Annotated in this window: 171 protein-coding genes and 2 pseudogenes (2 of these 173 running past the window's edge); 85 read left to right on the forward strand and 88 right to left on the reverse strand. The window is 67.5% G+C overall.

Features of this window, described 5'->3' with window-relative positions; translation table 11 throughout:
* From ACEN9G_RS00285 to ACEN9G_RS00300, 4 genes are all read right to left on the reverse strand, one after another.
* On the reverse strand, positions 1-282 hold the 5' portion of the coding sequence (locus ACEN9G_RS00285; protein WP_413342743.1) for a nuclear transport factor 2 family protein. 165 nt of this gene lie to the left of the window's left edge; 282 of the gene's 447 nt are visible here — the first part of the coding sequence; the start codon lies at positions 280-282; its stop codon lies beyond the left edge, outside the window.
* A 68-nt stretch (positions 283-350) separates the two neighbouring features.
* Complete coding sequence (locus tag ACEN9G_RS00290) at positions 351-1,802, reverse strand: Ppx/GppA phosphatase family protein (protein ID WP_413342745.1); 1,452 nt, start codon at positions 1,800-1,802, stop codon at positions 351-353.
* An 86-nt stretch (positions 1,803-1,888) separates the two neighbouring features.
* Positions 1,889-3,577 (reverse strand): alkaline phosphatase family protein, encoded by a 1,689-nt coding sequence (locus ACEN9G_RS00295; RefSeq protein ID WP_413342747.1) that lies wholly within the window; start codon positions 3,575-3,577, stop codon positions 1,889-1,891.
* An 81-nt stretch (positions 3,578-3,658) separates the two neighbouring features.
* Positions 3,659-4,570: a LysR family transcriptional regulator gene (locus ACEN9G_RS00300; protein WP_483127537.1), complete on the reverse strand. Its 912-nt coding sequence runs from the start codon at positions 4,568-4,570 to the stop codon at positions 3,659-3,661.
* A 112-nt stretch (positions 4,571-4,682) separates the two neighbouring features.
* Here ACEN9G_RS00300 and ACEN9G_RS00305 point away from each other — a divergent pair, with 112 nt between their 5' ends.
* Positions 4,683-5,429 carry an SDR family oxidoreductase gene (locus tag ACEN9G_RS00305; RefSeq protein WP_483127538.1) on the forward strand — a complete coding sequence of 249 codons (747 nt, stop codon included), beginning with the start codon at positions 4,683-4,685 and terminating at the stop codon, positions 5,427-5,429.
* An 18-nt stretch (positions 5,430-5,447) separates the two neighbouring features.
* On the opposite strand, the gene ACEN9G_RS00310 is transcribed toward ACEN9G_RS00305, so the two are convergent.
* Positions 5,448-6,467: a LacI family DNA-binding transcriptional regulator gene (locus tag ACEN9G_RS00310; protein ID WP_413342787.1), complete on the reverse strand. Its 1,020-nt coding sequence runs from the start codon at positions 6,465-6,467 to the stop codon at positions 5,448-5,450.
* Between the two features lie 191 nt (positions 6,468-6,658).
* Here ACEN9G_RS00310 and ACEN9G_RS00315 point away from each other — a divergent pair, with 191 nt between their 5' ends.
* From ACEN9G_RS00315 to ACEN9G_RS00325, 3 genes are read left to right on the forward strand one after another with little or no spacing between them, the layout of a single operon-like run.
* The gene (locus tag ACEN9G_RS00315) at positions 6,659-7,999 is read left to right on the forward strand and encodes a GH1 family beta-glucosidase (protein WP_413342789.1); all 1,341 of its coding nucleotides are present in this window, start codon (positions 6,659-6,661) and stop codon (positions 7,997-7,999) included.
* Between the two features lie 57 nt (positions 8,000-8,056).
* Positions 8,057-9,097, forward strand: a complete 1,041-nt coding sequence (locus ACEN9G_RS00320; RefSeq protein ID WP_413342791.1) for a glucokinase — start codon at positions 8,057-8,059, stop codon at positions 9,095-9,097.
* On the forward strand, positions 9,084-10,451 hold the full coding sequence (locus tag ACEN9G_RS00325; RefSeq protein ID WP_413342793.1) for an MFS transporter: 1,368 nt from the start codon (positions 9,084-9,086) through the stop codon (positions 10,449-10,451). The genes ACEN9G_RS00320 and ACEN9G_RS00325 overlap by 14 nt, the downstream gene beginning before the upstream one ends.
* 118 nt (positions 10,452-10,569) lie before the next feature.
* Here ACEN9G_RS00325 and ACEN9G_RS00330 read toward each other — a convergent pair whose 3' ends face one another.
* Together ACEN9G_RS00330 and ACEN9G_RS00335 are read right to left on the reverse strand one after the other, a co-directional pair.
* The gene (locus tag ACEN9G_RS00330; protein WP_413342795.1) at positions 10,570-11,325 is read right to left on the reverse strand and encodes a hypothetical protein; all 756 of its coding nucleotides are present in this window, start codon (positions 11,323-11,325) and stop codon (positions 10,570-10,572) included.
* 87 nt (positions 11,326-11,412) lie between these two features.
* Positions 11,413-11,937 carry a M23 family metallopeptidase gene (locus ACEN9G_RS00335; protein WP_483127539.1) on the reverse strand — a complete coding sequence of 175 codons (525 nt, stop codon included), beginning with the start codon at positions 11,935-11,937 and terminating at the stop codon, positions 11,413-11,415.
* Positions 11,938-12,048: 111 nt separating this feature from the next.
* Between ACEN9G_RS00335 and ACEN9G_RS00340 the strand changes: the two genes are divergently transcribed.
* The 3 genes from ACEN9G_RS00340 (at position 12,049) to ACEN9G_RS00350 (ending at position 17,318) form a co-directional block, all read left to right on the forward strand.
* Positions 12,049-13,842, forward strand: coding sequence for a sensor histidine kinase (locus tag ACEN9G_RS00340; RefSeq protein WP_483127540.1), 1,794 nt, complete (start codon positions 12,049-12,051; stop codon positions 13,840-13,842).
* A gap of 69 nt (positions 13,843-13,911) precedes the next feature.
* On the forward strand, positions 13,912-15,414 hold the full coding sequence (locus tag ACEN9G_RS00345) for a sensor histidine kinase (RefSeq protein WP_413344891.1): 1,503 nt from the start codon (positions 13,912-13,914) through the stop codon (positions 15,412-15,414).
* Complete coding sequence (locus ACEN9G_RS00350; RefSeq protein WP_483127541.1) at positions 15,411-17,318, forward strand: hybrid sensor histidine kinase/response regulator; 1,908 nt, start codon at positions 15,411-15,413, stop codon at positions 17,316-17,318. Before ACEN9G_RS00345 ends, ACEN9G_RS00350 begins: the two co-directional genes overlap by 4 nt.
* Here the strand turns inward: ACEN9G_RS00350 and ACEN9G_RS00355 are convergent.
* Positions 17,296-17,691 (reverse strand): cupin domain-containing protein, encoded by a 396-nt coding sequence (locus ACEN9G_RS00355; protein ID WP_413345631.1) that lies wholly within the window; start codon positions 17,689-17,691, stop codon positions 17,296-17,298. The genes ACEN9G_RS00350 and ACEN9G_RS00355 overlap by 23 nt on opposite strands.
* Before the next feature lie 201 nt (positions 17,692-17,892).
* Here ACEN9G_RS00355 and ACEN9G_RS00360 point away from each other — a divergent pair, with 201 nt between their 5' ends.
* The 4 genes from ACEN9G_RS00360 (at position 17,893) to ACEN9G_RS00375 (ending at position 21,093) form a co-directional block, all read left to right on the forward strand.
* Positions 17,893-18,891, forward strand: coding sequence for a LysR family transcriptional regulator (locus ACEN9G_RS00360; protein WP_413345633.1), 999 nt, complete (start codon positions 17,893-17,895; stop codon positions 18,889-18,891).
* On the forward strand, positions 18,888-19,700 hold the full coding sequence (locus ACEN9G_RS00365) for a DMT family transporter (RefSeq protein WP_483127542.1): 813 nt from the start codon (positions 18,888-18,890) through the stop codon (positions 19,698-19,700). The genes ACEN9G_RS00360 and ACEN9G_RS00365 overlap by 4 nt, the downstream gene beginning before the upstream one ends.
* A gap of 126 nt (positions 19,701-19,826) precedes the next feature.
* A complete protein-coding gene (locus ACEN9G_RS00370) occupies positions 19,827-20,306 on the forward strand; it encodes a carboxymuconolactone decarboxylase family protein (RefSeq protein WP_413345432.1) in 480 nt (159 codons plus the stop codon).
* A gap of 13 nt (positions 20,307-20,319) precedes the next feature.
* Complete coding sequence (locus tag ACEN9G_RS00375; protein ID WP_483127543.1) at positions 20,320-21,093, forward strand: SDR family oxidoreductase; 774 nt, start codon at positions 20,320-20,322, stop codon at positions 21,091-21,093.
* Here ACEN9G_RS00375 and ACEN9G_RS00380 read toward each other — a convergent pair.
* Entirely contained in the window at positions 21,066-22,055 is a 990-nt protein-coding gene (locus ACEN9G_RS00380; protein ID WP_483127544.1) for a GlxA family transcriptional regulator, read from the reverse strand. The two genes, ACEN9G_RS00375 and ACEN9G_RS00380, sit on opposite strands and share 28 nt — an antisense overlap.
* Positions 22,056-22,207: 152 nt before the next feature.
* On the opposite strand from ACEN9G_RS00380, the gene ACEN9G_RS00385 reads away from it, so the two are divergent.
* The 5 genes from ACEN9G_RS00385 to ACEN9G_RS00405 all read left to right on the forward strand — a co-directional run bounded on the left by ACEN9G_RS00385 (position 22,208) and on the right by ACEN9G_RS00405 (position 28,598).
* Positions 22,208-23,623, forward strand: a complete 1,416-nt coding sequence (locus tag ACEN9G_RS00385) for a circularly permuted type 2 ATP-grasp protein (protein WP_413344888.1) — start codon at positions 22,208-22,210, stop codon at positions 23,621-23,623.
* Positions 23,623-24,570: an alpha-E domain-containing protein gene (locus ACEN9G_RS00390; protein WP_413344885.1), complete on the forward strand. Its 948-nt coding sequence runs from the start codon at positions 23,623-23,625 to the stop codon at positions 24,568-24,570. Before ACEN9G_RS00385 ends, ACEN9G_RS00390 begins: the two co-directional genes overlap by 1 nt.
* A 1-nt stretch (position 24,571) precedes the next feature.
* A complete protein-coding gene (locus tag ACEN9G_RS00395; RefSeq protein ID WP_483127545.1) occupies positions 24,572-25,381 on the forward strand; it encodes a transglutaminase family protein in 810 nt (269 codons plus the stop codon).
* A gap of 36 nt (positions 25,382-25,417) precedes the next feature.
* Positions 25,418-26,293 (forward strand): proteasome-type protease, encoded by an 876-nt coding sequence (locus tag ACEN9G_RS00400; RefSeq protein WP_413345047.1) that lies wholly within the window; start codon positions 25,418-25,420, stop codon positions 26,291-26,293.
* 244 nt (positions 26,294-26,537) lie between these two features.
* Positions 26,538-28,598: a family 43 glycosylhydrolase gene (locus ACEN9G_RS00405; RefSeq protein ID WP_483127546.1), complete on the forward strand. Its 2,061-nt coding sequence runs from the start codon at positions 26,538-26,540 to the stop codon at positions 28,596-28,598.
* A 31-nt stretch (positions 28,599-28,629) separates the two neighbouring features.
* Here the strand turns inward: ACEN9G_RS00405 and ACEN9G_RS00410 are convergent, their stop codons facing one another.
* Complete coding sequence (locus tag ACEN9G_RS00410) at positions 28,630-28,965, reverse strand: hypothetical protein (RefSeq protein WP_413341944.1); 336 nt, start codon at positions 28,963-28,965, stop codon at positions 28,630-28,632.
* A 201-nt stretch (positions 28,966-29,166) separates the two neighbouring features.
* On the opposite strand from ACEN9G_RS00410, the gene ACEN9G_RS00415 reads away from it, so the two are divergent.
* Positions 29,167-30,774 carry an AAA family ATPase gene (locus ACEN9G_RS00415; RefSeq protein ID WP_413341942.1) on the forward strand — a complete coding sequence of 536 codons (1,608 nt, stop codon included), beginning with the start codon at positions 29,167-29,169 and terminating at the stop codon, positions 30,772-30,774.
* The gene (locus ACEN9G_RS00420; RefSeq protein WP_413341941.1) at positions 30,761-31,726 is read left to right on the forward strand and encodes a hypothetical protein; all 966 of its coding nucleotides are present in this window, start codon (positions 30,761-30,763) and stop codon (positions 31,724-31,726) included. The genes ACEN9G_RS00415 and ACEN9G_RS00420 overlap by 14 nt, the downstream gene beginning before the upstream one ends.
* Before the next feature lie 265 nt (positions 31,727-31,991).
* Here the strand turns inward: ACEN9G_RS00420 and ACEN9G_RS00425 are convergent, their stop codons facing one another.
* Entirely contained in the window at positions 31,992-35,108 is a 3,117-nt protein-coding gene (locus ACEN9G_RS00425; protein ID WP_495605509.1) for a TonB-dependent receptor, read from the reverse strand.
* 443 nt (positions 35,109-35,551) lie between these two features.
* Here ACEN9G_RS00425 and bufA2 point away from each other — a divergent pair, with 443 nt between their 5' ends.
* Both bufA2 and ACEN9G_RS00435 read left to right on the forward strand, forming a co-directional pair.
* Complete coding sequence (bufA2, locus tag ACEN9G_RS00430; RefSeq protein ID WP_413341937.1) at positions 35,552-35,872, forward strand: BufA2 family periplasmic bufferin-type metallophore; 321 nt, start codon at positions 35,552-35,554, stop codon at positions 35,870-35,872.
* An 84-nt stretch (positions 35,873-35,956) separates the two neighbouring features.
* A pseudogene (locus ACEN9G_RS00435) lies at positions 35,957-36,082 on the forward strand (multinuclear nonheme iron-dependent oxidase); the annotation flags it as partial.
* Between the two features lie 431 nt (positions 36,083-36,513).
* Here ACEN9G_RS00435 and ACEN9G_RS00440 read toward each other — a convergent pair.
* Positions 36,514-38,856, reverse strand: coding sequence for a glycoside hydrolase family 31 protein (locus tag ACEN9G_RS00440; RefSeq protein WP_413342716.1), 2,343 nt, complete (start codon positions 38,854-38,856; stop codon positions 36,514-36,516).
* Positions 38,857-39,451: 595 nt separating this feature from the next.
* Positions 39,452-42,484, reverse strand: coding sequence for a TonB-dependent receptor (locus ACEN9G_RS00445; protein WP_413342713.1), 3,033 nt, complete (start codon positions 42,482-42,484; stop codon positions 39,452-39,454).
* 453 nt (positions 42,485-42,937) lie between these two features.
* Here ACEN9G_RS00445 and ACEN9G_RS00450 point away from each other — a divergent pair, with 453 nt between their 5' ends.
* Positions 42,938-44,197, forward strand: a complete 1,260-nt coding sequence (locus ACEN9G_RS00450) for an ROK family protein (protein ID WP_483127548.1) — start codon at positions 42,938-42,940, stop codon at positions 44,195-44,197.
* A 23-nt stretch (positions 44,198-44,220) separates the two neighbouring features.
* On the forward strand, positions 44,221-45,297 hold the full coding sequence (locus tag ACEN9G_RS00455) for an oxidoreductase (protein ID WP_483127549.1): 1,077 nt from the start codon (positions 44,221-44,223) through the stop codon (positions 45,295-45,297).
* On the opposite strand, the gene ACEN9G_RS00460 is transcribed toward ACEN9G_RS00455, so the two are convergent.
* Positions 45,294-45,713 (reverse strand): MarR family winged helix-turn-helix transcriptional regulator, encoded by a 420-nt coding sequence (locus tag ACEN9G_RS00460; protein WP_413671468.1) that lies wholly within the window; start codon positions 45,711-45,713, stop codon positions 45,294-45,296. The two genes, ACEN9G_RS00455 and ACEN9G_RS00460, sit on opposite strands and share 4 nt — an antisense overlap.
* 95 nt (positions 45,714-45,808) lie before the next feature.
* On the opposite strand from ACEN9G_RS00460, the gene ACEN9G_RS00465 reads away from it, so the two are divergent.
* Positions 45,809-46,543 carry a siderophore-interacting protein gene (locus ACEN9G_RS00465; RefSeq protein ID WP_413342126.1) on the forward strand — a complete coding sequence of 245 codons (735 nt, stop codon included), beginning with the start codon at positions 45,809-45,811 and terminating at the stop codon, positions 46,541-46,543.
* Positions 46,544-46,548: 5 nt separating this feature from the next.
* Here ACEN9G_RS00465 and ACEN9G_RS00470 read toward each other — a convergent pair whose 3' ends face one another.
* The 3 genes from ACEN9G_RS00470 to ACEN9G_RS00480 all read right to left on the reverse strand — a co-directional run bounded on the left by ACEN9G_RS00470 (position 46,549) and on the right by ACEN9G_RS00480 (position 50,686).
* Positions 46,549-47,103 carry a PEP-CTERM sorting domain-containing protein gene (locus ACEN9G_RS00470; RefSeq protein WP_413342129.1) on the reverse strand — a complete coding sequence of 185 codons (555 nt, stop codon included), beginning with the start codon at positions 47,101-47,103 and terminating at the stop codon, positions 46,549-46,551.
* 11 nt (positions 47,104-47,114) lie between these two features.
* Positions 47,115-49,457, reverse strand: coding sequence for a family 43 glycosylhydrolase (locus ACEN9G_RS00475; RefSeq protein WP_413342131.1), 2,343 nt, complete (start codon positions 49,455-49,457; stop codon positions 47,115-47,117).
* 263 nt (positions 49,458-49,720) lie between these two features.
* Positions 49,721-50,686: an MBL fold metallo-hydrolase gene (locus ACEN9G_RS00480; protein WP_413342133.1), complete on the reverse strand. Its 966-nt coding sequence runs from the start codon at positions 50,684-50,686 to the stop codon at positions 49,721-49,723.
* Positions 50,687-50,800: 114 nt separating this feature from the next.
* Here ACEN9G_RS00480 and ACEN9G_RS00485 point away from each other — a divergent pair, with 114 nt between their 5' ends.
* Both ACEN9G_RS00485 and ACEN9G_RS00490 read left to right on the forward strand, forming a co-directional pair.
* Positions 50,801-51,913, forward strand: coding sequence for a sensor histidine kinase (locus ACEN9G_RS00485; protein ID WP_413342135.1), 1,113 nt, complete (start codon positions 50,801-50,803; stop codon positions 51,911-51,913).
* Entirely contained in the window at positions 51,910-52,710 is an 801-nt protein-coding gene (locus ACEN9G_RS00490) for a LytR/AlgR family response regulator transcription factor (protein WP_413342136.1), read from the forward strand. Before ACEN9G_RS00485 ends, ACEN9G_RS00490 begins: the two co-directional genes overlap by 4 nt.
* On the opposite strand, the gene ACEN9G_RS00495 is transcribed toward ACEN9G_RS00490, so the two are convergent.
* The 3 genes from ACEN9G_RS00495 to ACEN9G_RS00505 form a co-directional block, all read right to left on the reverse strand.
* On the reverse strand, positions 52,711-54,612 hold the full coding sequence (locus tag ACEN9G_RS00495) for a sialate O-acetylesterase (RefSeq protein WP_483127550.1): 1,902 nt from the start codon (positions 54,610-54,612) through the stop codon (positions 52,711-52,713). It lies immediately after the preceding gene.
* 60 nt (positions 54,613-54,672) lie between these two features.
* Positions 54,673-57,015, reverse strand: a complete 2,343-nt coding sequence (locus tag ACEN9G_RS00500; RefSeq protein WP_413340594.1) for a dockerin — start codon at positions 57,013-57,015, stop codon at positions 54,673-54,675.
* 297 nt (positions 57,016-57,312) lie between these two features.
* Positions 57,313-59,640, reverse strand: a complete 2,328-nt coding sequence (locus ACEN9G_RS00505) for a beta propeller repeat protein (RefSeq protein WP_413340593.1) — start codon at positions 59,638-59,640, stop codon at positions 57,313-57,315.
* Between the two features lie 185 nt (positions 59,641-59,825).
* Here ACEN9G_RS00505 and ACEN9G_RS00510 point away from each other — a divergent pair, with 185 nt between their 5' ends.
* Positions 59,826-60,779 carry an IS1595 family transposase gene (locus tag ACEN9G_RS00510; RefSeq protein ID WP_483127551.1) on the forward strand — a complete coding sequence of 318 codons (954 nt, stop codon included), beginning with the start codon at positions 59,826-59,828 and terminating at the stop codon, positions 60,777-60,779.
* Between the two features lie 100 nt (positions 60,780-60,879).
* Here the strand turns inward: ACEN9G_RS00510 and ACEN9G_RS00515 are convergent, their stop codons facing one another.
* Entirely contained in the window at positions 60,880-63,906 is a 3,027-nt protein-coding gene (locus tag ACEN9G_RS00515) for a TonB-dependent receptor (RefSeq protein ID WP_413340591.1), read from the reverse strand.
* A 218-nt stretch (positions 63,907-64,124) separates the two neighbouring features.
* Positions 64,125-65,363: an ABC transporter substrate-binding protein gene (locus ACEN9G_RS00520; protein WP_413340589.1), complete on the reverse strand. Its 1,239-nt coding sequence runs from the start codon at positions 65,361-65,363 to the stop codon at positions 64,125-64,127.
* Between the two features lie 66 nt (positions 65,364-65,429).
* Between ACEN9G_RS00520 and ACEN9G_RS00525 the strand changes: the two genes are divergently transcribed.
* From ACEN9G_RS00525 to ACEN9G_RS00535, 3 genes are all read left to right on the forward strand, one after another.
* A complete protein-coding gene (locus ACEN9G_RS00525; protein ID WP_483127552.1) occupies positions 65,430-66,125 on the forward strand; it encodes a response regulator transcription factor in 696 nt (231 codons plus the stop codon).
* Positions 66,109-67,563, forward strand: a complete 1,455-nt coding sequence (locus ACEN9G_RS00530; protein WP_413345602.1) for a sensor histidine kinase — start codon at positions 66,109-66,111, stop codon at positions 67,561-67,563. Before ACEN9G_RS00525 ends, ACEN9G_RS00530 begins: the two co-directional genes overlap by 17 nt.
* Positions 67,564-67,626: 63 nt before the next feature.
* On the forward strand, positions 67,627-70,164 hold the full coding sequence (locus ACEN9G_RS00535) for a bifunctional diguanylate cyclase/phosphodiesterase (RefSeq protein WP_483127553.1): 2,538 nt from the start codon (positions 67,627-67,629) through the stop codon (positions 70,162-70,164).
* On the opposite strand, the gene ACEN9G_RS00540 is transcribed toward ACEN9G_RS00535, so the two are convergent.
* On the reverse strand, positions 70,153-71,043 hold the full coding sequence (locus tag ACEN9G_RS00540; protein WP_483127554.1) for an SDR family NAD(P)-dependent oxidoreductase: 891 nt from the start codon (positions 71,041-71,043) through the stop codon (positions 70,153-70,155). The two genes, ACEN9G_RS00535 and ACEN9G_RS00540, sit on opposite strands and share 12 nt — an antisense overlap.
* A 125-nt stretch (positions 71,044-71,168) precedes the next feature.
* Complete coding sequence (locus tag ACEN9G_RS00545; RefSeq protein WP_483127555.1) at positions 71,169-73,877, reverse strand: glycosyl hydrolase 115 family protein; 2,709 nt, start codon at positions 73,875-73,877, stop codon at positions 71,169-71,171.
* A gap of 154 nt (positions 73,878-74,031) precedes the next feature.
* Between ACEN9G_RS00545 and galB the strand changes: the two genes are divergently transcribed.
* The 9 genes from galB to ACEN9G_RS00590 all read left to right on the forward strand — a co-directional run bounded on the left by galB (position 74,032) and on the right by ACEN9G_RS00590 (position 86,050).
* Positions 74,032-76,806: a beta-galactosidase GalB gene (gene galB, locus ACEN9G_RS00550; RefSeq protein ID WP_483127556.1), complete on the forward strand. Its 2,775-nt coding sequence runs from the start codon at positions 74,032-74,034 to the stop codon at positions 76,804-76,806.
* A 102-nt stretch (positions 76,807-76,908) separates the two neighbouring features.
* Positions 76,909-77,910: an SDR family oxidoreductase gene (locus tag ACEN9G_RS00555; RefSeq protein WP_483127557.1), complete on the forward strand. Its 1,002-nt coding sequence runs from the start codon at positions 76,909-76,911 to the stop codon at positions 77,908-77,910.
* 20 nt (positions 77,911-77,930) lie between these two features.
* Positions 77,931-79,718 (forward strand): thiamine pyrophosphate-requiring protein, encoded by a 1,788-nt coding sequence (locus ACEN9G_RS00560; RefSeq protein WP_413345640.1) that lies wholly within the window; start codon positions 77,931-77,933, stop codon positions 79,716-79,718.
* A 140-nt stretch (positions 79,719-79,858) separates the two neighbouring features.
* Positions 79,859-80,614: a hypothetical protein gene (locus ACEN9G_RS00565; protein ID WP_495605572.1), complete on the forward strand. Its 756-nt coding sequence runs from the start codon at positions 79,859-79,861 to the stop codon at positions 80,612-80,614.
* The gene (locus ACEN9G_RS00570) at positions 80,611-81,222 is read left to right on the forward strand and encodes a gluconate 2-dehydrogenase subunit 3 family protein (RefSeq protein WP_413671483.1); all 612 of its coding nucleotides are present in this window, start codon (positions 80,611-80,613) and stop codon (positions 81,220-81,222) included. Before ACEN9G_RS00565 ends, ACEN9G_RS00570 begins: the two co-directional genes overlap by 4 nt.
* Positions 81,219-82,847 (forward strand): GMC family oxidoreductase, encoded by a 1,629-nt coding sequence (locus ACEN9G_RS00575; RefSeq protein ID WP_413344065.1) that lies wholly within the window; start codon positions 81,219-81,221, stop codon positions 82,845-82,847. Before ACEN9G_RS00570 ends, ACEN9G_RS00575 begins: the two co-directional genes overlap by 4 nt.
* Positions 82,848-82,859: 12 nt before the next feature.
* Entirely contained in the window at positions 82,860-84,017 is a 1,158-nt protein-coding gene (locus ACEN9G_RS00580) for an alpha-hydroxy acid oxidase (protein WP_413344063.1), read from the forward strand.
* A complete protein-coding gene (locus tag ACEN9G_RS00585; protein ID WP_413344061.1) occupies positions 84,018-85,202 on the forward strand; it encodes a family 1 glycosylhydrolase in 1,185 nt (394 codons plus the stop codon).
* A gap of 53 nt (positions 85,203-85,255) precedes the next feature.
* Positions 85,256-86,050 (forward strand): YdcF family protein, encoded by a 795-nt coding sequence (locus tag ACEN9G_RS00590; protein WP_413671484.1) that lies wholly within the window; start codon positions 85,256-85,258, stop codon positions 86,048-86,050.
* Between the two features lies 1 nt (position 86,051).
* On the opposite strand, the gene ACEN9G_RS00595 is transcribed toward ACEN9G_RS00590, so the two are convergent.
* The 13 genes from ACEN9G_RS00595 to ACEN9G_RS00655 all read right to left on the reverse strand — a co-directional run bounded on the left by ACEN9G_RS00595 (position 86,052) and on the right by ACEN9G_RS00655 (position 98,735).
* On the reverse strand, positions 86,052-87,203 hold the full coding sequence (locus ACEN9G_RS00595; protein ID WP_413345677.1) for a GGDEF domain-containing protein: 1,152 nt from the start codon (positions 87,201-87,203) through the stop codon (positions 86,052-86,054).
* 93 nt (positions 87,204-87,296) lie between these two features.
* Positions 87,297-87,623, reverse strand: a complete 327-nt coding sequence (locus tag ACEN9G_RS00600) for a cytochrome C oxidase subunit IV family protein (protein WP_413671485.1) — start codon at positions 87,621-87,623, stop codon at positions 87,297-87,299.
* 1 nt (position 87,624) lies between these two features.
* A complete protein-coding gene (locus tag ACEN9G_RS00605; protein WP_413344588.1) occupies positions 87,625-88,269 on the reverse strand; it encodes a cytochrome c oxidase subunit 3 in 645 nt (214 codons plus the stop codon).
* Positions 88,266-89,849, reverse strand: coding sequence for a cytochrome c oxidase subunit I (gene ctaD / locus ACEN9G_RS00610; protein ID WP_413344589.1), 1,584 nt, complete (start codon positions 89,847-89,849; stop codon positions 88,266-88,268). The genes ACEN9G_RS00605 and ctaD overlap by 4 nt, the downstream gene beginning before the upstream one ends.
* On the reverse strand, positions 89,824-90,774 hold the full coding sequence (gene coxB / locus ACEN9G_RS00615; RefSeq protein ID WP_413344591.1) for a cytochrome c oxidase subunit II: 951 nt from the start codon (positions 90,772-90,774) through the stop codon (positions 89,824-89,826). Before coxB ends, ctaD begins: the two co-directional genes overlap by 26 nt.
* Positions 90,764-91,519, reverse strand: a complete 756-nt coding sequence (locus ACEN9G_RS00620) for an SCO family protein (RefSeq protein WP_483127558.1) — start codon at positions 91,517-91,519, stop codon at positions 90,764-90,766. The genes coxB and ACEN9G_RS00620 overlap by 11 nt, the downstream gene beginning before the upstream one ends.
* Entirely contained in the window at positions 91,516-91,836 is a 321-nt protein-coding gene (locus tag ACEN9G_RS00625) for a hypothetical protein (RefSeq protein WP_413346231.1), read from the reverse strand. The genes ACEN9G_RS00620 and ACEN9G_RS00625 overlap by 4 nt, the downstream gene beginning before the upstream one ends.
* Complete coding sequence (locus ACEN9G_RS00630) at positions 91,829-92,836, reverse strand: hypothetical protein (protein ID WP_413671487.1); 1,008 nt, start codon at positions 92,834-92,836, stop codon at positions 91,829-91,831. The genes ACEN9G_RS00625 and ACEN9G_RS00630 overlap by 8 nt, the downstream gene beginning before the upstream one ends.
* Positions 92,833-93,441, reverse strand: a complete 609-nt coding sequence (locus ACEN9G_RS00635) for a c-type cytochrome (RefSeq protein ID WP_483127559.1) — start codon at positions 93,439-93,441, stop codon at positions 92,833-92,835. The genes ACEN9G_RS00630 and ACEN9G_RS00635 overlap by 4 nt, the downstream gene beginning before the upstream one ends.
* A complete protein-coding gene (locus ACEN9G_RS00640; protein WP_413344756.1) occupies positions 93,438-93,974 on the reverse strand; it encodes a DUF3341 domain-containing protein in 537 nt (178 codons plus the stop codon). The genes ACEN9G_RS00635 and ACEN9G_RS00640 overlap by 4 nt, the downstream gene beginning before the upstream one ends.
* Positions 93,971-95,335, reverse strand: a complete 1,365-nt coding sequence (nrfD, locus tag ACEN9G_RS00645; RefSeq protein WP_413344755.1) for an NrfD/PsrC family molybdoenzyme membrane anchor subunit — start codon at positions 95,333-95,335, stop codon at positions 93,971-93,973. The genes ACEN9G_RS00640 and nrfD overlap by 4 nt, the downstream gene beginning before the upstream one ends.
* Positions 95,332-98,088, reverse strand: a complete 2,757-nt coding sequence (locus tag ACEN9G_RS00650; RefSeq protein ID WP_483127560.1) for a 4Fe-4S dicluster domain-containing protein — start codon at positions 98,086-98,088, stop codon at positions 95,332-95,334. The genes nrfD and ACEN9G_RS00650 overlap by 4 nt, the downstream gene beginning before the upstream one ends.
* The gene (locus ACEN9G_RS00655) at positions 98,085-98,735 is read right to left on the reverse strand and encodes a cytochrome c3 family protein (protein WP_413345322.1); all 651 of its coding nucleotides are present in this window, start codon (positions 98,733-98,735) and stop codon (positions 98,085-98,087) included. Before ACEN9G_RS00655 ends, ACEN9G_RS00650 begins: the two co-directional genes overlap by 4 nt.
* Before the next feature lie 207 nt (positions 98,736-98,942).
* Between ACEN9G_RS00655 and ACEN9G_RS00660 the strand changes: the two genes are divergently transcribed.
* Together ACEN9G_RS00660 and ACEN9G_RS00665 are read left to right on the forward strand one after the other, a co-directional pair.
* Positions 98,943-100,544, forward strand: a complete 1,602-nt coding sequence (locus tag ACEN9G_RS00660) for a methyl-accepting chemotaxis protein (protein WP_483127561.1) — start codon at positions 98,943-98,945, stop codon at positions 100,542-100,544.
* A 323-nt stretch (positions 100,545-100,867) separates the two neighbouring features.
* A complete protein-coding gene (locus tag ACEN9G_RS00665; RefSeq protein WP_440963430.1) occupies positions 100,868-102,535 on the forward strand; it encodes a sodium:solute symporter family transporter in 1,668 nt (555 codons plus the stop codon).
* Positions 102,536-102,654: 119 nt separating this feature from the next.
* Here the strand turns inward: ACEN9G_RS00665 and ACEN9G_RS00670 are convergent, their stop codons facing one another.
* Entirely contained in the window at positions 102,655-103,305 is a 651-nt protein-coding gene (locus tag ACEN9G_RS00670) for a TetR/AcrR family transcriptional regulator (RefSeq protein WP_413344947.1), read from the reverse strand.
* A 172-nt stretch (positions 103,306-103,477) separates the two neighbouring features.
* On the opposite strand from ACEN9G_RS00670, the gene ACEN9G_RS00675 reads away from it, so the two are divergent.
* Positions 103,478-104,371, forward strand: coding sequence for an NAD(P)/FAD-dependent oxidoreductase (locus tag ACEN9G_RS00675; RefSeq protein WP_413344945.1), 894 nt, complete (start codon positions 103,478-103,480; stop codon positions 104,369-104,371).
* Between the two features lie 56 nt (positions 104,372-104,427).
* Here the strand turns inward: ACEN9G_RS00675 and ACEN9G_RS00680 are convergent, their stop codons facing one another.
* Positions 104,428-105,327, reverse strand: a complete 900-nt coding sequence (locus ACEN9G_RS00680) for an alpha/beta hydrolase (RefSeq protein ID WP_483127562.1) — start codon at positions 105,325-105,327, stop codon at positions 104,428-104,430.
* Between the two features lie 102 nt (positions 105,328-105,429).
* Entirely contained in the window at positions 105,430-107,763 is a 2,334-nt protein-coding gene (locus ACEN9G_RS00685; RefSeq protein WP_413343573.1) for a pyrroloquinoline quinone-dependent dehydrogenase, read from the reverse strand.
* Positions 107,764-108,056: 293 nt separating this feature from the next.
* Here ACEN9G_RS00685 and ilvD point away from each other — a divergent pair, with 293 nt between their 5' ends.
* Positions 108,057-109,919, forward strand: coding sequence for a dihydroxy-acid dehydratase (gene ilvD / locus ACEN9G_RS00690; RefSeq protein WP_483127563.1), 1,863 nt, complete (start codon positions 108,057-108,059; stop codon positions 109,917-109,919).
* Positions 109,920-110,005: 86 nt separating this feature from the next.
* Here the strand turns inward: ilvD and ACEN9G_RS00695 are convergent, their stop codons facing one another.
* Complete coding sequence (locus ACEN9G_RS00695; RefSeq protein WP_483127564.1) at positions 110,006-110,758, reverse strand: sulfite exporter TauE/SafE family protein; 753 nt, start codon at positions 110,756-110,758, stop codon at positions 110,006-110,008.
* A 331-nt stretch (positions 110,759-111,089) separates the two neighbouring features.
* On the opposite strand from ACEN9G_RS00695, the gene ACEN9G_RS00700 reads away from it, so the two are divergent.
* From ACEN9G_RS00700 to ACEN9G_RS00750, 11 genes are read left to right on the forward strand one after another with little or no spacing between them, the layout of a single operon-like run.
* Complete coding sequence (locus tag ACEN9G_RS00700) at positions 111,090-112,196, forward strand: methyl-accepting chemotaxis protein (RefSeq protein WP_483127565.1); 1,107 nt, start codon at positions 111,090-111,092, stop codon at positions 112,194-112,196.
* Between the two features lie 14 nt (positions 112,197-112,210).
* Entirely contained in the window at positions 112,211-112,579 is a 369-nt protein-coding gene (locus tag ACEN9G_RS00705) for a response regulator (protein WP_105377323.1), read from the forward strand.
* A gap of 44 nt (positions 112,580-112,623) precedes the next feature.
* Positions 112,624-112,926: an STAS domain-containing protein gene (locus ACEN9G_RS00710; RefSeq protein ID WP_413345564.1), complete on the forward strand. Its 303-nt coding sequence runs from the start codon at positions 112,624-112,626 to the stop codon at positions 112,924-112,926.
* A gap of 2 nt (positions 112,927-112,928) precedes the next feature.
* Entirely contained in the window at positions 112,929-115,052 is a 2,124-nt protein-coding gene (locus ACEN9G_RS00715) for a chemotaxis protein CheA (protein ID WP_483127757.1), read from the forward strand.
* 24 nt (positions 115,053-115,076) lie between these two features.
* The gene (locus tag ACEN9G_RS00720; RefSeq protein WP_483127566.1) at positions 115,077-116,720 is read left to right on the forward strand and encodes a methyl-accepting chemotaxis protein; all 1,644 of its coding nucleotides are present in this window, start codon (positions 115,077-115,079) and stop codon (positions 116,718-116,720) included.
* A gap of 30 nt (positions 116,721-116,750) precedes the next feature.
* On the forward strand, positions 116,751-118,667 hold the full coding sequence (locus tag ACEN9G_RS00725; RefSeq protein WP_413344250.1) for a HAMP domain-containing methyl-accepting chemotaxis protein: 1,917 nt from the start codon (positions 116,751-116,753) through the stop codon (positions 118,665-118,667).
* Positions 118,668-118,683: 16 nt separating this feature from the next.
* Positions 118,684-120,846, forward strand: a complete 2,163-nt coding sequence (locus ACEN9G_RS00730; protein ID WP_483127567.1) for a HAMP domain-containing methyl-accepting chemotaxis protein — start codon at positions 118,684-118,686, stop codon at positions 120,844-120,846.
* A 14-nt stretch (positions 120,847-120,860) separates the two neighbouring features.
* Complete coding sequence (locus ACEN9G_RS00735; protein ID WP_413345811.1) at positions 120,861-121,370, forward strand: chemotaxis protein CheW; 510 nt, start codon at positions 120,861-120,863, stop codon at positions 121,368-121,370.
* Positions 121,371-121,375: 5 nt separating this feature from the next.
* Positions 121,376-122,194, forward strand: a complete 819-nt coding sequence (locus ACEN9G_RS00740; protein ID WP_413345809.1) for a CheR family methyltransferase — start codon at positions 121,376-121,378, stop codon at positions 122,192-122,194.
* A 5-nt stretch (positions 122,195-122,199) separates the two neighbouring features.
* Positions 122,200-123,279 carry a protein-glutamate methylesterase/protein-glutamine glutaminase gene (locus ACEN9G_RS00745; RefSeq protein ID WP_483127568.1) on the forward strand — a complete coding sequence of 360 codons (1,080 nt, stop codon included), beginning with the start codon at positions 122,200-122,202 and terminating at the stop codon, positions 123,277-123,279.
* A 55-nt stretch (positions 123,280-123,334) separates the two neighbouring features.
* Positions 123,335-123,946, forward strand: coding sequence for a hypothetical protein (locus tag ACEN9G_RS00750; RefSeq protein ID WP_483127569.1), 612 nt, complete (start codon positions 123,335-123,337; stop codon positions 123,944-123,946).
* Here the strand turns inward: ACEN9G_RS00750 and ACEN9G_RS00755 are convergent.
* On the reverse strand, positions 123,933-125,204 hold the full coding sequence (locus ACEN9G_RS00755) for a cytochrome P450 (RefSeq protein ID WP_495605510.1): 1,272 nt from the start codon (positions 125,202-125,204) through the stop codon (positions 123,933-123,935). The genes ACEN9G_RS00750 and ACEN9G_RS00755 overlap by 14 nt on opposite strands.
* Positions 125,205-125,325: 121 nt before the next feature.
* Here ACEN9G_RS00755 and ACEN9G_RS00760 point away from each other — a divergent pair, with 121 nt between their 5' ends.
* From ACEN9G_RS00760 to ACEN9G_RS00775, 4 genes are all read left to right on the forward strand, one after another.
* On the forward strand, positions 125,326-126,774 hold the full coding sequence (locus ACEN9G_RS00760; RefSeq protein WP_483127571.1) for an amidase: 1,449 nt from the start codon (positions 125,326-125,328) through the stop codon (positions 126,772-126,774).
* Entirely contained in the window at positions 126,759-127,514 is a 756-nt protein-coding gene (locus ACEN9G_RS00765) for a TetR/AcrR family transcriptional regulator (protein WP_413345510.1), read from the forward strand. The genes ACEN9G_RS00760 and ACEN9G_RS00765 overlap by 16 nt, the downstream gene beginning before the upstream one ends.
* Before the next feature lie 187 nt (positions 127,515-127,701).
* Positions 127,702-128,292, forward strand: coding sequence for a VOC family protein (locus ACEN9G_RS00770; RefSeq protein ID WP_413345512.1), 591 nt, complete (start codon positions 127,702-127,704; stop codon positions 128,290-128,292).
* The gene (locus ACEN9G_RS00775; RefSeq protein ID WP_483127572.1) at positions 128,265-129,521 is read left to right on the forward strand and encodes a HupE/UreJ family protein; all 1,257 of its coding nucleotides are present in this window, start codon (positions 128,265-128,267) and stop codon (positions 129,519-129,521) included. The genes ACEN9G_RS00770 and ACEN9G_RS00775 overlap by 28 nt, the downstream gene beginning before the upstream one ends.
* 3 nt (positions 129,522-129,524) lie before the next feature.
* Here the strand turns inward: ACEN9G_RS00775 and ACEN9G_RS00780 are convergent, their stop codons facing one another.
* The 9 genes from ACEN9G_RS00780 to ACEN9G_RS00820 form a co-directional block, all read right to left on the reverse strand.
* Complete coding sequence (locus ACEN9G_RS00780) at positions 129,525-131,477, reverse strand: sigma-54-dependent Fis family transcriptional regulator (protein WP_483127573.1); 1,953 nt, start codon at positions 131,475-131,477, stop codon at positions 129,525-129,527.
* A gap of 83 nt (positions 131,478-131,560) precedes the next feature.
* A complete protein-coding gene (gene lipA / locus ACEN9G_RS00785) occupies positions 131,561-132,574 on the reverse strand; it encodes a lipoyl synthase (protein WP_483127574.1) in 1,014 nt (337 codons plus the stop codon).
* 8 nt (positions 132,575-132,582) lie between these two features.
* Positions 132,583-134,160, reverse strand: coding sequence for a GMC family oxidoreductase (locus tag ACEN9G_RS00790; protein WP_413345478.1), 1,578 nt, complete (start codon positions 134,158-134,160; stop codon positions 132,583-132,585).
* 34 nt (positions 134,161-134,194) lie between these two features.
* On the reverse strand, positions 134,195-134,767 hold the full coding sequence (locus tag ACEN9G_RS00795) for a gluconate 2-dehydrogenase subunit 3 family protein (RefSeq protein WP_495605511.1): 573 nt from the start codon (positions 134,765-134,767) through the stop codon (positions 134,195-134,197).
* 11 nt (positions 134,768-134,778) lie between these two features.
* Positions 134,779-135,552 (reverse strand): lipoate--protein ligase family protein, encoded by a 774-nt coding sequence (locus tag ACEN9G_RS00800; protein ID WP_413388017.1) that lies wholly within the window; start codon positions 135,550-135,552, stop codon positions 134,779-134,781.
* Positions 135,552-136,229: a dihydrolipoamide acetyltransferase family protein gene (locus ACEN9G_RS00805; protein WP_483127576.1), complete on the reverse strand. Its 678-nt coding sequence runs from the start codon at positions 136,227-136,229 to the stop codon at positions 135,552-135,554. Before ACEN9G_RS00805 ends, ACEN9G_RS00800 begins: the two co-directional genes overlap by 1 nt.
* Positions 136,230-136,232: 3 nt before the next feature.
* Complete coding sequence (locus ACEN9G_RS00810) at positions 136,233-136,478, reverse strand: acyl-CoA carboxylase biotin carboxyl carrier protein subunit (RefSeq protein ID WP_413345795.1); 246 nt, start codon at positions 136,476-136,478, stop codon at positions 136,233-136,235.
* Positions 136,475-137,542: an alpha-ketoacid dehydrogenase subunit beta gene (locus tag ACEN9G_RS00815; RefSeq protein WP_413345797.1), complete on the reverse strand. Its 1,068-nt coding sequence runs from the start codon at positions 137,540-137,542 to the stop codon at positions 136,475-136,477. Before ACEN9G_RS00815 ends, ACEN9G_RS00810 begins: the two co-directional genes overlap by 4 nt.
* A 15-nt stretch (positions 137,543-137,557) precedes the next feature.
* On the reverse strand, positions 137,558-138,568 hold the full coding sequence (locus ACEN9G_RS00820; protein ID WP_483127577.1) for a thiamine pyrophosphate-dependent dehydrogenase E1 component subunit alpha: 1,011 nt from the start codon (positions 138,566-138,568) through the stop codon (positions 137,558-137,560).
* A 264-nt stretch (positions 138,569-138,832) separates the two neighbouring features.
* Here ACEN9G_RS00820 and ACEN9G_RS00825 point away from each other — a divergent pair, with 264 nt between their 5' ends.
* The 4 genes from ACEN9G_RS00825 (at position 138,833) to ACEN9G_RS00840 (ending at position 142,964) form a co-directional block, all read left to right on the forward strand.
* Positions 138,833-140,035, forward strand: coding sequence for a hypothetical protein (locus ACEN9G_RS00825; RefSeq protein ID WP_413343464.1), 1,203 nt, complete (start codon positions 138,833-138,835; stop codon positions 140,033-140,035).
* 29 nt (positions 140,036-140,064) lie between these two features.
* Positions 140,065-141,726, forward strand: a complete 1,662-nt coding sequence (locus ACEN9G_RS00830) for a pyrroloquinoline quinone-dependent dehydrogenase (protein ID WP_413343462.1) — start codon at positions 140,065-140,067, stop codon at positions 141,724-141,726.
* 89 nt (positions 141,727-141,815) lie between these two features.
* Positions 141,816-142,175 (forward strand): c-type cytochrome, encoded by a 360-nt coding sequence (locus ACEN9G_RS00835; protein WP_413343460.1) that lies wholly within the window; start codon positions 141,816-141,818, stop codon positions 142,173-142,175.
* Between the two features lie 9 nt (positions 142,176-142,184).
* A complete protein-coding gene (locus ACEN9G_RS00840; protein WP_483127578.1) occupies positions 142,185-142,964 on the forward strand; it encodes a substrate-binding periplasmic protein in 780 nt (259 codons plus the stop codon).
* A 1-nt stretch (position 142,965) separates the two neighbouring features.
* Here ACEN9G_RS00840 and ACEN9G_RS00845 read toward each other — a convergent pair whose 3' ends face one another.
* Positions 142,966-143,763, reverse strand: a complete 798-nt coding sequence (locus ACEN9G_RS00845; protein WP_483127579.1) for a hypothetical protein — start codon at positions 143,761-143,763, stop codon at positions 142,966-142,968.
* Positions 143,764-143,962: 199 nt separating this feature from the next.
* On the opposite strand from ACEN9G_RS00845, the gene ACEN9G_RS00850 reads away from it, so the two are divergent.
* Genes ACEN9G_RS00850 through ACEN9G_RS00875 form a run of 6 tightly spaced genes read left to right on the forward strand, consistent with a single transcriptional unit; the run spans position 143,963 to position 152,316 of the window.
* Positions 143,963-144,802 (forward strand): M15 family metallopeptidase, encoded by an 840-nt coding sequence (locus tag ACEN9G_RS00850; protein ID WP_483127580.1) that lies wholly within the window; start codon positions 143,963-143,965, stop codon positions 144,800-144,802.
* Positions 144,803-144,818: 16 nt separating this feature from the next.
* Positions 144,819-148,586: a type VI secretion system membrane subunit TssM gene (gene tssM, locus ACEN9G_RS00855; protein WP_483127581.1), complete on the forward strand. Its 3,768-nt coding sequence runs from the start codon at positions 144,819-144,821 to the stop codon at positions 148,584-148,586.
* Positions 148,583-149,569, forward strand: a complete 987-nt coding sequence (gene tagF, locus ACEN9G_RS00860) for a type VI secretion system-associated protein TagF (protein ID WP_413344974.1) — start codon at positions 148,583-148,585, stop codon at positions 149,567-149,569. Before tssM ends, tagF begins: the two co-directional genes overlap by 4 nt.
* 1 nt (position 149,570) lies before the next feature.
* Positions 149,571-150,365: an OmpA family protein gene (locus ACEN9G_RS00865; RefSeq protein ID WP_413344976.1), complete on the forward strand. Its 795-nt coding sequence runs from the start codon at positions 149,571-149,573 to the stop codon at positions 150,363-150,365.
* 19 nt (positions 150,366-150,384) lie between these two features.
* A complete protein-coding gene (gene tssA / locus ACEN9G_RS00870; RefSeq protein WP_483127582.1) occupies positions 150,385-151,419 on the forward strand; it encodes a type VI secretion system protein TssA in 1,035 nt (344 codons plus the stop codon).
* A 27-nt stretch (positions 151,420-151,446) separates the two neighbouring features.
* Entirely contained in the window at positions 151,447-152,316 is an 870-nt protein-coding gene (locus ACEN9G_RS00875; RefSeq protein ID WP_483127583.1) for a LysR family transcriptional regulator, read from the forward strand.
* On the opposite strand, the gene ACEN9G_RS00880 is transcribed toward ACEN9G_RS00875, so the two are convergent.
* From ACEN9G_RS00880 to ACEN9G_RS00940, 13 genes are all read right to left on the reverse strand, one after another.
* The gene (locus ACEN9G_RS00880; protein ID WP_483127584.1) at positions 152,278-153,000 is read right to left on the reverse strand and encodes an SDR family oxidoreductase; all 723 of its coding nucleotides are present in this window, start codon (positions 152,998-153,000) and stop codon (positions 152,278-152,280) included. The two genes, ACEN9G_RS00875 and ACEN9G_RS00880, sit on opposite strands and share 39 nt — an antisense overlap.
* Before the next feature lie 98 nt (positions 153,001-153,098).
* Positions 153,099-154,145, reverse strand: a complete 1,047-nt coding sequence (locus tag ACEN9G_RS00885) for a LacI family DNA-binding transcriptional regulator (RefSeq protein ID WP_413340950.1) — start codon at positions 154,143-154,145, stop codon at positions 153,099-153,101.
* On the reverse strand, positions 154,142-155,251 hold the full coding sequence (locus tag ACEN9G_RS00890; RefSeq protein WP_413340949.1) for a glycoside hydrolase family 43 protein: 1,110 nt from the start codon (positions 155,249-155,251) through the stop codon (positions 154,142-154,144). Before ACEN9G_RS00890 ends, ACEN9G_RS00885 begins: the two co-directional genes overlap by 4 nt.
* A gap of 13 nt (positions 155,252-155,264) precedes the next feature.
* Positions 155,265-157,616, reverse strand: a complete 2,352-nt coding sequence (locus ACEN9G_RS00895; RefSeq protein WP_413340947.1) for a beta-galactosidase — start codon at positions 157,614-157,616, stop codon at positions 155,265-155,267.
* 75 nt (positions 157,617-157,691) lie between these two features.
* Positions 157,692-160,676, reverse strand: coding sequence for a TonB-dependent receptor (locus ACEN9G_RS00900; RefSeq protein WP_413340945.1), 2,985 nt, complete (start codon positions 160,674-160,676; stop codon positions 157,692-157,694).
* Between the two features lie 307 nt (positions 160,677-160,983).
* On the reverse strand, positions 160,984-163,593 hold the full coding sequence (gene tssH / locus ACEN9G_RS00905; protein ID WP_413340943.1) for a type VI secretion system ATPase TssH: 2,610 nt from the start codon (positions 163,591-163,593) through the stop codon (positions 160,984-160,986).
* Between the two features lie 27 nt (positions 163,594-163,620).
* Positions 163,621-164,703 carry a type VI secretion system baseplate subunit TssG gene (tssG, locus tag ACEN9G_RS00910; RefSeq protein WP_483127585.1) on the reverse strand — a complete coding sequence of 361 codons (1,083 nt, stop codon included), beginning with the start codon at positions 164,701-164,703 and terminating at the stop codon, positions 163,621-163,623.
* Positions 164,667-166,508, reverse strand: coding sequence for a type VI secretion system baseplate subunit TssF (gene tssF, locus ACEN9G_RS00915; protein WP_483127586.1), 1,842 nt, complete (start codon positions 166,506-166,508; stop codon positions 164,667-164,669). Before tssF ends, tssG begins: the two co-directional genes overlap by 37 nt.
* A gap of 1 nt (position 166,509) precedes the next feature.
* Positions 166,510-167,004, reverse strand: a complete 495-nt coding sequence (gene tssE, locus ACEN9G_RS00920) for a type VI secretion system baseplate subunit TssE (protein WP_413339864.1) — start codon at positions 167,002-167,004, stop codon at positions 166,510-166,512.
* A 15-nt stretch (positions 167,005-167,019) separates the two neighbouring features.
* On the reverse strand, positions 167,020-167,514 hold the full coding sequence (locus ACEN9G_RS00925; RefSeq protein ID WP_056125847.1) for an Hcp family type VI secretion system effector: 495 nt from the start codon (positions 167,512-167,514) through the stop codon (positions 167,020-167,022).
* A gap of 50 nt (positions 167,515-167,564) precedes the next feature.
* Complete coding sequence (tssC, locus tag ACEN9G_RS00930; protein ID WP_413339866.1) at positions 167,565-169,052, reverse strand: type VI secretion system contractile sheath large subunit; 1,488 nt, start codon at positions 169,050-169,052, stop codon at positions 167,565-167,567.
* Between the two features lie 2 nt (positions 169,053-169,054).
* Positions 169,055-169,558, reverse strand: coding sequence for a type VI secretion system contractile sheath small subunit (gene tssB, locus ACEN9G_RS00935; protein WP_413339867.1), 504 nt, complete (start codon positions 169,556-169,558; stop codon positions 169,055-169,057).
* 27 nt (positions 169,559-169,585) lie between these two features.
* Complete coding sequence (locus ACEN9G_RS00940) at positions 169,586-170,194, reverse strand: tetratricopeptide repeat protein (protein ID WP_413339868.1); 609 nt, start codon at positions 170,192-170,194, stop codon at positions 169,586-169,588.
* 322 nt (positions 170,195-170,516) lie between these two features.
* Between ACEN9G_RS00940 and tssK the strand changes: the two genes are divergently transcribed.
* The 7 genes from tssK to ACEN9G_RS00975 all read left to right on the forward strand — a co-directional run bounded on the left by tssK (position 170,517) and on the right by ACEN9G_RS00975 (position 179,154).
* Complete coding sequence (gene tssK / locus ACEN9G_RS00945) at positions 170,517-171,866, forward strand: type VI secretion system baseplate subunit TssK (protein ID WP_413339870.1); 1,350 nt, start codon at positions 170,517-170,519, stop codon at positions 171,864-171,866.
* A 16-nt stretch (positions 171,867-171,882) separates the two neighbouring features.
* A complete protein-coding gene (gene icmH, locus ACEN9G_RS00950) occupies positions 171,883-172,647 on the forward strand; it encodes a type IVB secretion system protein IcmH/DotU (protein ID WP_440963462.1) in 765 nt (254 codons plus the stop codon).
* A gap of 25 nt (positions 172,648-172,672) precedes the next feature.
* Positions 172,673-175,411: a type VI secretion system Vgr family protein gene (locus tag ACEN9G_RS00955; RefSeq protein ID WP_413339873.1), complete on the forward strand. Its 2,739-nt coding sequence runs from the start codon at positions 172,673-172,675 to the stop codon at positions 175,409-175,411.
* Between the two features lie 94 nt (positions 175,412-175,505).
* The gene (locus ACEN9G_RS00960; RefSeq protein ID WP_413339875.1) at positions 175,506-176,651 is read left to right on the forward strand and encodes a hypothetical protein; all 1,146 of its coding nucleotides are present in this window, start codon (positions 175,506-175,508) and stop codon (positions 176,649-176,651) included.
* The gene (locus ACEN9G_RS00965; RefSeq protein ID WP_413339876.1) at positions 176,651-178,417 is read left to right on the forward strand and encodes a TIGR02594 family protein; all 1,767 of its coding nucleotides are present in this window, start codon (positions 176,651-176,653) and stop codon (positions 178,415-178,417) included. Before ACEN9G_RS00960 ends, ACEN9G_RS00965 begins: the two co-directional genes overlap by 1 nt.
* Before the next feature lie 12 nt (positions 178,418-178,429).
* Positions 178,430-178,879, forward strand: a complete 450-nt coding sequence (locus tag ACEN9G_RS00970; protein ID WP_413339878.1) for a hypothetical protein — start codon at positions 178,430-178,432, stop codon at positions 178,877-178,879.
* A gap of 5 nt (positions 178,880-178,884) precedes the next feature.
* Positions 178,885-179,154 (forward strand): PAAR domain-containing protein, encoded by a 270-nt coding sequence (locus ACEN9G_RS00975; protein WP_413339880.1) that lies wholly within the window; start codon positions 178,885-178,887, stop codon positions 179,152-179,154.
* Between the two features lie 56 nt (positions 179,155-179,210).
* Here the strand turns inward: ACEN9G_RS00975 and ACEN9G_RS00980 are convergent, their stop codons facing one another.
* The 3 genes from ACEN9G_RS00980 to ACEN9G_RS00990 all read right to left on the reverse strand — a co-directional run bounded on the left by ACEN9G_RS00980 (position 179,211) and on the right by ACEN9G_RS00990 (position 182,801).
* Complete coding sequence (locus ACEN9G_RS00980; protein WP_483127587.1) at positions 179,211-180,068, reverse strand: aldose epimerase family protein; 858 nt, start codon at positions 180,066-180,068, stop codon at positions 179,211-179,213.
* A gap of 103 nt (positions 180,069-180,171) precedes the next feature.
* Positions 180,172-181,362: a XylR family transcriptional regulator gene (locus ACEN9G_RS00985; RefSeq protein ID WP_413338402.1), complete on the reverse strand. Its 1,191-nt coding sequence runs from the start codon at positions 181,360-181,362 to the stop codon at positions 180,172-180,174.
* Between the two features lie 386 nt (positions 181,363-181,748).
* Positions 181,749-182,801: a helix-turn-helix domain-containing protein gene (locus ACEN9G_RS00990; protein WP_495605512.1), complete on the reverse strand. Its 1,053-nt coding sequence runs from the start codon at positions 182,799-182,801 to the stop codon at positions 181,749-181,751.
* 465 nt (positions 182,802-183,266) lie between these two features.
* Between ACEN9G_RS00990 and ACEN9G_RS00995 the strand changes: the two genes are divergently transcribed.
* Positions 183,267-185,381, forward strand: coding sequence for a beta-galactosidase (locus ACEN9G_RS00995; protein WP_413338398.1), 2,115 nt, complete (start codon positions 183,267-183,269; stop codon positions 185,379-185,381).
* A gap of 122 nt (positions 185,382-185,503) precedes the next feature.
* Here ACEN9G_RS00995 and ACEN9G_RS01000 read toward each other — a convergent pair whose 3' ends face one another.
* The 8 genes from ACEN9G_RS01000 to ACEN9G_RS01035 all read right to left on the reverse strand — a co-directional run bounded on the left by ACEN9G_RS01000 (position 185,504) and on the right by ACEN9G_RS01035 (position 201,063).
* The gene (locus tag ACEN9G_RS01000) at positions 185,504-186,439 is read right to left on the reverse strand and encodes an alpha/beta hydrolase (protein ID WP_413338396.1); all 936 of its coding nucleotides are present in this window, start codon (positions 186,437-186,439) and stop codon (positions 185,504-185,506) included.
* A gap of 19 nt (positions 186,440-186,458) precedes the next feature.
* Positions 186,459-188,927, reverse strand: coding sequence for a glycoside hydrolase family 31 protein (locus ACEN9G_RS01005; RefSeq protein ID WP_413387987.1), 2,469 nt, complete (start codon positions 188,925-188,927; stop codon positions 186,459-186,461).
* Entirely contained in the window at positions 188,924-190,918 is a 1,995-nt protein-coding gene (locus tag ACEN9G_RS01010; RefSeq protein WP_413338393.1) for a glycoside hydrolase family 97 protein, read from the reverse strand. Before ACEN9G_RS01010 ends, ACEN9G_RS01005 begins: the two co-directional genes overlap by 4 nt.
* A gap of 2 nt (positions 190,919-190,920) precedes the next feature.
* Positions 190,921-192,552, reverse strand: a complete 1,632-nt coding sequence (locus ACEN9G_RS01015; RefSeq protein WP_413338391.1) for an alpha-L-fucosidase — start codon at positions 192,550-192,552, stop codon at positions 190,921-190,923.
* Positions 192,553-192,663: 111 nt separating this feature from the next.
* Complete coding sequence (locus ACEN9G_RS01020) at positions 192,664-194,181, reverse strand: tryptophan halogenase family protein (RefSeq protein ID WP_413338389.1); 1,518 nt, start codon at positions 194,179-194,181, stop codon at positions 192,664-192,666.
* A gap of 79 nt (positions 194,182-194,260) precedes the next feature.
* Positions 194,261-197,305: a TonB-dependent receptor gene (locus tag ACEN9G_RS01025; RefSeq protein ID WP_413338387.1), complete on the reverse strand. Its 3,045-nt coding sequence runs from the start codon at positions 197,303-197,305 to the stop codon at positions 194,261-194,263.
* A 177-nt stretch (positions 197,306-197,482) separates the two neighbouring features.
* Positions 197,483-198,685, reverse strand: a complete 1,203-nt coding sequence (locus tag ACEN9G_RS01030) for a helix-turn-helix domain-containing protein (RefSeq protein ID WP_413338385.1) — start codon at positions 198,683-198,685, stop codon at positions 197,483-197,485.
* A gap of 131 nt (positions 198,686-198,816) precedes the next feature.
* Complete coding sequence (locus ACEN9G_RS01035; protein ID WP_483127588.1) at positions 198,817-201,063, reverse strand: glycoside hydrolase family 3 C-terminal domain-containing protein; 2,247 nt, start codon at positions 201,061-201,063, stop codon at positions 198,817-198,819.
* A gap of 185 nt (positions 201,064-201,248) precedes the next feature.
* Here ACEN9G_RS01035 and ACEN9G_RS01040 point away from each other — a divergent pair, with 185 nt between their 5' ends.
* Positions 201,249-202,142 carry an alpha/beta hydrolase gene (locus tag ACEN9G_RS01040; protein ID WP_483127589.1) on the forward strand — a complete coding sequence of 298 codons (894 nt, stop codon included), beginning with the start codon at positions 201,249-201,251 and terminating at the stop codon, positions 202,140-202,142.
* A gap of 66 nt (positions 202,143-202,208) precedes the next feature.
* Here the strand turns inward: ACEN9G_RS01040 and ACEN9G_RS01045 are convergent, their stop codons facing one another.
* From ACEN9G_RS01045 to ACEN9G_RS01060, 4 genes are all read right to left on the reverse strand, one after another.
* A complete protein-coding gene (locus ACEN9G_RS01045; RefSeq protein WP_413342725.1) occupies positions 202,209-204,977 on the reverse strand; it encodes a TonB-dependent receptor in 2,769 nt (922 codons plus the stop codon).
* 219 nt (positions 204,978-205,196) lie between these two features.
* Positions 205,197-206,450, reverse strand: a complete 1,254-nt coding sequence (locus tag ACEN9G_RS01050; protein ID WP_483127590.1) for a DUF2264 domain-containing protein — start codon at positions 206,448-206,450, stop codon at positions 205,197-205,199.
* A 16-nt stretch (positions 206,451-206,466) separates the two neighbouring features.
* Positions 206,467-208,809: a beta-galactosidase gene (locus tag ACEN9G_RS01055; RefSeq protein WP_413341322.1), complete on the reverse strand. Its 2,343-nt coding sequence runs from the start codon at positions 208,807-208,809 to the stop codon at positions 206,467-206,469.
* Positions 208,810-208,833: 24 nt separating this feature from the next.
* A complete protein-coding gene (locus tag ACEN9G_RS01060; RefSeq protein ID WP_413341321.1) occupies positions 208,834-211,701 on the reverse strand; it encodes a TonB-dependent receptor in 2,868 nt (955 codons plus the stop codon).
* 283 nt (positions 211,702-211,984) lie between these two features.
* On the opposite strand from ACEN9G_RS01060, the gene ACEN9G_RS01065 reads away from it, so the two are divergent.
* Positions 211,985-213,058 (forward strand): LacI family DNA-binding transcriptional regulator, encoded by a 1,074-nt coding sequence (locus ACEN9G_RS01065; RefSeq protein WP_413341319.1) that lies wholly within the window; start codon positions 211,985-211,987, stop codon positions 213,056-213,058.
* Here the strand turns inward: ACEN9G_RS01065 and ACEN9G_RS01070 are convergent.
* The 5 genes and pseudogenes from ACEN9G_RS01070 to ACEN9G_RS01090 all read right to left on the reverse strand — a co-directional run bounded on the left by ACEN9G_RS01070 (position 213,003) and on the right by ACEN9G_RS01090 (position 219,632).
* Positions 213,003-214,343, reverse strand: coding sequence for an MFS transporter (locus tag ACEN9G_RS01070; protein ID WP_413341317.1), 1,341 nt, complete (start codon positions 214,341-214,343; stop codon positions 213,003-213,005). The two genes, ACEN9G_RS01065 and ACEN9G_RS01070, sit on opposite strands and share 56 nt — an antisense overlap.
* Positions 214,344-214,527: 184 nt before the next feature.
* Positions 214,528-215,697, reverse strand: a complete 1,170-nt coding sequence (locus ACEN9G_RS01075; RefSeq protein WP_413341315.1) for a glycoside hydrolase family 88/105 protein — start codon at positions 215,695-215,697, stop codon at positions 214,528-214,530.
* A gap of 16 nt (positions 215,698-215,713) precedes the next feature.
* On the reverse strand, positions 215,714-217,699 hold the full coding sequence (locus tag ACEN9G_RS01080) for a heparinase II/III domain-containing protein (RefSeq protein ID WP_483127591.1): 1,986 nt from the start codon (positions 217,697-217,699) through the stop codon (positions 215,714-215,716).
* Positions 217,700-217,822: 123 nt separating this feature from the next.
* Positions 217,823-218,839: a LacI family DNA-binding transcriptional regulator gene (locus ACEN9G_RS01085; RefSeq protein ID WP_483127592.1), complete on the reverse strand. Its 1,017-nt coding sequence runs from the start codon at positions 218,837-218,839 to the stop codon at positions 217,823-217,825.
* A pseudogene (locus ACEN9G_RS01090) lies at positions 218,818-219,632 on the reverse strand (MFS transporter). Before ACEN9G_RS01090 ends, ACEN9G_RS01085 begins: the two are co-directional and overlap by 22 nt.
* Before the next feature lie 179 nt (positions 219,633-219,811).
* Here ACEN9G_RS01090 and ACEN9G_RS01095 point away from each other — a divergent pair.
* From ACEN9G_RS01095 to ACEN9G_RS01105, 3 genes are all read left to right on the forward strand, one after another.
* Complete coding sequence (locus ACEN9G_RS01095) at positions 219,812-220,909, forward strand: alkene reductase (RefSeq protein ID WP_413343082.1); 1,098 nt, start codon at positions 219,812-219,814, stop codon at positions 220,907-220,909.
* A gap of 64 nt (positions 220,910-220,973) precedes the next feature.
* Positions 220,974-222,194, forward strand: coding sequence for an MFS transporter (locus ACEN9G_RS01100; RefSeq protein ID WP_413343084.1), 1,221 nt, complete (start codon positions 220,974-220,976; stop codon positions 222,192-222,194).
* A complete protein-coding gene (locus ACEN9G_RS01105) occupies positions 222,191-223,375 on the forward strand; it encodes an FAD binding domain-containing protein (RefSeq protein WP_413343086.1) in 1,185 nt (394 codons plus the stop codon). The genes ACEN9G_RS01100 and ACEN9G_RS01105 overlap by 4 nt, the downstream gene beginning before the upstream one ends.
* Here ACEN9G_RS01105 and ACEN9G_RS01110 read toward each other — a convergent pair.
* From ACEN9G_RS01110 to ACEN9G_RS01120, 3 genes are read right to left on the reverse strand one after another with little or no spacing between them, the layout of a single operon-like run.
* Positions 223,314-223,937, reverse strand: coding sequence for an HD domain-containing protein (locus ACEN9G_RS01110; protein WP_495605513.1), 624 nt, complete (start codon positions 223,935-223,937; stop codon positions 223,314-223,316). The genes ACEN9G_RS01105 and ACEN9G_RS01110 overlap by 62 nt on opposite strands.
* The gene (locus ACEN9G_RS01115) at positions 223,934-224,326 is read right to left on the reverse strand and encodes a cupin domain-containing protein (RefSeq protein WP_413343090.1); all 393 of its coding nucleotides are present in this window, start codon (positions 224,324-224,326) and stop codon (positions 223,934-223,936) included. Before ACEN9G_RS01115 ends, ACEN9G_RS01110 begins: the two co-directional genes overlap by 4 nt.
* Before the next feature lie 10 nt (positions 224,327-224,336).
* Complete coding sequence (locus ACEN9G_RS01120) at positions 224,337-224,795, reverse strand: carboxymuconolactone decarboxylase family protein (protein ID WP_483127594.1); 459 nt, start codon at positions 224,793-224,795, stop codon at positions 224,337-224,339.
* Positions 224,796-224,892: 97 nt separating this feature from the next.
* Here ACEN9G_RS01120 and pdxR point away from each other — a divergent pair, with 97 nt between their 5' ends.
* The 5 genes from pdxR to ACEN9G_RS01145 form a co-directional block, all read left to right on the forward strand.
* Positions 224,893-226,317, forward strand: a complete 1,425-nt coding sequence (gene pdxR, locus ACEN9G_RS01125; protein WP_495605514.1) for a MocR-like pyridoxine biosynthesis transcription factor PdxR — start codon at positions 224,893-224,895, stop codon at positions 226,315-226,317.
* A 61-nt stretch (positions 226,318-226,378) separates the two neighbouring features.
* Positions 226,379-227,047: an ABC transporter ATP-binding protein gene (locus tag ACEN9G_RS01130; RefSeq protein WP_413345966.1), complete on the forward strand. Its 669-nt coding sequence runs from the start codon at positions 226,379-226,381 to the stop codon at positions 227,045-227,047.
* Entirely contained in the window at positions 227,044-228,948 is a 1,905-nt protein-coding gene (locus tag ACEN9G_RS01135; RefSeq protein ID WP_483127596.1) for an HlyD family secretion protein, read from the forward strand. The genes ACEN9G_RS01130 and ACEN9G_RS01135 overlap by 4 nt, the downstream gene beginning before the upstream one ends.
* An 8-nt stretch (positions 228,949-228,956) precedes the next feature.
* The gene (locus ACEN9G_RS01140; protein WP_483127597.1) at positions 228,957-230,162 is read left to right on the forward strand and encodes an efflux RND transporter periplasmic adaptor subunit; all 1,206 of its coding nucleotides are present in this window, start codon (positions 228,957-228,959) and stop codon (positions 230,160-230,162) included.
* Positions 230,159-230,686, forward strand: partial view of an ABC transporter permease gene (locus ACEN9G_RS01145; RefSeq protein WP_483127598.1) — the beginning only. The gene runs 708 nt beyond the window's last position; only the first 528 of its 1,236 coding nucleotides appear in the window; its start codon is at positions 230,159-230,161; its stop codon lies beyond the right edge, outside the window. The genes ACEN9G_RS01140 and ACEN9G_RS01145 overlap by 4 nt, the downstream gene beginning before the upstream one ends.

Here is a 230,686-nt window from a genome sequence, read left to right on the forward strand (position 1 = left end):
CTTGACGACGAACGTGCCGTGGCCCTGCACGACCACCTGGTCATCCTGGGCGATGAAGCGGTCCGGCTGGAATTCGCGCGGTTCCTGGCACTCGGCCAGGATGCGGAAGAAGTCGGCCATCTCGCTCACGCCATGGCGTTTGCCGCTGAACGGAATGCCTTCCACTTCGGGCAGCTCCCAGTCGATGTCCTGCGCAGCCAGGCCGAGCAGCGTTGGGATGTCGCCCCTGCCGTACGCGTCGTACGCCTGCTTGATCAGGCTGATGTTGGCTTGCTCGTTCATGATCCTCTCCCTGAAAGTCGATGATCGGACTTTCAGTATCGCTTCCGCACCGGGGATTTCAAGGGTGGTCAGGTGGTCACGCTGAACGGCACGCCCACGTCGTTCCACGCGTCCGCCTCTTTCTCGAACCAGGCGGCGACCGTCGGGTGCTGGCGCAGCCAGCCGCGCGGCGTCTCGATGTCGATGCGGCCCTTCATGCGCAGGCGGACGGCGTCCACGTCGCCATCCACGCGCGCGTGCATGAACACGGCGGCCAGGCGCAATGCGAGCACCGCCTTGGCCAGGTCGGGTACGCCCAATACCTCCCTCACCTTGCGCAGGTTGCCCTTTTGGCCCAGCACGATGAGGCTCATCAGCCGCTGCTCGCGCGCCGTGAAACCGGGCAGGTCGGCGTGTTCGACGATGTAGGCCGCATGCTTGTGCGCGCCCGAGTGCGAGACGGCCTGCCCCACCTCGTGCAGCATGGCGCTGCGCAGCAGGTGGTGGACGACGGCTTCGTCCTGCGGCGCCAGCTTGTCGAACAGGGTCTTCGCGATGGCCGCCGTGCGCGCGGCGCGCTGCGCGTCGACGCCGAAGCGGCGCATGCAGTCCTGGATGGCCAGGTCGCGGCGGTCGTGGCGGTTGGCGCGCAGTTCGAGGTCGGACAGCACCCCGAGGCGCAGGCCGGCGTTAATCGCTGTCATGGCGGCCACCCCCAGCTCCTGCATCACGCCGATCAGGATCGACAGGCCGCCCGTCATCACGATCACGCGCTCGCGTTTCACGCCCGGCAGGTCGAACGCGTCGACGTGGCCGAGCTCGATCAGCCTGTCGCGCAGCGCGAACAGGCTCGCCAGCGACATCGTGCCGTCGCCGATCCGGTTGCGCGAGATGACCTCGCTGATCGCGCGCATCGTGCCCGACGAGCCGTAGACCGCATCCCAGCCATGCTGGCGGTACTGGCCGGCCAGGTCTTCGAACTGGGCACGCGCCGCGTTGACGGCCGTCTCGAACGCGTCCGCGCTGATGTGGCCACCGCGGAAATACGTGGCGCTCTGCGGATGCGTGCCGGTGCTGAACGACTCGACGATGCGGATGTCGTCGCCATCCGCCGCAATGACTTCCGTCGAGCCGCCGCCGATGTCGATGACGAGCCGCCGCTCGGTGCGCCGGCCCAATGCGCGTGCGACGCCCATGTAGATCAGGCGCCCTTCTTCCTCGCCGGAGATGATCTCGATCGGATAGCCGATCGCCTCTTCCAGGCGCGGCAGCACGGCCTCCGCATTGGTGGCCACGCGCATCGTGTTGGTCGCGACGACGCGCACCGCATCCAGCCGGAACTGGCGCAGGATGCCGCTGAAGTCGCGCAGGGTGCGCAGCGCGGTCTCGACCGCCGCCTCCGACAGCGCATTGTCCGGGCCGAGGCCGGCCGCGAGGCGGATCGGGTCGCGCGCCGTGCGCACGATGTGGATCTGGCCCGCGATGGGCTCGCCGATGTGCAGGCGGAAGGAGTTTGAGCCGAGGTCGACTGCTGCGTACATGGATGGGCTCGCGTTGAGTGGCGTTGACGGCAGTATAGCGGCCCCCGACGCTCCCGCGTCTCCCGTTACGTCTTCAGGGAACGCCATCAACGCAGCGCCTCCTTCAGCACGCGCCCTTCCGCGCCCGCCGGACGGCGTACATGCAGGATCTGCGCCAGCGTCGGGGCGATGTCGACGACTTCCGCATAACCTGGCTGTTCGCCCGGCCGGATCCACCGTTTGCCCATGACCAGCAGGGGCACCGACGTGTCGTACTGCCACGGCGTGCCATGGCTCGCGCCCGACGAGCCGCTGCCGAAGATCGTGTACGGCGTCGTCACGACCAGCAGGTCGCCGGACAGCTGGCTGTTCCACGCCCGCTGCATCAGCGTGCCGAGACGCGATTTCGCGGCGACGCCCTGCTCCAGCTGCGTGCGCGTGAAGACTTCCGAGATGCCCGGCTGCGTCAGCAGGAACCTGGCGGCGGCGTTTTCCACGTCGGCACGGACAAGGCCGCGGCGCGCGATCGCCTCGTCGTCCAGGTGCACGTCGGGCAGCAGCGATGTCTTGACGAGCTTCGCGCCGCCGAAGCGCTCGGCCAGCGCGGCGTTCAGGTTTTCGAGCAGGGTCTTCGGATTCACGCGCAGCGCGTCCGCATGCTGCGTGCGCGCGAACTCGGCCGTGTTGGCGAAGCCGTGGTCGGCCGTCAGCACGACGAGGACGTTGTCCAGGCCGACGCGCTTGTCGAGAAACGCGAAGAATTCGCCGATCTTGCGGTCGATCTGCTGCAGGTGGTCGTGCGACATGCGGCTTTCCGGACCGTACGCGTGATTCACGTAATCGTGGCCGGAGAGACTCACGCCCAGCAGGTCCGGCGCGCCGGTCGGATTGCGGCCTAGCTGCTCGCCGTCGACGGCGGCCTCCGCGAACTCGAGGGTCAGTTCATCCACGGCCGGGCTCACCTTCAACCGGCCGTAATAGTCGGCGGCCGGCTTGCCGCTCTCGCTGTAGAACATGAAAGGAAATCGGTTCGGGTTGGACGTCGTCGCCTCCGGATACGGGGCGTCGTCCGCGTAGGCCTTGTCGTCCAGCAGCGGCTTCCACGACTTCGCATAGTAGCGGTCCTGCGGTTTCGAAGCGCGGAAGCGTTCGACCCAGGCCGGATGCTTGTCCATGTAATAGGTGCTGCTGGCAAAGTCACCCGTCTTGTCCATGAACATGTACGCGGTGCCCGTCTTGCCCGCGAGCAGGATCGCGCCGCGGTCCTTGCCGGAGACGGTCACGACCTTGCTGCGGTTGCCGGTGGCATAGCGCAACTGGTCGCCGAGCGTGTCCACGCGCAGGTTCGCGGGCGACGTGCCGTCGTGCGGGTCCGTCTCTTCGTCGATGTAGTGGTAACGGGTGTCCTCGGTGCAATAGACCTGCTTGCCGTTCGAATCGATCCAGTTGTTGCCGATGATGCCGTGCCGGTACGGGTACGCGCCCGTCAGCACGGCCGAGTGGCCGATGGCCGTCACCGTGATCCCGTGCGCCTGGTGCGCATCCGTGAACGACGCGCCCTGCTCCAGCAGCCGGCGCAGGCCGCCGGGGCCGAACTGGTCGCGGTAGCGCTGGACCTGCTCGGCCGGCAGGCCGTCGATGACCATCACGACGACCAGCTTCGGCGGCTTCACCTGCGCGGCGGCCTGGCCGGATCCGGCCGGCTTGTCGGCGCCCGCCGCGGGGGCCAATGCGGGCAGCCACAGCGCGGAACAGGTGATCAGGGTGAGCGAAGTCTTCAGCCAGGACGGTCTCATGCGGTCGGTCTTTCTGTCGGGTTGCTGGTGATTGGCAATCGTACATTGTATTAAGGCCAGATGTCAGTTCCGTGACAGCCGTCAGCCCGCGAAGTGCGCCGCCAGCCCCTGCTCCCGAAAACGCTCGACGACGAAATCCACGAACACGCGCGTCTTGGCGGGCAGCAGCCGCCGGTTCGAATAGTAGAGGAACAGCGGGCCCGTCTCCGCATACCAGTCCGGGAGAATCCGCACGAGGCGCCCGTCCGCCAGCAGCGGCCCCGCGTGCGGCGCGGGCAACAGCGCGATGCCGAGACCGGCGGCGGCCGCATGCGCCATCGCCTCCGGATCGTCCAGCACGGCCACGGGGCGCGGATCGTAAGGCGCCACGCGGCCCGTGTCGTCGCGCAGCGTGAGTACCTGCAGCCGGCCCGTGCGGATCGAGCGGCGCGCGATGCCATCGTGCGCGGCCAGGTCGTCCGGGTGCGCGGGCGTGCCGCGCCGGGCCAGGTAGTCGGGCGACGCCGCGAGCACGATGCGCACCCGCGCCAGCTCGCGCGCGACGACGCCCTGCGGCAGCTCGACACCGCCGCCGATCGCGACGTCGAACCCTTCCGCGATCAGGTCGACCTGGCGGTTATCGAAGTGCAGGTCGGGCAGCACATCGGGATAGCGGCGGCGGAATTCCGCCAGCATCGGCACGAAATGCATGCGTCCGACGGCCGGCGCCATCGCCACCTTCAGCGGCCCCGCAGCGCGGTTGGCGCCCTGGCGCACGACGGCCATCGCGTCCTGGATGCGGTGCCAGGGTTCGGCCACCTCGCGCAACAACTGCTCGCCCTCCTCCGTCAGACTCAACTTGCGCGTGCTGCGCCGGAACAGGCGCACGCCCAGGTTCGCCTCGAGCCGGGCCACGTTCTTGCTGACGCCGGCCGGCGTGAGCCCGAGGCGCCGCGCAGCCGCCGAAAAGCCGCCGTCCTCGGCGCTGTAGATAAAGGAATCCAGATGCTCCATGGCCGACCTTTAACTAAGGGTTGAAAGTCTTGTGCTTTTTGACCGGCTAGTTTGAACCGGGAGTTGGAATGATACTGCAGACATCAACCACCCCAACCGAATGGAGAGCATCATGGCAAACACGAACCTGAAAGACAAAGTCGCCTTCGTCACCGGCGGATCGCGCGGCATCGGCGCGGCCATCGTGGAGCGTCTCGCCCGCGACGGCGCGGCGGTCGCCTTCACGTACCAGTCGTCGGACGCCGCCGCGCAGGCGCTGGCCGGACGCATCGAAGCCGCGGGCGGCCGCGCCCTCGCCCTGCGCGCCGACGTGGCCGATGCGCAGGCGCTCGCCGCCGCCATCGACACGGCCGCCGCGAAATTCGGCCGGCTGGACATCGTCGTCAACAACGCGGGCGTCTTCCTCGGCGGCCACGTGACGGAATTCCCGCTCGCCGACTTCGACAAGACCGTCGCCGTGAACGTGCGCGCCGTGTTCGCCGCGGCGCAGGCCGCCGTGCGCCACCTGCCGGATGGCGGCCGCATCATCAACATCGGCAGCACGAACGCGCTGCGCATGCCGTTCGCCGGCGGCGCGGTCTACGCGATGAGCAAGTCGGCCCTCACCGGCCTCGTAAAAGGCCTGGCGCGCGACCTGGGGCCGCGCGGCATCACCGTCAACAACGTGCTGCCGGGGCCCGTCGACACGGACATGAATCCGGCCGACACGGATTTCGGCAAGTCGCTGCACGGCTTCATGGCCCTGCCGCGCCATGGCCGGCCGGAAGAAGTCGCGGCAATGGTCGCGTGGCTGGCGAGCCCGGAAGCGAGCTTCGTCACGGGGTCGGACCTGGCGGTCGACGGCGGCTTCGCGGCGTGACATTGCCCAGAACCGGGGTCAGTCGACGCGCTTGACGGACTCGCGCACGACGAGGTTCAGCTGCGGCACCTCGATGTCGAGCATCTCGTGCCCGATCATCTTGACGATCGCGCGGCCCAGGCATTTGCCCACGTCGAACAGCGGCTGGCGCACGGTCGTCAGCGGCGGGGTCGTGTACATCGAGCTGTGCAGGTCGTCGAAGCCGATCACGGAGATGTCTTCCGGTACGCGGATGCCGCGCCGGTACAGCGCCAGCCGGGCGCCGTACGCGGTCAGGTCGTTCGCGCAGAAGATCGCGGAAAAGCGCTGGCCCGATTCCAGCAGGCGCTCGACGGCCAGCAGGCCGCTCGACTCCTGGAAGTCGCCGCCGACGATCAGCTGCTGCTGTTCCTTGATGCCGTGCTTCGCCAGCGTGTCGCGGTAGCCGGCCAGGCGGGCCAGCGCATCCTGGTGGTCGGACGGGCCGGTGATGAACGCGATGTTGCGGTGGCCCTGGTCGAGCAGATAGCTCACCGCCTCGCACGCGCCCCAATAGTTATCCAGGCAGAAACCGTACGCGCGCGGCGAGCTCAGGTCGCGGCCGAAGGCGACGATGGGCACGCGCTGCGACAGTTTCAGGATCTGCGCATCCTTCAATTTGCCGCTCAGGATGACGAGGCCGTCCACGCGGCGCGCGATCAGGAGCTCGATGCGCTCGGCCTCCTCGTCCGCATGCCAGTGGCCGGACACGATCAGCGGCGCGTAGCCCGTGCCCTGCAGGGCCTCGTCGATGCCGGCCATGGCGTCGGCGAAGTAGCCCGACACGAGCGACTGCGTCAGGACCCCGATCGTGCGCGAGCTGCCCGTCTTGAGGTTCTGGGCCAGCACGTTGGGCTTGTAATTGAGCTTTTCGATGACGCTTTCGATGGCCTGGCGCTTTTCCTCCGACACCTTGGCGGTGCCGTTCAGGAAGCGCGAGACCGTCGCCGCGGACACGCCCGCCACACGGGCGACCTCGTGGACCGTGACCATCGGCGAACTGCTGGAATCCTTTTTCATGCGTTTCGGCCTGGATCTTTACACGGCGGCTGCCGCGAAGCTCGTGAATATACACCAGACATGCCCGTTTGACATGTAGCATTGATGCTTGGAAGGAAAAAATGGTGTTGACACCCTGCCGATGACGCATGTACGATGAAATCGATTTCAAGCGAATTCCAAGTTCATTCTCATAACGACTACAACGCGCCATGACCGACTCCATCCGTTTTCCTTCCAATTTCACGTGGGGCGTCGCCACCAGCGCCTTCCAGATCGAAGGCGCCTTTGACGCCGACGGCAAGGGCCCTTCGATCTGGGATACGTTCTCGCACGATCCGGCCAACATCATCGACGGCAGCAACGGCGACGTCGCGTGCGACCACTACAACCGCTACCGCGACGACGTGGCGATGATGGCGTCGCTGGGCGTGAACGCCTACCGCTTCTCGATGGCGTGGGCGCGCGTGCAGCCGACCGGCAAGGGCGCATGGAATGAACCGGGCTTCGATTTCTACACGCGCCTGCTGGACGCGCTGGACGAAAAAGGCATCGTCGCGCACATCACGCTGTACCACTGGGACCTGCCGCAGGGCCTGCAGGACGACGGCGGCTGGATGTCGCGCGACACCGCGCACCGCTTCGCCGACTACGCGGCCGAAGTGGCGCGCCGCTTCGGCAACCGCGTGGCCAGCATCGCCACGCACAACGAGCCGTGGTGCACGGCGAACCTCGGCTACGGCAACGGCCAGTTCGCGCCGGGCGTCGCGGATAAAAAACAGGCGATCCAGGTGTCGCACCACCTGCTGCTGTCGCACGGCCTGGCCATGCAGGCGATGCGCGCGGTGAATCCCACCTGCCAGCTCGGCATCGTGCTGAACCAGTGGACCGCGGTACCGGCCACCGACACGGAAGCCGACCGCCGCCTGGCCGCACTGGAATGGGCCAATTCGATCGAGTGGTTCATGGACCCGATCTTCAAGCGCCGCTATCCCGCCCTGTCGCTGGAAGCGCATGGCGCGAACGCGCCGGTCGTGCATGCGGGCGACTTCGACATCATCGCCCAGCCGCTCGACTTCCTGGGCGTGAACTACTACCGCCGCGAAGTCATGAGCGCGGAAGTCCCGCCGCGCAAGCCGGAAGGTGGCCTGGGCTTCACCGACATGGGCTGGGAAATCTACCCGCAGGGCCTCACGGACCTGCTCGTGCAGCTGAAACAGGAGTACCCGGACCTGCCGCCGGTGTACATTACGGAAAACGGCATGGCCGCGGTCGACAGCGTCGGCGCCGACGGCCAGGTCAACGACACCCAGCGCGTGGAATACGTCCGCACCCACCTCGAGGCCCTGAAGGCCGCGATGGACGCGGGCGTGGACGTGCGCGGCTACTTCCTGTGGAGCCTGATGGACAATTTTGAATGGAATTCCGGCTATGAGAAGCGGTTCGGCATCGTGTATGTCGACTACGCGACCCAGCAGCGCATCCCGAAAGCGAGCGCGCTGTGGTACCGCGACTTCATCGCCGGACAGCGCGCCGCATTGCGCGCAGCCTGACCCCCACCGGGGGTGAGGTGAGAAAAACAGGAGACCGAGGAAGACATGAGGGACACCATGGATGATGTGCTTTTCGGCGGCGCGCGCCTGCTCGCCGACATCGGCGGTACGAACGCCCGCTTCGCGCTGCAGCGCGGCCCCGGCCGCATCGAGGAAATCGCGACGCTGGCCTGCGCCGCCCACGCCACGTTCACGGATGCCGTGCGTGCCTACCTGGCCGGCCATCCCGGCGCCGCCCGTGAACTGCGCCATGCCGTGATCGCGATCGCGAATCCGGTCGAGGGCGATTTCATCAAGATGACGAATCACCACTGGCAGTTCTCGATCGACGCCGCGCGCCGCGACCTCGGCCTCGACACGCTGCTCGTCGTGAACGACTTCGCCGCGCTGTCGATGTCGGTGCCCAGCCTCGCGGACGCGGACCTCGAACAGGTCGGCGGCACCCGCGTGAGCCCGGACGCCGTGATCGGCCTCGTGGGCGCCGGCACGGGTCTCGGTGTCGGCGGCGTGATTCCCGACGCCGGCCGCTGGAAGGTGCTGCCCAGCGAAGGCGGCCACGTCGCGTTCTCGCCGTCGAATGCGCGCGAACAGGCGATCCTCGCCTACTGCTGGACGAAATGGGACCACGTGTCGGCCGAGCGCCTGATCTCGGGCCCGGGTCTCGCCACGATCCACGAGGCGCTGTGCGCCATCGACGGCGTCGCCGGCGCAGCGCTCGAACCGGCGCAGGTCGTCGAGCGCGGCCTGGCGGGCGATGCACTGTGCGCGGAAGTGCTGGACGTCTTCTGCGGCGCGCTGGGCACGATGGCCGCGAACGTGGCCGTGACCCTGTGCGCGCGCGGCGGCATCTACATCGGCGGCGGCGTCGTGCCGCGCCTGGGCGAGTTCTTCGCGAAGTCGTCGTTCCGCGCCCGCTTCGAGAACAAAGGCCGCTTCACCGACTTCTGCAGGCAGATCCCGGTGTACGTGATCCACGCGCCCTACCCCGCCCTGGCCGGCGCCGCCGCGATGCTGGACCAGCAATTGGTCGATGCGCGCGTCGCCGCGCAGCGCGCCCCGATCGATTCCGTGACGGCAGCCGGCCATGCGCACGCCTGACCGCATCAGCCACCCCCTGCTGTGGGTACCCACCGGGTACTTCACGATGGCGATGGGCTACATCATGCTGACGAGCGTCACCGCCATCATGTTCAAGAACATCGGCATGGACAATACGCGCGCCGCCGCGTATTCGAGCCTGCTGATCTTCGCCTACACGGCAAAGCCGTTGTTCGCGCCGTTCGTCGAGATGTACCGGACGAAGAAATTCTTCGTGCTGCTGATGCAGGTGCTCATCGCGCTGGGCTTCGCCGGCGCCGGGCTGGCGATGAGCCTGCCCAACTGGATGGTGGTGATGCTGTCCCTGTTCGTCCTGATGTCGTTCATCGGCGCGACGCAGGACATCGCCAGCGACGGCGTCTACGTGACGTCGCTCGACACGCGCACGCAGGCGCTGTACTGCGGCGTGCAGAGCCTGTCGTGGAACGTCGGGCCGATCGTCGCTTCCGGCTTCCTCGTTTACCTGAGTGGGCGCCTGCACACGGAGGTGTTCCACCACGATCCGAAGGTCTTCGGGCCGGACTGGATGGACGCTTGGCGCGTGATCTTCTTCATCGTCGCCGGCCTCGTCCTCGTGATGGCCGCCTGGCATGCGCGCGTGATGCCCGAGGGCGCGCGCGCGGAAAACACGCCGACGAACGTGCGCGGCGCCGCCGTCATCCTGCTGGATTCGTTCGTCACGTTCTTCCAGAAGCGCGACGTGTGGAAGATGATCGCGTTCGCCTTCCTGTTCCGCTTCAGCATCGGCATGCTGGAAAAAATCGGCCCCTTCTTCATGGTCGATTCGGCCGCGAAAGGCGGTCTCGGTCTCTCCAACGAGAGCCTGGGCATCATCTACGGTACGTGGGGCCTGATCGCGGTGCTCGCCGGCTCGCTGCTGGGCGGCATGTTCGTCGCGAAGCGCGGCCTGAAGCGCACGCTGTTCATCCTGTGCTGCGCCGTCAACATCCCGAACCTGACCTTCCTCGCGATGGCCATGGCGCTGCCCTCGGATCCGTGGACCATCGCGGCCGGCGTCATCGTGGAAAAATTCTTCTACGGTTTCGGCTCGGTCGGCTACATGATCTACCTGATGCAGCAGCTCGCGCCGGGCAAGTACACGACGACGCACTATGCGTTCGGCACGGGCCTGATGGGGCTGTGCATGATGGTCACGGGTTCGCTCAGCGGCATGCTGCAGGAATACCTGGGCTACGTCAGCTACTTCGTCGCGGTCATGATCGCCACGATCCCATCGTTCCTCGCCACGTGGTTCGCGCCGTTCCACCACGACGACGGCATGGGCGCCGGCGGCGACAGCGTCAAGCACGCGTCGGCCGCCAATGACGCAAACGCCTCTCACCGCGCGGCCTGAGACCCAGGCCGTCATTTCAGGCCGGGCCGCGTGCCCGGCTTTTTTTCGCCCGCAATCTCGCTTGCCTGAGAGATGTTGCCTAAAACCGGGCTCTGACCCCGAAGTCTCGACTTCGGGGTCAGATCGGGTCGGTCGCCAGCTTCGAGCGCCGCACGGGTGCGCGGACGCCGTAGCGCTGCGCCGACTGGCGCACGAGGTTTTCGAACCACGGCGGCGCGTCCGGCGCGATCACGATGGTGCGCAGCAGGCGGTCGGCGTCGATGGGCACGACGATGCCGGGCTGGCGCAGGTCCGGTGTGGACGCATCGCGGGTGCGGTCGATGATCACGCGCACCTCCTTTTCGTATTCGTAGGCCTTGGTCTTGTAGGCGAAGATGCGCGTGTAGTCGGGCGAGACGTCCAGCTTCGGGTCGCTCCAGTGCTTCACGTATTCCACGCGGGCGATCGAGATCTTGTGCTCGGCGATGTGTTCCACGGTGTCCGCGAGCTGGCCGACCGTCGTCGTCAGCGCCACCGCGCATTCCGACTTGCCATATAACGCCCACATGGCCGCGCTGTCGTCCTGGTTGCGGTGCCAGCAGTTGATGAAGACGGATTCGCGCATGCGCCGCTTGAACTGCTCGTAGTCGTAGTCGATCTCGCCGCGCGCGTGCGCCTCGCTGATCTGGGCGCGCAGCGACGGCGTGAACGCGCCTTCGAACTTGTCGCTGAAATGGTCGGCACGGCAAAAGAACAGCGTGGAATTCTCGAAGAAATCGAACAGCTTGGCCGCGTCGAGATAGCGCCACAGCACAGTGTCGCGGCGCAATGGTTCGCCCGCGCTGCGCCGGTCGGCGCGCGCGAGATCGACGATGGTGCCGGCTGCAATATCCATGGCTTGAAACTCAGGTTTACCTCGGTTGTATACGTGATTGTAGTGCGTGCGCGGCCCCTGTCATCGAACAGCCGTGCGCGTGTAGGACTATGCCGATCCGGCCTTCAGCAGCGGATACGGATTGATGGCCCCGCCCGCCGTGTAGATGCCGTAATGCAGGTGCGGCGGCGTGGTCGCGGCGTTGCCGGTATTGCCGACATAGCCGAGGATGCTGCCCGTCCGCACGCGCATGCCCGCGCGCACGTCGCCGTAGCGGTCCAGGTGGGCATAGTAGTGGCGCTGGCCGCCGGGTCCCAGCACCCAGACGACCTGCCCGCCCAGCCGGTTGGTCCCCACGCGCAGCACGATGCCGTCCGTGCTCGACAGCACGGGCGTGCCCCGCTGCGCGAAGATGTCGATGCCCTCGTGCCTGCGTCCGCCGCTGCGCGCGCCGCCCCACGTATCGGCCAGTTGCGCCGGCTTCACGCCCGCCACGGGCACCGGCAACGCCGCCGGCGCCGGCAGGGAGCCGAGCCGGATCGCGTACGCGACGTCGTCCACCCACGGGCGCAGGATGCCCTCGGCGGCGAGCAGGAGGATGGCGATGAGGAGGCTGCGCAGCAGGGTTCGCATGCCCGGCAGATGGGGATGGCCGTCCCGAATCACAGGGGACACACGTCGTCGAGCCCGCAATCGCCCCCCACATGGGTAGAATAGTTAAACATGAAGCCCGGCGCCGACACAATGCTCATCCACAGAACACATCGGTACGTCAATATCGCAGCAGCCATCAGCATAGCTGTACTGCTCGCAGGCATCTCCACGCTTGCCGTCGGCATCCAGCGCACGGCCGCGTCCTGGCGCTGGGTCAACCACACGCGCGAGGTGCTGCAGCACGTGCAGGGCACGCAAAGCCTGATCAACGAGGCCGATGCGCTGCAGAAATCGCTGCGGCTCGAATACAGCCGGCGCGACGATGCGGATTTCCAGGAGCGCCTGACCGCCCTGCCGCACGCACTCCAAACGCTGACGCAACTGACCAGCGACAATCCGGCCCAGCAGCGTACACTGGCCGACCTGCGCCGGCTGCTGGACGAGTACGTGCGCAACCTGCGCACCGGCATGGAGCGCGCCATGGCCTATCCCAGCAAGGACGACGAGCGGGCCTTGCGCCAGGCGATCGCCCTGCGCATCGCCGCGTTGCTGGCCGAGGAAGAGCGGCTGCTCGTGCTGCGCGACGCGGCCGCGGGCACCGACCGCGCACGCACGATCGCGGCCGCCGGCGCCGTGTCCGTGCTGTCGGTCGCGCTGCTGTTCTTCGTCCGGGCGATGGCGCGCCGCGACGCCGACTTCCTTGCCGACCAGCGGGCCAACCTCGACGCGACCCTGCGCAGCATCGGCGAAGCCGTGATCGCCGTCGACGTGTTCGGCCGCGTGCGGTTCATGAACCGGGTGGCGGAACAATTGCTCGGCTGCGAAGAGGCGCAGGCGCGCGGCCAGTTGCTGACGACGGTATTCCGCATCGCCGGCTCGCGCAGCGACGACGACGCACTGGCCGCCGCGCTGCGGGCGGCGCTGCGCGAGAAGCAGGCCGTGACGGGCATTCCGATTACCGGCAGCAGCTCCGCGCAACCGGAGCGGATGCGCGCGTGGCAGCTCAACTGCCAGCCGCTCCTCGTCGATGGCGAGGTGCGCGGCGCCGTGATGAGCATGCTGGACGTGACGGCGCTGAAGCGCGCCCAGCGCGAACTCGGCGACGCCAACCTGTTGCTCGAACACCGCATCCAGGACCGCACGGAGCAGCTGGCGGAGGCCAATATCGAGTTGCGCGCCTTCGCCCACACGATCGCGCACGACCTGCGCGCGCCGCTGCGCAACGTGCAGGGCTACGCGGCCGCGCTGCTGGAAGACGAGGCGGCCACGCTGAGCGCGAAGGGCGAACGGTTCCTGCGCCGCATCCTCGCCGTCAGCCAGCACATGGACCGGCTCGTGACGGACCTGCTCGCCTACAGCCAGCTGGCGCGCGCGGAGCTGCGCCTGCAACCCGTCGAACTGGACCGCGTCGTGCAGCTCGCGCTGGGCGACATGGAGATGCAGATCGCGGCGGCCGGCGCCCGCATCGAGGCCGCCTCCCCGCTGCCGACTGTGCTCGGCAACGAAGCGGTCCTCGTGCAGGTATTCGAGAACCTGATCGGCAACGCGATCAAGTTCGTCGCCCCGGAGGTGACGCCGCACGTGCGCATCGATGGCCACGTCGATGCCGACGCGGCCTGGGTGCGCATCGCGGACAACGGCATCGGCATTCCGGAAGACAAGCGCGAGCGCGTGTTCGACGTGTTCGAGCGCCTGCACGGCGAAGACCAGTACCAGGGCACGGGCATCGGCCTCGCGATCGTGAAGAAAGGCGTGGAGCGCCTGGGCGGCACGATCCGCGTCGAACCGGCGCCGGATGGGACCGTGTTCCGGCTGTGCCTGCAACGGCCGCGTCCGCAACCCCGGCCGGCCGCCGCGCCGGCGGATGCGCCGCCGGTGGCCTGACGCGGCCTGTCATATTACGGCTACAATAGGAAGCCTTGCACCACGACAAGCCCCGTCCGCGACCCCACCATGCCCCTGCGCTTCCTTCTCCTCGACGACAATCCCGACGACCGCCTGCTCGCCCGCCGCGAACTCGAACGCCATTTTCCGGAGTGCCGGTCGACGGAAGTGGGCGACCGCGCAGGCTTCGAACAGGTCGCCGAAGCCGGCTTCCCGTTCGACCTCGTTATCACCGACTACCAGATGCGCTGGACGACGGGCCTGGACGTGCTCAAGCTGATCAAGGCGCACGTTCCGCAACTGTCCGTCATCATGTTCACCGCGACGGGCACCCAGGAGATCGCGGTGGAAGCCATGAAGCACGGCCTGGACGACTACGTCATCAAGAGCCCGCGCCACTACGCGCGGCTGCCCGTCGCCGTGCGCACCTGCCTCGACCGCACCGAGATCCGCTCGCGCGCCATCCGCAGCGAGACGCGGCTCGCATCGCTGCTCGAGAACATCCAGGTGGGCGTCTTCCGCATTTCCCTCGAAGGGGAGATCGAGGAAGGCAACCGCGCGTTCTGGAGCATGCTGGGCCTCGGGTCCGGCGAATTCACGAAGGCGGCGCACCACCCGCTGATCGAGGACGTGCGGCAGCACATACCGGAACTGAAGGCGACGCTGGATGCGGCCGACCTGCAGCTCGACGCGGGCGACCTCGACATGGGCGGCCGCGCCTTCAAGGTCAAGCTCGTGCGCGTGCGCGTGAACGGGCACGACGCGGTCGACGGCATCGTGGACGACGTGACGTCGCTGCGCCGCGCCGAACTGGAGATCCTGCGCCTGAACGCCGACCTGGAACAGCGCATCGCCACGCGCACGCGCCAGCTGCAGGAGGCGAACGAGGCGCTGGAGACGTTCGGCTTCTCCGTCTCGCACGACATGCGCGAGCCGCTGCGCACGATCCAGGGCTATGCCAATGTCCTCAAGCAGGATTTCGCCGAGGGCCACCTCGACAAGGCGAGCCTGTACATCGGCCGCATCGAGGCCGTCGCGCACCGCGTCGACACGATGGTGTCCGACCTGCTCGAATTCGCGCGCCTGTCGCGCACCGAGATCGCCACCGAAAACGTCGTCGTCACCGAAGCGCTGCACGAAGTGACGGCCGCGCTGCACGCCGAGATCCAGCAGGCGAAGGCCCTGCTGCAGATCGACGTGCCGGACGGCCTGACCGTGCGGGCGCACCGCCAGACGTTCGTGCAGGCGCTGACGAACCTCGTGTCGAACGCCGTCAAGTTCGTGCGGCCCGGCGAGACGCCCGTCGTGCGCATCGGCGCCGGCGCAGCGGGATCGATGGTGCGCGTCACCGTGGCCGACGACGGCATCGGCATCGCGCCGCCGGCCCAGGCCCGCATCTTCAACGTGTTCGAACGCCTGCACAGCGAGGAGGAATACCCGGGCACGGGCATCGGCCTCGCGATCGTCAAGAAGGGCGTCGAGCGCATGGGCGGCCGCGTCGCCGTGGAGTCGGCGCCGGGCAGCGGGGCCACGTTCGCGGTCGACCTGCCCGCGCCGCCGGAGCCTGTGTGACGTTCGCCGCCCTCCTCGTCGACGACAGCCCGGACGACCGGGCGCTCGTCGCGCGCGAGCTGGGGCGGCATTTTCCCGACGTCCGCATCACCGAGGCCGGTAGCCCAGAGACGCTGGCCGCGGCGCTCGATGACGGCCGCTTCGACATCGCCATCACGGACTACCGCCTGCGCTTCACGGACGGCATCACGGTCCTGCGCGAGCTGAAACGCCGCTTCCCCGCGCGTCCCGTGATCATGTTCACGGCGAGCGGCAACGAGGAGATCGCCGTCGAGGCCATGAAGGAAGGCCTCGACGACTACATCACCAAGACGCCCAAGCACTACCCGCGCATCGGCTATGCGGTGCGCGCCTGCCTCGACAACGTGGCGCAGCGCGCGCGGGCCGAACAGGCGCAGGCGCGCCTGGAGATCGCGCTGCGGTCGGCCGGGATGGCGACGTGGCAGTACGATCCGCGCGACCGTACGATCGCCGCCTCCAGCGACCTCGGGCCGATGCTGGGCCAGCCGCCCGGCCATGCGCCGGCGACCGTGGACGCCTGGCTGGCCGACATCCACGACGAGGACCGGCCCCACGTGATCGACGCGTGGAAGGCCGCGTTCGCGGGTGCGGACCACTACCGCATGCAATACCGCTTCCGCGGCGCCGACGGCAACGTGCGCTGGATCGCGTCGAGCGCGCGCGTGCTGCGCGGCGCGGACGGCAAGCCGTCCATGGTGATCGGCACGGCGCGCGAAGTCACGGCCGACATCGAGACGCGCCAGAACCTGGAACGCAAGAGCGGGGAACTGGAACGGGCCGACCGCCAGAAGAACGAGTTCCTGGCGATCCTCGCGCACGAGCTGCGCAACCCGCTGGGCGCCGCGCGCTATTCGATCGCGCTGCTGCGCCAGGCCCCGGACGACGCCGCCGTGCGCGCCCGCGCCACCGACGTGATCGACCGCCAGATCGGCCACATGGCGAAGATGCTGGACGAGCTGCTGGACCTGAGCCGTATCGCCCACAACCGCATCGAACTCGAACGGGCGCCGCTCGACGTGCGCGGGATCGCCGAACTCGCGTGCGAGAACGCCCTGCCCACGCTCGAGGGCAAGGGCCACGACCTGCGCCTGTCGCTGCCGGCGGAACCGGTCATGGTCGTCGGCGACGAGGTCCGTCTCACGCAAGTCGTCGCCAACCTGCTCGTCAATGCCGCCAAGTTCACGCCGACGCCGGGACACATCGAGGTGCGCGTGGCGCGCGAGGACCTGGACGCGGTGATCGAGGTCGCCGACGACGGCATCGGCATCGCGCCGCACCGGCTGGACGGCGTGTTCGAGATGTTCTCGCAGGGCGACACGAAGGCACACGGCGGCACGCCCGGCCTGGGCATCGGCCTCGCGGTCGTGCGCTCGCTCGTCGGCCTGCATGGCGGCACCGTGCGCGCGTTCAGCGCGGGCGCGGACCAGGGCACGCGCATCCGCGTGACCTTGCCCGTCCTCGCGCAATCCGCGCCTGCCGCCGCACCCGGCGCACCGGCGGCGGACGGCGGCGCCCGCGGCCTGCGCGTGCTGCTCGCGGACGACAATGCCGACGCGGCGAACCTGCTGGCGCTGCTGCTGGAGTCCGAAGGACACACGGTCCACACGGGGTTCGACGGCATCACCGCGATGGCACTGGCCGAAGCGCACCGCCCGGACGTGATGGTGCTGGACATCGGCATGCCGGGCGCGAACGGCTACGAGGTCGCGCGCTGGGTACGCGAACAGCCGTGGGGCGCGGCCGTGCGGCTCGTCGCCGTGACCGGCTGGGGCATCGAGCACGACGGCGGCCAGGCGCTGGACGCGGGCTTCGACGTGCGCCTGGTGAAGCCCGTCGACATGGCGCAGCTGCTCGCCGCCGTCAGTGGTTCCCCACCGGGATGAGCGCCGGCTTGTCCTTGTCCTTCAGCAGGAACACGACGAAGCGCGCCGGCTTCGTCTTGCTCGCATTGCGGCCGACTGTGTGCACGTCGCGCGGCCCTTCATAAAAGGTCTCGCCGGCGCGCAGCGTCTTTTCCTTGCCGCCCTCCACACCCATGACGATGGTCCCTTCGAGCACGTAGACGAAGCCGTGTGCGTCGTGGCGGTGCACGGGGTCGGCCGCGCCGGGCGCGTAGTCGACGGTGAGCATCATGACTTCCTTGCCCGGCGCGTCGGACAGGGCCTGGTTCATCAGCGTCTTGACGACGGGTTCGGGCGGGGCCGCGTGGGCGAGCGTGACGCAGGCGGCCAGGGCGAGGGGAAGGTAGCGGAACATGATCGAGATCCTTGTTGGGCGTGAAAACGCCAGTGTAGACAGGGCGCCCGCCCTGCGACAGGCGCCGGCGGGGACGCGCGGCGGTGCCGCAAAAACACCAATCGGCGCGCGGGGCGCTGGCAGGAAATCGGGGATTCTTGTCATTGCCGCTGGAAGGGCGCGGGCCTACCATCGGCGTACTTACGTACCGACAGGACAGCCGTGCCCCGCAGCCTCACTTCCGTTCTTCCCAACCCCGACTGCAACGACGCGCTGGCCTCCAGCTTCGCCACGACGTATGCAGGCGTGGTCGCATTCATGGCCGTCGTCCACGAAGGGAGCTTCGCCCGGGCGGCCGAGCGCCTCGGCATCGGGCGCTCCGCCGTCAGCCGCAGCGTGCTGAAACTGGAGACCCAGCTCGACACGCGGCTGTTCCTGCGCACGACGCGCAGCACGGCCCTCACGGCCGAGGGCCAGCGCTTCTTCGAGGGCTGCCGGCCCGGCGTCGACCGCATCTTCCAGGCGCTCGACGAGATGCGCGAGCTCCGTACGGGCATCCCCCGTGGGCACCTGCGCATCTCGTCCACCGTGGGCTTCGGGCGCAAGATCGTCGCGCCGCTGCTGAAGGATTTTCATGCGCGCTACCCGGACATCACCGTGGACCTGATCCTCGACGACCGCCCCACCGATTTCACGTCCGACCGCATCGACGTCGCCTTCCGCAACGGCCGCATGGACGACAGCCAGATCGTCGCCAAGAAGCTCGTCCCGATGCGCATGCTCGTGTGCGCATCGCCCGCGTACGCGCGGTGCCACGGCCTGCCGCGCACACCGGACGAACTGGCGGGTCACGGCTGCGTCAACTTCCGCTTCGCGTCGGGCCGCCTGTTCGACTGGGAATTCAAGGTCGACGGCGCCGTGCGCAAGCTCACGCCGCAGGGGTGGCTCTGCTTCAACGACGCCGACCTCGTGCTGCAGGCCGTCCTCGACGGCGACGGCATCGCGCAGATGGCCGGCTACCAGATCCGCGAGCACCTGCGCGCCGGGCGCCTCGTCCCCTGCCTGGCCGAGTACGCGCCGGACGACCGCGGCCACTTCCTGTGCTACCTGAGCCGGCACCACATGCCGATGCGCGTGCGCGTCTTCGTCGACGACATCTCGCAGCGCATCCGCGCCCTCGGCCTCGACGATCCCGACCTGGCGGACGGAGGCCAGCCATGAGCCGGACCGCCTGGGCATGCGCGCTCGGCGCCATCCTGCTGTGGGCGCTGTTCGCGGCCCTCGTGCGGCTGGCGGGCGACGCCCCGCCGCTGCTGCTGACGGGCGTCGCGCTGTGCTGCGGCGGCCTTGCTTCCATCCACCGGTGGCGCGAATGGAGGGTGCCGGCCGCCATCCTGGGTTTCGGGATCGCCAGCCTGTTCCTGTACCACGCGAGCCTCGTGGCCGCGTTCCGGCTCGCGCCGATCGCCGAGGCGAACCTGCTGAATTATCTGTGGCCGCTGTTGATCGTCGTGCTGGCCCAGCGCGCGGTGCCGCTGCGGCGACGCCAGCTGGCCGGCTGCGTCATCGCCTTCGCGGGCGGGGCGCTCGTCATCGCGCCGTCCGCACCCACCGTCACGCACCTCGCCGGCTACGCGCTCGCCGTGCTCGCGGCGTTCACGTGGGCCGTGTATTCGCTGGCACCGTCCCGCCTGCCCGCCTATTCGTCCTGGGCCACGGGCGGTTTCTGCCTCGGCGCCGGCATGCTCGCGCTGGCGGCGCACGCACTGTTCGAAACGCCGTACCGGCCGTCCGGGACGGAGCTCGCCGGCATGGCCGCCATCGGCATCGGGCCGCTCGGTCTCTCGTTCGTCCTGTGGGACCGCGCCATGCGCCTGGGCCGCGCGGCGACGATCGGGTCGCTGTCCTACCTGACGCCCGTGCTGTCCACGCTCGCGCTGGCCGTCACGGGCGCCGTGGCCGCGGGCAGCTGGTGGCGGCTGGGGCCCGCGCTGCTGCTCGTCGTCGCCGGGGTGCGCCTGTCGCGCTGATTGGTGCGCTCATTGGTGCGCTCATTGGTGCTTTTTTGGCACCACCGTGCGGCCGGCCAGCCGCCTACCGGCCGCGCGGCGCGCTGCCTACACTCCTTTCGTACCACAACCACCAAGGAGAACGAGATGTCCCAGCGTATCAACTACCTCAAACAGTCCCCCGCCCTCTTCAAGAAGCTCGTCGAACTGGGCACCCTGATCAACGACGGCAGCATCGAGGAAAGCATCCGCGACCTCGTCGCCATCCGCGCGTCGCAGATCAACGGCTGCACCTTCTGCATCGACATGCACGTGAAGCAGGCCACGATCCACGGCGAGCGCGCGCTGCGCCTGCACCACCTGGCCGCGTGGCGCGAATCGACCCTGTTCGCCCCGCGCGAACGGGCGGCGCTGGCGTGGACGGAAGCGTTGACGACGCTGTCGCGCGAGGGCGTGCCGGACGAGATCTACGAGCGCGTGCGCACCCAGCTCACGGAGCAGGAACTCGTGGACCTGACGTACGAAATCATGGCGATCAATGCGTGGAACCGCATCAACGTCGCGTTCCAGGCGGTGCCGGGTTCGTACGACAAGGACTTCGGCCTGGACCGCGCCAACCTCGCCTGACAGGGAGACATCCATGAATATCGTCGTCATCGGCGGCACGGGCCTCATCGGCAGCAAGCTCGTGACCCTGCTCCGTTCCCGCGGCCATGAAGCGCTGGCCGCGTCCCCCAACTCGGGCGTGAACACGCTGACGGGCGAAGGCCTGGACGCCGCGCTGGAAGGCTGCGACGTCGTCGTGGACGTGGCGAACTCGCCGTCGTTCGCGGACGACGCCGTCCTCGAATTCTTCACGACCTCGGGCCGCAACCTGCTGGCTGCCGCACGCCGGGCGGGCGTGCGGCACCACGTGGCCTTGTCCGTCGTCGGCACGCAGCGCCTCGCCGAGAGCGGCTACTTCCGCGCCAAGATCGCGCAGGAAGAGCTCATTCGCGCGTCCGGCCTGCCGTACACCATCGTGCACTCGACGCAGTTCTTCGAATTCCTCGGCGCGGTTGCAACTGCGGCCGCAGCGGCGGGCCAGGACGACACGATCGCCCTGTCGCCCGCGTTCATCCAGCCCATCGCCTCGGACGACGTGGCGGCGGCGCTGGCGGATGTGGTCCTCGGTGCGCCCGTGAACGGCATCGTCGAGATCGCGGGGCCGGACCGCTTCCGCCTGTCCGACCTCGTGCGCGACTACCTCGCGGCCAGGGGGGACACGCGCACGGTGCGCGCCGACGTCCACGCGCGCTATTTCGGCGCGGAGCTCAAGGAGGACACGCTGGTGCCGCAGGGACCCGCGCGCCTCGGCGCCAGCCGCATCGGCAACTGGCTGCAGGCTCAGGCGCCGGCGAACCGCTTGCGGTAGGCCGACGGCGTCTCGTCCAGGTGACGCCGGAACGCGGTGCACATGCGGTCCTCGTCGCCGAAGCCGCACTGGCGGGCGATCTGGGCGAGATTCGCTTCCGACTGTTCCAGCATGCGCTTCGCCGCGCCGATGCGGAACAGTTCCACCGCCTTCGCCGGCGGGCGGCCGGTCTTCTGCTTGTAGACGCGGGCGAAGTTGCGGGCACTCATATGGACCTGTGCGGCCAGGCGTTCCACGGTGAGACCGGCGTCGTGCAGATTGTCGAGGATCCAGCCGTGCAGCGCGTCGAATGCCGCGTCGTCGCGCACCTGGGCGCGCAGCAGTTCGCTCTCCTGCGCCTGCCCGCCGGCGCGCTTCATGAACACGACCAGTTCGCGCGCGACGTCCATCGCGAGCGCGCGCCCGCAATCTTCTTCGACGAGCGCCAGCGCGAGGTCGATGCCGGCCGTGACGCCCGCCGACGTCCACACGGGATCCTGGCGCACGAAGATCGCGTCGCGGTCCACTTCGAGCGCGGGGAAGCGTTGTTCCAGCACGTCCGCCATGTTCCAGTGCGTCGCCACGCGCCGTCCATCCAGCAACCCGCCCTGCGCGAGCAGGAACGCGCCCGTACACACGGACGTGACGCGGCGCGCGTGCGGCGCGGCGCCGGCGATCCAGTCGACCGTCGTGCCCACGTCCGCGAGCACGGCCGAGATGCCCGGCGCACCGGGCACGAGGATCGTGTCGATCGCGCGCCCCGCGAACTGCGCGGCCGGCAGCGTGTCGAGCGCGACGCCTTCGGCCGTCACCACGAGGCCACCGTCCACGCTGACCGTGTGCCGTTCGTACGGCACGAGGCCCCGCTCCGCCATCCGCTTGGCGGCGCACCAGAACACGGTCTGCGGCCCGGTCAGGTCGAGCAGACCCATGCCCGGGAAGGCGACGAACAGGACGAGGGGAGAAGCAAAGACAGGGGTCATCGTATGTACGGCTTGGTGAATCCTGCGATCTTACTGTGCGTGCGGGCGATGTCAAGCCGCGGAACCGCCTGCACCGGAATCGTGCAGCGCAGCCGTATTCCGCTGGCACGCTTCTTGATACGACTTCCGTGTCGACATCACGGAAGGCGGCCATGACAGACTTTTTCAACGAGATGACGGCGGACGGCGCAGGCGCGGTGCGCGACCACTATCGCGCATTCGACGACTGGCTCAGGCACCAGCCGCCCGAGCGGATCGAACGCAAGCGCGCCGAGGCGGACCTCACGTTCCGCCGCGTCGGCATCACATTCGCCGTGTACGGCGACGGCGCCGGCACCGAGCGGCTGATCCCGTTCGACACGATCCCGCGCATCATACCGGCGCACGAGTGGGCGCGGCTGCAGGCGGGCCTCGCGCAGCGCATCAAGGCGCTGAACATGTTCGTGCACGACATCTACCACGGCCAGGACATCGTCCGCGCCGGCATCATCCCGGCGCAGCAGATCTACCAGAACGCGCAGTACCGCCCGGAGATGCAGGGCATCAGCGTGGCGTCCGACATCTATGCGCACATCGCGGGCGTGGACATCGTGCGCGCCGGCGAAGGCGAGTTCTACGTCCTGGAAGACAACCTGCGCGTGCCGTCCGGCGTGTCGTACATGCTGGAAGACCGCAAGATGATGATGCGCCTGTTCCCGGAACTGTTCGCGCGCCACCGGGTCGCGCCCGTGGAGCACTATCCCGACATGCTGCTGGAGAACCTGCGCTCCGTCGCGCCGGCCGGCGTGCTCGACCCGACCGTCGTCGTCATGACGCCCGGGACCTGCAACTCGGCCTACTTCGAGCATGCGTTCCTCGCGCAGCAGATGGGTGTCGAGCTGGTCGAGGGCAAGGACCTGTTCGTGGACGCCAACGCCGTGTACATGCGGACGATCCGCGGACCGCGCCGCGTCGACGTGATCTACCGCCGCCTCGACGACGATTTCCTCGATCCCCTGGCATTCCGCGCCGATTCCACGCTGGGCGTGCCGGGCCTCCTCTCCGTCTACCGCGCCGGCCGCGTCACGCTGGCGAACGCCATCGGCACCGGCGTCGCCGACGACAAGTCCGTCTACCCGTACGTGCCCGACATGATCCGCTTCTACCTGTCGGAAGAACCGCTGCTGCACAACGTGCCGACCTGGCAGTGCCGGCGGCCAGAAGACCTCGCGTACACGCTGGACCACCTCGACCGGCTGGTCGTCAAGGAGGTGCACGGCGCCGGCGGCTACGGCATGCTGATCGGGCCGGCGGCCTCGAAGCAGGAGATCGAGGATTTCCGGCGCCGCCTCGTCGCCCGCCCGGACGGCTACATCGCCCAGCCGACCCTGGCCCTGTCGGCGTGCCCCACCTACGTGGAAAGCGGCATCGCGCCGCGCCACATCGACCTGCGTCCGTTCGTCCTGTCGGGCAAGACCATCTCGATGGTGCCGGGCGGCCTGACCCGGGTCGCGCTGCAGGAAGGCTCGCTGGTGGTGAACTCGTCGCAGGGCGGCGGCACCAAGGACACCTGGATACTGGAGGAATGATGCTGAGCCGCACCGCAGACCACTTGTACTGGATGGCGCGCTACACCGAGCGCGCCGAGAACACGGCGCGCATGCTCGACGTTGCCGTGCAGACGGCCATGCTGCCGCAGTCCGCCCTCGACACCGAACAGGCGTGGCGCGCCATCCTCGGCATCTCCGAGCTGCAGGGCGCGTTCGACGCCGCCTACGGCACGCTCGACGCGAAGAACGTCCTCGCCTTCATGGTGAGCGATCCGGCCAATCCGTCGTCGATCGTGGCGTGCCTGACGGCGGCGCGCGAGAACGCCCGGGCCGTGCGCGGCGTGCTCACGACAGAAGTGTGGGAAACGCAGAACGCGACATGGATCGAGCTGCGCGACCGCCTCGGCGCGAACCTCGACGCCGACCCGGGCGAGTTCTTCGACTGGGTCAAATTGCGCTGCCACCTGGCGCGCGGGGTCACGCTCGGCACCATGCTGGACGACGAGGCCCTCGTGTTCATCCGCCTCGGCACGTTCCTGGAGCGGGCCGACAACACGGCCCGCCTGCTGGACGTGAAATACCACGGCGCCGGCGCCGCGGCCACGCATGACGTGCTCACGCAGCGCGAGTTCTATTACTGGGCGGCGCTGCTGCGCTCCGTGGCCGGCTTCGAAATCTACCGCAAGGTCTACCGCGATTCGATCACGCCGGCGCGCGTGGCCGAACTGCTGATGCTGCGCGCCGACATGCCGCGCTCCCTGCTCGCCTGCATGGAGCAGGTCGTCGCGAACCTGAAGGCCGTGCGCAACGACGTTTCCGCCGGCACGGAGCGGCTGGCGGGGAAGATGCGCGCCGAGCTGCAGTTCGCGCGCATCGAGGACGTGCTGGCCGCCGGCATCGACGAGACGCTCGGCACCTTCATGGAAAACATCTACGCGCTCGGCAACGGCATCAGCCGCGATTTTCTCGTCCCCCTGGGAGCCTGACATGCACCTGTCCATCCGCCACGAAACCCTGTACCGCTATTCGCAGCCGCAGGCCTACAGTATCGAGCAACTGCATCTGACGCCGCGCGCCGAGCCGCAACAGCAGGTGCTGTCCTGGCACATCGCGACCCCCGGCCATTGCGCCGCTTACGTGGACGCTTACGGCAACGCCTCGCACATGCTGACCTTGAACGCGCCGCACACCGCCGTGCGCATCCTCGTCGAAGGGATCGTCGCGACGGTGCCGCTGCCCGGCGGCCGCCTGCAGGCCCACGACAGCCTGCCGCCGCTGATCTTCACGGTCCCCACCCGGCTGACGCAGCCGACGACGGCGCTGGCCGACGTCGCGGCGGCCTGCCTGCCGGCGCGCGGGAACCCGGTGACGACGGCCGACCTGCTGCGGCTCGCCGCGCACGTCCACGGTGCGATCACGTACCAGACTGGTGCCACCCACGTGGACACGGCCGCCGCCGAGGCGATGCTGCTGGGCGCCGGCGTCTGCCAGGACCATGCCCACGTGTTCCTCGCCTGCTGCCATGCGCACGGGGTACCGGCGCGCTACGTGTCCGGCTACATCGATCCCGGATCGACAGGCCACGCGGCCAGCCATGCGTGGGTCGACGCCTGGGCCGAGGATGCCGACTTCACGGGCTGGGTCAGCATAGACGTGACGCACAATCGCCTGATGACGGACGGGTACACCCGCCTCGCGATCGGCCGCGACTATGAATCGGCCGCCCCCGTGCGCGGCATGCGGCGCGGCGGCGGCGACGAAGTCATGCGGGTCGAGGCGCAGATCGTCCCCGTGTAGAATGACCGCTTTCCTCGACCATTACGGATTTCGCCGATGACTTACTGTGTGGGCATGCGCCTCGATGCCGGCCTCGTGTTCCTTGCCGATTCACGCACGAACGCCGGCGTCGACCAGGTCGGCACCTTCCGCAAGCTGTCCGTCTTCGAAAACCCGGGCGACCGCATGATGGTCATGATGACCGCCGGGAACCTGTCGATCTCGCAGGCCGTGCGCCAGACCGTGTCGGCCTGGGTGAGCGAGAACGGGACGACGATCTGGAACGCGCCGGACATGTACGAGGCCGCGCGCATCGTCGGCGACGCGGTCCGCGCGGTCTACCGGCAGGAGTCGGCCCGGCTGGCCGAGCACGGGGTCGACTTCAACATCAGCATCGTGTTCGGCGGCCAGATCCAGGGCGAGCGCTGCCGCCTCTTCTACGTGTACTCGGCCGGCAACTTCATCGAGTCCCATGACGAGAACCCCTATTTCCAGATCGGCGAGGCGAAATACGGCAAGCCGATCATCGACCGCGTCGTCACGCCGCGCACGTCGCTGGACGATGCGGCCAAGTGCGCCCTGATCTCGATGGATTCGACCTTGCGGTCGAACATCTCGGTCGGCCTGCCCCTCGACCTGCTCGTGTACGAGGACGGCAGCCTGGCCGTCACGCGGTTCGTGACCATCGACGAGCACAACCAGTACTTCCAGCTGCTGCGCACCAGCTGGGGCCAGCAATTGAAGACCGTATTCGAGGGCATGGCCGCACCGGTATGGGATGCCGCGCCGGGCACGACGGACAACGTGCTCTCTTCCGCCAACCTGCACAGCCGGCCAGTGCGTGCAGCGCTGCCGCCGGGCATGACGGCCGGGGCGCCGCCGGCGCCATTACAGTCGGTCGCCGAACAGCCGCCCGTGCCTGCCCAGCATTGACCTCCCCGTCGGGCCCAGCCGCGAAGCGATGATTTTTTCCTGGCGACCGATACCGGGTTCGGTATCGCTCCGGTCGGTTAGTTGCAGAACCGGCGGCGGGTTATCGCGTAAAAGCCAGCAATAACAACGACTTGGCGATGACGGCGCGACGCGCTCCTGCCGCCGCCGGCACCGCGCTGCCCTTTTGACAACGCTACCATGCATGCCCTACATTGCCGGATGCCCTGAATCCACCGGATCCCACATGACCGCACACCGCCCCCGCCCGCCGCGCCTTGCCGCGACCGTCCTCGCCCTCTGCGCCGCCCTCGCCTGCATGGGCGCACGCGCGCAGGAAGAACCGCGCCCCGCCACCGGCCTGTCGACGGCCACCTGGACGCCCGACAACGGCAACGGCACGTTCACGAACCCGCTGTTCTACGACGAGTTCTCCGACCCGGACATGATCCGCGTGGGCGACTGGTTCTACCTCACCGGCACGACGATGCACGCGATGCCCGGCCTGCCGGTGCTGCGCTCGCGCGATCTCGTGAACTGGGAATTCCTCGGCTATGCCGTCGACAAGCTGGACTTCGGCCCGGCCTACCGCCTGGAAGACGGCAAGAGCATCTACGGCCAGGGCATCTGGGCCCCGAGCCTGCGCTACCGGAACGGCACGTTCTACATCTTCAGCAACGTGAACGGCCGCGCCACGCAGATCTTCTCCGCCACCGATCCGCGCGGCCCCTGGACGCACCGCGAGATGAAGCGCAGCCTGCACGACCTGTCCGTCCTGTTCGACGACGACGGCAAGGCGTGGGTCGTATGGGACCACCAGCGCATGCACATCGCGCAGCTGACGGACGACCTGACGGACATCGTGCCCGGCACCGAGAAAGTGCTGTTCGCGCAGGACGCCGGCATGGGTGAAGGCGCGCACATCTACAAGATCCAGGGCAAGTACTACATCCTCTCCGCCAACTACGCGGGCGGCTTCCGCATGCCCGCCGCGCGCGCGGACAAGATCGATGGTCCGTATGAAGTGAACCAGGCCATCAGCAAGGACGAGGACTTCGGCATGGCCAAGGGTTACCGCCTGAAGGACAACAAGACCCCCACCGCGATCGAGCCGCCGGACCCGTCGGCCCGCAACAGCAACTCGCTGCACCAGGGCGGCATCGTGCTGACGCCGGCCGGCGAATGGTGGGGCTTCTCGATGATGGATTTCAATTCGGTCGGCCGCCTGCTCAGTCTTTCCCCGATCACGTGGAAGGATGGCTGGCCGTACTTCGGCCTGCCGGGCAACCTGGGCCGCAATCCGCGCACGTGGGTCAAGCCGAAGACGGCCGCGCCCTCCCCGATCGCGGTACCGTTTGCGCGCAGCGACGATTTTTCGGGCACGGCCTTGCAGCCGCTCTGGCAGTGGAACCACGTGCCGGTCGACGGCCAGTGGTCGCTGACGGAACGCCCCGGCTTCCTGCGCCTGCACGCGCTGCCGGCGACGTCGTTCTGGCAGGCCCGCAACAGCCTGACCCAGCGCGCCATCGGCCCGCGCTCGTCGCCGACGGTAACGCTGGATGCGTCCGGACTCGCGGCCGGCGACGTCGCCGGCCTCGCCCTGCTGAACCTTCCGTATGCGACGCTGGGCGTGGAAAGGACGGCGACCGGCCTGCAAGTGGCACTGTACGACCAGGAAACCGGCCGCACCGTGCGCGTGCCGCTGCCGGCCGGCGCCACGCGCGTGCAGCTGCGCGCGGATTGCGACTTCCTCACGGAGCAGGCGCGCTTTTCCTGGTCCGTCGACGGCAAGGACTTCGCGCCGATCGGCGCGCCGTTCACGATGGTGTTCCAGCTGAAGACGTTCCAAGGCGTGCGCTATGCGCTCTTCAACTACAACCAGTCCGGGAAGACGGGGGGGCACGCGGATTTCGACAGCATCGACGTCTACCAGCCGAATCCGCACGGCCTGATGCGCGCGATCCCGTTCGGACAGCGCATCCAGCTCGCGGAATTCAAGACCGGCCGCAAGGTGGCGCCGTATCGGGTGCAGGACATGGGGCTCGGACGTGTCGCCCTGCAGTCCGGCGCGGCCTGGGTCAGCGTCGACGCGAAGGGTAACGTGGGCGTGCGCAAAGGAAAGCCCGGCAAGGCGGAGAGCTTCCAGTGGATTGAGACGCCGACCGGCGAACTGGTGCTGATGTCGCTCGTGACGAACCGGTTCGTGCGTGTCGATCCGGTCACGCATGCGGTGCGGGCGGACAGTCCGGGGCCGGTGCCGGATGGGAGCGACGGGGTGCGGTTCACGTGGTCCGTGGCCGCGCAATAGAAAAAACCCTGTTCGTGCTTTTCATGCGAGCTCAGGCGGGCATCGACACGAACCCGCCGCTCGTATTGACGAGGCCGACCATGTTCAGCGTAAGCCCCCCACTATTACCGTTTTGGTCGCGAGCGGCGCGCCCATTCGTCGAACGAACAGCAGGATTGTGTAACACGCTCAGTTCCACGACCGATCCGACGGTGACCATGCCAAGGATAGCGGCAATGACGCCCTCGAAGGGCGTTCCGGTGTAACCATTCGCGTTCCAGCAGCAATCTGCTTGGAACATCAGTTTGAAGCGGGTGTCCTGCGCAATCGACAGGCAGTGCCAACCGATGGTGGCGGCACTGGAACAGGTTGCGATTCCGTACTCCACCAGGGGCTGGCAGCTCCGCGGTCCGAGTTTGAGGTTTACTCGGCCATACGCACCTACGCTGCCGAAGACTCTTGACTCACCTCCTCCAAATGCTCGCGGCGTTAAAGAGAGCTTGGTGACAATGCGATATTTTTTTCGTTCCGTCTTGCAACTATAATTTCATTTTTATATTGCCGGCGCCGTCTAATCGGTGAACGAGTCATGTCACAATTGCGCCTCCACGCATTTATTTTGCCAAGCAAGCCATCTCCATCGCTGCTATTTCTGACCAATGTTTACTGTTTGCACGAAGATTCCATTGCCAGCAATGAGTTGACTGTTACGCTAAAGTTCAATACCGGTCATGCCGCATTGGAGTCAACGATTCCGGAAGCTGTGGAGTCTCTGACTGTGCTCTACGGCGTAAATGGTGGCGGCAAAACCAAGTTGCTGCTACAAATTTGCAATACCCTTGCACGTGAGGAAGGGGAAATACCGCTCGGTGTGCTCTGGGAGCGGGACGGAGATTTATATGTTGATCCGGGCAGCCATTTGCATGATGTCACTGTAATTCTTCATGAGCGAGTCGTTACTCATCGCTATGTCGAACATTTTGGACCCGGCTTCGGAACGGTGTTCTACACAACGTCGCCGTTCGAGGCAGCGCGACGTCGCGCAGCGTTTGCGGCAAGCCCTACGCTGGACGTCACGCCATCATTCGCTTCCGACAACCCTTTTGGAGGCGTTGCACTGTTTCGCGCAGCGACGGCATTACCGCGTCATTTGACGTTCATCCAGTCAATGGAAGTTGCGCCCAAGGTCAAAATCCCGTCGCTGCGCTCGCAAGTAGAACGCTACACGTCAAATGTCAAGCGGGGCGAGGCGCCATCTGAGCCAAAGTATGTATCCCTGACACGTGAGGAATATACGCGTATCCGCAACCTCCCCGTTCAATTGGACGACAGCTTGGCGGCCCAATTGTCGATCGAAATGGAGCGTGCCCGCCTTCTTAGTGATGAGGATGCCAAGGATTTGCTGCGCAGATTGGTCACCGAGCTCAAGGATCAGGACCCGCCCCAAGCAGTCCGAAACGTGATAATGCTGCGCTACCCGGCCAGCGGACCAGCCAGCGCACGTATCTATGATGCCATCACTCAGGCCAGGAACAGTGGCCGGATGGGACTTCGGCGCAGAGGCCCTTTTCTGAACTACGTCCAGGACGCTGGCAATTGGGCGGAGGACGTTACCGAAGGTCTACGCCAAGCCGAGGATCTCGGTCTCTTGAAATGGTCCTTTTTGCATTTGAGCAGCGGACAGGTAGCAATGCTTATGCTTTTCGCCTCATTAGCTGGCGCGCTGGAACAACTGGCGAGCAGACACATCCATTCTGTCGTTCTGACGGTAGACGAAGGCGAGATGTTCATGCACCCGGAGTGGCAACGAACCTATCTGTCGCATCTGACAGGGTTCTTGCAACACTATCGCTCGCGCTTTAACGCGATTCATCTTGTTTTGTCCACCCATTCCTTGATTCTCGCCGGTGACGCGCCTCCGAACCGACTGTTCGATGTTCAACACGGAAGGATGAACAATGGATTTGCTGCGGCACCAGACGAGTTGCTAAAAACGGTGTATCACGTCGACGAATTCGCAGGAGAACTTGCCGCCACACAATACTCGCGAATTGCCAGCTATCTGCGCGAAGATGGAACACCCGAAATGGCGCTCGAGGTTCTTGCATTGGTCCAGCAAATCGCGTCGAAACGGTTACGGAAGTACCTCGTCGAAGAGATCACCCGCCGGATTGAGACATATTATGCTCAAGCTTGATGCACTCTCGCGCATTGCCTGCCAAAAGCACCTCGACCTGTTACGGGTACGCTTTGATATCGGCATGACAACAGGCTTGGCGAGCCTCGCAATTACCGACCCAATTGACAAAGGCCTGTTGAATTTTCTTGAAAATATGCTGGACGGTATCCTGATCGGTTCGCCTTCACGGCTTTCGCGGATCGCCCGTCTTGTCCAAGGCCGTTTCCCAGCATTCAGTGCCTATGCGGCGCGCACGCAGAAGGGGAATGCGACAATCGACCTGATTCACAAGAACACGCTTGCCGTCATTGAATCCTGTTTCGACTACGACAAATTTTCGGAGAAGCGGACCGACTGGTGCGCTTACGAACTCGTAAGTGCACATAACCTTCGGATATGTCCGTATTGCCACGCCCATCATATCAACTACTATGTTGACCCCGACGCTACTACGGTGGCGCGGAAATACCGCATTCGCCCTCCGCTCGACCATTTTTTACCTAAATCCACTTATCCCTATCTCGCTGTTTCCTTGTACAACCTGGTGCCGTCCTGCCCGCAATGCAACTCGAGCATCAAATCAGCAGCCGATCCGTTGACACTCGGCCTGCCCAGTCCTCATGACCACACGAGCTCCGTGTCGATACGCTTTTCGGCAAAAGGCTCAATCCCGAGTCTATTCCGTGGAACTGTTGAAGAAATTAAACTTCATGTAACAGGCGTCGGTATTCCGTCTGCCGCATTGGTTGATGCTTTCCTGCTTCAGGAGCGGTACCAGTGGTATCGCCACGAAATCAAAGACCTAATCGAAAAATACGAAGCCTATCGCAATATTCCCAAGGAACTTCACGAAATAGTACCGATGGAGCGCTTTGTTTTGGGTTGTGCCGCAACTGAGGTCGACAAACGATTGATCGGACGATGTCTGAATGACATTTATACGGAGCTCAAAGATGACGAGCTTGCATAGTGAGCTGCGGAGCAAAGTATATCTTTGGTAGGAAAAAAGGGAGGGTGGTCGTTGTGGCAGCGTAGGCGTTAATGGTCCAGCGCAACGTCAGATTCTACGCCGTGCATCTTCCCTGTAGAGATTTACTCAGAATAAAGCAGAACGAACACAAGAGGCGCGTGACGACGTCGCAAACCAGCCATTAAAAAAGGAGCGGCCGGAGACACGGCCGCTCCACGAATACCGGACCGCCAGCAAAACGGCCCGGGGAGACGCAACTAAGTGATCAGAACGAGGTACGCAGGGACATGGTGTAGCTGCGGCCCGGCTTGTTCTCGTCGAAGATCGCGTTGGAGAACGCCGTGTAGTTCTGGCTCTTCGCGTTGTTCAGGTTCCAGACGCTGAGCGTCAGGTCCGCGTTGTAGCCGAAGCCGAACACCTTCTGCAGGTTCATGCCGGCCGACATGTCGACCTGCGAGCGCCCCGTCGAATATGCGTACACGCCATTGCCCAGACCCGTGTTCGTATTGCTGATCAGGCTGGACTGGTACTGGCGCGATACGCGCAGGTTCAGGCCGTCCTTCTCGTAATACACGGTCAGGTTGTTGGTGCGCGGCGGGACGCCGGCCACCGGCGGTGCGCCCGCGGCTTCATCCTTCTGCTTCGTGTACGTGAAGTTGCCCGTGAAGCCGAAGCCTTTCACCGGCAGCATGTCCAGCGGCTGCTGCCACGTGAATTCCAGGCCGCGCACCTTCAGCTTGGAGTCGATCATGTACGGCTCGGTGATGATCACGTGCTTCTTGTCGCGACCGCCGGCGGCGTCCACGGCCGCCTGCTGCGCGTCCGTCAGGCCCACCGTGCCGTAGATCTTGTCCAGGTCGGACAACGTGTAGTCGATCTGGCGCTGGCCCGGGCGGCTCACGATGTCCTTGGCGAAACCGGACAGCGCGACATAGCCTTCGCGGCTGAAATACCATTCCAGGCCCGCGTCCAGGTTGTTGGCCTTGAACGGCTTCAGGTTCGGGTTCGTCACGTTACCCTGGTTCACACCCTGGTCGCCGATCGAGAGCTGGGTCTGGTGCAGGTCCGCCGGGTTGGCGCGCGTGAGCGACTTGGAGCCGGACAGGCGGGCGATCACGTTCTTCGTCAGGTTGTACGAGAGGTTGAACGACGGCAGGATGTTGTGGTACTTGGTCGATTCGTACACCCAGGTCTGCATGTCCGGGTAGCGGCCGCCCTGTTGCAGGCCCTGCGCGGCGTTGCGCGGGTCTGGCGTGTTGACCGGGGCGCCGATCGTCTGCTCCGTCGTCGCGTAGCGCACGCCGGCGTTGTAGCGCAGCGTGCGGCCGAACACGGGGAAGCGGCCATTGGTCGAGAGGTAGAACGCCGACACCTTCTCGCGCAGGTAGCCGCCGTTGGTCGTCGGCGCGGCGAAGAACAGGTTACGGTAGTGCTGGTAGTTGGTGTCCTGGGCAAACTTGTCCCAGTCGATCGTGATGAAGCCGTGATCGCTCTTGTGGACGTACTTCGCCAGGTCGCCGTTCGTGACGGCGGAGCCGAGGTAGGTCAGCGGCGCCGTCTGGCCCTGCGTGTAGCCCGTGCCGTAGCCGGGATAGGTGCCGGCGGGGATCGGACCCGGCGCGAAGCGGCCGTCGCACTGGCCTTGCAGCGCCCGGTCCGGCTGGATGAACTGGTAACTGGTCTGGTTGCCGCAGGTGTAGTTCATCCACGCGTCGGCGTTGCCGTAGTCCGTGTAGCGGCGCGTGATGTCGTCGAACGAGCCGCCCACCTTGATCGCGAACGTGTCGTCGCCCCAGTTCAGGTTCAGGCGCGAGCCCTTGGTCGTGTTGCGGCGCTGGTAGATGTCGCCGCGCAGGCCGGAGAGGCCCTGGCCCGGCTGGTACCAGCCGAACTTGGTCGGGTCGTTGATGTCGATGTTGCTGGACATGACCGGAATCTGTCCGGGCGTCGAGTTGTCGTACTTGACGACGGTCGGCGCCGACTGCGTCGCCACCAGCACGGTCGGCATGTCGCGGTAGAACTCGCTGTCCGTGTAGTTGACGTGGCCGTCGATGGTCAGGCGGTCGGACGCGTGCCACTCGAAGCCCGGATTGATGCTGCGGAAGTGCGTGTTTTCCTTCATCGGGCGGAATTCCAGGCCCCAGAAGGTATTCGCCAGCGTGCCGCCCGTGATCGTGCAATAGGCCGAGCAGTCGGTGCGGTCGAACGTCAGGCCGATCGGGATCGGGGTATTGGCGCGCATGCCGGCGGCCATGTCTTCCTGCTGCATCTTGTTGCCCTTCTGGGCGAAGATCAGGTCCGTGTAGACCATCCAGTCCTCGTTCGGCTGCCACTGGAAGCTCAGCGTCTCGCCGCGGCGGCGACGCTCGCCGTCGTACACCAGGTAGCGCGGCAGGCGGCCCATCAGGCCGTTGTCGATCTGCTGGATCGTCGCGCCCGGGTTCAGCGCCAGCAGCATCGCGCGGTCGATCGGCGCGCCCGGCTTCAGCACGGCCTGCGCGTACGCCGGCAGGGACGACAGGTCCATGCCGCTGGGGACGGTGGTCGGGCTGTTGAAGTAGTCGCCGCCGATCGAGGCCGGGTCGGAGGCGTTGCGCTGGTCCGCATTCAGGCGGAACGTGCGCATGTCGACGGTCTGGAACACGTCGGTGTGGTATTTCGTGTTACCCCAGGCGAAGCCGAACAGCGCGCCGACCTTGCCGAAGCGCGTGTTCCAGGTGTTGCTGACGAGGGCCGACCCCGTGTTGCCCCACTTGCCGTCCTTGTCGCGGTAATTGCCGCTGGCCGTGAACGCCGAACGGAAACCGTTCTTGTCGAACGGGCGCACGCTGCGCATGTTGACGGTACCGGCCACGCCGCCTTCGCTGATGTCCGCCTGCTGGCTCTTGTACACGGTCGCGCTGCGGAACAGTTCGGACGGCAGGAAGTCCATGTCCACTTCGCGGTTGGCGCTGATGTTGCCGCCCCAGCTGCCGGCCGAAGCGGACGCCATCGGGGCGCCGTTCAGCAGCACGCGGGTGAACGCCGGCCCCATGCCGCGGATCGAGATGTTCATGCCTTCGCCGTCGATCGACGCGCGGGTCACGGTGACGCCCGGCACGCGCGACAGCGCGTCGGCGATGTTCGGGTCGGGGAATTTGCCCATGTCCTCGGAGAACACCGTGTCGGTGAGGCCGTTGTTCTCGCGCTTCTCCAGCGCGGACAATGCCAGCGAGCTGCGGTAGCCCGTCACGGTAACGGTCGGGGCGCTGCCCTGCGCCTTCAGTTCGGTGTTGTCCTGCGCCCAGGCGCTGGACACGAGGCCGGCCAGGACGGTCAGTGCAAACGCGTTGCGGCAATACGGTGTCTTGCGCCGGGCGGCGCTGTTCCAGTGGTGCATCATTTGTCTCCTCTCTCTTCTTCTCTGGTGGCCTTGTGGCCTTTTTGGTCCTGCGTCGAGATGGTCGGTGCTGCGTTCATTTTCCGGTGACTGTTCTCCTTGTTCGGTATTTTTTGCGCTCGCCCTAACACAAAATGTTAAACGCTAACATTTTTGGGCACGGTACGAACTGCGCCGGACTATCGATGAAAACACCCCGTAAAGGTTGTTGTTCAAGTACGACGTCTGACATGTAGGTACCATACTTGAGTAAATATCATCGAACCAATAAATTTTTTCTCGTCATCGATACTCGAATTCATATCGCTCTCCTCATAGACGAGGACGCTCCCTCTGAGATTTGCTATCCGCTACCACAAATTGCGTGTTAGGGGTGTTATGCGATAACAACACATAGGATGTCTGACCTTATTCAGGTTGCATGCATCACATGGGTTTGGGTTCAAATGTGTCGTAATTCCCCGTCGACGCAGTGCCGGGGATTCCATCGCCATCGCCCCCCCGGCATCGCGAGCCCGTCGCATGCCGCCGGCAAGGACCAGGAACAGCCGGGCCGCTGCTACGGCATCAACGCCTGCAAGGGCGAGCGCCTGTGTGCCACGGCGAAGAACGATTGCAAGGGCCTGAACCACTGCAAGGGCCAGGGCGTGATCGTCAAGACGCCGACGGCATGCAAGGCGCTCGGCGGCACGCTCACCGAAAATGAGCAGGTCGTCACCGAAGAAGCGCGGGGCGGGCTCCCCGAGCCCGCGCGAACGCCGGCGTGACGCGACCGTTACTGCGCACACCGATCGAACGAGCGAGCCATGTCAAGCGCCCGAAGGCGCTCGTCGCCGCGGGCGATCCCCTGTATGTGTCGGATCACCTCTCGTGGTCGCGCACCGGCCGTTTCAACTCGCACAGGCTGCGGCCTGCTGCTGGACGTGAACAACGTGTACGTCAGCGCCGCGAATCACGGTTTCGATCGTTTCGCTTATCTCGACGGCATCCCCGCGCAGCACGTGCGCCAGGTCCATCTCGCGGGCCACAGCCGGAGCAACCCGCCGCGCGCGTGGAAGCTGGATGCCTTCCCGGATAACCGGGATCTGCGCGAACTGGCGTGGATCGAGTGGTCGCTGGCGACGGCCTTCGTCGCGCGCGCCTGCGCGTGCTTGCGGCTGCGGATGTCGAAGCACTGCAGTTCGCCCGCGCCGAAGGGAGCTCCGGCGCGCGGTGCACGCGGCTCGCCGACTGGATCTGAGATGGGCTGGGCTGGGCTGGGCGGCGCTGCTGGTGCCGCTGATTGCGAAGGGAGGTGGAGACTGGTCGCTGGACCGGATGATCGGGGGTTGGTGGGCTCGGGGAGCCCACCCTACGGCTGCGTCGAATTCGTAAGGTGGGCACCCTGTGCCCACCATGCGTCACGCGATTATTTACCTACGACTTTCACGATGCTCGACAGGTTCTTCGCCAGGTTCGCATCGCCACCGCGGGCCTCGAGCTTGCCGGCACCGTCGTTCCACTGCAGACGGGTCGTCGTGCCCTTGCCCTTCTCGTAATCGTACGACACGCCGTCGTCGTCATACAGGTCGAAGGACGCGTCGCGGCCCGGGTAGACCTTGACCGAAGCGATACCCTGCTTCGTCGCGGTCGACTGGATGTCGGTGCCGAACGGGACGATCGAGCCGGCCTTCACGAACACCGGGATCTGCGAGATCGGTGCGGCAACCTTGACCCACTGGCCGCCGGCGAGCTTCTCGTCGGTCCAGAAGTTGTACCAGTCGGTGCCGGCCGGCAGATAGACGTTCTTCTCCGTCTGGCCCTGCTCCGTCACCGGCGCCACCAGGAACGCCGGACCGAACATGTATTGCGTGCCGATGTTGGCGACGTTCGGGTCGTTCGGGAAGTCCATCCACAGGGCGCGCATGAACGGTGCGCCCGTGTCGTGCGTGAACTTGGCCTGGCTGTAGATGTACGGGATCAGCTGGTAGCGCAGCGTGTCGTAGCGGGCCAGGATGGTTTCCGCCTGCTTGCCGAAGGACCAGATGTCCGTGTGCTTGTGCTGGCCGTGCAGGCGCAGCGTGGGCAGGAACGTACCGTACTGGAACCAGCGGGTCAGCAGCTCCGGATAGTCGTCGTTCTGGCCGACGACGTCGCGCGCATCCGACGGATCGAGCAGCGGCGGCTTGGTGCCGTCGCTCTTGCCCGGGATGCCCTGCCAGCCGCCGATGTCGTTACCCCACAGCGCGATGCCGGAAGCCGTCATGTTCAGGCCCGTCGGGATCTGGCGCTGCAGCGCTTCCCACGTCGCGTTCACGTCCGAGGACCAGAACAGCGCGCCCGTGCGCTGCGAGCCGAGGTAGGCGGCGCGCGACAGGATCAGCACGCGCTTGTTCGGCTTCCACGTGCGCATGTTGTCGGCGAAGCCTTCCACGTGCAGCAGCGGGAACAGGTTGTGGTAACGGTCGCCCGAGCCGATCGAATAGAAGTAGCCGTCCGGGACGAGGTCCGGTTCGGTCTCGTCCAGCCACGGGTAGTCGAAGCCGTGCGACAGGATGTTGTCGCGCGATTTCTCCCAGAACCACTGGCGCGCTTTCGGATTGGTCGCGTCGATCAGGCCGCCGGTGCGGTCCGAACGGAACGGCAGGCCGTCGACGGTCTTGCCGTCCTTGTCCTTCAGCAGATAGCCCTTCGCATCCAGCTCGTTGAAGTAGCGGCCCGCCGTTTCATAGCGCGGCCAGATCGAGACGATCGACTGCATGCCCATGTCGTGCAGCTGCTTGTTCATGCCGTCCGGGTCCGGGAACTCGGCCGGGTTGATGTCCATCTGGCCCATGCGGGTCCAGTAGAACCAGTCGACGACCATCACGTCGAGCGGATATTTTTTCTGGCGATAGGTGTTCGCGACGCGCAGCACTTCCTGCTGGCTGTCGTAGCGCGCCTTCGACTGGATCAGGCCGAACGCGGCCTTCGGCGGGATCGGCGTCTTGCCGGTCAGGCGCGCGTAGCCCGAGTAGATCTCGTCGCTGGTCTTGCCGGTGATGACGAAGAACGACACGCGCTCGCCCACGTTCGACTGGAAGCTCGTGCGCCCGTGGATGCCCGCGTTGAAGCGCGTGACCGACGGGTTGTCCCACACGATGCCGTAGCCCTTCGACGACACCATGAACGGCACGCAGACGGATTCGCCGGTCGGCGCGTCGTACCAGTGCTTGCACTCGAGCGTGCGGCCGCGCAGGTCCAGGGGACCCGTCGATTCCTGGTTCTGGCCCATGCCGTAGTAATGCTCGTCGCGGGCGGCGGCAAACGACGCGCCGACCTGGTAGGTCTTTTCGCCGTTGACGGTCTGTGGCGACATCTCCCAGCCCTGCATCTCGAGGATCTGCTCGCCCTTGGCGTTCTTGACCTGCAGGCCCACCGGCGCCAGCGACGGCGCGAAGTATTTCTCCGGCTGGCTCGGCGTGCGCGCCGGCGGCGCCGCGTTCACGTGCACGGTCATGCCATTGGAGGTGAACGTGTCGCCGTCCTGGCCCGCGGCATGGCGGAACGCGCCGTTGTCCGCGTTCTTCTTCAGGATGCCGTAGCCCGGACCCTTGAGGACTTCGTCCTTGTCGACGGCGATCGTCACGTGGACGATGTTCGGGCCATACGCTTCCACCGACACCCAGGCACCGTTACGGTCCAGGGTGGTCAGCGGAGCGGCGAAGGCCGCGGGTACGATGGCAAGCGCCGATGTTAGCGCAATCAGCGTGCGGTGCAGGGTAAGTCTCATCCAGTCCTCTATCGCAGGTGGTGAATCGGGCGACGCGTTCGCAAGTGGCGGCGATGGGCCGGAGAGGCTGTCATTACGGGCCGTATGACCCGTGGCACGCGCGTGGCGGGCGGTTTCGGACGTCTCCTCGGCACATTACCTGCCGGGAGCGGCGGCGTGCGCGTTATAGTTGAACTGTTATTGTCGCTGTTAGCGGTCACATACGCAATCGCTAAAAACGCCGAAGGAAGGAAAATAATACGTTGCTATACGCTACCATCCAACAATTCGGGGTCAGAGCACATTTCGGCGTAACTTCAGGGTCAGAGCCCTTTTTGGAGCAAGGTCTTGCACGAACATATCCGCGGCGCCGACGGGGGGCGACGGCACTACATGCCGGCAAGATGGCACATCTCGTGGTTCCGTTATTACATGCCGAGATATTGATCCGAAATGTGCTCTGACCCCGAATCCAGCCCGAAATGTGCTCTGACCCCGATTTCGCTGACCCCGATTTCGCTGACCCCGATTTCGAGCGACAAAAAAGGGCCGCCCCTTGGGACGGCCCTTCGAGCGGGCGGCGCACGCAGCGCCGCGCCGCGCCGTCAGCACATCATCAGAACTTGTAGCGCGCGCCCAGCATGTAGCGCGGGCCGCCGGTCGTGACCTGCAGCACCTGCTGGTCGCTGCGGCCGTGCGTGCGCTGGGTCGAGTCGGTCAGGTTGATCGCCTCGAGCGACACGGACAGGTTCTTGTTGACGTTGTAGCCGATCGACAGGTCGGTCTGGCCGTACGGCTCGACGTACTGCGGGTTCGGCTTGCCGTTGTCGGCCACGTTCGCCAGGAACTCGCCGCGCCAGTTGTAGGCCAGGCGCACCGACCACTTGTCGTCCTCGTAGATACCGACCAGGTTGGCGGAGTTCGACAGGCCGACCAGCGCGAACTGGTTACCCGTGCCCAGGTTGTCGTACTTGAGGTCCGACTTCACGTACGTGTAGTTCGCCTGGAAGCCGAGGCCGTTGCTGAACATGTGCTGCCAGTTGACTTCCGCACCCTTCAGCGAGGCCTTCTTCTGGTTGATGTACGTCGTGATCTGGTACGGCAGCGCCGGGTCGCCCGGCACGCCCGTGATCGTGCCGGTGTAGTGCCCTTCCCCATTGATCCCCTTCGACGTCACGCCCGGCTGGCCGTTGAAGTTCTTCAGGATGTAGTCGCGCATGCAGTTCGTGTCGGTCGCCACGCAGCCCGACGCGATCGCAGCCTTCCAGTAGGCGCCGCCCACCGGCGTCAGCGCCGTCGGCGACGGCGACGTGACGACGGTCTGGCCCGCGTAGTCGGACAGGTCCTTGTGGAACAGGCCCAGCGACACCATGCTCTGCTTCGTGTAGTACCACTCGGTCGACAGGTCCAGGTTCTTCGACTTCACCGGCGTCAGCGCCGGGTTGCCGCTGCTGCCCGTCACGCCCGTCACGCCCGCCGTCGAGCTGTACGTGGTACCGCCCTGGATCTGGTCGTAGCGCGGACGGCCGATCGACACGCCGTAGCTCGCACGCACCTTCAGGTCGGAACGCACGTCCATGTCCCAGTCCACGGTCGGCAGGAAGTTGCTGTACTTGCCGTGCTGGGTCTGGAAGACCTGGTTGCCGAAGTCCACCGGCAGTTCGTTCTGCGAGATCCAGCGCACGCCGACCGGCAGCTTGGCGAGACCGGTCGACGCGACGTCGGTCTTCTCGTAGCGGAAGCCGATGCCGGTGTGCATCGGCAGCGCGGTATCCCAGTCGGTGTTGAACTGCATGTACAACGCCTTGGTCTTCTCGATCGTCGTGCGGTCGAAACTCGGGTTCGCGAGGCTCGGGGTGTAGCCGGCCTGGTCGCCCGTGACCTTGATCGCGTTGTCGCGCACCTTGGCGAAGTCGAACAGCATGAACTGGTTGTACAGGCGCGGATCGCCCGAGCCACCCAGCTTGCTGAAGTACTGGCTGATGGTGTCGGCATGCCACAGGCTCTGGTCATAGTCGACGCCCGCGTTGTTCGACGTGCCGCCCGCCCACGTGTCGCGCTGCACCTGCTGGAACACGGAATGGTTGTTGACCTTCGTGTGCGACAGGCCGAAGTTCAGGTTCGACGATTCGAACAGCTTCAGGCTGCCGCCGGCCTGGATCTGGTCGATCTTCATCTTGTTCAGGCCGTCCTGGAACCACGAACCGGACACCTGGTTCGGCGAGGCCTGGTAGTTGGCGCCGCCCGGGATGACGAGGATCGGCATCTCCTGCGTGAAGTCGACGCCGGTCGTGTTGCGGCTGAAGGTGACGGTCGCGAGGTCGTTGTTCGAACCGAACGGGCTGTCCTTCTCGGCCTTGGCCTGCGAGTGGTGCATGTCCAGCGACAGGCGCAGGGCCGGCGAGGCGCGCCACTGCGTGTTGAAGCCGATCGAGTCCAGGGTCGACTTGGTGGCGAAGTTACCGCCGTTCATCGCCAGATCCTGGTTCTTCACCTGCTCTTCATAATAGATCGGCGACGCGAGCGGACCGTTGGTCCAGCTGCTGGTCTGGGCGTTCAGCGGGTGATTGAACCAGACCGACAGTTCGTGGTACTTGGTCTGGATCTTGTTCTGCGCGTACGTGTAGTCCAGCGTGGTCGTCAGTTCCTTGACCGGGCGGAACTGGAACGTCAGCTGGCCGTTGGTACGCTGGCGCTGCGAGCCGCGCACGAAGTACGACAGGTTCTGCGGCGTCAGGTAGATGTCGGACGCCTTCGGCGGATTCGTCACGCCGGCGCCGTTCGCGGGGATCGGACCCGGGTCGTCGCTGACGGTGTTGCCCTTGTACGGGCCGAGCCAGCCGTTGGTGATGGCCGCCTGGTTCACGCCCAGGTTGCGCGACTGGTAGCTGCCGGTGACGGCGAGGCCGAACATGCCGTCGTTCCACGTGGTGCTGTACAGGCCCGAGACTTCCGGCGTGACCTTCTTGCCGGCGTCGATACCCGGCAGGTTGTTGTTCGACTTGTCGTACACACCCTTGACGCCGATGCTGGCCTGGCTGCCCAGGTCGAGCGGACGGCCGGTCATGATGTTCAGCGTGGCGCCGATGCCGCCCGGGGGCGTGTCGGCGCGTGCGCTCTTGTACACCTGGATCTGCGACACGGCTTCCGAAGCGAGGTTCGAAAAGTCGAATGCGCGGCCGGCCTGGTCGGCCAGGCTGGCGGTCGGCATCTGGCGGCCGTTCAGCAGCACGACGTTCAGGTCGGGGCCGACGCCGCGCACGGTGACGTTGGCACCCTCGCCGCGCGAACGGTCGATGGACACGCCGGAAATGCGCTGCAGCGATTCGGCGAGGTTGGTGTCGGGGAATTTGCCGATGTCGTCGGCGACGATGCCGTCGACGATACCATCGGAGTTACGCTTCAGGTTCAGCGTGGACTGCATGCTGGCGCGGATACCCTTCACGACGACGGTGTTCGTCGCGACGCCCTGCACCGGCGCGGTGACGGCCGGGTCGTTGGGCGATGCGATGCCATTGGAAGCACCATTGCTCGCGTCCTGTGCGAATGCCGGTGCGACCAGGGCGGCGCAGGCGCTCGCAACGGCGAGGCTGATCAGGCGGTGCCTGGTGTTCAGGTGGTGGGTAAAGACCCTCTTGGTGTGCAGCACTGTGTCTCCTCTCGTCTCTCGAAAAAAACGCCGCGCCCGCCGGGCGACGACGTCCGTGGTGGTGGTACTACTCCTGGCGTACCCGCTTCATGGATTGACTCTTTGGTCACTGATAGCGGACATCATTTGTTTAAGATTAAGAACAATACTTCCATTGGTCAATCGGTCGAACCAAAGTTTGCACGGTCGAGAGGCGCCCGCGCACCAGTTTGGGCGGTGGTTATTCGTGAGAATGATGTATTACGTAACGTACGTACTACCGTGTCCGATTTTTGTTCAAGAAATCGATTTCATAAAGAAATCAATCACTTCGTTCGGAACCGCTACAAAGCGCATCCCGTTATACTTTTCACCAACCGACAGCGCCGGAGTTATGATTATGCATAATGCATGACCAACAAAATTTTCCAATCTGTTGCATAATCATCACAACCCACTTGATTTTTCCCACCCATGCCCGTCACCGGTGACCAGCAACTCCTCAAGCAACTGAACCGCATGGCACTGGTTCGCCAGGTCAGCATCCAGCCTGGACTGTCGCGCGCGGCGCTGGCCGACGTGCTGGGTTTGACGAAATCCACGATCAGCCTGCTCGTGCGCGAACTGGTCGACGAAGGCTGGCTCACCGAAAGCGAACTGCTCGTGACGGGCGAAGTGGGCCGGCGCGCCACGCCCCTGCACCTGGACCCGTCGCGGCTCGCCCTGCTGGGCGCCGACCTGGGCGTGGACGAGGCCCGCGTCGTCGCGACGAACCTGCTGGGCGAAGTGCTCGACACGCGCATCCTCACGTACGAAGACCCGGCCGATCCCGCCTCGTGCATCCGCCTCGTTGCGCTCGCGCTCGTGAAACTGGCGAAGCGGCTCGCCCGCCCTGCCGGCCACGGCAAGCCGCGGCGCGTGCTCGGCGTGGGCATCGGCCTGCACGGCGCCGTCGACGAGGCCCTGGGCCTGCTGCGCCACGCGCCGCACCTGGGCTGGCGCGACATCGACGTGGCCGGCATCGTGCGGACGCACGTCGCCGGCTCGCCGCTGGACGGGCTGCCGCTGTCCATGCAGAACGAGGCGAACGTGGCGGCGCTGGGCGAATTCGAATTCGCCGACCAGTCGGGCACCGATCCGCTGATCTACCTGTCGATCGGGTATGGCGTGGGCGCCGGCGTGATCGTCAACGACCGCCTGCTGACCGGCCTGCACGGCTATGCCGGCGAGGTGGGCCACGCGATCCTGCAGGCGGGCGGCCCGCTGTGCCAGTGCGGCCGGCGCGGCTGCGCCGACGCGCTGATCGGCCTCGGTTCGCTGCTGGGCCGCGAACGCCCCAGCCATCCCGCGCTCGAGCGGCTGTTCCAGCGCGTGGCCGACGGCGACCCGGCGACGTGCGCCGCCGTGGACGCGGCCGGCCGCCAGCTCGGCATCCTGCTGAACAACCTGTGGGCCGGCTTCGATCCGATGGCGATCGTCATCGGCGGCCCCGCGCTGCAGCTGGGCGACGCCTTCATCGAACCCGCGCGGCACGTGCTGGCCGCCTATGCGCACGCCGCCATGCTGCTGCCGCCCGCCATCCGCACCTCGCATTTCGGCGCCCAGGCCGTCGCCGTGGGCGCCGCCGCGCTGGCGCGCTACCGCGTCACGCGTCCGCTCGACGTGCTGCGCATCGAGCGCGAGACCGGCCGCGGTACGGCCACCCGCCCGGCGGGACTGGCGCTGCCGCACTGACCGCAACAACATCAAGGAACACAATGACTGCTGACACGATCAACGTTGGACTCATCGGCTATGGTTTCGCCGGCCAGGTCTTCCACGCGCCGCTGCTGCGCACGACCCCGGGTCTCGCCATCGCCGCCGTCTCCAGCCGCAATCCGGACAAGGTACGCGCCGACCTCGGCAGCGTCGCCGTCCATGCGGAGCCGGCCGCCCTGCTCGCCGATCCGGACGTCGCCCTCGTCGTGCTGGCCAGCCCGAACGCGACCCACTATCCGCTGGCGCGGGCCGCGCTGGAGGCGGGCAAGCACGTCGTCGTCGACAAGCCGTTCACGGATACGGCCGCGCAGGCCGCGGAACTCGTGCGCCTTGCGGAAGACAAGGGCCTGCTGCTGAGCGTCTACCACAACCGCCGCTGGGACAGCACGACGCGCACCGCGCTGCGCCTGCTCGCCGGCGGCACCCTGGGACAAGTCCGCCACGCGGCCATGCACTTCGACCGCTTCCGCCCGCAGCCGCAGGAACGCTGGAAGGAAGAGGCCGATGCGGGCGGCGGGATCTGGCTGGACCTGGGCCCGCACCTGATCGACGAAGCCCTGCTGTACTTCGGCGAGCCGCTCGCGATCGAGGCGGACCTGCCCATGCTCCGTCCGGGCAGCCGCTGCGAAGACCAGTTCCAGGCGCGCCTGCGCTATGCGGACGGCCTGCGCGTGGACCTCGGCGCCAGCATGCTGGCCGCCGTCGCGCGCCCGCGCGTGGCGCTGCATGGATTGAACGGGAGCTGGGTCAAGCAGAGCCTCGACCCGCAGGAAGCGGACCTGATCGCGGGCCGCCGGCCGGGCGGCGATGCGGCCGCATGGGGCGTGGACACCGAGACCGGCGTGCTGGCCGTCCTGAACGACGGCAAGGTGGCGTCGTCCGCCGTGCCGACCGAAAACGGCGCGTATCCGTCGTACTACGCCGGCATCCGCGACGCGCTGCTCGGCAAGGCGCCGAATCCGGTGCCGGCCCATCAGGCGCTGACCGTCATGCGTTTGCTGGACGCCGGCCGGATCAGCGCGGCGGAACGGCGCGAAGTGCTGTTGTCCGAAGTCCCCGCCCTGAGCCTGCCTTAAGCCTGCCCTGCCTCCAGGTTCGCGCGCACCCGCTCCAGCAAGTCGAGCAGGGTCGCGCGGTCCGCCTCCGCAATCCCCTCCAGCGCCGTCTCGGCCAGCGCGCCATCATGGCGGTGCAGCGCCGCGAACATCGCCTTGCCCGCCTCCGACAGCGACAGCCGCGTGCTGCGCTTGTCAGTCTCGTCCGCGGCCGCGTCGAGCAGCCCGCGGTCGCGCAGGCCGCGGATCAGGCGCGCCAGCTGGGCCTTGTCGCGTCCCGAATGCGCGGCGAGGTCGCTCTGCGTCGCACCGGGCCGGCGCGCGAAGAAGCCCAGCACCTTGATCTCCATGTGCGCCAGGTCGTGCGGCCCGGCACGCAGGCTGCGCTGCTGGGCCGAGCGGTACAGGTGCATGATCGCGTGGACGCGTTCCAGCACCTCGAGCGCGGGCGACGGGGGATTTTGGTTGACTTCATCAACTATGTTTCGCATAATGGGCAGGTAGGTGACATTATCAACTAATTGGAGCAACGATGCAGCAAGCTGAACACCTTCTCGTCCGCCGCGTCCGCCATGAGCTCAAGCTGCGCGAACTGACCGTGGCGCGCATCGAACGCCTGGGCGACGCCTTCGCCGCCATCACCTTCACGGGCGCGGCGCTGGCCGATTTCACGTCCCTGTCGTTCGACGACCACGTCAAGTTCATGTTCCCGGACGCGGATGCAGACGGCGGACAGGTGAGGCGCGACTATACCCCACGGCGCTTCAGCCGCGAAGCCCTGGAGCTGACGATCGAGTTCGCGCTGCACGGCGACGGCAAGGCGTCCGATTGGGCACGCAACGCGGTGGTTGGGCAGCGCGCCCTCGTTGGCGGGCCGAAAGGTTCGATGATCGTGCCGTTGGAACTCGACTGGCACCTGTTGACGGGCGACGCGACCGCCCTCCCCGCCATCGCGCGGCGGCTGGAAGAACTGGCGGGCGGCAGCCGGGCGATCGTGCTGGTGCACGCGGCGCCGGCCGACCGGCGCGTGTTGAGGAGTGTCGCGGACGTGGACCTGCGCTGGTTCGATACGCCGGAGGCGCTCGTCGCGGATCTGCAGGCGCTCGCGCTGCCGCCCGGCCGCGGATTCGCGTGGGGCGGCGGCGAAGCGTCATTGATGGCGCGGGTGCGCCAGGTGCTGAACGAACAAGGCGTGCCGCGCGAGGCGACGCGGGTGTCGGCGTACTGGAAACAGGGCGTCGCCGAACATCACGAGAACCTCGCTTGACGACGTCAGGCTTTGCGCCTGCGCCGCGCCGTCACCAACCCGGCCAGCGACACGCCCATCAACGCCAGCGACCCCGGCTCCGGCACCGTGAACTCGTCCATCGCCCACGCCGTCGGGCTGCTGTTGTAGATGACGAGCGTATCGATGCCGGCCCAGTCCAGCTGGACCCAGCTCGGCGCCGTCGTGTCCAGCGTGAAGGCGCCCGACGTGACCAGCAGCTGGCCGTTGCGCCAGCCTTCGAACGAGATCTCCTGGTCGATCCAGGCCGACGTGAAGTACGCGCCGGTGAACGCCCACGCATTGCCGTCCGCCTTCGAAATCGTCGCGGGCTGGCCGAACCAGTTGTACGCCACGTTGGCCGGCGACACGACGCCCGCCTCGAAGCCGCTGCCCGGGTACGCATCGGCGCGGATCGTCCCCATGTTGTCCCAGGTGAAGCCCGCGTAGCCGGCGTCGATGGGCAGCGACTCGTCGCCCGGCAGGTCGTCGAAATGGATGACCGTCGCATGCGCCAGCGCGCAGGCCATCGTGGCCAGCAGGCCGATGATCGTCTTCTTCATGTTCATCCCTTTCAGTGTGCGATGCCGGCGACTTCGGCATCGCTCAGGGCCGCGTTATAGATGCGCAGTTCGTCGATCGCGCCCTTGTACGGCGTGTCCCAGTAATTCACGCCCAGCGCGAAGGTGCCGGTCGTCGTCGTGAACACGTTCGGGAAGTTCGTGCCGGAGAAGCGCTTGACGCCGTTCACGTACACGTTGACGGCGCCGTTGTTGACGGTGAACGCCACGTGCGACCACTGGTTCACGGGGATGTTCATGCCCAGTCCCGCGTCGTACCAGGCGGCGCCCGACCACAGCATCGACGCGCCGCCCACGCCGCCATGCCCCATCGGCAGGAAGCTGACCCACGAATCGGTCGTGCGCGCGCCGAAGAACGTCGTCGTGAACGCCGTCAATTGCGCGGGCTTCAGCCACATCGCGACGGTGTACGTGTTCGACGAGATCAGGCCGTTCGGCAGGCGCACGCCGGTCGCGCCGTCGAACACGGCCGCGTTGCCGCGCATGCCGGCGCCGTACGTCAGGCTGCCGCCCGCCGTGTCGATCTTGCCGCCGCTGACCGAGCCGGCCGCGAAGGCGCCGTTCGAATCCGCGAGATTGCCGTCGAACGCGTAGTACGCGACGAGGCCGCCCAGCTTGCGCACGGTGACCGTGAACGTCTTCGTCAGAGTGGCCGTGCCCTTCGTGATGCGCGCGGTCAGCGTGACGTTCACGGCGCCGCTGGCCGGCGTCGTCACGACGCCCGTGTTGCTGACCACCGCCGGGTTCGACGACGTCCAGCGGATGACGGCATTGCGGGCCGCGCTCGTCGGCAGCGTGAGGTTGCCCGTGACGGCCGTCGTGGCGCCGAGGCTCAGCTCATTGTAGATGGCGGTCGCGACCTGCATGTCGGTGCGCGGGATCAGGCGGCTGCCGAAGATGGCGATGCCTTCGCGCGACGACGCGGTGAACGTCGTCACGTACGACTTCGACGTCTCGTCCCACTGCGTCAGCAGCACGCCCTTGTACGTCGATGCGCCCGGCAGGTTGATCTCGACCTGGTTGGTGCCCATCCTGCGCCACGTGCCGGACACTGCCCCGGTGATGCTGCCGTTGGCGTTCAGCGTGATCAGCTGCGACTTCTTGATGGTCGCCGTGATGTCCTTGCCGTGGTTGACGTACAGGTAGTCGCCGAACACGAATTCAGGCCGCACGGCCGTCGCCGTCTCGTTCGCGTAGCGGTACGGCGCCACGACGGGCCAGCCGTCCGCGTTCATGAACATCTGGTGCACGCGCACCTCGTGCTGCTCGCCGCGTTCCGGGAAGCGCGTGTGGAAGATGAGGAAGTGCTTGCCGGTCGCCGGGTCGTACCAGGCCGAGTTGTGGCCCGCCGAGACATAGCCCGTGCCGATGCCGGTGCCCGCCTCGCCCAGCTTGCGCTCGAACAGGAAGTTACCCATCATCTTGACGCCGTACGGCGCGATCGACGCGTCGTCGAACAGCGGTTTCGACGGATCCGACTTCACGTTCGCCATCGCATTGCCCTGGGCGTCGTAGTACGGACCGTCCGGACTGGTCGAGCGCGCGACACGCATGTTGTAGCCGCCGTTCGCATCCAGGCCGCCGAACGAGGTAAAGAGGTAGTAGTACGACGTCGCCGGGCTGTACATGATGTACGCGCCTTCGATGCGGGAGTGGTTGCCGCCCGTGAGGCGCTTGCCGTAGCCCTGGTTCGGATACGGGAAGCCGGTGGCGGGGTTCATCTGCATGATGAAGATGCCGCCCGAGTACGAGCCGTAGACCATCCACAGCTTGCCCGCGTTGTCGAAGAAGACGTTCGGGTCGACGGTGTTCGGGTGCTTCAGCGCGTCGTAGACGGTGCCGTCGTAGCTCGGCTGGCCCCACATGCCGGACTTCAGGATCACGCCCTTGTTGACGTACGGGCCTTCCGGACTGTTCGCGACGGCGATGCCCAGCGCGGACCGGGGCGCGTCGCCCTGGCAGGCGTCGTAGTACATGTAGTACTTGCCGTCCGCGAGCTGGCGCACGTCCGGCGCCCACAAGGTCGTCGTGTTCGCCCACGCGAACGTCTCGGCCAGTTCCGTGTAGACGTTCTTCGAGCCGTTCAGGAACAGCGGATTGGTGGCGCTGACGCCGTCCGTCATCTGCGTCCACTTCATGAGGTCCTTCGACTTGGCCGACGCGAGGTGAGAGCCGAACACGTAGAACGTGTCGCCGGCCTTCAGCACGGAAGGATCGTGCACGGACGCGTTCTGGAACGTGGGGAGCGTGGCGCCCGCCTGGGCAAATGCATTGGCGGCGATGAAGCAGGACGCGAATAGCGCGCCCAATCCCGCCAGGGATAAGGGTTTGTTCACTGTAGTCTCCGTCTAATAATTATGGTTGCGGACGGAGAATGCGGCATTTTCAAATGCTTTGCAACAGGGCCGGCAGCGCATCTAAGTCACTGATTCGACCGGATAATTTACAGATTTCAGCAGAGAAACAGCTGCGATTCCAAAAAAACGGATTTAGGGTCGTAAATAAAAAATATGATGATCGCTGAGGGAATCCGCGATAACTTTTTTTGGAATGGAATCGATTCGAAAACCAAAAAAGATATCGCAGGTTTTTTTGCGTGTTACAAAAAATATTTTGCGGCCAGCGTTCCGTCGCGGCCCAGCAGGTACCGGTCGAAGTCGCGCGCGAGGAACAGGCTGCCCGCGTACTCGCTCCTCGCCTCCGCCTCCAGCGCGCCCATCGACAACGGCCCTTCGCCGTCCTGGTAACGGGGACTGAAATGGGTCAGCACGAGGTTCGGCAACCGGGCCGCCTGCGCCATCCGCGCCACCCGCAGCGCGGAACTGTGCATCGGCCCCGGCCCCACTTTCAGCAGCACCTCTTCCGTGTAGGTCGCCTCGTGGATCAGCACGTCGGCCGTGCGTGCCGCCTCCAGCAGCAGCGACGGGGCGTCGTTGTCGCCTCCCACGATGACCGTGCGCGCCTTGCGCGGCGCGAGCAGCCAGTCGGCGGCATGCAGCACGCGGCCGTCGTCCAGCACGACATCACTGCCTTGCTGCAGTTCGCCCCAGGCGGGGCCCGGCGCGATGCCGGCCGCGCGCAGGCGGGCCGTATCCAGCTTGCGCTCCACCGTGCGCTCCGTGAAGCGGTACGCCCAGGACGGGATCCGGTGCGACAGCGCGATGGCGTCCACGGCCAGGTCGGGCAGGACCGGCCTGCCGGCCAGGCCGTCGACGGCGATGAACTCGAGCGGATACGGCAGCCCCAGTTCACTCGTCGCCATCACGCCGTCGATGAAGGTGCGCAGCGCCGGCGGCCCGACGAGGGCCAGCGGGGCCGTGCGGTTCAGCATGCCGGCGCTGGCCAGCAGGCCGGGCAAGCCGTAGCAGTGGTCGCCGTGCAGGTGGGTGATGAAGATGGCGCGCAGGTCGTGCAGCGACAGGGTCGTATGGAGGATGCGGTGCTGCGTGCCTTCGCCGCAGTCGACGAGCGACCAGCCCCCGCGCGGCCCCCGGAGGGCGAGGCCGCTCACGTTGCGGGTCTTGCTCGGGGTGCCGGACGAGGTGCCGAGGAACTGGAATTCCATGCTGGATGGGCCAATAAGTGGTTTCGGTCCGATTATCCCCCGTTTCGGTCGGCCCCAAGGCGGTTTCGTCGCAGCCGGGTTGCCGCCGTCCGGGCCCGGCGGCACAATTCCGGCATGAACACCCTCTTCCGCTTTTTACCCTCCGCGCGGGGCGCGTGCCGCCCGATCGTCCGCCGCCTGGCTGACGACATCGGCCTGACCGTCATCGTGTGCAGCATGACCGCCGTCCTGATCACGCTCGTCAACGGCAGGACGTTCGAACTGTACGACCAGATGGTGTACTCGATCTGCGTCGGCCTCGTGGCGCTGGTGGTCCTCGACGGCGTCCGCCTCACGCTCCTCGACGATCCGGCACGGCGCCGCCGCTGGCTGGTGCCGTGCATCGTGCTGCTCGTCGCGATGGCGCCCGTCGCGCACTACACCGGCATCTCGATGGGCAGCCTGATCCTGGGCCACCCCCTGCCCGACCTGTCCGGGTACCCGAACGAACACGGCCAGAAAGGCATGATCGGGCTGACCTTCCTGGCGATCAGTGCGATGGCCCTCCTGATCCTGAACCGCGAACGAGTCGAGCGCATCAAGCTGGAACGCACCGAGGCCAAGGCGCGCGCCGAGACGATCGAACGCCAGGCCCTGCAGGCGCAACTGCGGCTGCTGCAGGCCCAGATCGAACCGCACATGCTGTTCAACACGCTGGCGAACCTGCAGGGCCTGATCGCCATCGACCCGCAACAGGCGAGCCGGATGCTGGACCACCTGATCCAGTACCTGCGCGCCACCTTGTCCGCCACCCGCGCCGAGACGACGACGCTGGCCCAGGAATTCGAGGCGGCCGAAGCGTATCTCGGCCTGATGGCCGTGCGCATGGGTGCGCGCCTCGCGTACCGCTGCATCCTGCCCGCCGAACTGCGGAGCGCGCGGCTGCCGGCGATGCTGCTGCAGCCGCTCGTGGAAAACGCCATCATCCACGGCCTCGAGCCGAAGATCGAAGGCGGCACCGTGACCGTGGAGGCGAGCGCGCGCGCCGGCCTGCTCGAGATCTGCGTCAGCGACACGGGCCTTGGCCTGGACGACACGCAGACCGCGGCCAAGGGCACCGGCGTCGGCGTAACGACGACCCGCGAACGCCTGCAGGTGCTGTACGGCGCGCGCGCCGCCCTGACCCTCATTCCCGCCCAGCCGCACGGCGTGCTGGCCCGATTGACGCTTCCTTTGGAGACCGCATGAACGCAACGCCACCCATCCGCGCCCTGATCGCCGAGGACGAACCGATCCTCGCCGCCACGCTTGCCGCGACGCTGCGGCGCCTGTGGCCCGACCTCGACATCGCCGGCACGGCGCCGAACGGCGTCGCGGCCGTGCAGCAGGCGCTGGAACTGCAGCCGGACATCCTGTTCCTGGACATCAAGATGCCGGGCCAGACCGGCCTGGAAGCGGCGCAGGAACTGGCCGAACGCTGGGAAGGTGTGCGCCCGTTCCCACACATCGTGTTCGTGACGGCGTACGACGATTACGCGGTACAGGCGTTCGAGCAGGCCGCCGTCGACTACGTGATGAAGCCGGTGAGCGACACGCGCCTGGCGCGCACCGTCGAGCGTTTGCAGGCGCTCGCGGTGCGGGACGCGCCGGCCGCTGACGGCCTCGCGCAACTCGTCGAGCAGATGCGCGCCCTGCTCCCGGCAGGCGCGGCACCGGCCGAGCGCCTGACGGTGATCCGCGCAGCGGTCGGCAACATCATCCGCATGATTCCCGTGCAGGAGGTGCTGTACTTCCAGGCGCTCGACAAGTACGTGAACGTGGCGAGCGCCGAGGGCGACGCGCTGATCCGCCTGAGCCTGAAGGACCTGCTGCCCCAGCTCGATCCGGACCAGTTCCGCCAGATCAGCCGCAGCGCCATCGTCAACATGCGGCACGTGACGAGCGCGAGCCGCGACGATGCCGGCAAGCTGACGCTGCACCTGCGCAACCGGGCCGACAAGCTGCGCGTCAGCCCGTTGTTCGCGCACCTGTTCAGGCAGATGTGATCAGCGCACGTCCAACCGGAACGGCGCGGCCGGCAGGCCGTCGCCGCCGAACAGGTTCACGAACGGCGCATCGGCCCACGCGTAGCGTACGCGCGTGACGCCGGGCGCCGCCGCGCCGCGCAGGACAATCCGGTCGCCGGCGACGCGCGCGTCGGCATAGCGGCATGCCTTGCCCGCGCACACCTCGAAGCCGATCGCGCGGTCGGCCGAATACGTCTTGAGGCCGCCGCCCGTGTCCCTGAACGTCACGACGATGTCCTTGCCCTTGCGCGCCGCCGCGACGGCCGTCGGGCCGCCGGGCGCCATCTGCGCGCCGTACGCGACGGCGCGCGCCGCCCGCGCGAGACGCTCGCCGACGACCGTCTTCTGGGTGGGGTGGATGTCGAAGCGGTCGCCCACGTCGAGCGTGACGGCCAGCCCCGCGTGCGCATCGTGCGCGACGGTGTCGGCCTGCGCCGCGCGCAGCTCGGCCCATGTGGAATCGCCCGGCGCCGTCGCCGTCGCGCCGTACGACGTCAGTTGCACGACGAGGAAGGGCAACGCGGGCTGGCCGAAGCGCTGGCGCCAGTCGCGCATCAGCATGGGCAGCAGGGTGCGGTATTCATCCGCCGCGTCGGCATTCGCTTCGCCCTGGTACCACGCCGCCAGCTTGAATTTGTAGCCGACCAGCGGCGCGATCATGCCGTTGTACAGCGTCGTGTAGCTCGTCAGCATGTCCCACGGTGCCGGCGGCACGGCGAGCCCCTTCAGCGCGCTGCCGCGCCGGACCTTCCACGCGGCCGGCAGCGGGATCGCCTGGCCGTCGCTCAAACCGATGGTGCGGTTGGCCGGTGCGCCCGTCATGCCGCCGCTGCCCAGGACGCGCAGGACGATCACGTTGCGGCCCGGCTTGAACACGCCCGCGGGCACCGGATAGTCGCGCCCCAGCCAGGCCAGCCCGGCGCCGCCCACACGCTGGCCGTTGACCCAGGTGGTGTCGTACGTGTCGACGGGGCCCAGGTGCAGCGCGTACGCCGCCCGCGCCTGCGCTTCCGTCAGCGTGACGGTCGTGCGGTACCACGTCACGCCGTCGACACCGGAGCCCGCCGGCGTGACGCTCTCCCACGCGCTGTCGTCGAAGTCCGGCGCGACGAAGGCACGCTGCGCGGCCGTCGCCGGGTCGTGCGCGCGCCACCAGGCTTCCGTGCGCGCATCCTGGGCGCGCTGCGCCGCCGCGGGATCCGTGCCGTATTGCGTCACGAGGTCGATGCCCGTCTTGTAGTCGCCGAAGGTGCGCAGCGACTCGGCCCCGATCCAGCCCTGGATCGTCGTACCGCCCCAGCTGGCCTGGATGAAGCCGACCGGCACCTTGTAGTCCGCCTGCAGCGAACGGGCCATGTAGTAGCAGACGGCGGAGGCGTCGCCGATGGTGTCCGCGTTCATCGGCGTCCACGCGGCCGGCGCGAGGAGGTCGTCCTGCGGCGCCAGCGCGCTGTTGCGCGGCACGTTCAGGTAGCGGATGCGGTCGTTCTGCGCGGTATAGGTGGCGCCGATCGCGTTCGTCGACGCGCGCTGGAGGAATTCCATGTTCGACTGGCCCGAGCACAGGTAGACGTCGCCGAGCAGGATGTCGGCGCGGCTGACCGTCTGCCCGTCCGAGGTCGCGGTCAGCGCGTACGGCCCGCCCGCCGATTGCGGCGGCAGCTGCACCTTCCACTTGCCCTGCGCGTCGGCGCTGGCGCTCGCCGTCTGGCCGCCCAGGGCCACGGTCACCTTGCCGCCCGCGCCGGCCGTGCCCCACACGGCAATGGGCTGGTCGCGCTGCAGCACGGCGTGGTCGGAAAAGATGCGGGCGAGGCCGAGGTCGGCCGCCTGGGCCGGCAGGCAGGCGGCGAGTGCGAGTAAGAGGAAGGTCTGCTTCATGATGTGTCGTTGTCGATGAAAAAAAACCGCCGCGGCCGGTGCCGCGGCGGTCGATACTGCTCAGTTAGTATAGATCACGCCACGTCCGTTGCCGCTGAAGTAGATGCGCCCGTACGTGCTCCAGTCCCCCGCGATCACGCCGATGCCTGCGTACTGGTGGGCGTCGTCGTTGAAGCGCGCCCACGTTGCGCCGCCGTCGTCGGAATGCCAGATGCCCCACACGCCGCCCCGCGTGCCCACCACGTAGACCGCGGCCGAGTACGACGCGCCTGACTGCGCCTTGCCCAGCGCGATCCTGGTGGCGCCTTGCAGCGCCCCCGTCGAGCCGCTGGCGGCGACCGTCGCGAAGCCGGAGAGCTTGGTCCAGCTCGCGCCCAAATTGGTCGAGTGGTACACGGCGTTGCCGTCGGCCACCCAGAGGTCGCCCGAAGCGTTGGGATTGCCCACCATCGTCGTGAGCCCGAAGTCATTGGGGGCGAAGTTCGCCGCGACCGAACCCTGGACCAGCGCGAACGAATGGCCGCCGTCGGTCGACTGGTAGACCTTGCCCGTCGTGCCGTTCCACGACGCGCCGCCCCCGTCGAAGGCGTACACCTTGTTCGGACTCTGGCGGTCGACGACCAGGCGATAGGCGTTGTTCAGGCCGCCGTTGGGCGCGGGCAGGCCGCTGACCTGGGTCCAGTTCGCACCACTGTTCGAGGTCCAGGACGGGATCGAGTTGGCGGGCGCCCAGACGATGTTGTTGCGCGACGTCGTCACGATGCTCACCGTGTCGGCGAAGTTGGTGGAGGCGCCGGCGGGGAGCGACGCGAAGTTCGACCACGTGTTGCCGCTGTCGCCGGACCAGGCGCCGTAGGCGACCGGCGATCCGCCGGAGATGATGCCGGCGGCGACGATGTAGTTCGGATCGGACCACAGCACGTCGGCGGCGTCGCCATTGCCCCATGCGCTGTTGGGCGCCCTCGTCGGCGTCGTCGCGAGGTCGGTCTGGACCCAGTTGCCGATATCGCCCGCGCTGTTGACGAACTTGTACGACGCGCCGGCCGGCGGCGTGACGAGCGCCAGGGTCGCGGTTTCCTCGAGGTTGTTGACCGGAGCGTCCCAGCTCGGGTTGGTGGCCGACGCGTTCCAGGTTTCCCAGACGCCGCCGCCGTGGATGTGCAGGATGTGATCCTTGTTGGTCGGATCGATCTCGATGTCGTCCACCCAGCCCCTGTACCCGCCGCCCCAATGCGTCATGCCGTCCGCGATTTCGCGCCAGCTGCCGGGGGCGCCGCCATTGTCGGACAGCTGGACGACCGGCTGGCCGGCGCTCCATGTACCGGTCACGGCCAGTGCGATGCGGGCCGTCGAGCCGGTGCCGTAGACCGACACGCCGCCGTAGCCGCCCTGCGTGGTCGTGGCGAGCTGGGTCCAGGACTCGTTGAAGCTTACGCCGCCGAACCGGTAGAGGTAGCCGGGACCGCCGGCGCCCTGCCCGGCGTTCTGGTTGAACACCACGTAGTAGTTGCCGTCGCTGGTGCGCACCATGTGCGGGACGTAGTAGCCGGACACGCTGGACGGCACCGGCACCGGCGTCCACGAGGCGCCGCCGTTGACGGACTTGTACATGGTCGAGGTCAGGCCCGCCTTCTGCACGTAGTCCGGCGCGATGGCGGCGTACATGATCCACGTCGTCGCGCCGCCGCCCACGTTCGAGTTGTCGAACATGATCTGCTCCACGCCCACCGGAGAACTGCCCAGCCCCTGGATCTCGCTGGCCGACAGCACCTTGCTCGACAACCCGGTCTGGGTCCAGGTCTGGCCCGAGTTCGTGCTCTTCCACAGGCCGGCCGTGCGCGAGGCGTAGAACAGCGTCGACGGGTTGGTGGGGTCGGCCTTCAGGCGTTCGCCGATGGCGCGCGCATTCTCGTTGCCGCCCACCGGGAACGGCAGGTCGTAATGCGTCCAGCTGGCACCGCGGTCGCCCGAGACATAGATGCGGCCATTGATCGGGGTGCCTTGCCAGTCGTGCGACGTGATGCCCGTGACCAGGTACACCTTGTTGTCGTTGGTCGGATCGACGGCAATGCTTTCGACGCCGTGGTAGGCACCGTCGCCCCCGCCGAAGCCGATGCCGTCGGTGATGGGCGTCCACGAGCCGCCCCCGTTCCAGCGGTAGGCGCCGCCGACGTCGGTGCGGGCGTACATGACGTTGTAGCTGGTCGGATGGTAGACGAGGCCGGTGACGTAGCCGCCGCCGCCCCACTTCGCGCTCGTGTAGCTCGTGGCCGAGCCGACGGTGGCCGCGACGACGGGGGCTTGCGCCGTGGCCGACGGGCCGGCGGTGCGGTCGCCGCCGCTGCAGCCTGCGACGAGCGCCGCAACCGCGGCCGAGATGATGAACAGGTGCTTCCGATGCATGAGATCTCCTCTATTGGATTGGCTGAGAACGTAGCTCCGCCGTCCTGGCTGCGCCCGCATGCGTGTGCCGGCACTCGTTATGGTGACAACAATCCCGTTCTCTTGGACATCCCCGACCGGAATACATTAATGTGCTGAATCGTTTTTATTAACAAACATTAAAGAGTTTAACGCCCGTATTTTTCAACTGTCAACACAACTCACGGTTACAGGGGACGTAACAGGAAATGAACGACAAAACCGCTGCAAATCGTTCCCGTTCTGCAGCGGTCCTGGGTTGCCTCAAGGTCGTATTGCTCAGTTGCTGTAGATGAGGCCGCGGGCGGCGCCGTTGGCGTAGAGTCGGCCGTAGGTGTTCCAGTCGCCCGCCATCACGCCGGAGTCGCCGAACTGGTGGTTGTCGTCGTTGAAGCGGGCCCAGGTGGCGCCGCCGTCGTCGGAGTGGAAGATGCCCCACTGGCCGTTCAGCGTGCCTTCCACGTAGATCGCGGCCGAGTACGGCGCGCCGGCCAGTGCCTTGCCCAACGCGACCTTGGTGGCGCCCTTCGTGCCGTTGGCGGACGCGAACGCGCCGACCTGCACCCAGTTCCAGCCCGAATTCACCGAGTGGTACAGGGCATTTCCGTCGGTCACCCAGATGTCGCCCTCGGCGTTCGGGTTGACGACCATCGCCGTGTCGCCCCAGGCGTTCGGCGCCATGGCCTGCGCACCCCACATCCCGCTCAGCCCGAAGTTATGGCCGCCATCGTACGAGATGTAGACCTTGCCCGGCTCATTGCTCCACGGCGCACCGCCGGAATCGAACGCATAGACCTTGCTCGGATTCACGCGGTCCGCGACCACGCGATAGGCGCGCTGGAAGCCGTTCCAGACGGCGTTGAACGCCGGCAGGTTGGTCGCCGTCCAGCTTGCGCCGCTGTTCGTGCTGTACGACGGCACCGAATCGGGCGGTGCCCAGACGAGGTTGTTGCGCGACGTGACCGCGATGCTCTGCACGTGGCTCTGGCTGGCCGCGGCGCCGGTCGGCAGGGACGCGAACTGGTTCCAGCTGCTGCCGGCGTCGCCCGACCAGAACGCCTTGACGGTGTGGCCGTTCCTGTTGTCGACGCCGGAGGCGGCGATGTAGGTCGGGTCGGACCACGCCAGGTCGGCCGCGTTACCGCTGCTCCACCAGTTCATGGGGCCGCGCGTCGGCCGCGTCGCGAGGTCCGTCTGCGCCCAGGTGCCGATGTCGCCCGCACTGTTGATGAACTTGTAAGGCGCGCCGGCCGGCGCCGTGACGAGGGACAGCGTCACCGTCTCCTCGAGGTTGGCGACCTTGGGACTCCAGGTGGGCGTGGCGGACGAGGCATTCGTCGTTTCGCAGATGCCGCCGCCGTGGATGTGCATGACGTGGTCGCGGTTGGCGGGGTCGATCGTGACACCCTCGACCCAGCCTGCGCACTCGTCCGCGGCGCTGCCGGTATGCGGCATGTTGGCTTCGGCTTCGTGCCAGGCGAGGCCGTCGTTGTCGGACAACTGGATCAATTGGTTCGAGTCGGCCCAGCCGGTCACGCCCAGCGCGATGCGGGTCGTCGGGCCGGTGCCGGACACGGACAGGCCGGCGAAGCCGACGTTGGCGTCGAACTTGAGCTGGTTCCAGGTGCCGTTGTTGCTGGCGCCGAATTTGTAGAGATAGCTCGGACCGCCGGCGCCCTGGGCCTGGGCGCCCGCGGCCGTATTGGGGTGCGCACGGAACGCCATGTAGAAATTGCCGTCGGCCGAACGCACGACGTGGGGAATATCGTAACCGGCCACGTTGGACGGGACCGCAACGGGCGCCCACGTGGCGCCGCCGTTGGTGGACTTGTACAGGGTCGAGGTCAGGCCCGCCGCCTGCGCGTAGTCGGAGGCGACGGTGGCCCAGACGATCTGGGTCGGCGACGCGTTCTGGCTCTGCACGAACGGGGTATCGTAGATGATCTGCCCGACGCCGTACAGGTTCGGCCCCAGGAGCACCGTCTTGCTCGAAAAGCCCGTGACCTGGTTCCAGGTATGGCCCGAGTCCGTGCTCTTCCAGATGCCGGACTTGCGCGAGCCGTACATCAGCGTCGTCGGATTCTGCGGATCGACCGCCAGGCGTTCGCCATAGGCGCGGGCGTCGTCGTTGCCGCCGATCGCGAACGGCAGGTCGTAGTGCGTCCACGTGTTGCCGCGGTCGCTGGAGATGTAGATGCGGCCGGGCGTGTCGTTACCCACGCTGTCGCCGGTCATCATGTAGACGAGCTGGTCGTTGTTCGGATCGAGGGCCAGGCTTTCGACGCCGTGGTACCGGCCTTCGCCGCCACCCCAGCCGATGCCGTCGGTAATGGGGATCCACGTCGAGGTGGCAGCATCCCAGCGGTAGGCGCCGCCCACGTCGGTGCGGGCGTACAGCAGGCTCGCATTGCGCGGGTGGTAGACCAGGCCGGTGACGTAGCCGCCGCCGCCCCACTTCACGCTCGTCCAGCTGGTGGCCGAGCCGACGGTCGCGGCGAGGACCGGGGCCGCCGTGCCCGTCGCGCCGGGGGTCGTGCTGCCGCCGCTGCAGCCGGCGAGGAGTGCTGCGAGCAAGGCCGGGATGATGATGTTCGGTTTCCGTGTCATGATGTCTCCAGAGTTATTAGGCGGAACATTAACGCTGCGCGCATATTAATTAATGAATCTTAACGCAGTCTAATACTCACACTTTTCCACTGTCAACAAAAATGGCTGTGTTCGCGCTAGTTATGTGAACTGTAATTCGTTGCAGAGGTCATACGCATCGTCGAGTTAACTCATGAGGAGTGGCGATGCGCGGCCTGACGTTCGACGAATTGTTCGCCATGTTGCTGGCGGTGCAGTTGTCGCCAGACGACCTGGCACGGCTACGGGAATGGATCGGAGGCATCGCGGATCCGGCCGAGTGCATCGCCCTGATCGAGCAGGCGGCGGCGGGCCGGCCGTGTCCGCACTGCGGCTGCGCCCGCAAGCACCGCTGCGGCCAGGCAAGCGGACTGCAGCGCTTCCGTTGCCTCAAGTGTGGGCACAGCCATAACGCATTGACCGGTACGCCGCTGGCGCGGCTGCGCAAGAAGGAGTTATGGCTGCCGTATCTGCAATGCGTGCTCGAATCGCGCACGGTGCGCGATGCCGCGCAAGTCGTCGGGGTGCATCGCACCACCAGCTTCCGATGGCGCCACCGGTTCGTACCCGGTGCGATGCGCGACCGGCCGGCGACATTGTCGGCCATCGTCGAGGCCGACGAAACCTACCGGCTCGAATCGCAGAAGGGGGCACGGAATCTCGCGCGGCCGCCGCGAAAGCGGGGTGGCGTGGCCAAGCGGCGGGGTATCAATCGAGAACACGATTGCCTGCTCATCGCGCGCGACCGCAGTGGCCGTACGCTCGATTTTCATACGGGGCGCGGCCTGGTGACCGTGGCGCAATTGCGTGAGTGCCTCAAACCCGTGCTGCCGGACGACGTCCTCTTGATCACTGACGGCGCCATCGTCTATCGGCATTTCGCGGAGCAGGCCGGCATCACGCATGAAGCGGTGAACGTGAAAGCGGGCATCCGGGCGCGCGGCGCGATCCATGTGCAGAACGTGAACAGCTGGCACAGCCGCTTCAAGACTTGGCTGGTGCGGTTCCGCGGCGTGGCGAGCCGCTACCTGATCCACTACTCGGGATGGCAGCGCGTGCTGGACGATCGTCGGCTCACGAAGCCGGCTCATCTGCTGTTCGCTGCGGTCCAGCTCGGCTAGGCGAGCGGGTTACCGAATTACCGCGAACACAGCCTAAAAAAAGGCGGCCGAAGCCGCCTGAAACATCTGCCGTCAGCAGAAGAGAGATACCTGGTTCGCGTCAGAACGAATAACGCATCTGCGCCGTGTAGCGCGGACCGGTCACGTATGCGCCGCGGACCTTGAAGCCGACGCCCTGCTGCATCAACTGCTTGTACATGGCGTTGTTCAGGTTCTGCGCTTCGAGGCCGAACGACAGGTTCTCGGTGATCTTGTAGAAGATCGACGCATCCACCTGGCCGTAGGCATCCGACCACGTCGGCAGCGCGTACTGCACGTTGTGCTGGCCGAACGTCGGGCTGTCCGGGTTGGTGTCGGTGCCGTCGCCGCCGTTCGTGCCGTTGGCGTTGATGGCCTGCAGCGACTTCGAACGCCAGCTGTACGCCACGCGGGCCGAGATCGGACCACGGTCGAACAGCAGCGCCAGGTTGTACGAGTTCTTCGACAGGCCGTTGAGCGGCAGGTTGCCGAAGGTCTTGCCGTCCACGTCGCAACCGTTCAGGTTCAGGTTCAGGTTGTCCGCGCCGCTGCCGCCCGAGCAGTACGCCTGGTACACCGGGTGGTACAGGTCCTGGCTGCTCTTCACGTACGTGTAGTTCGCCTGCACGCCGAAGCCCGCGAGCCAGCCCGGCAGCATGTCGAAGTACTGCTGGTACGCCAGTTCGATGCCCTTCGCCGTGCCGTTCGCGCCGTTCACAGGACCCGTCGTCACGAAGTCATGCATCGTGCCGTTCACGTCCGGCAGCGAGAAGTTGTAGCTCTGGTTGATGATGACGTCGCTGAGCTTCTTGTGGAACAGCGCGGCCGTGAACGAACCCGTCGGCGCGAAATACCACTCGGCCGTGATGTCGGCCTGCTTGGCCATCGTCGGACGCAGCATCGGATTGCCGCTGCCGGTACCGGTGAGGCTGACGTTGCTGACGTTGACGACGTTGGTCGCGGTGTTGGTGCTCGTGGTGGTCGCTTCCGACAGGTTCGTATAGGCCTGCAGTTGCGAGAAGTCCGGACGCGACATCGCCTTGCCGTACGCGAAGCGGAATTGCAGCTTGTCCGATGCCTTCATGCGCAGGTTCAGCGTCGGCAGCACGTTGCTGTACGAATTGTCGAAGTCCTCCTTCTGCTGGAAGTTCGGGATGTTCGGGATCGGCACGCCGGTCACCGTGGCGCCGGCCGGGATGTTCGGGGCCGTGAAGCTGAACACCGTGTAGCCGTGGGCGACCATGTTCGTCTTCACGTAGCGCACGCCGATGTTGCCGTCGATCGGATACTTCAGGTCGTCGAAGCCGAAACGCAGCTGCGTGTACAGGGCCTTGCTGCGCTCCTTCTGGTCGTTGGTGCCCGACGGATCGGTGCCGAACGTCGCCGGTTTCCAGGCGCCGCAGCTGTCCAGCGTGCCGCCGCTACGCTCGGCGCACAGCACGTTGTAGTACTGGTGCAGCTGCGAATACGTGCCCGGATAGCCGTCGGCCAGCGACGTGTTCGGGAACACGACGGCCGGCACCGACGCCTTGCCGTTGAAGAAGTTCGGGAACGTGTTCAGGTGCGTGCCGGCGGAGAAGCGCGGATCGCCCAGGTAGGCCAAATGGGTCAGCGGCTGCCACGAACCGACCGGGCCCACCTGCCACGGCTGGGTGATCGCCGCCCAGTTATAGCCCGGCACGGAGTTGATCGTCGTCGCATCGCGGTCGGTCAGGCGCACGCCCACGCGCAGGTCGCGCAGCACGGGGTTGTCGAACTCGTACTTGACGTCGGTCTTCCAGGCCTTCTCGTTGGCGACGCTCGCGTCCTGGTGCTCCATCGTGAAGCCCCAGTAGTAATTGTTCGGATTGGCCATGTACGCCTTCGTGGCGTCGTCGAACGTCAGGCGCGCCGGCGTCGTGCTCATGTCCATGCCCATCTGCGGGATCTGCAGGCCGGTGGCGACCGTCGAGTCGAAACTGCCGGTGGTGGCGCGCACCTTCTGCAGGTCGGTCGTCACGGTCCACTGGCTGTTCAGGCGCCAGCGCAGGTTCCACGAAATGTCGGTCGTGGCCGACTTGCGCGTGGAGGTGCGGGTGTCGTCGTTGAAGTTGACGCCGCCGTCGGTCGGATCGGTGAGCACGCCGCTGATCATGGCGCCCTTCGGATCGAACTTGCCGTTCGCGACCTGCAGGTTGTACGGGCTGGACTGGCCGAAGATCGCCTGCTCGTCCCACTTCATCTTGTAGCGCGACTTGAAGTAGGTGAGCGACGACTGGACGTTGCTGTTCGGCTTCCACTGGAACGCGGCATAGGCGCCGTCGCGCTTGCGGTCGAATTCCAGCGAACGGAAGCTGGCGGCGTTCGGCACCCAGACGGTCTGCCCGGGCACGACGTCGGTGCGCGGGTAGTAAGGCGAGACCTGGAAGGCGTCGGTGCGGGTGCCGCTTTGCGACGTGGCCAGGTCGAACAGGGCGCCGAACTCGCCGAAGCGCGTCTTCCAGCGGTCGGAGAACATCATCGAGTACGACGGCTGGGGCTTGCCCTTCTTCAGCGTGGAATACGTATCCTGCGCCGAGACCGACAGCTTGCGGCCCTTGAAGTCGAACGGCATCGCGGTGCGGAGGTTGATCAGGCCGGAGATGCCGCCTTCGATCTGTTCGGCCGACGGGTTCTTGTAGACGTCGATGCCGGCCATCAGCTCGGGCGGCACGTCTTCGAAATTCAGCGAACGGCCACCGTTGGCCGAGAACGAGTCGCGACCGTTCAGCTCGGAACGCACGTAGCTCAGGCCGCGGACCATCACGCCCGAACCTTCGACCGAATAGTGTTCCGGGTCGCCCTTGGCCATGGTGCGGTCGATGGTCACGCCGACCACGCGCTGCAGCACCTCGGTGACCGAACGGTCCGGCAGCTTGCCGATGTCGTCGGCGACGATCGAGTCGACGACCTCGTCGGCGTTCTGCTTGATTTTCTGGGCATTTTCCAGCGAGGCGCGCTGGCCGACCACGATGACCGACGTCGTCCCGCTGTCGGTGGCAGGGGTGGTTTGTGCGTATGCCATGCCGCTGGCGAGCAGCACGACTTGAGACACGCCGACGGCGATAGCCGTTTTCCTGAACTGGTTCACATCATCTCCTTGGTTTGGAATGCGCCGTCGACGCGGCGTGAAACATTATTAACGAATATTCGCGTCAAATTAATGTGGCATTAATTAAGTCTACGCCGCAATGTTTTTGTTAGTCAAATTAAATAGTGACAATGTTCACGGGTGTGGCCGAACAGATACACGCGAAAACTCACACGTCGGGCCGACGCGCGACGGTGCAAGGAGCAACAGGAGGGGAATCAGGGACGGCGGGCGGCCGCGACGAGGCGCTGCATCGTCGCGCGGGCGGTGATGCGGTCGTCGTGCCAGTAGGCGCTGACGGCCTCGCGCATGGCATCCTCGACCGCGGGCGGCAGGGTCATGGAGATGCTGGGGACGAGCGTGCCGCCACGGGAGGCGGCCTCGAAGGCGGCGGCCGACTGCTTCGCGCAGCGGTCGAATTTCGTGAGGTCGACGCCCTGGCGCACCGGAATCGACCCTTTGACGAGGTTGAATGCCTCCTGCACGCCGGGCGCCAGCAGGTCGGCGGCGAAGTCCTGCTGGGCGCGGGTCTTGGCGGGGCTGTTAACCTTGAACAGGGCGAACGAGTCGACCGTATAGGCATAGGCCTTGGCCGTTCCGGGCGCGGGCACGCAGGCAAACTCCAGGCTGCCGCTGCGCTGCGCCGTCTGGAAGATGGGCTTGGCCCAGTCGCCCATGAACTGCATGCCCGCCTCGCCGTTCGCCAGCCGCGACGCCGCCACGTTCCAGTTGCGCCCCATCGCGGCGATGTCGGTGTACGGCTTGATGCGGCGGAACGTCTGCAACGCCTGTTCCATGACCGGGCCGGCCAGTGCGCCGGGGTCCCGCGCCACGAACGCCTTGCGGTAGAACTCGGGGCCGCCGACGCCCAGCACGACGTTTTCGAACAGGAGGAAGTCCTGCCAGGGCTGGCCGCCATGCGTGACGGCGATATACCCGGCCCGCTTCATGGCGTCGGCCGCGGCGAAGAAGTCGTCCCACGTGACCGGCACCTGGGCATGGGCGCGCTTCAGGATGCGCGTGTTAATCCACAGCCAGTTGATGCGGTGGATATTGGCCGGCACGGCGACGTAGCTGCCCTTGTACTTCATGGCGTCGCTGACGACGCGCGGCAGCACCGCGTCCCACTGGCCCGCGCGTGCCGTGGCATCCAGGTTGGCGAGGGCGCCTTCGCGCGCCCATTGCTGGATGACCGGCGCCTTCACCTGGGCCGCGGCCGGCGGATTGCCCGACTGGACGCGCGAGCGCAGCAGGAAGAGCGGAAAGCCGTTCGCGTCGGCCGTCACGGCAAAGTCCTTCCACGTATGTCCCTGGCGCTGCAAGGTCGATTTCAGCACGTTCACGGCGCGTGCGTCGTCGCCCACGTCCCAGAAGTGGAGCACCTCGAGTTCGCCCGCGTGCACGGCAGTGGCGCACCAGGCGGTAACGAGCGCAATTGCCGTGGCGAAGACTTTCATGGCGTGCATCTTAGCCCGAAACGGTCGCCGATGGTAACGCCGTCACAAATCCGTTAATATTAAGAAATGCAACTTTTACTCGCCGAAGACGACCCCATCCTCGCAAACGGATTGACCGCGCAACTGAATGCCGCGGGCTTCACCGTCGAGCACGCACCGAACGGTCCGGTGGCGGAATACCTGCTCACCCGGCAGACCTTCGATATCGCCATCATCGACCTCGGCCTGCCCATGGTCGACGGCCTGACGGTATTGAAGAACCTGCGCGCGACCCGGCCCGACCTGCCGGTGCTCGTCCTGACGGCCCTCGACCGGCTCGACAGCCGCGTGGCGGGCCTGAACGCCGGCGCCGACGACTACATGACGAAACCGTTCGAGTTCCCGGAACTGGAAGCGCGCCTGCGGGCGATCCTGCGGCGCGCACGCACGTCGGCGGCGGCGCCCGCCGACGTCGCGCTGTCCGGCCTCCACTTCGACCGGGCCGCGCGGCGCGCCGTCATCCACGGCGAACCGGTCGAGCTGAGCCCGCGCGAAGCGACCCTGCTCGAACTGCTGCTGGTCCATGCCGACAAGGTCGTCACGAAGGAGCAGATCGCCACGGCGTGGGCCGGCGACGGCACCGAAGTCGGCGCGGGCAACACGGCGGAAGTCCACATCCACCGGCTGCGCCGCAAGCTGGAAGGTTCGGGCCTCGAGATCCGCACCGTCCGCGGACTCGGCTACCTGCTGGCCGTCGAGCGCGCCGATGGACGACCGGCCTGAACGGGGAACCCGCACGCTCTCCCTGCGCCGCCAGCTGGTCATCTGGGTGCTGCTGCCCCAGCTCGTACTGTGGGTCGCAGGCGGTTTCGCCACCTACCGGCTGGCCGTCCGCTACGTCAACCAGGCGGCCGACGCGACCCTGTCCCAGGCCACCCGGGCGCTGGCCCGAAGGGTCAAGCCCATCGGCAACGGCCTGCTGATCGATTTTCCCCGCGCCGCGCAGGAAGTGCTCGAGACGGATCCCAACGACCGGCTGTTCTACATGGTCAGCACGCCGCCCGGCGAATTCATCCTCGGCAACAACAGCATCCCGATGCCGCCCGCGTCCATGCGGCCGCGCCTGAACGATCCGTATTTCTACGACGGCGAGATCAAGTCCGCCGGTCCCGCCGGCGGACGCGGCCTGCGGGAATCGATGAAGGTCAGGATCGCGGCGCTCTATCTCCCTTACGCCGCGCCGGAAGGCAAGGAGCAGTGGATGCTCGTGCAGGTGGCGCGCAACATGGCGCACCGCGAGGACATCTTCAAGCTCATCCTGATGGACACCCTCCTCCCGTTGTCCGCGCTGATTCCGCTGCTGACGCTCATCGTCTGGATCGGCACCGGCGCCGGCCTGGCGCCGCTGCTGCGCCTGCGCAAGGAGGTCGAGGGCCGCTCGCCGCTCGACCTGGCGCCGCTGCGGATCGAATCGGCGCCGCAGGAAGTCCACTCCCTCGTGCGCGCGCTGAACGCCCTGCTCGCGTCCGTGCGCCAGAACGTGAATGCGCAAAAACGCTTCATCGCGGACGCGGCGCACCAGTTGCGCACGCCGCTGGCGGGCCTGAAGAGCCAGACGGCGCTGGCGATCGCGGCGACCGACGACCCCGCGCTGATCGCGCGGCTGAAACTGGTGGACCAGAGCGCGACCCGCGGCGCCCACCTGATCAACCAGTTGCTGATGCTGGCGCGCGCCGATCCCGAGGCCGCGGCGGCCTCCGACAAGGCGCCGCTGGACATGCCCGCGTTCGTCCAGGAGATCGTCGCCGAATACGTGCCGCGCGCGCTGCGGGCGCAGATCGACCTCGGCATGGACGACGCCGAGCCGCCCGCCGCCGCGCCGCTGCGCATCGAGGCCAACGCCCTGCTGCTGCGCGAAGCGCTCACCAACGTGATCGACAACGCGATCAAGTACACGGGCCGCGGCGGCGAGATCACGGTCCGGGTTGCGCCGGATGGCGGCGACGTGCTCGTGACCGTCACCGACAACGGCCCGGGCATCCCGGAAGCGGACCGCGCCCGCGTCTTCGAACGGTTCGTGCGCGCCACGGACCAGGGCGAAGGGTGCGGGCTCGGGCTGGCGATCGTGCGGGACATCGTCGCGCAGCACGGCGGCACCGTCGAGCTGCAGGATGCACGGCCGCGCGGCCTGCGCGTGGCAATCCGCCTGCCCAGGCGGTGATCGCCCCCCCCGGCGGACGTCCGCCGGTTTATACTTGGGCTCGACATCAATGTATTGACGAACGTGCCCACTCCGACCCCTACCCCGCGCGACACGCGGCCGCTCGCGGCGGCGGCCATGCTGATCGTCGCGCTCACGGTGACGCTCGCCGGCCTGCTGGTGTCGAGCTACCACGACACGATCGAACGCGAGCAGACGAATCTGCGCAACCTGGCGGAAGCCTTCGCCGCCCAGACCCATTACGCCACGCTCGCGCTCGACCTGGCCCTCGCGCGCGCGGCGGAGCACGCGCCGCAGGACGGCTCGGACACGGCGGCCGCCTTGCCCGGCGGCGCGCCCGAAGCCATTCCGGCGCGCGTGCGCAGGCTCGGGCCGGACGCGCCGCGCCGCCCGCTGCCTTCCGGCGCGCCGAAGATCGGCATCGCGCTGCCGCCGGACGGCGGTCCCGCCACGATCACCCTGGCGCGGGTGCTGCCCACCGGCCCGGCCGTCATCGAGGCGGACGCCGCCTACTTCCAGCGCATCTTCGATCCCGCCGACCTCGGACACGGCGGCTCCGTCACCCTGCACCAGCGCGACGGCACGATGCTCGTGCGCAGCCCGACGCTTCCCAGGGCCATCGGCCACTCCTTCATCCACACGCCGCTGTTCCAGACGCACCTGCCGCGCGCGGCCGTCGGCGCGTTCGAGGCGACGAGCCCCATCGACGGCGTGAGCCGCCTGTACGGCTACAGCGCCGTCGCCGGCTATCCGCTGCTGATCGTCACGGGGCGCGACCTGTCCGACACGCTGGCCGTGTGGCGCGGCTGGCTGTGGATCGCCGTGCTGGCCTGGGCGCTGCTGTCGGTCACGCTGGCCGCGCTGGCCTGGCGCATGAGCCGCGAGGCGGCGCGCCAGGCCGCGCTGATCGCCCGCCTGCAGGCCAGCGAGCGCCGGCTCGCGGACGGTGCGCGCTACCTGAAGACCATCCTCGATTCGCTCGCCACGCCGCTGTGGGTGCTGGATGCGAAGCGGCGCATCGTCCTGTTCAACCGCGCCTTCCTGCAGTTCACGGGCCGGAACGAGGACGCGGTGACGGGACGGCTCGAAACGGAAGTGCTCGACCCGGCCGGCGCCGATGCGCGCGCCCGGCTGTATGCGGACAGCGCGGCCGACGGCGTGCATGCGCTGGAGGCGGAGATCCGCGACGGCAGCGGCGCCACCCGCACCGCGATCCAGCTCGCCGCGCAGCTCGGGAGCGAAGGCGGCGCCGTCCAGATCGTCAACAGCCTCACCGACATCACGGAACGCAAGCAGGTCGAACTGCGCCTTGCCTACCTGGCCGACCACGACCCGCTGACCGGTTTGCCGAACCTGAACCACCTGCGCCGCGTGCTGGCGGACGCGCTGCGGGGCGAACAGATCGTCCTCCTGCTGATCGCGCTGGAACGCCAGCAGGAAGTGGCCGACCTGCTCGGCATCGAGGCGGGCGACGATGCCGTGCGCCAGGTCGCCGCGCGGCTCGACGGGCTGGCGCCCGCGGCCCTGTGCGTGGCGCGCGTGAAGGCCAACGAATTCGCGGTGGTGCTGCCGGCGGGGCCGGGCCACCGCCCCGTCGACGCCGTCGCGCTCGAACTGCACGCGCTGCTGGCCGAACCCGTGCGCGTGGGCGGGCGCGAATTCCACCTGGCGCCCGTGATCGGGATCGCGACGTATCCGCAGGACGCCGCCTCCGCCAACGAGTTGATGCGCCTGGCCGACATCGCCAAGCACCGCGCCCGCAGCGACGCGGGCGAGCCCGTACATTTCCACTCCGAGTCCACGCACCTCCAGCTGGACGAGCGGCTGACCATCGAGGAACAGCTGCGGTACGCGCTGGCGCGCGGCGAGCTGACGCCGCACTACCAGCCGAAGGTGGACATCGCGACGGGACAGGTGGCCGGGTTCGAGGTGCTGCTGCGCTGGAACAGCCCCGTGCTCGGCCCCGTGTCGCCGGCGCGCTTCATCCCGATCGCCGAGCAGACGGGCCTGATCGTGCCGATCGGGACGTGGGTGCTGCGCACCGCGTGCGCGCAGGCGAGCCGCTGGGCGCGCGAACAGGGCATCGCGACCCGCGTCGCCGTGAACCTGTCGATCCGCCAGTTCTACCAGAAAGATCTATTGAAGGTGATCGCCGATGCGCTGGCCGACGCGGGCCTGCCGCCGCACGCGCTCGAACTGGAGATCACGGAAAGCATCGCGATGAGCCGCGTGGACGTCGTCGAGCGCCTGCTGGGCGGCATCCGCGACCTCGGCGTGGAACTCTCGATCGACGATTTCGGCACCGGCTATTCGAGCCTGGCCTACCTGAAGCGCTTCCCCGTGCAGCGCCTGAAAATCGACCGGGCGTTCGTGCGCGACCTGGGGCGCGACGCCGACAGCGCGGCCATCGTCCGCTCCGTCGTCGCGCTGGGCCACGGCCTCTCGATGCGCATCGTGGCCGAAGGCGTGGAGACCGAGGAGCAGCTGGCGCTGCTGCGCGCGCTCGGCTGCGACGAATACCAGGGCTATCTGTTCGCGCGGCCGATGGACGCATCCGCCGTGCCGGCCCTGCTGGGCCGCCCCGTCACGTCACGCGCGTGAACGCACGGACCGGCGCGGCCGTCCTCCCGCCGGCGGCAACGGGTGCGCGGGTCGCGCCGGCGCGGGGACGTCGGCCGACGCGGCCAGGTCCGCCCACGCATCGAACCCCACTTTCAGCACGCGCAGGCGGTCGTACGCACGCTGCAGCGCCGCCCGTCCCAGCACGAGACGCAGCGGACCGCGGCCGGCGGCGACGGCCTGCATGATGGCCTGGGCGCCGCGCGCGGCGTCGACCTGGGCGGCGCCCCGGCCCAGTGCCGTGCGGCTCGCCATGCCATCGTAGTCGGCAATGCCGGCCAGGCGCGGGACGGCGCCTTCAACGTCGTCGCCGCTGCCCGGATCGACGAGCGTGACGCCGATGCCGAGCGGTTCCACTTCATAGAACAGCGCCTCCGCCAGTGCTTCCAGCGCGGAGCGCGCGGCATGGCTGAAGCCTTCGAACGCGGGCGCCTGCACGGACGCGCGGGCCAGCATCACGATGTGGCCGGCGCGGCGCGCGCGCATGCCGGGCAGCACGCGGCGCGCGAGGTTGATCGGGCCGAACACGTTTTCCTCGAACAGGGCGCGCGTGGCGCCCTCCTCGCCTTCCTCGATCGCGCCCGGATAACGCTGGGCGGCGCTCGTCGCCAGCACGTCGATGCGCCCGAACCGCCGCTCGGCGGCGACGACGGCCGTATCGACGCTGGCGGCATCCGTCACGTCCAGCGCGAGCGCCAGCGCGCGGTCCGGATGGCGGTCGACGAGGGCCTGCAGCTGCGCCGGCGCGCGCGCCGCGAGGACGGCATGCTGGCCGGACGCCAGCACGGCCTCCGCCAGCGCGGCGGCGAGGCCGGTGGTGGCGTCGGCGATGAACCAGACGGGTTGCGTGGATTGCGACATCGTTCCTCCTTGCTGCGTGCGGAGTGCCAGACTTTAGGCACTCCAGGAAGATGATTCTAGATGCTGGACGGGTACGATTGAATAGGCGATTTTCCGAAAGTCTTGCCTAAAATTCCAAGCATCATTCAATCCAGCGGCGGCATGCCGTAGTAATCCGGCGCGCCGTCCGGCACGACGTCGATCCGGTCGAGCACGACGCCGGGGTCGAGCGCGTGCACCGCCAGCGTATGCATGCCGGGCGCCAGGCGCCCCACGCGCCACGCGCGCACCGCCATGTTGGACAGCACGTCTTCCTTCCATTGCTCGCTGCGGCCGACGGTCGTGATGTCGACCACTTCCGGCGCGCCGCCGTCGAGGCTCACGGCGAAGCGCACGCGGTGCGCCGCCGTCAGCGGATGCTCGGGCACGGCGACGAGCCTGATCTGCATGTCGCCGGCGCCCGCCGTCGCGAAACGATACTGCAGCGGCGCACTGGCCGCCAGATCGGAGGCGGCGCGCGACGGCAGGTCGAGCCGCGCGCGCATCGCGCCGCCGGACGTGCCGAGGCCCGGCTGCGGCGTCCAGTCGCGCGTGGCCGCGGCGCTGCCGGCGCGCAGCACGACGATGCCGCCTTCCCCGAAGCGCACGTTCACGGCCTGCTCTCCGCATTGCAGCGACAGGGCCGGGTCGGCGCCGCCGTCGTAGCGCAGCGTAATGCGCTGCTCGTGGCCGTGCGCGGCATCGAGCATACCGCCATTCAGATCCGCCTGCACGGCGCGGGCCCCGGCCCGCACGGACCAGCGCGCATCCTGTCCGCCATAGCTCACCAGGGTCACGGTGCGCGTGGCGGGCTGGCCGCGGCGCAGCACGAGCCGTTTGCCGTCGACGGCAAACGGTGCCGGGTAGACGATGCCGCAGCCGCGCCGGGCCGATACGCTCCACGTCGGATACCCGGGCTCCGCGAACACGGGCAGGCGGCGCGGCGCGATGTCCATGATGCCGCGCCACTTGCCGCCTGCGAGGCCGTTGTACGCGGCCGCGTCGGCGACGAGCGCCGCGTGCGCCGCCTTTGCCTGGCGCGCATACAGGTTGCTGGACGGCCGCTGCTGGCGCGCGTATTCCGCCGCGAGGTCCAGTTTCAGTATGCGCGTGTTCAGGTTCGCGCTCGACCGCACCGGGTACAACACCAGTTCGAAATACGCGTCGCGCAGCGGCGCCGGGATGCGCGCGGCCAGCGCTTCGGCCCGCGCCGTCAGCGCGCGGTAGTCCGCGAGCCGCCGCTCCGCTTCGTCGCCGCCCGTGCGCACATAGGCCGTGGTGCGCACGGGACGCGTGGGTTCCGTCTGGCTCCAGCCCATGAATTCGGGACGGCGTTCCCACGCGAGGCGGTAGTACTCGCGCAGGATGGCCGCCGTTTCCGCGGCGTGGACGCGTCCGAACTGCGCGGCGGCCCACGCTTCCAGGTGGCGCGCGGGATCCCGCTGCAGGACGTCCGCGTCGAACGCCGCGTCGAGGAAGTACTGCGTGAGGTATTCGGCCGGCTTGATGTCGCCCACGTTCAGCACCCACAGGCGGCGCGCACCGGTCGCCCATGCGCGCTCCAGCTGGTCGCGGATCAGTGATGGATGCGTCGTGGCCAGCCACAGGTAGTCGTGCGGCCGGCCCCAGTACGACACGTGGTAATAGATGCCCTGCCCGCCCGCGCGCCGGCCCTCCCTGTCCGTGCCCAGTTGCGCGAGATAGCCGTAGTTATCGTCCGGCCACACGAGCGTCACGTCGTCGGGCACGGCGAGGCCGAGGTTCCAGTAATCCAGCACTTCCTTGTACATCGTGAAGGCTTGCGGGATGCGCGCGGGCGGCTTGCCCTGCGCTTCGCCCAGCATCGCGCGCTGGACCTTGAACACGTCCTGCAACGTGTCGCGCGCCTGTTCGGGACTGGCCGCGCCCTCCATCGCGGAATCATGCACGCCGCGCAGGCCCAGCGACGTCATCGTCTCCATGCCTTTGACTTCGTCGATGCGCGTGCGCCAGTAGTCGACGAGGCGGTCGCGGTTGCGGAACCAGTCGAACGGGCCGCCGTTCCATTCGCGCACGTTATTGCGCATCATCGGCTCCGCATGCGACGTGCCGACGATGATCGCGTAATCGTCGGCCATCCGCGCATTGCCCGCGACCTCGTAGAACGGCCGCGTCGATTCGTGCATCGCGGGCCACACGAGGTTCGCCTTCAGGCGCCACAGCAGCTCGAACACGCGCGCGTACGTCGCCGGACCGATGTCGTGGGCCGGATCGAACGTTTTGGCCGCCCACGGCTGCAGCCCCCAGTCCTCGTCGTTGATGAAGATGCCGCGGTACGCCACCGCCGGCGCGTGCGACAGACGCGGCGCGCCGTCGACGGCCGGGCGGTCCAGGTGCGCCGGCGCGACGTCGGCCCACCATTCCCACGCCGAAACGCCCAGCTCGCGCGACAGGTCGACGACGCCGTACACCGCGCCGCGCCGGTCCGATCCCGCCACGAGCAGCAGCGCGCGGCCGCCCGCCTCGCCCGCCACGCGCAGGTAGCGCTCGGACTGGCCGGCCAGCGGCGCGAGGTCCGCGCCCAGCGCCCGCGCCGCCTCCTGCACGAGAGCCGAATCCGCCGTGCCCACGACGACGCAGCGGCGCGGACAATCCTGCAATCGCGTGGCCAGCGCCGGCGCCGTGCCGCTCACGCGTTCGAGGTCGCGCGCGAGCATGCCGGCCGCGAGCCGCATCGTGGGCTGGCCGGCGTGGACGATGGTGGTGTCGTTGAGCTCGAACGGCTGGGCGCGAACGAGGCTGGCGGTAAAAGTCAGGATGAGGGCGAGGCGGCGCATGGGCGGACATGGTAGTGCGGCGCCGCCGGCGAAACAATCAGAAAATTGATCATTTGCATTTGACCAGCCGGGCCTTCACGCATACACTTCGAATGGTTGCGCTACCATTTTAAATGTTATAACAAGATGCGCAGCTGCCTACCAGGAGGAGACTGTGCAACACACGCATCGCAAGGCCGCACGCCGGCTCGTATCCACGCTCGGCATCACCCTTGCCGCCACCCTGCTTCCCGCCATGTCGCCGCTCGCCGTCCAGGCCCAGGCGGCCGACCGCCTCGCGCCGCGCCAGCGCATCCTGCTGGACGATGGCTGGCGTTTCCACGCCGGCGACCCGGACGGCGGCTCCGCCCCGTACCTGTACGACGTCCGGCCGGAAGTGACCGCGTCGGCGGACGGCAAGGTGGCCGACGCCCGGCCCGAGGAAGCGGCCCGGGTCGCGCGCGCGGACACGCCCGTGCTGAAGCCCTGGATCCTCCCGAGCGGCAATGCATTCATCCGCGATCCGGCCCGCCGCTACCGGCGTCCGGCAACGGAACCGGCCGTCGACGCACCGTTCGCCAAACTGGCATTCGACGACAGCGGCTGGCGCACCGTCACCCTGCCGCACGACTGGGCCATCGAAGGCCCGTTCCTGACGACGGGCCCGTACGGCGGCATGGGCCGCCTCAAGACGTGGGGTCCGGCCTGGTACCGGCGCAAACTGGACATTCCCGCCGCCGACCGCGGCAAGAAGATCTTCCTCGACGTCGACGGCGCCATGTCGTACGCGAGCGTGTGGGTCAACGGCCACCTCGCGGGCGGCTGGCCCTATGGCTACAACTCGTTCCGCATCGACCTGACGCCGTGGCTGCGGCCGGGCGGCGCGAACCAGCTCGCGATCCGGCTCGACAACCCGCCGGAATCGGCGCGCTGGTACCCGGGCGCGGGCCTGTACCGCAACGTGTGGCTGACGAAGACCGCGCCCCTGCACGTGGGCCAGTGGGGCGTGACCGTGACGACGCCGGACGTGTCGGCCGAATCGGCGCGCGTCGCGTGGCAGGTGGCGCTCGACAACGAGGGCGCCGCATCGGTCGACGCGACGGTGACGACGGAGCTGTACGCATTGGACGAACGCGGACGCATCGCGGGCAAGCCGGTGGCGACCGCCGTCTCGGCACCGACGACCGTCGCCGCCGGCGCGAGCGGCACGGTCAGCGGTTCGACGACCGTGAGCAAGCCGCGCCTGTGGGGCCCGCCGCCCACGCAGGTGCCGCACCGCTACGCGCTGGTGGCGACCGTGCGCCAGGACGGCCGTGTCGTCGACCGCACCGAAACGCCGTTCGGCATCCGCACCGTGCGCTTCGATCCGAACCGGGGACTCCTCGTCAACGGCGAGCACATCCCCTTGCGCGGCGTGAACAATCACCACGATCTCGGCGCGCTGGGCGCCGCGTTCAACGTGCGCGCGGCCGAGCGCCAGCTGGAGATCATGCGCGCGATGGGCGCCAACGCCGTCCGCCTGAGCCACAATCCGCCCGACCCGCAGCTGCTGGACCTAGTGGACCGCATGGGCTTCCTCGTGATGGACGAAGTGTTCGATTCGTGGGAGCGCAAGAAGACGCCGCTGGACTTCCACCTGGTCTTCCCCGACTGGCACGAGCAGGACCTGCGCGCGATGATCCGGCGCGACCGCAACCACCCGTCCATCATCATCTGGAGCATCGGCAACGAGGTCGGCGAGCAGTACACCGACAAGGCCGGCGCCGCCGTGGCGCACGAGTTGCACCGGATCGCCCGCGAGGAAGATCCGACCCGGCCGACGACGACCGCGATGAACTACGCCAAGTCGGACATGCCGCTGCCCGCGGAGGTCGACGTCATCGGCCTGAATTACCAGGGCGAAGGCATCCGCCAGGATCCGGAATTCGAAGGGACCGACCGGATCCGCACGCCGCCGCAGTACCCGCTGTTCCATGCGAAATTTCCGGATAAGATGATCCTCAGTACCGAATCCGCGTCGGCCTTCAGCAGCCGCGGCGTGTATTTGTTCCCGGTGCATCCGTCGAACAGCTCGATCGTCCGCGACGGCCGGGGCGGCGACTCGCACAGCCAGCAGGTCAGCGGCTACGAACTGTACGCCGTCGATTTCGGCGCGTCCGCCGACAAGGTGTTCGCGCAGCTCGACCGCAACCCCTACGTGGCCGGCGAATTCGTCTGGACCGGTTTCGACTACCTGGGCGAGCCGACGCCCTATTACGGCGCGCGCAGCTCGTATTCCGGCATCGTCGACCTGGCCGGCTTCCCGAAGGACCGCTATTACCTGTACCAGTCGCGCTGGCGCCCGGACCTGCCGATGGTCCACGTGCTGCCGCACTGGACGTGGCCGGACCGCGTGGGCCAGGTCACGCCCGTGCACGTGTTCACGTCGGGCGACGAGGCCGAGCTGTTCGTCAACGGCAAGTCGCAGGGCCGCCAGAAGAAGGCGCCGTACGCCTACCGCCTGCGCTGGGATGCCGTGCAGTACGAGCCGGGCGAGATCACGGTCGTCGCGTACAAGAACGGCAAGGAATGGGCGAAGGAAACCGTCAAGACGGCCGGCGCTCCCGCCGCGCTGCAGGCGCAGGCCGACCGCACGGCGCTCGCCAGCGACGGGCGCGATCTCGCCTTCGTCACCGTGCGCATCGTCGACAAGGATGGGCTGCCCGCGCCGCGCGCGCACGACCGCGTGCGCTTCACCGTCGAGGGACCGGCGGACCTCGTCGCCACCGACAACGGCGATGCGACGAGCTTCGAATCGTTCCAGGCGAAGGACAGGGCCGCGTTCAATGGCCTCGTGCTGGGCATCGTGCGGACCCGGGCGGGTGCCGGCGGCACGATCACCGTGCGCGCGGACGGTGCCGGGCTGAAGGGTGCTGTCGTGACGTTGCGCAGCCGTCCGGCAACACCGTAACATGCATTTGTTCAAGAACTTTTTCACAAACATAACGTGACGAGGCTCATCGACGGTTGGTGCTAAGCTTGCCCTGCATCGCACCATCGGAGGGCCTCGGTTATGCCGGAAGCACGCCATGAAGTCGTCGTCGTCACGGGTGCCAGCGCGGGGATCGGCCGTGCCGCGGTACAGCAATTCGCCCGCGCCGGCGCACGCATCGCGCTGATCGCGCGCGACCCGGAGCGCCTGGAAGCGGCGCGTGCGGAAGCCGAACGGCTCGGCTCGCCGCAAGCGATCGCCATCTCCGCCGACATGGCGGACCACGCTCAGGTCGAGGCCGCCGCCGAACGGGCCGAGACCGAACTGGGGCCCATCGACATCTGGATCAACAATGCGATGGCGACCGTGTTCGCGCCGTTCGCCGACATTGCGCCGGAAGACTTTCGGCGCGTCACCGACGTCACCTACCACGGCTTCGTGTGGGGCACGATGGCCGCGCTGAAACGCATGCGGCCCCGCAACCGGGGCACCATCGTGCAGGTCAGCTCGGCGCTCGCGTACCGCTCGATCCCGCTGCAATCGCCCTACTGCGGCGCCAAGCACGCGATCAAGGGTTTTACGCAGTCGATCCGCACGGAACTCGAGCATGAACGGAGCGACATCCACATCGCCGTGGTCGACATGCCGGGCGTGAACACGCCGCAGTTCGAGTGGTGCAAGACCACGCTGACGCACCATCCCAAGCCGATCGGCACGTATTACCAGCCCGAGGTCGCCGCGCGCGCCATCTACTGGGCGGCCCATGCGCGCCGGGCCGAGATCTGCGTCGGCGCGCCGACCTTGTCCACCGTGATGGCCGAGAAATTCGTCCCGCGCCTGCTCGACCGGTACCTGGCCCGCAAGGGCGTGGCGGGCCAGCAGGGCCGGCGGCCCATCCCGGCCGACCGGCCGGACAACCTGTGGCGGCCCGTGCCCGGACCGTACGCGGCGCACGGCACCTTCGACGACGGCGCGAGCACGCGCAGCATGCAGCTGTGGGCGACGACGCACCGCGCGTGGCTGCTGGCCGGCATCGGCGCCGCCGGCGTGGCACTGGGCCTGAGGCAGTTGCGCAGACACTGAACACTTAACGAGGACACGACATGAGCAAATCCGTAGGCGACTTCTTCGTCGAACGCCTGTATGAATGGGGCGTCCGTACCATCTTCGGCTATCCCGGCGACGGCATCAACGGCGTGCTGGGCGCGCTGGACCGCGCGGAAGGCAAGATCCAGTTCATCCAGGTGCGGCACGAGGAAATGGCCGCGTTCATGGCCGCCGCGCACGCCAAGTTCACGGGCGAGCCGGGCGTGTGCCTGTCGACGGGCGGCCCCGGCGCGGCCCACCTCGTGACGGGCCTGTACGACGCCAAGTGCGACCACGTGCCGGTACTCGCCATCTGCGGCCAGGCGCCGACGACCGCGCGCGGCGCGCACTACCAGCAGGAGCTGAACCTGGACCGCCTGTTCCAGGACGTGGCGGATTACGTGTACGAGGCGAGCCAGCCGTCGCAGGTGCGCCACCTGCTCGACCGCGCCATGCGCACGGCGCTGGGCCGCAACGGCGTCAGCGTCCTCGTACTGCCGAACGACCTGCAGGAAAAGCCGTACGAAGACCCGCCGCGCAAGCACGGCTCGGTGTTCTCCGGCATCGGCTACACGAAGCCGCGCGTCGTTCCGTACGAGGCCGATCTCGTACGCGCGGCCGACGTGCTGAACGCGGGCAGCAAGGTCGCGATCCTCGTCGGCGCCGGCGCGCTGCAGGCGACCGACGAAGTCATCGCCGTGGCCGAGCGCCTGAAGGCCGGCTGCGCCAAGGCCCTGCTGGGCAAGGCCGCCCTGCCCGACCACCTGCCGTGGGTGACGGGCTCCATCGGCATCCTCGGCACGAAGGCCAGCTGGGAGATGATGAACGACTGCGACACCCTGCTGCTGGTCGGCACCGGCTTCCCGTACGCGGAATTCCTGCCGAAGGAAGGCAAGGCGCGCGCGGTGCAGATCGACATCGACCCGACGATGCTGAGCATACGCTTCCCGGCCGAGGTCAACCTGCACGGCGACAGCGCCGAGACCCTGCGCCTGCTGCTGCCGCTGCTGAAGGAAAAGACCGACACCGACTGGCGCGCGAAGGTCGAAAAGGAAGTGCGCGAGTCGTACCAGACGCTGGAAGAACGGGCACTGGCATCCGCGAACCCGATCAATCCGCAGCGCGTGTGCTACGAGCTGTCGCCGCTGCTGGCGCGCGACGCGATCGTCACGAGCGATTCCGGTTCCTGCGCGAACTGGTATGCGCGCGACCTCAAGGTGCAGCGGGGCCAGATGTATTCGCTGTCCGGCGGCCTCGCGTCGATGGGCGCGGCCGTGCCGTATGCGATCGCCGCCAAGTTCGCGCACCCGGACCGCCCCGTGATCGCGCTCGTCGGCGACGGCGCCATGCAGATGAATAACATGGCGGAGCTGATCACCGTGGCGAAGTACTGGAAGCGGTGGAAGGACCCGCGCTGGATCGTGTGCGTCTTCAACAACCAGGACCTGAACCAGGTGACGTGGGAACAGCGCGTCATGGAAGGCAATCCGAAATTCGAGGCGACGCAGCGGATCCCCGACGTCCCGTACCACCGCTTCGGCGAGTTGATCGGCCTGAAGGGCATCTTCTGCAACGATCCCGACCGGGTGGGCGAAGCGTGGCGCGAGGCGCTGGCGGCGGACCGTCCCGTCGTCCTCGAATTCAAGACGGACCCGGAAGTGCCGCCGCTGCCGTCGCACATCACGCTGGAGCAGGCCAGGCACTTCATGACGACGATCGCCAAGGGCGACCCGAGCGAAGGCTCGATGCTGGCCGGCGTGGCGAAGCAGGTGCTCAGCACCATCCTCCCCGGAGACAGGAAGTGAACACGGTGGCGCCCGCCCACGCGCGCTCCACGGCGCGTGCGCTCGGCGCCGCCACCCTCGGCCTGGCGCTGGGCGCATTGCTGCTGCAACGGCGACGGGCCGCGCCGCCTCCGCCCGCACCTGACCGGACCGCCCACCGCTTGTACCAGGCCGCCGCGCTGCTGGCCGCGTCCGTGCTGAGCGACAGCGCGCTGGAACACTACCGCGGCGGCTTCGAGAATCCCGGCATGTTCGCGCCGCTCGCCAGCGCGGCCGTCGTGCTGGGCTGTGCGCTGCGCGCGAAGCCCTCTTCCGCACCGTATGCGACTGCCTGCGCCATCGGCACGGCGGGTCTCGGCTTCCACGCGTACAACGTGCTGCGCCGGCCCGGCGGGCTGTCGTGGGCGAATCTGTTCTATGCGGCGCCCCTCGGCGCGCCGGCCGCGCTCACGCTGGCCGGCGTGCTGGGTCTCGCCGCCCGTCCCGTCGCCGCCGGCGCGCCCACGCTCGCCGGCCTGCCGTCCGGCCGCGCGCTGTGCGGCCTTGCCGCATTCGGCCTCACCGGCACGAGCGCGGAAGCGGCGCTGCTGCACTTCCGGGGCGCGTTCCAGCATCCCGCCATGTGGCTGCCGGTCAGCGTGCCGCCCGCGGCGGCCGTGCTGCTGGCCGGCGCGGCGCTGCCGGGCCGGCCAGGCCCGCGCCGCCGGACGGATGCGCTGCTGAAGGCGTGCACGTGGCTGGGCGCACTGGGGATGGTTTTCCACGCCCGCGGCATCGCAAGGCAGATGGGCGGCTGGCGCAACTGGAGCCAGAACCTGCTTGCCGGCCCGCCGCTGCCGGCGCCGCCCAGCTTTTCCGCGCTAGCACACGCAGGCCGCGCCGCGCTGGCGCTGCGTGCGGCGCAGGAGCGGCCATGAACGAGGACGCGCCCACGCCGCGCTTTCCCGGCTACGACGTGCTGGCCAGGTGGGACAGCCCGTCGTTCGACGGCATCACCCGCCGGACGCTCGCGGCCCGGCTGGACGAGGTGCCGCCCCGGCGCTGGCTGACGCAGGACGAGTGGGACCTGCTGGACGCGATCCACGCGCGCCTGCTGCCCCAGCCCGACCGCGCGCACCCCATCCCGATCACGCCGTGGATCGACGCCATGCTGCACGACGACCGCGGCGAAGGCTTCCGCCATCCGGACATGCCCCCGCTGCGCGCCGCCTGGCGCCAGGGCCTGGCCGCCGTCGACGACGAGGCGCGCCGGCTGCACGACCGCCCGTTCGTCCGGCTCGACGCGGACGCGCAGGACGCGCTCCTGCATGCCCTCGAAGGCGGCCGCGCCATGTCTCCCCGCTGGCAGGGTCTCGACGCGCAGCGCTTCTTCATCCATCACCTGCTCAAGACGGCGGCCGGCTTTTATTACGCGCATCCCCGCGCCTGGAACGAGATCGGCTTCGGCGGGCCGGCGAACCCCCGCGGGTACGTGCGCCTCGGGTTCGACAGCCGCGACCCGTGGGAAGCGAAGGAGGCGCGGTGACCGCGCCGCGGACTGGCGGCGGCCGCGCCCCCGACGTATTCAAGCGCGGGGGCTGGGTGAGCATGCGCGAATACGGCGACGACGAGGTGGTGGACTTCGCCATCGTCGGCGCCGGCGCGGGCGGCGCCACGCTCGCGTGCAAGCTGGCGGAGGCCGGCTTTTCCGTCGTCGTGCTGGAAGCGGGCCCGTTCTGGCGCCCGCTGGAGGATTTCGCGTCGGACGAGGAAGCGCAACAACAGCTGTACTGGCTGGAAGAACGGCTGTCCGGCGGCGCCGATGCACTGGCCCTCGGCGGGAACAATTCCGGCTGGGGCGTGGGCGGGTCGACCGTCCACTTCAGCATGATCTCGCTGCGCTTCCGGCCCGAGTGGTTCCGATCGCGCAGCCAACTGGGCTACGGCTTCGACTGGCCCATCACGTATGACGAACTGGCGCCCTATTACGACGAGGCGGAGCGGGCGCTGGCCGTGTCCGGCCCGGTCAACTATCCGTGGGGACCGCCGCGCCGCCGCTACCCGTACCGCGAACACGAGATGAACGCGGCGGGCCTCGTGCTCGCGCGCGGCGCGGAAAAGATGGGCATCAGGTGGTCATCCGTGCCGCTGGCGACCGTGTCGGCACCGCGCGGAAAATCGCCGCCGTGCGTGTACCGGGGCTTCTGCAACTTCGGCTGCGCGACGAATGCGAAGCAGAGCGCGCTGATCGTGTGGATTCCGCGCGCGCTGGCGGCGGGCGCGGAAGTGCGCGACCTCGCGATGGCCGGCCGCATCGAACTCGGCGCCGACGGCCGCGCGGCGGGCGTGCACTATCGCCGCAACGACGCCTGGCGCTTCCAGCGCGCGCGCAACGTCGTCGTCTCGGGTTATGCGATCGAGACGCCGCGCCTGCTGCTGAATTCCGCGTGCGGCCGCTTCCCGCAAGGCCTCGCGAACGGCTCGGGCCTCGTCGGCACGCACCTGACGACGCACGCAGGCCCCGGCGTGTGGGCCCGGTTCGACGAAGCCATCCGCTGGTACAAGGGCCCGCCCAACATGGCCGTGTGCGAGCACTGGAATTACACGGACGCGGGCAAGGATTTCCATGGCGGCTATGCGTTCATGAGCCAGGGCCCGCTGCCGCGCGCGTGGGCCCAGCTGCTCGTGACGGAACGGCATCTATGGGGCATGGCGCTGCGCCGCGAGATGGCGGACTACAACCACATGGCGGGCCTCGTCGCGGTCGCCGAGACGGAGCCGCGCGCGTGCAACCGCGTGGCACTGGCGGATGTGCGCGACCGCCACGGCCTGCCCGTCGCGCACGTGACGTTCGAATATTCCGCCAACGACCGCCGCATGCAGGACCACGCGCGCCGCTTCATGGGCGAGATGCTGGCGGCGGCCGGCGGCAAGGACACCTGGACGAGCGACGACACGAGCCACATCCTCGGCACGTGCCGGATGGGCGGCGACCGGGAGACGAGCGTCGTGGATGCGGACGGCCGCAGCTGGGACGTGCCGAACCTGTGGATCTGCGACGGCTCGCTGTTCCCGACGGCGGGCGGCGTGAATCCGTCGCTGACGATCCAGGCCCTCGCCTGCCGCATGGGCGCGCGCATCCGGGCGCTCGCGGCGCGCGGGGAATTGTAGGAAGGACCGGACATGAGCAAGGTAGCCAGCATCTTCGACCTCGAATGCCTCGCGCGCGAACGCCTGCCCGGCGTCGTGTTCGACTACATCCACGGCGGCAGCGAACAGCAGCTGACCGTGCGGCGCAACCTGGACGACATGCGCGCGCTCGCGCTGCGCCAGCACAGCCTGCGCGACGTGTCGCACCGCGACACCGGCGTCACGATGGCGGGCGACCCCGCGCGCATCCCGCTTGCCCTCGGCCCGACGGGCCTCGCGGGCCTCACGTGGGCCAATGGCGAATGCGAGGCGGCGCGCGCGGCGGTGGACTTCGGCGTGCCGTTCTGCCTGTCGACGTGCTCCATCAATTCCATCGAGGACGTGGCGGAGGCGATCAATCAACCGTTCTGGTTCCAGCTGTACCTGATGAAGGACCACAAGGTCAACGAAAGCCTGATGCGCCGCGCCCACGATGCAAATTGCTCGGCGCTCGTGCTGACCATCGACCTGCACACGCAGGGCAAGCGCTGGGCCGACGAAAAGCACGGCCTCGCGGTGCCGCCGCGCCTGACGCCGGCGAACATCATGCAGATGGTGGGCCACCCGCGCTGGCTCGCGAACATGGCGGGCAGCAAGCGCCATACGTTCGGCAATTTCGAGCACGAGATCAAGGAGGCCGGCTCCATCGGCTCGCTGTCGAAGTGGATCGAGGAGCAGTTCGATCCTTCGTTCGACGTGAACACGGCGCGCTGGGTGCGCGAGAAATGGCAGAGGAAGCTGATCCTGAAAGGCGTGATGAATCCGGACGACGCGCGCACCGCCATCGACATCGGCGCGGACGCCATCATCGTGTCGAACCACGGCGGGCGCCAGCTGGACGGCGCGCCGTCGTCGATCTCCGTGCTGCCGGAAATCGTCGATGCCGTGGGCGACCGCATCGAAGTCCTGTTCGACGGCGGCATCCGCACGGGCGGCGACATCGTCAAGGCGATCGGCCTCGGCGCCCACGCCTGCCTGTCCGGGCGCGCGTGGCTGTACGGCCTGGCCGCGCGCGGGCGCGAAGGCGTCGCGTGCGCCCTCACCCTGCTGGAACAGGAACTGCAGGACTGCATGCTGCTCACGGGCCTCGACAACCTGCAGCGCATCGAGCCGGGCGTCGTCACCGCGCAGCCGCCGCTGGGGAGGCGCTGAATGCTGCCGTTCATGTTCGCCACCGGAATCGAGAACAGCGCACCGACGATAGCCGATGGCCGCATCCGCCGCGACCAGATGGAAGAATGCGGCCACTACCGGCTGTGGCAGACGGACTTCGCGCTGGTGGCGCACCTGGGCGTCCGCACCCTGCGCTACGGCGTGCCGCTGCACCGCACGTGGCTGGGGCCGGACCGCTACGACTGGGCATTCGCGGACCAGGCGTTCGGGACACTCCAGCGGCTCGGCATCGACCCCGTCGCCGACCTGTGCCACTTCTGCGTGCCGGACTGGGTCGGCAACTTCCAGAACCCGGATTTCCCGGCGCTGTTCCAGGGCTATGCCCGGGCCTTCGCGACGCGCTATCCGTGGATCCGGCTGTACACGCCCGTCAACGAAATGTACGTGTGCGCGAAATTCTCCGCGCTGTTCGGGTGGTGGAACGAGCAGGCGCGCGATTTCCGGTCGTACGTGACGGCGCTGAAGCACCTGGCCCGCGCCAACGTGCTGGCGATGCACGAGATCGTGACGCTGCGCCCCGACGCCGTGTTCATCCAGAGCGAATCGAGCGAATACTTCCACGCGACGCATCCCGGCGCCGTCGCGGAAGCCGAACGGCGCAACCGGCTGCGCTTCCTGTCGCTCGACTTCAACTACGGCCGCCCGCTCGAGCCGGTACAGCGCGAGTTCGTGCTGGCGCACGGCATGACACCGGACGAATGCCGCTTCTTCGAAGACCACGCGCTGCGCGACCGCTGCATCCTCGGCACCGATTACTACATGACGAACGAACACGACGTCGAACCGGACGGCACGGCGCGCGATGCGGGCGAAACACTTGGGTACGCGATGATCGCGCAGGAATACGCACAGCGCTACGGCCTGCCGCTGATGCACACGGAAACGAACCTCGACCAGGGCCCGCGCGGCGACGAAGCGCGCGAGTGGCTGCGCTGCCAGTGGGCCCACGTGCGCGGTCTGATGCGGAGCGGCGTGCGGGTCGTCGGCTTCACGTGGTATTCGCTGACCGACCAGGTCGACTGGCACTTCGAACTGCGCGAAGACCGCGGCATCGTCAATCCGCGCGGGCTGTACGACCTGGACCGCCGCATCCGGCCCGTCGGGACGGCGTACCGCGACCTGATCGCGGCCTGGGATGGGCGTACTGGCGCAATGCAGGCTTGACGCGGCGGCCCGGCTGCGGTCTACTCCGGGCGCCACCATCACGCCCACGATCCATGACCTTCGCACCGCTGCTCGACATCGTCAACCTGATCCCGCGCGGCCTGATCCTGCCGCCCGCCAGCCTGTTCCTCGTCATCGTCATCGGCCTCGTGCTGTGGCGCCGCCGGCCGCGCGCCGGCCGCGTCGTCGCCGGCACCGGGTTCGCGCTGCTGGCATTCCTGTCGACGACGGGCGGCGCCACTCTCCTCGTCGCGCCGCTGGAGCGGTTGACGACCCCGCTGCAGGAACCCGAACGTGCCGGCGCCCAGGCCATCGTCGTGCTGGCGGCAGGCCGCGTGCGGCATGCCCCCGAATACGGGGACCGCGACATCCCCGACTACGTCGCCCTCGCGCGCCTGCGCTACGCGGCGCACCTGCAGCGCGAGACGGGACTGCCCATCCTCGTCAGCGGCGGCAACGGCGGCGTCGACAAGGGCAACCCCGGCGGCTCGGAAGCCGACAGCATGGCCGCCGCCCTGCGCGAAGACTTCGGCGTGCCGGTGAAGTGGCTCGAGGACCGCTCCGGCGACACGGCGGAGAACGCGGCCTTCAGCGCCGCCATCCTGCGCGCGCACGGCATCCACCGGATCCTGCTCGTCACCGACGCGATGCACATGCCGCGCGCCAGCGCCGTGTTCGCGCGCGCCGGGCTGGACGTCGTCAGCGCGCCCACGATGTTCTTCGGCCGCCAGCCGCTGTCGATCCACGCCTGGGTGCCCAGCGCCGAGGGCATGCGCCGGTCGTGGTATGCGACGTACGAGTGGATCGGCCTCGCCTGGTACCGCGTGCGCGCGGCCGGCGGCCGCTGATTCACCGTCCGGCGAGCGTCGCGCACACCCTGTTGCGCCCGCCCCGCTTGGCGGCATACAGTTGCGCATCCGCGGCGCCGATCAGCGCTTCGGACGACGCGGGCAGCACCGGCGCCTGCGCGGGCACGGACGCGATGCCGAAGCTCGCCGTCGCCTTGACGGTTGCGCCGGGCGCGTCGGCGAAGGCCGCGCGGATGCGTTCCGCGAGCGTCTGCGCGCCCGCGAGGTCCGTCTGCGGCAGCACGAGCAGGAATTCCTCGCCGCCGTAGCGGACCACGCTGTCGACCGTGTCGCGCGTGAGCGACAGCAGCAGGCCGGCGAAATCCGCCAGCACCTGGTCGCCGGCCGCGTGGCCGTAGGTGTCGTTGATGCGCTTGAAATGGTCGAGGTCGCACAGGACCACCGACAGCGGCGTGCCGTAGCGCCTCGTGCGCTCGAGCTCCGCGTTCAACAGGCCTTTTTGCAGGAAGCGGCGGTTGTAGCAGCCCGTCAGCGGATCGCGGTCGGCCAGCTGCTGCAGCTGGATCGAGGCGCGGAACTGTTCGCGCTGGGCGACGTGGAAGCGGCGCGCGGCGATATAGCCGAGCGCATTGCCCATCACGAGCAGCAGCACGAGGGTCAAGAGGTCGTCCGCCCGCAGATTGCCCTGGATGACCAGCAGCGCGGCGAACACGATGCTGGACCCGACGCCGATCGCCACCGCGTAGATGAAACGGTTGGGGATTGTGACGTAGACCGCCATCAGGATCAGTGCCTGCGACATCGCATTCCACGCCAGCACCTCCGGCTGGAACCAGCACACGACCATGAACACGGCCAGCGCGACGACGAGCAGGGTACACGCGGCCCGGATCGACACGCGCACCGACCGCGGGCGGCGGACGATGGCCGCGAAGCAGCCCAGGCCCACGAGCGCCACGACGATGCGCAGGCCCATGAGCATCCACGCGATCGCCGTGGCGCCCAGGGTGGCGAAGTCGGTGGCCGCGAACGCGACGTAGAACGCGGCCGCGAACAGCAGGCTGGCCTTCAGCTGGCGGTTCCGCTCGGGCAGGAAGTGGCGCGTGAAGCGTGACTCGCTGGCCGGGTCCGCGAACTCGGCGCGGCGGCAGTCGATGGCCAGGTTGGGACGTTGGGGATCTTGGGGCAACACGGCGGGATTCGGTGGAAGCGGGGCGAATGGCGGCAACCAGTCATTTTAATTCAAGGTAACTAAATTTGCCATACGGAAATTTACTTACATCGCTTACCGGCTCCCCAGCCGCGGCGCCACCGTCGCCGGCTGTTGCCACGGCGCCTTGAGTGCCGTGCGCGTCGTGTAATCCGTCAGCGCGAGCCCGAACAGCAGCGCGAGCGTGACGGCGCCCGCGACGGCCGCGAGCCGCAGCAGCGCGGGCGCGCGCTTCAGGCGCATGAACACGAACGCCACCAGCAATGCCTTCGCCAGCGCCACCGCGAGGCTGATCGCCGTGTTCAGCCAGCCCAGGCGCAGCAGCGCGCAGGCGGCCGTCGTGGCCAGCAGCGCCATCAGCGCGAGCCACGTGAGCACCAGCGGGCGTACGGTCCGGTCCACGTCAGCCTCCCGAGCGCAGGGACAGGTACAGCAACGGGTACAGGAAGATCCACACCACGTCGACGAAGTGCCAGTACAGGCCGGCCAGTTCCACGGCTTCGGCGCGCGGACTGCGCATCAGCCACAGGCAGGCCGACACGCCGATGAACAGGTGCAGCGCGTGCAGGCCGGTCGCGGCGAAGTACAGCAGGAAGAACAGTTCCATGCCGTGGACGGTGCCCAGGTCCCTGCCGTCGGACGGGTGAAAGCCGGCGCCGGGGAACAGGTGCTCGTCGAATTCCTGGTGCCATTCGACGCCCTTGATGGCGAGGAAGACAATGCCCAGCGCCGCCGTCAGTGCCAGCAGGCGCGCGGCGCGGCGGCGATCCCGCATGTCGTTCCCTTTTTGCGCCGCGTGGCCGGCCAGCGCCATGCAGAAGCTGCTGGTCAGCAGGACGGCCGTGTTGACGGTCCCCAGCAGCATGTCCGTGTGGCGGCTGGCCATTCCGGTCGCTTCCGGGTGGTGCATGCGCAGATACAGGTAGCCGAACAGCAGCGGCCCGAAGAACAGCAGCTCGCTGGACAGGAACACCCACATGCCGAACGAGCGCGCGAAGTCCTGCTGCGCGTGGTCGCGGAATTGCGGTTCCAGGACCGGCGCGTTCATGGCCCCTCCGGCGTGTAGGCATACGGCTCGCGCACGACGACCGGCGGCGTCGCGAAATTGTGTTCGGGCGGCGGCGACGCCGTCTGCCATTCGAGTCCCGTGGCCAGCCATGGATTCGCCGGCGCCCGCGCGCCATGGCGCAGCGACCATGCGAGGTAACCGAGCGGCATCAGGTAGCCGATGGCCAGCGTGACGGCGCCCGCGGACGACAGCACGTGCAGCAGCTGGAATTCTTCCGGATAGCTGTGGTAGCGGCGCGGCATGCCCGCATAGCCCAGCAGGTATTGCGGGAAGAACGTCAGGTTGAAGCCGGCGAAGATCACGAGGGCCGCGATTCTCCCCCACGTTTCCGAATACATCCGCCCCGTGACCTTGGGCCACCAGAAGTGGATGCCGCCCAGGTAGGCCATCACGGAGCCGCCCACCATGATGTAGTGGAAGTGCGCGACGACGAAATAGGTGTCGGACAGGTGCACGTCCAGCGCGAGCGCCGCGAGGAACAGGCCGGTCAGCCCGCCGATCGTGAACAGGCCGACGAAACCCAGCGCGTACAGCATCGGCGCGGAAAAGCGGATGCTGCCCTTGTACAGCGTGGCCGTCCAGTTGAACACCTTGATCGCGGACGGGATCGCGACGAGGAACGACAGTAGCGAAAACACCATCCCCGCGTACATCGACTGGCCGCTGACGAACATGTGGTGGCCCCACACGAGGAAGCCGATGACGGCGATGGCGAGGATCGCGTACGCCATGAAGCGGTAGCCGAACACGGGCCGGCGCGCGAAGCACGGGATGATCTCGCTGGCGACGCCCATCGCCGGCAGCACCATGATGTACACGGCCGGGTGCGAATAGAACCAGAACAGGTGCTGGAACAGCAGCGGGTCGCCGCCCAGCGCCGGGTCGAAGATCCCGACCTGGAACAGCCGCTCGATCGCGACCAGCACCAGCGTCATCGCCAGCACGGGCGTGGCCAGCACGAGGATCAGCGACGTCGCGTAGTTCGCCCACACGAACAGCGGCAGGCGGAACCACCCGAGGCCCGGCGCGCGCAGCGTGTGCACGCTGACGATGAAGTTCAGCCCCGTCAGGATCGACGAGAACCCGAGCACCAGCACCCCGCACAGCGCCGCGACGACGTGCGAGTTCGAGAACATCGACGAGAACGGCGTGTAGAACGTCCACCCGGTGTCGACGCCGCCCGCCAGCAGCGCCCACAGGACGATCGCGCCGCCCGCCAGGTACAGGTACCAGCTCGCGAGATTCAGCCGCGGGAAGGCGAGGTCGCGCGCGCCGATCATCAGCGGCATCAGGAAATTCCCCAGCACCGCGGGGATCGACGGAATCAGGAACAGCCACACCATGATGATGCCGTGCGCCGTGAACAGCTTGTTGTACGTGTCGTCGCTGACGAGGTCACCCTGCGGCGTCGCCAGCTCCAGGCGGATCAATGCCGCCGCCACGCCGCCCAGGAAAAAGAACAGGGTGATGGAGATGGCGTACAGCACGGCGATGCGCTTGTGGTCGCGCGTCGTCAGCCAGTCGGCCAGCCTGTCACCGCCCGCGAGGTAGCTCGTCATGCGCGCTCTCCCTGATGTATTCGATGATGGCCAGGATGTCTTCCTCGCCGATCTGCCCCGCGAACGAGGGCATGATGGGCGCGTAGCCCGCGACGACGTCCTTCGTGGGCACGAGGATGGAATCGCGGACGTACGGCTCGTCCGCCGTCAGTTCGCGGCCGTCCGCGAGATGCACGCGCCGGCCCAGCAGGCCCGTGAGGTTGGGCGCGTGCACGTTCGATCCCGGGTCGTGGCAGCCGCTGCAGCCGTAGCGGCGATACAGTTCGTAGCCGCGCGCCGCCATGCCCGGCTGGTGCGGGCCCGCGTCCAGCCACTGCGCGAACGCCGCCGGCCGCATGACGACGATCCGGCCCAGCATCATCGCGTGCTCCGTGCCGCAGTATTCCGCGCAGTACAGCCGGTATTCGCCCGTGCGGCTGGGCGTGAACACGATGGACGTGTAGCGGCCCGGGACGACGTCCTGCTTCACCCGGAAGTCCGGCACGAAGAAGCTGTGGATCACGTCCTGCGACGTCATCACCATGCGGATCGGCCGGCCCAGCGGCAGGTGCAGCTCGCCCTTTTCCCTGCGGCCGTTGCGGTGCTCCGCCTCCCACATCCACTGCTTCGCGACGACGAACACGGGCATCGCATTGCTGGGGGCCTGGTACAGCTTCAGGTAGTCGATCGCGCCCCATGCGTAGATCCCGAGGAACAGCAGCAGCGGGATCACGGTCCATGCGATTTCGACGGGCAGCCCCTTCTTCGGCACGTGCGTGCGGTCCGCGCTGGAACCGGCCCGGTAGCGGATCGAGAAGCCGACCATCAGCACGAACAGCACCAGCGCGACGGCACCGCACAGCAACAGCAGGCACAGCGCGAGGCTGTCCAGGCGCGTGGCGGAGACGGCGGCGTCGGCCGGGAGCAGGTGGAATTCAGGACGCACGGCGCCCTCCCCGCCGCCACAGCCAGCCCAGGAACAGCAACGGCAACAGCAGCACGCCTGCGCGCACGAACGCCAGCGCACCCGCCGTGTGGCGGCCGGACGTGGGCGCGAAGTGCGCGCACAGCATCAGCACCTGCTCGCCGAACGAGGGCGCCGGTGTCCTGACCGCAGCGCGCAGCGCGGCCGGATCGAAGCGCACGCCGGAGAAGGCGCGCGCGATGCGGCCGTCGGCGTCCAGCACGACGAAGCCGGCCGCGTGGGCCAGCTCGCCAGTGTCCTTGTCCGCCACGGAGCGGTAGCCGAGGGCGTTCTCCAGCCGCGCCAGCGTTTGCGCGTCGCCAGTCAGCAGCGCGAGATCGCGCGCGCCGCCAGGCAGCAGCGCGGCATACGCACGCTTTCTCTCCGCGGCCGCGGCGGCGCCGTCGCGCGGATCGATGGAGAGGCCGACGAGGCGATAGTCCCCGGCCGCGAGCCCGGACAGCGCGAGCGCCTGCAGCACGCCTTCGAACACCGTGCTGCACAGGTTCGGGCACGTGTAATAGCCGGGCACCAGCACCACCGGACGGTCGAACAACGCGGCCAGCCGGACGGGTTGCCCGGCATCGTCGCGCAGCACGGCGTCGAGCGGCAGCCGGGTGCCGGGCACGGGATCGAAGCGCGCGGCCGGGGGCGGCGGCAGTTGCAGGGCCTGCGCGGCGGCCGGACCGCCGGCAAGCATCAGCAGGAAGGCGAGTGCGGCGATCATCTTGCCCCCTTCGCCGCCATCAGCCTCATGGCCTCGTCCAGCGGAATCCGGGCGATGCCGGCTTCGCGGTCGACCCAGCCATAGGCCTGCGTCGCGCGGCGCTTTTCCTCGAGGTAGGCGGCGCGGTCCGGCTGCGGGGCCGGCTGCAGCAGCGGGGCCTTGCCGGCGAATGCGTGAGGCGGCGTGTTCGCGGCCGGCGCCTGCTCGCCCAGCATCAGCGCGGCCGCGCCGAGCGCACAGGCGATGCCGGCCACGATGATGCAGGCACCGACGCGCAGGCCGCGCAGGTCGAGATCGCCGCCCGTGTAGTCAGGCATGGATACGCTCCTTCCTCGTCCTGTCCAGCGCGAGCCACGCCGCCAGTCCGAACCCGGCCGCGACGAGCGGCGCGAGCCACAGCCAGTGGCGCGTCAAATGCTCGACGGACGGCAGCACGAGCCACCAGCAGTCCAGCAGGTGAGCCGCCAGCAGCGCGGCGGCCAGCACGCCCATCAGCGCGGGCGCCGTCTTCGCGTGGCGCGACAGCAGGATGCACAGCGGCCCGGCGAAGTGGCCGACGACGAGCACCCACGCGACGGCCTGCCAGCCGGGCGCGCCGCGGCGCAGGTACCACGCGATTTCGTGCGGCAGGTCCGCGGCCCAGATGATCAGGAATTGCACGTACGCGAGGTAGGCCCACGTCAGCACGTACATCATGAGCAGGTTGCCGAGGTCGGGCAGGCGCTTGCGCGCCGCGCCGCGGTCGATCAGCAGCACGGCCAGCGCGAGCCCGGTCAGCATCTGGCCCGTGCCCGCCAGCCAGCCGAACACGCTGGAATACCACTCGGGCTGCAGCGACATGATCCAGTCCACGGCCGCGAGACTCACGGAGAAGCCGTAGGCGACCAGGCACAGGGCCGCGCGCAAAGGCGACCGCGTGCGGGCGCGCGTCTCGACGATGGCAAGTCCGCACCACAGCAGCAGATAGCCGATGCTGCGGATCGTGAAGAAGACGGGACTCAGCCATATCTGGCGGAATGCGCCGTCCTGCACGCCGTGCTGCCACGGATACAGCAGCGGTGCGCCCAGCAGCACGGGCAGGAACAGGATGCACGCGAGCGGCAGCCAGCGCGCCGCGCGCAGCAGCGGGCCGCGGATCGTTTCGCCCCACGCCCCGCCCGTCAGCTGGTGCAGCCACACGTTGGCGAGACCGCCCAGCAGCGCGCCCGTGATGAACCACCACGCGGCGAGATAGCTGGCCAGCAGCGCGCGCAGGTCGAGGCGCCAGCCGGCGACCGCGGCGACGAGCGCCAGTACGACGAGCGTGCGCGCCTTCATGGCTGCGCTCCCAGGTGCGCGCGCACGTCCGGCGGCAGGCTCGCCGCGTCCGCATGCTGGCTCAGTTGCAGCGCGCGGACGAAGGCGACGATGGCCCAGCGGTCGGCGGGCTCCACGCGGTCGCCGTACGGCGCCATCACGCCGTAGCCGTTCCTGATGACGTCGTAGATGTGGCGGTCGGGCGCATTGCGCAGGCGGTCCTGGTGATACGTCGGCGGCGCCGGGAAGCCGCGCCGCACGACGAGGCCATCGCCGTCGCCGGCCGGGCTGTGGCAAGGCATGCAATAGATCATGTAGCGGTCGTGGCCGCGCTTCAGCAGGGCCATGTCGACGGGATACGGGTTCGTCTGCGCGTCTTCCGCCTGCGCGTCGCGCCGCACGAGGTCCGTGCCCGCGCGGCCGCCCGAACTGTCGGCGAACGCGCCCCGCGCACGCGGTTCCGTGCCGGCGACGGGCGGCCGTACGGACGCGCCGTCCTCGAACAGCGCGCTCGGCGCGTACGTTTTATAGCGCGGCTGGTCGTACATGTCCTGCTTCGCGCCTTCGCAGCCGGCCAATGCGCACAACGACAGCGCAAACAGCAGAAGGAGCGGGATGCGCTTCATGCCGGCACCTCGCGCAGCAGCAGCGGGTGCAGTTCCTCCAGCAGGTCGCGCGCCGGGCCGGGCGCGAACACGGGATCGCGCGCGGGCAGGCACAGGAAGAAGCGGTTGCGGCTCGCCAGTTCGAATTCCTCGACCTCGAACAGCGGATGGTACAGCCGCGGCAACCCGTTCAGCACGAGCATCGCGAGCACGGCCGCCACGGCCGCGCCGAGGATCGTGATCTCGAACGTGGCCGGGATGAACGCGGGCCAGCTGTGCAGCGGCCGGCCGCCGATGTCGATCGGGTAGTCGACGACGGCCGCATACCATTGCAGGAAGTACGTTCCTGCCCCGCCGAGGATCCCGCCCAGCAGCGTGAGCGGCGCGATCCAGCCCTTGTCGGCGCCGACGATGTCGTCCAGCCCTTCGATCGCGAACGGCGAATAGGCCTCCACGCGCGTGTAGCCGTTCGCGCGCGCATGGCGCGCGGCCGCGCACAGGGCGTCCGCGCTGGGGAATTCGGCCAGCAGGCCGTACACGCCCGGTCCGCTCATGCCTCCCCCTTCGCCGATTCGCGTACGAGCTCGCGCATCTCCGCGATCGAGATCAGCGGCAGGAAGCGCACGAACAGCAGGAACAGCCAGACGAACAGCGCGATGGAACCGAACAGCGTGATCCAGTCCCAGCGCGTCGGATAGAACATGCCCCACGCGGACGGCAGGAAGTCGCGGTGCAGCGACGTGACGACGATGAGGAAGCGCTCCATCCACATGCCGCAGTTGATGACGAGGCTCAGCACGAACAGCAGCGCCGCGCTGTGACGTACGCGCCGGAACCAGAACAGCTGCGGCACCAGCACGTTACAGGCCAGCATGGCCAGATACACTGGACCGTACGGCCCTGTGAAACGGTTGACCGTCATGTAGCGCTCGTAGATGTCGCCGCTGTAGAACGACGTGAAGATCTCCGCGAGGTAGCCATAGCTCACGAGCCAGCACGTGGCCAGCAGCACCTTGGCCGCGTTGGCGAGGTGGCGGCCCGTGATGAAATCCTGCAGGCCGAACGCGGCGCGCAGCGGGATCGCGAGCGTCAGCACCATCGCGAAGCCGGAGAACAGCGCGCCGGCGACGAAGTATGGCGGGAAGATCGTCGAGTGGTAGCCGGGCGTGTTCCCGACGGCGAAGTCGAGCGACACGATCGTGTGCACCGACACGACGAGCGGCGTCGCCAGCCCCGCCAGCAGCAAATATGCCCATTCGTAGCGCGCCCAGTGGCGCGCCTCGCCGCGCCAGCCCAGCGCCAGCAGGCCGTACGCGATCTGGCTTTTCCTTTGGCCGCGCTGGCCGGCGCGGTCGCGCAGGGTGGCGAGGTCCGGGATCAGGCCCACGTACCAGAACAGCAGCGACACGGTCAGGTAGGTCGCGATGGCGAAGAAGTCCCAGACCAGGGGGCTGCGCCACTGCGGCCACACGTTCATCACGTTCGGGTAAGGCACGAGCCAGTAGAAGAACCACGGCCGGCCCAGGTGCAGGATCGGGAACAGGCCCGCGATGCCCGCCGCGAACAGCGTCATCGCCTCGGCGAAGCGGTTGATCGACGTCCGCCACTTCTGGCGCAGCAGCAGGAGCACGGCGGAGATGAAGGTACCGGCATGGCCGATCCCGATCCACCACACGAAGTTACCGATGGCGAAGCCCCACGCGACGGGAATGTCGACGCCCCAGATGCCGATGCCCTTCACGAGCAGCCAGGAAACGGCGGCCAGCAGCGCGCACACGCCCGCGGACGCGACGAGGAACGCCGTCCACCAGCGCCAGCCGAACTGGCCGGTAAGGACGATGCCCGCGATCTTGTCCGTGACGCTCGCATAGCCCCAGCCGGGGCGCAGCACGTCGGTGTTCTCCGGGGTACTCATTCCAGCTCCGGATCGGGGTTCAGCACGCGCCTGAGGTAACTCGTGCGCGGGCGCGTGTTGAGTTCTTCCAGCAGGTGGTAATCGAGCGGCGACGCCTTCGCCGCGGCGACGTCGCTGGCGGGGTCGTTCAAGTCGCCGAAGCGGATCGCGCGCGTGGGGCACACGGCCTGGCACGCGGTGACCATCTCGCCGTCGCGGATGCGCCGTCCCGCCTTCTCGGCCTCGATGCGGGCGCGGGTGATCCGCTGCAGGCAGTAGCTGCATTTCTCCATCACGCCGCGCCGGCGCACCGTCACTTCCGGGTTCTGCAGCGCCTTCAGGCTTTCCACTTTCTCGTTGGCGTACTGCAGGAAGTTGAAGCGCCGGACTTTGTACGGGCAGTTGTTGGAGCAGAAGCGCGTGCCGATGCAGCGGTTGTAGACCTGCACGTTGAGGCCTTCGCTGTCGTGCATCGTGGCGCCGACCGGGCACACTTCCTCGCACGGCGCGTGCTCGCAATGCATGCACGGCACGGGCTGGAACAGGGTGCGCGGGCCGGCCACGTAGCGGTCGACGCGGATCCAGTGCATGCTGCGGCCCCGCGCCACTTCCTCCTTGCCGACGACGGGGATGTTGTTCTCGGCCTGGCACGCGATCGTGCACGATGCGCAGCCGATGCACGCATTCAGGTCGATCGCCATGCCCCATTTGTAGTCCTTGTATTCGCGTTCGGGATACATCGACGCCTGCTCCGGCCGCTCGCGCGCCAGTTCGCGCACGTGAACGCGAACTTGAACCGGACTGCGGCCCTGCATGTCGACTTCCTTCTGGCGGACCACGAGATCGTGCGTGCGGCCCGTGCGCTCTACCGTCAGCGCGGGCAGGGAAACGCCGGTGCGCAGCCGGTACGCGTCGAAGCCGACGCCCTCCCCGACGCCGCCCGCCGCGCGCCGGCCATACCCCAGCGGCAGCGTGACGACGCCCTCGGCCTGCCCCGCCACGACGAGCACCGGCGCATCCACCGTCCGCCCGTCCACGCGCAGCCGCGCGACGGCGCCGTCGGCGAGGCCGAGGCGCTGCGCCGTGGCCGGGCCGATGAGCGCCGCGTTGTCCCACGTGAGCGACGTGAGGGGCCGCGGCAACTCCTGCAGCCACGCGTTGTTGGCGAAGGCGCCGCCATCCACGGCCGGGTCGGGCGCGAACAGGGCGACGAGCGGCGGCGCGGCCGGCACGGGCATGGGGCCGGGCGGACGCGCGGCGGGCACGGACACGGGCCGCGCGGCGCTCCCGGCGACGCTGCCCCGGCGCAGGCTGTCGCGCCACGCCGCGTCCGCGCCGCCCCACGTCGCGCGCACGAGCGCGTGGCCGTTTCTCGTCTCCGCGCCGGCCAGCAGCGCGAGGACCTCGTGCGCGGAACGGCCGCCGTACAGCGGCGCGATCAGCGGTTGCACGATGCTCGCCGTGCCGTCGTGCGCCCGCGCATCGCTCCACGCCTCGTAGCAGTGCGCCATCGGCAGGTGCCAGCCGGCCGCGCGCGCGGTCTCGTCGCGGTACAGGCCCAGGTGGGCGGAGAGCGGCACCCGCCGCAGCAGCGCGGCGAAATCGAGGTCCGCGGGCGCATCGTAGGCCGGATTCGCGTCCAGCATGAGCAAGGTGTCGACGCGGCCGGCGCGCAGGTCGCCGGCCAGCGCGGCGATCGACGCGCCGTGGTCCAGCGGGCTGCGCTCGACGGGCTCGATGAAGCCGAGCGGACCGTTCAGGCGCTGGGTCAGCGCATACGCCAGCGCGCGGCCGGCCGGGCTCACGTTCGGGCCGGCGACGACGAGTGCCGCGCCGCGCGCACCGTCCAGCGCCCGCACCACCGCCGCCTCCCACCGGTCCAGCGTCGCATCGGCGGCGCGGCCCGGGTCGGCGCCCACGCCCAGCCTGGACGCGATGCGCATCAGCGCGGCCTCGATCTCGTGCGGCGCCCGCGCGAGGCGCGCGTCGGCATACGCGCCGGTCAACGTGGGCGTCGCCTCCAGCACGTACAGGCGGTTCGCGTCCGGCGCCGCGCCCAGCCGGCGCGGCGCCGTGAACGCCCGCGCATGCGCCAGGCTGCCGGGCAGCGTGCCGAACAAATCGGCATCCAGCGCGAGCACGACCTGCGCCTCGTCCAGCCGGTACACCGGGTCGAGCGGCCGGCCGAACGCCAGCTGCGCCGCGTGCGCGGCACCGTCGTCGTGCAGCGGGTCCCACGCATGCCAGCGCAGGTTCGGCAGCCGCCGTTGCAGCGCCGCGATCTGCGCCGCCAGCGTGGGCGACGTGACGGTGCCCGTCAGGATGTGCAATCCCGCGCCGCCGTCCTGCTCGAAGCGGGGCCGGCGTGCCTGCAGCGCCGCCTCGAACGCGCCCCACGTCGCCATCTCCTCGCCGCGGAACACGGCCTGCGACCGGTCCGGGTCCCACAACTGCAGGATGGACGCCTGCGCGAACACGTCGGTGGCGCCCGCGCTCACCGGATGGTCCGGATTGCCCTCGACCTTCGTCGGCCGCCCCATGTTCGATTCCACGAGCACGCCGTGCGCGAGCCCGTTGCGCACGAACGCGGTCGCGTAAAACATGGGCAGGCCCGGCACGCCCTGCTCCGGCATCGTCGCGTACGGGACGATGGTTTCGGCCGGCGGCCCGCTGCACCCGGCGCTGGCCAGCGCGGCCGATGCGGCCATCAGCTTCAGGAAGCGGCGCCGTGCCGGTTCGTCCTGGGCGATCGGGAAAACAGGATGCGTCTTCATCGGTGGCAGGTGGAGCAATTGGTCAGCGCCTGGGCATCGCGCAAGTGGTACAGGCGGTTCAGCTGGCGGATCTCGTCCGCGCTGAGCGGCTTTTGCGGCGCCATCGACAGCACCTGGTTCAGCGGCCGCACGTGGTTGGGCGCGTCGCGGTGGCAGCGCAGGCACCATTGCATCTCCAGCGACGCCGTGCGCCACGTGATGGGCATCTGGTCCACGCGCCCGTGGCACTCGATGCAGGCGACGCCCTTGGCCACGTGGATGTCGTGTTCGAAATAGACGAAGTCCGGCAGGTCGTGCACGCGCACCCAGTGGAGCGGCTTGCCCGTGCGTGCGCTTTCGTGCAGTGGCGCAAGCAGCGGCGAATCCACGAACAGCTGCGAATGGCAGCTGAGGCAGACCGACGTCGACGGCATCCCGGCCGTGGCCGAGTTCTCCACGGACGTGTGGCAGTAGCGGCAATCGATGGCGTCGTCGGCCACGTGGTGCTTGTGGCTGAACGGAATCGGCTGGGCGACGGGGGCGAAGGTCACGTTACGCGGCGACATGGTCCAGCGGGCCAGCGCGATCCACGTTGCGACCCCGACCAGCAGACCCAGCAGGATCAGCTTGACGAGCAGGACTGCGGAACGGGAGAACGGTGGCGCCATCGTGCATGAGAACGGTAGTGGATCCGGAACACACGAACGCAGTATAGGCTGTCGATCATGCAACACCGCACACGTTACCGCTGGGCAGCAAACATTTGTAGCAAACTAATTAGATTGTGGAATATACGTATAACCAGATTGCATGACAACAACATTGAATGTCGGTTATCATCGTTGACTTACGGAAATACTTCTAATTATCAGACGATGAACTGGTTCAACCGCTTACGCCTCGCGAGCAAGCTGGGCATTACGTTCGCCGCCGTCCTCGCACTCACCGTGCTGGTCGGCGCCATCTCGATTCATCAACTGGCGAAGGTCAACGACACCTCGCTGCGCCTGTCCGGGCACTGGATGCCGGGCATCCGCGTCATCGAAGACATCAAGTCGCAAGTCGCCCGCATCCGCACGCGCGAGCTGCAATACATTATCTCGAGCGATTCGGCCGAGATGGACAAATACGACAAGGTGATCGCGCAAGACCTCGAAGACTTGCGGCGCATGCAGGACGACTACGTCAAGCTGCTCGAATCGCCGGAAGAACAGCAGAGCTACGCGGAATTCCTCGGCCTGTGGCAGCGCTACATGGCGGAAGACGCCAAGGTCCGCGCCGCCGCGCGCCAGAACGACGGCGCCCTGGCCAAGTCGCTGATCCGCGGCGAATCGAACAAGCTGATCGTCGCCATCCGCGCCAACGTCGACAAGGCCGTCGACAACTACACGGCAGGCGGCCGCGCCGCCGCGCTCGATGGTTCGCGCCGCTACGCGGCATCGCGCGTGCTGATCGTGTCGCTCGTCTGCGGCTGCGTGCTGCTGGGCGCCGCCGGCGCCACGCTGCTCACGCGCTGGCTGATGCGCCGCCTGGGCGGCGAGCCGGACTACGCGACCGACATCGTCAAGCACATCGCGGCCGGCGACCTGTCGATGGACGTGCAGACCCGCCCCGGCGACCAATCCAGCCTGCTCGCCGCGATGAAGGCGATGCAGGGCAACCTGGCCCACATCGTCGGCAACGTGCGCGCCGCCACCGGCACGATCTCCAGCGCCTCCACGCAGATCGCGGCCGGTAACCTGGACCTGTCCTCGCGCACCGAGCAGCAGGCCAGCGCCCTGCAGCAGACGGCCGCCTCGATGGAAGAACTGACCGCGACCGTGCGCAACAACGCGGAACACGCGAACCAGGCCAACGCCCTCGCCGACACGGCCGCCGGCGTCGCCCAGCAGGGTAGCACGGCCGTCGCGCGCGTCGTCGACACGATGGGATCGATCCACGCGTCGTCGCAGAAGATCGTCGACATCATCGCCGTCATCGACGGCATCGCCTTCCAGACCAATATCCTCGCGCTGAACGCGGCCGTGGAAGCGGCGCGCGCCGGCGAACAGGGCCGCGGCTTCGCCGTCGTGGCGGGCGAAGTGCGCACGCTGGCCCAGCGTTCGGCCGCCGCCGCCAAGGAAATCAAGGAGCTGATCGGCGCCTCCGTCCAGCAGGTCGAAGCGGGCGCGGGTCTCGTCTCCGAAGCCGGCGCCACGATGCGCGAAGTGCTGCAGACCGTGCAGCAGATGCACGAGCTGATGGTCGAGATCAGCCACGCCGGCCGCGAACAGCGTGCGGGCATCGAGCAGGTGAACAAGGCCGTCTCGCAGATGGACACCGTCACCCAGCAGAACGCCGGCCTCGTCGAGGAAGCCGCGACGGCGGCCCAGAGCCTGCACGAACAGGCCGAGGCGCTCGACCATCTCGTCAGCGTGTTCAAGCTGGAAGAGGCCGCGCGCCGTTCGTCCGGCAGCCGGGCGCTCGTCGTCGGCTGACATTCATGCTCTGTCTGTTCACACCGCGAAACCATCGTAGGGCGGGCATTTGAGGCCGGGGGCCTCAAATGAAACGAGCCCACGCGTTACGCCAACACATGGCGAACGTCACGCGTTACGCCATCGCATCGCGATGTTTGCGCAAACAAATTGTGTTATAAAAGTGTGTAAAAAGGACTTTTCGGAATAGCATTTCTTGAGCGTTTCCGATAATCTCTTGTAGATTGGAAGCTCGGAGCCGGCGTCGCCGGTTCCGGCGGACGATATAACAACCAGCGGATGGTGCCTCGTTCGAGCACTGTCCGTCATTCGAGACAACGCTCATGAACCTGATCTCCCGCCTGGACACCATTGTCTTCCTGTTCTACTTCGTCGTCGTCGCAGGCTACGGCCTGTGGGTCTACCGCCGCAAGAAGAGCGCCAACACCTCCGCCTCGCACGACTACTTCCTGGCCGAAGGCTCGCTCACGTGGTGGGCCATCGGCGCGTCGCTGATCGCCTCGAACATCTCCGCCGAGCAGTTCATCGGCATGAGTGGTTCGGGCTTCCGCATCGGCATGGCCATCGCCGTGTACGAACTGATGGCCGCCGCCACGCTCGTCATCGTCGCCGTGTTCTTCATGCCGGTCTACCTGAAGAACCACATCTACACGATGCCCCAGTTCCTCGAACAACGCTACGGCAAGGCCGTCGCCACGACCATGGCGCTGTTCTGGCTCGGCCTGTACGTCGTCGTCAACCTGACCTCGATCCTGTACCTGGGCGCGCTGGCCATCGGCAGCGTCACCGGCATCGGCGTGCTGCCCTGCATGCTGTTCCTCGCCGTCTTCGCCGCCATCATCACGCTGGGCGGCATGAAGGTCATCGGCTACACGGACGTCATCCAGGTGACCTGCCTCGTCATCGGCGGCCTCGTGACCACGTGGCTGGCCCTGGACCTCGTCGCCAAACTGGGCAACGGCCACGGCGCCCTGCAAGGCTTTTCGACCTTGTACAACTCGACCCGCGACCACTTCGAGATGGTGCTGGGCCGCGACAACCCGAACTACATGGACCTGCCGGGCCTGTCCACGCTGATCGGCGGCATGTGGATCGTGAACCTGAACTACTGGGGCTGCAACCAGTACATCACGCAGCGCGCCCTCGGCGCCGACCTGCCGACCGCCCGCAAAGGCCTGCTGTTCGCCGCGTTCCTGAAACTGCTGATGCCGGTCATCGTCGTCATGCCGGGTATCGCCGCGTTCGCGCTGGACCGTTCCGGCGCGCTGGGCGACGCGATGCGCGTCGGCGGCGAACTGAATCCGGACCGCGCCTACCCCACCCTGCTGGCACTGCTGCCGTCGGGCCTGAAAGGCATCGCGTTCGCGGCACTGACCGCCGCCGTCGTCGCGTCGCTGGCCGGCAAGGCCAACTCGATCGCCACGATCTTCACGCTCGACATCTACCAGAAGCGCCTGCATCCGAACGTCACCGAGCAGAAGATGGTGTGGATCGGCCGCATGACCGTCGTCGTGTCGATGCTGCTGGCCGTGCTGATCGCCCCGCTGATGGGCATCGACAAGAAAGGCGGCTTCCAGTACATCCAGGAATACACGGGCTTCGTCTCGCCGGGCATCCTGGCCATGTTCCTGCTGGGCTTCTTCTGGAAAAAGACCACGTCCAGCGCCGCGATGTTCGCGACCGTGGGCGGCCTCGTGTTCTCGATCATCCTGAAGTTCCTGCCGGGGATGATGGACCTGTCCTTCCTCGCCCCGATCGGCTTCGCCCACGACAACGGCTCGGGCGTGTATGAGATCCCGTTCCTGGACCGCATGTTCATCGTGTTCTGGCTGGTGGTCGCGGGCATGGTCCTGCTCAGCACCGTGTTCGCCCGCGGCAAGGTGAAGGGGCTGATCGTCGACACCAAGCTGTTCAAGGTCGACGGCGCGTTCGCCCTCGGCTCGGCCGTCATCTGCGTCGTGCTGGCCACGATCTACGGCATGTGGTGGTAGAACTCTCGGAGCAATAGAAGGCAGCCTGCGGGCTAGCAAAGGACAGCCCCCCAGGCTGTCCTTTTTTATTTCAGGATGACTCCAGCACCGAACTTCGCTGGACTACGCTGCAGCTTCGGTCATCCGCCCGCGTGGTCGTTGCCACCGTGCGCGGCGATGAACATCGTGACGGCCGAACGGCAGTAGGATTCGATTTCGCTGTCGTCCGCTGCTCTCGCCTGATCGAAGCGTACGATCATCAGGAGATCGGATCCTTTGAAAAGCGCGGCAAACAGGCGGGCGGACCCGCGAGGATCGGGCACGTTCAGAAGCGCCTTCGCGTGCAACTGACGCAACAGGGCCTCGATTTGGGCAATGACATGGGCGGGGCCGGCTTCGTAATGGAGCTTGCTTAACGAGCTTTGATTCGTCTTGTCGGCCATGACCATGGCTTCGACACTGCGGACGTCTGGTCTCAACAGCGTGCGGAGCAGGGATGATCCCACCGCCATCAGTCGATCTTCGGCCGAACCGTCGGCGCCTTCAAGAATGGCCTGTGGTGCAAACAACTGATGGCAGCCGGCCGTGATGGCCGCGCTGAACAGCGCCTCCTTGTTGTCGAAATGCCGATAGATGCTCAGCTTGGATATCTTCGCCCGCTGGGCGACCTTGTCCATTGTCGTCGCTTGAAACCCCAGCTCCACAAAGAGTTCGTTTGCGGCGCTGACTATCGTTTGGCCGAGTGCTTCGTTGGCGGGACGGCCGCGGCGCCCGTGCTTTTTTTCGTTCACGTCGTTTCCAGTACTTGACAGTATCTTAATTCACGATCTAAGATACTGCATGGTATCGGAAATTTGCGAACCACTGTGATCGAAATTGGCCGCGCTTCCCACCACCGGTCTCGCCCAAGCGCATTCCACCGCAAAGTCAGCCTCAACCATCGACAACACGGAGCCCACCACCATGAATGACGTCATCATCATCGGCGGCAGCTTTGCCGGCCTCGCCGCCGCGCTGCAGCTTGGTCGTGCCCGCCGCACGGTCACGGTTCTTGATACCGGCCTGCCCCGCAATCGTTTCGCCGGCCATTCGCATGGGCTGCTCGGCCACGACCACAAGCCGCCGCAGGATATCCTGGCGGAGGCGCGGCAACAGCTGGCGCGCTATCCCATGATCAAACTGGTCAATGCCCGCGCCGAGAGCGTCTCTGGCACCATGGACGATTTCTCCGTCCTCACCGGCGATGGCGAAAGCCTCAAGGCGCGCCGTCTGATCCTGAGCTACGGCGTCGCCGATCAAATGCCTGGTATTCCGGGCTTCGCCGAAGGCTGGGGTACCTCCATCGTGCCTTGCCCCTATTGCGACGGCTTTGAAGTCGCCGGCCGGCATTGGGGCCTCGTCTGGTCCGGCCCCCCGTCGCATAACTATGCCAGGCTGTATCACGACTGGACCGACACCCTGACGGTCTTCGCCGATGGCCATGACATTCCACCGGAGATCCGGGCAGATCTGGCACGCCGCGGCATCCCGGCCGTCGATGGCCGCATCACCGAGATCGACCGTCACGAGAGCAATAACACCATCGTCAAAGTCGATGCCGGCCCCCAGGTCGCGGTCGACATCCTGTTCGCGCACCCGCGCAACAAGCCATCCGCACGCCTGCACGAATCGCTGGGCCTTGCCACGGTCGATACGCCCCAGGGCATCGCCCTCAAAGTCGACGAGCGCCGCGAAACCAGCATGCGGGGCATCTACGCCGCAGGCGACCTCGCCAATCCCCAAATGCCCTCGGTTACCACGGCCTCATGGCAAGGCGCGATGGCGGGCATCTTTGCCCAGCAGTCGATGCTGGTTTGAGGACACCGATTCCCTCCCTGCCCAAGCCAGGATCTCCGCTGAACAGCGGACATTTTTTATCGCCGCCGCAAGGCCGCGCCGATGAACGCGACGACCTCCGCCCGGCACCGCCACGCCTCGCGCAGCGCGTTCATGTAATAAAAGCTGTGCGGCACGTCGTGCCAGATGGTGAGCGTCACGCGGTTGCCGGCCCGGCGCGCGCGTTCGACCGCGCGCGTGCTGTCGTCGAGAATGATCTCGGTGTCCGACACGTGGAAGTGGAGCGGCGCGAGTCCCGCCCAGTCGCCGAACAGCGGCGACACGTCCGGGTGGTCCGGCGCGACGCCTCCCAGGTACGTCATCCTCACCCATGGCCAGATGTTCGGTGACTGCATGCTGTCGCGCGCGGCGTTGGCGGCTGCGGACGGACTGCCGGCCGTCAGGTCGATCGGCGCCGACAGCAGGATACAGCCCGCCGGCTGGGGCCAGCCGTTGTTCCGCGCCCGCATCAGCAGCACGAGCGCCAGGTTCGCACCGGCGGAATGCCCGATCACGACGATCTTGTGCGCCGGGATGCCGGCGGCAAGCAGGCCGGCGTAGACGGCGCAGCAGTCGTCCAGGCCCGCCGGGAATGGAAACTCGGGCGCGAGCCGGTACGGCACCTGCACGACGGGACATCCGGTACGGCGCGCCAGGCCGGCACAGTAACGGCGATCGGCCGCCGCCGCACGCACCGCGAAACCGCCGCCGTGGAGATACAGGATGACGCCGTCGCGCGCCGCCTCGCGCCGCCCGATCCATTCGACGGCCACGCCGCCGGCGTCGGCGACATCGACGCGCACGGGCCGCCTGCCGAGCGTCCCCAGACGGTCGATACGGTGATACGCCGCGCGCATGCGTGCGACGGACGGGATGTCGTCCCAGAGGGGCTTCAGGGTGCGTCGCAGCCCCGCATTCACGATGGTTCGGATCAGCATGCCTTATGTTACATCTTCATGCCCACGCTTGGCCTGCTTACGCACGCCATTGCGCTCGACCATCTTTGCCCATCCTTCTCCGCGCGGCCCGGCCGATACAGGTCACCGTGGCAGCGCGTACACCGCCAGCTGGTCGCCCACCTGGTCCTTGATGATCGGATTGCCGCCGGCCACGAAGGCGACGTACTGACGGCCCTTGTATTCGTACACCGCCGGATTCGCGACCACCGGGGCCTGGACCAGGTCGGACCATAACTCTTTACCCGTCGCAAGCGAATAGGCCCGCACTTTCGCATCCATCGAGGCGCCGATGAAGATCAGGCCACCTGCGGTCACCGCCGGCCCGCCGATGGTCGGCGAGCCCAGGCTCTCCGGCATGTAGAAGCCGTACTGCTGGGATGCGCCGACGGGGCGACGCCAGTTGATCGCGCCGGTCTTCATGTTGATCGAGACCAGTTCGCCGAAGGGCGGTTCCCAGCATGGCATGCCGAGCCAGTTGAGCGCGTTTTCCAGCATGATGCCGAATGGCGCCCCCTTCTGCGGATAGAAGCCCTGCTCCGCGCCGGAGCCCCTGGCCACGCTGTCGTACACGTTGCGTGGCAACAGCTTGAGTTGCTGCACGAGATGCGACGTGTTGACGATCGCCGTCTCGCTGCGCGGGTCAAAAGCGACACCCCCCCACTGGACGGCGCCGGCGCTGAACGGATAGCCCAGCGTGCCGGCATCCCCGACGGTCGGCGGCGTGTACATGCCATCGTAATGCATTGCATCGAACAGGCGCGAACACTGGCCGAAGCCGACCATGTCGGCAATCCACCACACCTTCGGCTTGCGGGACTGGTCCAGCAGCGGCGCAGGCCGGGTAGGAACCGGCTGGGTCCGCGCGTAAACCTCGCCGGGCACATTGCCGGTGGGGACCGGCCGCTCCTCGATCGGCCAGACATCCTCGCCGGTCCTGCGGTTCACGACGAACAGGTAGCCCATCTTGGTGGCCTGCATCAGCGCCGGAATCGTCTTGCCATCGACCGTGATGTCCATCAGCGTCGGTGCCGAATTGATGTCGTAGTCCCAGAGGTCATGGTGCACCCACTGACGCGACCACACCACCTTGCCGGTGTCGATGTCGACAGCGGTGGTGGAGGTCGCCAGCGGGACAGGTTCGGCGCGATTGCCGCCCCAGTAATTGGGCGAAGGCGACGACACCGGCAAGTACACCAGCCCAAGTTCCTCGTCGACCGACATCGCGGTCCACACGTTGGCAGTGCCGCTCTGCCTGACGATATCGTCGGGCAGGACGTTCAGGACCCATTCCAGCTTGCCGGTGCGCGCATTCACCGAGAAGACCCTGCCCGGCGGCGCCTCGGCCAGCGCCCAGTCCTTGCCGGCCCAGCCCATGATGAGGTGGTCGCCCGCCACGGTGGGCGGCTGGAGCACCGACAGCGGCCAGGCATCATTGATGTTGTTCCACTTATTGACGTTGAGTACGCCGTGGTCGGCAAAGCCGGGGCACGGCTTGCCCGTGTCGGCATCGACGGCGAAGAGTCGCGCATCCATGGTGCCGATGTAGACGGTCTTCTGGCAGGCCTGCCCCGCGACCGGATGCCGGGCCTCCCAGTAGGCGACGCCGCGGGTCTTCAACGCGGGCTGCGTGAGCGCCTTCAGGGTCGAATGGGTGTCGAACCGCCAACGCTCCTTCCCGGTTGCCGGATCGAGCGCGATGATCCGGTAGAACGGTGTGCCGATGTACAGGGTCTCGTTGGCATAGATGGGCGTGGCCGACCAGACGGTCGGCGGCTTGCCGCCGCTGCCGTCGGAGACATCCCCGGTATGGTACTGCCATGCCAGCTTCAGCTTGCCGACGTTCGAGGTATCGATCTGCGACAGCGGTGAGTATTTTTGCGCGCTTAATTGCCCGTGGAAGCTGTTCCAGACAGGCTTTGGCGGTGCCAATGGTTGTTGCGCCGGCGCGTCTTGAACATTCCCGGCTGCCGCCGCCCCCTGCGCCGTCGCAGCCGGCAGCCGGCCGATGGCTGCGAGGCCAAGGCTGATGCACAGAGCAGGCACGAGCAACAGCGAGGCGACGGTTGTCGCCGGGTGCCTGTCCGGGCCACTCATCGAATCGACCGCCAGCGCCAGCAGTGCGACGGCCATGGCGGCAACCAGCAAGAACTCATGCAGCAGCCAGGCCGCCGCCAGGGTGCCGAGCGCCATCAGAAGGGCGAGGACCCGCACGAGCCGGGAGCGGCCGGTGCGCCTGCGCGCCAGGACAAAGCCGAGCAACGCCAGCAACAGGGTGGACACGACGACGGCGAGGGCGCCGATCGTTCCGGTCACGCCGGTCATCGGCGCGAAATAATTGAACAGTGCGACGCCGAGCCCGGCCAGCGCCGCGATCGTCAGCGTCGCCCTCGCTACACCATGAAATCTCCGTGTCATGCCCGTACGCGCCTCCAAGAGAATCGGCTCGGTTCATTATCCGTGGCCGGGAAGACGCGAACACGTCACCCATGCCACGCGTGGTCCATCCAGACAAGGTGTAAATTGCCGCTCGTGAATTCAGTTGAAGAAATTATAGAACTCGCTTTCACGGCGGGCCGCCCGATACGGAACCCTGCGGGTGGCCCGGGTGATTGATATGAAACGCGAATCACAGCCTACCGAATCATATATTGGACAACTTGCCGTACCCACGGCACTCTTGGGGTTTTACGATTTCCCGAGGAGACACCATGCCGACTTACCGTTCCCACACCACGACCCAGGGCCGCAACATGGCGGGCGCCCGCGCCCTGTGGCGCGCGACCGGCATGAAGGACGGCGACTTCGACAAGCCGATCATCGCCGTCGTCAACTCGTTCACCCAGTTCGTGCCGGGCCACGTGCACCTGAAGGACCTGGGCCAGCTGGTGGCGCGCGAGATCGAGGCGGCGGGCGGCGTCGCCAAGGAATTCAACACCATCGCCGTCGACGACGGCATCGCGATGGGCCACGGCGGCATGCTGTACTCGCTGCCGTCGCGCGACCTGATCGCCGACTCCGTCGAGTACATGGTCAACGCCCACTGCGCCGACGCGATGGTCTGTATCTCGAACTGCGACAAGATCACCCCGGGCATGCTGATGGCCGCCATGCGCATCAACATCCCGACCGTGTTCGTGTCGGGCGGCCCGATGGAAGCGGGCAAGGTGATCAAGGTCGTCAACAACGACAAGAAGATCATCAAGCTGGACCTCGTCGACGCGATGATCCAGGCGGGCGACTCCAAGATCTCCGACGCCGACGTGGCCGAAGTCGAGCGCTCGGCCTGCCCCACCTGCGGTTCCTGCTCGGGCATGTTCACGGCGAACTCGATGAACTGCCTGACCGAGGCGCTGGGCCTGTCGCTGCCGGGCAACGGCACCATAGTCGCCACCCACGCCGACCGCAAGGAACTGTTCCTGCGCGCCGGCCGCCTGATCGTCGACCTGGCCAAGCGCCACTACGAGGGCGACGACTACACGATCCTCCCGCGCAGCATCGCGACCAAGACCGCGTTCGAGAACGCGATGGCGCTGGACGTGTCGATGGGCGGCTCCACCAACACGGTGCTGCACCTGCTGGCCGCCGCGCACGAGGCGGGCGTGGAATTCACGATGGCCGACATCGACCGCATCTCGCGCAACGTGCCTTGCCTGTGCAAGGTCGCGCCGATGACGAACAAGTACCACATCGAAGACGTGCACCGCGCCGGCGGCATCGTCGCCATCCTCGGCGAACTGGCGCGCGCGGGCCTGCTCGACACGTCGCTGCCGACCGTGCACTCCCCGACGCTGGGCGACGCGATCGAGAAATACGACATCAAGCGCAGCGACGACCAGGCCGTGCATCGACTGTTCCGCGCGGCGCCGGGCGGCGTGCCGACGCAGGTCGCGTTCTCGCAGGCCGAGCGCTTCGACAGCGCCGACCTCGATCGCGCCGAAGGCTGCATCCGCGACCGCGCCCACGCCTACTCGCAGGACGGCGGCCTCGCGGTCCTGTACGGGAACATCGCGGAAAAGGGCTGCATCGTGAAGACGGCCGGCGTCGACGAAAGCATCCTGAAGTTCTCGGGCAAGGCGCGCGTGTTCGAAAGCCAGGACGCGGCCGTGGAAAACATCCTGGGCGATACCGTGCACGCGGGCGACGTCGTCATCATCCGCTACGAAGGCCCGAAAGGCGGCCCGGGCATGCAGGAGATGCTGTACCCGACGTCCTACATCAAGTCGAAGGGTCTCGGCAAGGCATGCGCGCTGTTCACCGACGGCCGCTTCTCGGGCGGTTCGTCGGGCCTCGTGATCGGCCACGCGTCGCCGGAAGCGGCGGAAGGCGGCGCGATCGGCCTCGTCGAGGAAGGCGACATGATCGACATCGACATCCCGAACCGCACCATCAACCTGCGCGTGACGACCGAGGAAATGGCGCACCGCCGCGCGGCGATGGAAGCGCGCGGCGACGCCGCGTGGCAGCCGGTCAACCGCGAGCGCGCAGTCTCGCAGGCACTGCGTGCCTACGCGGCGCTGACCACGTCGGCCGACCGCGGCGCCGTGCGCGACCTGTCGCAACTGAAGCGCTGACCGGCAGCCTGACGAACTTGGCGGCGATGCTGGCCGCGATGGCCAGCACGCCTATGGTTGCGAGCAATGCCTGCAGCATGGTGTCCTCACACAAAGTAGGTTTTGACGAAGAAGGCAACCGTGATCGCGGTCGTCGCGCACAGCGTGACGGCGCGGATCACCCCCGGCGGCGCCCGCCGTCCGATGTGCGCGCCGCCGTACCCCCCGAGTGTCGCGCCGGCCAGCAGCGCCAGCGTCTCCGGCCAGCGCACCGCGCCGGCCGCGATGAACGCGAGTACCGCCACCGTGTTCGCCGCGCTGACCAGCAACGTGCGCGGCGCATTCAACAGTTTCAGGTCGCGGTTGTCGAGCAGTCCCCACATCGCGATCATCATGATCCCCACCGCCCCGCCGAAATAACCGCCGTAGACGCCCAGCGCGAACTGCACGGCCAGCACCGCGCGTGCGTGGATGCGCCAGCGCGCGCGCAGGGCTTCGCCGATGCGCCGCCCGAACGCGAGCGCGATGGACGCCACCAGCAGCAGCCAGGGCAGCACGGCCGTGAACGCGCCGGATGACGTCCGCAGCAACAGCACGGCGCCGACGAGGCCGCCGCACAGGGTCGCGGCCAGCAGCGCGCGCAGCGGCACGGCGCCGACCGGCCCCAGGCCGTCGCGATAGGCCCACGCGCTGGCCAATCCACCCGGAAACAGCGCGACCGTGCTCGACGTATTCGCCTGCACCGGAGGCACACCCGCCGCGATCAGCGCCGGCAGGCTGACGAACGAACCACCGCCCGCCAGCGCATTCATCGCACCGGCCACCACGCCTGCCCCGAACGTAAGAAACATTGTATCCATGTCACGATGGTAGTCGGCGCGGTGCGCTCCCGCAATCCGGCAATTCCGGCGTCACACTTCGGCTGGGGCGAAGGCACAGTCACGCCCGCCATGCCTGCTTGTCAGCATTCCCCTCTGCATTGGCAATGCGTCAAAATCGCGTAGCGAATCGAAAACTCCTTTCGCAACAATGTGTTAGCGATCACTCAAGCAAGTGTTGTTTTCCCCTCGCATCCGCCATATTCCCCGGCAAAAAGCTTGCGGTACGGCAACTTCATCTGACATGATCAGCACCGATGCGGCCGCAGATACCGCAAACACGAAACCTACCCGAACATCGACGGAGCGCCGCGTGCCCCGACTACGCCCCCTGCAAACCTATTCCCCGCTGCTCGTGGCCGTGGCCGCGTCGGGCGTCATCGTCCCGCTGGCCGGCTGGCAGTGGCATGGCTGGCTGTGCGCCGCCCTCCTCCTGGCCGGCGGCGCGTTCGCCGCCCTGCGCGCGCCCCTGCCGCAGGCCGGGCAATCCCCCGGCGCCGACTTCGCCGAACGCCGCGCGTTCAGCGCCGACGTGGCCGGCGTCTGGACGTCGCACATCGATGCGTCGCGCGACCAGATGGAGACGGCCGTCGTCGCCCTCGTCGAGCGCTTCTCCGGCATCGTCACCCGTCTCGGCCAGGCACTGGACGCGTCGGGCACGGCGCGCAACGGCGACAACATCGTCGACGCGTTCGCGGCCAGCGAAAAGGAATTGCGCTCGCTGCTGGACATGCTGGCCGGCGCGGCCGCCAGCAAGCAGCAGATGCTGCAGAAGATCGAAGGCCTGGAAGAAATCACGGCCACCTTGCAGAAGATGGCGGCGGACGTCGCCAGCATCGCGTGGCAGACCAACCTGCTGGCGCTCAACGCGGCCATCGAGGCGGCGCGCGCGGGCGAGGCGGGACGCGGTTTCGCGGTCGTCGCGAGCGAGGTGCGCATGCTGTCGAACCGCTCGGCCGACGCGGGCAAGCACATCGCCGAACAGGTCGGCCGCATCAGCGCCGCGATCGACGTCACGTGCCGCGCGGCCGAGGACTCCATGCGGGCGGAGACGCGCGCCGTGCAGGCGTCCGAACAGATGATCGGCAACGTGCTCGGCTCCCTGCGCAGCGTCACCGACGCCCTCGTGGCCTCGTCCGGCCTGCTCCAGCGCGAGAGCGCCGGCATCCAGGCGGAAGTCGGCGACGCGCTCGTGCAGCTGCAGTTCCAGGACCGCGTCAGCCAGATCCTGTCGCACGTCCGCGACAACATCGCCCGCCTGCCCTCGTGGCTGGACGAGCAACAGCAAGGTGGCGGCCTCGATGCCCGCAGCCTGCTGGCCGAACTCGAAAGCACCTACGCGATGGCCGAGGAACGCACGCTCCACAAGAGCACCGCGAAGCCCGCGCCGCAGCTGGCCGAAGACATCACGTTTTTCTAGACTAGGATTTAACCATGGCAAAAACCATCATGGTGGTGGACGATTCGATCTCGATCCGCCAGGTCGTCGGCATCGCACTCAGGCAGGCCGGCTATGACGTCATCGAAGGCGTCGACGGCAAGGACGCGCTGGCCAAGCTGACCGGCCAGAAGGTCAACCTGATCATCAGCGACGTCAACATGCCCAACATGGACGGCATCGCGTTCGTGCGCGAACTGAAGACCCGTCCCGCCTACAAATTCACCCCGGTCCTCATGCTGACCACCGAGTCGCAGGAAGACAAGAAGGAACAGGGCAAGGCCGCCGGCGCGAAAGCGTGGATGGTCAAGCCGTTCAAGCCGGAAGCCCTGCTCGCCGCCGTCCAGAAGCTGACGTTCGGCTGACCCACCGCGCCGGCGCACGCCGGCCATCCCGGAGCAAAGATGCAATGACGATTATTGGCGAAACGAGCCAAGGGGCCGCCGCATGCCTGGCGGTCGAAGGCGAAATGACGATCTACCGCGCCGCGGAGCTGCATCCCGTGCTGCTGGACGCCGTACGCACGATCGATGCGCCCACGCTCGACCTGTCCCAGGTGACGGAGTTCGACTGCGCCGGCATGCAGCTGTTGCTCGTGGCGCGGCGTGAAGCGCAGCGGCTCGGCAAGGCGCTCGTGCTGCGGGGCGCCAGCCCCGCCGTGTGCGACGCGTTCGCAATGCTCGGCATGACCGCCGAAGGAGAGCCTGCATGAGCATCGACATCGACCAGGTGACACACACCTTCATCGCCGAAAGCCGCGAACTACTGGAGCAGATGGAAAGCGCCCTGCTCGCGGTCACGCGCGACGGCCTCGATGCCGTCAACGCGATCTTCCGCGCGGCGCACACGATCAAGGGATCGGCCGGCATGTTCGGCCTCGACCCCGTCGTGCGATTCACGCACGTTGCCGAGAGCGTCCTGGACAAGGTGCGCGACGGCGCCATTCCCGTCGGCGACGAACTCGTCGCGCTGCTGCTCGCATGCCGCGACCACATCGGCGCCCTCGTCGACGCGGTGGAAAGCGGCACCCTCGACGATGCGGATCTCGCCGCGGCAGGCGCGCCGCTCGTCGCCCAATTGCAGGCCTACCTGGACGGCGGCGCGGCACCGGCGCCCACCGGCGCCGCCGCCGAACCCGAAGCGACCGGCGGCGCGGCCGGCCACTGGCACATCTCGCTGCGCTTCGGCCCCGACGTGCTGCGCAACGGCATGGACCCGCTGTCGTTCATCCGCTACCTGGGCCAGCTGGGCACCATCACCGGCATCGCGACGATCGCCGACGACCTGCCGGCGCTGGACGAATTCGATCCCGAGTCGTGCTACCTCGGCTTCGAGATCGGCTTCCACAGCAGCGCCGACAAGGCGACGATCGACGGCGTGTTCGACTTCGTGCGCGACGACTGCGCGATCCGCATCCTGCCGCCCGAGAACCGCCTCGCCGAATACCTCGCGTGGCTGGACGAGGCGCCGGCGCAGCGCGAGCGCCTGGGCCAGATGCTCGTTCGCTGCGGCAGCGTCACCGCGCACGAACTGGAACACGCGCTGGCGGCGCAGGCAGCCAGCGCCGCGCCGGCGCAACCGATCGGCGCGATCCTCGTCGAACAGGGCGCCGTGCGCGCACCCATCGTCGAGGCGGCCCTCGCGAAACAGCGCCAGGCGCCGGACGCGCCGCGCCAGCAGCAGGAAAGCCGCTCGGTGCGCGTGGATGCGGACAAGCTGGACCGCCTGATCAACCTCGTGGGCGAATTGATCATCGCGGGCGCGGGCGCCAACCTGATCGCGCGCCGCACGCAGATCCCCGAGCTGCTGGAATGCACGTCGACGCTGTCCAGCCTCGTCGAGGAAGTGCGCGACAGCGCGCTGCAGCTGCGCATGGTGAAGATCGGCGCCACGTTCAACCGCTTCCAGCGCGTCGTGCACGACGTGGCGCGCGAGCTGGGCAAGGACATCCGCCTGGTGGTCAGCGGCGAGGACGCGGAACTGGACAAGACCGTCGTCGAGAAGATCGGCGACCCGCTCACGCACCTCGTGCGCAACGCGATGGACCACGGCATCGAGCCGGCCGACGTGCGCGCCGCGCGCGGCAAGCCGGCCCAGGGCACCGTCGCCCTGAACGCCTACCACGACTCGGGCAGCATCGTGATCGAAGTGTCGGACGACGGCGGCGGCCTGAAACGGGACCGCATCCTCGCGAAAGCCGTCGAACGCGGCCTCGTCGAGCCGGGCCGCCTGCTCACGGACAAGGAAATCTTCAACCTGATCTTCGAACCGGGCTTCTCGACGGCGGAACAGGTGACGAACCTGTCCGGCCGCGGCGTGGGCATGGACGTCGTCAAGCGCAACATCGTCGCGCTGCGCGGCAGCGTGGACATCGCCAGCACCGAAGGGCAAGGCACCACCGTCACGGTGCGCCTGCCCCTGACGCTGGCGATCATCAACGGGTTCCAGGTCGGCGTCGGCAAGTCGGTGTTCGTGATCCCGATGGACATGATCGAGGAATGCATCGAGTTCGTCGAACAGCCGGGCTGCGACTGGGTCGATTTGCGCGGCCAGCCCCTGCCCTTCGTGCGCCTGAGGGAACGCTTCGGCGTCAAAGGCGTGCCGGCACGGCGCCGCAGCATCGTCGTCGTGCGCTACGGCGGCAGCAAGGCCGGCCTCGTCGTCGACAGCCTGCTGGGCGAATTCCAGACCGTGATCAAGCCGCTCGGCAAGGTGTTCGCCGGCGCGCGCTTCCTGTCCGGCTCCTCGATCCTCGGCAACGGCGACGTCGCACTGATCCTCGACATGGCGGCCCTGCTGGCCGGCGTCGAACACGAAAGCCAGGCCGCCGCGGCCTGACATTTAACTGAAGTGGAGAGCCACATGCTCAAGAACCTGAAAATCGGCATCCGCCTGGGCCTCGGCTTCGGTGCGGTACTGCTGCTCCTGCTGGCGATCGCGCTGCTGGCCATGAACCGCATGGCGGTCATGAACGATGCCACCGCCTACATCACGGCGGACGCCTACCCGAAAGTCGTCATCGCCAAGGACCTGATCCGCGACGTCGTCGACGCCCCGCGCCAGATGCGCGGCATGCTGCTCACCAGCGACGAAGCGGAAAGCGAGCGCTATCGCAAGGTGATCGAACAGCTACGCGCCGACACGAACGGACGCATCGCCGAACTCACCAAGCTCGTAGCGAGCGAAACCGGCAAGAAGATGCTCAAGCAGATCACCGACAGGCATGCGGCCCTGGAACCGGCGTATGCCCAGTTCTATGGCCTGGTGCGCGGCGACCGCCAGCATGCCGCGGAATTCGTCAGCAAGACCTATGTCCCGCTCAACCGCGAACTGATCGCGGCCGTCGACGAACTGACCAGGCACCAGTCCGACAAGATGCAGAAGAAGGCCGACGAGGCGGGCGCCACGTATGAAGAGACGCGCCGGCTGGTGATCGCGATGACGGCCGGCGCCGCCCTGCTCGCGCTGACGGTGGCGGCGTTCATCACCCTGTCCGTCACCCGTCCGCTGCGCGTCGCCGTGAACGCGGCCGACCGCCTGGCGGCCGGCGACCTCACGGTGCACATCGACAGCCATGCGCGCGACGAGGCCGGCCTGCTGCTGGCCGCGATGAAGAACATGATCGCGAAGCTGACGCAGGTCGTCGGCGACGTGAACGGCGGCGCGCAGTCGCTGGCGTCGGCGTCGGAAGAAGTCAGCGCGACGGCGCAGGCGCTGTCGCAGTCGGCGTCCGAGCAGGCGGCCGGTGTCGAGGAGACGAGCGCCTCGCTGGAACAGATGACGGCATCGATCTCGCAGAACACGGAGAATGCCCGCGTCACCGACGGCATGGCCACGCAGGCCGCGCGCGAGGCGGCGGAAGGCGGTGAAGCGGTGAAGGCGACCGTCGCCGCCATGAAGCGGATCGCGAAGCAGATCGGCATCATCGACGACATCGCCTACCAGACCAACCTGCTGGCGCTGAACGCCGCCATCGAGGCGGCCCGCGCAGGGGAACACGGCAAGGGCTTCGCCGTCGTCGCCGCCGAGGTGCGCAAGCTGGCCGAACGCAGCCAGGTCGCCGCGCAGGAAATCGGCGAAGTGGCGACGAGCAGCGTGGAGCTGGCCGAGCGCGCCGGCGGCCTGCTCGACCGGATGGTGCCGAACATCCGCAAGACGTCGGACCTCGTGCAGGAAATCACGGCCGCGTCGGAAGAGCAATCGGCCGGCGTCGGCCAGATCAACGCGGCGGTCGGCCAGATGAGCCAGACGACGCAGCAGAACGCATCCAGTTCCGAAGAGCTGGCCGCGACGGCCGAGGAAATGAGTTCCCAGGCCGAGCAGCTGCAGCAGGCGATGGCGTTCTTCCGCCTGGCGGGCGGCGACGCGCCGGCGCCGGCGCGCAACCCGGCACGCCGCGCGCCCGCGCATCCGGCCGCGACGCCGAAGCGCAAGGGCATCGCCATGCACAACCCCGCGTACGCCGCCGAGGCGGACCTGGACGAAACCAGTTTCACCCGTTTCTGATACCGCGCAGCCGCCCCGAGGAGACCTGCCATGTTCCGTAACCTGAAAGTCAGCGCCCGCCTGGCACTTGGCTTCGGCACCGTCAGCGTGTTGCTGGCCGCCGTCGTCGCGATGGGCATCCACAGCGTCGCCAGCGTCAGCGACAACGTTGGCGAGATGGCCAACGACAAGTATCCGAAGGTCGTGCTCAGCTACGACGCGATCGGCAACATCCACGAGATCGCCACCGCGATGCGCAACATCGTGCTGACGGAGGATCCGGAAGCGACCCGGCGCGAGCTGGCGCAGTTCGACGAATCGCGCAACGACCAGCGCGCGGATATCGAGAAGCTGCAGAACCTCGTCAAGTCGGCCTCCGGACGCCAGATCATGGAGGGCATGAACCAGCAGCGCCAGAAAAACCTGGTGGTGCAGGACCAGTTCGTGCGCCTCATCCACGAAGGCAAGCGCGCCGAGGCCAGAACACTGCTGACGACGCAGATCCAGCCGCTGCAGGACGCGTACATCAAGGCGATCGAAAAGCTGATCGATCACCAGAATGCGTCGATGGAGCAGTCGGCCACGGACGCGTCGGCCGAATACGTCGAGACCCGCAACCGCCTCACGCTGCTGGGCGCCGCCGCGGTCCTGATGGGCATCGGCATGGCTTTCTGGATCACGCTGAGCCTCACCCGTACGCTGGGCGGCGAGCCGGCCTACGCGGCCGACCTGCTCAAGCGCATCGCGAACGGCGACCTGTCCGGCGACGTGACGCTGCGCCGCGGCGACAACGACAGCATGCTGCACGCCGTCGGCCAGATGGTGGCGAAGCTGCGCCAGGTGATCGCGGGCCAGCGCGCCGTCGTGGAAGCGGCCAACCGGGGCGAGTTCGGCGTACGCGTCGACACGGCCGGGATGCAGGGGTTCCAGAAGGAGATGGGCGATGGCCTGAACCAGCTCGTGACGACGATCGGCGCCAGCATCGACGACGTCGTGCGCGTCATGTCCGCGCTGGCCGAAGGCGACCTGACGAAGCGCATCGACAAGGATTACCAGGGCGCGTTCGCGAAGCTGAAGGATGACTCGAACGGCACCATGGACCGGTTGGCGCAGGTCGTCGGCGACGTCAACGGCAGCGCCCAATCGCTGGCGTCGGCGTCGGAAGAAGTCAGCGCGACGGCGCAGGCGCTGTCGCAGTCGGCGTCCGAACAGGCGGCCGGCGTCGAGGAGACGAGCGCCTCGCTGGAACAGATGACGGCATCGATCTCGCAGAACACGGAGAATGCCCGTGTCACCGACGGCATGGCCACGCAGGCCGCGCGCGAGGCGGCGGAAGGCGGTGAAGCGGTGAAGGCGACCGTCGCCGCCATGAAGCGGATCGCGAAGCAGATCGGGATCATCGACGACATCGCCTACCAGACCAACCTGCTGGCGCTGAACGCCGCCATCGAGGCGGCCCGCGCCGGGGAACACGGCAAGGGCTTCGCCGTCGTCGCCGCCGAGGTGCGCAAGCTGGCCGAACGCAGCCAGGTCGCCGCGCAGGAAATCGGCGAAGTGGCGACGGGCAGCGTGGAGCTGGCCGAGCGCGCCGGCGGCCTGCTCGACCGGATGGTGCCGAACATCCGCAAGACGTCGGACCTCGTGCAGGAAATCACGGCCGCGTCGGAAGAGCAATCGGCCGGCGTCGGCCAGATCAACGCGGCGGTCGGCCAGATGAGCCAGACGACGCAGCAGAACGCATCCAGTTCCGAAGAGCTGGCCGCGACGGCCGAGGAAATGAGTTCCCAGGCCGAGCAGCTGCAGCAGGCGATGGCGTTCTTCAAGCTGGACGCGGGACACAGCATCAAAGCGGCCGCCGGCAAGCCGTTCAAGACAAATACGGCGAAGCGCCATGCCCCGAGGACGATCGGGACGCTGGCACTCGCCCCGGTCGGCGCACCGGACGAAGCCGACTTCGCACGCTTTTAAAAATCAAGGAAATACCATGACAGTTGTAAAGAAGATGATCCTGCTCGTGCTGGCAGCGCTCATCGGTATCGTCGCCCTGGCGGCAATGGGGCGCTACCAGCTCGTCCGCGTCTACGATGCGGCCAGCTATGGCACGGTCAATTCGATTCCCAGCTTCCTCGCGCTCGACGAAGCGTTCGAACAGCTGGCCGTGTACCGGACCCGCGCGTGGCAGCATATCGCCCAGACCGACGCGGACAAACTGGCCGCGATCGACCAGCAGATCGGCGAGAACCGCCGCAAGATCGACGAGGCGCTCAAGAAATACGAGTCGCTCGTTTCGGACGACAAGGACAAGGCGCTGCTCGCGTCCGACCGCGCCAGCCTCGCGGACTACGGCCGCATCGTGGACGAGGTGCTGAAGCTCTCGCGCGGCGGCAAGAACACGGAAGCGCGCGACCTGATGATGGCGAATGTCGCCCTGGCGGACAAGAACTGGGAAGCGTTCGCGAACCACCGCAAGTACAACGAGGAACTGGCGAAGAACGGCGGCGCGCGTGCCATCGCGATCCAGAACTCGGCGGAGACGATGTCGCTCGCCTTTGCCGTCGCCACGCTGGCGGCCGTCGGCCTGCTCGGCTTCTACATCACCCGCAGCCTGCTGGCCCAACTGGGCGGCGAACCGACGTACGCGGGGGCCGTCATGGCCCGCATCGCGGGCGGCGACCTGGACGCCGACATTCACACGAAGCCGGGCGACGACGCCAGCATGCTGGCCGCCGTCAAGGGCATGGTCGCGAAGCTCACTCAGGTCATCGACGGCCAGCGCGCCGCGGTGGAAGCCGCGAACCGCGGGAATTTCGATGCGCGCGTCGACCTGGCGGGCCTGCATGGCTTCCAGAAGGAGATGGGTGAAGGCCTGAACCAGCTGATGGCGACGACCGGCGCCAGCATCACCGATGTGGTGCGCGTGATGGGCGCGGTGTCGCGCGGCGACCTCTCGAACCAGATCGACAAGCCGTATCAGGGCGCCTTCGGCGAGCTGAAGGAATATACGAACAACACCGTGCACAAGCTGACGCAGGTGATCGAGGGCCAGCGCCGCGTCGTGCAGACGGCCAATCGCGGCAACTTCGACGAGCGCGTGGAACTCGCGGGCCTGCAGGGCTTCCAGAAAGAGATGGGCGAAGGCCTGAACCAGCTGGTGGCGACGACGAGTGCATCGGTCGAGGACGTGGTGCGCGTGATGGGCGCGATGTCGGAAGGCGATCTCACCAAGCGCATCGACAAGTCCTACGAGGGCGAGTTCGCCAAGCTGAAGGAATACGCGAACAACACCGTGGACAAGCTGGCGCAGGTGGTGGCCGAGGTCAACGCGGCCGCCGATTCCCTCGCCAGCGCGTCCGAGCAGGTGAGCGCGACGGCGCAGTCGCTGTCGCAGGCATCGGGCGAACAGGCGGCGGGCGTCGAGGAGACGAGCGCGTCGATCGAGCAGATGACGGCATCGATCGCGCAGAACACCGAGAACGCGAAAGTCACCGACGGCATGGCGACCAATGCTGCCAGGGAAGCGACCGAAGGCGGCGCAGCCGTGAAGGAAACCGTGGCCGCGATGAACCAGATCGCCAAGAAGATCGGCATCATCGACGACATCGCCTACCAGACCAACCTGCTGGCGCTGAACGCCGCCATCGAGGCCGCCCGCGCCGGCGAACACGGCAAGGGCTTCGCCGTCGTCGCCGCCGAGGTGCGCAAGCTGGCCGAACGCAGCCAGGTCGCGGCACAGGAGATCGGCGAAGTGGCGACCAACAGCGTGGAGCTGGCGGAACGCGCCGGCACCCTGCTCGACCAGATGGTGCCGAACATCCGCAAGACGTCGGACCTCGTGCAGGAAATCACGGCCGCGTCGGAAGAACAGTCGGCCGGCGTCGGCCAGATCAACGCGGCGGTGGGCCAGCTTGCCCAGACGACGCAGCAGAACGCGTCCAGCTCCGAAGAACTGGCGGCGACGGCCGAGGAGATGAGTTCCCAGGCCGAGCAGCTGCAGCAGACGATGGGCTTCTTCCGCCTCGCGGCCGGCGCGGCTGGCCAGACTGCCCGCACGCGCCCGGCGCCCCGCGCCAAGCGCACGACGCTGCGCGTGGCCGGCGGCGCGCCCACCCAGGCCGCGCCCGACGAAGCCAGTTTCACCCATTTCTGATCCACGGTGACCGTATGACGCACACGAACCAGGCAACGCACGCGGACGGCCAATCCGCCCAATACCTCACTTTCATGCTGGGCGGCGAAGCCTTCGGCATCGGCATCATGGCCGTCAAGGAGATCATCGAGTTCTCCGGCCTCACGGAAGTACCGATGATGCCGGACGCGATCCGCGGCGTCATCAACCTGCGCGGCGCCGTCGTGCCCGTGATGGACCTCGCGGCCCGCTTCGGCCGGCCGCAATCCGTGGCGGGCAAGCGCACGTGCATCGTCATCGTCGAGCTGGAACACGACGGCGAGCGCCAGCTGACGGGCGTCGTCGTCGATGCCGTCAGCGCCGTGCTGGACATCGCGGCCGCCGACATCGAACCGGCGCCGTCGTTCGGTACTCGCATCCGCGGCGACTTCATCGCCGGCATGGGCAAGGTGAACGGCAAGTTCGTCATCCTGCTGAACGTGCAGCAGGTGCTGGCGCTGGACGGCCTGCCCGACCTGGCCGGCGCCGACGCCCTCGCCGCCTGAGCGCCATGCAGAACTGTGCGATCAGCCAGGGCGAGTTCGCGCGCTTCCAGCGCTTCATCTTCGACATCGCCGGCATCTCGATGTCCGATTCGAAGAAGGCGCTGGTCAGCGGCCGCCTCGCCAAGCGCCTGCAGCATTTCGGCCTGCCGTCGTACGACGCCTATTTCCGGCTGCTGACGGACGGCGCGCACAAGGACGAGGTGCAGCTGGCCGTCGACCTGCTGACGACGAACGAGACCTATTTCTTCCGCGAAGCGCGCCACTTCGAGCTGCTGCGCGAAGCGGCCGCAGCGGCGCGCCCGTCGCTGCGGGCGAATGCGCCGTTCCGCGTATGGAGCGCGGCCTGCTCGTCCGGCGAGGAACCGTACAGCATCGCGATGGTGCTGGCCGACGTGCTGGGATCGGCGCCGTGGGAAGTCGTGGCCTCCGACATCAGCACGCGCGTGCTCGAGCGCGCCCGCACCGGCCACTATCCGATGGAACGCGCGACCCACGTGCCGCAGGACTACCTGCGCCGCTACTGCCTGAAGGGCATCCGCGACCAGCACGGCACGCTGCTCGTGGAACGCGGCCTGCGCGAGCGCGTGCAGTTCCGCCAGGTGAACCTGAACACGGCGCTGCCCGGCGACCTGGGCACCTACGACCTCGTCTTCCTGCGCAACGTGATGATCTACTTTAACGGCGACACCAAGCGCCAGGTCGTCACGCGCATCATGCAACGCGTCAAGCCGGGCGGCCATCTGTTCATCGGCCACTCGGAAAGCCTGCAGGAGATGGGCGACGTTCTCCGTGCCGTGATCCCTTCCGTCTACCGTCTACCCTAATCGGCATGAAAACAATCGATGTGATGGTGGTCGACGACTCGGCCGTCGTGCGCAAGGTCGTCGGCGCGGTGCTGGAATCCGCGCCCGGCATCCGCCTGCTGCACGCCGTGGCCGACCCGCTGCTCGCCATCGAGCGCATGAAGCAGGCCTGGCCCGACGTGATCCTGCTGGACGTGGAGATGCCGCGCATGGACGGCATCACGTTTCTTCGCAAGATCATGGCGGAGCGGCCCACGCCCGTCGTCATCTGCTCGACGCTGACGGAAAAAGGCGCGGAGACGACGATGGCCGCGCTCGCGGCGGGCGCCGTGTCCATCATCACGAAACCCAAGCTGGGCCTGAAGGACTTCCTCAGCGAGAGCGCGGACGAACTGATCGCCGCCGTGCGCGCGGCGAGCCACGCGAACGTGCGCAGGCTCGCGGCACGCGCCGCGCCCGCGCCCGTCGCCGTAAAGCTGACCGCGGACGCCGTGCTGCCGGCCGCGCCCGAGACGCGCGCCCTGCTGCGCACGTCCGAGCGCGTCGTCGCCATCGGCACCTCCACGGGCGGCACGCTGGCTTTGGAAGAAGTGCTGACGGCGCTGCCGCGCGTCACGCCCGGCATCGTCATCGTGCAGCACATGCCGGAAAAATTCACTGCCGCCTTCGCCGACCGCCTGAACGGCCTGTGCCAGATCGAGGTGCGCGAGGCGCGCCACGGCGACCGCGTGCTGCCGGGCCGCGCGCTGATCGCGCCGGGCGGCAGGCACATGCTGCTGCGGCGCGACGGCGCCAACTACCACGTGGACGTCTTCGACGGCCCGCTCGTGAACCGCCACCGCCCGTCCGTCGACGTGCTGTTCCGTTCCGTCGCCAGGCATGCGGGCGCCAATGCGCTGGGCATCATCATGACGGGCATGGGCGACGACGGCGCGGCCGGCCTGCTCGAGATGCGCAAGGCGGGCGCGCGCACCGTCGCGCAGGACGAGGACAGCTGCGTCGTCTACGGCATGCCGAAGGAAGCCGTCAAACGGGGCGGCGTCGAGAAATCCGTGCCGTTGAAAGCGATCGACCGCGAGATCCTGCAGCAGCTCGGGGTGCGCTGATCGCGTATCATCGCTCCTGAACAGCCGATCCAGAAGCTGATGCCAGGAGAGTGAGATGAACAAAGGAATGTATGCCGCCGCGCTCGCTGCGTGCCTGACTGCCTGCGGCGGTGGCGGCGGCAATGCCGGCGCGGGGAATACCCCGCTGACGCCGCCCGTGTCCAGCAACGGCAACCTCGACGCGTACGTCGGCACGTGGACCTCCGCGTGCGCGTCGCACGCGGTCGACACGGCCGTCATCGCGCGCGCGGCCGGCGCGAACAATGCGCTCACGATCGCCGTCACGACGACTTACTATGCCAACACGGCCTGCACGGGCGACGTCGTCGCCACGCAGGTGTGGAGCGCCCCCACGACGGCGACCTGGGTCGGCACCGTCGCGTCCTCCATCATGCCGGGATCGGTCTCGGCCTCCATCGACAAGGTGACGGCGCAGCAGCCGCAGCGCAGCGTCACGTTGACGGGCACCTTCGTCAGCCGCAAGATCGTCGACGGCCAGCCCAACTGGTGCATCGATTACGCGGGCGGTTCCGTGTGCGTGCCCGACCGGATCTACGCGGCCGAACCGGCGCCGTTCGACGGCCTGGCCATCGTGGACGGCGAGCTGGTCGAGGTCAAGTCGAACGGCGTCAACTACGACGCCGTCGAGCGTTTCACGAAACGCTGACGGGCAGCGCGGCCAGCCCGCGCAGGCCGGCGATGCCGTTCCAGCGCGGGGCCGCGTCGGGCATGCGGAGCGTCGGCCAGCGGCGCAGCACGGCGCGCAGCACGACGTCGGCCTCCAGCAGCGACAGGCCGGCGCCGATGCACACGTGCGGTCCGCTGCCGAACGACAGGTGGCTGCCGGCGCGGCGCGTGATGTCGAACGTGTCCGGATCGGCGAAGCGGTCCGGATCGCGGTTCGCCGCGCCGATCAGCGCGATCACGAGGTCGCCGCGCCTGAGCGTGGTGCCGTGCAAGGTGAGTTCCGTGGCGACGCGCCGGCCCGTGTACTGCACGGGACTGTCGTAGCGCAGCAGTTCACGGATGGCGAGCGTGATGCCGTCTTCGTCCGCGCGCAGCCGCGCCCACGCGTCCGGGTGCGTGAGCAGCGTGTACAGGCCATTGCCGAGCAGGTTGCGCGTCGTCTCGTGGCCGGCGAACAGCAGCATCGCGCATTGCGCCAGCAACTCGCCGTCCGCGCGCAATTCGCCCGCGGCCTCGGCCTGCAGCAGGCGGCTGACCAGGTCCGTGCCGGGGGACGCCCGGCGCGCCGGCAGCAGCGCGTCGAAATAGCGCACCATCTGCAACAGGCTGCGCTGGGCCGCGCGCAGCTGGTCGGCCGTCGGCTGCAGCGCGCCGATGAAGGCGGCAAGGTCGTCCGACCACGCCATGAAGCGCGCCTCGTCGTTGCGGGCGATGCCCAGCATCAGGCCGATGACGCGCGACGGCAGCGGACGCGCGACTTCGGCGATGAAGTCGAAGCCGGCTTGCGCGTCGAGGCCGTCCAGCAGTTCGTCGGTGAGCCGCTCGACGTCGGCCCGCAAGGTGCGGATCAGGGTCGGATGAAAACCGGCCGCCATCGCCTTGCGCACGCGCTGGTGGTCGGCGCCGTCCAGGAACACCATCGCGCTGCCGAACAGGCGCTGGAACATGTCGAGGCCCGCCTGGGCGCGGCGTCCCGACAGGCTCGCGTCGACGCCGGGTATGCGCTTGACCCAGCCGCCCGTGCGCTGCGACGACAAGCGCGCATCGCGCAGCGCCAGTTCGATGTCCGCGTGGCGCGTCAGCACCCAGGCGCCCTGGAACACGTCCTCGCGCCACAGCACCGGTCCCGCCGCACGCAGGCGGCGATAGGTGGGATACGGATCGTGCAGGAAGGCGGCGTCGAACGGTGCCGCGTCCGCATCCGGCACGACTGGCGCGAAATCTCTCATGCGATTCATTGGATGATGGTCTGCCGGCACATGCCGGGGCCCGCACTTTATCATTTTTCGGCCCGCCGGTCGCGCTTGACGATTAAAAAAGAATGATGCATTCTCTTTTAAAATCTTACCGGAGACGACCATGGGAACGACTGGACGGGACGCCGCGCTGCTGCTGGACCTGGACGCGACGGGGCAGGCGGCGCTGATCCGCACGGGCGACATCGCGCCCGCCGAGCTGCTGGAGGCTGCCATCGCGCGCATCGAGGCGCTGCAGCCGCGCGTGAACGCGCTCGTCGACTTCGACCCCGCGGCGGCACGGCGCCAGGCGGACGGCCGCGAGCCCGGCGGCGTGTTCGCCGGCGTGCCCACGCTCGTCAAGGACCTGCTCGCGGTTCCCGGCTTCCCGACGGGGTTCGGTTCGCGCCTGTTCCGCGGCGCGCGGCTGCCGGGTACGTCGCCGTATGCGCAGGCGCTGCGGCGTGCGGGCCTCGTCGTGCTGGGCAAGAGCACCACGTCGGAATTCGGCCTGCTGGGCACGACGGAACCCCTCGCGACGGGCCCCACGCGCAATCCATGGCGGCACGACCTGTCGGCGGGCGGTTCGTCCGGCGGCGCGGCGGCGGCCGTCGCGGCGGGGATGGTGCCGGTGGCGCACGCGTCCGATGGCGGCGGTTCCATCCGCGGCCCCGCCTCGTTCTGCGGCCTGTTCGGCTTCAAGCCCAGCCGCGGACGCACGGTGGCCGCCGATCTCCCGCCGGATATGCCGACGGCCGCCCTCCTTGCCGACCACTGCGTGAGCCGCTCGGTGCGCGACAGCGCGGCGTGGCTGAAGGCGACCGAAGCGCCCGGCCACGCGGCGCCGCTGCCGGACCTCGCGGCGCTGCGCGACGCGTCGCCCCCCCGCCTGCGCATCGGCGTCTACCGCCGCGACCTGTTCGGAGAACTCCCGTCGCCCGACGCCCTCGCCGCGCTGGACGCCGCCACGCGCCTGTGCACGGACCTGGGCCACGACGTCGTCGAGACGGCGGGCCCGGCCTGCGACGCACCGGCCGTGAGCCGCGCCTTTTTCACGCTCACGGCGGCCGGGCTGGCCGGCATGGCGGACCAGGCGGCGGCGCTGATGGGGCCGGCCTTCGACGCGGGCCTGTTCGAACCCTATACGCGCGACCTGGTCCGGCGCGCGCGGGCGGCATCGGCCGACGAGGTGCGGGCCGCCGGCGCGGCGCTGGCGGCGGCAGGCGCGTCGGCGCGGGCGGCCGGCGCCGGTTTCGATGTGCTGTTGAGCCCCACCGTCCCGTTCACCGCCTTCCCGCTCGGCCGCCACGGCCCCGGCCAGGACCCGGACGACCTGATCGCGTTCACCAACCGGCTGGCCGGCTACACGGTGCCCGCGTCGCTGGCGGGCTGGCCCGCGATGTCGGTGCCGCTGTACTGGTCCGATGCGGGCCTGCCGCTGGGCTGCCATTTCACGGCCGCGCACGACGCGGATGCGCTGCTGCTGCGCCTCGCGTTCCAGCTCGAAGCGGCGGCGGACTGGGCGCCGCGGCTGCGCGCGATGCAGGACGGGCTCGCATGCCGCAACGATTGAAAGACGACGTCCGCGACCGCATCCTGGCCGCGGCCGCGCGCACGTTCGCGCAGCGCGGCTATGTGCAGGCCACGCTGGCCGCCATCGCGCGCGACGCGGACATCGCCCCCAGCAACGTCTACAAGTACTACGGGAGCAAGCAGGCGCTGTTCGACGCCGTCGTCACGCCCGCCATCGCGGCACGCCTGTTCCGTCTCCTGCGCGCGCGCCTGCGCGAGTTCGACATGCTGGGCAGCTGGTCCGACGCGCATGCGGACGGCTCCGCCCACGCGAAGGCACTGCTGGAGTTCTGGGTCGAGCACCGGCTCGCGGTGCTGATCCTCCTGAACGGCGCGGCGGGCACGCGCTTCGCGCCCGTGCGCGAGCGCATGGCGCAGGAGATGGCGCGCCAGGCGGCCCGCTTCGTGCGCCGCCAGACGGCGGCCGCGCCCGACGCTCACTTCGACATGGTGCTCCGCCAGGTCTTTGCGAACACGGTGGCGATGATCGCGGCCATCCTGGAACGGTACACGTCCGGTGCGGACATCGCGCAAGCGTTCGCGACGTTCTGGACCTATCAGCTCGCGGGACTGGAGGCGCTCGTCAGGAACCGCAACCGCGGTACCCGGCAGCGCGCACCGGCTTGCGCTGCCCAGGGGGACACGGGCTACCACGGCGGGCCGGAAAAGGCCGTGCACCACGACGCGTCCGACCATTGCGCGACATGGCGGGCGACCACCGCGTGCCGGAAGAAGGCGTGATCGCGCCGGTTCGCCGAACCGTAAGCCGGCGCGGACTGCGACAGATGTTGCGCAAGCGCGCGACAGATGTGCCGTCCGCGCGGCCCGCGCAGGGGCGCGCGCCCCTGGCGCCGGCCTGGCTTGCAATTTGCTCTCCTATGGATGCCGCCGCAGCGACGGCGGACCACCATCAACATCAGGAGACAGCATGAACTTCAAACGCACACTCGCCGGCATCGGCCTCGCCCTCGCCCTTCCCTTCAGCGCCCACGCCGGCATGCCCGGCATGGAAGGCGCGCACCACGTGGGCCTCACGGTGCCGAACATGGACGACGCCGTCCGCTTCTTCGTCGACGTCGTCGGCTGCGAGGAATCCATCAAGCTCGGTGCGTTCAAATTCGCCGACGACTGGATGAACGTGCACCTGAACGTCAACCCGCGCGCGGAGATCAAGCGCTTCCAGATGGTCCGCTGCGGCCATGGCACGAACCTGGAGATCTTCGAATACTCGGCGCCGAACCAGGGCAAGACGCCGCCCCGCAACAGCGACGTCGGCGGCCATCACCTCGCGTTCTACGTCGACGACATGGACAAGGCCGTCGCCTACCTGAAATCGAAGGGCGTGCGCACGCTGGGCGCGCCCAGCACGTTCACGGACGGCCCGGCGGCCGGCCTGACGTGGATGTACTTCCTCGCGCCGTGGGGCCTGCAGCTGGAAATCGTCAGCACGCCGAAGGGCATGGCCTACGAGAAGACGGCCAGGCGCGCCCTGTGGGATCCGCGCTCCCCGGCCAAATGAAGACGGCGACGATGGCGGTGCTGGCCGCGAAATGCGTCGCGATCTGCGCCACGGTCCTCGTCGCGGTGTGCCTGCCGGGCAGCGCGTGGGCGCATTTCGACGGCCGGGTCAGCGTGCGCGTCGTGCATTTCACGTACGACGCGGCGGGCATGACCGCGTACTACCGCGTGTCGCTCGCGCCATTGGGACCGGCACCGTACGTCGTCGCGAGGAAGGAAAGCGGCCAGTGGTTTCATTACGTGGACACGGCCGCCGTCGATCCGCTGGCGGCGGCGCGCGTTCTCGCCGCCGCGCACACGGTGTCCGTGGACGGCCGGGCGGTGGCGCCGAACGTGCTGGCGGCCGCCGTGCACGTGAAGGGCAGCGTGCCGCCGTTCGCCACGCCCGCGCAGGCGCGCGCGGCGGCCGCGACGCCCACGCCGCTGCCGGCGGCAATGCCCGACATCGGCGACGTCGTGCTGGACGCCGCCATCGCGTATCCCGGCGTGCGCCCCGCGGCGTTCCGCTTCGCCGGCACGCTCGCGCCGGGCAAGCTGTCCGACGCGCCGCTGAACACGATCCTGCTGTCGCACCGCGCCGGCGCGACGGACCAGTACCGCATGGATGCCGCGGCGATCGACGTCAACCCGTCGTGGTGGCTGTCGGCCTGGCAGTTCATCCGCGCGGGGGCCGCCCACATCCTCGAAGGCGCCGACCACCTGCTGCTGGTCGTGTGCCTCGTCGCGGGCGACATGCGCCTGCGCGCGATCGCCCTGCGCATCACGGCGTTCAGCGCGGGCCATGCGTGCGCCATCGCGGCCAGCTTCTACGGCCTGCTGCCCGACCGGCCATGGCTGATCCCCGGCGTGGAGCTGCTGATCGCGCTGTCCGTGCTCGGCACGGCGCTCCTGATGCTGGGCCGGCGCGAACGCGGGGGCGCGCCGGCGCTGGTCTTCGTCGTGGGCCTCGTGCACGGCTGCGGCCTCGCCGTCGGGCTGCGCGACCTGCTGTCCGACACGGGGCCGAACGTCGTCGCGTCGCTCGTGTCGTTCAACGTGGGCGTGGAAGCGGGCCAGCTGCTGGTCGGCGCGGCCGTGTGGCTGCTGCTGGCGGGCGCCAGGGGCCTGGCGCCCGGCCGGGACGACGGGATGCGCCGCTGCGTCGCGCTGGGCGTCGCGCTGGTGTCGCTGGCCTGGGTGATGGAACGGACGGGCCCCGTCTGGGATGCGCTCCAGACGGGCGTCGCGTGAGGGTCAGCGCTGATTGGGCGGGACGATGCCGTACTTCTTCATGTAGCGGTACACGGTGGCGCGTGCCAGGTTGAGCTCTTCCGACACCTTGGTCACGCTCCACTTGTGGCGCACGAGCGCGTCGAGCAGCGGCGCAGCCTCGCAGTCCTCGCCGCCGGACGGGGTCGCGGCGGCGACGGGAGCAGCCGGAAGGCTGGAAAACTGCTCGGTCAATTCCTGCGGCAGGTCGGCCGCCGTGATCGTCTCGCCATCGGACACCGCCAGCGCGAAGCGCAGCACGTTGCGCAGCTGGCGGATGTTGCCCGGCCACGCGAAGCACAGCATGGCGTGCATGGCGTCCAGCGACAGGTGCGCATCCATGCCGAGCAGTTCCGCCTCCTCGGCCAGGACTTTTTCGATCAGGTAGCGCTTGTCCGCGCGGTCGCGCAGCGCCGGCAGGTGCAGGGTCGCGCCGCACAGGCGGTAATACAAATCTTCGCGGAAGCTGCCGGCGCTGATCAGGTTGCGCAGGTCGCGGTGCGATGCCGCGATCACGGTCAGGTCCACGGGGACGGGCTTGTCCGCGCCGAGCGGCAGGACTTCCTTTTCCGACAGCACGCGCAGCAACCGGGTCTGCAGGTGCAGCGGCATGTCGCCGATCTCGTCGAGGAACAGCGTGCCGCCGTCGGACTGCAGGATCAGGCCCTTCATGCCTTTCGCGCGGCCGCCCGTGAACGCGCCGGCCGTGTAGCCGAACAATTCGCTTTCGATCAGCGACTCGGGAATCGCGCCGCAGTTCACGGCGACGAACGGCTTGTGGGTGCGCTCGCTCGACCGGTGCAGGGCCTTGGCGATGACTTCCTTGCCGGTGCCCGTCTCGCCGTGGATCAGGATGTTCAGCTTGCGGTTCAGCAGGCGCTTGGCCTGGTCCAGCAGCCGCCGCATCGTGTTGTCGTCGCCGGCCAGGCAATCCAGTTCCGGATGGTGGGCGGGCGCCGCGCCGTCCGCCGTCTCGACGACGACGCTGGTGCGCGCGGCGGGACGCGGGCGCGGCACCTTCACGCTCGCATAGAACATCTGGTTCGAGCCGCGCGTGACGATCGAGCGCTCGCCCATCGTGCCGGCGCGCGCGAGGCGCAGCAGGTCGTCCGGCGCGAGGTCGAACAGCGCCGTGAGCGGCTGCCCGACGACGTCGCCGGCGGCGCGGCCGAACAGCCGACGCGCGCCCGTGTTGGCGCCCACCACGATGCCGTCGTCGTCATAGGCCAGCATGATCTCGCCGCTCACCTCGACCAGCGCCCACGCCGTGCCGAGGCGCAGGATCCAACGGTCCTGGAAATGGCGCAGGAAGTTCGCGTCCTCGATCATTTCCGCATACATCATCGTCAGGTGCAGCGCGAGATGCTGGCTTTCCTTGTACGTCGGCGACGTCAGCGCGGACAGGTCGAGCACCGCGAGGAATTTACCCTCGGGGTCGAACAGCGGCGCGGCGGAACAGGTCAGCGGGATATGGGTGGGATCGAAGTGGTCGTCCTGGTGGCATGTCAGCGCCGTCTGCTCGGCCACGCAGGTGCCCACGCCGCAGGTGCCGGCCGACCGTTCGCTCCATTCCGCGCCCAGGTACAGGCCGGCCCTCTTGAGGTCCGGCGCGCGCGCGTCGTTGCCGATGTAGTCGACGGTGACGCCCTGCGCATCCGTCAACAGCAGCACGTAGCCGAGGCTGGAGACGCGCTTGTACATCTGTTCCATGCCCACGCGGGCCACCTGCATGAATTCCTCGATCTGTTCCTGGTGCGCGCGCAGCGTGGCGGACGTCACGATGTGCGGCGCCTTCGGGCGCGCCGGATCGAGCCCGTAATCGTTCACGCAGCGGCGCCACGAGTTGTGGATCAACTCGTTGGCGCCGTTCGCGGCGGTACCGTGCATGGCCACCGACATCACGTTGTCGATGTGCCGGTTCTGTGCCTGATTCGTCATTGTCGTCTCCTGCAGCGCCGGCAACTCGTCGTTTGCCGGTCGTGTACTTACGGTTTATGGTACTCCATTTATGAACTGTAAACTCATCCCATGCGTTCGGGTGCGGCGCGGAACGGCTGCAGTTCGTCCAGCGGATCGCTGGCGCCGAACAGCCAGCCGCGGTCCAGGTCCGCCGCCGCATGCTGCACGTCCGCGTGGTAGCTCGACCGCACGAGCGGGCCCACGGCCGCATGCGCGAAGCCCAGCCCCTCCGCGGCGTCGCGCAGGCGCGCGAACGCGTCCGGCGTCACATAGCGGCGCACGGGCAGGTGCGCGCCGGACGGCGCCAGGTACTGCCCGATCGTCACCATGTCCACGCCGTGCGCGCGCAGGTCGTGCAGCACGTCCTCGACCTCGTCGTCGGTCTCGCCCAGGCCCACCATCAGGCCCGACTTGGTTTTCACGCCAGGGTGGCGCTCCTTGAACCGTTCCAGCAACGCCAGCGAATGCGCATAATCGGCGCCGGGCCGAACGGGCCCATACAGGCGCGGCACCGTCTCGATATTGTGGTTCAGGACATCGGGCGGTTCTGCTGCCAGGGCGTCGAGCGCGGCGTCCAGGCGCCCGCGGAAGTCCGGCACGAGCACTTCGATGCGGGTCGCCGGCGCCGCCGCGCGCACCGCGCGGATGCAGGCGGCGAAGTGGCCGGCGCCGCCGTCGCGCAGGTCGTCGCGGTCGACTGAGGTGATCACGACGTAGCGCAGGCCGAGCGCCGCCACCGTGCGCGCGAGCCGTTCCGGTTCCGCGGCATCGAGCGGATCGGGCCGGCCATGGCCCACGTCGCAGAACGGGCAGCGGCGCGTGCACTTGTCGCCCATGATCATGAACGTGGCCGTGCCCTTGCCGAAGCATTCGCCGATGTTCGGGCAACTCGCCTCCTCGCACACCGTCGTCAGCGCGTTCGCGCGCAGGATGGCCTTGATCTCGAAGAACCGCGACGACGGCGCCGGCGCCCGCGTGCGGATCCAGTCCGGCTTCGGCAAGCGCTCGGCCGGCACGATCTTGATGGGAATGCGGCTCGTCTTGGCCGCGCCCAGCTGTTTGGAGGTCGGCTTCATCGCTGCTCCTACACCGCGCCGCGTGCCAGCTCGCCGGCGATGTGCTCGGCCTGGCGGATCGCCAGCGCGACGATGGTCAACGTGGGATTCGCGGCGGAACTCGATGCGAACTGGCTGCCGTCCGAGATGTACAGGTTCTTGACGTCGTGCGTGCGGCCCCATTTGTTGACGACGCCGTCGCGCGCATGCTCGCTCATGCGGTTCGTGCCGAGGTTGTGGCTGGCCGGGTACGCGGGCATGTCGATGACGCGCGTGGCCCCCACCGCTTCGGACAGCTTGCGGAACTGGACCAGGCCGTGCGCCGCGATCGCGTTGTCGTTCTTGTGGTACGTCTTCGACACGATCGGGACCGGCAGGCCGTACTGATCCTTCTCGGTCGGGTGCAGCGTGATGCCGTTCTGTTCGCGCGCCATGTCTTCGCCGCAGACCCAGATCGCCGTCATGTGGTCGTACATTTCCAGCGCCGACGTCACGTCCCGGCCCCAGCCGCCCGGCTTCATGAAGGCCGCCGTGTACGGCAGGCCCAGGGCGAGGCCTTCGAGATAGTAGCCGCCGTTGAAGCCGCGCCGCGTGTTCAAGGCCACCTCGTCGGCGACGACGGCACCGATGTCGAAGCCGCGGTTCATGTACACGGGCTTCTTGTGGATCGCCACGGCGGCGGCCGTCGCGTGATTCATGTAATTGCGGCCCACCTGGCCGGACGAATTCGCGAGGCCGTTCGGGAACATGGCCGACGCGGAGTTCAGCAGCAGGCGCGGCGACTCGATGGAATTGCCGGCGACGGCGACGAGGCGCGCCTTCTGCAATACGTGACGGCCCTGGCTGTCAGCGTACAGCACGCCGTTCACCTTGCCGGACTTGTCGTGCTGGATCTGCAGCACCATGCTTTCCGGGCGCAGTTCCACGCGGCCGGTGTCCAGCGCCTTCGGCACTTCGGTGTACAAGGTGGACCATTTCGCGCCCACCTTGCAGCCCTGCATGCAGAAGCCGATCTGCTGGCAGCCGGGACGCCCGTCGTACGGCTGCGAATTCGATGCGACGGGGCGGATGATCTTGTTGTAGCCGATCTTGCGCGCGCCGGCCGCCACGACCTTGGTCTGGTTCGATTCCGGCATCGGCGGCAAGCCGCTCGCGCGCGTGCCGGCCACGCCCATCTTCTTTTCCGCCAGTTCGTAGTACGGCTCCAGTTCCGCCAGCGTGATCGGCCAGTCGAGGATGTTGGCGCCGTCGACCTTGCCGTAGGTCGTGCGCGTCCTGAAGTCGTGCTCCTGGAAGCGCAGCGCGACGCCCGACCAGTGCACGGTCGACCCGCCCACCGCCTTGACGATCCACGCCGGCAGGTTCGGGTAGGTCTTCGTGTGGTGCCAGCCGCCGGCCGAAATCCGCTTGTCGAGCCACGAGATCTTGTTGAACATGGCCCACTCGTCGTTCTCGAAATCCGCCTGCGTGAAATGCTTGCCCGCTTCGAGGATCACGATCTTGTCCACGCCCCGCTGGGCCAGTTCGTTGGCCAGCGTCGCGCCGCCCGCGCCCGAGCCGATGATGACGATCGCGTCGTCGTCGCCCAATTCGATTTTCTTGCTCATTGCCGTCTCCTGTTTTTTGTTATGGTTTGCGCGTTTACAGCCAGTCGATGTCGTTGAAGCCGCGGTTGATGTAGCCGCCCTGCTCCCACGACGACCCCTCGTAGCCGAGCAGCGGCCACACCGCCTTGTTGTCGTACAGGCTCGTGACCATCTCGCCGCGCACCTTCTGGAAGAACGGCGACGGCTCGATCGCCTTCAGGAGGCTGACGCGCTCCGGCTCGCGCTTGACGGCCGCATAGGGCTTGCCGAAGCGTTTCATGGCGGCCTTGTCCAGGTCGCGCACCCCGTCGCGGAACAGGGCCGCCTGCTTCGGATCCTTCGCGGCCGCGCGCTCGAACGGCTGGATCGCTTCGACGTAGTAGCGGTCCGCCAGTTTGTCGTGCGGGAATACGTCGCGCGCCATGCGCAGCAGGGTCTGCGCCGTGGCCGCGCCCAGCGTCGGAAAGTCCTGCGCCAGGTGTTTGTCGTTCGACGCGGCCAGCGCGGCCGCGGGCCCGGCCGCGCCGATGGCCATGGCGCCGCCGCGCAGGAAGCCGCGGCGCGTGATGGTGACGACCTTCGGCAGCACGCGCATGCCCGTGCATGCGTTCGATGGTTGATCTTTCATGTGAACCTCTTTCAATGGGACAGGGTGGGAAAATGGACCGGCGCGGGGCCGGGCGGCCGCGGGGGGAATGCGTCGGACGCGGCGCCCAGCACGTCGGTGAGCATGTGGTGCAGGCGCTCGGCCAGTACCTCCGCCAGCACGGGCGCGCCGAGCTGCTGGGCGAACGACGTGGTGCAGTCGTCCAGCAGCGCCGCGTCGGCGGATTCCTGCCCGAGCGCGCCGCACAGCAGCGACCAGTCGGGCGGCGCGATCAGCGTCCCCGACGTCATCAGGACGCCCGTGCGGCGCCGCAGCTGGGCCAGGCCGACGATCTTGCGCGTGCCGACGACGACCTCCCACGGCGACAGCCCGCCGTAGCAGGCCCACTTGAGGCGCGCGTCGCCCGGCCGCAGCCGCACTTCCTCGGGCGGGATTGCATACGCGGGAATGCCGGCGTCGCGCAGCAGGCCCGCGTGCAGCGCGCCCAGCCAGCGGTAGCTGGACAGCGTGCTGCGGCCGAGCAGCGGATGGTCGGGCGGCAGCACGACGGACGCGCTGACCATCCACGGCCCCGTCAGCACGGCGCCGCCGCCCGAGCCGCGCTGCACGACGGAGCCGGCCAGCGCATGGCCGGCCACCAGCCGCTCGCGCAGCGCCGTCTGCGAGCAACCCAGCACGACGCCGGGCACCCGGTAGGTCCACAGGCGCACGCGCGGCTCGGTGACGGGTTCGCGCAGCTGGGCCGCGTTCCACGCCTGTTCCTCGTACGAGGTCACGGTGTCGATGAAGACCATCCGGGCATCCATTACAGCTCCTTCGCGGCTTCCAGCCGCCGTTTCAGGTCCGTCAGGAACAGCGCGGCCGGGAAGCCGTCGACGGCCCGGTGGTCGAACACGAGGTGCAGGCCCATCATCGGCGCGACCGCGACCTCGTTCCCGCGCGCCACGGGCCGGGCCGCGACGCGCGTGACGCCGAGGATGGCCACTTGCGGGCTGTTGATGATCGGCGTGAAGCTGTCGATGGCGGTATTGCCCAGGTTCGTCACGGTGAACGTGCCGCGCTGGTAGCTGCCGGCCGACAGCGTGCCCGCGCGCGCGCCTTCCGCCAGCATGCGCGCCTCGCGCCCAAGCTCGGCCGCGCTCTTGCGGTCGGCGTTGCGCAAGACCGGCACCATCAACCCGTCGTCCAGGCTGACCGCCAGGCCCAGGTTCACGTCGTCCAGCAGCTCGATGTCCTTCTCGCGCATGCGGGCGTTCAGGCGCGGGTGCGCGCGCAGGCACAGCGCGACGGCGCGCAGCACGTACGCGGTCAGGCTGACCCGCTCGTCGTCCGGCGCCGCCGCGCGCAGGGCCTGCAGCGCGGTCACGTCCACCTCGACCGACTGCGCCACGCGCGGCACGCGCCAGCCCTGCTCCATGTTGCGTGCGATGGCCCCGCGCATCCCCGTCAGCGGCACCGTCGCGGGTACGGTCACGGCATCCATGGCCTACCCCTCGATCCGCGCCAGCACGGTGTGGCGGCCGAACGTGTCGCCGGCGGCGACCTCGATGGCGGCCAGGCGGCCGGCGGCGGGCGCCGTCACCTCGTGCGTCGTTTTGACCAGTTCCGCGACGACGAGCGTCTGGCCCGCCGTCACGGGCTGGCCCACCTCGACCTGCCAGTCCTGCAGCAGGGCTTCGGTGCCCTCTTCCACATCGTCCCAGACGCCACCGTCCAGTTTCACGTCGATCATGCTTGTGCTCCTTGTTGAAGTTGATGAATGGGTTGCGCGCGCATCAGGCCGCGCACGGCGTCGACGATGGTGTCCACCTGCGGAATGACGGCCTGCTCGAGCGGGCGGCTGAACGGGATCGGCACGTCGGGCACCGCGAGGCGTTTTACCGGCGCGCGCAGCTGGATGGTGTCGAGGTGTTCGGCGACGAGCGCGGCGATCTCGCCGGACAGGCCGAAGCTCAGGTAGTCTTCGTCGGCGATCAGCACGCGGCCCGTCCTGGCGACGGACGCCAGCACGCCGGCGCGGTCGAGCGGGACGATGGTGCGCAGGTCCAGCACCTCGACGGAGATGCCCTCCGCGGCCAGCTGCTCGGCCGCGATGGCGGCCTTCTGCACCATCTGGCTCAGCGTGACGATGGTGACGTCGCTGCCCTCGCGCACGATGCGCGACTCGCCGAACGGGATCGCATAGGCTTCCTCGGGCACGGCGTTCGTGCTGCCCTCGAAGTAGGACATCCACGACAGGCCCATGATCCCCTTGTGGTAGCAGAACACGACCGGGTTGTCGTCGCGGATCGCCTGGACCATGAGGCCTTTCGCGTCGTACGCATTGGACGGCACGACGACTTTCAGGCCGGGCATGTGGGCGAAGCTCGCGTACAGGCATTGCGAGTGCTGGGCCGCGTCGTTGTAGCCGCCGCCGATGCCGGTCGTGATCACCACCGGCAGTTTCAGTGCGCCGCCGGACATGTACGAATTCTTCGCCATGTGGTTGTAGATCTGGTCGAAGCAGACCCCGAAGAAGTCGACGAACATCAGTTCCGCGATGGGACGCAACCCGTCCGCGGCGGCGCCCACGGCCGCGCCCATGAACGCGGTTTCCGAGATCGGCGTTTCCATGATGCGCTCGGGACCGAAGCGGTCGAGCAGGCCCGTGGTGGCCGAAAAGATGCCGCCGTACTTGCCGATGTCCTCGCCCATCACGAACACCGACGGGTCGCGCTCCATTTCCTGGCCGATGGCTTCGGCGATGGCCTGCGCCATGGTGAGCGTGCGCACGGCGCCTTTGCTATTGCTTTGCATTGTCTGTCTCCTTGTTCATTCGGCAAATACGTGTTTCAGGGCGTCCTGCGGATCCGGGTACGGGCTGTTGCGGCCGAACGCGAATGCCGCCTCGATGCGGCCGGCGACGGCCAGGCGCAGGTCGCGGTCCTGCGCGTCGTCGATCAGGCCTTCCGCACGCAGGCGCGCACCGAGGCGCACGATCGGATCGTCCTGGCGCAGCGCGGCGCTTTCGCCTTTCGGCCGGTAGGTCTCGGGGTCGCCCTGGAAGTGGCCGAAGTAGCGGTCCGTCTTGACTTCGATGAGGGTCGGGCCTTCGCCGCGGCGCGCGCGGGCGATGGCGGCACCGGCGGCCGCGTACACCTCGACGGCGTCGTTGCGCTCGACGAGGACGCCGGGCATGCCGTAGCCGGCCCCGCGCACGGCGTTCGACGCGACGGACGTCGACACGGATTTCTCGACCGAGATGCCGTACTTGTTGTCCTCGCAGACGAAGACGACGGGCAGCTTCCACACGGCCGCCAGGTTCAGCGCCTCGTGGAACGCGCCCTGGTTGGCGGCGCCTTCGCCGAAGAAGGCGATCGCGACCCAGTCCTTGCCGAGCTTGCGCGCGGCGAGCGCGGCGCCGCAGGCCTGCGGGGCGCTGGCGCCCACGATGCCGCTGCAGGAAAACTTGGTCGGCACGTGGAACAGGTGCATGTGGCCGCCCTTGCCGCGGCCCAGGCCCGTGTCCTTGCCAAACATCTCGGCCGTCATCGCGTCGAGCGGCACGCCCTTGGCGATGGCGAAGTGGTGCGAGCGGTGCGCGCCGACGACGCTGTCGTCATTGCCCAGGTGCGCGCACACGCCGACGGCGACCGGCTCCTGGCCGGCCGCGAGGTGCATCTCGCCCGGCACGGGGCCGGCGCCGATGTCGAACGCGAGGCCCTTCTGGATCTTCGGGGGCAGCTTGCCCTCGAGGTAAACCTTCGCCATCGTTTCTTCGTACTCGCGGATCTCGATCATCTTCTCGTACATCCAGAGCAGGTGTTCCCGTGTCGGCTGCATGTTGCTGTCTCCTTGTCTGTGGGTTGGTGCATGCACCTACCCCTTCAGCAAATTCGATGCCATGCCCGTTTCCCCCGTCGCGACGGGCAAAAACGCCTGTTTCGGCCGCGCGGACGCGCCAAATGTCGCAGGCACGGGCCGCCCGGCTGCGACATCTGTTTCAGCGCGGACGGCCGCGCACAGCCCTGCAAGAGTGAGCCGCGTGGTGGCACCGTTTTTGCAGATGCGACCAGCGCAGTACCTACAACAATCAATGGAGACGACATGAAAGAGACACACAAGACGCGCAAGCTGCTTGCGCTGCTGGCCTGCGCGGCCGCGGGTTCCACCCACGCGGCCGTGGAATTCGAGACGCCGGGCGGCTGGAAGCTCGGCACGGACGGCTGGATCATCGTGCAGGCGCACCGCCAGAACGGCGACGACGCCGGCACGACGGGCTTTCGCATGACGTCGGGCACGACGCCGAGCCTGTTCGCGTTCACCGTGACCTCGCCCGCCATCGACGGCATCACGTACAGCAGCCGCGTGGGCCTGTACATCAACTCCCAATCGGGCGAAGGCAACTTCCGCAACGCGGGCAACGTCGGCAACACGGGCAGCAAGTCGCTGGACCCGCGCGAGATGTGGGCGAAGGCGTCCGCCTCCTGGGGCGAGATCGTGATCGGCAAGTCTTACGGCATCTACCAGGCGGAACCCGTGCTGGCCGATGCGTCCGTGCTGGCGGGCGGCCTGACGGGCTACGACGTCGTCAACACGACCAACGCGCTGGCCGCGACCTTCAACGCGGGCTATATGTACACGAACTTCAACGCGGGCCTGCGCTACAACTCGCCGAAGACCGTGCCGCTGTCGTTCTCGGTGGCGCTGTACGACCCGAGCCAGATCCGCAACGTGTTCACGGGCGCCGGCGCCGACCAGACGAATTCGCCGCGCGTGGAAGGCGGCGTGTATTGGAACGACCAGCTGGCCGGCGCGAAGTTCAAGCTGTACGGCGACTTCACGTGGCAAACGGCGCGCCACTGCACCGTCGCGGGCGGCGGCGCCTGCGTGCAGGACGACGTCCACACGCGCGGCATCTCGGCCGGCACGACGGTCGACGTGGGCCCGCTGAACTTCCACGTCTCCGGCTTCAAGGCGGACGGCCTCGGGTCCGTGCTGATGCAGGACGTCGACGCGCTGGATGCCGCCGGCCGCGAACGCCGCAGCCGCGGCGGCTTCGCCCAGGTCGTGTGGCATGCGACGGACGCGCTGTCGCTGCGCGCCAGCTACGGCCGCACGCGCATCGACGACACCGCGAGCACGCCGGGCCACCTCGCGCAATCGCGCATCGGCGGCGCCTATTACGCGGTGAACCCGCACGTGACGGTGTATGCCGAACTCGCGCGCTCGACGTTCTCGCTGAACCCCGTCTTCGGCCGGCCGACCAACACCCGCTACGCGACCCTCGGCGGCCGCTTCGTGTGGTAATCCATCCAACGCATTCCGAGGAACCCAACATGCATCCGACCACCCGTTCCAACACGGCGGCCGCCGTCGCCGCCTTCCTGCTCGCCCTGTCGCTCACGCAGCCCGCGGCCGCCCACGACGACGACGACGCCAACTGGACGCAATACCACCGCACGTCGAACGCCTGGCGCTATTCGCCGCTGGACCAGATCACGACGCGCAACGTCAAGCAGCTGAAACCCGTGTGGATCCACCAGCCGGGCGACATCACGTCCGGCCTCGTTTCCACGCCGCTCGTGAAGGACGGCGTGCTGTACTACGTGGGCCCCAACAACCACGTGTTTGCGCTCGACGGCGCCACCGGCAAGCCGCTGTGGCACTACCAGCCGAAGCTGGCGGCCGTCGCGTCCGAAAGTTTCTATGCTTCGCTGGGCCGCAGCCTGACGCTGGGCCACGGCCGCATCTACCTCGGCACACTGGACGGCCGCTTCGTCGCCATCGACGACAAGACGGGCAAGGAAGTGTGGTCCACGCAGCTGACGGACCTGAAGAAATGCTTCGGCTGCCTGTTCTCGTCCTCGCCGGTGCTGGCGGGCGACGTCCTGATCGGGGGCACGACGGGCGGCGACCAGGCGCAGCGCGGCAAGATCTACGCGGTGAACGCCATCACGGGCGCGCAGATGTGGACCTTCGACACGATCCGCGACGATCCCGCCAGCTGGCCCGGCGACACGGGCGAAGTCGCGGGCGGCGGCGCGTGGATGCCGGGCACGTACGACGCCGCGTCGGACACGTTCTTCATCGGCACGAGCAACGCGGCGCCGGACTTCTACGGCGACGGCCGCAAGGGCGACAACCTGTACACGGCGAGCCTGCTGGCGCTCGATCCGAAGACGGGCAAGCTGAAATGGCATCGCCAGGAGATCCCGCACGACACGTTCGACTACGACTCCACGTACGAGGCCCTGCTGCTCAAGAAGGACGGCAAGGACGTCGTCGTCCACCTGAACAAGAGCGGCTTCGTGTTCGTGATGGACAAGGCGGACGGCAAGCTGGAAAACGTGTGGCCCCTGAGCCAGACCTACAACTTCGTCAAGACGATCGATCCGAAGACGGGGGAACTGATCGGCCGGCGCGAGATGCCGGTCGGGAAGGAGACCTTGCTGTGCCCCTACCTGCTCGGCACGCGCAGCTACAACGCGGGCGCGTACAACCCGAAGACGAAGCTGTGGTACACGAACGCGATGGAAGTCTGCCAGAACGTGATCCCGGCCAGGCAGGAGACGTCCGGCATGGGCATCGCGAGCCTGTACCTCGGCGTCGACAAGCTCGAAGCCGTGCCGCCGTCGGACCGTCCCGCCGAAGGCCGCCTCGATGCGCGCGACCCGCTCACGGGCAAGCTGAAATGGAGCGTCAAGTACCCGGTCCCGGGCCTGGGCAGCGTGCTGACGACGGGCGGCGGCCTCGTGTTCAACGGCGACCCGCAAGGCTTCGTGCACGCGTATGACGCCGACACGGGCGCGGAGCTGTGGAAGTTCCAGACCGGCTCCGGCATCCGCGGCGGCATCGTCAGCTATGCGGTGAACGGCAAGCAGTACATCGCCGTGCCGAGCGGCTGGGGTTCGCTGGCGCCCGGCTTCATGGCCTCCGCCTTCCCGGCCGTGAAGCAGCTCACGGGCGGCGCGGCGATGGTCGTGTTCGCGCTCGATTGACGTTCAGCGCGCACGGCGCGCTCGTTTTCACTTCAACGCGGGCGCCGCGCGCGCCCGCTTCACCACCAACGACAATCAAGGAGACTCTCATGTTCAAACCCATCGCCTGCGCCCTCGCGGTCCAGCTGCTGTGCGCATCCGCCGCCATGGCCGTCGCACCGACCATTTCCGGCCCCGCCAAGCCCGACCAGGCCATGATCGACGCGGGCGCGAAGCGCTTCAACCAGAGCTGCGTCTACTGCCACGGCAATGCCGGCTCGGGCGGCAAGGCGGCCCCGCTGCAGGGCCGCGACGACCTGACCAGGGAATACGTCATGGAGACGATCGCCAACGGCAAGCAGCGCGGCGCCTTCAACATGCCGGCGTGGAAAGGCGCGTTCAACGAGCAGCAGATCCAGGAGCTCACCGCGTACATCCTGTCGCTGAAGAACGCCGGCGCGGCGAAATAGGAGGCCGCCATGGCGCGTCTTCGTAAGCATGGCCTGGTCACCCTGGCCTGCGTGGCGGCCACCGCACACGCGCGTACGCTGCCCGAGATGGCGGCGTCGAACGAGTTCGTGATCTGCGCGGCGCCGGACGACATGCCGTTCTCGCGGCGCGACGGCACGCCCGCCGGGCTGTACGTCGACCTGGGCCGGCTCGTCGCGTCCGACCTCGGTCTCACGCTCGGCGTGCGCTGGATCCCGCGCCGCGAACTGGCCCGCCGCGTGGGCTGCGACGCGATCATGGGCGCGGCCGTCGTCAAGGCGGAGGACCACCCGGCGTCGTGGCGCAACGTGCTGACGGTGCCATGGATGCGGGCCGGTGCGGTCGTGGTGGACACGGGCCGCGGTCCCGCCGCCACGCTGGACACGCTGCGCACGGGCCACGTCGCGGTGCCGAGCGGCTCGTGGGCGCACCGCTGGCTCGATGCGCACGGCGTGCCCGTGTGGGTGCGGTTCCGGACCGATCCCGAGATCATCGCCGCCGTGGTGCGGGGCGACGCGGACGCCGGCGTCGTGTCGGACGTGGCGGCCGGCTGGTATCGGTTGCAAGCCGGCACGGGGAGCCTGCGCATACTGGACACGCTGCTAGATCCGGCCGAATTCGCCTTCGACGTGGCGATCGACCTGCTCGACACGGACGCCGCCACGCTGGATCGCGTGAACGGCATCGTGCGTGCGCGCCTGGCCGACGGTGCCATCGCGGCGCTCGGCATGCGCTACGGCGCGTACCGGCCGCCGGCCGGACAGCGCTAGGTCACGACTCCGCGTCCGCGCGCGCGGCCCGCACGCGCTTGCACGCGGGCTCCTTGGGGCCCGCCGCGGCGCACACCCGCGCGCGGCACTGCTCTTCGCCGGCCGCGTTGTAGCGGCGGCACGACGCCAGCTGTTCCGCCGGCGTCGCCTTGCCCCGCTTCGGTTCCATATGGCCGATCAGCGCAGCCAGCAGCACCACGTCGCTGTCCTGCTCGCGCACCGCGCCCGGCTTCGCCTTCGTCTTCTTGTCCTTCGCGGCCTCGCGCGCCCGCTCCTGTGCCTTGGCGTGCGCGACCTTCGCATGCGCTTCCCTGCGTTCGGCCTTCTCCACCTTCGCGGACTTCTCCGGCTTGGCCGCCCGCTCCTTGTGCGGCGCGGGCACGGCCGGCGCCATGTCGGCCAGCGGATTGGTCATGGGCTCGACCGGCGCCGCCGGCTCGTCGTGCAGCACGGCGGCCGCCGGTGCCGGTGCGGGCGCCGGCAGCGCGACCGGCGTGACGGACGGCGTGACCGGTGCGGCCGGTGCGGCCGCGACCTGGACCGGCGCCGCGGCAGGCACGGACCGTTCATCGCTTCCACCGAACAGGAACAGCGCGCCGCACACGGCAACCACGCCGGCGGCCACGCCGCCCCAGGCCAGCGCACGCGAACGCGGGCGCGGCCCGGGTGCCGCCGCTGCCTGTCCGGGCATGCCGTCCAGCGAACTGAGGATGCCCTGCCGCTCCTGAACCGGCTGCTCTTCGGGCGAGAGCAGGCTGGGCCGGCCGCCACGGACCGGGCGATCGCCTTGATGTTGCAAATCAGCTCCTTAAAAAAGTTTGCATTACTTTACAAGAATCAAGACAATTGTGCCTCTAATTTGCTTTTAATCGTGCGCGATTAACACAATTGGTGAGTTTTTGCGTTTTTTCAATCGTGCGCGGGGTTGTCGCTTACCGGATTTATACTTTCGGGAAATATTTCTTCGACAACAATGTGAACAGCTTCCGGAGAGAGCGGTGTGGGTGTTGGCAGTGACGGTGTATTTCGTGTTGGCGTGCGCGATCAGCTGGATGGTGCTGTTCCCGGCCGGCCGCGAATTCGTGCTGGACGCGCTGGCGGGGGCCGGGCTGCGGCTCGGCCGGCGCGCGGGCGCGCTCGCGCAGCAGCGCCTGCGCGACGCGGATGCGCTGGCCGCGAACGGCCGCGCGGCGGCGGACAGCCTGGCCGGCTTCGTGCGGCGCCACTGGATCGCATGCGCGTGCGGCGCGGCGCTCGTCGGGCTGCCGCCGCTGGCCGCCCTGCTGCTCGCGGAACGGCCCATGCTGAGCGGCTACGAGTCGACGGAGCGCGCCGTGAACACGCAGGTGGCCGACCTGCTGCAGGGCGAGCAGCTCGTGCCGCCGCCCCCGCTGCCGCCGCTCGTGTTCACGACGGCCGAAGTGGCGCAGGAACGGCCGCTGCTCGCCTCGGCCAGCCGCGACTGGGCCATGCTGAACGCGGACTACACGCAGCGCCTGCTGACCGTCTTCCGGATCATGAAGGAGCGCCATGGCTACGAGATGGCGATCCTGGAAGGCTACCGCAGTCCCGCGCGCCAGGATGCGCTGGCCGCGCTGGGACAGGGCGTCACGAACGCGCGCTCGTGGCAAAGCTGGCACCAGTACGGCCTCGCCGCCGATTGCGCGTTCGTCCGCGACGGCAAGCTCGTGATCTCGGAAAAGAATCCGTGGGCGATGCGCGGCTACCAGTTGTACGGCCAGGTGGCCGAATCCGTCGGCCTCACGTGGGGCGGACGCTGGAAAATGATGGACTTCGGGCACACGGAACTGCGCCTGCCCGGGGTCATGAAGCATTAATCACACTCTCGTAATCATGCAAAAAATCTGGGATTTCCTGACCACCCGCACCAGCCTCGCCGTCATCGGCTGGGTGGCCTTCGCCGCGCTGCTGTTCCTGGCCGCGCGGCTGCTGCAATGGCCTGCCTCGCTGCCGTGGATCGTGCTCGGCATCGCACTCGCGGTCGGCGCCACCGTCTGGCTGTTCCGCCGCTGGCGCCATGCGAGAAAGGCCGGACAGATCGGCGACATGCTCGAACAACAGGCCAACCAGGACCAACATCGACCCGTCCCCGACGCCACGCAGCGCCAGGAGACGGAAGTGATCCGCAAGCGCCTGCTGGACGCCATCGCGACGATAAAGGGCTCCAAGCTGGGCCAGTTGTCCGGCAGCGCCGCGCTGTACGAACTGCCGTGGTACATGATCATCGGGAACCCGGCGGCCGGCAAGAGCACGGCGATCGCCAGCTCGGGCCTGCAATTCCCCTTCGCCGACAGCAAGATCGTGCAGGGCGTGGGCGGCACGCGCAACTGCGACTGGTTCTTCACGACCGAAGGCATCCTGCTCGACACGGCCGGGCGCTACTCCGTCGTCGACCAGGACCGCGCCGAGTGGTTCGGCTTCCTCGACCTGCTCAAGAAGCACCGCCGCAAGGCGCCGATCAACGGCGTGATCATCGCCGTCAGCATCGCGGAACTCACGCGCAACCGTCCCGAGTTCGCGATCAACCTGGCCAAGAACCTGCGCCAGCGCGTGCAGGAACTGACGGAACGCCTGGAGGTGCACGCCCCCGTCTACGTCGTGTTCACGAAGGCCGACCTGATCGACGGCTTCAACGAATTCTTCCAGGACAGCGAGCGCGCCGAGCGCGAAAAAGTGTGGGGCGCGACGCTGCCCTACGACCAGCACGTGACGAGCGAACGCCTGCTCGACCAGTTCGACGCCCGCTTCGACGAGTTGTACGACGGCCTGAAGGAACTGAGCCTCGCGAACATGGCGCTGCAGCGGCGCGAGAGCATGCCGTCCGGCGTGTTCACGTTCCCGCTCGAATTCGCGTCGATCAAGCCCGCGCTGCGCGCGTTCGTCGCCACGCTGTTCGAGGACAATCCGTTCCAGTTCAAGCCCGTGTTCCGCGGCTTCTACTTCACGAGCGCGCTGCAGGAAGGCGAGACGGTGTCGACGTCGTCGGCCCGCGTCGCGCAGCGCTTCGACCTGCGCCTCGCGCCGCCCGCGCACGAAGACCAGCACCAGCAGCAGGGTTACTTCCTGTTGAACCTGTTCCGCAAGGTGATCTTCGCCGACAAGGACCTCGTCGCGCAATACGCCAGCCCCGCCAAGACGCGCCTGCGCTATGCCGCGTTCTTCGCCGCGACGGCCATCGTCGGGCTCGCGCTCGGAGGCTGGAGCTGGTCGTACATGAACAACCGCCAGCTCGTCGCCAACGTCCAGGCCGACCTGGACCAGGCCATCCGCGTGCAGAGCAAGAGCCTCGACCTGCAGTCGCGCTTCCAGGCGCTCGAGATCCTGCAGGACCGCATCGAACAGCTCGACCGCTATGCCGAACACCGCCCGCTGAGCCTCAGCCTCGGCCTGTACCAGGGCAACCTGCTGAACCGGAAACTGAAGGAAGAGTACTTCGCCGGCGTGCGCGAACTGATGCTGAAGCCCGTCGGGCAATCGCTGGAATCGTACCTCGCCGACGTGAACGGCAACGCGGGCCAGCTGCAGCCGCTGAACAAGCCCGCCGGCACCACCGCGCCCGCCGCCGACGCGCCGCAGCAGTTCAAGGATGCGTCGCCTGCGGACACCGAAGACGCGTACAACGCGCTGAAGACGTACCTGATGCTGGGCGATAAATCGCGCGCCGAGAGCGCCCACCTGAACGACCAGCTGACGCGCTTCTGGCGCAACTGGCTGGAATCGAACCGCGGCGCGATGCCGCGCGAGCAGATGATCCGCAGCGCCGAACGCATGATCTCGTTCTACCTCGCGCAGGTGAACGACCCGTCGTGGCCCGTCATCGACACGCGCCTCGCGCTCGTCGACCAGACCCGCGACAGCCTGCGCAAGGTCGTGCGCGGCATGCCGGCGAGGGAGCGCGTGTACGCGGACGTGAAGGCGCGCGCCGCCACGCGCTATCCGTCGATCACGGTGGCGCGCATCGTCGGCGACCAGGACAAGGACCTCGTCCTCGGCAGCTACGCCATCTCGGGCGCCTTCACGCGCCAGGCGTGGGAAGGCTTCGTGCAGCAGGCGTTCCGCGACGCCGCCAACCGCGAGCTGCAGAGCGCCGACTGGGTGCTGAAAACCGCCGCGCGCGACGACCTCACGCTGGAAGGCAGCCCGGAACAGATCCAGAAATCGCTCGTTGACCTGTACAAGGCGGAATACGCGCGCGAATGGCAGAAGTTCATGCAGGGTGTGACGGTGAAGGATCTGGAAGGCTTCGACGGCGCCGCCGCCGCGATGAACCGCCTGGGCGATCCGCAGAATTCGCCCATCAACAAGCTCGTGTCGACCGTGTACGAACAGACGTCGTGGGACAACCCGACCCTGGCAGGCGCTACGCTGCAGCGCGCGCAGAGCGGCCTGACGGGCTGGTTCCGCGAGACGATCCTGCGCCAGAAGCCGGCCATCGTGAACGTCAGCCTGCCGGCGCCAGGCACACAGCCTGCCAATGCGCCCGCGCTGGGCCCCGTCGGCCGCGAATTCGCCGGCGTGGCCCGCCTGGTGATCGCGCGCGACAAGGACGCGTCGCTGATGCGCGGCTACGTCGACAACCTGTCGAAGCTGCGCGCCCGCTTCAACCAGATCAAGAACCAGGGCGACCCCGGCCCCGGCGCCAAGCAGCTGATGCAGCAGACGCTGGACGGCAGCGGTTCCGAACTGGCCGACGCGCTGAAATACGTGGACGAGCAGATGCTGGTCGGGATGACGGACGCCCAGCGCCAGGCGCTGCGCCCCGTGCTCGTGCGCCCGCTGATGCAGACGTTCGCCGTGATCGTGCAGCCGGCGGAAGCCGAGATCAACAAGGTGTGGGCGGCGCAGGTCGTCCAGCCGTTCAACCGCGACCTGGCGACGAAGTATCCGTTCTCGACGGAGTCCAAGGCCGAGGCGAGCAATGCGGAGATCGGCCAGGTCTTCGGCCCGGACGGCGCCATCGCGAAATTCTTCAACACGACGGTGGGTCCGCTGGTTGTGCGCCGCGGCGATTCGCTCAGCCCGCGCACCTGGGCGGACATGGGCGTGAACCTGGCCCCGAACGTCGTCGCGAGCTTCCCGGGCTGGGTCGCGCCGCTGGCGGCCGGCGGCGTCGCCAATGCCGCGGCGAGCAGCGGCGGCGAGGCGCAGACCCGCTTCGACCTGCAGGCGCTGGGCACGCAGGGCGCCACCGAATTCACGCTGGAGATCGACGGCCAGTCGCTGCGCTGGCGCGGCCAGCCGCAGCCGTGGGTGCACATGGTGTGGCCGAATCCGCAGGGCGTGCCGGGCGCGAAGATCACCGCGCTCACGCCGGAGGGCCGCAACGTCGTCGTGCTGGACGAGCCGGGCCACTTCGGCCTCAAGAAAATGATCGACGCGGCCCAGCGCAAGCGCAAGCCCGACGGCGCGTTCGAGCTGTCGTGGCAGGCCGGCGGCGTCACGGTGACGGCGAACCTGAAGGTCTTGCCGGCCGCGCCGGCGCCCGCACCTGTCCAGGCGTCCACGTCGGGCCAGGGCTTCAAGCGCCTGCGCCTGCCGGAAACGATCACGGCGCCGCGCACCGCCCCTGTGCAGACGGCGCTGGCGGGAGCTGCGCAATGAGCCGCCTCACGACCCCCGTCAGCGTCGGCTATTTCGGCAAGCTGCCCAGCCGCGGCGACTTCGTGCGCGGCAGCGCCAGCCCGGCCCTCCTCAAGGTGCTGGACGACTGGCTGTCGGAAGCGATGGACCTGATGAGCACCAACGCGCGCTGGAAGCTCGCGTACGACACCGCCGCGCCGCTGCACTTCGCGTTCGTCGGCCCGCGCCGGCGCCACGCGATCGGCGGCCACATCGTGGCGAGCAGCGACGAATCGAGCCGCCGCTATCCGTTCCTGATGGCCGGCGCGATGGAAATCGCGGAGCCCGCCGCGTTCCTGCCCACGACGCCGCTCGTGTTCACACGCCTGTGGTGCCGGCTCGAGACCCTGACGGCGGGCGTGCGCAACGCGGGCGATCCGGCCGCGCCGCTGCTTGCGGCCAGCAGCCAGCCGATCGACCTGGACCTGCGCGCCGCCGCATACGACCCGGCGTTCGACGATTTCCTGGAAGTGCAGACGATCGCCGCGCTGGATGCACTGCTGGCGGGCGCCGGCTTCGCCGTCTCCACGCGCCAGGTGCTGCTGGCGCTGGGCATGCTGCTGCAGCCCGTGCTGGCCAGCGGGTCCGGACGCCTGGAAAAAAGCCTCGTGCTGCCGCTGCCGGAAGACCCCATCCACCGCAACCTCGTGGCCGCGTTCTGGATGCACGTGATCGCGCCCTTCCTCGCGCGCGCCGACTTCGAGCTGGCGCTGTTCGTCACGCGGCTGGACGGCCGGCCGGCGCTCGTCGTCGGCTTTTCCGGCGCGTCGGCGCAGACGCTGCGCACCCTCATCGACCCGCAGGCGGGCCTCGACCACCTCATCGGCTTCGCCGACCTCGAATGGGTCGAGGACCAGGTCGACGGCGACTACGCCGTGCGCAAGCTCTCCGCCTGGCTGGCGCAGGGCAGCCTGTCCCTCAAGTCCGCGCTCGATTCCGTCGCCGCGGCATTCATCGGATCCTGATATGCGAATCTTCACCCAGCGCGCCCTCCTCGCGTTCTTCGTCACGTGCCACGCCGGCATCGCCGCCGCGCAGAACACCGCGCCCGCCCCCGCCGCCGCGCAACCGGGCCAGGTCACGGCCAGCGGCACCGTGCCGGACGAGGCGACCAAGGCCGCCGTGCTCGCGAAACTGCGCGAGGTCTACGGCGCCGACCGCGTGGTCGACCAGATCGCCATCGGCCCCGTCGCCATGCCCGCGAACTGGAACGGCTACGTGCAGAAGCTGATCACGCCGGACCTGCGCCAGATCAGCCGCGGCCAGCTCAGGATCGACGGCAGCAACGTCAGCCTGCGCGGCGAAGTCGCGAACGAGGCGCTGCGCCAGCGCATTGCGAGCAACGTCGCCACCAACCTGAACCCGACCTACACCGTCAACAACGGCCTGCGCGTCTCCGCCGCCGAGCAGGCCCTGCTCGACAACACGCTGGCCAACCGCACCGTGGAATTCGAGAGCGGCAAGGCGACCCTGACGCCGACCGGCCGCGCGATCCTCGACGAGATGGTCGCGGCGATGCAGAAGCTGAAGGGCCGCCGCATCGAGATCATCGGCCACACGGACAGCGCCGGCCTGCGCGCCAGCAACGTGAGCCTGAGCCAGGCGCGCGCCGCCACGGTGAAGGCCTACCTGGCCGCGCACGGCATCGCGGAAGAGAACCTGTCCGCCAGCGGCCAGGGCCCGGACCGCCCGATCGCCAGCAACGACACCGCCGAGGGCCGCGCGCGCAATCGCCGCATCGAATTCCGCCTCGCGCAATGATTTTCCATTGAAAGACACCATGTTCACCGCCGACGCCCTGCTCGCCCCGATCTCCGACGCCGCCCCGTGCGGCGCCGACCTCGCCTTCTCGCCCGAACTGGACGCCATCGCCCGCGCACGCCAGTTCGACGACCCGTCGCTCGCGCAGGGCGAATGGGTGACGGACCTGAAGGAGGCCGACTGGGGCTTCGTCGTCGACCGCTGCGCGCGCCTGCTGGCCGAACAGACCAAGGACCTGCGCCTCGCCGTCTGGCTGACGGAAGCCGCCGCCAAGCGCCACCACCTGCGCGGCCTGGGCGAAGGCTTCCGGGTGCTGGCGGGCCTGTGCGAACGCTACTGGGACCTGGGCCTGTATCCGGAAGCGGATGGCGGCGACCAGGAACAGCGCATCGGCAATCTCGCGTGGATCCTGTCGCGCACGCGCGCCCTCGTGCGCGAGATGCCGCTGACCGAAGGCCGCGGCACCGCGTATTCCACCGTCGATTTCGAAGCCGCGCGCCGCCGCGCCGCCGCCGGCGGCGAGGCCGACACGCCGCCGCGCCTGGCCGACATGGAAGCGGCAAAACGCGGCAACTCCAGCGCCTTCATCGAGGGCATGCGCGCGGACGCGGAAAACTGCCTGGACGCGCTCGCGCAACTGGAACGCGCGGCCGACGCTCGCCTGGGCCAGGACAGTCCCGGCTTTTCGCAGGCGCGCGAAGCCGTGCAGGCGCTGCTGCACACGCTGCCGGCGCCCGCGGCCGCACCGCAGGCCGTTGTTCCCGCGGAAGCGCCCGCGGAACCATCCGCTGGAACGCAAGCCGTCGTGACGGCGCCGCAGCCGCAGGCCGTCGTCGCCGGCGCGATCCGCTCGCGCGCGGACGCGATCGCGCAGCTGCGCCTGATCGCGAAATTCTTCCGCGAGACGGAACCGCACAGCCCCGTGTCTTACTTCGTCGAGAAGGCCGCGGCGGCGGGCGAGCAGGACCTGCACACGTGGCTGCGGTCCGTGGTCAAGGACCAGGGGGCGCTGGCGCATCTCGAGGAAATGCTGGGGGTACCGCCGGCGGGGTAAACTCTCCGCACCATGGACTTCAAACGATTGAAAACCTTCGTCCGCGTGGCCCGCACGCTGAACTTCAGCGAGGCCGCGCGGCAAATCCACCGCACGCAATCGAGCGTCACGGAACAGATCCAGGCGCTGGAGGCCGACCTCGGCGTGCCCTTGTTCGACCGCTCGAACCGCAGGCTCGCGTTGACGGACGGGGGCGCGTGCCTGCTCGATTACGCGGACCGGCTGATCCGCCTGGCGGACGAGGCGCGCGCCGCCGTCCTCGCCGCGGCCGGCAGCGCGTGCCGGACGCTGGAGGTGGGCGGCATCGAGACCCTCGCCGCCGCATTCCTGCCGGACGTCGTGGCGCGCATGGCGGCCACCCACCCGGACATCGCCGTCCGCGTGACCGTGGCCCAGACGTCGACACTGCATGCGCAGGTGAAGGACGGCACGCTGGACGCCGCCCTCTTCTTCGGTACGCGCCCGCACGACGACGGCGTTCAATGCGGCGTGATCGCCCATGCGCCCCTCATGCTGATCGTGCCGCCCGGCCATCGGCTGGCGGCGCGTGCGAGCGCCGGCCACGACGACGTCGCACACGAGCGCTTTCTCGTGACGGCGCCGGGCTGCGCCTATCGCCGGATGTTCGAGGCGGCGTTCCGGTCGCGCGTGGACGGAGAACCCGTCATCGCCGGGCAGTCCGACAGCGTGGCGGCGATCGTCCGCATGGTCGAACGGGGCCTCGGTTGCGCCATCGTGCCGCGCATGGTGCCCGCGCTCGCGGACGCGCGCGTCGCGATCGTGCCCTGGCATGGCGAAGGCGCGACGGTGCCCGTCTCACTCGCCTGGCGCGCGCGTGCGTCGTCCGCGATGACCGCGTTACACGAGGCGGTGGCCGCCGTCGAGATGCAGCACTGAACCGGTGGCGTAGCCGTTGCGCATCAGGAAGCGGATGCCGTCGGCGATGTCGTCGGGCCGGCCGATGCGGCCCACGGGCAGCTTCTGCGCCATGGCGTCCAGCCGGGCCGGCGCCTCGGCGCCCGCGACGTGCTGCCAGATCGGCGTGTCGACCCAGCCCGGCGACACGACGTTGACCCGGATCGGCGCCAGCTCGACGGCCAGCGCGTACGCGAGGGACGCGAGGGCGCCGTTGACGCCGGCGACAACGGACCCGCGCGGCGCCGGGCGGTAGGCCGCGATCCCGGACGTGAACGTCATGGAGCCGTGCGCGGCGAGCCGGGACGTGCCGTGCTTCGCCAACAGCAGCGGCCCGAAAAACTTCGAATCGAAGACCTTGCGCGCCGCGCCCAGCTCCAGGTCGGGCAGCAGTTCGTAAGCGCCTTCGATGTCCGCGGCGGTGGACACGATGTGATCCAGGTAGCCGCATTCACCGAACAGGCGGATGATGTCGTCCTCCCGCGTGATGTCGGCAGCGACCGTGTGGACGTCGCCCACGTCGGCCAGCGCGGCCCGCGCCCGCGCCAGGCGGTCGGGCGAGCGCCCCGCGATGACGACGGCGCTGCCGTCCGCGAGCAGCGACCGCGCGAGACTCAGCCCCATCCCCGAACTGCCGCCGACGACCAATACCTTTTCCTTGTTCATTTCCCCTCCCGTGACATCGATGGCGCGATTGTCGGCGCACCGTACCGGAAAGAGAAACGGGAAAAACCGATCGGCGCCATCGGCAACGCCGATGACCGTCAGTCGGCCCCCGAAGTGGACTCCCGCACCACCAGCGTGAACGGCATCAGTTGGTGCCGCCGGTCATAGGCGTGACCCGAGCGCTGGGCGCGGACATGCTCGATCAGCAGCGCGACGGCGCTGCGCGCCATGTCCGTGATCGGCTGGTGGATCGTCGTCAGTTCCGGCCACACGGTCGTCGCGACGGGCGTGTCGTCGAAGCCGCAGACCGTCAGGTCGTCCGGCACCTGCAGGTGCATCCCGTGCGCGACGGCGATGACGGCGGCCGCCATGTCGTCGTTGCTGGCGAAGATGGCCGTCGGCCGGGTCGGTTGCCCCAGCAGCTCGCGCGCCGCCAGCAGGCCGGAACGGTAGGTGAACATGCCCTGCGCCACCCGCTCGGCGGGCACGTCGAGGCCCGCGCCGCGCATCGCATCGATGAATGCCTGGTAACGCAGCTGGGTCGGCGTGTGTTCCGGGTCGCCCTTGATGAAGCCGATGTCCGTGTGGCCCAGCGCGAGCAGGTGCCGCATCATCGTCAGCGCGCCTTCGTAGTCGTCGATGCGCACCGCCGACATCTGCGGTGACGGCCGCGCGGTGGCGACGGCGACGGAGGGGATGCCCAGTTCCGCAAGCATCTTGAGGGCGGACTTCGAATCGCACAGCGGCGGCGGCACGAGGATGCCGTCGGCGCCGTCATCGATCAGGCGGTCGATCGCCTTGCGCTGGCTCTTCAGGTTGTCGCAGTGTTCGAGGATCAGGTGCGCGCCGCTCTGGCCGCACTCGGTGAGCGCGCCGACGAGGAACGCGCTGAGGAAGGCCTCGCTGGGGTTGCTGTACAACAGGCCGACACGGAGTGTACCGATGCGCGCGGCGCGCGCCGCCACATTGACCTCGTAATTGAGTTCGCCGATCGCGCGCATCACCTTTTCCCGGTTCTTGATGCTGACGCTCGTATTGCCGTTGATGACGCGCGAGACGGTCATGGCCGAGACCCCGGCCCGGCTGGCGACGTCCCACACCGTCGCGCCGCCCGCAGAGCGGTCGGTCTTGCCGGGTTCGGTCATCGATTGCCTCCCATGGCGCCAGGCCCGTCGCAAGGCAGCTTGTCCATCTCCGCCAGCGTCCACTGGTCGCGCCAGCGCACCACCGGCTTGCCGTCCTCCCACTCGACCGGCTGCCACACGTAGCGCCCGTCGATGGCATTCTCCTTGCGCCACACGTCGAGCATCAGGATATGCCGCGTGCAGCCGTTGCGCTGTAACGTGAGCGCATATGTCGACTGGCCGCCGAACGTGATCTTCTGCTGTTCCGGCGTGCCGCGCACCGGGTTGCCGAGCGCCGTCCACGGACCCAGCGGGTTGTCCGCGACGTACGACTTCGCCGCGTTCGGCGCCCAGCCCGTCAGGCCCGACGTCACGAGGTAGTATTTGCCGCCGTGCTTGAAGACGGCCGGCGCCTCGTCGTCGCCGTTCGGCTTCACGCGCGCGTACTGTCCGGCCGAACGCAGGTAGTCGTCCGTCAGGCGCGACACGTGCATCGTGTGATTTTCCTCCGACGCGTAGAACTGCCAGGCCTTGCCGTCGTCGTCCACGAACAAGGTCATGTCGCGCGACATCTGCCCGCCCGCGAAGTCGCGCGCGAGGAAGGACGTGGCGGCATCCTTGTCGTCGGGCTTGACATCGACCGGCCATGCACCCGCGTCCGGCCGGAACGAGCCTTGATACACGTACGGCCCCGTCACCTTGTCGGCGACGGCCACGCCGGCGCGCGCCGCGTCGTAGCGCTTGCCCTTCAGCTCCAGGTGGAACCACATGACGAACTTGCCCGTCTTTGCATTGCGGATCACTTTCGGCCGTTCGATGATCGCATCGCGCACGATGTCGCTCGCGGGGTCGTCGGTGACGGCGAGCGCGATGCCCTCGTCCTTCCAGTCGGTCAGGTTGCGCGAACTGTACACGTGCACGCCGACCTGCGCGCGGTTGCCGGCCGTGCCGGCGACCTTGTGCTCGCCAAACCAGTAATACACGCCGTCGTGCTGCAGGATGCCGCCGCCGTGCGCGTTGATGTGCACGCCCTTGTCGTCGGGCCAGATTGCGCCGGGCCGGAACACGTCGCCGGCCTGCGCATGGGTCGCCACGGCCAGGACCGCGGCTGCCAGGAATACTTTCATTGCGTCTCCTCGATTATTCCACCACCAGCCTGTCGCCCACGTAGGCGCGGAAGCGGCGGATGCGTCCCGCGGTGCCGTCCGGCCCCTGGCGCGGCACGTAGCGCAGGCCGGCCACGTCCATCTGCCGCCCCAGGTCGATCACGAGGCGGTGCGGGTATGGGGCCTTGTCCGCCGTGATCCAGTAATCGCTGTTCTGGCCGTTGATGGCGTTCAGCGCGCCGCCGTCTGACTTCGTCGCTTCCTCGCTGTCGACCCAGGCGATGGTCCAGTTGGACTGGTCGAGCGTCTTGCCGTCCTTGTCCAGCAGGGCCAGCTCCGCCACGGCCGCATACGGCTTGCCGTCGAACGCGTCGAGTCCCTCCAGGCAGAACTGGCGGCCTTTCACCGAAGCCGCAAAGCGCACGTCCTGCGTCTGCGAGCCCGGCGCGAATTCGCCGTCGTGCGCCGGCTTCACGCCGTCCAGCTGCAGGCGGACGGTGCTCGGTGGGCGCGGCAGGTCGCGCTCGCGGTGCAGCTGGTCGAGGATCGGGGTCGTACGTCCCGCGATCGTCGGTGTGCCCTGCCCGCGCGGTCCCGTCAGGTCGAGTACCACGACCTCGTTGCGGCCCTTGCGGATCCACGGTCCCGGCAGATACATCGTCTGCGTGGGACCGATGCTCCAGAACCTGCCGAGGCAGCGGCCGTTGACCCAGACGACGCCCTGGCCCCACGCCGACATGTCGAGGAACGTATCGTCGGTGCGCGCGGCATCGAAGGCGCCACGGTAGAACGCCGCGCCCTTGCCCCGGCCTTGTTTGAAGGCGAGCGGCGGCAGGACGCCGTCCGCATCGAAATCGATGGCGCGGATTTCCCAGTTCTCCAGCGGCTGTGCGGTGCCGCCCTTCGCGGTGAACGTGACGGGACCGTGGATGCCCTTGCGGTCATGGATCTCCACGCCGAAGTTGACGCGCGCGATCGTGTACAGCAGGATCTCGAGCACGGCCGGCTTGCCGCGCGCCGGTACGTCGACCTTGTAGCGGCGGTAGCGCGTGTCGAACGTGCCGACCTGCCTGCCGTCGATCGTGATCCACGCGAGGTCGCGCGCGCGCGCCACTTCCACGACGCCCGCCGGACCGGCCGGCAGGGTCACGCGATACGAGACGAGGCCGCGGCTGATGTCGTACTGCTCGATCGGCTTCGGTGATACTGCCTTGATCATGCGCGCGGGCAGCGCGGTCTTCACCGGCACGGACTCGGCCAGCGCGAACGGGGAAATCGCCATGACGGGCATGCGCGGCGGCGGCTCGGGCAGCGTTTCGCCCGGCGCCAGGAACGGCGTCATCGCCGCGCGGTACGCGTCGAATTTCGCGCCGATCCAGCCCGCTTCGCCGATCGGCGCGTCGTAGTCGTAACTCGTCGTGTCGGGCCGGAACGGGCGGTCGCAACCGCCCCACAGGCCGAACGTCGTGCCGCCGTGCGCCATGTACAGGCTGAACGAACCGTTCGCCTTCAGCATCGCGGCGATGTCCTTCGTCGCACCCTCGACGCCGCCGCCGTGGTGCGGCGAGCCCCACGTGTCGAACCAGCCTGAGTAATACTCGCCGCACATGCGGGGGCCCTTCTGCACGGCGTCCAGCGCCTTGAAGCCGGCGGCCGGGTCGCTGCCGAAGTTCGCCACCGTGAACAGTTCGGGGATGTGCGTGCGTGCGACGGCATTCGTCGGATTGCACTGGAACAGCGGGACGTCGAAGCCGGCATCCAGCAGCGCCTGGCGCAGCACGCGCAGGTAACCCACGTCGTCGCCGAAGAAGCCGTATTCGTTCTCGACCTGCACCATCAGGATCGGACCGCCGTGCGTGACCTGCTGCGGGCCGAGCACGCGCCCGACTTCCTTCAGCCAGCGCCGCGCCGGCGCGAGGTAGGCCTCGTCGCGCGTGCGCAGGAAGTCGTCGCCGTCGTGCTTCAGCAGCCACCACGGCAGGCCGCCCATCTCCCACTCGGCGCAGGCATACGGGCCCGGACGCAGGATCACCCACAGGCCTTCCTGCTGAGCGAGCCGGCAGAATTCGGCGGCGTCACGCTGGGCGGCCCAGTCGTAGCGCCCTTCGCGCCACTCGTGGTAGTTCCAGAACAGATAGGCGCAGACGGCATTCAGGCCCATCGCCTTGATGGTCTTCAGGCGGTGCGACCAGTACTCGCGCGGCACGCGCGCGAAGTGCATCTCGCCGCAGCGGATCTGGATCGGCTTCCCGTCCAGCAGGAAGTCGTGGTCGCCGATCGCGAACCGGTGCGAGGCTGCCGCGTGGAGGGTGCCCGTAAACGGCAAGAGCGCAGCAGATGCAGCCGCGCGCTGCAACAGGCGGCGGCGCTGGAAACTGATGGTCATGTGGTCGGTATCCAAAGAAAAAAACCGGCACGGCCGGCCGCGCGGTGCGGTCGTCCGTGCCGGTGCTTGCCGTGATCAGAACTTGTAGCGCAGGCCGAGGCTGAACGAGCGGCCGTTGTCCATGTGCGAGTACTCCCGGCCCGTTTCCATGGTTTGCACTTCGCCGGCGTAGCGGTTGGGCGCCGTGTTCGTGATGTTCGACGCATTGAAGGACAGCGTCAGGTGCTCGTCGATCGCGTAGTTGATCGATCCGTCGACCAGACCGTAGGACCCGATGTAAGTGCTGAACAACGGAATGAGTCCGTTGTAACCCCGGTTCTGGGACGAACGCCAGGTGTACACGAGGCGGGCCGACAGCTTGCTGTCCTCGTACATGCCGGTAAGGCTGTAGCTGTTCTTGGATACGAAGTTCTGCTGCGCGTCGATGAAGATGGGCGCCGTGTTCGTGCCGATATTCAGCGGAGCGGACGTATCGACATACGTATAGGAGCCTGCCACACCGAAGTTCTTCAGCCAGCTATCCTTGTCGTTGAAGAACCACTGCCCGGACAATTCCACGCCGCGCGCATAGCCCTTCGCGGCATTGACGTTCTTCGAGACCATCCACTGGCCACTCGAGCAGCCGTTGCTGGGCCCCGTGTAGGACACCGCATTCTGCGGCATCCCGCAGCTCGAGAGTTGGCTGAAGAAGCCGCTGATGTCCTTGTTGAACAGGCCGAGCGCCAGATAGTTCGTCGGGCTGAAATAGCGCTCGAGCGAGAGGTCGACACTGTCGGCTTTCTGCGGGCTCAGGTCCGGATTGCCCACGTTGGCGGTGCCGTTTCCGAAGTTGTACGAGTAGTTCGGATTCAGCAGGTCCAGATTGGGACGGGTCATGCCGCGGCCATAGCCGAAGCGGGCCAGGAAATCCTTCGCGATGTCGTAGGTGACGTTAAACGCCGGCAGGACATTCGTGTAGGTCGTCGTTTTCGTATTGTCGATCAGCGGGGACGTCGCCTGGGCCGGGTCGGAGAGGACGCGCGCGGTCGCCTGGGACTTGGTGCGGACGACACGTACGCCGACGTTACCCTTGAGGCGCTCGTCGAACGCCGCGAAGTCGGTGGAGACGTAACCGGCCAGCGTATTCTCGTTGAGATAACGACGGCCCAGCTCATATTCCGGGTAGCTGCCCTCGGGGACGATATTCGCTTGCGGGAATTGTGCGGCAACCTGGTTGCCCAGCAGCGCGTCCGGGTTGTACACGACAAAGCCCCCGGTATAGCCGTTCTGATTGCCCAGCATGTTCGTCGGCGCCTGTCCCAGGACGCCCGGCTTGGACGCCGCGGAAATCGCGTTCGAGTAATCGGCGGCGAGCGGCTTGCCGTCCGTCGTCAACCACTTGCCCCCGTTGTAGGGATTCTTGTCAAAGAACCGATTGGTCTGATGCGCAAAGCGCGTGCCGAACTTCAACCTGGTGAAGAAGCCGTCTTCGAACGTATAGATGCCGCTGAGCGCGGTCGCGGCGCCATTGTCGTGGAATTCCTGGTAGCCGTCGCCGCTGTATTTCTGGAAGACGAATTTGGCTGGATCGGACCAATCGTTGCCGTGAATGTCGGTGTAGTGGCCGTCGTTCCAGTTCTGGTTGACGCGAGTAATATCGAAGTACTGGCCGGGTGCGTTGCCCATCTCGACACGGCGGTTGTCCTTGATGCGGTCCGCCCTGATGTAGTTGATATCGCCCTTGAGCGACAGTGCGGGGGTCGGGCTCCACTCGACGCCCGTGGCCACGTTCCAGGTCGTGTACAGGCTGTGCTCATCGCCGCCCCACGTACCGATCGGCTGGTTCAGGAAGGTACCGCCGAGCGCACGCTGGGTAGTCACGACGTCGTTGCTGCCGCCGTTGGCGTTGCGGTTGGCCATGTACTCGTTGATGGTGAACGGCGTGAGCGTCAGGTTCTGGACGTTACCCCCGTAGTCGTTGAAAATGCGGGTAAAAAGATAGTTCTGGTTGTACAGGTAAGAGGTGTAGGCGCCTTCGGTGTAGAAGCGCAAGGTATTGTTGACGCGATAATCGGCCCCGAGGTTCAGGGCTTTGCGCGTGCGCGCGATGCTTTCCACACTGGGCCAGGGACCGAGGGTATTGGCGGAGATAATGTTGGCGGCCTGTGCGGGTGTCAGCTTGGACGTGTCCGGCACTGCGTTGGGAGTAACGGTGCCCGCCGCCGGTATCACGTCCACGGGCGCCAGGTAAGTGATGTCGCTGCGGCCGACATATTTCGACATGGGCAGGGCCACGTTATTGCCCGTGTTCGCGGCCGCCAGGCTCGCGTACTCGGCGCTGTCGCCACGAACCGTGCGCCGGTAATTCATACCGCCATTGGTGCCGGCAGAGTCGTTACGGCTGGTGGTCTTCTGGAAGGCGAAGGCGGCCATCACGCCGATACGCGAACCGCCGCCGAGATCGAAGCGGTTGGCGAGCAGTCCGCTTACTTCAGGTTCTTTCTTCCGGACGAGATCGTTGTAGCGCATATTGCCGTTCAGCACGGCGGTAAAACCCTTGAAATCACTCGGATTGCGGGTGCGCAGGTTGATCAGGCCGCCGATGGCACCTTCGACGTGTTCGGCCGAAGGGTTCTTGTAGACGTCGATGCCGGCGACCATGGCCGGAACCGCGTCTTCGATGTTGAATTCGCGCGAGCCGGCGGTGAAATAGGCGCGTCCGTTGATTTGCGACGCCGTCTGGTTCGACAGGCCGCGGATGGTCATGCCGGAGCCGTTGCCGCCCGGCGAGGCGCCTTCGCCGCCGTAGCGGTAACCCTGCACGCCCGGCAGGCGTGTGAGCGTTTCCGCGACGTTAGGATCGGGCAGCTTGCCGATGTCGTCGGCCGTGATGGAGTCGACGACTTCCATCGCGTTCTTCTTGATCGAAAGGGACGATTCCGCGCTGGCGCGGAGGCCCTTCACGACGACGGTGTTGGCTTCGACCGGCGCGACCTGTGCCAGCGCTTGCGACGCGAAGGCCTGGGACAGGGCCAGTGCGACGAGGGTCATGCGCGGGACGGTGTAGTATTTCTGGTGCATCTTCTTCTCCTCCAAGTAATCCGAATGGACTTGTCGTCTTATTGTTTCGCTGGTTTTACGGCTTGCCATGCAGCCGGCTGCCGTTTTAGATATCGATAACAATGCGAATGGATTATAGGAGTTCGCCGAGTAATAAAAGCAACCATTCGGCGTTATGATTTTTACTAGTGATGCGAGGAAGATACGGTAGAGACGGGCGTTATCGCTAACACGGCCCTAAAACCATGCAGCGTGGATCGGCGCGCACCGACGCCGACCACACCCTGTTTGTTATCGATATCGACGAGCGCAGCCCGCCCGTCCATTTCTACGCGATTGCATACGTGAAATCGCCGCTCTGGTCCGCGCCCACCGCGATCCGCTCGATCGCCGCCCCTTCCGCCATGCGCGCCAGGACGGCCTCGGCAATCTGCGGCAGCAAGGTGCCGTTGAGGATGTTGTCGACGTTGCGCGCGCCGGAATCGACTTCCGTGCAGCGGGCCAGCACGGCCTCCACGAGCGACTCGTCGTACGCGAACGCCGCCTTGTGGTTGGCGGCCACGCGCTGGCCGATGCGTCCGAGCTTGAGTTCGATGATTTGCGCCAGCACGTCGTCCGGGATCGGATAGAACGGCACGACTTTCAGGCGGCCCAGGAACGCCGGCTTGAACTGCTTGACGAGTGCGGGACGGATCAGCGCCTCCAGTTCCTCGGCGCCCGGCACCTCTTCCGGCGCCTTGTTCAGGCAAGCCTGCATCAGCGTGCTCGACGCGACGTTCGACGTGAGGATGATGAGCGTGTTGCGGAAATCGACTTCGCGGCCTTCGGCGTCGTCCAGCACGCCCTTGTCGAAGACCTGGAAGAACAGCTCAAGCACGTCCGGGTGGGCCTTTTCCACCTCGTCGAGCAGCACGACGCTGTACGGGTTGCGGCGCACGGCTTCCGTCAGCACGCCGCCCTCGCCATAGCCCACATAGCCCGGCGGCGAGCCTTTCAGGCCGGAGACGCTGTGCGCCTCCTGGTATTCGCTCATGTTGATGGTGACGAGCTTGCGTTCGCCGCCGTACAGCACGTCGGCCAGCGCCAGCGCCGTCTCCGTCTTGCCGACGCCGGACGGGCCGACGAACAGGAACACGCCCTGCGGCTTGTTCGGATCGTCGAGGTTCGCGCGCGCCGTGCGCACGCGCTGCGCGACCGCGTCGATCGCATGCGACTGGCCCAGCACGCGCTGCTCCAGCAGGTCCTGCAGGTTCAGCACCGTGCGGATCTCGTCCTTGACCATCTTGCCGAGCGGGATACCGGTCCAGCCGGCGACGATGCCGGCGACTACGTGGCCATCCACCTGCAGCGGCACGAGAGGCGCCTCGCCCTGCACGGCCTTCAGTTCGTCGCGCAGGCCGCGCGCGTCCGCTGCTTCGCGGATGCGGTTTACGAGATCGCGCTCGCGCTCCCAGCGCGCGCGCAACGTGGCCAGTTCGTCTTCGGCGGCACCGCGCGCCGCCGACAACTCGCCCAGCCGCGCATCGTGTGCGCCCTCGCCCGCCGCCTGCTCGCGCTCCAGCGCCGCGCGTTCGGCATCGAGGCGCTCCAGCTGGCGCGTGAGGTCTTCGATGCGGGCCGGCGCCGCGTCGCGGCCCAGCGCCACTTTCGCGCACGCGGTGTCCAGCACGCCGATGGCCTTGTCCGGCAGCTGGCGCCCGCTGATGTAGCGGTGCGACAGGCGTACCGCTTCCGTGATGGCCTCGTCGTGGATGCGGACATTGAAATGCTTCTCCATCAGCGGCGCCATCCCGCGCAGCATCGCGCACGCCAGTTCCTCGCTCGGCTCCTCGACCTTCACGACCTGGAACCGGCGCGCCAGCGCGGGATCCTTCTCGAAGTATTTCTTGTACTCGCTCCACGTGGTGGCCGCGATCGTGCGCAGCTCGCCCCGTGCCAGCGCCGGCTTCAGCAAATTCGCCGCGTCGTTCTGGCCCGCCTGGCCGCCCGCGCCGATCATCGTATGCGCCTCGTCGATGAACAGGATGATCGGGTGCGGGCTCTTTTTCACTTCGTCGATGGTGTTCTTGAGGCGGTTCTCGAACTCGCCCTTCACGCTGGCGCCGGCCTGCAGCAGGCCCAGGTCCAGCACGTGAATTTCCACGCCGCGCAATACCTCGGGCACGTCGCCGGTCGCGACGCGCAATGCAAGGCCTTCCACGACGGCCGTCTTGCCGACGCCCGCTTCGCCCGTCAGGATCGGGTTGTTCTGGCGGCGGCGCATGAGGATGTCGACGAGCTGGCGGATTTCCGCGTCGCGCCCGATCACCGGGTCGACCTTGCCGTCGCGCGCGCGCTGCGTCAGGTTCGTCGTGAACTGGTCCAGCGCGGGCGTCTTCGACGGTCCCTGGCGCCGCAGCTCGCCCACCGGGTCGCCGCCCGCGTCCTGCACGGGCGCCGCGACGACGGCCGGTGCTTCGTCGGAGCCGCCCGTCACGTCGTCGAAATGGTGCTTGATGCGGTCCAGGTCGAATTCGGCGAACTGCGGCGACACCCGGTGCGCCAGCTGCGCCAGCTCGGGAGAACTCAGGAGCGCCTGCAGCAGATGGCCGCTGCGGATGCCGGCCTGCTGGCCCGCGCGCAGGTCGAGCGACGCGATGAGCCACGCGTGTTCGAACAGTTTCGGCAACCGCTCCGAGAACACGGGCGTGCGCGTGTTGCCGCTCCTGAAGCCGGCCACTTCCGCGTGCAGGTCCGCCTCGAGCCGCTCGATCGACACGCCGCAGCGCCGCGCGATCACGGCCAGGTCGCACGCGGGCTGTTCCAGCAGCGCGAGGAACAGGTGCTCGATGTCGACCTCGTACTGTCCCAGCGACACGCACAGGCCGGCCGCCCGCGTGGCGGCCGCGCGGCAGGTGTCGTCCAGTTTGCCGATCAGGGTTTTCAGGTTGATGCTCATCGCGTGTCCTCTTTCAGTTGGCATGTCTTAGTTTGCGTGAATCTCATAGCGCACATCGGCGCGGTCTTGTATTTGGGGGCCGTCGACGAGGAACCCGTCCCAGCCCAGGCGTGCGCCGGCCGTCCGCGTGCCGGCCAACGTGCTGCCCCGCACGTCGGCCGCGCGCAGCACGAGCTGCACTTCGTATTCGAGCGACAGCCCGGTGAACATGGTCACCATATTGCCCAGCGCGCGCGCCGCGCGCCCGCCCGGCAGGAAGGCTTCGTAGGACGGCAGGTCCAGCGGACCGATGACGAGGCGCAGGCGCAGGTCGCGCTGCCACACGCGCGTGCCGGCCATGGCGCCGCCGCCCAGCGTGGCGTTGCCGAGGCCGAGCGCCGTCTGCTGCGTGGCCGGCACGTCGTACCAGCGGCCGATGAACTGCTCGGCGCGCACGGGCTGGCCAAAGTACTCGGACAGCACGCGCGCGATCTGCACGCTGGACGCGGGCCGCTGGCGCATCGCGGTGGCGAAGTAGGCGAAGGTTTCGTCCAGCACGCCGTCGCCGTGGTCGGACAGGCGTCGGCGCAGCGCCGTGTGGCCCATGCCGGCCAGCGACAGCAGCAGTGGCAGGAAGCCGTCCCGGCGGCCGCCGTATTTCAGCTCCAGCCGGTACTTGCGCCAGGCCTCGTAGAACAGGGCCAGCGTGCGGGTCGAGAACGTGTCGAGGAAGGCGCGCGGGCCGTCGTCCCGTTCGGCGATCTGCTGCGCGGCCACCCGCTCCGTGTAATGGGCCGGCAAGGCGCCGCTCGAACCCAGCAGGCCCATGAACGTGGGCGTCAGCCGCACGTACTTCAGCTCCCGCGACTGCAAAGCGGCGGCCAGGGCGGCGCTGTTCGGCGCGACCGTGCGCGGTTCCGCGTGCAGCGCCTCGATCTCGCTGGCCGGGAAGGCGAGCGAGGTCGAATTGCTAAAGCGCAGGAAATTCGCCAGCGCGCCCTCCTCCGCCATGCCGCGCTTGCGCAGCCACAGCTCGATCATGCGCACGGCCTGGAAATACTGGAAGCGGTACGGCTGCGCGAACAGCCGCTCGATTACAGCAGGCTCAAATCGCCGCTTCGGGGCGTGCATCGCAGCAGCTCTCCTCCGGTCTTGTTGGAAACGATCACGAGTTGCGTGAAGCTGTTGGCGTGCACGTACAGGCCGAGGAAGCGTTCGACGATGTGGGCGAACGCGTCGACGCCGCTGCCGACGAACGCCTCCTCGTCGATCGTCAGCCGCACCTCGATGCCGCGCACCATGCAGGCGAACGGATTCCCCGGCAGCCATGCCGTCGCGGAGCGGTGCTCGACGGCGAGGATGCCGCCGATCTGGCGCTGCGTCGAGGGTGAGCGCGGCAGGTCGTACAGGGTGAGCATCTCGCGGAACGCGGCGATGCCGCCGCCCGACAGCGACAGATGATTCAGCGACAGGTGCGAGATCAGGCGCCAGTGCGCACCGCGTCCGCGCTCGAAGCGGTACGACGGCGTGGGCTTGCGCAGGAAGCTGATCGACTGCACCGTCGATCCGCCCTCGATGAACAGGTCGCCGCCGCGCACGCCGTACGACAGCAGCGCGGGCAGGTCGCGGTTGGTGCACGTGAGCTCGATGCTCAGCGTGTCCGTCTCCACCTCGGCCGGGTCGAAATCGATGTCGACGAGGGAGATCTGGGTCTCGTAGCCGGGGCTGCGTTCGGCCAGCAGCGGGTCGCGCCGCATGATCCAGTAGTGGCCGCTCTTGTCGGGCATCTGGCCGTGGCGCAGCGAGTAAAACGGCCGAAACTCCACAATGGATTCGCCCTGCGGCGTCTGGCGCACGAGGCGCACGCTGTCGATAGCCTGCACCTCGAACGCGAAGGCGCGGCGCGCGTCCGCCAGCACGGGATAGCTGGCCGTCGTGTGCGTCAGGCGGATCGGTTCGCCGCGCTGGCGGAACAAATTCACCACCGGCGTGCAGCCCAGCAGCAGGTTCGTCGCGGACAACGTGCCCAGCATGCGGGCCGCGTTCGAATCCGCGCGCAGGCCGGACAAGGCCAGGTGCAGCGTGATGGTACGCGTCCCTGCCGGCAGCGCGGCCGTCAATGCGGCCAGGTCGATGTCGAAGAAGTTGAACTTCTCGGGGAAGCAAAAATATTCGGTGAGGAGGCGGTACGCCGTGTGCGAGCGGGCCGGGAAGTCGATCAGCGACTCGTCCTCGCCGAAGCCGGCCGGCTGCAGCGGGATCTTCGACAGCGGGATCCAGCGCCCGTTGCCGTCGGCCTCCGCGTACGCGCACACGCCGCGCATGAACAGCGCGTCGCGCAGCGCGGCGCAGAACGACGGTTCGCCGTCGATGAATACGCGCAGGCTCGCCAGCTTCAGGCCCGCGATCGGATTGGCGCCCGTGGCGCCCAAGGTGATCGACAGCTTCGACGTCGCCTGCGGCGGCGGACGCACGGCGTCGGGCGCGTCGAGGATGGCGTCGAAGCGGGCGCGCGCCAGGTCCAGCGGCGCCACCGTCACGGGGTAGGCGGTGCGGAAGGTGCACGGCGCGCCGCGCACGGGGCGCGTTGCGAGCTGCGTGCCGCGCGGGATCTCGCCGGCGGCGCCGGGCTGCGCGGCGGCGCCGCCGAAGTCCATGCGCGCGATCGAGCACGATGGGAACGGGCGCAGGTAGTGCGGGTACAGGACGTCGAGCAGCGCTTCGGTGAATTCGGGGTAGTCGTCGTCGAGGCGCTTGGCGATGCGGGAATTCAGCAGCGCGAACGATTCGATCATGCGTTCGATGTGCGGGTCTTCGCACACTTCGCCGCCGATGAGCAGCTTGCCGGCGATCCTGGGGTAGCGCTCGGAGAATTCGCGCGAATGGCGGCGCAGGAAACCGAGCTCCTGCTCGTAATACGGTAATAACTGGTCCAACTCAGGCTCCCGGCGCCGCCGCACGGCGGGCCTTGCTGATGGTGTAATGCTGGCTGGAGGGCTGCAGCACGGCGTCGAAGTTCACCGGCTCGTGCGCCGCGCTCACGACCATCAGCGCGGTGATCGAAAAATTCAGGCGGTTCACGGCATCGTCGCGCAGTTCGAGGCGGGCCTGCACGTTGCGCAGGCGCGGTTCGTGGCGCGCGATCGCCGCTTCCAGGCTACGGCAGATGAAGGCGCGATCGTCGGTGCTCGACAGCGACAGGCCCGCGAAATCGTGCAGGCCGTACGCGACGATGGAACGCGCGCATTCGGGAAAGCGCCGGAATGCCTCTTCCGGCATCACGGCGCGGGTATTCAGCAGCGCCTCCAGGTCGCGCGCCACCGAATCCTTCATTTCCTCGAGCGAGACGCGCGGCACGGTGCCCGTCTGGGCCTGGCCGGGACGGTCGATCAGGCGATCGAACAACCCCGGCATGAATCCTTTGGCGGACATCGTGCCGGCGCGCTATCAGGCCGCGATCTTGTTGGCCGACAGGTCCCAGCCGCCCGACGTGTTACCGCCCGTGCCGCCGTTGACCTTCTGCTGGGTGTACTTCCATTTCACCTTGGAGTACTTGATCGACACGTCTTCGGTCAGGATGTTGCCCTGCTCGACGGACGGCGAGACGCTGGAGATCAGGACGTTTTCCAGTTCGATCTCGAAGTACTTGACGCGCTCGCCCTGGCCGTCCGCACGCAGGAACTCGAACTTCGCTTTCGGGATGGTCTTGCCCGACGAGCAGGTCTGCAGCAGGATCGGGGTGGCCAGGTCGGCCAGCTTCGAGACGACGATGTCCTTGTGCTCGGTGCGCTCGGCGGTGTGGCCGCCGCCGGTCGACGCGGTGGCCGATTTCGGTTGCAGGACTTCCCACTGGACGCTCTTGACTTCGATCCAGTCCTTGTGTGCGGTGTCGGCGGATTCGCCTTTGATACCGTCGATTTGCAGGTAGACGTCGATTGCCATGTTGTGTTTTTCCTTTCAGTTCAGTTGATACGGGGGGACTACAAAGTTGATCAGGTGGCCGATGCCGGCAGTTCCGCGACGAGGCGCAGCGATACGGACAGTTCGTCGAGCTGGAAGTGCGGACGCAGGAACGAGACGGCCCGGTAGACGCCCGGACGGCCCGGCACTTCCTGCACCTGAACGCTCGCTTCGCGCAGCGGGAACTGCGCCTTCTGTTCCTGGCTCGCGTTGTCGTCGAGCAGGACGTACTGCGTGAGCCAGCGGTTCAGGAAGTCCTCGACGTTGGCCGCGGCGGCGAAGCTGCCGATCTTGTCGCGCATCATGGCCTTCATGTAGTGGGCGATGCGCGAGACGGCGAAGATGTATTGCAGCTGGGCCGACAGCACGGCATTCGCGTTGGCGGCGTCGCTCGCGTACTTGCGCGCCTTCTGCGCCGACTGCGCGCCGAAGAAGGCCGCGTAGTCCGTGTTCTTGCAATGCACGAGCGAGATGAAACCGAGGTCCGACAGCTCTTTTTCGCGGCGGTCGGTAATGGCGATCTCGGTCGGGCATTTCAGCGCGATCTCGCCTTCATCCGTCTTGAACGTGTGGGTCGGCAGGTTTTCCACGAGGCCGCCGCCTTCCACGCCGCGGATCGCCGCGCACCAGCCGTAGTCCTCGAACGCGCCCGTCAGCTTGGTGCCGAACGCGTAGGCCGCGTTGCACCACAGGTATTTGTGGTGGTCGGTGCCGTCCACGTCCTCGACGTAGTTGAAGCCTTCGGTGGTGGCGCCGTCGGCCGGGTTGTACGGCAGGCGGCCGAGGAAGCGCGGCAAGGTGAGGCCCACGTAGCGCGCGTCTTCCGATTCGCGGAACGCCTTCCATTTCGCGTATTCGACGGTGTCGAAGATCTTCGACAGGTCGCGCGGCTTGCCGAGATCCGAATAGCTTTCGAGGCCGAACAGCTCGGGCGACGCGGCCGTGATGAACGGCGCGTGCGCGGCCGCCGCCACGTGCGACATCTGCTCGATGAAGTACATGTCTTCCGGCTGGCGGGTGATCTCGAAGTCGCCCAGCAGCGCCCCGAACGGCGCGCCGCCGAAGGTGCCGAATTCTTCTTCGTAAACCTTGCGGAACATGGTGCTCTGGTCGAACTCGATGGCGCTCTGGAAGTCCTTCACCAGTTCGCGCTTGGTCGCGTTGAGCATCTTGACCTTCAGGTTCGGGCCCGTCGCCGTGTTGTTGACGAGGTAGTTCAGGCCCGTCCAGCTGGATTCCAGCTTCTGGAATTCCGGCGCGTGCATCACCGCCGACAGCTGCGCGGAGATCAGGCGGTCCAGCTCCGCCACGCGGGCGTCGATGGTGGCGGCCAGGTTGTCGGACACGACCACCGTGCCGTCCATGACCTGGTTGACCAGTTCCGCGATCAGGTCGCGGGCGCGCGCATGTTCGGCGCTGGATTTCGCCACCTTGCTCTGCTCGACGATCTGGTCGAGCAGGTCGGCCTCGGGTGCGAGGGGAGTGTCGGCCGCGAGGGCCGCGTTCTGGAGTGCGGACATGATCACTCTTTCGTCGTCGGCTGGCCCAGCTTGGCCAGGGTTTCGGTGCTGTTCAACACGTCGTTGAGCAGGTCTTCGAGCTTGTCGTTACCGGCCAGCTTGTTGCGCAGGTCGGCCAGCTTCGTGCGGGCCTCGAGCAGCTTACGCAGCGGCTCGACCTGGTTCACGACAGCCTCGGGACGGAAGTCGTCCATCGAGCGGAACGTCAGGTCGACGGCGAACTGGCCGCCCTCGCCCGTGAGTTCGTTGTTCACGCGGTACGTGGCGCGGGGTTCGACGCCCTTCATGACTTCGTCGAAGTTGTCGCGGTCGATGCCGACGAAGCTGCGCTCCTTCAGGCGTTTTTGCGGGACTTCGGAATTCCCGCCGAAATCGCCGACGACGCCGACGACCAGCGGCAGCTCCTTGTTCTCGATCGCATCGCCGATCTCGACGTCGTACGTCATTTGCACGCGCGGCGGGCGGACTTTCTGCAGTTTTTTCTGCACACTGGAATTTCTGGACATGGGATTCCCCTGTGGTTGTTTCGGACGTTATTTCAGTGCGCCGAACGGATCGGCACCGGACGCGCCGGCGGCGACGGCGTGTTTCGCCTTCGGCCTGGCGCGGCCCTTCGCGGCGGCTTTCGCCGGCGGCGCGGCCTGCACGGGCGGCGGCACGAGGATCTGCTCGCCGAGGCTCTCGCGCAGCAGCTTGGCCAGGTCCTGCGACTCCGTCTTGATCGAGCCGGACAGGTTGTTCTGGCGGCTCAGGTCGGCCAGGGCGCGCGTCGACAGGCGCAGGCCGCTGATGGCGATGATGCTGTTCGCCAGGCGGTCGTTCGGATCGCGCACCAGCACTTCCTGGGCGCTGACGATCGCTTCGCCGTACTGGCCGGCGTCGTAGCGGGTCTGGGCGATGCTGGACCACGGCGCCTTGTCGGCCGGGTAGGCGGCGGCCGCCTCCTTCCACAGCGTGACCGCGTCTTCCTTGCGGCCGGCGGTGCTGGCCTCGGTGGCCTTGGCCAGCAGCTCGTCCATCGTGGGCACGGGCGGCTTCTCGGCCAGTTCCGGCTTCGTCGTCGCGCAAGCGGAAAGAAGGAGGGCGCAGGCGGCGGCGCCAACGAAACGGCTCAAGCGGCCAACGGGAAATGCAGGGGTCATGCGGGTCCTCGCAAAAGGGTGAACTAAGTGATGCCTTGGTATTAACTTTGTAAAACTTTTTTTATAGTATCAGAATTATATTATTGATCAACCTCAATTTTATTTACAATCGTACGCGGGTCAGTGACGAGTGAAATGCTCACCAATTTCCACTATTTCCCATTGATTTTCCTTGTAACCTGACGGCATCTGACGTTATGCCAAAGAAATATCACGAATTATCACAAAGAAAATTTGTGTCATAATCGTGCGCTAAATTTCCGTAAGAAATGTTACTGTTCTGCCATTTTCATTTTCAGCAGCGCCAGGGGATAACCAACGCATGAGCGGCAAAATCTTATGGGGCGAAGGACTGTTCCTCCGCCCCCAGCATTTCCAGCAACAGGACCAGTACCACGAGGATCGGCTGCACCGCACGGCGGGCCTGCTGCACCCGTATGCCTGGGGCGTCGTCGCGGTCCAGGTCGACCGCGACGCGCTGGCCAACGACGCGCTGCGCCTGCTCGAACTGTCGGTGCGTTTTCCCGACGGCGAGCTGTATTCCGCGCCGGGCGGCGACGACCTGCCGGACGCCGTCGACCTGAGCCAGCTGCCGCAATCCGTGCAGACGGTGACGTGGCACGCCGCCCTGCCCGGCTTCAAGCCATACGGCGCGAATTTCAGCGGGCACCGGACCGACGGCGACGGCACGCACACCGCGCGTTTCGCGCAGCTGGACCGCGACACGCCGGACCTGTACACGCAGGCCGCGAGCGCGCAGCTGACGTACCTGCGCAAGACGGTGCGCCTCGTGTCGGATGGGGAGCCGCTGGACGCCTACGTGCACGTGCCCGTGCTGCGGCTGCGCCGCGCGGCCACCGGCGGCTTCGAGCTCGATGGGTCGTTCGTGCCGCCCAGCCTGACGATCAGGAGCGCGCCGCTGCTGTTCCTGCAGCTGCGCCGGCTGCTGGATGCGCTGCAGGCGAAGGTCAGTGCGCTGTACGGCCACCACCGCGAACCGAGCCGGCACGTGATCGAATTCCGCTCGGGCGACATGTCGTCGTTCTGGCTGCTGCACACGGCCAGCACGGCGTGCGCGAACCTGTCGCACTACTTCCACAATCCGGCGCTGCATCCGGAACGGCTGTACGAACAACTGCTGTCGCTGGCGGGCAGCCTGATGACGTTCTCGAAGAGCTGGACCCTGGCCGACCTGCCGCCGTACCAGCACGCCGACCCCGGCCCCGCGTTCGCGACGCTGCACCAGATCATCCGCGAACTGCTCGACACCGTGATCTCGTCGCGCTACTTCGCCATCGCGCTGCGCGAAGTGAAACCGTCGTACTGGCATGGCATGCTGGACTCGGAAAAGATCGACGACAAGACGACGTTCTACCTGGCCGTGTCCGGCGACATGGCGGCCAGCGAACTGGTGGACGTGGTGCCGCTGCGGCTGAAGATCGGCGCGCCGGACGACGTGGAAAAATTCGTGCTGTCCGCGATGCCCGGCGTGCGCCTCGTGCACGCGCCGCAGGTGCCGGCCGCCGTGCCGGTGCGGCCGGACGCCGTCTACTTCGCCATCGAAGCGAAAGGCCAGATGTACGAGCGCATGCTGCAGGCGCAGTCGATCTCGATCTACGTCCCCGGCAGCATGGCGGACGTGAAGCCCGACCTCGTCGCCGTGACCTCCTGAACCCGAGAGACCTTCCATGACCACCGCAACCGCACCTTCCCTCATGGCCGCCGGCACCCCGGCGGCGGCGCCGGCGGCGCCGCAGACGCTGCTGGACCTGATGTACGACGGCTTCTACGCCCTGTTCATGCTCAAGAACGGCAACGGCCCGCAGGACGACGCCGCGTTCGCGCGCAAGATGACGCAATTCCTCGACGACTTCGGGCGCAACGCGCGCAAGCACAACGCGTCGCCGGACGACGTCGACGCCGCGAAATACGCGTTCTGCGCCGCGGTCGACGAGATCATCCTGCGCTCGCACTTCACGATCCGCGACGCGTGGGAGCGCCGCCCGCTGCAGCTGCAGCTGTTCGGCGACCAGCTCGCGGGCGAGCACTTCTTCGAACGCCTGGAACAGCTGCGCGCGCGCGGCAGCGCCCACGTGGAAGCGCTCGAAGTCTTCCACATGTGCCTCCTGCTCGGCTTCCAGGGCCGCTACATCCTGGAGGGGACGGAAAAGCTGAACTACCTGACGTCGCGCCTGGGCGACGAGATCGCGCACATGAAGGGCAAGCGCGGCGGCTTCGCGCCGCACGCGGAACGTCCCGACCAGATCCGCCACAAGCTGCGCAGCGACCTGCCGCTGTGGGTGCTGTACTCGGTGTTCGGCCTGATCTGCGTGCTGGGCTACGTGGGACTGCGCACGTCGCTCGGGCACACGAGCGAGGCGCGCATGAATGCGTACAGCGACGTCGTCAAGATGGCGCCGCGGGCGGCGAATCTGACAATCACGCTGCCTTGACATCGATATTTTTCACTCGTCTTCGATGCTGTCCCTTCAAGATCTTATAGCGCTTCGCCAGACCAATCGCATTCTCCGCCTGTCGTTTCCCCACGACGATGGCCCGTCGGCCCAATTGGTACCCCAGCGCCTTCATGCGAAGGAAGCCCTGTCGCGCGACTTCGAATATACGGTGGAGCTGCTGTCCGACGACGCGTCCCTGGCACTGAAAGACTTGATGGGCTGCCTGGTATGCGTCGAACTCGTGCGCGACGACGGATCGCTGCGCTATTTCAGCGGGCATGTATTCGCATTCCGTCTTGTACGCACCGATGGGGCAATTTCGTTTTATGAAGCCGTGCTGGCACCGTGGCTAGCGTACCTGAAGCTGCGTAAAGATAACCATCTTTTCCACGGTAAAACGCTACGCCAGCAAACGGAAGATGTCTTTGCCGATTACGGTGCCCTCCCATCATGGGACTTCCGCGTTGCAGGCGAAGATCCGCCGATGACCGATGCCTGTCAATTCGACGAGAGCGACCACAACTACCTCCACAGGCGCTGGGAAGCCGCCGGCTGGAGCTATTGGTACGAGCACGATGCGTCAGGACACAAACTAGTGCTCTGCGATGATACGACGGCCGTATCGCCAATTGACTTGGCGTCGGCAGTACCGTTCCAGCGTCATGGCGGGGCCATTGAGGAAGACGGCATCGGCGAATGGTCGCCCGCGCGCCGGCTTGTCGGTAGTGCAGCGGCCGTCACCGGATTCGACTTCAAAGACCCAGTGCCGAAGCACGCGCAGGTGCCCACACTCAACCAACAAGGCAACGTACAGCCCGTAGAATCGTACGAATACGCAGGCGCATACCCGTTCCCGGACCGCCTACACGCCGATCGCACCGCACGGCTGCGAATGGAAGAAGTCGAAGCTGGTGGCAAACAATTCACTGGCAAAGGAAATTGCCGACGACTGCAGCCAGGCCGCTGGTTCGAGTTGACTGGCCACTTCGACGACCTGCACGACAGCGACCGTAATATTTTTCTCGTCGTCGACGTCGTGCATGAAGCTTCAAATAACTACCTGCATGCACAAGGCGACAGCCCTGCGTCGCCGGACTACCACAACCGTGTTCGTTGCCTGCGCCGGACGATCCCGTGGCGTCCCGGGCGCGGCTACAACAGCGTCGATACGCGCATTACCGCTCCGCAGACGGCCACTGTGGTGGGGCCGAATGGTCCGGACAGCGTTCACACCGACGAATACGGACGCATTCGCGTGCAATTCCACTGGGATCGGATTGGCAATGGCGACGAACACAGCTCGGCTTGGATCCGCGTGGCGAGTCCCTGGAGCGGCGGCGAACTCGGTGTGGTCGCAGTGCCCCGTGTAGGGTCGGAAGTCATCGTTCAATGGCTTGGGGGATCACCTGACCGTCCCATCGTGACCGGTACCGTGTTCAATGAGACACACATGCCGCCATGGTCGCTGCCGGCACAGCACGCGCTGACTGGCCTGCGCAGCCGGGAACTTGCGCCGCACGGCGGAAATGCGCCGGGCGGCCGTAGCAATCACTTGATCCTGGACGATACCCACGAGCGGATCCAGGCACAGATCAAGAGCGACCATGCGCATAGTCAGCTCGCGCTCGGCCATATCACACGCATTGAGGACAATACCGGCCGTAAGGACGTTCGCGGGGAAGGCTTCGAGCTGGCCACCGAAGCATGGGGGGCCATACGTGCTGGCAAAGGCTTGCTTGTGACAACGGAACTCCGGCGTCAGGCTGCGGGGCATACGAAAGACATGGGCGAAACTGTCGCGCGCCTGAGCGACGGCGTGGCGTTACACCAGCAACTAGCGGAGGACGCCGCTTGCCAACAAGCGCAGACAAGCGGCGCCGACCAGAGCGAAGTAGCTGCTGCGCTGCGCACCCAGCGCGATACGATTCGCGGCGGCGGCGTGCAAGACGAGTTCACTGCGCCCCACTTGGTCCTGTCGAGCCCTGCCGGCATCGCGGCCAGCACGCCAGCAAGCACGCATCTGCAAAGTGGCGAGCACGTGGCAACGACGGCGGGCGGCTACATTACGCTGGCTGCCGGCAAGAGCTTTTTTGCCAGTGTAGCCGGAAAGATCAGTTTGTTTGCCGCCAAGGCCGGCGTGAAGCTGTTCGCTGCGCGGGGCAAGGTCGAGATCCAAGCCCAGAGCGACAACATCGAAATGATCGCCGAGCAGGTGCTGAAATTGATCAGTACTAAAGCAAGCATCGAAATTACGGCGGCGAAGGAGATTCTTCTAAATGCCGGCGGCAGCTATGTGCGCATCAATGGTCAAGGTATCGAACACGGCACGGGCGGCACTTGGGTTGCACACGCTGGCCAACACAAGTTCGAGGGGCCGAGAAATCTGGCCGCCGTTCATCAGACCGAGTTCGAACGTGCGCAACCCAAAAAGTTCAGCCAACAGGTGTTCGTCGATCCGGCTCTTTGGGATCTGCCGTCCGGCGCGCGCACGCTGAAGTACACGTTTCTGTCACCTACCGGTCAGGCTCTTGGCAGTGGCACTCTCGATGGCGAAGGCAAATCGAAACCGTTGTTCACGGAAAGCAGCGAGCCCACGAAGGTCACCATCGACGTCAACAGCGGCAAGTGGGAGCAACTGGTGTTCGACCGGCCGCCAGGTGTCAACGTTCCCGACGGTGCGCCTGAAGTCGTGTTCGACTACGATCATCAACCGGAGGACGAGGCGGCAATCGAAGGGCCTGATGACACGATGACGGCGTGACCAAGCGCCGGCCTTCGACGCACATCGGTGCGATCGTCAAGCTCGACGGGCACGTACTCACCGACGATATTCGAACCAAACCTTAGCAATGAAAATGAATCCCACTTTCAACAACATCGCCTGTTTTCTGGCGCTGGTCGGCGCGAACCTTATGACTGCGTACGCGACCAGCGCGGCACCGGTCCGGATCGCGTTGTCCGTGAACGGCAAGTCATTCCATACGTATGATATGGCGTTCTCTTCGGACGGCAACCAAGTATGCGTTACCGGCAAAGATATCAATGAAATGGGCACGTCGGCGCCCCACCTCATCCTGGTAGATCGGGCGCGTCAGGCAACATTGTGGCAACACATGATTGATCTTCCCGAAAGCGTGGCAACCGCGTATCCCGTCCAGTGCCTCATCGGGAAAGACCGCGTGTACCTGCTGACCAATGACGATACGAGTCTTTCGCCACCTCAATCGACATCGAGCACCTACCTGTATGCATTCGACCTGCACGGCAACCGGCTGGCTTCGATGCGGCTTGCGGTTCCGGGCAAGAGCCAGTATGGGTACACAATGGCTGAATCATCGGACGGCGTAACAGTCGCCGGCTACACGATGGATGCCGACGAGAGGAATGAACAATACGGGACGTTCACGCTTTTCATGGACACGCGGCTGCAGACACGGGGTATCCCTCTGCAACGCCGGAACGGGGCCTTTGCATCGCCATTCAGTGCACGCCTGGTAGAGGACAGCCTATATATCACCGGGACTTTTTTCCCCTCCACGGTACCGACTGACTCGTTAGGCAGCTTCAAGGCTTCGCGTGTGAAGGTGAACGGCGGCTATGTATGGAGTACAACGGTCGCGCATGTCGAGGATGTAGACGTGCGCTTCGCCGTCGCCGCGGACGGAACGACCTATGCGTTAAGCGTTGGCGCCGACTCCACAACATTGTCAACGATCGGTCCGGACGGTAAAGCGCGCGCGCCGTCGACCCAACGCGGCACGTATTGCTCGGTCGGTTCGCTCGCCCGGTATGGTGATGGCGTGGCCGCAGTCCTCAAGCCCTGCAAAGGAAAACCGAACCAGCTCGTCACGATACCCCCTCCAACCGGCAAACAGCCGTTCGTGAAAGCATTTCCGGACGAGCCGTTATACGTCGCGACCAAAGACGCACTGTGGGGCGTGCTTTCGCGCGACACGAAAGGCAAGACTTACCTGACCACGGGCGTTTACGGGGAATTGTAATGGCCTACACATACGACGATAAAATCGAGTTCGCGGCAAGCCTGTATTGTCCGGCACGCATCTACGCCGAACGTACCGGATGCTCGTGGGAATTGATCATCGCCCAGGCTGCCCTCGAGACGGGATGGGGCTCGAAGTGCTTGCCGGGATCGAACAATATCTACAATATCAAGGCAGATCCTGGTTGGCACGGTCCCAAGAAAACGTACAACGTCCCGGAAATCATTAATGGGAAAAAGGTCTGGGTCGATGCCGAATTTCGCGTGTACTCCTCCTATTCGGAGGCCCTGGAAGACAGGATGCGTTTCCTCGAGAAGAACCCGCGCTACCGTGATTTGATGAAACCCGGTATCAAGGGTGATTACGAAAAGGAGGCGCACCAGTTGGTGAAATCGCATTACGCCACCGATCCGAAATATGACGAGCAGCTCATCACCATCATCCGAGGACCAACATTCAGACGCGCGGTTGCGCGCGCCAAAACGCGGGGTTGCGGACCACTGCTGCCGGCTATCGACGTTCTGGTACTCGACGGCGCAAAGGTCGCCATTGCGCAAGCCAGACTCGTGGTCGAATTGGACGACAAGAAGGCTGAAGCTATTACCGACGCCAGCGGGCGCCTTGTCATTCGCCACAAACTGCCGTGCGGGGATCTCCACATCAAGGTATTCGACAGGCTCAAAGAAAAATGGATTTCGCTGGAGCCACTAGCAACGACAACTACGGAAAACGGACAAAGCGTTACGCTCATTGCGCCCGACTTCACCGTTCAGACCAGCACCCGCGAGCACGAAAAACAGAAGCCGCAGCAACTGCGGCCTGCCCCAGCGCAAGCTATGGAAACGGCGGCAGGCAAAGCACCTACGTCGTCAACCAACGGCCCGCCGCCACGCTATAAGATGCACAAAGTTGAAAAGGGGCAAAGCTTGGCAAAGATCGCCGCGCTCCACGGCGTACGCTACCAAGCCATCGCGAAGGCCAATGGCATTACCTCGCCGTTCATCATTCGCCCGGACCAGATTCTGAAAATCCCCGACCTGCATGCGGTAACCGTTGAAGGCGAACACCAGGGCCATACAACGTCTAAGGCGTCGAGCCCATCCTCGCCCCCGGCAACGGGGAGTGGCCTGCCCGTTGCTGCCCTGGGAAAGATTCTGGCGGATGGCCGTAACGAATTGCATACGTTGTACCTGCGCAACGCGCGGGCCCATCCCCAGACGGATCTAATGCAGGTCAGCCGCGCTCCGTGGATGGTGGCGGCGCACAACGAATTCAAGAAGGGCGTGTACCGTCGTTCCGGCGAGGACAATAACGACCCGCGTATCCTGGAATATTTCAAAGCAACACCAAAGGTCGGCAAGCACGCCGCCTCGATCGACGAGACACCGTACTGCGCAGCGTTCGTCAACTGGTGCTTGGGGCAGGCCGGTTTCAAGGGTAACGGTAACGCATGGGCCGCAGCATTTAAGGCTTGGGGACGTCCAACCCGTGACAATAAGCCTGCACTTGGCGCGGTAGCCGTGGTCCGCTTCCCGGGAGGGCAACACCACGTTACTTTCGTCGCGGGCTTGGGTGCCCGCGGCAGACTGATCGCGACCTTGGGCGGCAACCAGGGAAACAATCACGGAGTTACTCACGGACATTGCTCTACGGATAACGTTATCGCCTTCCGCTACCCGGCCGATTATCCCGACTACGACGATGACTACGTCCTGCACGACGTAGCGGGCGAAAACGTACCGATGACGGCCGCATCCACTCACTGACCGGGTCGATACATGAAAAGATTACTATATTTTGCCTTCATGCTGTACTCCTGCGGGGCCGCAGCCTTTGACGGCACGCCCACATTCTCGAAGACAGTCGCTGGTGTTGGACATACGCTGACCTTGAGTCACTGGACATTGAACACGAAAGGCATTCCGTCGTTCGAATACGTCTACGTGCAACACACAACATCGTGCCAGTTCCGACTGGCCGGGCGCGTCGATGGCATTACCGAAGAACGCGACGGCAAGACAATGCTGGAAGTCTACAATCCACAAAACGATGACGGCGGCGCGGCGACGCAGGTCATAATGTTCTTCGACGATACGGTGACCATCACGCTACCGTATCAAGGCCACCTGCGCGACGTTGGCATTAGCGGCACGCTAACTGCGGCCCAACGCGCTCAGGTTTGCACTCGACCGAAAAACAACAAGCTGTCGATCGAGTTCCGTAAATAACTGCCATGCCACAAAAAACCATCATACGCGTCGGCGACAGGACATCCCACGGTGGCACCGTACTGGAAGGCCATCCTCTCGTCACGTCGTTGGGCAAGCCGGTTTCTGGTGTCGGTCATCGCGTCAGTTGTCCTCGGTGTGGCGGCAACCCGGTGATCGCCGAAGGGACCAACTTCGTTAACATGTTCGGCGTACACGTGGCGGTAGATGGCATGAAAACGTCCTGTGGGGCAATTCTCATCGGTAGCGCGCAGGCGCAGACTGCCGAAGGCTAATGACGTTCTTCCATGCGACCGGTGTAATTCGTGGAAGCACTCAACGAACGACAGGGTTACCCCTGCAACGACAACCGGTAAACGGTCGTCTGCCGGTACACCTGCCCCGGATGCAGCATCACGCGCGGCCACGCCGCGCTCATGAGGCCGGGGCGCGCGTGGGCTTCGACACGGAACGCGTCCAGGCGCGGCAGGCCCGCGCCGCTGCTGAAGCGCACGGCCGCCTCGGTCGTGTGCAGCTGGAGGCGGCGCCCGGAGGCCGGGTCGAACACCCGGGCCACTTCGCGCAACTGCCCCTGGCCGCCGGCGAAGTGGTTGCGGACGCAGAAGCAGTGATCGAAGCCGCCGGCGCGCTGCAGCTGGGTGTCGGTCCAGTGCAGGCGCGGGCCGATGGCGGCGGCCTGGCGGAAGTCGAAGGCCGTCCCGCCCACGGCGGCCACGCCGGCGGGCGTGCCGCCCGGCCCCGTTTCCTCGAAATAGTCGGCGTCGATCTGCACCATGTGGTCGCCCACGTCGGCCAGGCTGCCGGAGAGATTGAAGGAAGGATGCGCCAGCGCCGCGAGTGGGATCGGCACGCCGGCCACGGCCTGGTACTCGATCGACAGGGCGCCCTCGTCGTCCAGCCGGTAATGCACGAGCATCCCCGCCCCGTCGCCGCCCGCGGTGAGCGCCAGCGACACGACGCCGTTCGCCTGCCGCCCCTCCCAGCGCGCGGCGCGGCCGCCGGACGGGATGCCGTCGAGGTCCGACTGCACGACATCGGCCATGCGCCCGTAACGGTCGGGCGCGACCCAGGCACGCAATTGCGCGCCCCGTTCGCCGATCGTCACGGTCATGCCGGCCGCGTTCTCGAGCATGAACGAGCGTTCGCCGGCCGACACGGCCGGGGCGCCCGGAATGAGGTGGATCGTCATTGCAGTCTGGCTTCCCGAGGTTCGATAGGAAGCCATTCTCCCGGCCCACGCGTTGTGTTTCAATTACGAAAATCACCAACGGGCCGAACGATTCTCGCCGATGCTACGCGGCGGTGCGTTCGCCCAGCGCCCGGTCGCGCCATGCGCGCGGCGTGCAGCCGAGTTCGCGCTTGAACACGAGGTGCATGTACTGCGTGGACGTGAACCCGCAGCCCAGCGCCACGTCCGCGATGCTGCGTTCGCCGCTTTCCAGTCCCGCCTTGGCCGCTTCCAGCTTCGACTTGAGGATCATGTCGTGCACGCTGCAGCCCAGCTCCTGGCGGAAGTAGACTTCCAGCGAGGAGCGCGACACGCCCACGTACTCCGCCACCTGGTGCGTCTTGATGCCCTGGCACGCGTACTGGCGGATGTAGTGGCAGGCCCGCATCACGTGCGGATGCTTGACGGCCTGGTAGCGGCTCGACGCGAGGACGTTGATGCCGGCCGGCGGCACGAGGATGCGCGTGTTCGACAGGCGCACGCCGTGCAGCATCTGCTCCAGCAGGTGCGCCGCCGTGCGGCCCATCTCGTGCGCGCCCTGGATCACGGAGCTGAGCGGGATGCGGGTCAGCATGCGCACGAGCGGGTCGTTGTCGATGCCGATCAGCGCCACCTGCTCCGGCACCGAGATGCCGGCGATCGCGCAGGCCTGCAGCAGCTGGCGCGCGCGCGCGTCCGTGACCGCGATGACGCCCACCGGCTTGGGCAGGCTGCGCAGCCAGTCGATCTGGCCCTGCACCGCCGCGTCCCACGACGCCGCGCTGGTCTCGCAGCCGCGGAAGATCTCCGCTTCCATCCGGTCGTCGGCCATCAGGGTGCGGAACGCGCGCTCGCGCTCCTGCGCCCAGCGGCTTTCCTGCGCTTCGGGCAGGCTGAACATGGCAAAGCGTTGCAGGCCGACGTCGATCAGGTGGTCGCGCGCCAGCTTGACCAGCTTGACATTATCGGTCGCGACATAGGGCACGCCGGGCGGATACGCGTCCTCGTTCGCATAGGAACCGCCGACGCCGACCACCGGCACCGTGCAGCCGGATAATGCCCGGACGACGGCCGGGTCGTCGAAATCGGCGATGACGCCATCGCCCTGCCAGCGATCCATTCCATTCAGGCGCAGGCGGAAATCCTCTTCCAGAAATAAATCCCAGGCCACGCGCGTACCGCCCAAATGGCCGGCAATTCCGGCAATCACATCGCGATCGAACGTTTTGTTTCCGTTGAATAGCAGCGCTATCCGATAGGCTTTCGTCGTTTTCACTCTTGTCGTCTCCTGTGAAACTATTTTTATTTTGTTTCCGGGCTAAACGGGCCCGGCATGGCATGTTTAGTAAACAGCTCAGTAAACAGATAACGCAGCAACAAGGAGATCAGGCAGCGCAATGCCCGGCAAAGCGGGGCAAACAATGGATGATGTTTTCCAGACGGCGGGAAGATGCGCTCATTGCGAGCGCGCGGCTGGAATGGGTTGGGCACGGGACATGCGCAGTCATGGGATGGTTCCTCGTAGCGTGACCGGGGTGCCGGTGGCGGCGCCCCTTCAGCTCAAGAATAGGATCCCACCCCGGGGCGCCTATAACGTCAGCAAGCGGATTTCTTTCACCGTGCAAAAAGTACGATCAGTTTTGCAGGGAGTGGAAGGCTGGATCAGCCGTTTCCCACCTTTTTTGGCCGCGACTCGGCGTCGATGGACGGCTGGCCAGGTGCCAGCGTCCGGAATGCCTTCGGCGTGCAACCGTACTCTTCCTTGAACAAACGGTTGAAATACGACACGTTGGCATAGCCGACCGAATAGGCGATTTCCGCCACGGTCGCGGTGCTTTTTTCCGTGAGCAGGCGCGCCGCTTCGGTCAGCCGCAATTTATTCACATAACCGGTGAACGTCATGCCGAGTTCCGTTTTCAGCAGCTCATTCACTTTATTCCGGTTGGCACCGGTGCCGGCCACCACGCTTTCCAGTTCCAGTTCGGGATTCGTGTAATTCGTCGCGATATATTTCAGCACCGTCGCGCTTTCCTCGTCCCGATATGGCTGCACGGTTAATTGGCGGTAAGCGACCAGCGGCAGATCCTTTTTCAATCTGGAATTCAGGCTGGCGGCCAGGGTCCTTGTATGGGTCCGGAAAAACCAGATGCCGAACATGATCCAGCCCGTTACGAGAATCACGGCAAGCGCGCCGATATACCGGTAATCCTGCCTGTGCAATTTGATATTGCTGATTTCCACGTGCGCATCGAGGTCGAATGGCGTTCGCGAACTCGAACCGAAGGAAAACTGCGCCACCTTGTCGAGCTGGTAATCCTTGGACGACAGCGGCAGTTTCATCATCGACAGCCACCAGTCGGGGACGGTCAGCCGCCGGATGTCGATGGACACGGGCACGCCTTGTTCGTTACAAGGAAAGAACGTACCGGGCGACCGGTAGGTGAGGTACTGGCCCGGGACCGAGATCTTGTCGTCGAACACGGTCATGCCCAGCATCATCGGATAGGCGGGCAAGCAGCGCGCGGTGAACGTGATGGTCTCGTATCCCCGCAGGTCGACCGTGGCCAGGTTGCCCTTCGCGTCCTTGGCCATGAACCGGATGCCGGCAAACGGAAACTTGCCGTCGTGCGTCAGGCGGTAGTCGAAGGATACCGCGCCGGGTCCCGCACCGCGCAGATTGACTGCCGACGTGCCGTCCAACTCCTTGTCGGACACGGCGACGGGGTCCCAGCGGATGCCGTCCCGGAGCGCCGGCGACAACGTATAGGTCGGCTGGCTCAGGAAAATGAACAAGGCCGCGAGCAGCGCATCCACGACCAGCAGCGCGATCAGAAAGAGCAGCGACTTCTTGTAAAACTCTTGCATGGTCGTACGGCCGTTGAGTGATCTTCGATCGCTCCGATCATAACAGCCCGGTCAATACGAAGGCAAAAAAAGGGGCGGCCCAGGGCCGCCCCATAAAACCTACCATGCCAGGCGGTAGGAGACTACCCAGCCATTGTGGAAGCCATGACGCGCCGCCGCAATTGTGAAAAATGCCAGCACCCCATACGAAATTGCCCAACCTCGACACCTACGACAAATCGTATGGCAGGAAGCGAATTTCGTAATTGCCCGACCCTGTCCCGACACGTCAGAATGCATGACTATCCAGACCTCTATCCATAAGAAAGGCTACGAATGTTCACCCGGAGACTCCTCCCACTCGCGCTGGCGTGCGCACTCGCAGGCGGCGCATGCGCCCCCGCCGCGGCCGCCCAGCCGGACTTCCCGACCGTCCTTTACGGCGCCGCGTACTATCACGAATACATGCCCTACGAGCGGCTGGACAAGGACGTCCAGATGATCAAGGCGGCCGGCTTCAACGTCGTGCGCCTGGGCGAATCGACATGGAGCCTGTGGGAGCCGGAGGACGGCCGCTTCGAGACGGCGTGGATGGACCGCGTCGTCGACGCGATGGGCAAGGCCGGCATCAAGGTCATCATGGGCACGCCCACCTATTCGATCCCCGCGTGGATGGCGCGCCAGCATCCGGAAATCCTGGCGACCAAATTCAACGGCGCGAAGAACACGTACGGCATGCGCCAGAACATGAATACGGATTCTCCCGCCTACCGCTTCTACGCGGAGCGCCTGATCCGCCGCATCGCCGCGCACTACAAGGACAACCCGAACGTCATCGGCTGGCAGGTCGACAACGAGACGGGCAGCTACGGCGCCGCCAACGACGACGTCTTCATCCGCTTCCAGCACTACCTGGAAAAGAAATTCGGCACGCCGGAAAACCTCAGCCGCGCCTGGTTCCTGAACTACTGGGGCCAGGACCTGCATTCGTGGACCGACCTGCCCCGGCCGGACGGCGCCCAGAGCACGGGCTACAAACTGGAATGGTCGCGCTGGAGCCAGATGCGCGTGACGGACTTCCTGCACTGGCAGGCGCAGCTCGTGCGCGAATGCGCGGGCCCGCGCCAGTTCGTCACGCACGATTTCGCCGGCTCGCTGCACGGCGACGTCAACGAAAGCGCCGTCGCGCAGAAGCTCGACGTCGCCGGCGTGAACATCTACCACTGGGGCACGCAGGACCAGTACAACGGCGCTGCCCAGAAGCTCGACGGCGACTTCACGCGTTCGCTCAAGGGCGGCAACTTCCTCGTCACGGAAACGAACGCGCAGACGACCGACTGGAGCTCCTCGTTCCAGTACCCGCCGTACGACGGCCAGTTCCGCCAGGACGTCTACACGCATTTGTCCAACGGCGCCAACATGGTCGAATACTGGCACTGGGCGTCGATCCACGCGAACCAGGAGACGTACTGGAAAGGCGTCCTCTCGCACGACCTGGAGCCGAACCGCGCCTACGCGGAAATGAGCCGCACCGGCAAGGAACTGCAGAAGATCGGCCAGCGCCTCGTCGACCTGCGCATCCACAACGACGTCGCGATCCTGTGGAGCCGCGATTCGCTCAATGCCATCAACGACATGCCGTTCGCGAAGCAGTCGCAATGGGGCTCGGCGGGCAGCAACGCCGACTACGGCTCGGAAGTGCGCCAGATCCACCGCGCGCTGTACGACCTGAATGTCGGCACCGACTTCGTGTTCCCGGACACGGCCGACCTGTCCGCGTACAAGGTCCTGGTCGTGCCGTCGCTGTACATCGCGGACGACGCGCTGCTGCAGCGGATCGCCGAGTTCGTGCGCAAGGGCGGCCACGTCGTGATGGGCTTCAAGAGCGGCTTCGCGAACGAGAACGCCGCGGTGCGCTGGACGATGGCGCCGGGTCCCCTGCGCCAGGTGCTCGGCTTCCACTACCAGGAATTCTCGAACCTCGCACAACCGCTCGCGCTGAAGGGCGACCCGTTCCAGGCCGGCGACGACAACAAGGTGCGCCACTGGGCCGAGTTCCTGCAGCTGGATACGGCGAAGGCGCTCGCCTGGTACGACCACCCGTTCTTCGGGCGCTGGCCGGCCATCACGGCGAACCAGTTCGGCGCGGGCAAGGCCGTCTACGAAGGCACGTATTTGTCGGACAAGCTGCAGAAGGCCGTGCTGCAATCCGTGCTGCAGGAGAAGGGCCTGATCGGGCCGGACCAGCAACTGCCGTCGCACATCCAGGCGCGCACGGGCGTGAACCGGTTCGGCAAGACCATCCGGTATTACTTCAACTACTCGGGCAGCCCCGCGACGTTCACGTACCGCCACAAGACCGGCACGGACCTGCTGACGTCCCGCGCCGTCAAGGGCGACGAGACCGTCACGCTGGCGCCGTGGGATCTCGCGATCGTCGAGGAGAACTGAAAAGGAGCCTCGGAAAACCGTCGCGAGCGGCAGCAATGTTGTCCGAGAAGCGCAGCTGTACGAGTAGTACAGCGAGCATCGCAGGGCAACAGTGCAACGCGCAGCAGGTTTTACGACGCTCCTTAACGGAACAGCAGCTGGGCGTAGTGATACAGGTTTTCCGCCCAGCTGTCCCGGTCATGCCCATACCCGTCCACGTTCCACACGTGGGCGACGCCCTGCTCGCGCAGCTGGCGGTGCACGCCCTGCGCGACGTTGATCAGTCCATCGCGGTTGCCGCACGACAGATACACCAGTTTCAGCTTGCCCTTCGCCTGTGCCGCCTCACCCGCCAGCTTCGCGGGCGCTTCCGTGTTCGGCGCCGGCGAGAAACCCGCCACCCAGTTGAACGCTTCCGGATGCCCCAGGCCGAAATTCAGCGCCTGCCCGCCGCCCATCGACAGGCCGCCGATCGCGCGGTGCGCGCTGTCCTTCAGCGTCGGATACGCGGCGTCGACGGCGGGAACCAGCGAATCCAGCAGGTCGCGCTCGAAACGCGCGAAGCCGGCCGCGTTTTCCGGCGTGAAGACCTTGTTCTCCGGCGGCGCGCGGTCGTCCGCCAGCGCGCGGCCGTTCGGCATCACGACGATCATCGGCACGATCTTGCCGGCGGCCGCGAGGTTGTCGAGGACGTCCTGCGCGCGCACATAGCCGCGCCACTCGTCCTGGTTGCCGCCGATGCCGTGCAGGAGGTACAGCACCGGGTAGCGGTGCGACTTGTCGTAACCGGGCGGCAGCCAGACGTTCGCCGTGCGGCGCTTGTTCGTGACGCTGGACGCGTAGGTGAACGTCTCCACCTTCCCTTGCGCGCGGCCCGGCTGCGCATCCGCGAATCCGGCGGGCGGCGGCGCGAACGCGCGCACGTCGTCGGCGGCGAGGACGATAGTGCGCGCGAAGTTGGCGCGCGCCGTTTCTGCGCTGACCTTGGCGTTGTCCTTGGCGTTGACGTCGGTGTCCTGCGCCTGGGCGGCGGTGCACAGGAGGGCGGCCGCCATGGCGGCGGCAAGCTGAATCTGCATGTCTCGGTTCCTGAATGGATTATTGTTGGATTGTCACGGCCCGGCCATCGTACACGAGATCGGCCGCCTTACCCTCCCGGCCGACGATGACGACCTTGAACCGGCGCCGCGCCTGCATGCCGGGGAACGCGCCGCGGCGCTGCGCGATCGTCAGCTTGCGCGCCGCGTCGTCCCAGTGCATGCCGGTCAGCGCGTATTCGCCGCGCTCGTAGCCCCAGCCCTCGCCCGCATCCTCGTAATACGTATAGTCGCCGTCGGCGCCCGGGTAGATCCGCAGTTCGATCGGCGCATCGGGCTGTTCCGACGCATATTGCACGACGGGGCCCAGCGGGACGATGCTGCCCGCCCGGACGTGCACCGGCATGCGGTCGATCGGCGCGGCCACCGCGACCGTGCGGCCGCCAGCCAGCCGCTCGCCGGTCCGGAAATCGAACCACGTGCCCGCCGGCAGATATACGTCGCGCGTGCGCGCCGCGCCCTCGATCGGCCTGGAGCCCGGCGCGAAATACATCGGCGTCGTCACGGGGCTCACCATGATGCCGTCGCCGAACAGCATCTGCGACTTGAGGTCGTGCGTGCGCGGGTCATTTGGGAACGCGAACGCCACCGGACGGATGAACGATGCGCCGCGCAGGTGTACCAGGCCGGCCTGCGAATAGATTGCCGGCAGCAGGCGGTAGCGCAGCTGGATGGCATCCACGATCGCGTCATAAAACGGCGTGCCCGGCGCGCCGAAGTGCCACGGCTCGCGCGGCGTGTCGGTGCCGTGGCTGCGGAACATGGGCAGGAAGACGCCGAGCTGCAGCCAGCGCGTGTACAGCTCGCGGTAGCCCAGGTCGGCGGCGCCCTGGTCGAAGTCGCCGGCCATGAACCAGGGCCGGCCGCGGGCGACGAAGAATCCACCGATGTCGAACGTGACGTAAGGGTTGCCCGATGCGCTGTAACTCTGGACCGCCGCGACCTGTTGCGCGAACACGGACCACGTGGCCGAGATGTCGCCGGTCCATGCGACGGCCCCCGCCGCCTGGCTGCCGGGATAGGCGGACCGCGTCAGGTTCACGAGGCGTTTGCCGGGCGCGTGCCTGCGCCAGTTGCGCATGAAATGCTGCGCGTCGACGAGCGCGTACGCGTTCAGGTATTGCGGATCCATGACGCGCGCCAGGCCGTCGACGTTGACGTCGTCCGCGCGCCCGGAACGCTTGGCATCCCACGTCCAGTCGGCGACTTCCGGCTCCGTCGAGTCGCACCACCACGCATCGATGCCATGCCGGCCCAGATATTTCCACACGTTGCTGAAATAGACGTCGGCCGCCTCGGGACGGAAGAAATCGACGTACGGCGTGCCGCCGCTCAGGTAGCCGCCGTCCTTCAGTTCCTTGCCCGGTGCATCGAGCGGGCTCGGATTCGGCCAGATCGAGATCATCACGTGCGCGTTCTCGTCGTGCACGGCCTTCGTCATCGCCGCGATATCGGGATAGCGCGCCGCTTCCGGCACCGGGCTGCCCCAGTGGTCCGGCGTCCAGTAATTCCAGTCCTGCACGATGAGGTCGAGCGGGATGCGGCGCTTGCGGAATGCCTTCACCGTCTCGACGACTTCGTCCTGCGTCTTGTAGCGTTCCTTCGACTGCACGTAGCCGTAAGCCCAGCGCGGCAGCATCGTCGCGGCACCCGTCAGCTCACGGTAGCCTTCGACCGCGCCATCCATCGACGGCCCCAGGATGAAGTAGTAATCGAGATCGTCCACGACGTCGCTCGCGACGGACATGCCCGTCTTCCCGTCCGCGAACGTCATGGCGCTGTACGTGTCGAACAGCACGCCGTAGCCGCGCGTCGACACGACGAACGGGATCGCGATGCGCAGGTTGTGCTGGTACAGGCGCCTGGTCTTGCCGCGCAGGTCGAGGTCGGCCGTCTCGTCGAAGCCCAGGCCGTACAGCGCTTCCTCGTCTCCCAGGCGGAACCGCGCCGTCGCTTTCCACGCGTCGCGGTCCTTCATCTGGACATACTTGCCGGCCACCTGCCGGTCGCCGTCGACCGTCTTGACGGTGGACACCGTGGCCGGATCGGGCGTCGACTTGAACACGGCCACCCGCTCGAACGCACGGGGCGCCGCATCGTCCTCGCGCAGCAGCACCGCGCCGGCCGCGTTGCGGAACGCGAGCGCGCCCGTCTTCCGGTTCACCGCGACGCCCGCCTGCGCCGAGCGCAGGATGCGGGCCTCGCCCTCGTCGCTGGCCGTGATCGCCCCGGGCTTGGCGGCGACCGGCACCCGCATGAGGTGGGCGGATGTCGACCAGTCCCCATTGCGCGTCGCCGTGACGTGCACGATGCGGTCGGTGACGAATTCGACCTTCACGCGGGTGTCGTCCACCCGGTATTCGATGCCGCTGCCGGACTCGCGCACGTCCCGGATCGCCGCGAACGCGGCGTCGCGGCACAGCAGCAGCACGCACGCCGCCAGCGCGGCCCGCAGCGGCCGCCGCATCATTGCGCTCCTTGCGTCAGCGTGACCACGGCACCGCCGGAACCGGCGAGCTTGAGCTGCAGGCGGCTCTTGCCCGTCACGCGCGTGGTGCGCGCAGCGAGGTGGTTGCGGTCCTTGCCGTCTTCCAGGATCGCGGCCGAATAATTCGCGCCCGGCGCCAGGAAGTCCAGCGGCACGTCGAGCGTGCGTCCAGATTCGTTCGTCATCGCGCCAATGTACCACGTGTTGCCCTTGCGGCGGGCGGTCACGATGTACTGGCCGATGTCGCCGTCCAGCACGCGCGTCTCGTCCCACGTGGTCGGCACGGCGCCGATGAACTTCGCGCCGTCGGCCCAGGTGCCGTCCGCGTTGCGGTAGGCGTCCGGGCTGTCGGCCACCATGCCGAACGGCGAATCGTACACGACGTACATGGCGACGGCCTGGCCGCGCGTCGTCTGCACGAACGGCTTCACGTTGCGGCGCTGGCCCATGAAGTCCTTCGCCGCGATCGAGCGGAAACCGCCCGGCGTGTAGTCGATCGGACCGAGGATCATGCGCGTGAACGGCAGGGTCACGTTGTGGGTCGCCGTGACGCGTGCGCTCCACTTGTTGTACTCGGCGCCCATCACGCCTTCCTGCGTCATGTAGTTCGGATAGGTGCGCGTGAGGCCGTCCGGCGGATACGCGCCGTGCAGGTCGACCATCAGGTGGTGCTTCGCGGCCTTCGACAGGATCTTGTGGTAGAAGGCCACCATGTCCTGGTCGGTGCGGTCCATGAAGTCGACCTTGACGCCCTTGATGCCCCACGATTCGTACAGTGCGAACGCGTCGTCCATCTGGCGGTCGAGCTGTTTCCACTGCAGCCAGACCCACACGCCGATGTTCTTCTGCTTCGCGTACTTGATGATCTCCTGCATGTCCATCGCGGGGACCGGCTTCAAGGGATTGGACGGCAGCGGTTGTTCGGAGCTGCCTTCGTACCAGCCTTCGTCGATCAGGATGTAGTCGAGGCCCAGGCTGGCCGCGAAGTCCGTATAGGCTTTATAGGTCGCGGTGTTGACCCCGGCGCCCGGCATGTCGACGGCCCAGCCGTTCCACCAGTCCCACGATGCCTTGCCCGGCTTGATCCAGCTGGTGTCCGCGATCGTCGACGGGCTGCCCAGCGTCGCGATCAGGCTGGATTGTGTCAGGCCGCCCGGCGTGTCGGCCACCATCACCACGCGCCACGGCGTCGCGAGGGGTGCGTCGGCCAGCATCGTGCGCACGGCCGGACCATGCACCTGCACGTCGCCGTCGTAATGCGGCGCCAGCACGACCGCGACGCCCAGGCCGCCGTCGCCGCGGCCGGAATAATACGCGCCGGCATAGCCGCGCTTGTCCGCTTCGGCGATGGCGAACGTGGTCTTCTTGTTGCCCGTCTTGCACACGAGCGGTGCGTCGAACGTGTGGTGCGGACGGATCGTCGATGCCGGCACGGGGTCGAACTCGCCCTCGTGCGAGCTGTCGAAGCGGCCCGGATTGAAGCCCCAGCAGCGGTAGTCGGCCGGGAAGTCGAAGCGCGTGGCCTCGCCGTTGATGCCCAGGTCGGCCACCTGCTGGCGCGGCAGCACGTAGCGGAACGCGACGCCGTCGTCGTAGGCGCGGGCGACGAGATTGACCTTGACCGGCTTGTCCTTGCCGGCCAGTTGCAGCTCGACCTGGCTGTAGCGGTCCGCGACGCTGGCGGCCTTGCCGGCGACGGGGTGCCACGTCTCGTCGACGGTCTTGTTCTCGACGCCGGTGACGCGCAGGGTGGTGCCGTCCAGCGCGCCCTGGGTCGTGGATAGGCCGAGCGGGGATTGCGCGATGACGGTCACGCCGTCGCGGATGACCGTGTAGGCCAGTTGGCCGTCGGCGGCTGTGAGTTCGATGCGGGTGCGGTGGTCCGGCGACACGACCGTGTACGGCGCGGCGGCGTGCGCCGGCATGGCGGCGGCGATGGCGGCGAACGCCGGGATCAGGTGTACGTGTTTCATGTTCAGGCGACTTTCAGCGTGATTGCATACGGAAGTGCGGCGCGTTCGCGCGGCAGCGTGACCTGCAGGCCCTCGGCCGTCTGGCGGAACGCGAGCGCGCCGCCGCCCACGAGTTCGACGCGGGACACGGCCTTCTTGAGGTGCTCGCCGCCGGCGCGCATGGTCTTGATGGTCACGGTGCCGTCTTCCGGCCAGCCCATCACGAACGCGTACACGGCATCCTTGCCGGTCGTGAAGCGGATGTCCGCGGCGGAGAACGGCTTGCCCTTGCCTTCGTTGAAGCCGGGGCCGGACATCGGCGCCGCGGCCGCCTCCGCCACCGGGCCTTCGCCATACAGCGCCCACGGGCGCGAATCGTAGATGCCTTCGCCGTTGACGGCCATCCAGCGGCCGATTTCCTCGACGATGGCGCGTTCCTGCTCGTCGATCGTGCCGTCGCCGCGCACGGGCACGGACAGCAGCAGGTTGCCGTTCTTGCTGACGATGTCGATCAGCGTGTGCACCACGGTCTGCGCGCTCTTGTACCCCTTGCGGTCGTAGATGCGGCGGTCGTAGTGCCAGCTGCCGATGCAGGTGCAGGTCTGCCACGGCAGCGGTTCGATGCGCGGGCTCTGGCCGCGCTCGATGTCCCACACCATCGACTTGCGCTGCACCTCGTCGAGGATCTTGCCGTTGACGACGGCTTCGACCTTGCCGTGCTTCGCGACGCTGCGGTTGTACATGTGCGCGGCCAGGCGCATGCCGATGTCGCTGACCGGATACAGGGGCAGCACCGTGTCGTCGTAATACACGAGGTCCGGGTCGTAGTTGTCGAGCAGGTCGACGGTGCGGTTGTACAGCTTGTCCGCATACGCCTTGTCCGGCGGGAGCACACCGCCGCCCCATGCCCAGCGCTGGTCGGTGCTGCCGCCGTCCTTGCTGAGCGGGTGATTCTGCGCGTACAGCGCCTGTGGATCCAGCCCGTTCCACCACTGGCCTTTGCCATCGGCCTTCTTCAGCCGGCCGTCGTACGGCACGCCGGCCAGCGGGCCGGTCTTGTCGGCGCCCTGCGCCGTCTCGTACCAGTTCCATGCGTGGGCCGCGTGCACGGACACGCCGAAGCGCAGGCCGTGCTTGCGGGCCGCGTCGCGCCAGCCGCCGATCAGGTCCTTGCCCGGACCCAGCTTCGTCGAATTCCACTCGGGCTGGTAGCGGCTCTTGTACAGGTCGAAGTTGTCGTGATGGTTCGCCAGTGCGACGAAGTACCTGGCGCCGGCCTTCTTGTACAGGCCCACGAGTTCGTCCGGATTCCAGCGCTGCGCCTTCCACCGCTGGATCACGTCCTTGAAGCCGAATTTCGACGGGTGTCCGTACTTGGCGACGTGGTATTTATAGTGATCGCTGCCCTCCTCGTACATCCCGCGCGCGTACCAGTCGCCGTGTTCGGGTTCGCATTGCGGGCCCCAGTGCGCCCAGATGCCGAACTTGGCGTTGCGGAACCAGTCCGGGGTTTCGTATCTGGACAGCGAGGGCCAGGTCGGTTCGAACGGGCCGGTTGCCATGGGCACGCGGGCGCCGGCGGCGCCGGCATACGGGGACACGGCGAGCGCCGGGATGGCGGCCGCCATGTGCTGCAGGAGTTCACGTCGTTTCATCGGTATCTTTCCAAGGTAGGTGACGGCCGCTCGACAGGCGGCTCTTCGACTATCCACGGGATGGTGCCCGTGGCCCCGGACGCCCGCAATTATCAAATCTGCCAGAAGCCATTACGATTTTCGTATAGGTTCGCCCGTGATTTGCGCCAGGAGTTCGGCATGGTCCGGCATCGCGCCGACCACCTGCCGGATCGTCGCGTGCACCTTGCGGAAGTGGTCCAGCAGGCGCGCCTGGTCCATGCGGTCGAGCAGCGGGTCGGTCCGCTCGGGGCGGATGCCGTGGCCCAGCATCATCGACGCGTACGAATCGGCCTGGAACCCTTCCTTGTCGTAGATGGTGATGCGGCCGGACGTGCGGAACAGGTCGATCTGGTGCTGCAGCGTGTCGGGGATGGGCATGCTGGCGCAATAGCGCCAGAACTCGGAATCGCTGCGGTTCGTCAGCTTGTAGTGCAGGACGATGAAGTCGCGCACGAATTCGTAGCGCTGCGCGACGAGGCGGTTGAATTCGTCGGCGAGTTCCGGATTGCAGTCGCGGTCCGGGAAATACTGGATCAGCCAGCCGACCGCCAGTTCGATGATGTTGATGCTGGTCGATTCGAGCGGTTCGAGGAAGCCGCTCGACAGGCCCACCGCCACGCAGTTCTTGACCCACGACTTGCGCCGCCGGCCCGTCGTGAAGCGCAGCTGGCGCGGCGCGTCCAGCGCCTCGGTGTCCAGGCCGTCCAGCAGCACGCGTCCCGCCTCGTCGTCCGACATGAACGCGTTGCAATACACGTGGCCGTTGCCGTTGCGGTGCTGCAGCGGGATGCGCCACTGCCACCCGGCGGGCTTCGCCGTCGAGCGCGTGTATGGCGTGAGCTTGTCGGCCAGCGCGCTGGGCACGGCCTGGGCGCTGTTACAGGGCAGCATGGCGCTCCAGTCCTCGTAGCCAGCCTGGTACACGCCTTCGATCAGCAGGCCGCGGAACCCCGTGCAGTCGACGAACAGGTCGCCCTCGATGCGGCGGCCGTCCTTCAGCTGCAGCGCGGTGATGAAGCCCGTCTCCGGGTGCTGCTCGACGTGGCCGACCGTGCCCTCGACGCGCTGCACGCCGCGCGCCATCGCGTACTCGCGCAGGTACAGGGCATACAGGCCCGCGTCGAACTGGAAGGCGTACGAATACGCATTGGTGGGGCCGGGCTGGTCGCCGTGCGGCGGCACGAACTTGTTCTGGTGGGCCATCGCCGTCGAGATCGACCATTCCTCGTACGATGGCATGTCCGGATTGTCGCGCGCGAGATGCAGCCAGACCATGAAGGCCGGGCGGTTTTCGATGGCCGGACCGAAATCGCTGAAGCCGTGGAAGAACCGGTTGCCGAGATGGCCCCAGTCGCGGAAGTCGATGCCCAGCTTGAACGTGGCCTTCGTGCGCCGGACGAAGTCGGCGCCGTCGATGCCGAGCGCGTGGTTGTAGTAGCGGATCGTCGGCAGCGTCGATTCGCCCACGCCGACGGTGCCGATCTCCGGCGACTCGACGAGGACGATCTCGCAGGACGCCCCCAGCTTCAGCGCCAGCGGCGCGGCGGTCATCCAGCCGGCGGTGCCGCCGCCCACGATGACGATTTTACGAATGGCCTTGTCGGGCATAGTTTTCTCCAGTTCGGAAACGCAAAAACCTCCCGCGACCGGCCGGGTCGCGGGAGGCGTATGACTCACGGGGCGGCTATCAGAAAGTGTAGCCCATCCGCACCGTGTAGCGGCGGCCCGTGTAGAACGTGCCGCGTTCCATCATGCCGATATTCTGCTGCATGAACTGCTTGTACAGCGCATTGGTCAGGTTGGACGCCTCCACCGAGATGTTCAGGTGCTCGTTGACGTTGTAGTGGACGCCGGCGTCCAGCTGGCCGTAGGCACCGCCCCAGACCGGCAGCGCATAACCGACCGAACTGCCCTGGTGGTAGGTCGGGCTGTCCGGATTGCCGTCGATACCGTCGCTGCCGTTCGTGCCGAAGGCGTTGACCGCCTGCAGGTACTTCGTGCGCCAGCTGTAGGCCAGGCGACCGGACCACGGGCCCTTGTCGTACAACAGGGCCAGGTTGTACGAGTTCTTCGACAGCCCGATCAGCGGCGTGTTGTCCGCGTTCAGCAGGCGGCCGTCCGTGTCGCAACCGGAGAGATCGCGGGCCAGGTTCGCGTTCAGCGTGCCCTTCGGCGTGCACCAGCCGTTCACCAGCGACTTGCCCATGTTCTGGCGGCTGTCGACGTACGTGTAGTTGGCCGACACGCCGAAGCCGGACAGCAGGCCAGGCAGCTTGTCGAAATACTGCTGGTAGCCGATTTCCGCGCCGTTCAGGCGGCCCGACGCGCCGTTGACCGGCGACGTGATCAGGAAGTCATGCGGCGTCCCCGTCGTGTCGTTCACCGTGTACGCCGACGTCTTGCCGATGATGATGTCCTTCAGGCGCTTGTTGAACAGGGCCAAGGTCAGCGAGTTGCCCTTGCCGAAGTAGTACTCGGCCGTCAGGTCGAAGTTGGTCGACGTGACGGGCTTCAGCACCGGATTGCCGCGCGCGCTGCCCTGGTAATCGATCGAGTCCACCACCGACTTGCCGTTTTCCTGGTGCGTGTTCACCTTCTGTTCCAGCGTCGTGTAGGCCTGCATCTGGTAGAAGTCCGGACGCGTCATGCCTTTCGAGTACGCGGCGCGGAACTGCAGCTCGTCGCTGGCCTTCATGCGCAGGTTCAGGCTGGGCAGGACGTTCGTGTACTTGTGGTTGAAGTCGCGCTTGTCCGCCAGGCGCGGGATCAGCGGCACCACGGGCAACGGGTTCTGCGGCGGATCGAACAACGTATAGCCGGTCGCCGCCATGTCGGTACGCACGACGCGCACGCCGACGTTGCCGTCCACCGGGAAGCGCAAGGTGTCGACGCCGAAGCGCAGCTGCGCGTACGCGGCCTTGGTCTTCTCATGCTGGCCGTTCAGTCCCTTGTCGTCGCCGTAGGCGGCCGGGTTCCAGGTTTGCGAGCACGGCTGCTTGCAAACCGCTTGCGTGTAGCTGTGCAGGGTGGTGAAGGACGCCGGCGGGCCGCCCGCCAGCAGCCCCTGGTTCGGGACGACGACGGCCGGCGGCGCCCCCGCCTTGCCGCCGAAGAAATTCGCGAACTGCGCCGTCGCGACGTCGTTCGGCATGCGCAAGTTCGGCTTGCTCAGCCAGGCGAAGTCGGACAGCGGCTGCCAGCCGTTGCCGACGGTATCGACGGACCACGTCTGCGAGATCTGAGCCCAGTCGCTGTCGTGCGTCGAGCGCGTCATCGCGTCGCGGTTGGTGAAGCGCACGCCGAAACGCAGGTCGTTCAGCACGGTGCTGTCGAACGTGAACTTGGCGTCCAGGCGCGCCGCGTTCTGGGTGGCGATCGACTCGTCGCGGTGTTCCTGGGTGAAGCTCCAGTAGTAGTGGTTCGGATCGGCCAGGTAGGCGGTGTCCGCGGCGTCGAACGACAGCGTCGGCGGCGACGTGGTCACGTTCGTGGTCAGCTTCGGCAGGAACGTGCCGATACCCAGCGTGTTGTCGTACCCCACCGACGAGGCGGAAGTGTGCTGCAGGTCGGCGGTCAGGGTCCACTGGTCGGTGGCGCGCCATTGCGTGTTCCACGCGATGTCGGTCGTATCGGACTTGCGGGCCGCGACGCGGCTCTGGGTACCGATGCTGACGCCCGGATTCGACGGATCGCGCACGACGCCCCGCAGCAGTACGCCGCGGCTGTCGAATTCGGCGCCGGCATCCAGCATCGCCGCGGACGGGGGCGTGTTCTGGGACACCGACGTTTCCGTCGTGGTCATGTCGTACTTCGAGCGGAAATAGGTCAGGTAGGACGACAGCTTGTCCTTCTTCCACTGCAGCGCGCCGTACAGGCCGTCGCGGTCGCGGTCGAAGTTATTGGTGGTCCAGCTGGCACCGTTCGTGATCCAGCGCGTGGCGCCGCTCTTGTCGCCCACGACGGCATCGGTGCGCGGGATGTACGGGCTGAGGCTCGTGCCGTCGCTGCGCGTGCGCATGCGCGAATGGGCGACGTCGACCAGCGCACCGAACTGGCCGTAATCCGTGTTCCAGCGGTTGGACAGCAGGCCGGAGAACGCCGGTGCATTCTTGCCGCGCAGTTGCGAACGCGACGCTTCGACCGACACGGCGCCCTTGCTGCCCTTGTAGTCGAACGGCAGCGCGGTACGCAGGTTCACCAGGCCGCTGATGCCGCCTTCGATCTGCTCGGCCGACGGGTTCTTGTACACGTCCAGGCCGGTCATCAGCTCGGGCGGCACGTCCTCGAAACTGAGCGAGCGGCCGCCGTTCGCGGAGAACGAATCGCGGCCGTTCAGTTCCGAACGCACGTACGTCAGGCCGCGGATGGCCACGCCCGTGCCTTCGGCGGCGAAGTGCTGGATGCCGTCGCCCACGCCCTGCTGCGGGTCGACGCGGTTCAGCGTGCGGTCGATCGTGATGCCGGTGACGCGCTGCAGCACCTCGGTCACGGACTTGTCGGGCAGCTTGCCGATGTCGTCGGCGACGATCGAGTCGACGATCTCGTCCGCATTCTTCTTGCGGGCGGCGGCCGATTCCAGTGCGGCCCGTTGGCCCACGACGACGACGGTGGTCGTCTCGTCCTTCTTCACGGCGTCGGCCGCGTGCGCGCCGTGCGCGAACATGGCCCCGCTGGCCATCAGCACGAACTGCGCTGCCCCGGTCGCGATGGCGGTTCTTTGGAACTGCTTCACTTGGTATTCTCCTCTGCGTTTTTGTGCGTCCGTTCTTATCGGAATGCCGAAAGACGGCATGTACCGCTTAATGGCGGTGCAACAATTTTGATTAGGAGCAACCGGTGGAACAATTGTGAAAATCACCAGCACGACACATGAAAATTGCGATGTGTATGGCTTGCGCAACGACTTCACTCATGGCGCTGCGGTTTCGTGCACAGGATCGGCGGGCGGGTCCTGCTGCTCCGCCAGCGTGCGGAAGGCCTTCGGGGTGCACCCGTATTCCTCCTTGAACAGCTTGTTGAAATACGAGACGTTGGCATACCCGACCGAGTACGCGATCTCCGCGACGGTCGTCTCGTTTTTCTCGGTGAGCAGCCGTGCCGCCTCGGTCAGGCGCAGCTTGTTCAGGTAACTGGTGAACGTCATGCCGAGTTCCGATTTCAGCACGTCGTTGACCTTGGTGCGGTTCGTCCCCGTGGCGGCGACGACGCCTTCGAGGTCCAGTTCCGGATTCGTGTAATTCGTCGCGATGACCTTCAGCACCGCCGCCTTTTCCTTGTCGCGGTAAGGCTCCAGCGTCAGCTGGCGGTAGGCGACGAGCGGCAGGTCCTTCTTGAGCTGCGCGTCCACGCTCGCGAGCATCGCGCGCGCGTGGCCGCGGAAGAACCACACGCCGAACGCGACCCAACCCGCCGTCACGAGGCCCGCCAGCCAGGCCAGGTAGCGGTAGTCGCGGCCACGCAGCGTGATCCAGCTGATCTCGACATGGGCCGGAACGCCGCGCGGACTCTGCGGCGTCGCGCCGAACACCATGCGCTCCACGCGGTCGAGCAGGTAATCCTGGCGCGCCAGGTCGCGATGCACCGCGTCGAACCACCATGGGGGTATCGTCAACCGCGTCAGGTCGAGCGTGACCGGCACGCCCGCCTCGTTGCACGAAAAATAGGTCGTGGCGGGCGGATAAGTCAGGTAATTCCCGCGCTGCGACACGTGCTCGTCGAAGCTCGAGACGATGAACATCATCGAATTGGCGGGCGCGCATTTCGCGACGAACGAGATGGTGCTGTACATCGACAGATCGGCTTGCAGGGGCCGGCCCTTGCCGTCGCTTGCCAGCAGGTCCGCGGACGCGTTCGGATCCGGATCGGCCGCCGGCAGGTTCAGGTCGAAGCGCAGCTTGTCGCGTGCCTTGGCGTCGACCTGGACCATCGGCGGGTACCACTGCTTCGCCGTGACGCCGACACGCCAGCGGAGCGCGCCGGCATCGCCGGCCTCCTGCGCCAGCGGCAGCTGCTGCGACAGATAGCTGCGGTCGACGAGCACGATCGCCAGCAGCGCGTCCGCGAGCACGATCAGCATGAACGCGTACAACGCCTTCTTATAAAACTCTTGCATATGGCATGGTGGGTGATTGTCTCCGGCCGTCACCTCTCATGGGGACGTCGCTGGAATCATAACAGCCCACTCACGCCGGATCGCGGTTTCGTCGCTGCGTTGCAGTTACACAACGGAGCGACGCCCCCCCGTCAGGGCGCCGCGCGCGTGCGCAGGGGCTTACCGTGGACGTCGTACGACGCCGCTTCCAGGCGCACCGTCGTCTCCTGCGCCTTGTCGTCCGCCGCGCTGGCCGCGAGGATGACCCGGTAGTCGCCCGCCGCCACGTTCCACCGCTTCGTGGGCGCATCGTAGACGGCCAGCAGGCGCGGATCGATGGTCACGGACGCCTGCGCGGCGGCGCCGGGCCGCACGTCCAACTTCGCGAAGCCGCCCAGGCGCTTCGGCGCCTCCCAGCGCGCGCCCACGGGCGCCACGTAGATCTGCGCCACTTCCTTGCCTGCCCGCTTGCCCGTGTTCGCGACGGTGAACGACGCGGTCACGATGCCGTCGCTGACGGTGGCCTTCAGGCCGGACAGCGTGAAGTCCGTGTAGGACAGGCCGTGCCCGAACGGGAACAGCGGCTTCAGGCCTTTCAGGTCGAACCATTTGTAGCCGACGGCCGCGCCTTCGTGGTAGTCGACGTCGAAGCGGCGCTCGTTCCCGTCAAGATAACCGTCCAGCACGGGACGCGGCAGTTGCGCCGTCGATGCCGGGAACGTGGCCGGCAGGTGGCCGGACGGGTTGGCCTCGCCGAACAGGATGCCCGCGATGGCCTCGCCGCCGCTCGTGCCCGGATACCACGCTTCCAGCACCGCGGCCACATTCGACAGCCACGGCATGGCGACGGGACCGCCCGTCTCCAGTACCACCACCGTCCGCGGATTGGCCGCGGCCACGGCCGCGATCAGGTCGTCCTGGCCGGCCGGCAGGGACAGGTCGGGCGCGTCCACGCCCTCGCCCGTCCACTGGGTCGCGAACACGACGACGGCGTCGGCCTCGCGCGCCAGCGCAGCCGCCGCGGCGCGGTCGGCGCCGTCGGCATACGTGACCGTCGCGCCGGGCGCGCGCCGGCGGATCGCTTCCAGCGGCGCCGACGGGTAATACATGACCGGGCCGGGCCAGGACGTCGGCGCGATGCCCGGCACCGCATTGCCGCCGGCCGGGTACACGAGCGACGAGCCGCCGCCCGCCAGCACGCCCTTGTCCGCGTGGCCGCCGATGACGGCGATCCGCTTCACGGCCGGGGCCAGGGGCAGCGCGCGCGCGGCATTCTTCAGCAGGACCATGCCTTCCTGCGCGTCCTTGATCGACACGGCCGCATGGGCCTTGAAGTCGATAGCCTCCGGCGCCGGCGCCACGGGGTGGTCGACGACGCCGTGCTCGAACATCGAGCGCAGGATGCGGCGCGCCATGTCGTCCAGGCGCGCCTGCGGTACCCAGCCATTCGCGACGGCTTCCTTCAGCGGCGCGCCGAAGTAGTCGGCCAGGTCGAACGGCATGCCCGACTGCTGGTCCAGGCCGGCGTTCGCCGCCGGCACCGTGCTGTGGACGGCGCCCCAGTCCGACATGACCCAGCCCTTGAAGCCCCAGTCGCCCTTCAGCACGTCGGTCAGCAGCCAGCGGTTCTCGCACGAGTAGGCGCCGTTGACGCGGTTATAGGCGCACATGACGGCGCCGGGATTGCCCTCCTCGTTCGCGATCTGCAGCGCCAGCAGGTCGGACGTCACCGCGGCCTGCTCGGAGATCAGGACGTTCAGCGTCGTGCGGCCCGCCTCCTGGTCGTTCAGCGCGAAGTGCTTCAGCGTGGAGACCACGTGGTTCGACTGGATGCCCCGGATCTGCGCGCCGACCATGCGGCCGGCCAGCAGCGGGTCCTCGCCGCCGTATTCGAAATTGCGCCCGTTGCGCGGATCGCGCATCAGGTTGACGCCGCCCGCCAGCAGCACGTTGAAGCCATAGGCGCGCGCTTCCGCGCCGATCATCGCGCCGCCCGCGTAGGCGGTGTCGACGTCCCAGGTGGCCGCCGTGTTCAGGCCGGACGGGAGCGCCGTCGCCGGGCGCACGTTCGGGCCGGCCTGGCTGGCGACGCCGAGGCCGGCGTCCGTTTCCCACAGGTGCGGGATGCCCAGGCGCGGCACGCCGTAGATGAAACCCGCCGACTGGTCGTGCGAAGGCGCCGGGCGCTTCATCTTCTTGCCATCATTGTCCATGCCAAAGTAGCCGAAGACGAGCTTCAGTTTTTCGTCCTGCGTCATCTCGCGCAGCACGAGGGCGGCCCGCTCGTCCGCCGGAAGCTTCGCATTCATCCATGGCTCGGCGGCGAGCGCGCTGCCGCAGCAGACGGCGGTGGCGCACAGCAGTGCGATCCTGTTCCTGATGGTGGCGAGACGGTCCACGTGCAGCTCCTCTTGCAAAAAGGGGAGATGGTAGCCGGGTCGGGCCCGGAACGGCACACGAAAATCGCGCGGGTGGCACATGAAATCGCAGCATCGGCAGAAATCATTGCCGCACTCCACCATTTTCATAATTGCGCCGTGCGCGCGCCCGTGACGACAATCCCTTTTATTTCAAGGGGTTTCCCATGCGCAAACTGTTGTTGACACTGTTCTTCCTCGCCGCCGGCGCCCAGGCGCAGACGGCCGTGATTCCGCTCTGGCCGGAAGGCGTGCCGAACGCGAAAGCGAATCCCGGTCCGGAAAAGATCGACGGGACCTTCATCAGCAACGTCTCGCAGCCGTCGCTGACCTATTACCCCGCCGCCGCGGGCCACGCCGCGAAGACCGCGGTCATCATCTGCCCGGGCGGCAGCTACCAGTTCCTGGCGGCCGACCATGAAGGCAGGCAGTACGCGCAGTGGTTGTCCAGCCTCGGCGTCGCCGCCTTCGTACTGAAGTACCGGCTGGCGGACTACGGCCACCCGGCGCCGCTGCAGGACGTGCTGCGCGCGCTGCGCACCGTGCGCGCGCATGCCGCCGACTACGGCGTGGCGCCCGACCATGTCGGCGTGATGGGCAGCTCGGCCGGCGGCCACCTGGCCGCCAGCGCGGCCACGCTGTTCGACGACCCGGCGGGCCGCACGGGCGCCGCGCTGGATGCCGTCAGCGCGCGCCCCGACTTCGCGCTGCTGGTGTACCCGGTGATCACCCTGATGCCGCCGTTCGCGCACGAAGGCTCGCGCTATGCCCTGCTGGGCGCCCATCCGACGCCGGAACAGGTGAAGGCGATGTCGGTGGAGACCCGCGTCACCGCGCAGACGCCGCCCGTCTTCCTCGTCCACGCGCAGGACGACGGCGCCGTCCCGGTCGAGAACAGCATCCTGTTCTTCCAGGCCCTCACCCGCGCCAAGGTACCGGCGGAGATGCACCTGTTCGAGCGCGGCGGCCACGGTGCCGGCATGGGCGCCGGCCACGGCGACTTCTCGCTGTGGCCGAAGCGCGCCGAGGAGTGGCTGCGCGACCATAAGCTGATCCAATAATCGGCGCATCGGAATTCGGGGTCAGAGCGTCGCCGCCGTGCGGCTCCAGACTCTGACCCCTGCTGCTTAGAACTGCATCCGCAAGCCGAGATTGATGCGGCGGCCGTCGTTTTCCAGCGTGAGGAACTGGCTGTCGTTGTTGGCGTACTCGTGCACCTTGGCGTTCGTCAGGTTGATGGCGTCCAGGTACAGCGACAGTTGCGGGGTCAGGTTGTAGCGCAGGCTCGCATCCGTCTGGCCGTAGGCCGCGCGGTTGCGCGGCAACGTGCTGCCGCCGCCGCAATCGATGGAGAAGTGATTGCGCCAGTTATAGCTGGCCCGTGCCTGGAACTTGCTGTTCTCGAAGAACAGCGACGCGTTGTACGACTGGCGCGACAGGCCCGGATAGCCGCAGGTCACGGGTCCCTCCGACGTATCGCGGTTCGCTTCCGCATCCACGTACGTGTAGTTCGCCGTCACGCCGAAGCCTTCCAGCATCGGGTGGATCTTGTCGAACGCAAACTGGCCGGCCAGTTCCGCGCCCTTGATCGTGCCCTTCTGGCCGTTGCGGATACGGGTGTCGTGCACGATCTCGTTCGGATACTGGGGCAGCTTCGTGTCCTGCAGCGATTTCTCCAGGAAGTCCGACACCTTCTTCATGAACAGGGCGGCGCTGACGTAGTTCGTCTTCGACAGGTACCATTCGTACGAAACGTCCAGGTTATTCGAACGCATCGGCTTCAGGTACGGGTTGCCGCCGCCGCTCGTGACATAGCCGGTACGGCCGCCATACGAATTGCTGACGCCCATCTGGTTCAGCGTCGGACGGGTCAGCGTCTTCGACGCGCCGAAGCGCAGCAGCATGTCGGACGTGAGGTCGAACTTCAGGTTGGCGGACGGCAGCCACGCGTTGTAGCTGTTGTCGACCGAATTCGTCTGCATCGGACCCCAGTTCTGGATATAGGTCGTGTCGTTCGGGCTTTGCACGGCCGACAGCAGGATACGGCTGGTGCCCGAGGACTGCGACTTCACGTGCATGTAGCGCAGGCCCAGGTCGCCGGACCAGCCCTCGCCTTCCCACCTCGACTGGACGAACGCGTTCGCCACCTTCTCGCGCACGGCCCACAGCGACGGCTTCGTGTAGTCGATCGCCATCGGGCCGTTCGGGAAGACCGACTTGTCCGCGTAATGGGCCGGGTCGTTCGATTGCGGGATCAGCGACGGCTGGTTCAGGTAAGCCATGTAGTCGTACGGATCGAAGCTCAGGAAGTTCGCCGGCACGCCGCCGCCGCTGCCGAACGGATTGCCCAGCGGCGTCACGGTGAACAGCGACGACGGCAGCGACACGTGGTAGCCGGAGAAGGCGTTCCACGAATCGGAGCTCCACTGGATGTGCTCGACCTTGCGCTGCGAGTACGCGGTACCCATCTGGAGGCCCTTGAACCAGCCCATGTCCGTGTTCCAGGTGGCGTTCAGGCGGCCTTCGTGCAGGTTGTCGTGGTTCGAGGCGATGGTGTTCCCGACGGCGTGGGCGCGCACGGCCGACGGATCTGCGATGCCGTCGCCGAAGTTCACGGTCGGCGTCGAGCCGAACGTCAGCACGTCGCCGTTCTTCGGCACCATGCCGGCCACGATCCACAGGTCGGGATAGCCGATCGCCGTGCGCGACGTCGACAGGTCGGCTTCCAGTTTCCAGTCCGGCGACAGGTTCCACTTCGAATTCAGGCCGTAGGCCAGCGTGGTCGACAGGCGGTCGCCGCCCTTGACGATCATGTCGTTCGAGTTCGCCTCGGTCAGGATGCCCGCCGCGGCCAGGCCCGGGTTGTTGGCGACGAAGTTCGCGCCCGGACGATCGAAACCCGTCACCTGGCCGTTCGCGTCGGTCTTCACGTTCAGCTGGGTCGGATTCATCCAGTCGCTGATGGCGATCACCTTGTTACGCTGGTTCAGGCGCGAATACAGGGCGTCTGCCGTGATCTTCCAGTCGCGCGACGGGTTGTACTGCACCGTCGTGTTGGCGACGAGGCGCTTGCGGCTTTCGTCCTCGTTCTGGAAGCCGTAGCTTTGCGGCATGAGCAGCTTCTTCGTCGTGACGTCGGCGGCCGTGAGCCCCTTGGAATTCAGGTTGCCGTTGATCGTCTTCACGTCCAGCAGGTTCCACGCGTCGTTGAGCGCCTTGTACTGGCGCGAGGCGCGGTCCGTGTACGACAGCGAGCCGGACACGCCGAAGTTCTTTTCCGCGTTCGCGTACGAGTACAGGGCGCTGAGGTTCGGCGTGTTCTTGCGCGAATTCGAGTCCCACGAATCCGACACGTTGACGACGGTCGAGCTGCCGGCCTTGCCGGACAGCGGGCGCGCCGTCTGGATGTCGACCGTCGAACCGATGCCGCCTTCCGGCAGGAAGGCCTGCGACGTCTTGTACACGATGGCCTTGGAGATCAGGTCGGACGACAGCACGTCGAACGAGAACTCGCGGCCACCCGTATCGCTCGTCATCGTGCGGCCGTTGATCAGGACGTTGTTGAATTCCGGACCCAGGCCGCGCACGGAGATGTAGCGGCCCTCGCCGTTGTTGCGCTGGATCTGCACGCCCGTCACGCGCTGCAGCGATTCGGCGATGTTCGTGTCCGGGAACTTGCCCGCATCCTCCGCCGACACGGCATCGACGACGCCGTCCTGCAGCCGCTTCGTCATCAGCGACGAGCTGAGTGACGCGCGGATGCCGCTGACGACCACCTGCTGCACTTCGCCGCCCGCGGGCTGCGCGGTCGCCGTCTGCGCGCCGGCATAGCCGGTGATGCACAGTTCGGCGATGACCGTCGCGAGTACGGTCTTGCTGATCCGGTTCTTGATCATGTTCTTGTCTCCAATCTCCGTTATTTGAATGTGTGATTCCTGCAAGGCGGCGACAACGTTGTCGCAAAACGGCGCAAAAAGGGGGCTCTGGCGCCGTGATCGCCGTGGTCTTTACGCCCACCGAGTTTTATTGTACGTAGCAGTGCGATCGTTGCCTCTATGGCTTCTTTACGCTCTGGCATGCCAAAAACATATAAGACGATGCGCACCGCATGTGCTTCAGTAGTTGACCGCGTAATCCTTCGGGAACGGGCGGCCTGCAAAGGCCTTCTTCTGCGTCCAGTCCTGGGCGGGGCTCGTCCAGTAGGAGTCCGTCGCCGGCAAGCCCAGCGCGAGCAGGCTTTCGGAGGCGATGTACATGCTGCCGTTGTTCGAATAGATGTCGGCCAGTTCCGGGTGGTGGCCGACGAAGCCGAGGGTCAGGTAGCCGTCCTTCGTGAAGTTCGTCGGGTCCGACCACACGGCCTCGTGCACCGCCTGCATGGCCGCCCTGACCTGCCCCTCCGGCAGGCTGGCCGGCAGCTGCTTGCGCCAGGCCAGCAGCGCGAGCGGCTGGAACACGGCCGTGCGGTACGTGAGCGAGCGCCCGATCGGCGGATACGTGCCCGTCGGCGAAATGAAGCGCTCCAGATGCTCGCCGTAGCGCTGCATGCGCTTCGTCGCCTGGGCGCGCAGGTCCGCCGGCTTGCCGTTCCAGAACGGCGCATTGTGCCGCTCCAGCACCTCGAGGATCTCGACCAGCATCGGGTACATCACGTACGAGTTGTAGTAATCGAAGTGGAACGTCTCGCCGTCCTTGATCCAGCCGTCGCCGACGTACCACTCGTTCACCTTGCGGATCGCCACGTTCGTGCGCATCGGGTCGGCCTGCTCGCCGACGGCCAGCAAGAACGCCTCGTTCATCGCCGCGAACAGCATCCAGTTGATGTACGGCGGCTCCACGCGGCGCAGGCCCTTGATCTCGGTGACGATGCGCTGCTTCGTCGTGGCGTCGAGCGGATCCCACAAGGCCTTCGGCGCACGCAGCAGCGCATTCGTGAAATAGGACGAGTCGACGAGCGCCTGGCCATGCTCGCGCCAGGACAGGTAGTCCGGGCTGTTCGGATCGACGGCGTGCGCATACGACTGCAGCGCGAGCTGGCGCAGGCGCGCGCGCAGGCGGCCTTCCGGCGTCGCATCGTCGGGCAGCGCCAGCCACGGCGCGATGCCCGCGATGAGCCGGCCGAAGCATTCCAGGTACGCGACCTGCGGGCTGCGGCCGTCCCACGTGGGGCTCAGCTCCAGCGCGAAGCGTTTTTTCAGCTCGCCCTGCGCCATCGCTTCCAGCACGGGCTCGGCCATCCGGCGCAGCAGGTTCAGCATCCACTCGCGGTCGTTCCCCGCGCGCGGCGCCGGCGTGGCCGCGTCGGCGCCCTTCAGGCCCATGGCACCGGCGGCGGCCGCGAAGCTGCCCATGAAGTGTCGTCGTTTCATGCGTCTCCTTCGTTGATTATTTGTCCACCACCAGGGTATCGCCCACGTAGGCGCGGAAGTGGCGGATGCGTCCCGGCGTGCCGTCCGGTCCCTGGCGCGGCACGTAGCGCAGGCCGGCCACGTCCATGCCGCGTCCCAGGTCGATCACGAGGCGGTGCGGGTAAGCCGCCTTGTCCGCCGTGATCCAGTAGTCGCTGTTCTGGCCATTGATCGCGTTCAGCGCCCCGCCGTCCTCCTTCGTCGCTTCCTCGCTGTCGACCCAGGCGATGGTCCAGTTGGACTGGTCCAGCGTCTTGCCGTCCTTGTCCAGCAGCGACAGTTCCGCCACGGCCGCAAACGGCTTGCCGTCGAACGCGTCGAGCGACTCCAGGCAGAACTGGCGGCCTTTCACGGCCGCGCCGAAGCGCACGTCCTGCGTCTGCGAGCCGGGCGCGAATTCGCCTTCGTGCGCCGGCTTCACGCCATCCAGCTGCACGCGCGCGGTGCTGGGCGGGCGCGGGAAATCGCGCTCGCGGTGCAGCTGGTCGAGGATCGGCGTTTCCAGGCCGGCGATCGTCGGCGTGCCCTGCCCGCGCGGTCCCGTCAGGTCCAGCACGACGACCTCGTTGCGGCCCTTGCGGATCCACGGTCCCGGCAGATACATCGTCTGCGTGGGGCCGATGCTCCAGAAACGTCCCAGGCAGCGGCCGTTGATCCAGACGACACCCTGGCCACACGCCGACATGTCGAGGAACGTGTCCTCCGTGCGCGCCGCATCGAAGCCGCCGCGGTAGAACGCGGCGCCCTTGCCGCGGCCCTTCCTGAACGCCAGCTTCGGCAGAACGCCGTCCGCGTCGAAATCGAGCGCGCGGATTTCCCAGTTTTCCAGCGGCTGCGCGGTGCCGCCTTTCGCCGTGAACGTGACAGGACCATGAATGCCCTTGCGGTCGTGGACCTCGGGACCGAAGTTCACGCGCGCGATCGTGTACAGAAGGATCTCCAGCGTCGCCGGCTTGCTGCGCGCGGGCACGTCCACCTTGTAGCGGCGGTGGCGCGTGTCGAACGTGCCGAGCTGCCTGCCATCGAGCGTGACCCACGCGAGGTCGCGCGCACGTGCCACTTCCACGACGCCCGCCGGGCCGGCCGGCAGGGTCACCCGATACGAGACGAGGCCGCGGCTGATGTCGTACTGCTCGATCGGCCGCGGCGACTGGTCCTTGATCACCCGGGCCGGCAGCGCCGATTTGACGGGCACCGATTCCGCCAGCGCGAACGGCGCCACCGTCATGACGGGCATGGGCGGCGGCGGCGCCGGCAGCTTTTCGCCCGCCGCCAGGAACGGCGTCATCGCCGCGCGGTACGCGTCGAACTTCGCGCCGATCCATCCCGCCTCGCTGATCGGCGCGTCGTAGTCATAGCTCGTCGTATCGGGCCGGAACGGGCGGTCGCAGCCGCCCCACAGGCCGAACGTCGTGCCGCCGTGCGCCATGTACAGGCTGAACGAACCGTTCGCCTTCAGCATCGCGGCGATGTCCTTCGTCGCGCCTTCCACGCCGCCACGGCGGTGCGGCGATCCCCACGTGTCGAACCAGCCGGAGTAGTACTCGCCGCACATGCGCGGGCCCTTCTGCACGGCGTCCAGCGCCTTGAAGCCGGCCACCGGGTCGCTGCCGAAGTTCGCCACCGAGAACAGTTCCGGAATGTGCGTGCGCGCCACGGCATTCGTCGGATTGCACTGGAACAGCGGCACGTCGAAGCCCGCATCCAGCAAGGCCTGGCGCAGCACGCGGAGGTAACCCACGTCGTCGCCGTAGAAGCCGTACTCGTTCTCGACCTGCACCATCAGGATCGGACCGCCGTGCGTGACCTGCTGCGGCCCGAGCACGCGCCCCACTTCCTTCAGCCAGCGCCGCGCCGGCGCGAGGTAGGCCTCGTCGCGCGTGCGCAGGAACGCGTCACCGTCGTGCTTCAGCAGCCACCACGGCAGGCCGCCCATCTCCCACTCGGCGCAGGCGTACGGACCGGGACGCAGGATCACCCACAGTCCTTCCTGCTGCGCGAGCCGGCAGAACTCCGCGGCGTCGCGCTGCGCGGCCCAGTCGTAGCGGCCCTCTCTCCATTCGTGGTAGTTCCAGAACAGGTAGGCGCACACGGTATTGAGGCCCATCGCCTTGATGGTCTTCAGGCGGTGCGCCCAGTACTCGCGCGGCACGCGGGCGAAGTGCATCTCGCCGCAGCGGATCTGGATCGGTTTCCCGTCCAGCAGGAAGTCGTGGTCGCCGATCGCGAAGCGCCGGGAGGCCGCCGCGTGCAGTGTGCCCGTGAAAGGCAGCAGGGCCGCGCCCTGCAGCAGGCGGCGGCGTTGGAAACTGATGGTCATGTGGTCGTAAGAATAAATGAAGAATCAGAGCTTGCCGCGCAGGCCGAACTTGATGGTGCGGCCATCATACTTCGCATAGTCCATGCGGGTGCGGTGGCCGTCGCCGTACTGGCCCGTCGCATCCTCGAAGTAATCGTACGACAGCGTGTTGGTCAGGTTCAGCGCGTCGAGACGCAGTTCCAGGTTCTCGGTCAGCTTGTAGCTGATGGTGCCGTCCAGGTAACCGCGGGCGGCGCGCCAGCGAATCAAATCGTCGCCGTTGTTCTTCGGATTGTCGCCGTGCAGCGAGCGGCCCTTGTAGTTGTACGACAGGCGCATCGCCAGGGGGCCGCGCTCGTAATACGTCGTGAAGCTGTACGCGTACTTCGGCACCGAGTTGACTTCGATTTCCTTGCCGGCGTTCGTGATCCATTTCTGGCTGTTGAACGGATCGATGTGCGTATAGCTGGCCAGCGCGCCCAGGCCCTTGAACGGATCGGGCAGGAAGTTGAAGTCCTGCTGGTACGCGAGCTCGTAGCCTTTCAACGTCTGCTGGCCGGCATTGCCGTAGGTGCGCAACGTCATCGGCAGGTTCGGATCGACGTGGCCGTTCTTGTCCTGGAAGATCGCGCCCAGCGCCGTATCCGGCAGGCCCAGTGCGCCGAACGTGGTCTGCGTCGTGCTCGACACGGTGGCGTCGGTCAGATCCTTCTTGAAGTACGCGGCCGACAGGAGGCTGCCCGGCTTGAAGTACCACTCCAGGCTCGTGTCGAGGTTCTTCGATTGCTGCGGCTTCAGGTTCGGATTGCCGGCGGTGGCCGTGTTGTCGAACGGGTTCGGGATGACGGTCTGCGCGGCGATGATCGACAGCGATGCGCGGCTGATCGTCTTGCCGTACGACGCGCGCCAGATCAGGTCTTCCGTCAGGTCGTACGCGGCGCTGACGGCCGGCAGCACGTTCGTATACTTGCCGTGTTCCTGGTTCGGCAGGTAGGCGCCGCCCGTGCCCGACTTCTTGTAGTTGTCGATGCCCAGCTTCGTCTGCGCCCAGCGCACGCCGGCGTTGATGCGCAGTTCGCGGGAGAGCACTTCGCCCTTGAAGTCGGACTGCACGAAACCGGTGGTGACCTTCTCTTCCGCGCCGAAGCTCTGCGCCGGCGTGAAGGCGGCAGGCGTGTTGTAGGCCAGCGGGTCGTACGTGGAATACGTATAGCTGCGCGTGAACGTGCCGAATTGATGCGGCCAGCCGTCGCCCATGTCCAGGTTCGAGATCGGCAGGGCCGACACCATGTTGCTGCGCAGGCCCGCGTCGCCGAACGATTTCAGCTTGGCCACCATGGCGGTCGTGCCGTTGCGCTTCTCGATCGTCTTCGTCGTGTCGACGTACACGAGGCCGCCCTTGAAGTGGCCCGTCCAGCCGCCCCACAGGTCGTAGTCCTGGTCCAGCACGAGGCGCGCCTGGCGGCCCTTGTCCGTCTCGCGCGTCCAGCCGGTGTTGATGTCGAAGCCCGTGAAGTTGGCGGGGTTCGTGTAGTCGACGTTCGACGACATCGACGGGTACACGTGGTCCGAACCGTAGTCGATGGTGGAATCGACGCCGAAGATCTGGCCCGACAGCGTGTCCTGGTAGCTCTTCGCGTCGCTGTTGTTCGCGGACAGCTGGCCGGTCAGCACGGTGCCCTTTTTCACTTCCCAGCGGCCGTTCAGGGCGAGGTAGCCGAACTTCGTCTTGTCCTCGCCGTACGTGACGCCGCTGCTGTACGACGTATTGCCGAAGGTGCCCGTCAACAGGTTCGACGCCGGGTCGATGTGCACGTCCAGCGGCACGAGCCCATTGTGGCCCGCCTGGCCGGCCGGCGCGGCGCGGTTCGTCGTCTTGCTGTTGCGGATCAGGATGCCGTAATACAGTTCGTCGCGGCTGTTCTGCAGTTGCGAGGCGAGGCCGTCCAGGCTGATATTCAGGCCGCCTTCCTTGTACTGCAGCGACGTCACGAGGCCGTCGCGCGTGCGGCGGTTCTGCGAGCCGTAGAAGCGGTAGATGCGGGGCAGCAGCGCGTTGTCGACCTGGTCGCGGGTATAGCCGGACAGGTTCGCGCGCGGATCGTCGTAGTCCAGCTGCAACGCGAAGTTGCCCAGCACGGGCGAGGCGCTGCCGCGGCGCGAGCTGTTGTAGCCGCCCGTCGCTTCGAAGCCGGAGCGGTTGTTGACGGCCTTCGAGTGCGACGCGCCGGCCAGGAAGCCCCAGTTGCCCCACGTGTTCGAATACAGCGCGAACAGGTTCGGATCGGTCTTCTCCGACATCGTGTTGAAGGCGGCCGACACGCCGTAGCGGACGGTGCGCTTCGGATTGTCGAACGGACGCGGTGTCTGCAGGTCGACGACGCCGCCCATGCCGCCTTCCGGCAGTTCGGCCAGCGGGGATTTGTAGAAGTCGACGCGGCCGAACAGTTCGGATGCGAACACGTCGTAGTTGAAACCGCGCGCCGCGCTGCCGATGGTGCTCGTCGACGTCGTGTTGACCGGCGCGCCGTTCAGCGTGGTCACCGTGTATTCGGTCGGCAGGCCGCGGATCGAGATGCGCTGGCCTTCCGCCGAGCTTTCGTCGCGGTTCAGGATCACGCCCGGCACGCGCTGCAGCGACTCGGCCACGTTCGCCTCGGGGAATTTGCCGATGTCCTCGGCGACGATCGAATCGCGCACGCCGATCGCCTGCTGCTTCAGGTTCAGCGCCTTCTGCAGGCTGGAACGGAAGCCCGTGACGACGACCGTGGTCGCGGCGGGTGCGTCCGCGGCCGGCGGTGCCGGTTCGGTGGTCGGCGCGGCGGGCGCCGTCGCATCCTGTGCCAGGGCCTGGTTCCCATAGGCGGCGGCCAGCGCCACCGGCAGCAGCGTGGCGAGCAACTTCTTGTTCATCTTGTCTCCATTCTTGTGTCGTTATTGGAACATAGGTGCCGGTCTGGGGCACGACTAACGGTGGTCTTTACGCCGGCTGGTGGTCACGTTACCACAAGCGATTATTAAAGGGCAATAGTGCACGCACGAATCAAATCAGGGCGTAACTCATTGTTTTTATTCGATATTGTGAGCCATTTTGGCAAATTCTGTGTCGCACAACCACGACAGGCATGCCAAACGGTCATACCTTTGACGAATTTTGTGATGTACGTTGTCTCATTTTTCCGTCAGACTTCCCACCATGCGTAAAGTCAGCAAACTCAGTGAAGTCGCCCGGCTCGCGGGCGTGGCCCCGATCACGGCATCGCGTGCGATCCGCGGCGCGGGTTATGTGTCGGCCGAGACGCGCGAGCGCATCATGGCCGCCGCCGCGCAGTTGAATTACACGCCCGATCCGCTGGCGCGCCGCATGCGCGGGGACCGCAGCCGCCTGCTCGGCGTGTTCGTCAACAATTACGGCCCCGTCGTGCTGCACGAGATCATCCGCGCGTTGAGCACGCACGCGCGCGCCCAGGGCTACGACCTGCTGCTGTTCAACGCGGAACGCTTCGACAGCCCGGACCGCATGGCGACGTGCGACCTGCTGGGCAAGCTGTGCGACGGATTGATGGTCGTGATGCCCGGTGCGGACGACCGCTTCCTGGACGCCATCGAGCGCCAGCAGGTGGCCAGCGTCGTGATCTGCTTCGATGCGCGCCCCCTCGCGGTGCCCGTCGTCGCGGCGGAAAACCGCCTCGGCGCGCGCGTGGCCGTGAATCACCTGCTGGAACTGGGCCACCGCCGCATCGCCTACATCGCCGGCAATCCGGGCACGGGGCAGAGCGCGGAGCGCGAGCGGGGCTACGTCGATGCGCTGCAGGCGGCCGGCATCACGCCCGATCCGGCGCTCGTCGTCAACGGCGCGTTCGTGCAGCCGGGCGGCTATGCGGCGACGGAACAGCTGCTCGCCCTCCCCGTCCCGCCGACCGCCATCTTCGCCGCGAACGACGAGATGGCGTTCGGCGCCATCGACGCCATCAACAGCCGCGGATTGAAGGTCCCGCATGACATCTCCGTGATCGGCTTCGACGACATCCCGACCGCCAGCTGCGTGTTCCCGAAGCTGACGACGATGCACCAGCCGTTCGATACGATCGCCGCCTATGCCGTGCGCGAAGTGGTGGGCATGATCGCGGGCCAGACGACGGGCCCGGCGCGCATCGCCTTCCCCGCCAGGCTCACCGTGCGCGATTCGACGGGACCGGCGCCGCAGGCGGAATCTATGCCGACGACGCCGCGCCGACCCGCCCGCGCGCGGCGCGTGCCAGTGTCCTGAACATGACCAGGCTGGTCCCCGCCAGCAGGCCGCCGACGAGCAGCGTCAGGCCGTAGAGGTGGCCCGTCGTGTCGAGCAGGGGACCGAGCAGGAAGCTCAGCACGATGTTGGAGGTGGAGAACAGGACGCGCTTGGCGCCGTCGAACTGCAGGAAGCGGGCACGGGGGAACAGCACCATCGGCAGCGAGGCGGACGCCGTGTAATACGTGCCCGCCACCACGGCGTGCAGCACGTAGACGATGGAAAAACTCTGCAGGTCGTGCACGGCGAGGAAGCCGCCGGCGCCCACGCACAGGTACAGGCCCATCGCCCACACCGTCACGCTCGCGGCGCTGTAGCGGTCGACGAGCCAGCCGATCACGTACGACAGTCCGATCGACAAGGTGTACGACAAGGCGAGCAGGCGGCCCAGGGTGGCCTTGTCCATGCCGATCGATTCCGCGTACAGCTGCGAGAACGTATTGAAGGGCATGAACGTGAGTTCGGACGCCGTCAGGGCGAAGAACACGAGCAGGAAGTAGCGGTCCGACAGGCAGTCGCGCCAGTACGCGCGGCCCATCGCGCGCCACGTCATGGCATCCTGGCCATCCACCGACGGCGGGCCGTACTCGCCCTCGTTCAAGCGCAGGCACATGAGCATGACGGCGACGCCGAAGAACAGGCCGATGCCGAGGAAGACTTCGCGCAGATGGTGTTCCGTCAGCCTGAAGAACCACAGGTTGAACAGGATGCCGGCGACGAGGCTGACGATGCGAAACGCCGCGTAGAAGCGCCCGAGCACGGGCCGCGGCACGATGTCGTTGACGAGCCCCGCATACAGCGCGAGCGTGACGAGCGCGACGCCTTCGAACACGGTCCAGAACAGGCAGAACCACGCGAGCACGCAAGCGTCCACGCCGGGTGACAGCGACCCGAGCAACTGGTCGGTGACGCGGCCGAACGTCGCGCAGTTGCCGAGCGCGATCAGCACGAGCGCGGCGACCGGCGTGATCCCCATCAGGAACGGCAGCCGCCTGCCCCAGCGGCTGCGGAAACGGTCGGAGCGGAAGCCGACGATGGGCACGAGCACGGCGCCCAGCAGCGCCGGCAGCGCGGACACGAGCACGGCGATCATCGTGTCGCTGGCGTGGTGCTGGCGCAGCAGTTCCATGACGCCGGGGATGGCCGAGCGGTCGCGGAAGGCGATGGCGAACTCGCCGAACAGCAGCCAGAACATGACGATGGCGAGGCCCGCCGTCGTATAGCGCAACGTACCGACGGCGTGGGCGCTTTTGTCTTCCAACATGGACGCGTTTCCCACTAACAAGGGCTAAAGCATCGCCGCAGCGTAAAAAAAGTGCAAGCTTTTAATTTCCCAAAACCGGGCTCTGACCCCGGTTCTTGGAAATTAACCAAAAAAAAGCCTGCCATCCCTGGGCAGGCCGAACACGGGCACTCGGGCCCGCGAAGGAGAGAAAACAAGGGGCCAACTAAGGGGCCAGTTTCGCCATTTCGGACGCGACCAGCAGCACCGCGCCCACGCCGAAATGCGCCGTCGAGTTGCGGTCCACCACCTGGCCGGGAATCGCGCGGTCGCCGATCGGCTGTACGTAGCCCACCTTGCCGTCCGCCTGGATCGCGGTGCGGGTCAGGTAGTCCCAGCCCTTTGCAGCCACCGGCAGGTACGTGCCGCGGTCGAGCAGGCCGTTGTTGATACCCCACAGCATGCCGTAGGTGAAGAACGCGGTGCCGCTCGTTTCCGGGCCCGGCGCGTGGGCCGGGTCGAGCAGGCTGCGCGTCCAGTAACCGTCCGGCGCCTGGATGCCTTTCAGCGTCTGCGCCATCGCGCGGAAGCGCTCCTCGAACATCGGCCGGTACGGATCGTCGCGCGGCAGGTCCGCGAGCACCTTGGCCAGCGCGGCGAACACCCAGCCGTCGCCGCGCGCCCAGAAGTCCTTCTTGCCGTTCACGCTCCGGTGCTGCGGGTAGACGTAGCGCGCGTCGCGGTAGTACAAATGCGTCTCGGGGTCGTACATCAGACTGTTCGCGTACTCGAAATACGCGACCATCTTGTCGAGGTAGCGGCGGTCGCCCGTCAGGTGGTACATCTTCGTCATCACGGGCATGACCATGTACAGGCCGTCCGCCCACCACCAGTAGTCGACGCGGTCCGTGCCGATCTCGTGCCCCATCACCTCGCGCGCGCGGGCGACGCGGCGCGGGTCCTGCGGGCCGAGTCGATACAGGTCGATATAGCTCTGGAAGCAGACCTGCCAGTCGCCGAACAGCACGTGGTCGTCCGTCTCGCCGTACGTGAGCTTCCACTCGGCCTTGTTGTCGGACCTGGCGCCCTTCCAGCCGTTGTACTCGGCCCACCGCTCGGAATACTGGCGGTACGCCTCGTTGCGCGTGACCTCGTAGGCCGCCAGGTTGCCCGTGTGGTAGACGGCCACGTTCCAGAACGCCGATTCCGTCGGCGGCGTCGTGCGCTGCCAGTAGCCGTTCACCTTGTCGATGACGGCGAGCGCTTCGGCCCGCGTCGGGATCGAGGTGCGTGCTTCCTGCGCGGGAACGGCCGCGCGATTACTCGTCATGTCCGCGCAACCGGCCAGCAGGAGCATGCCGCTCGCCAGGATGGCCGCCATCGTTCGCTTCTTCATGTGGATCCTTCAGGTTTCAAGTCGCTATCGCTACGTTCAGGTCGCCGCTGCCGAGCGGCTGCGCGGACGCCAGCCGGATGCGGTACAGCGCGTCGCCCCATTCATGCTTCAGGCCCGCGTCGTCCAGCGCCAGACGTTCGACGTCGGCACGCAGCGCGCGCGGATCGAACTTCAGGTGCACGGTCCGGCCACCGGCCACGGGCAACGCGACGACGCCCGCCTGCGCCGCATCGGGCTTGCGCGGCGTGACGAAGACGAGGGCCACGGGCGCGGGACGGGCCAGCGCGAACGTCTCGCGCAGGTTCACCGTGCCGGCGGCGCGGTCGAGCGCGATGCGCCGCTCCCACGTCCTGATGCCCGCCTCGGGGCCGTACGCGGTTGCCAGGTCCATCGTCATCCCCATATCGTCGACGCGCACCCGGCTCGCCCGGTCGCGCGCATCCCGGCCAGCCTGCATCCGGCCGCCCACGAGCGGCAGGTTGTGCCAGCCCGATTGCATGGTCCAGATGGTGTACCGGTCCTTGCTGAACGTCTTCGCCGTATAGGCTTCGACGCCGGGGTCCACGAACACGGGCAGGCCGTCGTGGAACACGATGAAGCTGCCGGAATCGTGGTGGCCGTGGCTGCGCGCGTTCGACGCCGCCTGCACGGCCAGGAAGAATCCGTGCGCCGAGCCGCCCTGCGCCCGCGCCGTCATCAGGCCGAGCGCGGGATACCAGGATGCGCGCCGCAGGGCGTCGCGGCCGGGCGTCGCCCGCATGCGCGCGACCTCCAGCACGTCGGCCACGTCGCGCGCGAGCCGGCCCTGGTCGGACAGCGCGATGCCGCGCGCGGGCGCACGGAACGCGCCGAACGCGGCCAGGTCGGCGTCGCCCGTGGCGCGCCCGAAGCGGTGCAGCAGCGGCGGCGAATGGTGCACCTTCGCGTGCGCATCGCCATAGTTCACGTACCAGTCGCCCGCCACGTGCACGTCCAGCACGTAATGGCCCATGCGGCGCACGAACGGGTCGGCCGCCAGGTTCACCGCCCCGCCGGTCGCGGCGTCCAGCGCCATCAGGCTGTCGAGGTAGGGACCGGCGGACAGCGTCCAGTAGCCGGGGCCCTCTTCGCATGCGCCGTCGTCCGAGTAGTCTTCCAGGAAGCCGTCCAGGCAGCGGCAGATCTTCAACGTGGCCGCGATGCGGCGCGCCGGATCCGGCTCCAGCAGCAGGTTCGCTTCGAGCCAGCTGGATGCGATCCAGGACGTCCAGTTGTTCAGCGGTTCCTTCTTGTCCTTCAGGCCCATCCACTTGAAGTCGTCGCGGGTAAAACCCGGATCGAGGATGCGGCGCTTCACCTCCGCCGCGATGCGCACGGTGAGCAGCGGCGACACCGTGCGCAGCTGCTCGCCCACCAGCTCATGGACATAGGCCAGCGTGACGCCCGTCTCCGCCGCGAACAGGTCGATCACGGGTTCGGCAGCATCGGGCAGGCCGACGCCACGCTCGAACATGCCGCTGTGGGCCGGCAGGCCCCAGAACGTTTCCTCGCACACGTGCCAGACACCGTCCGCGATCGCGTGCAGGTAGCGGCCCTGCCCCTGCACGCATTCGGCCAGCACGAGGCCCGCCAGCCGGCTGCGGCGCTCGAAATAGCGTTGTTCGTAATGCGTGCGGTTGCCGTTCTCCGCGAATTCCAGGAACAGGCTGGCCGGCAGTTGCGGCCACTCGGTGCCCAGCCAGGCGTCGGCGCGGGCGATCAGCGCCGCGGCCACGTCGGCCGGCACCTGCGCCCACGCGGCGCGGTCGCCCGCCCGCGGATACGGATGCCACGCCCCGGGCGGCGGCAGGCGGCGGCGCAGCAAGGCCTCGTCGACGACGGCACGCAGGTAGCGCTTGGGCACGCGCGGCGCCGGGGCCGCACCGCCCTGCTCTCCCGCCGGTCCGGCCGCCGCGCGCAGGCCGGGCGCGCCCAGCAGCGCCAGCGCACCCAGTCCGCGGGTCAGCGCATTCCTTCGATTCATGTCGTCTCCCTGATGAGTTGTGACAACGTTACCACTCACGTTCGCAAAAGACAATAGGGTTTCGCTCAACCCGGTGGTCGATTCAGGGAGCGCGGCGGGGTGGTAACGATGCCATCGGGGCCGTCAGCCCTTCGGTGCGGGCCCCGTGGAATCGCGGATGACGAGGCGGGCCGGCAGCTCGATGCGGAAGCCCTCGGCCCGGCCGTTGCGCATGGCGTCGACCAGTTCCGCGACGGCGCGCACGGCGATCTCGTTCAGCGGCTGGCGCACGGTGGTGAGCTTGGGGAAAACGACGGCCGCGCGGATCACGTCGTCGAAGCCGACGACGGAGAGATCGTCCGGCACCTTCAGCCCGGCGTCGGAAATGGCGTCCATGGCGCCGAACGCCATCGCGTCGTTGGCGGCGAAGATCGCGGTGGGCGGTGTCGGCAGTTCAAGAAGCGCCTGCGTCTCGGCAAAACCGCTGGCATCGTTGAAATCGCCCTGGCGCAGATAAGCCGGCTCGATCGCGATGCCGGCCGCGCGCAGCGCATCCTCGTAACCGCGCTGGCGCTCCTCGCTCTGGCCCGTGAACGACGTACCGGCGATGAAGGCGATGCGGCGGTGGCCCAGCCCGAGCAGGTGCTCGACGGCGCTCTTCGCCGCCATGCGGTTGGAGCCGAGGACGACGGGCAGGTCGATCGGGCGCGCGGCGAAGCTCACCAGCACGCACGGGGCGTGCGCGCGTTCCAGCCTGACCAGCAGGCCGTCGTTCGCGTCCGGCAGCAGCAGGAGCAGGCCGTCGCACAGCTTGCGCAGCATCTCGGCCGTGCCGGCGCGGCGCGCATCGTCGAAATGGTCCGCGTTGAAGACGATGAGGTCGAAGCCGAGCCGGCGGGCCTCGTCGTTGATGGCGCTGAGCAGCTCGTGCATCACGAGCGAGCGGAAGCCGTTGACGAACACGCCGACGAGGCCCGAGTTCCCGCCCCGCATCTTCTGCGCGAGCATGTCCGGCGTATAGTCCAGCTTCGCGGCCGCCGCGAGCACGCGTTCGCGCGTCTCCTTCGCCACCCGCCCCACGCCGCGCAGCGCGCGCGACGCCGTGATCAGCGATACGCCCGCCTCTTCTGCCACTTCCGTCAACGTACTTGTCTTCTGCATCCCCCAACGTTACCTGAATGGTAGCGAACAGGCAAGACCAGGGAGGACGGGGACCGGCGCTCAGTGCAGGTCCACCTGCGCCCGCAGCGCCGGGCCGCCATCGACACGAGGGCCGCCGCGGCCACGACCATGAACACCTGGCCGAACGGCAGCTGGCGCCGCGCCAGCTCCGCCACGAGGAACGAGCCGGCGATGCCGCCGAAGCGGCCGATCCGCAGCATCCACGCGGCGCCGGTGGCGCGGCCCCGCGTCGGGTAGTACGCGGCCGCCCAGCGGGAACAGCGCGGCGATCAGCGTGGCCGTCTGCACGGGCAGGCCCGCCTCCTTGAACAGGATCGGCATCCAGTTGATCAGCGCATAGAAGATGGCGAGACCCATGAAGTATGCGAGCCACAGCATCAGGGTGTCGACGGCGTACGAGCGCGCGAACAGCACCTTGACGCCGCCGGTCCGCGCGCGCGGATCCGCTCCGCCGGCGCGCCGCGCGCGACCATGTAGCGCACGGATTCCGGCAACCTGAACGCCATCACGAGCAACAGGACGAACAGCGCGATGCCGCCCAGCGCCAGCACTCTGCGCCGGCCCCATTGCGGGATCATCCACGCGGCACCCAGCGGAAAACCGCAGAACATCGCGTTCGTGATAGCAGCGACGGCGCGATGAAGCCGATGGCGGCCGTGTCGAAGCCGTCCAGCAGCACGATGAAGAAGCACGTGGCGAACACGAGCCACTGGTAAGGCGAAAAGGGATGGCGGTTGATGAATGCCTGGACGTCGAGGTCCTGATGGGTCATGACGGTCTCCAAAGATGCCGGCTTCGCGCCAGCGTAGCAATGCCGCGTTCGATAGTCAATCACCTGTTCGATTATCGAACGTCATTGCCGCGTGCGCAAAAGTGTTGCCGGCTGCCGCCGGATTATCGCCGCGGGCCGGCGCCGCTACAGTGAAGCCATCTTTTCAACGGAGTCCTGACATGGCACACCTTCTCTCACCCACCCGCCTCGGCAACCTGACGCTGTCGAACCGCATCGCGATGGCCCCCGTCACGCGCGCCCGTTCCGGCGCCGACGGCGTCCCGACCGCCGCCAACGCCGCCTATTATGCGCAGCGCGCAGCGGCCGGCCTGATCGTCGGCGAAGCGACCAATGTGTCGCGCCACTCCACCGCGTTCGAACTGGCGCCGGGTCTGCACGACGACGCGCAGGTGGCCGGCTGGCGCCGCGTGATGGAAGCCGTGCACGCGGCCGGCGGCCGCCTGTTCGCGCAGCTGTGGCACAGCGGCCGCGTGAGCTCCTACGCGCTGCTGGACGGCCGCGCGCCGCTGGCGCCGTCCGCCGTCAACGACGACCTGCACCTGCTGCAGCCCTATGCCGCATTGGAAAACGGCTTTTATACGCGCATCGCGGCGTCGCCGGCCCGCGCCATGACCGTGCAGGACATCCACGCGGCCGTCGACGAATTCCGCGTCGCCGCCCGCAACGCCATGCGCGCCGGGATCGACGGCATCGAACTGCACGCCGCCAACGGCTACCTGCCGCACCAGTTCCTGTCGCCGCACACGAACCGTCGCGACGACGAGTTCGGCGGCTCGCTCGCCAATCGCGCCCGCTTCCTCGAACTCGTGCTGCGCGCCGTGCTGGACGAAGTGCCGGCCGACCGCATCGGCGTGCGCCTGTCGCCGTTCGCCGCCTACAACAACGCCACCGATCCCGCCACGGAAGAGACGTACGCCTACGTGGCCCGGATGCTGGGCGAGGCCGGCATCGCGTACCTCCACGCCGCGGATTCGAACGCGTGGGCCGGCGCGCCGGACATGGACCGCATCCTCGCCGTGCTGCGCCCGAATTTCGGCGGCGCCATCATCGCCAACGGCGGCCTCGATCCCGCCGCGGCCGACGCGCTGATCGCATCCGGCATGGCCGACCTGGCATCGTTCGGCCGCAGCTTCATCGCCAACCCCGACCTCGTCGACCGCATCCGCCGCGGCGGCCCGTACAACACGCCCGACCCGTTCACGTTCTATGGCGGCGGCGTGCATGGTTATCTCGACTACGAACCGCTGGCCGCCTGACCGAAAGGAAGTCGCGCCCGCTTCACCACGGGCGTAGATTCCGTCATTGACACAAGGAGTTTTCATGCACACCCCTGCCAAACACGCCCCCGACATCGCGCCGGGCATGATCCGCCTGCTGGCCACGTCGGCCGGCCTGATCGTCGCCAACCTGTATTACGCCCAGACCCTCGTCGGCCCGATCAGCGCCGCCACCGGCCTGTCGCCGGAAGCGGCCGGCCTGATCGTCACGCTGACGCAGGTCGGCTACGCCCTCGGCCTGCTGTTCATCGTGCCGCTGGGCGACCTGCTCGAGAACCGCAAGCTCGTATTCTCCGCCCTCCTTGCCACGGCCGCGGCGCTGGCCACCGCCGCGTTCAGCACGAACGCGTGGATGTTCCTCGTCGCGTCGCTGGGCATCGGCCTCGGTTCCGTCGCCGCTCAGATCCTCGTGCCGTTCGCCGCGCACCTGTCGCACGAAGCGACGCGCGGCCAGGCCGTCGGCAAGGTCGTCAGCGGCCTGCTGCTGGGGATCATGCTGGCCCGCCCGGCCGCGAGCCTGATCGCGGACCACGCCAGCTGGCACGCCGTGTTCGGCGGCGCCGCCGTCGCGGTGTTCGTCCTCGCCTTCGTGCTGCGCGCCAAGCTGCCGCAGCGCGTGCCCGTGCACAGCCTGTCGTACGGCCGTTTGATCGGATCGCTGTGGCATCTGCTGGCGACGACGCCCGTGCTGCGCCGCCGCGCCGCCTACCACGCCGGCCTGTTCGGATCGTTCAGCCTGTTCTGGACCGTTACGCCGCTGATGCTGGAAGGCCCGCAATTCCATCTGTCGCAGACGGGCATCGCGATCTTCGCCCTCGTCGGCATGGCGGGCGCCGTCGCGTCGCCGGTCGCGGGACGCCTCGCGGATGCCGGCCACACGCTGATGGCGACGGCCGCCGCGCTCATCCTCGGCATCGTCGGCTTCGCGCTGCCGCTGTACCAGCCCGAGTCCCGTGTGCTGGCGCTGGGTATCCTCGTCGTGGCGTCCATCGTGCTGGACATGGCCGTCGCCGCCAACCTCGTGCTCGGCCAGCGCGCCATCTTCGCGCTCGGCGCCGAAGTGCGCAGCCGCCTGAACGGCATATATTTCGCGCTGTTCTTCGCCGGCGGCGCGCTCGGTTCCGCAGCCGGCGCCTGGGTCTATGCCCACCACGGCTGGCACGCCGCCCTGCTGGCCGGCATGGCCTTCCCCGCCGCCGCGCTGCTCGTGTGGTTCGGCGAACTGGCCGGCCGCCGCGCAACCACCGGCGCGACCGCATCATGAGCCCGCGCGCTTTGATCATCGGCGGCTCGCTCGGCGGTCTGCTGGCAGCGAACACGTTGAAAACCATCGGCTGGAGAGTCGACGTGTTCGAGCGCTCGCCCCATGCGCTGGACAGCCGCGGCGGCGGCATCGTGCTGCAGCCGGACGTCCTGCACGCCTTCCACTTCGCGGGCATCCGGCCCGCCGGCGCGCTGGGCGTGGCGTCGCGCGACCGCATCTACCTCGACCGCGCGGGCGACGTCGTGCGGCGCGACCACCAGCCGCAGACGCAGACGTCGTGGAACATGCTGCACGGGACCATGCGGCGCGCGCTGCCCGACGACTGCATCCATCCGGGCGAGACGCTGGAACGCATCGAGCAGGCCGGCGGCCAGGTGCGCGCGGTGTTCGCCAGCGGCCGCGTGGAGACGGGCGACCTGCTGATCGGCGCGGACGGCGCGCGGTCGACGGTCCGTTCGCTGATGCTGCCCGCGCTTGCGCCAGACCTTGCGCCGGAATACTCGGGCTACGTCGCGTGGCGCGGCCTCGTGCCGGAAGCGGATCTCGACGCGGACAGCCGCGCGGTGCTGGACGGCGTGTTCGCATTCCAGCACGACGAAGGCGAGCAGATGCTGCTGGAGTACCTCGTTCCCGGCGAGGACGGCGCCACGGCGCCGGGGCAGCGCCGCTGGAACTGGGTGTGGTATCGCAAGGTGCCGCAAGATGGCCTGCCCGCGCTGCTGACCGACCGCACCGGCCGCACGCACACGTTCTCGCTGCCGCCGGGCGCGCTGCCGGATGCGCAGGCGGCCGTGCTGCGCAAGGACGCAACCCGCCTGCTCGCACCGCAATTCAACGCGCTCGTGCAGAAAACGAAGGAGCCGTTCGTGCAGGCGATCCTCGACCTCGCGGTGCCGCGCATGGTGTTCGGCCGCGTGCTGCTGCTGGGCGACGCCGCCTTCGTCCCGCGCCCGCACACGGCCGGCGGCGCGGCCAAGGCGGCGGCCAATGCGCTGGCGCTCGCGCAGGCGCTGCAGCGCACCGATCAACCCATCGAAGCGCGCCTGAAGGAATGGGAAATCCCGCAGCTGCGCGCCGGCCGCAACCTGGTCGACTGGGGCCGGCGCATGGGCGACGGCATCATGGGTGTGCGGCGAGCAGCAGGGTACACAGATTCCCCCGCTGGAATGCAGGGTCCCTGAACGCGAGGAAATCGTCGTTGAAGGTGCCGAACGTCGTCTCGGGACGGTGCTTCAGCCCTTCGTAGAACGTGTCGATGACGTCGTGCGCGAAGCCGGCGCCGCGCGGGTGCGCGGCGAGCACCCTGTCCCGCTCCGCCGCCGGGATGGCGTCCATGCCGCGGCCCACCATGTCCATGCCGGCGCCCGCCTGCACGAGACGGATCTCCGGATGCATGTGCTCGGGGATGCCGGGCGTCGTGTGCAGCGCGATCGCGAGCCAGACTTTTTCGATGTCCTGCTCGGCGATCCCGTGGCCGCGCAGGAAATCGCGCGCCGCGTTCGCGCCGTCGACCTCGAAGCGCTGCCGGCTGCCGTGGTAATGGGGCGTGATGCCGATGTCGTGGAACATGGCGGCGGCATACAGCAGCTCGGGATCGAACGCGAGGCCGAGCTTGTCGCCCAGCAGCGCGCCCCACCAGTACACGCGAGCGGAGTGCTGGAACAGCATGTCGCTCGCCGTGTCGCGCACGTACTGCGTGATCTCGCGCGCGATGCGGCTGTCGGGCAGCATCGGCGCCGTCATTTTGCGGCCGGGAGCACGAGCTTCCGCTCCCCCTCGTCCAGCACGAACACGGCGAGCAGCGTGGCCGGCTTGTCCTTGCTGGCGTTGCGCGTCACCTGGTGGCGGGCGCCCGGATCCTCGTACCAGGACTCGCCCGTGCGGTAGACCTTCGGCGGCGCATCGTCGACGGCGCTGACGATCTCGCCGGACAGCACCTGCGCGTAGATGAAGGACGACTTCGGATGCGTGTGGGGCGCTGCTTCCGCGCCGGGCGCGAACGACACTTCCACCGCCACCAGCGCCTTGCCGGGCACGTTCGGCAGCGCGCGGTGGAATAAAGGTTTCACCGTCTCGTGCGCGCCGGCCGCGGTGCCGAGCAGCGCCAGGCAAAAGGCGATCTTGCGCTTCATCGCCGCCTCCTCAACGCGCGGCCGTCACGGCGGCCGGCTGCGCGCGGAAGCTGATCGCCATGCGGTTGTACGCGTTCATCAGGCCGATGGCGACGGTCAGGTCGGCCAGCTGCTGCTGGCTGAACACGGCCGCGGCGGCGGCGTACTCCGCATCCGGCACGCCCGTCTCGGCCACCCGCGTCACCGTCTCGGCCCAGGCGAGGGCCGCGCGCTCGGCCGTGTCGAACAGGCTCCCCGCCTCGCGCCACGCCGGCACCAGCACGAGCTTCTCGACATTGACGCCTTCCTTCAGCAGGTCGCGCGAATGCATGTCGATGCAATACGCACAGCCGTTGATCTGCGAGACGCGCAGGTAGACGAGGTCGACGAGCACCTTCGGCAGGCCGCAGCCCAGGATGTGGCCGTACACGCCGCCGAGTGCCTTCATGCCGGCCGGGGTGGCCGCGTTGTAATCCATGCGTTGCGTCATTTTATTTCTCCTTGGTTGAACTGGATGAAGACATGATGCGCCTTGCGGTGGCCAAACAACAGTGCCAAGTTTGATCATTTTTAATGTACCATCGGCCATGACCACGCTGTCCATCGGCCTCGACCGGGCCAAGAAAACACCTCTCTCCACGCAGATCTACGCGGCCATCCGCGCCGGCATCGAATCGGGGCAGATTCCGGCCGACGCGAAGCTGCCGTCGTGGCGCGACCTGGCCGCCCAGCTGGGCGTGTCGCGCGGCACGGTGCGCATCGCGTACGAACGCCTCGTCGACGAGCAGCTCGCGACGAGCTTCGGCGCCGCTGGCACCCGCGTCAACGGGCGGCCGGCCACGCCCGGCGTCCCCGGCCATACGCCCGCGCACTTGCCCGATACTTCGCCGATGCCCGAGCTGTTCCCGACCTTCGGCGCAAAGCCGCTGCCGTTCCAGATGGGCGTCCCGGCACAGGACGCGTTCCCCTATAAATTGTGGTCGCGCGTGATGGTGCGCGCGGCCCGGCACACCGCGGCCAGCCCCGTCGGCTACCCGGATCCGCGCGGCGATCCGGACCTGCGGCGCGAAGTCGCCGCCTATCTCGGCATCGCGCGCGGCATCCGCTGCAACCCGTCGCAGGTGCTGATCACGGCGGGCTTCGCGGGCGCGCTGGGGCTCGTCGTGCGCGCGCTCGCGCTGGAAGGCCAGGGCGCGTGGTTCGAAGACCCCGGTTTTCCGCTGACGCGCACCGCCCTGTCGCTCGCGGGGACGACGGTGACGGCCGTCCCGGTCGACGCCGAAGGGCTGGACGTCGCTGCCGGTATCCGCATGGCCCCGGACGCGCGGCTCGCCGTCGTGACGCCGGGCCAGCAGGCGCCGCTCGGCATGACGATGTCGCTCGCGCGCCGCCGCGCCCTGCTGGACTGGGCGCGCGACAACGGCGCCTGGATCGTCGAGGACGACTACCTCAGCGAGCTGCAGCTGGAAGGCCGCGCGGCGCCGGCGCTCGCGTCGCTCGACCAGGGCGGCCGCGTGCTGCACATCGGGACGTTCAGCAAGACGATCAGCCCCGCGCTGCGCCTCGGCTTCCTCGTCGTGCCGGCCGACCTGGCGCGCCGGTTCGGCGACGTCGCGGCCTGCCTCGCGCCGGCGCCCGGCGCAACGATCCAGCGCGCCGTCGCGGACTTCCTGCGGGAGGGCCACTACCTGCGCCACCTGCGCCGCATGAAACGTCTGTATGCGGCGCGGCGCGAGGCCTTGCTGCGCTGCCTGCGCAAGGAGGCCGCGGAGGTGCTGGAGGTGCAGGCGACGGCCGGCATGGCCGTCGTCACGCGCCTGCGCACGGACGTATCCGACGTCGACGTGGCCGCGCGCGCCCAGCGGGCCGGCCTCGCGCCCGTGCCGCTGTCGCCCTGGTATGTGCATACGCCGGCCGCGCGCGGCCTGCTGCTGGGCGTGACCAATATCGACGCGCGCCGTCTCGTGGCCGACTGCCGCCGGCTGGCGGAACTTGCCGCCATGCCAAAATAATCTACCGGTTGACGCATTTGACAATTGACAAACTGTTGTGCCTTAAGAAATACTTTTCGGCATGATAGAACTGAGTGCGATCCGCAAGACCTACCGCCTGGGCGGCAGCGACATCCACGCCCTGGACGGCATCGACCTGCACGTGGCGCGCGGCGAATTCGTCGCCGTGATGGGGCCGTCCGGCTCCGGCAAATCGACCCTGCTGAACGTGCTGGGCGGGCTGGATCGCCCGGACAGCGGCCGCTACCGCCTGGCGCAGGACGAGATCAGCGCCCTCGACGACGACGCCGCATCCGACGTGCGCAACCGCCGCATCGGGTTCGTGTTCCAGTCTTTCCACCTGCTGCCGCGCCTGACCGTGCTGGAGAACGTGCTGCTGCCGCAGCGTTATGCGCGCCAGCCCGACCCGCGGGCGCCCGACCGTGCCCGTGCCCTGCTCGGCCGCATCGGCCTGGGCCAGCGCCTCGACCACCTGCCGGGCCAGTTGTCCGGCGGCCAGCTGCAGCGGGCCGCCATCGCGCGGGCGCTGCTGAACGAGCCGGACCTGTTGCTCGCGGACGAACCGACCGGCAACCTCGATTCCAGCAGCGCGGCCGACGTGATGGCCCTGCTGCGCGAACTGCACGCGGGCGGCCAGACACTCGTGATGGTGACGCACGATCCGGCCATTGCCGCCAGCGCGCAGCGCACGATCCACCTGCGCGACGGCCGCGTCGCGGGCCAGTCATGAAGCGCCTCGTTCCCCTGCTGGCCCTCGTCGCCGTCGCCGCCACGGCCGCGGACACCCGCCCGGTCCTGATCAGCGGCGAAGTGGAAGCGCTGGATTCGCAGACGATCTTCGTGCCGCCGTCGAACGCGTCGCCGGTCGTCGTGCGCAACTTCCTCGCCGAGGGCACGCAGGTCAGGAAGGGCGACGTCGTGCTGCGGATCGACTCCGCCAGCACGACCAATATCGACCAGCTGCGGATGGACCGCGAACGTGCCCGCGCGAAGGCGGACAGCGAGACGGCCACGCTGGAAGTCGCGGCCATCGAGGCGGAGAAAGCGCTGGTCAACGCCCAGGCCGCATTGGACAAGGCCAAGGTCGACGCGGCGCTGCCGAAGCAGCAGATCATGGCGCTCGACTACGACCGCTACCAGGCGGCGCTGGGCCAGGCCACGCGCGACCTCGCGATCAAGCGGGACAACCTGAAGAACGCCCGCGCGGCCGTCGCCCGCCGCAAGGAGGACGGCGCGCTCGAAGTGAAGAAACTGCAGATCAACGAGGCGTTCCAGCTCGCCCAGGTGGCGCAGTCGGAAGTGCGCGCCACGCGCGACGGCGTCGTCGTCCACGGCTACAGCCCGTTCAACGGCGAGCGCATGGACGAGGGCTCCACGGCCTGGCCGGGCAACGCGGCCGGCACGGTGCTCGGCGACGGCCACATGGTCGTCACGGCGTGGGTGCTGGAAGCGGACCGCCCGTACCTGCGCGACCGCCAGGCCGTCGCCCTGCGCTTCGACGCGCTGCCGGGCGTCGTCGTGACCGGGAAGCTGGCCGAGATCACGAGCGCGCCGGAAGCGCGGCCCCGCTGGGGAATCGGCCGCTACTTCCGGGCCCGGATCGCCCTGCCCGACGACCATGGCCTGCCGCTCGTCGCGGGGATGAGCGTGCAGGTGGAGCCGCTGGCGCCCGGCGCCGCGGCCGCGGGCGTCCGCCAGGCGAAGGCCGCCGCGCCCGCCGCGCTGGCGATCGAAGGCGAGATCGCGTCGCGCCGCACGATGCCGGTGTCGCCGCCGACCATCCCGCACGTCTGGAACTACAAGCTGGCGTTCCTCGCGCCGGAAGGCACGATGGTGCAGGCCGGGCAGCCCATCGCCGTGTTCGAATCCACCGAGGTGATGAACCAGCTGATCTCGCTGCAAGGCACGCTGAAGGAACGCGAGCGGGCGCTGGACAAGCTGCAGCTGGACCAGGCCGAGGCCGACCGCGCCGGCGTGCTGGCGCAGGCCGAGGCGCAGAGCAATGCCGAGAAGGCCGCGCGCAAGGCGACCATGCCGAAGGAACTCATTCGCCGCGTCGACTACGACAAGCTGGTGATCGACCGCGCCGAAAAGGCGCAGCTGGCGAAACTGGCGCAGGCCCAGTACGAGGCGCAGCGGCGCGCGCGCCAGGCCGAGCGCGCCGGCCTGCAGTCCGACGCGGCGCAGTTGCGGGCCAAGATCGCCACCCTCGTCAAGGGGCAGTCGGCGTTGACCGTCGTGGCGCCGCGGCGGGGCCTGGTCCTGCATCGCGTCGGCTTCAACGGCGAGAAGTTCGCCATCGGCAGCCAGGTCTGGATAGGCCTGTCGGTCGCGACGCTGGCCGATCCGGACCAGCTGGGCGTCAACGCCCGCGTGCCGGAAGCGCAGGCGGCGGGCGTGCGGAAGGGCCAGGCGGCGCGCGTCATCGTGGCCGGTACGCGGCAGACACTGGCGGCGCACGTGACGGGCCTGGGACGCGCCTTCCACAGCAAATCGGCGGCGCAGGCGGTCGTCATACGCGACGTCGAGCTGGAATTCGACGCGCCCGCGAAAGACCTGAAGCCCGGGGCCGCCGTCCAGGTGGAACTGCTGCCGGGCGTCGACCGCCGCGTTGCTGCACTCCGACCATGAGATTTCCGATGCCACGCCTGTCTACATTCGCCGCCGTGCTGGCGGCCCTGCTGTCCGGTTGCGGCGGCGCGTCGGCGCCGGCCGGCGGCCCCGTCGAAACGCTGGCGCCGCGCGCGTGGACCGAAACGCTGGAAGCGGACGGCCAGATCCAGGCCGCCGCCAACACGCCGTTGACGGTGCCGGGCAGCGGCTGGTCGAGCCGCGTCTTGGTGGACATGGTCGCGGACGGCAGCACCGTCACGAAAGGCCAGGTCGTGGCCCGTTTCGATGCCCCGCAGGCGCGCGCGGAACTGTCGCAGGCCGACCTCGAACTGCTGCGCAAGGCGCTGGCCGAGGAGGCGAATCGCCAGAATGCGGCCGTCGAGAAAGGCGTACTGGCCGGCGACCGCGCGAAGCTCGAGGACGACCTGGGCCTCGCGCGCCGCTATGCGAACGTCGACCTGTCCGTCTTCGCCCGCAACACGATCCTCGATGCGCTGGCCGACGTCGGCTTCCTCACCAAGAAGCGCACCTACCTGGACTGGAAAGGCGGGCAGGCGCAGGCCCGCGCCGCCGCGCAGGACGCCGTGCTGCACTCGCAACGCGACAGCGTGGCGCAGAACGCGGCACAGCAGCGCAGGAGCCTGGACGCGCTGGAACTGGTGGCGCCGCACGACGGCGTGTTCCTGCTGGCCGCGCGCTGGGACGGCGCCAAGCCGCAGGTCGGCGCCAACCAGATGGCGGGCGAGCCGTTCGGCGCCCTGCCCGACCTCGACAAGCTCGTCGCCCACTTCAGCGTGGCCGAGGGCCAGGCCTACGGACTCAAGCCGGGCCTGCCCGTGCGCGTGCGCCTGGCCGGCACGGGGACAGAACTGGACCTCACGGTGACGCGGGTCGGCAGCAGCGCCAGCGTCATCTCGCCCGAGTCGCCCGTCAAGTACAGCGATTTCGACGCCGCCATCGGCACCGACACGGCGCGCAAGCTGGGACTGAAACCCGGCCAGGCGCTGCACGGCACGGTGCACCTCGTGACGCAGGCGGCGGCGCTGACGGTGCCGAACATCGCGCTCGTGCAGGACGGCGCCGCCTACGCCGTGTACACGGCCGATGGCGGCCGCACCGTGAAGCACAAGGTCGAGCTGGGCCGGCGCGGCCCGGTGCGCAGCGAAATCAGGAGCGGCCTCGCGTCCGGCGCGCGCATCCTGCTCCTCCCTCCAAAAACGGACAAGTCATGAACCGTGCACTCCTGCTGGAAGCCGTCGCCGAACTGAAACGCCGCAAACTGCGCACCGGCCTCACCCTGCTGGGCATGATCTTCGGCGTGGGAGCCATCGTCGCCATGCTGGCCGTGGGCGAAGGCAGCAAACGCGAGGCGCTGCGCCTCGTCGCGGAACTGGGCCTGAACAACGTCATCGTCGAGAGCAAGGGCAACACGGACGAACAGTTGAAGGACATCCGCACCCGCTCGCTGGGCCTGTCCGCGGCCGATGCCGCGGCGGCGCTGTCCGTCGTACCGGGCGCGCAGTCGGTGGCGCTGAAAAAGGAGATCAAGGTCGACCAGCTGATCGTCGGCGACCGGGTCGTGAGCGGGCGCGCGTTCGCCGTGTCGCCGGCGTATGCGGACCATGGCGGCCTGCAGCTCAAGGTCGGGCGCTGGCTGCGGCCGTCCGACGGCGCGACGCTGGCCCCGGTCTGCGTGCTGGGCGCGCGCCTCGCGCAGACGCTGTTCGGCGCGGCGCCGGCCGTCGGCCAGCGCGTG

This window comes from Massilia sp. Masssp94 (genome assembly GCF_059491305.1).

Excerpts from the sequence above, each read along its gene's own strand:
- ACEN9G_RS00485 (WP_413342135.1), top strand. The coding sequence starts at position 50,801 with ATGAACACCCTCTTCCGCTTTTTACCCTCCGCGCGGGGCGCGTGCCGC.
- ACEN9G_RS01110 (WP_495605513.1), bottom strand. The coding sequence starts at position 223,937 with ATGACGGCGCCGATGCTGCCCGACAGCCGCATCGCGCGCGAGATCACG.
- ACEN9G_RS00955 (WP_413339873.1), top strand. The coding sequence starts at position 172,673 with ATGCTGTCCCTTCAAGATCTTATAGCGCTTCGCCAGACCAATCGCATT.
- ACEN9G_RS00420 (WP_413341941.1), top strand. The coding sequence starts at position 30,761 with ATGCTCAAGCTTGATGCACTCTCGCGCATTGCCTGCCAAAAGCACCTC.
- ACEN9G_RS00395 (WP_483127545.1), top strand. The coding sequence starts at position 24,572 with ATGCACCTGTCCATCCGCCACGAAACCCTGTACCGCTATTCGCAGCCG.
- tssH (WP_413340943.1), bottom strand. The coding sequence starts at position 163,593 with ATGAGCATCAACCTGAAAACCCTGATCGGCAAACTGGACGACACCTGC.
- ACEN9G_RS00545 (WP_483127555.1), bottom strand. The coding sequence starts at position 73,877 with ATGCGCCGCCTCGCCCTCATCCTGACTTTTACCGCCAGCCTCGTTCGC.
- ACEN9G_RS00330 (WP_413342795.1), bottom strand. The coding sequence starts at position 11,325 with ATGGATATTGCAGCCGGCACCATCGTCGATCTCGCGCGCGCCGACCGG.
- ACEN9G_RS00680 (WP_483127562.1), bottom strand. The coding sequence starts at position 105,327 with ATGCTGATCCGAACCATCGTGAATGCGGGGCTGCGACGCACCCTGAAG.
- ACEN9G_RS00900 (WP_413340945.1), bottom strand. The coding sequence starts at position 160,676 with ATGCACCAGAAATACTACACCGTCCCGCGCATGACCCTCGTCGCACTG.
- tssA (WP_483127582.1), top strand. The coding sequence starts at position 150,385 with ATGTTCACCGCCGACGCCCTGCTCGCCCCGATCTCCGACGCCGCCCCG.
- ACEN9G_RS00530 (WP_413345602.1), top strand. The coding sequence starts at position 66,109 with ATGGACGACCGGCCTGAACGGGGAACCCGCACGCTCTCCCTGCGCCGC.
- tssK (WP_413339870.1), top strand. The coding sequence starts at position 170,517 with ATGAGCGGCAAAATCTTATGGGGCGAAGGACTGTTCCTCCGCCCCCAG.
- ACEN9G_RS00825 (WP_413343464.1), top strand. The coding sequence starts at position 138,833 with ATGAAAGAGACACACAAGACGCGCAAGCTGCTTGCGCTGCTGGCCTGC.
- ACEN9G_RS00830 (WP_413343462.1), top strand. The coding sequence starts at position 140,065 with ATGCATCCGACCACCCGTTCCAACACGGCGGCCGCCGTCGCCGCCTTC.
- ACEN9G_RS00465 (WP_413342126.1), top strand. The coding sequence starts at position 45,809 with ATGCAGCAAGCTGAACACCTTCTCGTCCGCCGCGTCCGCCATGAGCTC.
- ACEN9G_RS00840 (WP_483127578.1), top strand. The coding sequence starts at position 142,185 with ATGGCGCGTCTTCGTAAGCATGGCCTGGTCACCCTGGCCTGCGTGGCG.
- ACEN9G_RS01015 (WP_413338391.1), bottom strand. The coding sequence starts at position 192,552 with ATGAAACGACGTGAACTCCTGCAGCACATGGCGGCCGCCATCCCGGCG.
- ACEN9G_RS00320 (WP_413342791.1), top strand. The coding sequence starts at position 8,057 with ATGGATGATGTGCTTTTCGGCGGCGCGCGCCTGCTCGCCGACATCGGC.
- ACEN9G_RS01060 (WP_413341321.1), bottom strand. The coding sequence starts at position 211,701 with ATGAACAAGAAGTTGCTCGCCACGCTGCTGCCGGTGGCGCTGGCCGCC.
- ACEN9G_RS00940 (WP_413339868.1), bottom strand. The coding sequence starts at position 170,194 with ATGACCCCTGCATTTCCCGTTGGCCGCTTGAGCCGTTTCGTTGGCGCC.
- ACEN9G_RS01075 (WP_413341315.1), bottom strand. The coding sequence starts at position 215,697 with ATGAAGAAGCGAACGATGGCGGCCATCCTGGCGAGCGGCATGCTCCTG.
- ACEN9G_RS01045 (WP_413342725.1), bottom strand. The coding sequence starts at position 204,977 with ATGATCAAGAACCGGATCAGCAAGACCGTACTCGCGACGGTCATCGCC.
- ACEN9G_RS01115 (WP_413343090.1), bottom strand. The coding sequence starts at position 224,326 with ATGAAGCGCAAGATCGCCTTTTGCCTGGCGCTGCTCGGCACCGCGGCC.
- ACEN9G_RS00625 (WP_413346231.1), bottom strand. The coding sequence starts at position 91,836 with ATGCCTGACTACACGGGCGGCGATCTCGACCTGCGCGGCCTGCGCGTC.
- ACEN9G_RS01135 (WP_483127596.1), top strand. The coding sequence starts at position 227,044 with ATGAAGCGCCTCGTTCCCCTGCTGGCCCTCGTCGCCGTCGCCGCCACG.
- ACEN9G_RS00580 (WP_413344063.1), top strand. The coding sequence starts at position 82,860 with ATGAGCAAGGTAGCCAGCATCTTCGACCTCGAATGCCTCGCGCGCGAA.
- ACEN9G_RS01055 (WP_413341322.1), bottom strand. The coding sequence starts at position 208,809 with ATGACCATCAGTTTCCAACGCCGCCGCCTGCTGCAGGGCGCGGCCCTG.
- ACEN9G_RS00780 (WP_483127573.1), bottom strand. The coding sequence starts at position 131,477 with ATGACGAATCAGGCACAGAACCGGCACATCGACAACGTGATGTCGGTG.
- ACEN9G_RS00765 (WP_413345510.1), top strand. The coding sequence starts at position 126,759 with ATGCCGCAACGATTGAAAGACGACGTCCGCGACCGCATCCTGGCCGCG.
- lipA (WP_483127574.1), bottom strand. The coding sequence starts at position 132,574 with ATGAAGCCGACCTCCAAACAGCTGGGCGCGGCCAAGACGAGCCGCATT.
- ACEN9G_RS00390 (WP_413344885.1), top strand. The coding sequence starts at position 23,623 with ATGCTGAGCCGCACCGCAGACCACTTGTACTGGATGGCGCGCTACACC.
- ACEN9G_RS00640 (WP_413344756.1), bottom strand. The coding sequence starts at position 93,974 with ATGAGCGGACCGGGCGTGTACGGCCTGCTGGCCGAATTCCCCAGCGCG.
- ACEN9G_RS01080 (WP_483127591.1), bottom strand. The coding sequence starts at position 217,699 with ATGAATCGAAGGAATGCGCTGACCCGCGGACTGGGTGCGCTGGCGCTG.
- ACEN9G_RS00375 (WP_483127543.1), top strand. The coding sequence starts at position 20,320 with ATGAATATCGTCGTCATCGGCGGCACGGGCCTCATCGGCAGCAAGCTC.
- ACEN9G_RS00335 (WP_483127539.1), bottom strand. The coding sequence starts at position 11,937 with ATGCGAACCCTGCTGCGCAGCCTCCTCATCGCCATCCTCCTGCTCGCC.
- ACEN9G_RS01100 (WP_413343084.1), top strand. The coding sequence starts at position 220,974 with ATGCACACCCCTGCCAAACACGCCCCCGACATCGCGCCGGGCATGATC.
- ACEN9G_RS00620 (WP_483127558.1), bottom strand. The coding sequence starts at position 91,519 with ATGATCGCCGCACTCGCCTTCCTGCTGATGCTTGCCGGCGGTCCGGCC.
- ACEN9G_RS01085 (WP_483127592.1), bottom strand. The coding sequence starts at position 218,839 with ATGCAGAAGACAAGTACGTTGACGGAAGTGGCAGAAGAGGCGGGCGTA.
- tssE (WP_413339864.1), bottom strand. The coding sequence starts at position 167,004 with ATGTCCGCCAAAGGATTCATGCCGGGGTTGTTCGATCGCCTGATCGAC.
- ACEN9G_RS00805 (WP_483127576.1), bottom strand. The coding sequence starts at position 136,229 with ATGGATGCCGTGACCGTACCCGCGACGGTGCCGCTGACGGGGATGCGC.
- ACEN9G_RS00960 (WP_413339875.1), top strand. The coding sequence starts at position 175,506 with ATGAATCCCACTTTCAACAACATCGCCTGTTTTCTGGCGCTGGTCGGC.
- ACEN9G_RS00450 (WP_483127548.1), top strand. The coding sequence starts at position 42,938 with ATGCCCGTCACCGGTGACCAGCAACTCCTCAAGCAACTGAACCGCATG.
- ACEN9G_RS00745 (WP_483127568.1), top strand. The coding sequence starts at position 122,200 with ATGAAAACAATCGATGTGATGGTGGTCGACGACTCGGCCGTCGTGCGC.
- ACEN9G_RS00455 (WP_483127549.1), top strand. The coding sequence starts at position 44,221 with ATGACTGCTGACACGATCAACGTTGGACTCATCGGCTATGGTTTCGCC.
- ACEN9G_RS00590 (WP_413671484.1), top strand. The coding sequence starts at position 85,256 with ATGACCTTCGCACCGCTGCTCGACATCGTCAACCTGATCCCGCGCGGC.
- ACEN9G_RS00885 (WP_413340950.1), bottom strand. The coding sequence starts at position 154,145 with ATGACCGAACCCGGCAAGACCGACCGCTCTGCGGGCGGCGCGACGGTG.
- ACEN9G_RS00725 (WP_413344250.1), top strand. The coding sequence starts at position 116,751 with ATGTTCCGTAACCTGAAAGTCAGCGCCCGCCTGGCACTTGGCTTCGGC.
- ACEN9G_RS00810 (WP_413345795.1), bottom strand. The coding sequence starts at position 136,478 with ATGATCGACGTGAAACTGGACGGTGGCGTCTGGGACGATGTGGAAGAG.
- ACEN9G_RS00865 (WP_413344976.1), top strand. The coding sequence starts at position 149,571 with ATGCGAATCTTCACCCAGCGCGCCCTCCTCGCGTTCTTCGTCACGTGC.
- ACEN9G_RS00705 (WP_105377323.1), top strand. The coding sequence starts at position 112,211 with ATGGCAAAAACCATCATGGTGGTGGACGATTCGATCTCGATCCGCCAG.
- ACEN9G_RS00345 (WP_413344891.1), top strand. The coding sequence starts at position 13,912 with ATGCCCCTGCGCTTCCTTCTCCTCGACGACAATCCCGACGACCGCCTG.
- ACEN9G_RS00415 (WP_413341942.1), top strand. The coding sequence starts at position 29,167 with ATGTCACAATTGCGCCTCCACGCATTTATTTTGCCAAGCAAGCCATCT.
- ACEN9G_RS01105 (WP_413343086.1), top strand. The coding sequence starts at position 222,191 with ATGAGCCCGCGCGCTTTGATCATCGGCGGCTCGCTCGGCGGTCTGCTG.
- ACEN9G_RS00315 (WP_413342789.1), top strand. The coding sequence starts at position 6,659 with ATGACCGACTCCATCCGTTTTCCTTCCAATTTCACGTGGGGCGTCGCC.
- ACEN9G_RS00305 (WP_483127538.1), top strand. The coding sequence starts at position 4,683 with ATGGCAAACACGAACCTGAAAGACAAAGTCGCCTTCGTCACCGGCGGA.
- ACEN9G_RS00440 (WP_413342716.1), bottom strand. The coding sequence starts at position 38,856 with ATGAGACTTACCCTGCACCGCACGCTGATTGCGCTAACATCGGCGCTT.
- ACEN9G_RS01040 (WP_483127589.1), top strand. The coding sequence starts at position 201,249 with ATGCGCAAACTGTTGTTGACACTGTTCTTCCTCGCCGCCGGCGCCCAG.
- ACEN9G_RS01095 (WP_413343082.1), top strand. The coding sequence starts at position 219,812 with ATGGCACACCTTCTCTCACCCACCCGCCTCGGCAACCTGACGCTGTCG.
- ACEN9G_RS00425 (WP_495605509.1), bottom strand. The coding sequence starts at position 35,108 with ATGATGCACCACTGGAACAGCGCCGCCCGGCGCAAGACACCGTATTGC.
- ACEN9G_RS01130 (WP_413345966.1), top strand. The coding sequence starts at position 226,379 with ATGATAGAACTGAGTGCGATCCGCAAGACCTACCGCCTGGGCGGCAGC.
- ACEN9G_RS00605 (WP_413344588.1), bottom strand. The coding sequence starts at position 88,269 with ATGAACGCGCCGGTCCTGGAACCGCAATTCCGCGACCACGCGCAGCAG.
- ACEN9G_RS00755 (WP_495605510.1), bottom strand. The coding sequence starts at position 125,204 with ATGAATCGCATGAGAGATTTCGCGCCAGTCGTGCCGGATGCGGACGCG.
- ACEN9G_RS00665 (WP_440963430.1), top strand. The coding sequence starts at position 100,868 with ATGAACCTGATCTCCCGCCTGGACACCATTGTCTTCCTGTTCTACTTC.
- ACEN9G_RS01005 (WP_413387987.1), bottom strand. The coding sequence starts at position 188,927 with ATGATGCGGCGGCCGCTGCGGGCCGCGCTGGCGGCGTGCGTGCTGCTG.
- ACEN9G_RS00660 (WP_483127561.1), top strand. The coding sequence starts at position 98,943 with ATGAACTGGTTCAACCGCTTACGCCTCGCGAGCAAGCTGGGCATTACG.
- ACEN9G_RS00290 (WP_413342745.1), bottom strand. The coding sequence starts at position 1,802 with ATGTACGCAGCAGTCGACCTCGGCTCAAACTCCTTCCGCCTGCACATC.
- ACEN9G_RS00790 (WP_413345478.1), bottom strand. The coding sequence starts at position 134,160 with ATGAGCAAGAAAATCGAATTGGGCGACGACGACGCGATCGTCATCATC.
- tssG (WP_483127585.1), bottom strand. The coding sequence starts at position 164,703 with ATGCACGCCCCGAAGCGGCGATTTGAGCCTGCTGTAATCGAGCGGCTG.
- ACEN9G_RS00800 (WP_413388017.1), bottom strand. The coding sequence starts at position 135,552 with ATGGATGCCCGGATGGTCTTCATCGACACCGTGACCTCGTACGAGGAA.
- ACEN9G_RS00585 (WP_413344061.1), top strand. The coding sequence starts at position 84,018 with ATGCTGCCGTTCATGTTCGCCACCGGAATCGAGAACAGCGCACCGACG.
- ACEN9G_RS00300 (WP_483127537.1), bottom strand. The coding sequence starts at position 4,570 with ATGGAGCATCTGGATTCCTTTATCTACAGCGCCGAGGACGGCGGCTTT.
- ACEN9G_RS00655 (WP_413345322.1), bottom strand. The coding sequence starts at position 98,735 with ATGGCGCCACCGTTCTCCCGTTCCGCAGTCCTGCTCGTCAAGCTGATC.
- tssM (WP_483127581.1), top strand. The coding sequence starts at position 144,819 with ATGCAAAAAATCTGGGATTTCCTGACCACCCGCACCAGCCTCGCCGTC.
- ACEN9G_RS00295 (WP_413342747.1), bottom strand. The coding sequence starts at position 3,577 with ATGAGACCGTCCTGGCTGAAGACTTCGCTCACCCTGATCACCTGTTCC.
- ACEN9G_RS00355 (WP_413345631.1), bottom strand. The coding sequence starts at position 17,691 with ATGTTCCGCTACCTTCCCCTCGCCCTGGCCGCCTGCGTCACGCTCGCC.
- ACEN9G_RS00720 (WP_483127566.1), top strand. The coding sequence starts at position 115,077 with ATGCTCAAGAACCTGAAAATCGGCATCCGCCTGGGCCTCGGCTTCGGT.
- ACEN9G_RS00730 (WP_483127567.1), top strand. The coding sequence starts at position 118,684 with ATGACAGTTGTAAAGAAGATGATCCTGCTCGTGCTGGCAGCGCTCATC.
- ACEN9G_RS01140 (WP_483127597.1), top strand. The coding sequence starts at position 228,957 with ATGCCACGCCTGTCTACATTCGCCGCCGTGCTGGCGGCCCTGCTGTCC.
- ACEN9G_RS00385 (WP_413344888.1), top strand. The coding sequence starts at position 22,208 with ATGACAGACTTTTTCAACGAGATGACGGCGGACGGCGCAGGCGCGGTG.
- ACEN9G_RS00965 (WP_413339876.1), top strand. The coding sequence starts at position 176,651 with ATGGCCTACACATACGACGATAAAATCGAGTTCGCGGCAAGCCTGTAT.
- ACEN9G_RS00490 (WP_413342136.1), top strand. The coding sequence starts at position 51,910 with ATGAACGCAACGCCACCCATCCGCGCCCTGATCGCCGAGGACGAACCG.
- ilvD (WP_483127563.1), top strand. The coding sequence starts at position 108,057 with ATGCCGACTTACCGTTCCCACACCACGACCCAGGGCCGCAACATGGCG.
- ACEN9G_RS00925 (WP_056125847.1), bottom strand. The coding sequence starts at position 167,514 with ATGGCAATCGACGTCTACCTGCAAATCGACGGTATCAAAGGCGAATCC.
- ACEN9G_RS00570 (WP_413671483.1), top strand. The coding sequence starts at position 80,611 with ATGAACGAGGACGCGCCCACGCCGCGCTTTCCCGGCTACGACGTGCTG.
- ACEN9G_RS00835 (WP_413343460.1), top strand. The coding sequence starts at position 141,816 with ATGTTCAAACCCATCGCCTGCGCCCTCGCGGTCCAGCTGCTGTGCGCA.
- ACEN9G_RS00630 (WP_413671487.1), bottom strand. The coding sequence starts at position 92,836 with ATGAAGGCGCGCACGCTCGTCGTACTGGCGCTCGTCGCCGCGGTCGCC.
- ACEN9G_RS00890 (WP_413340949.1), bottom strand. The coding sequence starts at position 155,251 with ATGAAAGTATTCCTGGCAGCCGCGGTCCTGGCCGTGGCGACCCATGCG.
- ACEN9G_RS00740 (WP_413345809.1), top strand. The coding sequence starts at position 121,376 with ATGCAGAACTGTGCGATCAGCCAGGGCGAGTTCGCGCGCTTCCAGCGC.
- ACEN9G_RS00520 (WP_413340589.1), bottom strand. The coding sequence starts at position 65,363 with ATGAAAGTCTTCGCCACGGCAATTGCGCTCGTTACCGCCTGGTGCGCC.
- ACEN9G_RS00815 (WP_413345797.1), bottom strand. The coding sequence starts at position 137,542 with ATGCAAAGCAATAGCAAAGGCGCCGTGCGCACGCTCACCATGGCGCAG.
- ACEN9G_RS00995 (WP_413338398.1), top strand. The coding sequence starts at position 183,267 with ATGTTCACCCGGAGACTCCTCCCACTCGCGCTGGCGTGCGCACTCGCA.
- ACEN9G_RS01120 (WP_483127594.1), bottom strand. The coding sequence starts at position 224,795 with ATGACGCAACGCATGGATTACAACGCGGCCACCCCGGCCGGCATGAAG.
- ACEN9G_RS00370 (WP_413345432.1), top strand. The coding sequence starts at position 19,827 with ATGTCCCAGCGTATCAACTACCTCAAACAGTCCCCCGCCCTCTTCAAG.
- ACEN9G_RS00505 (WP_413340593.1), bottom strand. The coding sequence starts at position 59,640 with ATGACACGGAAACCGAACATCATCATCCCGGCCTTGCTCGCAGCACTC.
- ACEN9G_RS00555 (WP_483127557.1), top strand. The coding sequence starts at position 76,909 with ATGCCGGAAGCACGCCATGAAGTCGTCGTCGTCACGGGTGCCAGCGCG.
- ACEN9G_RS00500 (WP_413340594.1), bottom strand. The coding sequence starts at position 57,015 with ATGCATCGGAAGCACCTGTTCATCATCTCGGCCGCGGTTGCGGCGCTC.
- ACEN9G_RS00495 (WP_483127550.1), bottom strand. The coding sequence starts at position 54,612 with ATGAAGCAGACCTTCCTCTTACTCGCACTCGCCGCCTGCCTGCCGGCC.
- pdxR (WP_495605514.1), top strand. The coding sequence starts at position 224,893 with ATGACCACGCTGTCCATCGGCCTCGACCGGGCCAAGAAAACACCTCTC.
- ACEN9G_RS00695 (WP_483127564.1), bottom strand. The coding sequence starts at position 110,758 with ATGGATACAATGTTTCTTACGTTCGGGGCAGGCGTGGTGGCCGGTGCG.
- ACEN9G_RS00470 (WP_413342129.1), bottom strand. The coding sequence starts at position 47,103 with ATGAAGAAGACGATCATCGGCCTGCTGGCCACGATGGCCTGCGCGCTG.
- ACEN9G_RS00895 (WP_413340947.1), bottom strand. The coding sequence starts at position 157,616 with ATGACCATCAGTTTCCAGCGCCGCCGCCTGTTGCAGCGCGCGGCTGCA.
- ACEN9G_RS00750 (WP_483127569.1), top strand. The coding sequence starts at position 123,335 with ATGAACAAAGGAATGTATGCCGCCGCGCTCGCTGCGTGCCTGACTGCC.
- ACEN9G_RS01010 (WP_413338393.1), bottom strand. The coding sequence starts at position 190,918 with ATGAAACACGTACACCTGATCCCGGCGTTCGCCGCCATCGCCGCCGCC.
- ACEN9G_RS00650 (WP_483127560.1), bottom strand. The coding sequence starts at position 98,088 with ATGAAGACGCATCCTGTTTTCCCGATCGCCCAGGACGAACCGGCACGG.
- ACEN9G_RS00975 (WP_413339880.1), top strand. The coding sequence starts at position 178,885 with ATGCCACAAAAAACCATCATACGCGTCGGCGACAGGACATCCCACGGT.
- ACEN9G_RS00795 (WP_495605511.1), bottom strand. The coding sequence starts at position 134,767 with ATGAAAGATCAACCATCGAACGCATGCACGGGCATGCGCGTGCTGCCG.
- ACEN9G_RS00710 (WP_413345564.1), top strand. The coding sequence starts at position 112,624 with ATGACGATTATTGGCGAAACGAGCCAAGGGGCCGCCGCATGCCTGGCG.
- ACEN9G_RS00970 (WP_413339878.1), top strand. The coding sequence starts at position 178,430 with ATGAAAAGATTACTATATTTTGCCTTCATGCTGTACTCCTGCGGGGCC.
- ACEN9G_RS00675 (WP_413344945.1), top strand. The coding sequence starts at position 103,478 with ATGAATGACGTCATCATCATCGGCGGCAGCTTTGCCGGCCTCGCCGCC.
- ACEN9G_RS01070 (WP_413341317.1), bottom strand. The coding sequence starts at position 214,343 with ATGTTGGAAGACAAAAGCGCCCACGCCGTCGGTACGTTGCGCTATACG.
- ACEN9G_RS00525 (WP_483127552.1), top strand. The coding sequence starts at position 65,430 with ATGCAACTTTTACTCGCCGAAGACGACCCCATCCTCGCAAACGGATTG.
- ACEN9G_RS00770 (WP_413345512.1), top strand. The coding sequence starts at position 127,702 with ATGAACTTCAAACGCACACTCGCCGGCATCGGCCTCGCCCTCGCCCTT.
- ACEN9G_RS00540 (WP_483127554.1), bottom strand. The coding sequence starts at position 71,043 with ATGTCGCAATCCACGCAACCCGTCTGGTTCATCGCCGACGCCACCACC.
- icmH (WP_440963462.1), top strand. The coding sequence starts at position 171,883 with ATGACCACCGCAACCGCACCTTCCCTCATGGCCGCCGGCACCCCGGCG.
- ACEN9G_RS00735 (WP_413345811.1), top strand. The coding sequence starts at position 120,861 with ATGACGCACACGAACCAGGCAACGCACGCGGACGGCCAATCCGCCCAA.
- ACEN9G_RS00365 (WP_483127542.1), top strand. The coding sequence starts at position 18,888 with ATGAGCCGGACCGCCTGGGCATGCGCGCTCGGCGCCATCCTGCTGTGG.
- ACEN9G_RS01020 (WP_413338389.1), bottom strand. The coding sequence starts at position 194,181 with ATGCCCGACAAGGCCATTCGTAAAATCGTCATCGTGGGCGGCGGCACC.
- ACEN9G_RS01065 (WP_413341319.1), top strand. The coding sequence starts at position 211,985 with ATGCGTAAAGTCAGCAAACTCAGTGAAGTCGCCCGGCTCGCGGGCGTG.
- ACEN9G_RS00510 (WP_483127551.1), top strand. The coding sequence starts at position 59,826 with ATGCGCGGCCTGACGTTCGACGAATTGTTCGCCATGTTGCTGGCGGTG.
- ACEN9G_RS00400 (WP_413345047.1), top strand. The coding sequence starts at position 25,418 with ATGACTTACTGTGTGGGCATGCGCCTCGATGCCGGCCTCGTGTTCCTT.
- ACEN9G_RS00820 (WP_483127577.1), bottom strand. The coding sequence starts at position 138,568 with ATGCAGCCGACACGGGAACACCTGCTCTGGATGTACGAGAAGATGATC.
- tagF (WP_413344974.1), top strand. The coding sequence starts at position 148,583 with ATGAGCCGCCTCACGACCCCCGTCAGCGTCGGCTATTTCGGCAAGCTG.
- ACEN9G_RS00635 (WP_483127559.1), bottom strand. The coding sequence starts at position 93,441 with ATGAAGCGCATCCCGCTCCTTCTGCTGTTTGCGCTGTCGTTGTGCGCA.
- ACEN9G_RS00880 (WP_483127584.1), bottom strand. The coding sequence starts at position 153,000 with ATGAACAAGGAAAAGGTATTGGTCGTCGGCGGCAGTTCGGGGATGGGG.
- ACEN9G_RS00380 (WP_483127544.1), bottom strand. The coding sequence starts at position 22,055 with ATGACCCCTGTCTTTGCTTCTCCCCTCGTCCTGTTCGTCGCCTTCCCG.
- tssC (WP_413339866.1), bottom strand. The coding sequence starts at position 169,052 with ATGTCCGCACTCCAGAACGCGGCCCTCGCGGCCGACACTCCCCTCGCA.
- ACEN9G_RS00980 (WP_483127587.1), bottom strand. The coding sequence starts at position 180,068 with ATGACGATCCACCTCATTCCGGGCGCCCCGGCCGTGTCGGCCGGCGAA.
- ACEN9G_RS00405 (WP_483127546.1), top strand. The coding sequence starts at position 26,538 with ATGACCGCACACCGCCCCCGCCCGCCGCGCCTTGCCGCGACCGTCCTC.
- tssB (WP_413339867.1), bottom strand. The coding sequence starts at position 169,558 with ATGTCCAGAAATTCCAGTGTGCAGAAAAAACTGCAGAAAGTCCGCCCG.
- ACEN9G_RS00340 (WP_483127540.1), top strand. The coding sequence starts at position 12,049 with ATGCTCATCCACAGAACACATCGGTACGTCAATATCGCAGCAGCCATC.
- bufA2 (WP_413341937.1), top strand. The coding sequence starts at position 35,552 with ATGTGTCGTAATTCCCCGTCGACGCAGTGCCGGGGATTCCATCGCCAT.
- ACEN9G_RS00310 (WP_413342787.1), bottom strand. The coding sequence starts at position 6,467 with ATGAAAAAGGATTCCAGCAGTTCGCCGATGGTCACGGTCCACGAGGTC.
- nrfD (WP_413344755.1), bottom strand. The coding sequence starts at position 95,335 with ATGAGTACCCCGGAGAACACCGACGTGCTGCGCCCCGGCTGGGGCTAT.
- ACEN9G_RS00560 (WP_413345640.1), top strand. The coding sequence starts at position 77,931 with ATGAGCAAATCCGTAGGCGACTTCTTCGTCGAACGCCTGTATGAATGG.
- ACEN9G_RS00760 (WP_483127571.1), top strand. The coding sequence starts at position 125,326 with ATGGGAACGACTGGACGGGACGCCGCGCTGCTGCTGGACCTGGACGCG.
- ACEN9G_RS00685 (WP_413343573.1), bottom strand. The coding sequence starts at position 107,763 with ATGACACGGAGATTTCATGGTGTAGCGAGGGCGACGCTGACGATCGCG.
- ACEN9G_RS01000 (WP_413338396.1), bottom strand. The coding sequence starts at position 186,439 with ATGCAGATTCAGCTTGCCGCCGCCATGGCGGCCGCCCTCCTGTGCACC.
- ctaD (WP_413344589.1), bottom strand. The coding sequence starts at position 89,849 with ATGACGAGCTACCTCGCGGGCGGTGACAGGCTGGCCGACTGGCTGACG.
- ACEN9G_RS01030 (WP_413338385.1), bottom strand. The coding sequence starts at position 198,685 with ATGCAAGAGTTTTATAAGAAGGCGTTGTACGCGTTCATGCTGATCGTG.
- ACEN9G_RS00325 (WP_413342793.1), top strand. The coding sequence starts at position 9,084 with ATGCGCACGCCTGACCGCATCAGCCACCCCCTGCTGTGGGTACCCACC.
- ACEN9G_RS00480 (WP_413342133.1), bottom strand. The coding sequence starts at position 50,686 with ATGGAATTCCAGTTCCTCGGCACCTCGTCCGGCACCCCGAGCAAGACC.
- ACEN9G_RS01050 (WP_483127590.1), bottom strand. The coding sequence starts at position 206,450 with ATGAAACGACGACACTTCATGGGCAGCTTCGCGGCCGCCGCCGGTGCC.